183 protein-coding genes, 30 pseudogenes and 1 riboswitch (1 of these 214 only partly in view) are annotated in these 230,686 nt (G+C 42.0%); of the genes and pseudogenes, 107 read left to right on the top strand and 106 right to left on the bottom strand.

Annotation, left to right across the window (positions count from 1 at the left end; genetic code table 11):
• Window positions 1-150: 150 nt before the first annotated feature.
• The 3 genes from ANSO36C_RS17140 to ANSO36C_RS17130 all read right to left on the bottom strand — a co-directional run bounded on the left by ANSO36C_RS17140 (window position 151) and on the right by ANSO36C_RS17130 (window position 2,066).
• Window positions 151-591, bottom strand: a complete 441-nt coding sequence (locus ANSO36C_RS17140) for a hypothetical protein (RefSeq protein WP_251955514.1) — start codon at window positions 589-591, stop codon at window positions 151-153.
• Between the two features lie 410 nt (window positions 592-1,001).
• The gene (locus tag ANSO36C_RS17135) at window positions 1,002-1,151 is read right to left on the bottom strand and encodes a hypothetical protein (protein WP_251955513.1); all 150 of its coding nucleotides are present in this window, start codon (window positions 1,149-1,151) and stop codon (window positions 1,002-1,004) included.
• 336 nt (window positions 1,152-1,487) lie between these two features.
• The gene (locus ANSO36C_RS17130) at window positions 1,488-2,066 is read right to left on the bottom strand and encodes an rRNA large subunit pseudouridine synthase E (RefSeq protein ID WP_251955512.1); all 579 of its coding nucleotides are present in this window, start codon (window positions 2,064-2,066) and stop codon (window positions 1,488-1,490) included.
• Window positions 2,067-2,261: 195 nt separating this feature from the next.
• Here ANSO36C_RS17130 and ANSO36C_RS17125 point away from each other — a divergent pair, with 195 nt between their 5' ends.
• Both ANSO36C_RS17125 and thiC read left to right on the top strand, forming a co-directional pair.
• On the top strand, window positions 2,262-3,134 hold the full coding sequence (locus ANSO36C_RS17125) for a phosphodiester glycosidase family protein (RefSeq protein WP_251955511.1): 873 nt from the start codon (window positions 2,262-2,264) through the stop codon (window positions 3,132-3,134).
• 71 nt (window positions 3,135-3,205) lie between these two features.
• A riboswitch (TPP riboswitch) is annotated at window positions 3,206-3,302 on the top strand.
• A 7-nt stretch (window positions 3,303-3,309) separates the two neighbouring features.
• A complete protein-coding gene (gene thiC / locus ANSO36C_RS17120; protein ID WP_251955510.1) occupies window positions 3,310-4,683 on the top strand; it encodes a phosphomethylpyrimidine synthase in 1,374 nt (457 codons plus the stop codon).
• A 204-nt stretch (window positions 4,684-4,887) separates the two neighbouring features.
• Here thiC and ANSO36C_RS17115 read toward each other — a convergent pair whose 3' ends face one another.
• Window positions 4,888-6,876 carry a S8 family serine peptidase gene (locus ANSO36C_RS17115; RefSeq protein WP_251955509.1) on the bottom strand — a complete coding sequence of 663 codons (1,989 nt, stop codon included), beginning with the start codon at window positions 6,874-6,876 and terminating at the stop codon, window positions 4,888-4,890.
• Window positions 6,877-7,333: 457 nt separating this feature from the next.
• Here ANSO36C_RS17115 and ANSO36C_RS17110 point away from each other — a divergent pair, with 457 nt between their 5' ends.
• Together ANSO36C_RS17110 and ANSO36C_RS17105 are read left to right on the top strand one after the other, a co-directional pair.
• The gene (locus tag ANSO36C_RS17110) at window positions 7,334-7,930 is read left to right on the top strand and encodes a hypothetical protein (RefSeq protein ID WP_251955508.1); all 597 of its coding nucleotides are present in this window, start codon (window positions 7,334-7,336) and stop codon (window positions 7,928-7,930) included.
• Between the two features lie 68 nt (window positions 7,931-7,998).
• A pseudogene (locus ANSO36C_RS17105) lies at window positions 7,999-8,888 on the top strand (DUF4351 domain-containing protein).
• A gap of 44 nt (window positions 8,889-8,932) precedes the next feature.
• Here the strand turns inward: ANSO36C_RS17105 and ANSO36C_RS17100 are convergent.
• The 5 genes from ANSO36C_RS17100 to ANSO36C_RS17080 form a co-directional block, all read right to left on the bottom strand.
• A complete protein-coding gene (locus ANSO36C_RS17100) occupies window positions 8,933-10,219 on the bottom strand; it encodes a toprim domain-containing protein (protein ID WP_251955507.1) in 1,287 nt (428 codons plus the stop codon).
• 64 nt (window positions 10,220-10,283) lie between these two features.
• Complete coding sequence (locus ANSO36C_RS17095; RefSeq protein ID WP_251955506.1) at window positions 10,284-11,528, bottom strand: diaminopimelate decarboxylase family protein; 1,245 nt, start codon at window positions 11,526-11,528, stop codon at window positions 10,284-10,286.
• Window positions 11,529-11,553: 25 nt separating this feature from the next.
• Window positions 11,554-13,041 (bottom strand): asparagine synthetase B family protein, encoded by a 1,488-nt coding sequence (locus tag ANSO36C_RS17090; protein ID WP_251955505.1) that lies wholly within the window; start codon window positions 13,039-13,041, stop codon window positions 11,554-11,556.
• 179 nt (window positions 13,042-13,220) lie between these two features.
• Complete coding sequence (locus ANSO36C_RS17085; RefSeq protein ID WP_251955504.1) at window positions 13,221-13,391, bottom strand: hypothetical protein; 171 nt, start codon at window positions 13,389-13,391, stop codon at window positions 13,221-13,223.
• A 5-nt stretch (window positions 13,392-13,396) separates the two neighbouring features.
• Window positions 13,397-14,020 (bottom strand): DUF3859 domain-containing protein, encoded by a 624-nt coding sequence (locus ANSO36C_RS17080; RefSeq protein ID WP_251955503.1) that lies wholly within the window; start codon window positions 14,018-14,020, stop codon window positions 13,397-13,399.
• Window positions 14,021-14,363: 343 nt separating this feature from the next.
• On the opposite strand from ANSO36C_RS17080, the pseudogene ANSO36C_RS17075 reads away from it, so the two are divergent.
• Window positions 14,364-15,395: pseudogene (locus ANSO36C_RS17075) on the top strand (VOC family protein).
• A 652-nt stretch (window positions 15,396-16,047) separates the two neighbouring features.
• Here the strand turns inward: ANSO36C_RS17075 and ANSO36C_RS17070 are convergent.
• Entirely contained in the window at window positions 16,048-16,302 is a 255-nt protein-coding gene (locus tag ANSO36C_RS17070; RefSeq protein WP_251955502.1) for a DUF7219 family protein, read from the bottom strand.
• Window positions 16,303-16,638: 336 nt separating this feature from the next.
• The gene (locus tag ANSO36C_RS17065; protein WP_251955501.1) at window positions 16,639-18,486 is read right to left on the bottom strand and encodes a ShlB/FhaC/HecB family hemolysin secretion/activation protein; all 1,848 of its coding nucleotides are present in this window, start codon (window positions 18,484-18,486) and stop codon (window positions 16,639-16,641) included.
• 208 nt (window positions 18,487-18,694) lie between these two features.
• Between ANSO36C_RS17065 and ANSO36C_RS17060 the strand changes: the two genes are divergently transcribed.
• From ANSO36C_RS17060 to ANSO36C_RS17035, 6 genes are all read left to right on the top strand, one after another.
• Window positions 18,695-23,563 (top strand): CHAT domain-containing protein, encoded by a 4,869-nt coding sequence (locus ANSO36C_RS17060; RefSeq protein ID WP_251955500.1) that lies wholly within the window; start codon window positions 18,695-18,697, stop codon window positions 23,561-23,563.
• A 99-nt stretch (window positions 23,564-23,662) separates the two neighbouring features.
• A complete protein-coding gene (locus ANSO36C_RS17055; protein ID WP_251955499.1) occupies window positions 23,663-24,667 on the top strand; it encodes a zinc-dependent alcohol dehydrogenase family protein in 1,005 nt (334 codons plus the stop codon).
• 252 nt (window positions 24,668-24,919) lie between these two features.
• Window positions 24,920-26,929, top strand: a complete 2,010-nt coding sequence (locus ANSO36C_RS17050; RefSeq protein WP_251960354.1) for a pentapeptide repeat-containing protein — start codon at window positions 24,920-24,922, stop codon at window positions 26,927-26,929.
• Between the two features lie 644 nt (window positions 26,930-27,573).
• Entirely contained in the window at window positions 27,574-28,374 is an 801-nt protein-coding gene (locus tag ANSO36C_RS17045; RefSeq protein ID WP_251955498.1) for a hypothetical protein, read from the top strand.
• A 354-nt stretch (window positions 28,375-28,728) separates the two neighbouring features.
• Window positions 28,729-29,760: a hypothetical protein gene (locus tag ANSO36C_RS17040; RefSeq protein ID WP_251955497.1), complete on the top strand. Its 1,032-nt coding sequence runs from the start codon at window positions 28,729-28,731 to the stop codon at window positions 29,758-29,760.
• 3 nt (window positions 29,761-29,763) lie between these two features.
• Window positions 29,764-29,904 (top strand): hypothetical protein, encoded by a 141-nt coding sequence (locus ANSO36C_RS17035; protein WP_251955496.1) that lies wholly within the window; start codon window positions 29,764-29,766, stop codon window positions 29,902-29,904.
• Between the two features lie 523 nt (window positions 29,905-30,427).
• Here the strand turns inward: ANSO36C_RS17035 and psaB are convergent.
• Window positions 30,428-30,795: pseudogene (gene psaB / locus ANSO36C_RS17030) on the bottom strand (photosystem I core protein PsaB); the annotation flags it as partial.
• Window positions 30,796-30,938: 143 nt separating this feature from the next.
• Here psaB and ANSO36C_RS17025 point away from each other — a divergent pair.
• The 7 genes from ANSO36C_RS17025 (at window position 30,939) to glf (ending at window position 39,368) form a co-directional block, all read left to right on the top strand.
• The gene (locus ANSO36C_RS17025) at window positions 30,939-32,027 is read left to right on the top strand and encodes a M24 family metallopeptidase (RefSeq protein WP_251955495.1); all 1,089 of its coding nucleotides are present in this window, start codon (window positions 30,939-30,941) and stop codon (window positions 32,025-32,027) included.
• A gap of 5 nt (window positions 32,028-32,032) precedes the next feature.
• On the top strand, window positions 32,033-33,115 hold the full coding sequence (galK, locus tag ANSO36C_RS17020) for a galactokinase (protein WP_251955494.1): 1,083 nt from the start codon (window positions 32,033-32,035) through the stop codon (window positions 33,113-33,115).
• Window positions 33,102-33,461, top strand: coding sequence for a signal peptidase I (locus ANSO36C_RS17015; protein WP_251955493.1), 360 nt, complete (start codon window positions 33,102-33,104; stop codon window positions 33,459-33,461). The genes galK and ANSO36C_RS17015 overlap by 14 nt, the downstream gene beginning before the upstream one ends.
• Window positions 33,462-34,023: 562 nt before the next feature.
• Window positions 34,024-34,266 carry a phytanoyl-CoA dioxygenase family protein gene (locus ANSO36C_RS17010; RefSeq protein ID WP_251955492.1) on the top strand — a complete coding sequence of 81 codons (243 nt, stop codon included), beginning with the start codon at window positions 34,024-34,026 and terminating at the stop codon, window positions 34,264-34,266.
• Window positions 34,241-34,834 carry a phytanoyl-CoA dioxygenase family protein gene (locus tag ANSO36C_RS17005; protein ID WP_251955491.1) on the top strand — a complete coding sequence of 198 codons (594 nt, stop codon included), beginning with the start codon at window positions 34,241-34,243 and terminating at the stop codon, window positions 34,832-34,834. Before ANSO36C_RS17010 ends, ANSO36C_RS17005 begins: the two co-directional genes overlap by 26 nt.
• Before the next feature lie 410 nt (window positions 34,835-35,244).
• Window positions 35,245-36,264: a glycoside hydrolase family 43 protein gene (locus ANSO36C_RS17000; protein WP_251955490.1), complete on the top strand. Its 1,020-nt coding sequence runs from the start codon at window positions 35,245-35,247 to the stop codon at window positions 36,262-36,264.
• Window positions 36,265-36,932: 668 nt separating this feature from the next.
• Window positions 36,933-39,368, top strand: a complete 2,436-nt coding sequence (gene glf / locus ANSO36C_RS16995) for a UDP-galactopyranose mutase (protein ID WP_251955489.1) — start codon at window positions 36,933-36,935, stop codon at window positions 39,366-39,368.
• 119 nt (window positions 39,369-39,487) lie between these two features.
• Here the strand turns inward: glf and ANSO36C_RS16990 are convergent, their stop codons facing one another.
• On the bottom strand, window positions 39,488-39,667 hold the full coding sequence (locus tag ANSO36C_RS16990; RefSeq protein ID WP_251955488.1) for a hypothetical protein: 180 nt from the start codon (window positions 39,665-39,667) through the stop codon (window positions 39,488-39,490).
• A 306-nt stretch (window positions 39,668-39,973) separates the two neighbouring features.
• Here ANSO36C_RS16990 and ANSO36C_RS16985 point away from each other — a divergent pair, with 306 nt between their 5' ends.
• The 7 genes from ANSO36C_RS16985 (at window position 39,974) to ANSO36C_RS16955 (ending at window position 49,301) form a co-directional block, all read left to right on the top strand.
• The gene (locus ANSO36C_RS16985; protein ID WP_251955487.1) at window positions 39,974-42,208 is read left to right on the top strand and encodes a family 1 glycosylhydrolase; all 2,235 of its coding nucleotides are present in this window, start codon (window positions 39,974-39,976) and stop codon (window positions 42,206-42,208) included.
• A gap of 100 nt (window positions 42,209-42,308) precedes the next feature.
• Complete coding sequence (gene galE / locus ANSO36C_RS16980) at window positions 42,309-43,295, top strand: UDP-glucose 4-epimerase GalE (RefSeq protein WP_251955486.1); 987 nt, start codon at window positions 42,309-42,311, stop codon at window positions 43,293-43,295.
• Window positions 43,296-43,386: 91 nt separating this feature from the next.
• Window positions 43,387-44,343: a UV DNA damage repair endonuclease UvsE gene (uvsE, locus tag ANSO36C_RS16975; RefSeq protein ID WP_251955485.1), complete on the top strand. Its 957-nt coding sequence runs from the start codon at window positions 43,387-43,389 to the stop codon at window positions 44,341-44,343.
• Between the two features lie 224 nt (window positions 44,344-44,567).
• Window positions 44,568-44,813, top strand: coding sequence for a hypothetical protein (locus ANSO36C_RS16970; protein WP_251955484.1), 246 nt, complete (start codon window positions 44,568-44,570; stop codon window positions 44,811-44,813).
• A gap of 518 nt (window positions 44,814-45,331) precedes the next feature.
• Window positions 45,332-46,954, top strand: coding sequence for a GTPase HflX (gene hflX, locus ANSO36C_RS16965; RefSeq protein WP_458368243.1), 1,623 nt, complete (start codon window positions 45,332-45,334; stop codon window positions 46,952-46,954).
• Between the two features lie 14 nt (window positions 46,955-46,968).
• Entirely contained in the window at window positions 46,969-47,841 is an 873-nt protein-coding gene (locus ANSO36C_RS16960; RefSeq protein WP_251955483.1) for an isoaspartyl peptidase/L-asparaginase family protein, read from the top strand.
• A 191-nt stretch (window positions 47,842-48,032) separates the two neighbouring features.
• Window positions 48,033-49,301 carry an ATP-grasp domain-containing protein gene (locus tag ANSO36C_RS16955; RefSeq protein WP_251955482.1) on the top strand — a complete coding sequence of 423 codons (1,269 nt, stop codon included), beginning with the start codon at window positions 48,033-48,035 and terminating at the stop codon, window positions 49,299-49,301.
• 46 nt (window positions 49,302-49,347) lie between these two features.
• Here ANSO36C_RS16955 and ANSO36C_RS34305 read toward each other — a convergent pair whose 3' ends face one another.
• The 3 genes from ANSO36C_RS34305 to ANSO36C_RS34295 all read right to left on the bottom strand — a co-directional run bounded on the left by ANSO36C_RS34305 (window position 49,348) and on the right by ANSO36C_RS34295 (window position 50,815).
• Entirely contained in the window at window positions 49,348-49,572 is a 225-nt protein-coding gene (locus tag ANSO36C_RS34305) for a hypothetical protein (RefSeq protein ID WP_323374463.1), read from the bottom strand.
• A gap of 66 nt (window positions 49,573-49,638) precedes the next feature.
• Complete coding sequence (locus ANSO36C_RS34300) at window positions 49,639-50,082, bottom strand: MFS transporter (protein ID WP_323374462.1); 444 nt, start codon at window positions 50,080-50,082, stop codon at window positions 49,639-49,641.
• A complete protein-coding gene (locus tag ANSO36C_RS34295; RefSeq protein ID WP_323374461.1) occupies window positions 50,075-50,815 on the bottom strand; it encodes an MFS transporter in 741 nt (246 codons plus the stop codon). The genes ANSO36C_RS34300 and ANSO36C_RS34295 overlap by 8 nt, the downstream gene beginning before the upstream one ends.
• Window positions 50,816-51,527: 712 nt before the next feature.
• Between ANSO36C_RS34295 and ANSO36C_RS16945 the strand changes: the two genes are divergently transcribed.
• From ANSO36C_RS16945 to galT, 4 genes are all read left to right on the top strand, one after another.
• On the top strand, window positions 51,528-52,553 hold the full coding sequence (locus ANSO36C_RS16945) for a KAP family NTPase (protein WP_251955481.1): 1,026 nt from the start codon (window positions 51,528-51,530) through the stop codon (window positions 52,551-52,553).
• A 123-nt stretch (window positions 52,554-52,676) separates the two neighbouring features.
• Window positions 52,677-53,390, top strand: coding sequence for a hypothetical protein (locus ANSO36C_RS16940; RefSeq protein ID WP_251955480.1), 714 nt, complete (start codon window positions 52,677-52,679; stop codon window positions 53,388-53,390).
• Window positions 53,391-54,302: 912 nt separating this feature from the next.
• Complete coding sequence (locus ANSO36C_RS16935) at window positions 54,303-56,162, top strand: glycoside hydrolase family 2 protein (RefSeq protein ID WP_251955479.1); 1,860 nt, start codon at window positions 54,303-54,305, stop codon at window positions 56,160-56,162.
• Entirely contained in the window at window positions 56,141-57,241 is a 1,101-nt protein-coding gene (gene galT / locus ANSO36C_RS16930; RefSeq protein WP_251955478.1) for a galactose-1-phosphate uridylyltransferase, read from the top strand. The genes ANSO36C_RS16935 and galT overlap by 22 nt, the downstream gene beginning before the upstream one ends.
• A gap of 733 nt (window positions 57,242-57,974) precedes the next feature.
• Here the strand turns inward: galT and ANSO36C_RS16925 are convergent.
• On the bottom strand, window positions 57,975-58,193 hold the full coding sequence (locus tag ANSO36C_RS16925; protein WP_251955477.1) for a helix-turn-helix domain-containing protein: 219 nt from the start codon (window positions 58,191-58,193) through the stop codon (window positions 57,975-57,977).
• 39 nt (window positions 58,194-58,232) lie between these two features.
• Entirely contained in the window at window positions 58,233-59,279 is a 1,047-nt protein-coding gene (locus ANSO36C_RS16920) for a threonine aldolase family protein (RefSeq protein WP_251955476.1), read from the bottom strand.
• A 201-nt stretch (window positions 59,280-59,480) separates the two neighbouring features.
• On the opposite strand from ANSO36C_RS16920, the gene ANSO36C_RS16915 reads away from it, so the two are divergent.
• The 3 genes from ANSO36C_RS16915 (at window position 59,481) to ANSO36C_RS16905 (ending at window position 62,372) form a co-directional block, all read left to right on the top strand.
• Window positions 59,481-59,618 (top strand): hypothetical protein, encoded by a 138-nt coding sequence (locus tag ANSO36C_RS16915; RefSeq protein ID WP_251955475.1) that lies wholly within the window; start codon window positions 59,481-59,483, stop codon window positions 59,616-59,618.
• A gap of 346 nt (window positions 59,619-59,964) precedes the next feature.
• Window positions 59,965-60,747, top strand: coding sequence for an ABC transporter ATP-binding protein (locus ANSO36C_RS16910; RefSeq protein WP_251955474.1), 783 nt, complete (start codon window positions 59,965-59,967; stop codon window positions 60,745-60,747).
• Between the two features lie 158 nt (window positions 60,748-60,905).
• Window positions 60,906-62,372 (top strand): MlaD family protein, encoded by a 1,467-nt coding sequence (locus ANSO36C_RS16905; RefSeq protein WP_251955473.1) that lies wholly within the window; start codon window positions 60,906-60,908, stop codon window positions 62,370-62,372.
• 164 nt (window positions 62,373-62,536) lie between these two features.
• Here the strand turns inward: ANSO36C_RS16905 and ANSO36C_RS16900 are convergent, their stop codons facing one another.
• Window positions 62,537-62,833, bottom strand: a complete 297-nt coding sequence (locus tag ANSO36C_RS16900; protein ID WP_251955472.1) for a DUF3288 family protein — start codon at window positions 62,831-62,833, stop codon at window positions 62,537-62,539.
• A 72-nt stretch (window positions 62,834-62,905) separates the two neighbouring features.
• Here ANSO36C_RS16900 and ANSO36C_RS16895 point away from each other — a divergent pair, with 72 nt between their 5' ends.
• Together ANSO36C_RS16895 and ANSO36C_RS16890 are read left to right on the top strand one after the other, a co-directional pair.
• Window positions 62,906-63,142 carry a hypothetical protein gene (locus ANSO36C_RS16895; protein WP_251955471.1) on the top strand — a complete coding sequence of 79 codons (237 nt, stop codon included), beginning with the start codon at window positions 62,906-62,908 and terminating at the stop codon, window positions 63,140-63,142.
• Window positions 63,135-65,595 (top strand): annotated as a pseudogene (locus ANSO36C_RS16890) (ATP-dependent Clp protease ATP-binding subunit). Before ANSO36C_RS16895 ends, ANSO36C_RS16890 begins: the two are co-directional and overlap by 8 nt.
• 290 nt (window positions 65,596-65,885) lie before the next feature.
• On the opposite strand, the gene ANSO36C_RS16885 reads toward ANSO36C_RS16890, so the two are convergent.
• The 6 genes and pseudogenes from ANSO36C_RS16885 to ndhC all read right to left on the bottom strand — a co-directional run bounded on the left by ANSO36C_RS16885 (window position 65,886) and on the right by ndhC (window position 71,352).
• The gene (locus ANSO36C_RS16885; protein ID WP_251955470.1) at window positions 65,886-66,971 is read right to left on the bottom strand and encodes an AI-2E family transporter; all 1,086 of its coding nucleotides are present in this window, start codon (window positions 66,969-66,971) and stop codon (window positions 65,886-65,888) included.
• Between the two features lie 118 nt (window positions 66,972-67,089).
• A pseudogene (locus ANSO36C_RS16880) lies at window positions 67,090-68,522 on the bottom strand (bifunctional orotidine-5'-phosphate decarboxylase/orotate phosphoribosyltransferase).
• 57 nt (window positions 68,523-68,579) lie between these two features.
• Window positions 68,580-69,177, bottom strand: a pseudogene (locus ANSO36C_RS16875) (cytochrome b/b6 domain-containing protein).
• A 561-nt stretch (window positions 69,178-69,738) separates the two neighbouring features.
• Window positions 69,739-70,269: an NAD(P)H-quinone oxidoreductase subunit J gene (locus ANSO36C_RS16870; protein ID WP_251955469.1), complete on the bottom strand. Its 531-nt coding sequence runs from the start codon at window positions 70,267-70,269 to the stop codon at window positions 69,739-69,741.
• Window positions 70,262-70,999, bottom strand: coding sequence for a photosynthetic/respiratory NAD(P)H-quinone oxidoreductase subunit K (gene ndhK / locus ANSO36C_RS16865; RefSeq protein ID WP_251955468.1), 738 nt, complete (start codon window positions 70,997-70,999; stop codon window positions 70,262-70,264). The genes ANSO36C_RS16870 and ndhK overlap by 8 nt, the downstream gene beginning before the upstream one ends.
• The gene (gene ndhC / locus ANSO36C_RS16860; RefSeq protein WP_251955467.1) at window positions 70,990-71,352 is read right to left on the bottom strand and encodes a photosynthetic/respiratory NAD(P)H-quinone oxidoreductase subunit C; all 363 of its coding nucleotides are present in this window, start codon (window positions 71,350-71,352) and stop codon (window positions 70,990-70,992) included. Before ndhC ends, ndhK begins: the two co-directional genes overlap by 10 nt.
• Window positions 71,353-71,675: 323 nt before the next feature.
• Here ndhC and ANSO36C_RS16855 point away from each other — a divergent pair.
• The 6 genes and pseudogenes from ANSO36C_RS16855 (at window position 71,676) to ANSO36C_RS16830 (ending at window position 74,125) form a co-directional block, all read left to right on the top strand.
• Window positions 71,676-72,012: pseudogene (locus ANSO36C_RS16855) on the top strand (rubredoxin).
• Window positions 72,013-72,209: 197 nt separating this feature from the next.
• Window positions 72,210-73,229 (top strand): photosynthesis system II assembly factor Ycf48, encoded by a 1,020-nt coding sequence (locus ANSO36C_RS16850; protein WP_251955466.1) that lies wholly within the window; start codon window positions 72,210-72,212, stop codon window positions 73,227-73,229.
• A 179-nt stretch (window positions 73,230-73,408) separates the two neighbouring features.
• Entirely contained in the window at window positions 73,409-73,657 is a 249-nt protein-coding gene (gene psbE, locus ANSO36C_RS16845; protein WP_094348030.1) for a cytochrome b559 subunit alpha, read from the top strand.
• Window positions 73,658-73,666: 9 nt separating this feature from the next.
• Window positions 73,667-73,804: a cytochrome b559 subunit beta gene (gene psbF, locus ANSO36C_RS16840; protein WP_012411801.1), complete on the top strand. Its 138-nt coding sequence runs from the start codon at window positions 73,667-73,669 to the stop codon at window positions 73,802-73,804.
• An 8-nt stretch (window positions 73,805-73,812) separates the two neighbouring features.
• A complete protein-coding gene (locus tag ANSO36C_RS16835; RefSeq protein WP_012411802.1) occupies window positions 73,813-73,935 on the top strand; it encodes a photosystem II reaction center protein L in 123 nt (40 codons plus the stop codon).
• A 70-nt stretch (window positions 73,936-74,005) separates the two neighbouring features.
• Window positions 74,006-74,125 carry a photosystem II reaction center protein J gene (locus ANSO36C_RS16830; protein WP_012411803.1) on the top strand — a complete coding sequence of 40 codons (120 nt, stop codon included), beginning with the start codon at window positions 74,006-74,008 and terminating at the stop codon, window positions 74,123-74,125.
• A 250-nt stretch (window positions 74,126-74,375) separates the two neighbouring features.
• Here the strand turns inward: ANSO36C_RS16830 and ANSO36C_RS16825 are convergent, their stop codons facing one another.
• The 3 genes and pseudogenes from ANSO36C_RS16825 to ANSO36C_RS35290 form a co-directional block, all read right to left on the bottom strand.
• Window positions 74,376-74,486, bottom strand: a complete 111-nt coding sequence (locus tag ANSO36C_RS16825) for a photosystem I reaction center subunit VIII (RefSeq protein WP_251955465.1) — start codon at window positions 74,484-74,486, stop codon at window positions 74,376-74,378.
• Window positions 74,487-74,709: 223 nt separating this feature from the next.
• Complete coding sequence (locus tag ANSO36C_RS16820) at window positions 74,710-77,034, bottom strand: hypothetical protein (RefSeq protein ID WP_458368252.1); 2,325 nt, start codon at window positions 77,032-77,034, stop codon at window positions 74,710-74,712.
• Between the two features lie 497 nt (window positions 77,035-77,531).
• Window positions 77,532-77,880, bottom strand: a pseudogene (locus ANSO36C_RS35290) (hypothetical protein); the annotation flags it as partial.
• Window positions 77,881-78,466: 586 nt separating this feature from the next.
• On the opposite strand from ANSO36C_RS35290, the gene ANSO36C_RS16815 reads away from it, so the two are divergent.
• Both ANSO36C_RS16815 and ANSO36C_RS16810 read left to right on the top strand, forming a co-directional pair.
• A complete protein-coding gene (locus ANSO36C_RS16815) occupies window positions 78,467-78,664 on the top strand; it encodes a hypothetical protein (protein ID WP_251955463.1) in 198 nt (65 codons plus the stop codon).
• An 81-nt stretch (window positions 78,665-78,745) separates the two neighbouring features.
• Window positions 78,746-79,222 carry a Tic20 family protein gene (locus ANSO36C_RS16810; RefSeq protein WP_251955462.1) on the top strand — a complete coding sequence of 159 codons (477 nt, stop codon included), beginning with the start codon at window positions 78,746-78,748 and terminating at the stop codon, window positions 79,220-79,222.
• Between the two features lie 3 nt (window positions 79,223-79,225).
• Here ANSO36C_RS16810 and ANSO36C_RS16805 read toward each other — a convergent pair whose 3' ends face one another.
• On the bottom strand, window positions 79,226-79,999 hold the full coding sequence (locus ANSO36C_RS16805) for a fumarylacetoacetate hydrolase family protein (protein WP_251955461.1): 774 nt from the start codon (window positions 79,997-79,999) through the stop codon (window positions 79,226-79,228).
• Between the two features lie 372 nt (window positions 80,000-80,371).
• Here ANSO36C_RS16805 and rpsF point away from each other — a divergent pair, with 372 nt between their 5' ends.
• The 3 genes from rpsF (at window position 80,372) to ANSO36C_RS16790 (ending at window position 81,857) form a co-directional block, all read left to right on the top strand.
• Window positions 80,372-80,728 carry a 30S ribosomal protein S6 gene (rpsF, locus tag ANSO36C_RS16800; protein WP_251955460.1) on the top strand — a complete coding sequence of 119 codons (357 nt, stop codon included), beginning with the start codon at window positions 80,372-80,374 and terminating at the stop codon, window positions 80,726-80,728.
• Between the two features lie 235 nt (window positions 80,729-80,963).
• Window positions 80,964-81,524 (top strand): Npun_F5560 family protein, encoded by a 561-nt coding sequence (locus tag ANSO36C_RS16795; protein WP_251955459.1) that lies wholly within the window; start codon window positions 80,964-80,966, stop codon window positions 81,522-81,524.
• A gap of 150 nt (window positions 81,525-81,674) precedes the next feature.
• Entirely contained in the window at window positions 81,675-81,857 is a 183-nt protein-coding gene (locus ANSO36C_RS16790) for a hypothetical protein (protein ID WP_251955458.1), read from the top strand.
• 144 nt (window positions 81,858-82,001) lie between these two features.
• Here ANSO36C_RS16790 and ANSO36C_RS16785 read toward each other — a convergent pair whose 3' ends face one another.
• Window positions 82,002-82,355: an STAS domain-containing protein gene (locus ANSO36C_RS16785; protein WP_251955457.1), complete on the bottom strand. Its 354-nt coding sequence runs from the start codon at window positions 82,353-82,355 to the stop codon at window positions 82,002-82,004.
• A 670-nt stretch (window positions 82,356-83,025) separates the two neighbouring features.
• Here ANSO36C_RS16785 and ANSO36C_RS16780 point away from each other — a divergent pair.
• Entirely contained in the window at window positions 83,026-83,658 is a 633-nt protein-coding gene (locus tag ANSO36C_RS16780; RefSeq protein WP_251955456.1) for a DedA family protein, read from the top strand.
• Window positions 83,659-84,000: 342 nt separating this feature from the next.
• Here the strand turns inward: ANSO36C_RS16780 and ANSO36C_RS16775 are convergent, their stop codons facing one another.
• On the bottom strand, window positions 84,001-85,203 hold the full coding sequence (locus tag ANSO36C_RS16775) for an argininosuccinate synthase (protein ID WP_251955455.1): 1,203 nt from the start codon (window positions 85,201-85,203) through the stop codon (window positions 84,001-84,003).
• A 220-nt stretch (window positions 85,204-85,423) separates the two neighbouring features.
• Window positions 85,424-85,690, bottom strand: coding sequence for a hypothetical protein (locus tag ANSO36C_RS16770; protein WP_251955454.1), 267 nt, complete (start codon window positions 85,688-85,690; stop codon window positions 85,424-85,426).
• 551 nt (window positions 85,691-86,241) lie between these two features.
• Here ANSO36C_RS16770 and ANSO36C_RS16765 point away from each other — a divergent pair.
• Complete coding sequence (locus ANSO36C_RS16765; protein ID WP_251955453.1) at window positions 86,242-86,784, top strand: PEP-CTERM sorting domain-containing protein; 543 nt, start codon at window positions 86,242-86,244, stop codon at window positions 86,782-86,784.
• 265 nt (window positions 86,785-87,049) lie between these two features.
• Here the strand turns inward: ANSO36C_RS16765 and ANSO36C_RS16760 are convergent, their stop codons facing one another.
• On the bottom strand, window positions 87,050-89,212 hold the full coding sequence (locus ANSO36C_RS16760) for a PhoX family protein (RefSeq protein WP_251955452.1): 2,163 nt from the start codon (window positions 89,210-89,212) through the stop codon (window positions 87,050-87,052).
• 1,335 nt (window positions 89,213-90,547) lie between these two features.
• Window positions 90,548-92,887 (bottom strand): PhoX family protein, encoded by a 2,340-nt coding sequence (locus tag ANSO36C_RS16755; RefSeq protein WP_251955451.1) that lies wholly within the window; start codon window positions 92,885-92,887, stop codon window positions 90,548-90,550.
• A gap of 310 nt (window positions 92,888-93,197) precedes the next feature.
• Here ANSO36C_RS16755 and ANSO36C_RS16750 point away from each other — a divergent pair, with 310 nt between their 5' ends.
• The 4 genes from ANSO36C_RS16750 (at window position 93,198) to ANSO36C_RS16735 (ending at window position 99,030) form a co-directional block, all read left to right on the top strand.
• Window positions 93,198-94,145 carry a glycosyltransferase family 2 protein gene (locus ANSO36C_RS16750; protein WP_251955450.1) on the top strand — a complete coding sequence of 316 codons (948 nt, stop codon included), beginning with the start codon at window positions 93,198-93,200 and terminating at the stop codon, window positions 94,143-94,145.
• 324 nt (window positions 94,146-94,469) lie between these two features.
• Window positions 94,470-96,068, top strand: coding sequence for a DEAD/DEAH box helicase (locus ANSO36C_RS16745; RefSeq protein ID WP_251955449.1), 1,599 nt, complete (start codon window positions 94,470-94,472; stop codon window positions 96,066-96,068).
• On the top strand, window positions 95,998-97,212 hold the full coding sequence (locus ANSO36C_RS16740) for a DUF790 family protein (RefSeq protein ID WP_251955448.1): 1,215 nt from the start codon (window positions 95,998-96,000) through the stop codon (window positions 97,210-97,212). The genes ANSO36C_RS16745 and ANSO36C_RS16740 overlap by 71 nt, the downstream gene beginning before the upstream one ends.
• A 423-nt stretch (window positions 97,213-97,635) precedes the next feature.
• Complete coding sequence (locus ANSO36C_RS16735; RefSeq protein ID WP_251955447.1) at window positions 97,636-99,030, top strand: TldD/PmbA family protein; 1,395 nt, start codon at window positions 97,636-97,638, stop codon at window positions 99,028-99,030.
• A gap of 128 nt (window positions 99,031-99,158) precedes the next feature.
• Here ANSO36C_RS16735 and ANSO36C_RS16730 read toward each other — a convergent pair.
• Window positions 99,159-100,048, bottom strand: a pseudogene (locus ANSO36C_RS16730) (hypothetical protein).
• A 268-nt stretch (window positions 100,049-100,316) separates the two neighbouring features.
• Between ANSO36C_RS16730 and ANSO36C_RS16725 the strand changes: the two are divergent.
• The 4 genes from ANSO36C_RS16725 to ANSO36C_RS16710 all read left to right on the top strand — a co-directional run bounded on the left by ANSO36C_RS16725 (window position 100,317) and on the right by ANSO36C_RS16710 (window position 104,548).
• Window positions 100,317-100,847, top strand: coding sequence for a pentapeptide repeat-containing protein (locus tag ANSO36C_RS16725; protein ID WP_190943176.1), 531 nt, complete (start codon window positions 100,317-100,319; stop codon window positions 100,845-100,847).
• A 585-nt stretch (window positions 100,848-101,432) separates the two neighbouring features.
• Window positions 101,433-101,696 (top strand): hypothetical protein, encoded by a 264-nt coding sequence (locus tag ANSO36C_RS16720; RefSeq protein WP_251955446.1) that lies wholly within the window; start codon window positions 101,433-101,435, stop codon window positions 101,694-101,696.
• Between the two features lie 416 nt (window positions 101,697-102,112).
• Window positions 102,113-103,663 (top strand): DUF1565 domain-containing protein, encoded by a 1,551-nt coding sequence (locus ANSO36C_RS16715; RefSeq protein ID WP_251955445.1) that lies wholly within the window; start codon window positions 102,113-102,115, stop codon window positions 103,661-103,663.
• Between the two features lie 129 nt (window positions 103,664-103,792).
• Window positions 103,793-104,548, top strand: coding sequence for a hypothetical protein (locus ANSO36C_RS16710; protein WP_251955444.1), 756 nt, complete (start codon window positions 103,793-103,795; stop codon window positions 104,546-104,548).
• Window positions 104,549-104,585: 37 nt separating this feature from the next.
• Here ANSO36C_RS16710 and ANSO36C_RS16705 read toward each other — a convergent pair whose 3' ends face one another.
• Complete coding sequence (locus tag ANSO36C_RS16705) at window positions 104,586-106,646, bottom strand: tetratricopeptide repeat protein (protein ID WP_251955443.1); 2,061 nt, start codon at window positions 106,644-106,646, stop codon at window positions 104,586-104,588.
• 382 nt (window positions 106,647-107,028) lie between these two features.
• On the opposite strand from ANSO36C_RS16705, the gene ANSO36C_RS16700 reads away from it, so the two are divergent.
• From ANSO36C_RS16700 to ANSO36C_RS16690, 3 genes are all read left to right on the top strand, one after another.
• Complete coding sequence (locus ANSO36C_RS16700) at window positions 107,029-107,289, top strand: hypothetical protein (RefSeq protein ID WP_251955442.1); 261 nt, start codon at window positions 107,029-107,031, stop codon at window positions 107,287-107,289.
• Between the two features lie 422 nt (window positions 107,290-107,711).
• Window positions 107,712-108,164 carry a class I SAM-dependent methyltransferase gene (locus ANSO36C_RS16695; RefSeq protein ID WP_251955441.1) on the top strand — a complete coding sequence of 151 codons (453 nt, stop codon included), beginning with the start codon at window positions 107,712-107,714 and terminating at the stop codon, window positions 108,162-108,164.
• Window positions 108,142-108,372, top strand: coding sequence for a hypothetical protein (locus tag ANSO36C_RS16690; RefSeq protein ID WP_251955440.1), 231 nt, complete (start codon window positions 108,142-108,144; stop codon window positions 108,370-108,372). The genes ANSO36C_RS16695 and ANSO36C_RS16690 overlap by 23 nt, the downstream gene beginning before the upstream one ends.
• A gap of 243 nt (window positions 108,373-108,615) precedes the next feature.
• On the opposite strand, the gene ANSO36C_RS16685 is transcribed toward ANSO36C_RS16690, so the two are convergent.
• The 8 genes and pseudogenes from ANSO36C_RS16685 to ANSO36C_RS16645 all read right to left on the bottom strand — a co-directional run bounded on the left by ANSO36C_RS16685 (window position 108,616) and on the right by ANSO36C_RS16645 (window position 116,077).
• Window positions 108,616-108,864, bottom strand: coding sequence for an aldo/keto reductase (locus tag ANSO36C_RS16685; RefSeq protein WP_251955439.1), 249 nt, complete (start codon window positions 108,862-108,864; stop codon window positions 108,616-108,618).
• A complete protein-coding gene (locus ANSO36C_RS16680) occupies window positions 108,861-109,514 on the bottom strand; it encodes an aldo/keto reductase (RefSeq protein ID WP_251955438.1) in 654 nt (217 codons plus the stop codon). Before ANSO36C_RS16680 ends, ANSO36C_RS16685 begins: the two co-directional genes overlap by 4 nt.
• A 255-nt stretch (window positions 109,515-109,769) precedes the next feature.
• Window positions 109,770-110,411: an ISAzo13-like element transposase-related protein gene (locus tag ANSO36C_RS16675; RefSeq protein ID WP_251955437.1), complete on the bottom strand. Its 642-nt coding sequence runs from the start codon at window positions 110,409-110,411 to the stop codon at window positions 109,770-109,772.
• A gap of 85 nt (window positions 110,412-110,496) precedes the next feature.
• A complete protein-coding gene (locus ANSO36C_RS16670) occupies window positions 110,497-110,985 on the bottom strand; it encodes an ISAzo13-like element transposase-related protein (protein ID WP_251955389.1) in 489 nt (162 codons plus the stop codon).
• Between the two features lie 229 nt (window positions 110,986-111,214).
• Entirely contained in the window at window positions 111,215-111,412 is a 198-nt protein-coding gene (locus ANSO36C_RS16665) for a hypothetical protein (protein ID WP_251955436.1), read from the bottom strand.
• Window positions 111,413-111,819: 407 nt separating this feature from the next.
• Window positions 111,820-112,877, bottom strand: a pseudogene (locus ANSO36C_RS16660) (cyanophycinase).
• A gap of 520 nt (window positions 112,878-113,397) precedes the next feature.
• Complete coding sequence (locus tag ANSO36C_RS16650) at window positions 113,398-114,585, bottom strand: glycosyltransferase family 4 protein (RefSeq protein ID WP_251955434.1); 1,188 nt, start codon at window positions 114,583-114,585, stop codon at window positions 113,398-113,400.
• Between the two features lie 292 nt (window positions 114,586-114,877).
• Window positions 114,878-116,077 (bottom strand): ISAzo13 family transposase, encoded by a 1,200-nt coding sequence (locus ANSO36C_RS16645; RefSeq protein WP_251960248.1) that lies wholly within the window; start codon window positions 116,075-116,077, stop codon window positions 114,878-114,880.
• A gap of 220 nt (window positions 116,078-116,297) precedes the next feature.
• On the opposite strand from ANSO36C_RS16645, the gene ANSO36C_RS16640 reads away from it, so the two are divergent.
• Window positions 116,298-118,637, top strand: a complete 2,340-nt coding sequence (locus ANSO36C_RS16640) for a cation:proton antiporter domain-containing protein (protein WP_251955433.1) — start codon at window positions 116,298-116,300, stop codon at window positions 118,635-118,637.
• 31 nt (window positions 118,638-118,668) lie between these two features.
• Here the strand turns inward: ANSO36C_RS16640 and ANSO36C_RS16635 are convergent, their stop codons facing one another.
• Both ANSO36C_RS16635 and ANSO36C_RS16630 read right to left on the bottom strand, forming a co-directional pair.
• The gene (locus ANSO36C_RS16635; protein ID WP_251955432.1) at window positions 118,669-119,469 is read right to left on the bottom strand and encodes a diguanylate cyclase; all 801 of its coding nucleotides are present in this window, start codon (window positions 119,467-119,469) and stop codon (window positions 118,669-118,671) included.
• Between the two features lie 293 nt (window positions 119,470-119,762).
• The gene (locus ANSO36C_RS16630; protein WP_251955431.1) at window positions 119,763-119,960 is read right to left on the bottom strand and encodes a diguanylate cyclase domain-containing protein; all 198 of its coding nucleotides are present in this window, start codon (window positions 119,958-119,960) and stop codon (window positions 119,763-119,765) included.
• Between the two features lie 51 nt (window positions 119,961-120,011).
• Here ANSO36C_RS16630 and ANSO36C_RS16625 point away from each other — a divergent pair, with 51 nt between their 5' ends.
• Window positions 120,012-120,365, top strand: coding sequence for a hypothetical protein (locus tag ANSO36C_RS16625; protein ID WP_251955430.1), 354 nt, complete (start codon window positions 120,012-120,014; stop codon window positions 120,363-120,365).
• A 132-nt stretch (window positions 120,366-120,497) separates the two neighbouring features.
• Window positions 120,498-121,226, top strand: a complete 729-nt coding sequence (locus ANSO36C_RS16620) for an ISAzo13-like element transposase-related protein (RefSeq protein WP_251955388.1) — start codon at window positions 120,498-120,500, stop codon at window positions 121,224-121,226.
• Between the two features lie 28 nt (window positions 121,227-121,254).
• On the opposite strand, the pseudogene ANSO36C_RS16615 reads toward ANSO36C_RS16620, so the two are convergent.
• Window positions 121,255-122,875 (bottom strand): annotated as a pseudogene (locus ANSO36C_RS16615) (diguanylate cyclase domain-containing protein); the annotation flags it as partial.
• Window positions 122,876-122,884: 9 nt separating this feature from the next.
• The gene (locus tag ANSO36C_RS16610) at window positions 122,885-123,865 is read right to left on the bottom strand and encodes an ABC transporter substrate-binding protein (protein WP_251955429.1); all 981 of its coding nucleotides are present in this window, start codon (window positions 123,863-123,865) and stop codon (window positions 122,885-122,887) included.
• 592 nt (window positions 123,866-124,457) lie between these two features.
• Between ANSO36C_RS16610 and ANSO36C_RS16605 the strand changes: the two genes are divergently transcribed.
• Window positions 124,458-124,670: a hypothetical protein gene (locus tag ANSO36C_RS16605; RefSeq protein ID WP_251955428.1), complete on the top strand. Its 213-nt coding sequence runs from the start codon at window positions 124,458-124,460 to the stop codon at window positions 124,668-124,670.
• Between the two features lie 16 nt (window positions 124,671-124,686).
• On the opposite strand, the gene ANSO36C_RS16600 is transcribed toward ANSO36C_RS16605, so the two are convergent.
• Entirely contained in the window at window positions 124,687-124,902 is a 216-nt protein-coding gene (locus ANSO36C_RS16600; RefSeq protein WP_251955427.1) for an Hfq-related RNA-binding protein, read from the bottom strand.
• Window positions 124,903-124,971: 69 nt separating this feature from the next.
• On the opposite strand from ANSO36C_RS16600, the gene dapF reads away from it, so the two are divergent.
• Entirely contained in the window at window positions 124,972-125,811 is an 840-nt protein-coding gene (dapF, locus tag ANSO36C_RS16595) for a diaminopimelate epimerase (RefSeq protein WP_251955426.1), read from the top strand.
• Window positions 125,812-125,897: 86 nt separating this feature from the next.
• On the opposite strand, the gene ANSO36C_RS16590 is transcribed toward dapF, so the two are convergent.
• From ANSO36C_RS16590 to ANSO36C_RS16565, 6 genes are all read right to left on the bottom strand, one after another.
• Window positions 125,898-126,896: a DMT family transporter gene (locus ANSO36C_RS16590; protein ID WP_251955425.1), complete on the bottom strand. Its 999-nt coding sequence runs from the start codon at window positions 126,894-126,896 to the stop codon at window positions 125,898-125,900.
• Between the two features lie 96 nt (window positions 126,897-126,992).
• Window positions 126,993-127,259 (bottom strand): DNA-3-methyladenine glycosylase family protein, encoded by a 267-nt coding sequence (locus ANSO36C_RS34290; RefSeq protein ID WP_323374460.1) that lies wholly within the window; start codon window positions 127,257-127,259, stop codon window positions 126,993-126,995.
• Between the two features lie 14 nt (window positions 127,260-127,273).
• Entirely contained in the window at window positions 127,274-127,630 is a 357-nt protein-coding gene (locus ANSO36C_RS34285) for a DNA glycosylase family protein (protein WP_323374459.1), read from the bottom strand.
• Entirely contained in the window at window positions 127,614-128,273 is a 660-nt protein-coding gene (locus ANSO36C_RS34280; protein ID WP_323374458.1) for a bifunctional transcriptional activator/DNA repair enzyme AdaA, read from the bottom strand. Before ANSO36C_RS34280 ends, ANSO36C_RS34285 begins: the two co-directional genes overlap by 17 nt.
• A 7-nt stretch (window positions 128,274-128,280) precedes the next feature.
• Window positions 128,281-128,571 carry a hypothetical protein gene (locus ANSO36C_RS16570; RefSeq protein ID WP_251955424.1) on the bottom strand — a complete coding sequence of 97 codons (291 nt, stop codon included), beginning with the start codon at window positions 128,569-128,571 and terminating at the stop codon, window positions 128,281-128,283.
• Between the two features lie 52 nt (window positions 128,572-128,623).
• Window positions 128,624-131,641 (bottom strand): calcium-binding protein, encoded by a 3,018-nt coding sequence (locus ANSO36C_RS16565; protein ID WP_251955423.1) that lies wholly within the window; start codon window positions 131,639-131,641, stop codon window positions 128,624-128,626.
• 681 nt (window positions 131,642-132,322) lie between these two features.
• Between ANSO36C_RS16565 and ANSO36C_RS16560 the strand changes: the two genes are divergently transcribed.
• From ANSO36C_RS16560 to ANSO36C_RS34275, 4 genes and pseudogenes are all read left to right on the top strand, one after another.
• The gene (locus ANSO36C_RS16560; RefSeq protein ID WP_251955422.1) at window positions 132,323-132,511 is read left to right on the top strand and encodes a hypothetical protein; all 189 of its coding nucleotides are present in this window, start codon (window positions 132,323-132,325) and stop codon (window positions 132,509-132,511) included.
• A 2-nt stretch (window positions 132,512-132,513) separates the two neighbouring features.
• Window positions 132,514-135,148, top strand: a pseudogene (locus tag ANSO36C_RS16555) (sensor histidine kinase).
• A 64-nt stretch (window positions 135,149-135,212) separates the two neighbouring features.
• The gene (locus tag ANSO36C_RS16550) at window positions 135,213-136,982 is read left to right on the top strand and encodes a PAS domain-containing sensor histidine kinase (RefSeq protein WP_251955421.1); all 1,770 of its coding nucleotides are present in this window, start codon (window positions 135,213-135,215) and stop codon (window positions 136,980-136,982) included.
• A 425-nt stretch (window positions 136,983-137,407) separates the two neighbouring features.
• A pseudogene (locus ANSO36C_RS34275) lies at window positions 137,408-139,290 on the top strand (ABC transporter ATP-binding protein).
• Between the two features lie 56 nt (window positions 139,291-139,346).
• Here the strand turns inward: ANSO36C_RS34275 and ANSO36C_RS16535 are convergent.
• From ANSO36C_RS16535 to ANSO36C_RS16510, 6 genes are all read right to left on the bottom strand, one after another.
• Window positions 139,347-140,468, bottom strand: coding sequence for a sensor protein KdpD (locus tag ANSO36C_RS16535; RefSeq protein ID WP_251955420.1), 1,122 nt, complete (start codon window positions 140,466-140,468; stop codon window positions 139,347-139,349).
• Between the two features lie 140 nt (window positions 140,469-140,608).
• Window positions 140,609-141,190, bottom strand: coding sequence for a K(+)-transporting ATPase subunit C (gene kdpC, locus ANSO36C_RS16530; protein ID WP_251955419.1), 582 nt, complete (start codon window positions 141,188-141,190; stop codon window positions 140,609-140,611).
• Complete coding sequence (locus ANSO36C_RS16525) at window positions 141,190-141,411, bottom strand: potassium-transporting ATPase subunit F (RefSeq protein ID WP_251955418.1); 222 nt, start codon at window positions 141,409-141,411, stop codon at window positions 141,190-141,192. Before ANSO36C_RS16525 ends, kdpC begins: the two co-directional genes overlap by 1 nt.
• Window positions 141,412-141,478: 67 nt before the next feature.
• Window positions 141,479-143,548, bottom strand: coding sequence for a potassium-transporting ATPase subunit KdpB (kdpB, locus tag ANSO36C_RS16520; RefSeq protein ID WP_251955417.1), 2,070 nt, complete (start codon window positions 143,546-143,548; stop codon window positions 141,479-141,481).
• Between the two features lie 209 nt (window positions 143,549-143,757).
• Window positions 143,758-145,443 (bottom strand): potassium-transporting ATPase subunit KdpA, encoded by a 1,686-nt coding sequence (kdpA, locus tag ANSO36C_RS16515; RefSeq protein WP_251955416.1) that lies wholly within the window; start codon window positions 145,441-145,443, stop codon window positions 143,758-143,760.
• A 27-nt stretch (window positions 145,444-145,470) separates the two neighbouring features.
• A complete protein-coding gene (locus ANSO36C_RS16510) occupies window positions 145,471-145,752 on the bottom strand; it encodes a TrkA C-terminal domain-containing protein (protein ID WP_251955415.1) in 282 nt (93 codons plus the stop codon).
• Between the two features lie 274 nt (window positions 145,753-146,026).
• Between ANSO36C_RS16510 and ANSO36C_RS16505 the strand changes: the two genes are divergently transcribed.
• Both ANSO36C_RS16505 and ANSO36C_RS16500 read left to right on the top strand, forming a co-directional pair.
• Window positions 146,027-147,130: a sensor histidine kinase gene (locus ANSO36C_RS16505; protein WP_251955414.1), complete on the top strand. Its 1,104-nt coding sequence runs from the start codon at window positions 146,027-146,029 to the stop codon at window positions 147,128-147,130.
• A gap of 66 nt (window positions 147,131-147,196) precedes the next feature.
• Complete coding sequence (locus ANSO36C_RS16500; protein WP_251955413.1) at window positions 147,197-147,796, top strand: response regulator transcription factor; 600 nt, start codon at window positions 147,197-147,199, stop codon at window positions 147,794-147,796.
• Here ANSO36C_RS16500 and ANSO36C_RS16495 read toward each other — a convergent pair.
• The 3 genes from ANSO36C_RS16495 to ANSO36C_RS16485 form a co-directional block, all read right to left on the bottom strand.
• Complete coding sequence (locus ANSO36C_RS16495; protein WP_251955412.1) at window positions 147,785-148,123, bottom strand: DsbA family protein; 339 nt, start codon at window positions 148,121-148,123, stop codon at window positions 147,785-147,787. The genes ANSO36C_RS16500 and ANSO36C_RS16495 overlap by 12 nt on opposite strands.
• Complete coding sequence (locus tag ANSO36C_RS16490; RefSeq protein ID WP_251955411.1) at window positions 148,059-148,427, bottom strand: thioredoxin domain-containing protein; 369 nt, start codon at window positions 148,425-148,427, stop codon at window positions 148,059-148,061. Before ANSO36C_RS16490 ends, ANSO36C_RS16495 begins: the two co-directional genes overlap by 65 nt.
• A 222-nt stretch (window positions 148,428-148,649) precedes the next feature.
• Window positions 148,650-149,156, bottom strand: coding sequence for a DUF1993 domain-containing protein (locus ANSO36C_RS16485; protein ID WP_251955410.1), 507 nt, complete (start codon window positions 149,154-149,156; stop codon window positions 148,650-148,652).
• A 347-nt stretch (window positions 149,157-149,503) separates the two neighbouring features.
• On the opposite strand from ANSO36C_RS16485, the gene ffh reads away from it, so the two are divergent.
• The 5 genes and pseudogenes from ffh to ANSO36C_RS16460 all read left to right on the top strand — a co-directional run bounded on the left by ffh (window position 149,504) and on the right by ANSO36C_RS16460 (window position 153,549).
• Complete coding sequence (gene ffh, locus ANSO36C_RS16480) at window positions 149,504-150,970, top strand: signal recognition particle protein (RefSeq protein ID WP_251955409.1); 1,467 nt, start codon at window positions 149,504-149,506, stop codon at window positions 150,968-150,970.
• Between the two features lie 123 nt (window positions 150,971-151,093).
• Window positions 151,094-151,354: a 30S ribosomal protein S16 gene (gene rpsP / locus ANSO36C_RS16475; protein WP_251955408.1), complete on the top strand. Its 261-nt coding sequence runs from the start codon at window positions 151,094-151,096 to the stop codon at window positions 151,352-151,354.
• Window positions 151,317-151,752 (top strand): annotated as a pseudogene (locus tag ANSO36C_RS16470) (KH domain-containing protein). The gene rpsP and the pseudogene ANSO36C_RS16470 overlap by 38 nt, the downstream one beginning before the upstream one ends.
• A gap of 352 nt (window positions 151,753-152,104) precedes the next feature.
• Window positions 152,105-153,059, top strand: a pseudogene (locus ANSO36C_RS16465) (PhoH family protein).
• 85 nt (window positions 153,060-153,144) lie between these two features.
• Window positions 153,145-153,549, top strand: a complete 405-nt coding sequence (locus ANSO36C_RS16460; RefSeq protein WP_251955407.1) for a ChuX/HutX family heme-like substrate-binding protein — start codon at window positions 153,145-153,147, stop codon at window positions 153,547-153,549.
• A 5-nt stretch (window positions 153,550-153,554) separates the two neighbouring features.
• Here the strand turns inward: ANSO36C_RS16460 and ANSO36C_RS16455 are convergent.
• Window positions 153,555-153,894, bottom strand: a pseudogene (locus ANSO36C_RS16455) (carbon dioxide-concentrating mechanism protein CcmK).
• Between the two features lie 94 nt (window positions 153,895-153,988).
• On the opposite strand from ANSO36C_RS16455, the gene ANSO36C_RS16450 reads away from it, so the two are divergent.
• Window positions 153,989-154,804 carry a DUF6816 family protein gene (locus tag ANSO36C_RS16450; RefSeq protein ID WP_251955406.1) on the top strand — a complete coding sequence of 272 codons (816 nt, stop codon included), beginning with the start codon at window positions 153,989-153,991 and terminating at the stop codon, window positions 154,802-154,804.
• A gap of 69 nt (window positions 154,805-154,873) precedes the next feature.
• Window positions 154,874-156,694, top strand: coding sequence for an ABC transporter ATP-binding protein (locus tag ANSO36C_RS16445; protein WP_251955405.1), 1,821 nt, complete (start codon window positions 154,874-154,876; stop codon window positions 156,692-156,694).
• 305 nt (window positions 156,695-156,999) lie between these two features.
• Here the strand turns inward: ANSO36C_RS16445 and ANSO36C_RS16440 are convergent.
• Window positions 157,000-157,911 (bottom strand): annotated as a pseudogene (locus ANSO36C_RS16440) (hypothetical protein).
• A gap of 388 nt (window positions 157,912-158,299) precedes the next feature.
• Window positions 158,300-158,995, bottom strand: coding sequence for a Uma2 family endonuclease (locus ANSO36C_RS16435; RefSeq protein ID WP_251955404.1), 696 nt, complete (start codon window positions 158,993-158,995; stop codon window positions 158,300-158,302).
• A 309-nt stretch (window positions 158,996-159,304) separates the two neighbouring features.
• Here ANSO36C_RS16435 and ANSO36C_RS16430 point away from each other — a divergent pair, with 309 nt between their 5' ends.
• Entirely contained in the window at window positions 159,305-161,413 is a 2,109-nt protein-coding gene (locus ANSO36C_RS16430; protein ID WP_251955403.1) for a M3 family metallopeptidase, read from the top strand.
• Window positions 161,414-161,500: 87 nt separating this feature from the next.
• Here ANSO36C_RS16430 and ANSO36C_RS16425 read toward each other — a convergent pair whose 3' ends face one another.
• From ANSO36C_RS16425 to ANSO36C_RS16385, 9 genes and pseudogenes are all read right to left on the bottom strand, one after another.
• Window positions 161,501-161,737: a DUF928 domain-containing protein gene (locus ANSO36C_RS16425; protein ID WP_323374605.1), complete on the bottom strand. Its 237-nt coding sequence runs from the start codon at window positions 161,735-161,737 to the stop codon at window positions 161,501-161,503.
• A 46-nt stretch (window positions 161,738-161,783) separates the two neighbouring features.
• Entirely contained in the window at window positions 161,784-161,846 is a 63-nt protein-coding gene (locus ANSO36C_RS16420) for a DUF928 domain-containing protein (RefSeq protein WP_251960351.1), read from the bottom strand.
• Between the two features lie 22 nt (window positions 161,847-161,868).
• Window positions 161,869-162,318: a DUF928 domain-containing protein gene (locus ANSO36C_RS16415; RefSeq protein WP_251955402.1), complete on the bottom strand. Its 450-nt coding sequence runs from the start codon at window positions 162,316-162,318 to the stop codon at window positions 161,869-161,871.
• 248 nt (window positions 162,319-162,566) lie between these two features.
• A complete protein-coding gene (locus ANSO36C_RS16410) occupies window positions 162,567-164,021 on the bottom strand; it encodes a CHASE2 domain-containing protein (protein WP_323374457.1) in 1,455 nt (484 codons plus the stop codon).
• Window positions 164,022-164,336: 315 nt separating this feature from the next.
• Entirely contained in the window at window positions 164,337-165,992 is a 1,656-nt protein-coding gene (locus ANSO36C_RS16405) for an IS1634 family transposase (RefSeq protein WP_251955401.1), read from the bottom strand.
• A 287-nt stretch (window positions 165,993-166,279) separates the two neighbouring features.
• Window positions 166,280-167,194 (bottom strand): annotated as a pseudogene (locus tag ANSO36C_RS16400) (CHAT domain-containing protein); the annotation flags it as partial.
• Window positions 167,195-167,368: 174 nt separating this feature from the next.
• Complete coding sequence (locus ANSO36C_RS16395; protein WP_251955400.1) at window positions 167,369-168,337, bottom strand: DUF1822 family protein; 969 nt, start codon at window positions 168,335-168,337, stop codon at window positions 167,369-167,371.
• A 526-nt stretch (window positions 168,338-168,863) separates the two neighbouring features.
• Window positions 168,864-171,725 (bottom strand): annotated as a pseudogene (locus tag ANSO36C_RS16390) (CHAT domain-containing protein).
• A gap of 546 nt (window positions 171,726-172,271) precedes the next feature.
• Window positions 172,272-172,919: a sigma-70 family RNA polymerase sigma factor gene (locus tag ANSO36C_RS16385; RefSeq protein ID WP_251955399.1), complete on the bottom strand. Its 648-nt coding sequence runs from the start codon at window positions 172,917-172,919 to the stop codon at window positions 172,272-172,274.
• A 76-nt stretch (window positions 172,920-172,995) separates the two neighbouring features.
• On the opposite strand from ANSO36C_RS16385, the gene ANSO36C_RS33905 reads away from it, so the two are divergent.
• Window positions 172,996-173,121, top strand: coding sequence for a hypothetical protein (locus ANSO36C_RS33905; RefSeq protein WP_267145321.1), 126 nt, complete (start codon window positions 172,996-172,998; stop codon window positions 173,119-173,121).
• A 161-nt stretch (window positions 173,122-173,282) separates the two neighbouring features.
• On the opposite strand, the gene ANSO36C_RS16380 is transcribed toward ANSO36C_RS33905, so the two are convergent.
• The 5 genes and pseudogenes from ANSO36C_RS16380 to msrA form a co-directional block, all read right to left on the bottom strand.
• Window positions 173,283-173,624, bottom strand: coding sequence for a hypothetical protein (locus ANSO36C_RS16380; protein ID WP_251955398.1), 342 nt, complete (start codon window positions 173,622-173,624; stop codon window positions 173,283-173,285).
• Window positions 173,617-174,030 carry a DUF2330 domain-containing protein gene (locus ANSO36C_RS16375; RefSeq protein ID WP_251955397.1) on the bottom strand — a complete coding sequence of 138 codons (414 nt, stop codon included), beginning with the start codon at window positions 174,028-174,030 and terminating at the stop codon, window positions 173,617-173,619. Before ANSO36C_RS16375 ends, ANSO36C_RS16380 begins: the two co-directional genes overlap by 8 nt.
• 115 nt (window positions 174,031-174,145) lie before the next feature.
• The gene (locus tag ANSO36C_RS16370; protein WP_251955396.1) at window positions 174,146-174,544 is read right to left on the bottom strand and encodes a DUF2330 domain-containing protein; all 399 of its coding nucleotides are present in this window, start codon (window positions 174,542-174,544) and stop codon (window positions 174,146-174,148) included.
• Between the two features lie 67 nt (window positions 174,545-174,611).
• Window positions 174,612-175,458: pseudogene (locus ANSO36C_RS16365) on the bottom strand (RnfABCDGE type electron transport complex subunit D).
• 330 nt (window positions 175,459-175,788) lie between these two features.
• Window positions 175,789-176,457: a peptide-methionine (S)-S-oxide reductase MsrA gene (gene msrA, locus ANSO36C_RS16360; RefSeq protein WP_251955395.1), complete on the bottom strand. Its 669-nt coding sequence runs from the start codon at window positions 176,455-176,457 to the stop codon at window positions 175,789-175,791.
• Window positions 176,458-176,610: 153 nt separating this feature from the next.
• On the opposite strand from msrA, the pseudogene ANSO36C_RS16355 reads away from it, so the two are divergent.
• Window positions 176,611-177,045 (top strand): annotated as a pseudogene (locus tag ANSO36C_RS16355) (YidH family protein); the annotation flags it as partial.
• A gap of 124 nt (window positions 177,046-177,169) precedes the next feature.
• Here ANSO36C_RS16355 and ANSO36C_RS16350 read toward each other — a convergent pair.
• Complete coding sequence (locus ANSO36C_RS16350; protein ID WP_251955394.1) at window positions 177,170-179,368, bottom strand: PD-(D/E)XK nuclease family protein; 2,199 nt, start codon at window positions 179,366-179,368, stop codon at window positions 177,170-177,172.
• 87 nt (window positions 179,369-179,455) lie between these two features.
• On the opposite strand from ANSO36C_RS16350, the gene ANSO36C_RS16345 reads away from it, so the two are divergent.
• Entirely contained in the window at window positions 179,456-180,802 is a 1,347-nt protein-coding gene (locus ANSO36C_RS16345) for a proton extrusion protein PcxA (RefSeq protein WP_251955393.1), read from the top strand.
• 116 nt (window positions 180,803-180,918) lie between these two features.
• Entirely contained in the window at window positions 180,919-182,106 is a 1,188-nt protein-coding gene (locus ANSO36C_RS16340) for an MltA domain-containing protein (protein WP_251955392.1), read from the top strand.
• Window positions 182,107-182,738: 632 nt separating this feature from the next.
• On the opposite strand, the gene ANSO36C_RS16335 is transcribed toward ANSO36C_RS16340, so the two are convergent.
• The 4 genes from ANSO36C_RS16335 to ANSO36C_RS16320 form a co-directional block, all read right to left on the bottom strand.
• Window positions 182,739-182,972: a DUF3134 domain-containing protein gene (locus ANSO36C_RS16335; RefSeq protein WP_100900013.1), complete on the bottom strand. Its 234-nt coding sequence runs from the start codon at window positions 182,970-182,972 to the stop codon at window positions 182,739-182,741.
• 201 nt (window positions 182,973-183,173) lie between these two features.
• Window positions 183,174-183,602 carry a hypothetical protein gene (locus ANSO36C_RS16330; protein WP_251955391.1) on the bottom strand — a complete coding sequence of 143 codons (429 nt, stop codon included), beginning with the start codon at window positions 183,600-183,602 and terminating at the stop codon, window positions 183,174-183,176.
• A 787-nt stretch (window positions 183,603-184,389) separates the two neighbouring features.
• A complete protein-coding gene (locus tag ANSO36C_RS16325) occupies window positions 184,390-185,322 on the bottom strand; it encodes a DUF4114 domain-containing protein (RefSeq protein ID WP_323374604.1) in 933 nt (310 codons plus the stop codon).
• 82 nt (window positions 185,323-185,404) lie between these two features.
• Window positions 185,405-186,721 (bottom strand): beta strand repeat-containing protein, encoded by a 1,317-nt coding sequence (locus ANSO36C_RS16320; protein WP_251955390.1) that lies wholly within the window; start codon window positions 186,719-186,721, stop codon window positions 185,405-185,407.
• 71 nt (window positions 186,722-186,792) lie between these two features.
• Between ANSO36C_RS16320 and ANSO36C_RS34920 the strand changes: the two are divergent.
• Window positions 186,793-188,006 (top strand): annotated as a pseudogene (locus tag ANSO36C_RS34920) (ISAzo13 family transposase).
• Window positions 188,007-188,014: 8 nt separating this feature from the next.
• Here the strand turns inward: ANSO36C_RS34920 and ANSO36C_RS16305 are convergent.
• From ANSO36C_RS16305 to ANSO36C_RS16295, 3 genes are all read right to left on the bottom strand, one after another.
• On the bottom strand, window positions 188,015-188,218 hold the full coding sequence (locus ANSO36C_RS16305) for a hypothetical protein (protein WP_251955387.1): 204 nt from the start codon (window positions 188,216-188,218) through the stop codon (window positions 188,015-188,017).
• A complete protein-coding gene (locus tag ANSO36C_RS16300; RefSeq protein ID WP_251955386.1) occupies window positions 188,169-189,098 on the bottom strand; it encodes an integrin alpha in 930 nt (309 codons plus the stop codon). The genes ANSO36C_RS16305 and ANSO36C_RS16300 overlap by 50 nt, the downstream gene beginning before the upstream one ends.
• A 608-nt stretch (window positions 189,099-189,706) precedes the next feature.
• On the bottom strand, window positions 189,707-191,149 hold the full coding sequence (locus tag ANSO36C_RS16295) for a substrate-binding domain-containing protein (RefSeq protein WP_251955385.1): 1,443 nt from the start codon (window positions 191,147-191,149) through the stop codon (window positions 189,707-189,709).
• Between the two features lie 1,433 nt (window positions 191,150-192,582).
• On the opposite strand from ANSO36C_RS16295, the gene ANSO36C_RS16290 reads away from it, so the two are divergent.
• The 16 genes and pseudogenes from ANSO36C_RS16290 to ANSO36C_RS16225 all read left to right on the top strand — a co-directional run bounded on the left by ANSO36C_RS16290 (window position 192,583) and on the right by ANSO36C_RS16225 (window position 205,332).
• The gene (locus ANSO36C_RS16290; RefSeq protein WP_251955384.1) at window positions 192,583-193,008 is read left to right on the top strand and encodes a choice-of-anchor tandem repeat GloVer-containing protein; all 426 of its coding nucleotides are present in this window, start codon (window positions 192,583-192,585) and stop codon (window positions 193,006-193,008) included.
• Window positions 192,986-193,666 carry a choice-of-anchor tandem repeat GloVer-containing protein gene (locus ANSO36C_RS16285; protein WP_251955383.1) on the top strand — a complete coding sequence of 227 codons (681 nt, stop codon included), beginning with the start codon at window positions 192,986-192,988 and terminating at the stop codon, window positions 193,664-193,666. The genes ANSO36C_RS16290 and ANSO36C_RS16285 overlap by 23 nt, the downstream gene beginning before the upstream one ends.
• 42 nt (window positions 193,667-193,708) lie before the next feature.
• Window positions 193,709-193,879 carry a choice-of-anchor tandem repeat GloVer-containing protein gene (locus ANSO36C_RS16280; RefSeq protein ID WP_251955382.1) on the top strand — a complete coding sequence of 57 codons (171 nt, stop codon included), beginning with the start codon at window positions 193,709-193,711 and terminating at the stop codon, window positions 193,877-193,879.
• A 575-nt stretch (window positions 193,880-194,454) separates the two neighbouring features.
• The gene (locus ANSO36C_RS16275) at window positions 194,455-195,072 is read left to right on the top strand and encodes a hypothetical protein (protein WP_251955381.1); all 618 of its coding nucleotides are present in this window, start codon (window positions 194,455-194,457) and stop codon (window positions 195,070-195,072) included.
• Between the two features lie 18 nt (window positions 195,073-195,090).
• Window positions 195,091-195,462 carry a hypothetical protein gene (locus ANSO36C_RS16270; protein WP_251955380.1) on the top strand — a complete coding sequence of 124 codons (372 nt, stop codon included), beginning with the start codon at window positions 195,091-195,093 and terminating at the stop codon, window positions 195,460-195,462.
• A pseudogene (locus ANSO36C_RS16265) lies at window positions 195,416-198,166 on the top strand (hypothetical protein). The gene ANSO36C_RS16270 and the pseudogene ANSO36C_RS16265 overlap by 47 nt, the downstream one beginning before the upstream one ends.
• Before the next feature lie 247 nt (window positions 198,167-198,413).
• Window positions 198,414-199,046 (top strand): hypothetical protein, encoded by a 633-nt coding sequence (locus tag ANSO36C_RS16260; protein ID WP_323374456.1) that lies wholly within the window; start codon window positions 198,414-198,416, stop codon window positions 199,044-199,046.
• A 55-nt stretch (window positions 199,047-199,101) separates the two neighbouring features.
• Window positions 199,102-199,236 (top strand): hypothetical protein, encoded by a 135-nt coding sequence (locus tag ANSO36C_RS34270; protein WP_323374455.1) that lies wholly within the window; start codon window positions 199,102-199,104, stop codon window positions 199,234-199,236.
• A 112-nt stretch (window positions 199,237-199,348) separates the two neighbouring features.
• Window positions 199,349-200,400 (top strand): annotated as a pseudogene (locus ANSO36C_RS16255) (hypothetical protein).
• A gap of 105 nt (window positions 200,401-200,505) precedes the next feature.
• Window positions 200,506-201,330, top strand: a complete 825-nt coding sequence (locus tag ANSO36C_RS16250) for a hypothetical protein (RefSeq protein ID WP_251955379.1) — start codon at window positions 200,506-200,508, stop codon at window positions 201,328-201,330.
• 50 nt (window positions 201,331-201,380) lie between these two features.
• The gene (locus tag ANSO36C_RS16245; RefSeq protein ID WP_251955378.1) at window positions 201,381-202,085 is read left to right on the top strand and encodes a hypothetical protein; all 705 of its coding nucleotides are present in this window, start codon (window positions 201,381-201,383) and stop codon (window positions 202,083-202,085) included.
• Window positions 202,082-202,408 (top strand): hypothetical protein, encoded by a 327-nt coding sequence (locus ANSO36C_RS34265; protein WP_323374454.1) that lies wholly within the window; start codon window positions 202,082-202,084, stop codon window positions 202,406-202,408. The genes ANSO36C_RS16245 and ANSO36C_RS34265 overlap by 4 nt, the downstream gene beginning before the upstream one ends.
• Entirely contained in the window at window positions 202,398-203,663 is a 1,266-nt protein-coding gene (locus tag ANSO36C_RS16240) for a hypothetical protein (protein WP_323374453.1), read from the top strand. The genes ANSO36C_RS34265 and ANSO36C_RS16240 overlap by 11 nt, the downstream gene beginning before the upstream one ends.
• Before the next feature lie 124 nt (window positions 203,664-203,787).
• Window positions 203,788-204,360 (top strand): hypothetical protein, encoded by a 573-nt coding sequence (locus ANSO36C_RS16235; protein ID WP_251955377.1) that lies wholly within the window; start codon window positions 203,788-203,790, stop codon window positions 204,358-204,360.
• 405 nt (window positions 204,361-204,765) lie between these two features.
• The gene (locus ANSO36C_RS16230) at window positions 204,766-205,005 is read left to right on the top strand and encodes a hypothetical protein (protein ID WP_190941184.1); all 240 of its coding nucleotides are present in this window, start codon (window positions 204,766-204,768) and stop codon (window positions 205,003-205,005) included.
• A 63-nt stretch (window positions 205,006-205,068) separates the two neighbouring features.
• A complete protein-coding gene (locus ANSO36C_RS16225) occupies window positions 205,069-205,332 on the top strand; it encodes a hypothetical protein (protein WP_251955376.1) in 264 nt (87 codons plus the stop codon).
• Between the two features lie 125 nt (window positions 205,333-205,457).
• Here the strand turns inward: ANSO36C_RS16225 and plsY are convergent, their stop codons facing one another.
• The 4 genes from plsY to ANSO36C_RS16205 form a co-directional block, all read right to left on the bottom strand.
• Window positions 205,458-206,135: a glycerol-3-phosphate 1-O-acyltransferase PlsY gene (gene plsY / locus ANSO36C_RS16220; protein WP_251955375.1), complete on the bottom strand. Its 678-nt coding sequence runs from the start codon at window positions 206,133-206,135 to the stop codon at window positions 205,458-205,460.
• Between the two features lie 70 nt (window positions 206,136-206,205).
• On the bottom strand, window positions 206,206-207,480 hold the full coding sequence (locus ANSO36C_RS16215) for a DUF3086 domain-containing protein (protein ID WP_251955374.1): 1,275 nt from the start codon (window positions 207,478-207,480) through the stop codon (window positions 206,206-206,208).
• A 137-nt stretch (window positions 207,481-207,617) separates the two neighbouring features.
• Window positions 207,618-208,034, bottom strand: a complete 417-nt coding sequence (locus ANSO36C_RS16210; RefSeq protein ID WP_251955373.1) for a DUF3119 family protein — start codon at window positions 208,032-208,034, stop codon at window positions 207,618-207,620.
• Window positions 208,035-208,132: 98 nt separating this feature from the next.
• Window positions 208,133-208,924 carry an MlaE family lipid ABC transporter permease subunit gene (locus ANSO36C_RS16205; RefSeq protein WP_251955372.1) on the bottom strand — a complete coding sequence of 264 codons (792 nt, stop codon included), beginning with the start codon at window positions 208,922-208,924 and terminating at the stop codon, window positions 208,133-208,135.
• A gap of 430 nt (window positions 208,925-209,354) precedes the next feature.
• Between ANSO36C_RS16205 and ANSO36C_RS16200 the strand changes: the two genes are divergently transcribed.
• The 3 genes from ANSO36C_RS16200 (at window position 209,355) to aroH (ending at window position 211,522) form a co-directional block, all read left to right on the top strand.
• Window positions 209,355-209,648: a hypothetical protein gene (locus tag ANSO36C_RS16200; RefSeq protein ID WP_251955371.1), complete on the top strand. Its 294-nt coding sequence runs from the start codon at window positions 209,355-209,357 to the stop codon at window positions 209,646-209,648.
• A gap of 543 nt (window positions 209,649-210,191) precedes the next feature.
• Complete coding sequence (gene sppA, locus ANSO36C_RS16195; protein ID WP_251955370.1) at window positions 210,192-211,013, top strand: signal peptide peptidase SppA; 822 nt, start codon at window positions 210,192-210,194, stop codon at window positions 211,011-211,013.
• 95 nt (window positions 211,014-211,108) lie between these two features.
• A complete protein-coding gene (gene aroH, locus ANSO36C_RS16190) occupies window positions 211,109-211,522 on the top strand; it encodes a chorismate mutase (protein WP_251955369.1) in 414 nt (137 codons plus the stop codon).
• A gap of 114 nt (window positions 211,523-211,636) precedes the next feature.
• Here the strand turns inward: aroH and ANSO36C_RS16185 are convergent, their stop codons facing one another.
• Both ANSO36C_RS16185 and ANSO36C_RS16180 read right to left on the bottom strand, forming a co-directional pair.
• Window positions 211,637-212,236 carry an IS66 family transposase gene (locus ANSO36C_RS16185; RefSeq protein WP_251955367.1) on the bottom strand — a complete coding sequence of 200 codons (600 nt, stop codon included), beginning with the start codon at window positions 212,234-212,236 and terminating at the stop codon, window positions 211,637-211,639.
• Window positions 212,237-212,252: 16 nt separating this feature from the next.
• Window positions 212,253-212,957 carry a DUF6444 domain-containing protein gene (locus ANSO36C_RS16180; protein ID WP_251955366.1) on the bottom strand — a complete coding sequence of 235 codons (705 nt, stop codon included), beginning with the start codon at window positions 212,955-212,957 and terminating at the stop codon, window positions 212,253-212,255.
• Window positions 212,958-213,339: 382 nt separating this feature from the next.
• Here ANSO36C_RS16180 and ANSO36C_RS16175 point away from each other — a divergent pair, with 382 nt between their 5' ends.
• Together ANSO36C_RS16175 and ANSO36C_RS16170 are read left to right on the top strand one after the other, a co-directional pair.
• On the top strand, window positions 213,340-213,564 hold the full coding sequence (locus ANSO36C_RS16175; protein ID WP_251955364.1) for a DUF433 domain-containing protein: 225 nt from the start codon (window positions 213,340-213,342) through the stop codon (window positions 213,562-213,564).
• The gene (locus ANSO36C_RS16170) at window positions 213,548-213,874 is read left to right on the top strand and encodes a DUF5615 family PIN-like protein (RefSeq protein WP_251955362.1); all 327 of its coding nucleotides are present in this window, start codon (window positions 213,548-213,550) and stop codon (window positions 213,872-213,874) included. Before ANSO36C_RS16175 ends, ANSO36C_RS16170 begins: the two co-directional genes overlap by 17 nt.
• 25 nt (window positions 213,875-213,899) lie before the next feature.
• Here ANSO36C_RS16170 and crtR read toward each other — a convergent pair.
• Window positions 213,900-214,790 (bottom strand): annotated as a pseudogene (gene crtR, locus ANSO36C_RS16165) (beta-carotene hydroxylase).
• Between the two features lie 382 nt (window positions 214,791-215,172).
• Between crtR and pyk the strand changes: the two are divergent.
• Window positions 215,173-216,943 (top strand): annotated as a pseudogene (pyk, locus tag ANSO36C_RS16160) (pyruvate kinase).
• A gap of 100 nt (window positions 216,944-217,043) precedes the next feature.
• Here the strand turns inward: pyk and ANSO36C_RS16155 are convergent.
• From ANSO36C_RS16155 to ANSO36C_RS16130, 6 genes and pseudogenes are all read right to left on the bottom strand, one after another.
• Entirely contained in the window at window positions 217,044-218,825 is a 1,782-nt protein-coding gene (locus ANSO36C_RS16155) for a M61 family metallopeptidase (RefSeq protein ID WP_251955361.1), read from the bottom strand.
• An 812-nt stretch (window positions 218,826-219,637) separates the two neighbouring features.
• Window positions 219,638-220,321, bottom strand: coding sequence for a Crp/Fnr family transcriptional regulator (locus ANSO36C_RS16150; protein WP_251955360.1), 684 nt, complete (start codon window positions 220,319-220,321; stop codon window positions 219,638-219,640).
• Between the two features lie 1,222 nt (window positions 220,322-221,543).
• A pseudogene (locus ANSO36C_RS34915) lies at window positions 221,544-221,702 on the bottom strand (pilus assembly protein PilB); the annotation flags it as partial.
• Window positions 221,703-222,096: 394 nt separating this feature from the next.
• Window positions 222,097-223,285, bottom strand: a pseudogene (locus ANSO36C_RS16140) (HetZ-related protein 2).
• Between the two features lie 805 nt (window positions 223,286-224,090).
• The gene (locus ANSO36C_RS16135) at window positions 224,091-224,441 is read right to left on the bottom strand and encodes a carbon dioxide-concentrating mechanism protein CcmK (protein WP_251955358.1); all 351 of its coding nucleotides are present in this window, start codon (window positions 224,439-224,441) and stop codon (window positions 224,091-224,093) included.
• 82 nt (window positions 224,442-224,523) lie between these two features.
• A complete protein-coding gene (locus ANSO36C_RS16130) occupies window positions 224,524-224,835 on the bottom strand; it encodes a BMC domain-containing protein (RefSeq protein ID WP_251955357.1) in 312 nt (103 codons plus the stop codon).
• 284 nt (window positions 224,836-225,119) lie between these two features.
• On the opposite strand from ANSO36C_RS16130, the pseudogene ANSO36C_RS16125 reads away from it, so the two are divergent.
• Window positions 225,120-226,007: pseudogene (locus ANSO36C_RS16125) on the top strand (alpha/beta fold hydrolase).
• A 533-nt stretch (window positions 226,008-226,540) separates the two neighbouring features.
• Here ANSO36C_RS16125 and ANSO36C_RS16120 read toward each other — a convergent pair.
• Both ANSO36C_RS16120 and ANSO36C_RS16115 read right to left on the bottom strand, forming a co-directional pair.
• A complete protein-coding gene (locus ANSO36C_RS16120; RefSeq protein ID WP_251955356.1) occupies window positions 226,541-227,089 on the bottom strand; it encodes a coiled-coil domain-containing protein in 549 nt (182 codons plus the stop codon).
• A 2-nt stretch (window positions 227,090-227,091) separates the two neighbouring features.
• Complete coding sequence (locus ANSO36C_RS16115; RefSeq protein WP_251955355.1) at window positions 227,092-227,724, bottom strand: ParA family protein; 633 nt, start codon at window positions 227,722-227,724, stop codon at window positions 227,092-227,094.
• A gap of 238 nt (window positions 227,725-227,962) precedes the next feature.
• Between ANSO36C_RS16115 and ANSO36C_RS16110 the strand changes: the two are divergent.
• Window positions 227,963-229,346, top strand: a pseudogene (locus ANSO36C_RS16110) (cytochrome P450).
• A 92-nt stretch (window positions 229,347-229,438) separates the two neighbouring features.
• On the opposite strand, the gene ANSO36C_RS16105 reads toward ANSO36C_RS16110, so the two are convergent.
• Complete coding sequence (locus tag ANSO36C_RS16105) at window positions 229,439-230,062, bottom strand: acyltransferase (RefSeq protein WP_251955354.1); 624 nt, start codon at window positions 230,060-230,062, stop codon at window positions 229,439-229,441.
• A 231-nt stretch (window positions 230,063-230,293) separates the two neighbouring features.
• Between ANSO36C_RS16105 and ANSO36C_RS34910 the strand changes: the two genes are divergently transcribed.
• Window positions 230,294-230,353, top strand: a complete 60-nt coding sequence (locus ANSO36C_RS34910) for a hypothetical protein (RefSeq protein WP_410174714.1) — start codon at window positions 230,294-230,296, stop codon at window positions 230,351-230,353.
• A 106-nt stretch (window positions 230,354-230,459) separates the two neighbouring features.
• On the opposite strand, the gene ccmS is transcribed toward ANSO36C_RS34910, so the two are convergent.
• A protein-coding gene (gene ccmS / locus ANSO36C_RS16100) for a beta-carboxysome assembly chaperone CcmS (RefSeq protein WP_181930443.1) crosses the window boundary here: on the bottom strand, window positions 230,460-230,686 show its 3' portion. The gene runs 202 nt beyond the window's last position; the window shows 227 of its 429 coding nt (coding positions 203-429); its start codon lies beyond the right edge, outside the window; its stop codon occupies window positions 230,460-230,462.

Raw genomic sequence — 230,686 nt, 5'->3', positions numbered from 1 at the left:
TCTGGAATAGATATCAAATGGGTTCTATACACACCGTAGCCTTAAAAAGGGGGGAACTAGTGCCCCCTTTTTAAGGAGGTTGGGGGATCTCAAACCAGGATAAATTGAGTCTTTGAGCTTAACTTGACATTAAAACCTATTAGATTTTACTCAACTTACGATCGCACCCGACACCCCATTCATAGATCCATTTGTAGAAGAAAGCTTCACAGAATCAGCTGCTAAAGAATTGGTGACTTTGGAATTGTCTACTACGCTTCGCTTCTTCTTAGTATTACCTCGTCTAGCACCACCCGCCATCTCGTATTCTGGGCTGGTTTTACCGTAACGGCTGCCAACTCCTAGTAACATTTTTTCTGACATCGCTATTACAGCCTTTTCGGCGTTATTCACATCATCTGTAAGTTTGTCAATGGTAGATAATGCAGTGTTGTAGGCAGCAAGCTTAGACCGGAGATCGTTAATTGTCACGGTGTAAGCTTGTATAGTCAATCCTTGGCCAAAGTCAAGTTGTACGCTGATAGATTGTAAACTTTCAATCCGGCGATCAGCTCGTTCTAAAACGCTGGAATTTCTTTTACGACGTGCCATAATGCATCTCTGCCACTAGGTTATTAGTACTGTTTTATACCAAAATACTTCTGATTGTCATAGGGAAATATAGCAAATCGGTTGCAATTACATTTTTCAAAGTTTAGTTAATTTTACTTAGACTGTACTTTGTTTTAGGTAAAAAATAGATTTATAAGTTCATTACAACAATTGCTGCAATGATTTAAGCCTTTCTTATACATGGAAGAACATTAGCTGCAAAGCATGAAACAATTGCAGCAACGACTTATACATTTGTAAGAAAAACTTAAGCCTTTCTTATACATGGAAGAACATTTGTTGCAAAGTATTAAGCCTTTGCAGCAACGACTTATACATTTGCAAGAAAAACTTAAGCCTTTCTTATATATGGAAGAACATTAGCAGCAAAGGTTTAAGTTTTTACAGCCTCAAGCGTAGAAGCGTAGGCGTAGCCCGTCGTAGACATCGCTTTTGCTTTTTGCCTGATACCAATTCACGAAAATCTTGATACATATAGATTTATCGTAGGGGCATGGCATTGCCATGCCCTCATACCAATTTAATGTGAAGTTGCACATATCTTGATCCCCCTAAATCCCCCTTAAAAAGGGGGACTTTGAATTCCCCCCTTTTTAACCCTTTTTAAGGGGGGCTAGGGGGGATCGAATTCTATGCAGCTCCATAAAGAATTGGTATCAGCGTATTTGTATCATTATTTAAGTTAGAGTGTTTCCAAAAATAAATGATCCAAAACCCGTCATTGCGAGCAAAGCGAAGCAATCTCAGCCCTTGTGATTGCTTCGCTTTGCTTGCAATGACAATTGAGCATTTTTTTACTTCAAGTACTCTTAAATGGTATGAGATAATATTTCTTGCATGAATCAAAAATAATGATGGTATTTGGTGTATTAAAATTATTTATGTAGAAATTGGAGTTCAGATGCGGTGAGATCGCGCCATTGACCCAACTGTAAATCATCTAATTGTAGGTGAGCTATACTGACCCTCACCAGCCGCAAAGTCGGAAACCCTACAGCCGCAGTCATGCGCCGTACTTGGCGATTTTTCCCCTCTGTCAAAGTCATTTCCAGCCAAGCTGTCGGTACATTTTTGCGAAATCTAATTGGCGGAGTGCGTTCAGGTAACTGTGGTTCTTCTGGTAAGAGCTTAACTTCTGCTGGTTGAGTGCGATAATCTTGAATTTCCACACCTACTTGTAACTTTTTGATCGCATCTGCATCTGGAATTCGCTCTACCTGCACCCAGTAAGTGCGTTTATGACCAAAACGCGGATGGGCGAGACGATGTTGCAATTGTCCATCGTTTGTCAACATTAGCAATCCTTCACTATCCCAATCTAAGCGTCCCACAGGATACACATCAGGCACATCAATATAATCTTTTAAGGTGCTATGTGTAGGGGCATCTTTTGTAAACTGACTAAGAACGCCATAGGGTTTGTAAAAAATAATATATCGGTAATGATTGGTCATTGGTCATTGGTCATTTGTCATTGGTCATTGGTCATTGGGTATAAGAAAAAGTGGTGCAGAGGAGGAAAACTGACTGCAACTTCTCCTTGCTCCCCCTGCTTCCCCTGCTTCCCCTGCTCCCCTGCTCTCCATCACACTGAGCATTATCCAAAGATTTGGGCATCCTAATAAAAACAATATAGTGAAGAGTTGATTATGCCAAGTTCCAAAATCTGCCGGCGGTCTTTCTTGTTTCTAGGAGGTGCTGTCTTGGCACAAGGATTAACATTGGCACTCCCCGCAGCCGCTCAAACTGTACAAGTGAAGAGGGGTAAGGTAAATGGTTTCTCTTTTTATCAAACTATTATTGACCTCACTGACCCCAATACCTTCATTACTATTGGTTTAGCGAATAATGCAACTTTGGCTAATACTCATCAAAAAACTAGTGGTGATGAAGAATTTAACAATCTAGTGGCTCGTTATCGCGCGGCTGTCGTTGCTAATGGTACTTTTTTTGCTAAGAATGCCCAGAAAACAGTGATGGGTAACATGGTAGCAGCAGGCAGATTTATCAAATACAGCCAATGGGAAAATTATGGCACTACTTTGGGGTTACGAGCTGGCAATAAACCGGAAATGATGACAGCACGGGTTGATGGTAAACCTGAATGGAATCAACATTGGTTGTCTATCACCTGCGGCCCTCGACTGTTAAGGCGGGGACAAATTTGGCTGAAGCCGGATGTTGAAGGATTTAAAGATCCTGGTGTTTTAGGTACTGGCGCACGAACTGCTATCGGCTTTCCTGCTGATGGTAAAAAGCTATTTTTGATAAATTTCGATAGTGGACTAACTTTACAGCAAGAAGCGCAAGCAATGAAAGCAATTGGCTGTTACGAAGCGATGAATTTAGATGGTGGTGCATCAAAAGCTTTTGCTGCTAACGGTAAAATTTTAGTTCCCGCAGGACGCCCATTAACTAATGTGATTGTTGTTTATGATGCTAAAAATCCCGCTCCTGCTGCTTTACAACAGTCATGGATAAGGTTTCAGAAAGGCGATCGCCCCATAATACCTAGTGCTTAAAAACTGCGCTTACGCCAGATTCCGAAAAAACAGCATAAATTTTTAACAGATATGACGAAGGTGGTACACTACATCAATGCTAGGGGTGCCTACATAACCAGGCTGAGATCACACCCTTAACACCTGAGTCTGGGTAATACCAGCGGAGGGAAGCTGTTTATTGAGGAATGACAATATGCGGACAGAATGGGTTGCTAAACGACGTGGGCAAAGTAATGTATCTCAAATGCACTACGCCCGCCAAGGTGTTATCACCGAAGAAATGCACTATGTCGCCCGGCGAGAAAATCTCCCTGTTGATCTCATTCGTGACGAAGTAGCGCGGGGACGAATGATTATCCCGGCTAATATTAATCACACTAATCTAGAGCCGATGGCTATTGGCATCGCCTCTAAATGTAAAGTAAATGCTAATATCGGCGCTTCCCCCAACTCTTCTAATCTTCAGGAAGAAGTTGATAAGCTAAATCTGGCGGTGAAGTACGGTGCTGATACCGTGATGGATTTGTCCACAGGCGGCGGTAACTTGGATGAAATTCGTACCGCAATCATTAAAGCTTCGCCTGTTCCCATTGGTACAGTGCCAGTATACCAAGCTTTAGAAAGCGTCCACGGTACAATTGAAAATCTGACTGCTGATGATTTTCTCCATATCATCGAAAAGCACGCCCAGCAAGGGGTAGACTATCAAACTATCCACGCAGGGATTTTAATTGAGCATTTGCCTTTGGTGAGAAACCGGCTCACTGGGATTGTCTCTCGCGGTGGCGGTATTTTGGCGCGGTGGATGTTGCATCACCACAAACAAAACCCGCTTTATACGCACTTTCAAGATATTATTGAGATTTTTAAAAGGTACGATGTCTCTTTCAGTTTGGGAGATTCCCTACGTCCTGGCTGCACCCATGATGCCTCAGATGAAGCACAATTAGCTGAATTGAAAACCCTGGGACAGCTAACTCGCAAAGCCTGGGAAGATGATGTACAGGTGATGGTGGAAGGGCCTGGACACGTCCCAATGGATCAAATTGAGTTCAACGTCCGTAAGCAGATGGAAGAGTGTTCTGAAGCACCTTTCTATGTTTTGGGGCCATTGGTGACAGACATTGCTCCCGGTTACGACCACATCACTTCAGCCATTGGAGCAGCTATGGCTGGATGGTACGGTACTGCAATGCTGTGCTATGTAACACCTAAAGAACATTTGGGTCTACCAGATGCTGAAGATGTGCGAAATGGGTTGATTGCCTATAAGATAGCGGCTCATGCGGCTGATATTGCTAGACATCGCCCTGGTGCAAGGGATAGAGATGATGAACTTTCTAAGGCGCGTTACAACTTCGATTGGAACCGTCAGTTTGAATTATCACTCGATCCAGAAAGAGCTAAGGAATATCACGATGAAACTTTACCAGCAGATATCTATAAAACTGCTGAGTTTTGTTCGATGTGTGGGCCTAAGTTCTGCCCAATGCAAACTAAGGTTGATGCTGATGCGCTGACAGAATTAGAGAAGTTCTTGGCGAAAGAGACTGTAACTCAAAGCTAATTGACATGGGGCATGGGGCATTGGGAATGGAAAGGGGGGCAGGGTGAAAACTCTTCTCCCTTGCTCCCTGCTCCTCATACCCCACTCCCTAACTCAAACATATTAGACATCTCCAGAAATAAAATATGCGTTATCCAGAACCCTTGTAGAGACGTAGCACTGCTACGTCTCTACATTCTTTTTTGGAGATGGATGTCTATTGGCTTAAAACCCGATTTCAATGGTCAAGCTGCGAATTTTTCCTGTATCTGCGTCAGCTTTATCTGCAACTTCTAGAGTCCAGGTTCCTTGGGGACTTTTACCTTTAAAGGCAGCAAGTTTTGGGGTGTTTACCTCGTCATAAGTTGTTTTGATATTATCAGTAGCTCCGCCTTGGCGATCGTGCAAAACTATCGGAAGTATGCCTATTTGCACCGGGGGAAGGAGAGTAACGATAAGATCACCAATATAAGTATGCTCGATGTCTACATTAACTTTGATGGATTTTAGGAGGGTGGTATTAGCGATCGCCAACGATAATGTTGATGTTTGCAAATCGTTAATTGGGATATCTTGCACTGCCTGAAAAATACTAATGGGTGATGTTTGAGTAGGCTTGGCTAATTCTACAGCTTTCAGAGCATTGATTCGACCGTAACCGTAAAAAGGGCTGCGACCATTAGCATCATATTTACCTCCAGTGGCATCAATGCGATCGCACGAGCGTTTAATAATGTCTCGCACTTCATCCCAACGCAGATTTGGGTTTCTGGCAACAATCAAGGCTGCTACACCAGCCGCACCTGGACAAGCACTGGAAGTTCCGCCGAATTCGTTCGTGTAGTTGCCTACGGCCTCACCCAAATTTCGATTACCAGAATTATAACCAAGTACACCAGAGCGATCGGTTGTCCAAATTCCACTAGTTTGAGAACTGTCACCATTGTTGCTAGGAAAAGCACACCAGACAGCCTTACCAAAATCACTGTAAGCGCTTCTTGTGCCGTAGTCGTTACAAGCTGCCACCGCAATCACCTTTTGGTAGCTAGCGTAGCCGTCGTTATCAACGCTTTCGTTACCATTGCCAGCTGCGAATAAAACTACACAGCCTTTGCCATTGCGTCCTTTATTGATTGCAAAGTCTATAGCAAGTCGTGTGGAATCAGGCAGAGGTACTTTTTGGTTGTGTACAGGATCATTTGGCTCAAACCAAGTACCGTCTGCGGGGCCCCAACTGCAAGAAATAACATCAGCACCATTTTGAGCCGCCCAAACAAAAGCATCGGCTTCATCTTGTGATCCTAGCGCCGAAGCTAGACGAATCGGCATCAGCTTTGCACCCGGTGCTACACCAGATGCACCAAACTTGCCATTGGCACAAGCTACTCCTGCACAGGATGTTCCGTGATTATTCTCGTTTCCCGGTCTGGGATTATCCGTTTTACGCGTGACATCACGCGGGGCAACAATCTTGCCAGAGGAACGGAACTCTTCATGCTCCATATCCACACCATCGTCGATAATTGCAATAATCGTTCCTGTGCCATCGCTCAACTTCCAAGCTGCTTCAACGTTGGCATGAGCGTTAATGACTTTACCATTAATTGTTGTTTGTTTTAAGTGCCACTGCTGTGGGAAAACCTGACGCTGGCGTGATTCACGCGCTAGTTCAGGATGGCACAGTTCAACTGATTCCTCATTTAGAAGTCTCTCGGCAATGTCAAAGATGGCTATACCAGTATTTGCAGTAGCACTGACAAAATAAGCATTACGTGCATATTCAAGTTGGCGTTTAATTGTTAAATTGTAATGTTTTAAAACTTCTTGGCAGACCCTTGACTCTTCTTCGCTATCAAATTTAACAAAAATGTTTTCAGTGTAAATTACAGGTTGTTGGGATACTGGATCGATCAGAACACGTCCGGCAAATTGGACTTCAGACTCTCTGTTGAGAATTTCACGGGCATAATCGCGCAAAGCGACACCCTGATTTGGAACTTTAGCTTGCAGAATTTCTACACCCGCTTGCCGAAACCGTGTTCTTAAGTCAAATTGATTAAGGATGCTACGAGCTGTGGGTGACACAGGTGCGACTTCAAATGATCTTGCACCAACAAGAGTGTTGCGGCTTTCGGTACGCACTACAACGTGTTCGTTACTGATAGCAAATTCATACTGTTGGCCATTCTGTCCACCATAACGAACCTGAACCATTGTTTAATCTCCTAAATGTTTTGGGAATTGGGGAAACCGTATTATGCCTTACTTTTAAAGTTTTCTCTATACATCATGGGCTTATACCAATTCTGTATAAAGATGCGCCAAATTATATAAGAAACGAACCGCAAAGGACGCATTCGCGCAGCGTCTCGTCAGAGAAGGACACAAAGGAAGAAAGAAAATTTGGCGCAGCCTCACAAAGAAATGGTATTAGGTTTAGTTTATTGATGCTTTTTATTTCATGTGCTATATGTGTATTACGATACATAATTTAATTTATCTAAGTTCATACAAGCCTTCGATTCGTCTTTCCAGAAAAGAGGGGATTCAAAATCAGGTTGCTTTAATAATCTTCACTATCTACTCAGTAAAGGCGAACTGTGCATGACGATGAAAAAAATGTATTCCGTACCACTAAAAAACGCTATAACATCATTAGAACTTGAGAAAGATGTTTTATTTTCCGGCTGAGTATTTTCTACAGGTGTATTCTCTACCCCTGATTCCTGAAGTGAGATTTCAAAAAGACTATTTTTCTGATTATCCTGAACAAATTCGCGTTGGTAGCGATGCCAACGCCGGGCTACGTCTACGCGCTGCTGTATCCTACACTCGTAAGCTTGGGTACTATGCAATACATTACAAGCAACCCGGCACTGTGGCATCAGGAGCAATTTTACAACTTAATGAAGGTGCGATGTCTACGACGGGCTACGCCTACGCAGTTTTTTCAGGCGAACCCAATCAATCAGAACAGGGTGTATTGAGTCCAATTTATACACTACAATCCAATGGCTCCCTAGCAGTACCAACTGGACAGATTTTTATTCGCTTTGCTGAAGGTGTTGAGGTGGAGTCGCAGCGCGAGGCGATTAATCAAGCGGGTTACGAAGTCGCGCAAAGCCTTCCTTATGCGCCTCATAGTGCTTGGTTGCGTGCCCGATCAGGTAAGATTGTTGATGCGATCGCTGGAATTTCTCAGTTAGAAGCGATCGCTAATGTTGAGAGTGTCGAACCTCAAATGCTTATGGAAAGAGGTATGAGATAAATTACAAATTATACATCTGGTAAATGGGGCGATCGCCAATTCGTTTGCTAAATAAATTTTTTGATTGAATGACTAGATTTATCCATGACCAATTTGCAAAAGATTATTTGGAAGAATTACTAAAACCTTATGGAGAAGTGCAAGGTTCTAGCCGTGTGGCGGGAGAAGTTCGAGAAATTGATGTTTTATTTTCTCCTTTAACAAAACAAAGCACTAATTTAGAAACACTAGGATTATTAGGAAGATTTGCAGCTACAGCAGCCATTTTTGAACCCTTTCGCAACGCTGCATCAAAAGAAGAAATTTGTGATTGTCTGTTAAAATTATTAGAAGTAAGGGGTGGATTACAACGTCAAGCAAATCGAAATAAAACTTCCATTTCAGAATTAGAACTTCCCAAATTATGGATACTGACTCCAACAGCATCTACAACACTGCTGTCAGGATTCGGTGCTACTCAAAAGGTAAATTGGCTACCTGGAGTACATTTTATCGCAGAGTATTTGCGGACTGCGATCGTTGCAATTCACCAGTTACCGCGCACCCAAGAGACTCTGTGGTTAAGAATTCTCGGTCGAGGAACAGTACAAAAACAAGCAATAGATGAATTAGAAGCACTATCATCAAATCATCCATTTCGCAGAGCAACGTTAGAATTACTTTATAAACTTGCCGGCAAAACTTGCAAGTTAATCAAAATTCAGAAGAAGACGATACGGGAGTTAATTATGCGATTAAAACCACTTTATCAACAAGACCGTGAACAAGCTGTACAACAAGGCGAACAACGTTTAGTTATACGTCCCTACTCAATCGCCGTTTGGGTGAGATTGATTCATCTACTATTGAGCGAGTTCAAGGCTTATCTATTGAGCAATTGGAAGCGTTAGGAGAGGCTTTATTGGACTTTTCAGCTAATTCTGATTTAGAAGCTTGGTTAAACCAGCAAATTGATTGAAGAAGAATTCAGGAGTCAGAATCAAGACGAATCATGAATTGTCCCTACAGGCAAAATGAGAATACTAACCAAAACTTTGAACAAACGTACATATCATTTCCTGTATCGCCTACTAAAAGCAAACTGCTGTCATCACTTTCTAAATCTCGACTGCCAGCAATACCCTTTTGCAAAACTTTAATTATTTTTTGGGGGCTGAAAGATTCCAATTCTACAAAGTTTCCAGATTCTAACCATCTTAATTCTTCAGCAGATAAACTTTGACGAACTTCTTTAGGTAATTGTTTAGCTGCTCGCGCTGACTGTGGAGAGAATTGAATGAACATTCCGCGCTTAGTAGCGATAATTTGACGTGGCATTAGTCCGATATCAATAATCGTAATTTCTCTATGGAGAAACCAATTAGCGTTGGTTCTTAAATTATGAACTAAACCAATTCCTTGTGAATTGCAATCATGCACTGCATAAACTTTTAAATCGGGATTGCGGCGTAGCATTTGCATTGTGGTGTCAAAAATGCTTTGAGGATATCCAGTAATGCTGAGAATTGCACAGTTATTTTCAAAGTGAAAATTATTAGCAATTAATAATTGGGCAATATTAGCACTATCACAAACGACTAATCTATCAAAACTGTAAGCTGTTACATCAGGATTAATTGAAGTTGGTTTATTTTCCTGGTTGGGAGAAGGAAGAATTTTTAAAACTGAACCATTCATTTGCTGCCAGCGCTCTAGCCAATCTTTAACTTGAGATTGTGAAAATAAAAATTCTTGTCTTAAGAATCCAATTCTCCCTAACTGTTGACTTCCCAAATATATAGACAGCATTCCCATAATTACAACAATGACAAAGAAACTAAATGAATTTGAGTTAATACTTATTAAAATTCCTCCAACAAGAATAATTCCTCCTAGTATTTGTAAATTTCTAGCATTTGCTCTGCGACTTGTATTGTTGAGTTTACTTGAATTACTCTGATTAACAAATGTCCAAACAAATATAAAATTTACTATCATTAAACCAACAGTTGAGGAAATTGCAAAAAAAGTCAAAGGTATATATATAAACAACCAGCCAAATTGTGAAATTGAATTTGATTTTTTTCTGATACGATTATCTAGAAAATACAGCAGTTGTTTGGGTGTAAAAAATAAAGTGTTATTTACAGAAATATCAGCGATCGCCTTTGCAAAAAAAGAGTCAGTAATCTTAATATTACTCATGCTGGTAGGCTCAAAAGTAAAGGGATGATTGCATTTCAGACACCGACCTTGATTAGCTTTCCGGTCTTTTAACTTATTGTCAGTTCCGCAGTTAATACATTTCATAATGGTTGTTTTATGTTAGTTATTAATTGTTAGTCAATACGGTTGATATTGGGATTGATCCCCCCTAACTCCCCTTAAAAAAGGGGGAACTATCAAGCATCTGATTTGTTAGCAAAACACTGTAGTCTTCTCGTTGGCGAATCAAGCGATGTATGCCATTTTCTAGCAATACTTCCGCAGGTTTGGGACGGTGTAAAAAGTGAGACGACATTGCATAACCATAAGCACCGACATCTAAAATGGCAACGATATCACCAATTTTGAAAACTGGGAGTTGGCAATTTTTCCCCAGATAATCTCGTGAATAGGTGGTGTTCCCACAAATATCAGTTGTGAATGAATTGTCTGCTTGTTTCCAAGTGACGATTTCTCGGTAGCCGCCGTGTACTGAGGGTACTGAAAGATTGGCAACGGTGGTATCAACTCCGACAATCTGTTTTTCTCCTTGCCATTTTACAGAAACAACTTGAGCAAGCAAAGTTGCACATCCAGCGATCGCACTTCGTCCCGGTTCAATCACTAAATCAATTTCCCGCCCTAATCGTCTAATTCTCTCGCTTAACTCACTTCCAAAGATTTCCCAGTCAAAAGCTGTTTTGTTGTGGTGATATGGATAGCCAAAACCACCACCAAAATCTAAATATTCCCAATCTGGTAACAGTTGTGCTGTGGAGATTACTGTATCAATTACCTGGGTAAAAGCGGCTGTGGCATTAGTTCCAGTTCCTCGATAAAAGTGTAAACCACTCAGCTTTAGTCCAAACTGATGAGTTAAAGCGATCGCATCACCAAATTCCTCTGGACGCACCCCAATGCGGCTATCTCCGGTAATTTCTGGCAAATTCAGGCGTAAACCTAGCCGAATATTTTTTTCTATGCCTTTGGGGATAACTTCGCAGCACAATTGTAACTGAGCAAGGCTATCAAAATTGAGAGTCGTAATTCCCCAATTCAGCACTTGTAGCATCTCAGCCTGATTTAAATTACTGCCGCTATAAACAATCTCACTAGGCTCGAAACCAGCTTGCAATCCCAGGTAAATATCTCCTGGAGTATTAGCGTGAAGTCCCCACCCAAATGAACGGAAAATTTTTAACAGTGCAATGTTGCCATTGGTAACACTGGCAAAACGAAATTGTGTGTGCGGATAGCTGACTGCTTTGGTAATGCGCTCAATAGTTTCGCCCAAGCGATCGCCATTATAAACATAAAGCGGAGAACCGTAAGTACTCAGTAACTCCTGCGCCTGTTCTTCAGAAAATGGTGGACTAAGAGAATTTTGCAAATCATAAAACTTCTTGCTCTCCATAACTTTAAGTTAGTTGCTCCCTATATCAATTACGAATTTTTTGGTAATTTATCCATAGCCAACGATGTAACCAAAAAGGATGATCCCAAGACTGTTTACTTAGTTCTTCATTTAAAACATGCGATCGCCAAAGTTGCCACATAATCAGTAACCAGAGTGTTTCACCAATTCTCCGTCCTTGAATAGCTGCTCCTAGTTTGCCTTCAACGATTTGTGCCGCAATGTGAGGATAAAAGTGATTGTTAGCGCGAAGTATCCCAGGATTGAGCCAAATGCCGAGTTGATGCCAAAAATCATTTAAACACCAAGAAGTCAAGGGAACCCCCATACCCCGCTTTTGTCGCCAGACAATTTCGGGCGGAAGCCAATTTTCTACAGCCCGTTTGAGGATATATTTTTCACAAGCTCCCTGTAAACAGAGTTCTCCAGATAGAAGGAATGTCCACTCAGCTAAAGGTAAATCACAAAAAGGCGATCGCACCCATAATCCATGAGCAAACCCCAATGCAGTTGCACGGGGATGGATATTCTGCGCCCCTTTGAGCATCAAACTGGCACGGCGAAGGCGATGCAGCAAAGATGGACACTCATTGCGATCAAGAGATGTTAACAGCCAATCTTCAGGATGCAAATTTTGGATCTGTGCATATATTTCTGGCTGATAAACTTGAGATTCATATCCTCCAAGACGGTGAAAGGTGCGAAGATATTGCTGGATAAAAGTTTCCTGTCCGGCGGGATTTTCTGCTTGATAAACACCTGCGGCAATTAAAGGTTTGTTCGTCCAACCGGCAAATAATTGATCTCCACCTTCGCCATTAAAAATTACCTGAGTATCCTGACTCGCCCTCTCTGACAGCAGATACAACGGCACACATACGCCATCTCCAAAGGGCAAATCTAATGCTTGTACAGTCGGAATTAAAGCATTCTCAATCGAACTTGGAGTTACTGCAACTTTAACAAGTGGAATCTTGAGAAACTCGGCGACTTGTTCAGAGTATGGATATTCTGGAATCCCTGCATCACCGAAATCTAGAGTATAGGCGCGGACTTTCACCCCTGCTTGCACCAGCAGCGCCGCCACTACCGAAGAATCGAGTCCACCAGAGAGAAACACCCCAACAGGCTCATCCTTTAAATCGGCAATCTGTCGCTCAATGGAGTCTTTGAGGAGAGTTTGCAATTCGGTAATTGCTGTAGCTTCATCTGTTAACTGTTCTGGCGCTTCCCGCCACGAGTGGATGTTTTTAGATTCAGGCGATCGCAGCTTACCAGATTGGCGATCGCTCTGCCAAACTAATTCAGTCCCCGCCGCCACTGCAAACACTCCATTAACTGGGGTTAAAGGTGTGGGAACATAAGAAAAACAGCTATAACCATATAACCCAGGAATACTAACTTCTGATTGTTGCAAAATCGGTAAGAGTAGTTGCATTTGGGATGCAAACCAGATTACTTGTCCTTGCACAGTCCAATACAAAGGCACTTTACCAAAAGGTTCTCTTCCCAAAATTAGGCAGTTGTTTTCCTGGAGACTTACCCAAGCATCGGGTGAGGTTAATAATCCTGATGCGGAGATGGCAGCAATTTGATTTTGTTGCGGTGGGGAATTTCCATTAAGTCCTATATAAACAACATTCCAGATGGGAGGAGAATAATTTTCCTGTGCAGAAAACTGACTTTTCAGACCTAACCCCCTAACCCCCTTCCCTGGTAGGGAAGGGGAAAAATTCCAAACCTCTCCCCTTCTAGGGAGAGGTTTGGAGAGAGGTTTTCCACAACATTAGTTAACAGCGCTTCCAACTCGTGTTGAGCGCCGTAACCCCAATAACCAAGAAAGTGATGCGGGATGTTACCCATCTAAACTATTTAACTTCAAAGGTTTCATCACTAATCTGCCGACCTTCCAAGAACATCTGCACTTTCCAATTGCCAACAGTTGCAGCCGGGTTAATAGTGTAGCGACACTGGGTATCCCAGACAGAGGTATTAATCTCGCGGGTTTGATAGTTGTTTTGCTTGACAATTTGACCACTTGGGTCAATCCAATTACAAGAGAGAGCCAGCTTTTTACCCAAGGGTGCATCCTTTAAGGTGACACGGTACAACACCTCTGCATTTGTTTGGCGAGAAATTGTCTTTAAGTCGCCGCCATTATCTTCTATTAAGGTGATGCGGTCTTGTTGAGCAGAAACACGGGAAAGGGCAGAATTTTGCTGCTGCATGAAAAATATTGTCGATGCACTCACTATCACTAAGACTGCCACGACTCCATAACTAATCCATCGATTCCGGCGTTGCTGTACCTCCAGCGCTTGGCGGCGATTTAATTGAATCAGCGCTTCATCTAGTAACTCAGGTGGTAAATTTAACTCCTGTAAAATTTCTCTAACCTGCTGTTGGTCTAGTTCCGCTTCTCGACGCACTTGCAGACTTTCTACTTCTGTGACTATTTGTGATAATTGCTCTTGAGTCAGTCGCTGCGTCATAGCTTAACTCCTATTAAAAAAGTTTATGGCGATCGTTGATGATGTGCAATCAAAAAAATTTTAGACATCTCACTTTTGTAGGTACATCATAAGCTACAAAATAAAGTTGTTGCTTTTCGGATTCTTGTAAACACTTTCTTTTCTCTCTTTCTCATGCTCTGCAAGTAATATATTGAGTACTTACGCAAAATATCCTCAAACTCTGATTTCTCCGTGCCCTCTGTGCCTCTGCGGTTCGTTATTCCGTAACTTATGCGTAAGTCCTAATATTGAGTCAGAGACTCAATGAATGCATTCCCACGCGGAGCATGGGAACGAGGAAAATCTAAAATCTAAAATTAATATGACTCAAGTACAACAAACGGCAATTGAAGGTATCTATGAAGTCTGTATCGGTATCCCGGAGCCAATTTCTGCAATTCATTATTGGGAGCAATTTGGTTATCGCATTGGTGAAGTGGGTGAATTAACCGCAGATGTAGCCCATCAATTATATGGAGTAAATTCGTCTTTACGCTCAATCCGTCTCTACCACCAAAATGCAGATCATGGTTTGATTCGGCTGATGGTTTGGCAAAATCACACCCATGAAGGTTTGGGAACAGCATCGATGAAAATTAAGGGAAATCGCTGGGCGACAAGCTTAACAACGGATGTCTTGAATATTTTAAATCATATAGAGGATGCAAAGGCAGCAGGTTTCCCGATCAGATACTCTATCCCTTATTGGGAAGTCATCTACAACAAAGAGAGAAAAAGCCGTCCTTTTATTGAGCCAGCAGTTGGTGTGCGAGAAATGTTGCTACTGCAACCCTTAGCTCGACAGGTTTTGTTTCAACGCTTTGGCTATACACTACCGCATTACGGACAAGTTAACCATAATGCGCCTCTCAAGACTAGTCAGTTTACCCATTGTGGGATTATCGTTCAAGATGACAGCAAAGAAACCCTGAAGTTTTATGAAGAAGTTTTGGGTTTGCTGCGTGTGCGTGATGATGTGGAAACTAGCTATGAATCTTCGCCAGCAGGTAAAGATATTTTTGACCTTAACCCTGGTGAAAAGTTTATTGTTACTACCTTTGATGATCCGCGTTCTTCTAAGTCTGACTTGATGGCTACACGTAGTGGTAAGACTTTATGTCATTCGATTTCCAGAATCTATTAATTTAGAATCGCGCTTTGAAGCAGCCCAACCAGGTAGCTTGGGTATGTCTTTATATACCTATCGGTTAAGGGAATACAAGAGTATGGCGATCGCATTAAGGCGAGTACTGCACAAAAAGTTACAAATATCATTAGTAATGAATTTGGCGAGACGAGTTTCTCTTTTATTGCACCTGATGGCTATTTCTGGACTTTGCTAGAAGCTAATTAACTAAACATCTAACGAACAAAAATAGACCTCTTGCAAAAACTGAAAAATAGCCAAAAAATAAATTTTTGGGTAAATAGCTCAATTCGTTTCAAACCATCTAATTACAGTAGTTTTAGTCTCTTTTTTTAAACGGAATTTTCCTAAGTAAATGGGCGTAAATAAATATAATATGTTCCGTCATTGCGAGTGAAGCGAAGCAATCGCAAAGTCTCTGGGATTGCTTCGCTTCACTCGCAATGACATCTTATATTTAACGAACTTTGGGGGTTTAAGTCCCCTGCCTCTATAGGCAGCGCGTTTTGTGTCGGGGTCTAAATCCCCGTCACAAAACGTAATTGCGAATTGCGAATTGCGAATTGCGAATTGGTTTAATCATGCCTACCTACTTACTAGCCAGAGACTTAATACCAATTCTTTATGAAGCTGCATAGAATTCGATCCCCCCTAGCCCACGCCAGTCGCTCATGGGGGAAACCCCCAAGACCGCGCTGGCTCCCCTTAAAAAGGGGGGAATTCATAGTCCCCCTTTTTCAGGGGGCTTTAGGGGGATCAAGATATGTGCAACTTCACATTAAATTGGTATAAGTCTCTGGCTGTTCAAGTATTTTGTAATAGATTTAAGAAAAATTTCCATTTCCTCGTTTAAAGTAGTTTAAATTTCTCTATCTCCGCCAATAGCCAGTTGCTTTTTGCTATGTTTCAACTCTTTCCAAAGTGACTTAATTTGCTGGTAAGCCTCTTCCTGAGACAACTTACCCCCTGTTTCTAGACAAGTTATGTAACTAATTTTTTGGGAAAATTCTTGCAGGTTGGCATTAAACATTAAGTTTTCTGGCTGAAATTTACCATAATACCGACTACGAGGGTAAAGAAAGCTGTTTTTGTCTTGCGAGTTAAGTTGTGTCATAAGTTTTCTCTCTGTAAATCTTTCTTAAATTTATAAACTATCATTTCTCTCATTGTGTACATACACGGTATAAAATTCAAATTCCTGAAGAAAGAAGTTAATCTTTTAATTCAATATTAGGATAAAGCAGAAATACAGCTAATTAACTGTGGAAAATACTGAAATAAATGCGTCATCTACCAAAAGGAGTAAGCCAAACGCCATTCTACTTGTGGAAAACACCAAGATGAGTAAGTAAAATGGCATTTTACTGATTGTACTTGACTTGAGCAAATGCGGCTCAAAGTAAGATCAGATCATATCCGCATGATTAGTGATGATTACCATCACCTTTTTTTAGGGTTGATAGCGAAGGCTGAAGTAAAAGCCATCATCTTGAGCGTTATTACCACGATCGCTCAGATCGATAAATGGAAATCCATAATCGAGCCGCAAAAAGAGATTATCAATTCCTAATGCCTGATTCCACAGGAATCCTAAGCCTGCGCCTACTAAAAAATTTTGATTGGGTAGCTGATTGGGGTTATTAGACTGATTCCAGACGGCTCCCATGTCTAGAAATGGTGCAAGTTGAATTGTAGATATTCCAGATTTATCGCGTTGCACTGTGAAACGATCTTCAATCGCTACCCGAAATCCATTATCCCCAGAACGGATATTTTGGCGATATCCCCTTATAGATTGTCCACCGCCAATGACAAATTGCTGCGAAGGTAAAAGGCTATCTGGTGTTAGTTGCAAGTCTGCTTGGATGAGCAACAAGTTATCGTTATTGAGTTGCTGCACGCGCTGTATTTGTCCTAACCAACTGAAAAAGCGACCATCGGGTATGGGGTCATTGTTGATGGTTGCATCTAAGATATCAACGCCAAAATTAAATTGCGATCGCAAAAACCAAGCTCCTTGAGGTTCGCGCTTGGTATAATCTTGAGCAAATTTAATTACACTGGTGCGGCTAACGCCATTGGCATCAGGCCCAATGCCAAAAAATTGTGGGCGATTATTGAAAATGAAGGTTTGACCATCTTGATAGGTAAATCCTAAAGATAGGGCAAATTCTTCTCTTGGCGATCGCATCAATGGTTGACGATAATTGATTTCATAAAGATCCTGGTTTGCGCGAATATTAAGCGCATCAAAGGGTGGTTCAGTGATTTCGTTGCGATTCAATGCCGCTCGAATTTGCACCTTGCCATTCATGGCGTTCACGGGAACTTGATAGCTAAAATCAAAGGCATCGGAACCACCAGAGAGTGTGTGATAATAGGAGCCTGCTAACTCATCTCCCATACCGGTTAAATTGCGCGATCGCAGTTCAATACCCAATCTTTCTGCCCCAATGCTGGGAGGGGAATAATTATCTACACCCAAGCTACCAGTTAAAGGGTTTGCCTCTTCAACTCTAACAACGAGAATACTTTGACCAACTTTACCCGTTGGACGCAGACGCGCTTCTACATTTGTAAATAAGGGATCGAGTCGCAACAGCTTCAGTTGATCTTCGAGTTTACCAGTATTCAAAGGGATACCAGCACCTAGTTGGATGCGACTACGAATATAAGATGGGTTTAATCGCCGCGTCCCTTCGATGTTAATCTCTGTCAAACGCCCTTCAAACACCTGAATTACCACAACACCATCGGCGGTATTAGATTGTCGAATGTCTGCAACTGCTCTGGAATTTATATAACCTTTATTTAGGTAAAGCTGGGTAACAGCATCGGCGGCTTGTCTGATTTCTTCTAAAGTTAAATCCCGTTCTTCAAACGGTTTGATAACTGGATTAAAATCATTTTCATTAAAAACTGTGCTACCTACAACCTGGATTTTGCGAACCCGAATGCGTTGTGGTGTTTCTGGTGGTGCTGGGGATGATTCCGGCTTTGGTTCTGGTTGATTAGAGTCAATTGCTGGGGAAGGTTCTGTTTCCTGTACTATTTGTAACTCAGGGGAACTGCTATTTTGAGCCGATTTTGCTGTAGAGATATCGGCTGTCGCTCTAAGTCCATTGGCAGTTACAATCCACACCGCAGGCAGAATTAGCAAGCTGCACTTGAAACTGAAACTGTGCTTACTCCATTTAGTACTCGCTAGATGCCAAGTGTCTAACTGATGAGAGAGATAGACAATTCTTTGCTGAGTCGTTGCTTCAGACTTAACACGAGTTTCTGTTCCTTTTGTCATTTCTTTTTGGTGGGGTGTCTGATTTTACGACATACCTGATTTTAATTTTTGGTTATGCTCTGGGTGCATGATTATTTGAATATCATATTTTTGACGTTCAAATTTAAGAAAATTTGTAACAAAAAAATAATAAACAGCAATGATTATCTAAGTGAAAGCCCTTAGCATTGTACTCTGGTAAGCAGGTAAAGAACTTGGGAATACTTCGATGTCGCCACTGATCTCCATTGTCATCATCAATTACAACCGGGAGGCTTACCTTCAAGAAGCGATCGCCAGCGTCTTAAAGCAGACATGGCAAGACTTGGAGTTATTAATTTGGGATGATGGCTCTACAGATGGATCGGTGGCGATCGCTAACGCTTATGCTCAACAAGATAGACGAGTGCGAGTAGTCCAAGCAGACCATCAAGGACTTGCCGCGAGTTGTAAGACAGCAATCAGCCAAACTAGTGGCACTTACATCGGTATAGTAGACAGCGATGATATCCTTGCCCCCACCGCCCTTACCCAAACCGCTACAGTTCTCAACCGCCACCCAGAAGCAGGATTTGTTTACACCGACTACTTAAATATTGATCAAGAAGGCAAAGTTCTCAGTTACGGTCATCGTTGTGACATTCCTTACTCTCAAGCAGGTCTGTTGGTGGACTTCATGACTTTCCACTTCCGCCTAATGCGCCGTTCAGTTTACGAACAGGTGGGAGGTGCTAACGAATCTTTCTCTAGCTGTGCCTATGATTATGACCTATGTCTGCGACTTTCAGAAGTAGCCCAAGTGCGCCGAGTGCAAGAGCCACTCTACCTCTACCGGATTCACTCTCAAAGCATATCTGTCACCAGAAGAACAGAACAAATACTCTGCTCACAGAAGGCGATCGCTCAAGCACTTTGGCGGCGAGGATTAGCAAATAAGTTACAAATCGATGTAGAATTACCCGCAGGTCGCTTCCTATTACGGCGCAAAAAACCTCTACTGTCTAGCATTGCCGCTTCAGTGTTAGCTATTGTACCTCTGGTGAGTGCCATGAGTGCGGGATTAGCCCAAGCGCAACAAATTGTCCCTGCGGTCGATGGAACAAACACAATTGTTACACCTAACGGCAATCGGCTTGATATTACTGGCGGTACAACTTCTGGAGATGGTGTCAACCTCTTCCACAGCTTTCAACAATTTGGAATTTCACCAGAACAAATCGCCAACTTTCAAGCTAACCCAGCGTTACAAAATATCCTTGGTCGAATTACAGGCGGGAATGCCTCGGTTATCAATGGCTTAATTCAGGTGACAGGTGGCAATGCTAACCTTTTCTTGATGAATCCAGCCGGATTTATTTTTGGAGCAAACGCCAGTTTAAATGTGCCTAGTGCTTTCACGGTGACAACAGCTAATGGCATCGGTTTTGGCAGCAGTTGGTTCAATGCGATCGGTGTTAATGACTACAATGCCTTAGTTGGAAACCCCAACGGATTTGCCTTTAGTACGAACCAACCAGGAGCGATCGTCAATGCTGGAAATTTGACAGTAGGTGCTGGGCAAAAGTTGAATTTATTGGGCGGTAATGTAGTCAATACCGGGCAACTTTCAGCACCGGGAGGGCAAATTACAGTCACATCCGTACCAGGGGAAAATTGGGTGCGTCTCAGTCAGCCAGGAAATCTTTTAAGTTTAGAAATTCAGCCCCTCGCCTCTAGCAGCAACCAACCCAATAACTGGACAATCCCTATTGCATCTTTACCAGAATTGCTCACAGTTGGTAATACTGAAACTGGGTTAACTGCTAGTCCTGATGGAACTGTGCAACTAACAGGCTCTAATGTCACGATTCCCGCAACTCCAGGGACAACGATTGTTTCGGGCATTGTGGATGTATCGAGTCAAACAGGCGGTACAGTAGCTGCTTTGGGTAAACGAGTTGCGGTGATTGATGCCAATATTAATGCCTCTGGAAACAATGGTGGCGGCAGAGTGCTAATTGGCGGCGATTACCAAGGTAAGGGGACTTTACCCAACGCCGAGCAGACTTATATAGGCTCAAACTCCGTCATTAATGCCGATAGCAATTTGAATGGTAATGGTGGGCGGGTGATTGTTTGGAGTGATAAGACAACGGGATTTTTTGGCAATATTACCGCTCGTGGCGGTCTTAACTCCGGCAATGGTGGTTTTGTAGAAGTGTCGGGTAAGGAAAACCTGATTTACCGTGGCAATACTGACTTGAGTGCCAAAAGTGGTATTACTGGCAACTTGCTGCTAGATCCGACCGATATCAACATCATTGATGTTCCTAACGCACCCGAAGATAGCCTTCTGCCGGAAATTTTTCAAGATGCTTCCCCAGGTGCTATTTTCACGATTTCCAAAGACGCTTTAGAAAGTCAAAATGCTGCTGTTACTTTAGAAGCAACTAATAATATTACGATCGCTAATGGCGTATCCTTGAATTTTGTTAATGATGGTGGCGGCGCGATCGCTTTTACCGCAGACGCAGATGGTGATGGTTTCGGTGCTTTTACGATGGGGACATCTGACACCATCACAACTGATGGCAGAGATATAAGCATTTCAGGAGCTAGCCTATCTTTGGGAATCATCAATACTAGCAGCTTCTTTATCGACGAGGGAGGTGAATTTACTACTAATGGCAGTGGTGGTAATGTCACCTTGTCTGCAATAAACAATATTACTGGTGGTGATATTATCACTAGAGGGGAAGATAATGAGACAACAAGAGGCGGCGATATTAGTGTTATAAGTAGCAGTGGCGCTATCAGCCTGGGAAATATTGACACTAGCGCTACTTCCACTGACAGGAACAGCAATGCTACAGCTGGTTCAGTCCTAATCGATACATCTAGCAACACTACAAATACACCCAGTAATATCTCACTAACTTCAATTAAAACTGAGGGAATTATCTTAGATGGCTTTGGATACGGCATCAATGCTACAGGCACAGGAGGTAAAGTTACAATCAGTACCTCTGGCTCTGGTGCTGTCAGTTTAACGGGCAGTTTTATTAATAATGCAGATAGAGAAGCCAGCATTTCTACTATTGCCGTAGGTAGTGGTTATGGCACAACTACCCAAAACGGTGCGATCGCAATTCAACATGGCGGAGGAAGAACCAATGATCCATTCACAGTGGGTCAATTGACCGTGAACGGCACAACGGCTGCGATCGATGCTGGTAGTTCTATCATTACCACGGGTAGCTTTCCAGTTCTTCCCACTGGTGGCACAGCACTAAATACCCCAGCAGGAATTACAATCAATTCTGTAAATATACCCCCCCAACTCACTGCCAATTCTCAGTTACCTGATACTCAAACTAATCAGTCGGTAACTTTTACTTTTGCCAGTTTAGCGGCACAAGTTACCGATGCTGATACAGATATCACATCCATTCGGATTGATGCAGTGAATACCGGAACTCTAACTGTGAATGGTGTTCTTGTGGAACCTGGCGTTACCACCTTATCTGGAACAGAAACTTTAGTTTATACTCCTCCAACTGATGCTAATGGCTCACTAAATGCTTTTGTTATTAGTGCAAATGATGTCGTTTCATCTTCTGCACCTGTACAGGTAGCAATCAACGTCACTGTCCCGCCAGTTATTGAGCCGCCAGTTATTGAGCCGCCAATTATTGAGCCGCCAGTTATTGAGCCGCCAGTTATTGAGCCGCCAATTATTGAGCTTCCTGCCTGCACATTCCAGTGCATCACAATTACACCACCTAATCCCCCCCCTAACCTTAATCCTAGAACTGATCCCCCTGTTATTAATCCCGATCGCACTCCTGAAGGCAGTTTCACAGATGATTTTGCTGACCATTTAGGCATCCCTACTCCGAGAACGAAAACATTAGATGATGCCAAAGAAATTGCTCGCGAAATTGAAGAAGCTACTGGTGCGAAACCTGCATTCATTTACACCAGTTTTGTCCCTGTAGAGATTCTACCAGAGGAAAATTTAGGTAAAGATCAAAAATTTACTAAACAGTTGAATACCATAGCAGAACAAGGTAGCGACCAACTAGAAGTAGTGGTAGTAACTGGAAAAGGCGATCCTATCCGCAAGCGTATCCCAGAAACGACCAGAGCCAAAGTTCTCGAAGTAGCTAAGGAATTTCGTGACCAAATCGTTAGCCCACAAAACCGCCGCCGCACTGGTTATTTGCGTTCATCTCAACAACTTTATCGCTGGATTATTGCACCACTAGAAGCAGATTTACAGACTAGAGGAATCAACAATCTGGTTTTTTTACCAGATGTCGGCTTACGTTCAACCCCAATGGCAGCCCTTCACGATGGTAAAGGATTTCTAGTAGAAAAATACAGTATTGGCTTGATGCCCAGTCTCAGCTTGACTAACACCCTCTACAAAGACATTAAAAAATCTCAAATTTTAGCGTTAGGGGTTTCTCAAAGTACTCAAGGACAAGAACCTTTACCAGCAGTCCCCATTGAGTTATCAACACTAACGTCTAAACTGTGGCAGGGCAAGTTATTGTTAGACAAACAAGCCACCTTAGAAAATCTCAAAACAATTCGCCGTCAACAACCTTTTGGGATTATTCACATGGCAACCCATGCCGATTTTACTACTGGCGCTTTGAGTAATTCCTATATTCAACTGTGGGAAGATAAGTTACGCTTAAACCAATTACGGCAGTTGCGGTTGAATGAACCCGAAGTTGAAATGCTGGTGTTGAGTGCTTGTAGAACAGCTTTAGGTGATGAAGAATCCGAACTGGGATTTGCAGGTTTAGCGGTGCTAGCAGGAGTGAAAACTACTGTTGCTAGTCTTTGGTCAGTTAATGATGCCGGCACAGCAGCATTGATGACAAAATTTTATGAGAACTTGAGAACAGCGCCGATTAAAGCAGAAGCTCTCAGACAGGCTCAGATAGCTATGGTGAAAGGGCAGATTTACATCAAGAATGGACAAGTAGAAGGTTTGGGAGTAGTGGGGAACTTGCCTTTACCTACTGACAGTGTTGATGAAACCGAACAATCACTTATGCATCCTTATTATTGGGCTGGATTTACAATGGTTGGTAATCCTTGGTAAAAATAGAGCGATGTCTACGACGGGCTACGCCTACGCAGTTTTCCTTCTTGCGCTAAAGTTGCAAATAAACGTGCATCTAAAGCCAAGAGGATAAAAGTTGTGAAAGCAGTCTTGATGACAGCAGCAGGCAATCCCGAAGTTCTGCAAATACAGGAAGTCCCAAACCCTGCTGTTCCTGGGAATACTGAACTTTTAGTGCGTTTGGTGGCAGCTGGCATTAACCCCATTGACACGAAACTTCGTAGCCGAGGCACTTTCTACCCCGATCGCTTGCCGACAATTTTAGGATGCGATGGTGCCGGAATCGTAGAATCAGTAGGTGATAGCGTTCAGCGTTTTCGCCCAGGTGATGAAGTATATTTTTGCTATGGTGGTTTAGGCGCACACCAAGGAAATTATGCTGAATATACCGTTGTGGATGAGCGGTTTGTGGCACGTAAACCCGCCTCTATCTCCTTTGCCGAAGCAGCAGCAGCGCCTTTAGTCTTAATCACCGCTTGGGAAGCATTATATGAACGGGGACGATTAGAACCAGGAGAACGGGTTTTGATCCATGCGGGTGCTGGTGGTGTTGGTCATGTAGCAATTCAATTGGCAAAACTCAAAGGTGCTACTGTTGCTACCACAGTAGGTTCTGAAGAAAAGGCTAATTTCGTCAAAGAACTAGGTGCTGATCATGTAATTTTTTACAAACAAACAGACTTTGTGCAAGCAGTATTAGATTGGACTGGTGGCGAAGGCGTAGACTTGGCTTTTGATACCGTAGGCGGCGAAACCTTTCACAAAAGCTTCCCCGCAGTGCGAGTGTATGGCGATATTGTGACGATTCTCGAACCAGATGCCAACACTGTTTGGAAAACTGCCAGACAACGCAACCTCCGCATTAGTTTAGAATTAATGCTAACACCAGCCTTGCTAAAATTAGAAGAAAGCCTCCAGCACCACGCAGAAATTCTCGAACAATCTGCCACCTGGATCGACCAAGGCAAATTAAAAATCCATGTTAGTCACAAATTTCCTTTGCAAGAAGCAGCTAAAGCCCACCAACTAATTGAAAGCGGTTCTGTGACGGCTAAAATTGTTCTGCTGATTAGCGACGAATGATCCAACAACTTGCATAACTTATCTCTTAAACACAAATACACCCAGAGGTTAAACGCAAAGATACCCAAAAAACTCTCTCTGCCAACCTCTGCGCTTCCCTTAGCGTTCCTTTGCGTTTTACTCCTCCTCCCCCTACCAGCCTGGGCAGCACAAACACAGCCAGAACGCACACCCTTAACCCTAGAATTATTACAAGAACGACTACGCACACCCACACTCCGCGAAGGCAATTTAACAGTAGATTTGCAGAAAATGGTGATTGATTTGCGCCCAGATAACACCAGCTTTAGTGATACTTTTTACCAACTGCTGCGAAAAGAACTAGGAGCAAAACCTCTCGGTTTAGACCTCAGCTATGCCTTAATTTTGGGGGATTTTGTGGGCAGCGATTTGGGTTTAAGAACACCATTGTACGCCCAAGCAATCGCTCCTATTTTCACCACTACTGAACAAGAAGAACTAGAACGTTTGCGCTTAGTTTGTTTGGATTCACTGCCGATATCTGCAACTAGCTCTGCCTATGCTTTACCCAAGTCGAAAGATTGCCGATCGCTTTTAGGAACAGAGTCAACCCCATCCAGTGAAATCGCCGTCTTTCGTGGTGTCTTGACACTAGTAAAAACTCGCTTTAATGGCGAAGTTAAATTTTATAATACATTTTTTCTTCAGTCTGTCAATGCCCAAGGTGCAACTTTTCTCCAACCCACAAACTGGACTGAAACTAGATTTGCTCGTCCCGTTAGTTTCACCAGTGCTAACTTCCAGCAACCAAGCGATTTTCAAGGTAGTATATTTTTTGAAAAAGCTAACTTTAAAAAAACTAAATTTCAGGAATTGACTGATTTTCAAGGTAGTATTTTTGAAAAGGCTGCCAACTTTAACCAAGCAATTTTTAAACAATTGGCTAAATTTAGTAACGTAAAATGGCAAGAAAATGCTGATTTTTCTGATGTGCGTTTTGCCAATCAAGTGCAGTTTACTAAAGCAAATTTTAATCAGTCGCTCCTGTTAACAGAAGCGACCTTTGAGCAAGCTGTGAGCTTCCGAGAAGCAGAGTTTAACCAATTGGTAAATCTGCAAGGTGCGAACATACTTAATCAAGCCGATTTTAGTGATGCGAGGTTTTCTACAGAGGCTTGTTTAAGCGTACCTGGTTTAACTTTTAACTCCAACCAAGCAAAAATTTTAGGCAATCCCGGTCAGATTGGTAAGATGTTTTGCATCCCTACATTGCAAGGCAATCAAAACATCTTACGGAATTTGGGACAAAACTTCCGTCAGCAACAGCAAATTGCGGATGCGAATGAATTGGAATATACAAAACAACGACTACGATTAATAGAGTTCGGCCATCGTCTGACGGCTACAAATATTAATAGTGCTTCCGTAGCCAGCTTGATTAACCTGGGTTTTTCTCCAACTCAAGCTCAAGCGATCGCCCAGCGTCGTTTAATAAAATTATTTCGTAACAACAGTGATTTACTCACCATAGCAGACATCGATTTAGAAAAATATACCCAACTGAGCGATCGCTTAATTGTTGGCGAAACCCTTTCTATCGGTGGATGGTTACTACAAGCTTGGAGTTGGTTGGCATTAAGTATACTGCTGTTGTTGAGTGGTTATGGTACAAATTTTTGGTTAGTGTTTGGTGTAGGAGGATTAGCGATCGCTTATTTCGGCTTATTATTTTGGCTAGTAGATCGCTGTCGGCGGCTGCATCCCGTACCCATTATTCCCACATCCTACGAAACCATTTCGATATTAGTCAGTTTTAGCGTTTTAGAATTCTTCAGTTTACTAGCTATTTTTCGCAATACTGAACAACCTTGGTTGACATTGGGGTGTCTTTTCACAATTATTGTCCCCGTTCCAACGGCTTTATTAATCCGACTTTACCAACAAGGTCGTTATCACGATTTAATGGATGTTTCTTACTTCACAGAAGACGGCACATTTCGCCAGTTACGATTGTTGATTGGACGTTTGCCAGTGATACCAAGGAATCAGACATTTCGGGAACGATATATGCCTCTTTTGTGCGATCGCCGTTGGAACTGGCTCAACTACTATGATTTTAGCCTCAACAATCTAGTCAAATTAGGATTTAACGACATTCGCCTGCGAGACGAACACCTACCTGGGATCATCTCTGCACTTGCTTGGTATCAATGGAGTTTGGGTGTAATTTACATCACGCTAGTTTTGTGGACACTTTCTCGCACAATTCCAGGATTAAATTTGCTGATTTATCTGAAGTAATTCCTGCACCTGAAGCTTTTTTCACCGTACTCCGTAGTGGTGCTAAGTAAGTCGGCACGATAAAACTAAGGTATGTTAATTTTTATAAAAACCTTGGAACGATTCACTTATAGTCTCTTTCCTGACCTTACACTTTGTTGCATAGGTTGATTTTTATCGTCGGCTTACTTAATATAATGGAAGTATTGCAGGGTGCCAGTAACTGTGCTATTTACTATTATAAGTCTCGTGGTATAACGTCGGATAAAAGTGATATAACCCCGGCTAAATCAAGATTAATTAAATATCTAAAAAATAGGCAGGTTTATCAAAAGATTATTCATTGCAATATAATATTTAACCCAAATTAATTTTTTTATACAAACCTTTCAGTTAACTGTTTAAGTGATATCTAATAATATCTACAAGTTTGATAAATATATCAAAATATTTTTCATTGTCCTTCAAAACTAAATCGTATAAATTATAGATGGAAGTAGCATTGATTAAAAATTTTGTTATCTAAACTTAATAGAGATAACCAAATAATCTAATAGCTACTGACTAGTTTTGCTAACGATAAATTCATTAAATAGACTTGAGTTTTGTCTATTTTATGTTGCAATGCTAGCAATATTTTTATCCAAATAATGAGGATTAATCTAATGGCGGAAAATTCAAGTAATAGTGGTAGCAGTAATTCCTCTCCTAATGGGAACAATTCGATTAGCCAATCACCCTTCGGTCGCTTGGAAGTAGTACTCGGTAAAGAAGGCCTCACCAATATATTTAGTGGTGTTGGTGGTGCTGGTGGTGCCGGTGGCAGTAGCCCATTTGGTGGCGCTGGCGGTGCTGGTGGTGTCGGTGGTGCCGGTGCTGGTGGTGCTGGTGGCGGTGGCAGTCAGCCTGATTTACCCTATGGTGGCAATCCTTTCGCTGGCGACAACTTCTGGAATATCTTCGCAGGCGGTGTAAACCCATCAAACCCATCCGCAGGTGGTGGCAACCAAGGTAGTGGCAGCGACCCTTTGACTGGTGGTGGTAGCCCATCCGCAGGTGGTGGTAGCCCATTTGCAGGCGGTAGTAGACCATCCGCAGGTGGTGGTAGCTCATCCGCAGGCGGTGGCGACCAAGGTAGTGGCAGCGACCCTTTGACTGGTGGTAGTAGACCATCCGCAGGTGGTGGTAGCCAGACCCAGACCTATGGTATTAGCACAACTGAAATACCGAACGGGTTCGATTTGAGGATGACCATTGATAAGCTAGTTGACTCAAAGCTTGACAATGAACCGGGTAGTGGTGGAGGAATGCCATCAATGGGTGGAGGAATGCCATCAATAGGTGGTGGTAGTGGAGGAATGCCATCAATAGGTGGTGGTAGTGGAGGAATGCCATCAATAGGTGGTGATAGTGATGAAGGAATGCCATCATTTGGTGGAGGAATGCCATCATTTGGTGGTCGATAAATTCCGTTCGCCTAATAGAATTATTGCGAAAATCAGCAGATAAAAGAGGAGAACAATAATGAGTTCTTCAGTACATAGTATGCTAGTACAGCTTGGCGCAAAAAAACATACCATTCGATAAATCTGAAAAGAGTGTATTATCAATGATGTGCCTTCTGCTTTATTGTACTAGTTTGCTATTTTATGCCCTGAAACTCTTTACATATAAAGGTTTAATCAATATTTTCTGTTACTTTGACGGTAAAATTATTAAAGCCTTATTAGAGAGATTTTGGGTTTAGCAAATTCATAATTGGTATAACAGGTGCTGAATAACCCATAATTTTTTAACTAAAAATAGGAGAATTAGTACTAATGGAAGAGTCTGCTGTCAATCCCCCTAATAGTGGAGTTAATGCCTTAAATGTAGGTGGCGGTAGCAACCTATATAACGGTAATTCCTTTGCTGCCAATGGCAGTTTGTCTACTGAAGGCAACCTGTTAACGGCTGGCAATCTGTTATTAGGTAACGGTAACAATCCCATTCCAGGTGGCGGTATTAACCCGTTTGCAGGTGATGGTGGCAGTGGGCTTCAGAAATTAATCTTTGATCGATTAAAGTCAGTTTTGGGTGATAACTTCTTCAAGGATATTGACAACACATTGGCGGGAGGGAGTAACCCATTTGCAGCCAGTGGTTATCCCATTCCAGGTGGCGCTACTAACCCATTTGCAGGCAGTGGAAATCCTATAGCAGGTGCTGCTACTAACCCATTTTCAGGCAGTGGAAATCCTATAGCAGGTGGCAACCCGTTTGCAGGTGGTGGTACCAACCCTTTCGCAGGCAGCAATAATGCGATCGCAGGTGGCGCTACTAACCCATTTGCAGGCAGTGGAAATTCTATAGCAGGTGGTGCTACCAACCCTTTCGCGGGCAGCAATAATGCGATCGCAGGTGGCGCTACTAACGCATTTTCAGGCAGTGGAAATCCTATAGCAGGTGGTGCTACTAACCCATTTTCAGGTGGTGGTAATCCGATCGCAGGCGGCAACCCGTTTGCAGGTGGTGGTAATGCGATCGCAGGTGCTGGAAGCCTGCTTCAACAATCGCCTTTCGATCCATTGAAAGAAGTTCTTGGTATACATCTAATCCTGGTAGCCAAACCTTTAATCAGAGCAACGCACCCGTTGGGAATGGTAACAAGAATTTTGGTGATAATAACGCAACTATTGGTAATAGTAACTCGGATTATGGCAGTAACAGCGCCACCATTGGGAATGGAAACTGGAACTTTAATAATGACAACGCAACCATCGGTAATGGCAACTGGCTATTTGGAGAGGGTAACACAACCCTTGGTAACGGCAACTGGTATTGGGACGACGGAAGTAATAATTCAACATTAGGTAATGGGAATTGGCACTTCGGCAGTGACAATGCAACCATTGGAAACGGCAATTGGGACTTTGGTACTAATAATACAATTATTGGTAATGGTAACTGGGTTTTTACCAGTGGAAATGAAATTATTGGTAATGGCAATTGGTTAGCAAATACTGACAACACAAAAATTGGAAACGTCAATAATATCAGCAGTTTAAAGTTATCCCCATTAGGGATCAAAACTGATGTTAACAATCTAATTGACTCTCTTATAGGTAAAATAGGTCAAAATTTTCTTGGGTTCACAGGAGATTTTGATGTATCAAGTAGCCAAACATTTAACCGCCTCATTTCTTCTAAAAGTGTTGGTAATGATACTGATATATCTAGCGATATTGAGCAACTTTTGGCATCACTCAGCCCAATTCAAGGGGATTTTACCAATTATCAGCCTGTGCAAAACCCTCAGCCTGTCTCAGAACCTGCTTCTTCAGTGTCGTTGGTAGTAATGGGACTTATGTGTTTGCTATTGTCATTATTTAAAAAACAACAACACTGTTAACGTAAATTCAATCCTTCTAAAAGGATATTTGAAAGGTAACAGTATTTCGTCACTAGAAAAACTACTTAAATATCACAGAGTGATGACCGACATATACTGCCTCAAAACTTTTCAGATATCCTCTTAAAATCTACAATATTGCAATTCATCAAATGCTTTCGATATACAAAGATGCCAGCATGGGCAAACGCACCAATCATCAGGAAGCCAGTAATGTACTGGTGATACGTGTACAGCGTTGCCTGTGTTGTGTAGTCTTTACCGATGCAATGATAATGCAGTACCTAATGCTGCCAGGTAGGTGTATGGACAACTGGAAGTGCAACCAGTTGTTGTAGGTGTCGTACTGCCCTTGGTGCGGTAGATTGAACTGACCTTTAGTTTGGACGCCAAAGAAATTTCTGGCGTTGAGCATTTCTTTAATGCTGTAACCAATACCGAAGTTAGCCCGGTACTGATAAGCGATATCGGTCAGCCATAGCGATTCAGTTTGGGGCTTTTAATTCATGAAAGAAATCTATTAAAATGCCAAACTCGATATCATACCGTACCTACGTTTTTTTCAAACTATAGATATACGCATATAAGCACAGATGAACCTCATAATTGTCTGTATTCATCTGTGGTTACTAATTTTCTATGAACGAAGAAGTCTCCAAAAAACTAGAGTTAATCAGACAAACCTTGCGTGAAAATGAACTGCAAGGCGTGCGTTTGCGCGGTACAGACTGGTTTGCCTGGGCGACAGCTGGCGCTTCTAACACCGTGCTACTGACTGCCGAAACTGGCGTAGCAGAAGTATTAGTAACTACTGAAGATGCTTGGGTATTGACGGATGAAATTGAAGCGCAGCGTCTTAAGGATGAAGAATTGCCTGCTAATTTTAAGGTGCATATCAACCCTTGGGCTGATGGTGCTGCCCGTGAGTCTTTTGTTCGTGATGCAACTGGCGGTGGGAAAACAGCTAGCGATCGCCCCATCTCCAATTTAGAACAGCCATTACCCCCATCTCTGCAAAATCATAAACGGGTAATGATGTCAAGTGAATTAGAGCGATATCGTCAAGTTGGGCAAAAAGCTAGTCAGGCAATGACAGAGGTACTCAAAGTCGCCAAGCCAACTTGGACAGAATATCAGTTAGCGGGTGCGGGTGCAGAGGCATTATGGGCGAAAGGGCTGCATCCAGCGCTGACACTGGTAGCGGGTGAGAGGCGTTTACCGCTATACCGTCATGCTACACCCACAGCAGAACAGATTGGGCAGCAAGCGATGCTGGTATTTTGCGCTAGAGGTTACGGTTTGTATGCAAATCTGACGCGATTTGTTTGTTTTGGTAAGCTTTCAGACGAACGGGCGGAATTGCATTCTCATGTGCGCGAAATAGAAGCAGTAGTTTTAAATTTGTCCCAACCCGGAACCACTCTCGACACAGCTTATAACGCACTAGCCCAAGCTTATAAGCAGCATGGATTTCCCAATGCCATCCGCGAACATCACCAGGGAGGAACCACTGGATATTTAGCACGAGAAATCGTAGCAAATCCAACTACTACTGATACTTTGACAGAAGGCGTTGCTGTCGCTTGGAACCCTAGTTTAGCAGGGGCAAAGGTTGAAGATACTTTTGTGATTCTCAAGGATGGAAAGTTGGAAAATCTGACTTTTGATCCAAATTTTCCTAATGTTGAGGTAGAAGGAAGGTTACGCCCTGTACCTTTATACAATTAAAAATTATGGATTTTCAACAAGTATTCGGTAAACCACCTGAAACTCAAGCCAGTGCGCCAGGAAGAGTAAATTTATTAGGCGAACATACTGACTATAACGATGGCTTTGTTCTGCCAACTGCGATTCCTCAATCTACGACGGTACAGCTAGGTTTGAGTCGCGATCGCCAACATCACTTTTACTCGGAAAATTTCAACGAGCAAGTGAGCATTTCAGATATTAATCATACCCCTTCTGGATTTGCCAGTTATATTTTTGGTTGTATTGAGGTTTTGCAAAAAGCAGGATACACAATACCGTCACTTTCTGTATACGTCAAATCATCGGTTCCTATGGGTTCGGGTTTGTCTAGCAGCGCAGCTTTAGAAGTGGCAACGCTTCGGGCATTACGCCAACTTCTGAACCTTCCCATTGATGATGTTGAAATCGCCCAATTCGCCCAGCAAGCAGAAATTCAATATGCTGGCGTGCAATGCGGCATCATGGATCAGATGGCTTCTAGTTTGGCTGATACTGAGCATATCTTGTTTTTAGATACTCGGACTTTAGAACGCCAAGTGATGCCTTTGCCTGACAACGCAGAGATTTTGGTTATTGATAGTGGTGTGCCCCGAACCCTTGCAGGTAGCGGTTATAACCAGCGTCGGGCTGAGTGTGAAGAGGCGGCGCGATCGCTTGGAGTTAAGGCACTACGAGATATTACTGATGCTGAAGTAACAGAAAAATTACCCGAACCTTTACGCCGTCGCGCCCGTCATGTGGTTACAGAAGATAACCGCGTCTTGGAAGTATTGCAGGGAGTCACATCTGAGCGCTTTGGTGAATTGATGAATGCGTCCCACGCCAGCTTGCGAGACGATTACGAAGTATCCGTACCTGCCCTAGATACTCTAGTTGAACTGTTGCAAAAAACTCCGGGAGTCTTTGGTGCAAGACTTACAGGTGCTGGTTTTGGCGGCGCAAGTGTCGCTTTAGTTGCGGCTGGTGAAGCCAAAAGTATTGCAACTCATGTCCTTGAACAATATAAGCAAGCTGGTTACAACGGACAAATCTTGGTTCCTTCTTTGGAGTTAAATGATGCAGCCTAAAGTTGTTTACGGAAACGCAGCCGTTGAAGGTGTGAATCGTTGGGGATGGTTCATGGGTCACTTTATCACCCCTGAAGACGATCCGCGTTCCACGGAAATGCTAGAAGTAAAATGGGCTGTTCACAAAGCAGGTGACAGTAGAACTGAATGGGCAGTAAATAACCAAGCTGCTACGCTTTCAATTCTCATTGACGGAGAATTTCGTCTGCAATTTGAAGATAGAGAAATTTTATTAACTTGTGAAGGTGATTACGTTCTCTGGTGTGCGGGTGTGTCCCATTGGTGGGTTGCTGAGTCTGACTGTACTATTCTGACAGTCAGATGGCCCTTCAAAGCCAGGCGATAGTGTTGCATTGCCTGGAGTGTCAAAGAGTTAGTTTGGTGAACTACTCAGACTTGCCTACGGCTGAAGTCTAAGCTTCCCAATTCATCGGGAATAGCCTCTAAAACTCTGTAGTTTTTTTGGTCTGACATTCCCTCCAAGGGCAGGAGTCCTGGTTCCCAAGACCCAAATTTTTCTCTTGCAACATATACTTATTAGCTTGGTTTTCGCTTGCGGCATTGATGGTCAAGACAGTCTATATCTTACCAGAAAATTTTGGGGATTCGTCATACATCCAGAATTTGTTTTTACTGCGTAAAAAATTAATTCCAGATGTAATCCTCATACCCCGCTCACAATACCCACCTTATGAGTACATTGTTCGCGTAGCGTCTCCAAGAGTTGGTGGGGACTTCCGCGACACGTTAAGTAATTGAGCATAATTAAGTTTAATTAATTGTTACGGAGAATTGGTATAAGCCACTAATTTGGAAAATAGTACGCTACCATCGACAAGCAATAAAAAAATCTCTTAGAAGTCTGATATTAAGACGACTCTAGTTATAAGTTGGAGAGGATAAAAAAGATGGTTCAAAGTATAGGCGGTATAGTGAAATATTCAGCTACCGACCTAGACCAATTAGCTCAAGAACTGAATAAAGACGGAATTTGTGTCATTCGCGGTGTTTTTGAGCAAAAATTCATTGACGAGTGGGCACAAGCTTTTGAAAAGTTATTTCACGAGCGTCAAAATCAACCAGGTGGGTTGGCTCCTCGGGAAATTTCCCCGCTACTATCTGACATTGCCTTGGATTTACCCATTTGCTAATGAATTAGTTTTTGCCAATCCAGTGATTATGGGTATTTTAGAGCGCGTGTTTTACCAAGAATACGTGATGGTTCAAATGGGAGTTGATGTCCCATTCCAGGGTTCGGATTATCAGGAAACCCATCGGGATTTTCGTCCACTGTTTAGCGATCGCATAGTTACACCACTTTACGCCCTAGCGGTCAACTTTCCCCTGGTGGAAGTAACCGCAGAAAACGGCCCGTTCCAAATGGCACGCGGGACTCATGTATTACCGCGTGAAGAAGGATTAGAAAAGGTTGCCAGTGGTGAAATTCCGATGGAATCTTTTTATATGCAGCCTGGTGATGTCATGGTGCGATCGCCTTTAGCACTGCATCGGGGTTCCCCCAATCGGACAAACCAACCAAGACCGATGGTAGTCATGGGCTATGCTATGCATTGGTTGCACACACCAAAGGTAGATTTGACTCTCCCAAAAGACTACTATGAAAGCCTGCCAGAAAAGCTAAAGCAGATGCTACGGTGTCAGCTGGTAGAAAGCTTACCTCAGAACAAAGTTGAAACTTACGTGAATTTCAAATACTAGTAGTCTTTCAAGGCAAGAATGTTTGGTAAATAAGTTTGTAGTCAGGACTTTAGTCTTTGATTTAAGCTTTAAAGCCCTCACTACAAACCCAGCAAACTTAACTTGACTAACCACTAATGGTCTATCAAGCGAAGTTTGAAGGGTAAATAAACGAACCACAGAGGCGCAGAGGGCACAGAGAGAGAAGAAAAGAGATGTTTCAGAAGTGTCTCACCCAGCATAGTTGGCTTGACAGAGTACTAGTAGTTTGGCAAGCAAAGTTTGAAGGGTAAAGGAACGAACCGCGAAGACGCGAAGTACGCGAAGGAAGAAGGAAAGAAGAGAAATTGAAGAATTTATCTACCCGTTAAAGTTGACTTGCCAGACTACTAGTGGAAGAAGGATTTTTGTCATTCCTATAGATAATTAAGATGCAAACTTATACTAATCCAGTCTACAAAGGTTATTTTGCCGATCCTTTTGTTTGGCAACATGAAGGCGTATATTATGCGATCGGCACTGGTGCAGCAGAAGCAGAAGGAACGGTAGATGCAATAGCGGACGTACCGAATGTTAACTTCAATAACAAATCGCGTGTCTTTCCTTTGTTACGCTCTTTCGACTTTGTGAACTGGGATTTTGTTGGTAACGCACTACAGCGACCAGATCCAGCCCTTGGCGATAATTTCTGGGCCCCCGAAGTTGCTTACTGCGATGGACAGTTTTATCTCTACTACTCTGTAGGGCATGAAGACAAGAATCATCAGTTACGTGTAGCTACAAGCGATACTCCGTTAGGGCCTTATCAAGATGTTGGTGAGCCAGTTGGAGATCCAAAGTCTTGCCCTTTTGCGATCGACCCGCACCCATTCTGTGATGATGATGGACAATGGTATTTGTTTTATGCCCGTGACTTTCTCGATACATCGGATGGAGTGCGTGCTGGCACAGCATTAGTAGTAGACCGACTCCAAACCATGACTAAGCTTGCTGGTGAAGGGAAAGTAGTTTTGCGTGCGCGATCCGATTGGCAACGGTTTTTAGCGAACCGTTTGATGTACGGTGAAATCTATGATTGGCATACTTTAGAAGGCCCCTGTGTTCGTAAGCATGAAGGCAAATACTACTGCTTTTATAGTGGTGGACGCTGGGAAACTGAAAATTACGGTGTAGATTATGGCGTCGCTGACAACGTGATGGGGCCTTATTCTGATGCAGGTAACGAAACTGGGCCACGGGTGCTAAAGTCTATTCCTAATTTTGTTATAGGGCCGGGACATAACTCTATCGTTCTTGGGCCAGATGGAAAAACTGAGTATATTGTCTACCATGCTTGGGCGAAAAATATGGATATGCGGCAAATCTGCCTAGATATGCTGATCTGGAAACCAGAAGGGCCCCTTTGCCAAGGCCCTACCTGGACACCGCAGACTATCAACAGCGATCGCTAGGGAACTTAGGCATCTGGTGAAAAAGAATGTAGAGACGTGTATCACTGCTACACGTCTCTACAAGGGTTCTGGATAACGCATATTTAATTTCACCAGATATCTATTAAACAAAATATTGTTACCGAACAATGGCATTAAACCGAAAAATGTCTTACCCAAAGGCAACAATCTTATCTGGGCAGCAAAGCATAAGAAACTGCAAAACTACAATTCTAGTAGGCGTGTAGTGCTAGCATTGTTGTGAGAAATAATAAATAATAAATTGAATTTATTAATATTATACTAACAATTATTATTTTAATTAATCTTAGGTGCGAAACCAAACAGACACAAAACTATATCTGCAATATTTTTTGCAAATATAAAAATTTGCGTTACATAAATTAATATTTTGCTTGAGATTATTGATAAAAAGATAGTGCTTAAGACTTAATACAAAAAGAGATTTTATATTTATTTTGATAGATGAATAAATTAAACATATAAGAGTACTATAGTACTTAATTAACGCAACCAACTACTTTATTATACCAATTCGATATTGAAAAGCAGCCAATTTATGTTGCAAACTTTTGTATGAAAGTGAGTTTTACGCTGCCTTACAAACAAAGAAAAGGTATTAGCGATTGGCTAATTTGGAATTAATCATCTAAATAACGAGAGAAACTATGGCAAGTGAAAAATCTCAAGTCCAAAACAACGGTGTCAGCAATATTATTTCGCCCAAGCAGCGTAAAACAAAGCGATCGCAGCCAGTCGAAATGCAACCATCAAGTACATCACTGTTGAATTTAAGTTCGTCTAATAATAAAAAAGTTCCGACAGAAACCTTTCAAGATACGCCTGATATAGTTTGCTTATCTCATTTGCGTTGGAATTTCGTTTATCAAAGACCACAACATCTACTTAGTCGCTGCGCTCAAGGAAAGCGAGTGTTCTTTATTGAGGAGGCAATTATCTCTGAAGAACCCTTGGCAAGGTTAGATGTAAACGAAGATTCTGATGGAGTAGTTGTGGTTGTGCCACACCTACCACAAGGTTTAAGTGAAGAAGCAATAAACGCAAATTTACAAGTATTAATTGATAGTTTGTTTGCAGAGCATAATATCAACAAGTATATTTGTTGGTATTACACCCCAATGGCGATCGCGTTTACCCGCCACTTGCAACCCCAAGCTGTGGTGTACGATTGCATGGATGAATTGTCTGCATTCCAAGGAGCATCACCCACTTTAAAGAATTACGAAGCCGAATTATTCAGCCGTGCAGACTTAGTATTTACAGGGGGACAAAGCCTTTACGAAAGTAAAGTGAACCAGCACCCCAACGTTTATGCCTTTCCCAGCAGTGTAGATGTCCCCCACTTTGGTCAGGCGAGAACTGTTCAAGAACCAGAAGATCAAGCTCATATTCCTCATCCTCGCCTTGGGTTCTTTGGCGTAATTGATGAACGGATGGATATTGAATTGCTTGCTGGGATTGCCGAAGCACGCCCCGACTGGCATTTAGTAATTATTGGCCCAGTTGTCAAAATCGATCCCGCAACTCTGCCACAGCATGAAAACATCCATTATCTCGGTGGTAGAGATTATAAACAGCTACCTGCCTATTTAGCAGGGTGGGACTTGGCAATGTTGCCGTTTGCGCGTAACGAATCAACACGTTTTATTAGCCCTACCAAAACTCCAGAATATCTTGCCGCAGGTAGACCTGTAGTATCTACCTCAATTCGAGATGTGGTTCGTCCTTACGGAGAATCAAAACTGGTGCGAATTGCAGACACAGTTTCAGAGTTCGTCGCTGCCGCAGAACAAGCAATGCAAGAAGACACCCCAGCCTCAGAATGGTTGAGTCGAGTAGATGTCTTTTTAGAGAAGATTTCTTGGGATCGCACTTGGGCATCAATGATGAAGCTGATTGACTCTGCCATTGCAGCCCGTGATGGTGAAGACAAAGCTAACTCCACAGGTGCAGTTGGTAAACAAGCACCAAATATCATTACCAGAGATTTTGTCTTCGATTACTTAGTTGTCGGCGCTGGTTTTTCTGGTAGCGTCATTGCAGAACGTTTGGCAACTCAAGGTAAAAAAGTGCTGGTTGTAGACAAGCGCAACCACATAGGCGGCAATGCCTACGATCATTACAATGATGATGGTGTTCTCGTACACAAATACGGCCCCCACATTTTTCACACAAACTCCCGCGAAGTTTTTGAATACCTCTCGCGCTTTACTCAGTGGCGGTCTTACGAGCATCGCGTCCTTGCTAGTGTAGACGGGCAACTTGTGCCGATTCCGATTAACCTTGACACCATCAACAAGTTGTATGGGATGAATCTCAATTCATTTGAGGTGGAGGAGTTTTACAAATCCCTTGCTGAACCCGTAGAATCCATCCGCACTAGTGAAGATGTGGTGGTCAGTAAAGTTGGTCGAGAACTGTATGAAAAGTTTTTCCGAAATTACACGCGCAAGCAATGGGGACTTGACCCATCGGAACTTGATAAATCAGTAATTGCCAGAATTCCGACTCGTACTAATCGTGACGATCGCTATTTTACCGATAGCTACCAAGCGATGCCACTACACGGCTTTACCCGGATGTTTGACAATATGCTAAATCATCCGAATATCAAGGTAATGCTCAACACCGATTATCAGGAAATCCAAAAAGCTATACCTTGCCGCGAGATGGTTTACTCCGGGCCTGTTGACGAATACTTTGATTATCGCTACGGCAAACTACCCTATCGCTCGCTTGATTTCAAACATGAGACGCACAACACTTCTGTATTTCAAAAAGCGCCAGTGATCAATTATCCTAATGAACAGCTTTATACTCGTGTGACAGAGTTTAAGTATTTAACTGGTCAGGAACACTCTAAAACTAGTATTGTTTATGAGTTTCCAAAAGCTGAAGGAGATCCTTATTATCCTGTACCGCGTCCTGAAAATAACGAAATGTACAAGCAGTACAAGGCGCTATCTGATACAACACCAGGAGTATATTTTGTGGGACGACTGGCGACCTACAAGTACTACAACATGGATCAATGTGTTGCTCAGGCTTTGTCTGTGTACAAACAAATTGCAGTCAAAGCTTAAATAATTTGTAATTATGACTGCTTTGTATTTGTAGGGTGCGTTATGGACATTAGGGGGTGTTTTCAAACTACTCGTTTAGCCTCCTAATTTTTTAGATCCCCCCAACCCCCCTTCAAAAGCTATTGTGTACACACAAGTTTCTTGACCTGCACCTTTGTTGCATCAACTTGCACCTTTGTTGCATCAACTTGCACCTTTGTTGCATCGACTTGCACCTTTGTTGCATCGACTTGCACCTTTGATGCATCGACCTGCACCTTTAATGCATCGACCTGCACCTTTGATGCATCGACCTGCAAAAATTAACCTTCCTTATGTTACGCAACAACTCTAGAAGACTTGTGTGTACACCGTAGCCTTCAAAAGGGGGGCTAAGAATCTCATCTCTTAAAGTCCCCCTTTTTAAGGGGAGCCAGTGCGGTCTTGGGGGTTTCCCCCATGAGCAACTGGCGTGGATTTAGGGGGATCTAAGATTTTGAAAACACGCCCTAGTCCTAACGCACTAAAAATCTAGGATAGTGCGGTGCGTTAGTTTACGGCATAACACGCCACTACAAAACTTGAAATTAACCCATCAAATAAAATATCAGCTTGAGTTGTAAATTATGGCTTCTGCTTTCGACTCGACGCTCAATACTCCTAAATCAAAACTTCCTCTAGAAGTTTGGGCTGGTGTAGAGTGTACGGTTAACCGTGTAGGTGAAGAGTATTTTGACCAGTTAGAACGCAATGGTCATGCAACGCGCTTGGATGACCTAGATTTATTCGCCCAACTTGGTATACACGCCATCCGTTATCCAGTAATTTGGGAGCGAATAGCGCCCAATGGTTTAGAGAATGCTGATTGGTCGTGGACGGATGAACGGCTGGGACGCTTGCGCGAACTCGGCATTTGTCCAATTGTGGGATTAGTACATCATGGTAGTGGGCCGCGTGATACTAGCTTAGTAGATCCAGAATTTCCTGAGAAACTAGCGGTGTTTGCGCGTGCAGTTGCAGAACGCTATCCTTGGATAACACATTACACACCGATAAACGAGCCACTGACAACAGCACGATTTAGCGGGATGTACGGTCACTGGTATCCTCACGGACAGGACGATTTAACTTTTGCCCGTGCTTTATTAGGAGAGTGTAAAGCGATCGCTCTTTCGATGCAAGCAATTCGGGAAGTCAACCCCAATGCCCAACTCGTACAAACTGAGGATTTGGGTAAAACTCATAGTACACCAAAGCTGGCTTATCAAGCAGAGCTAGAAAACGAGCGTCGTTGGTTGAGTTTGGATTTATTATGTGGCCGAATCAACCCAACTCATTCAATGTGGGGTTACTTACGCGACTGTGGCATCAGCGAGACTGAACTTGAAGAATTTTTGCAATGTACCTGTCCGCCTGACATTATCGGCATTAACCATTACCTTACGAGCGAACGCTTTTTAGATGAAAACCTAGAAACCTATCCAGCTTGGACGCATGGAGGTAATGGTCGAGATAAGTATGCAGATGTAGAAGCAGTGCGCGTCTGTGCTGAGGGTTTGGCAGGGCCGCGGACATTGCTTAAAGAGACATGGGAACGCTACAAACTACCCTTTGCTGTCACTGAAGTTCACCTCAGTTGTACCCGCGAGGAACAGCTACGCTGGCTCAATGAAGTGTGGAATGCAGCCCAAGAATTACGAGATCAGGGCGCAGATGTTCGGGCTGTAACTGTTTGGGCGCTTTTGGGCAGCTACGATTGGAATAGTTTAGTGACTCGCTCCGCAGGATACTACGAGCCTGGCGTGTTTGATTTGCGTTCGCGTAGCGTCTCCTCTGGAGAATCGCCACAGCCTAGACAGACTGCGATCGCTAAAATGGTGCGAGATTTAGCCAGTGGACATAAACCCAATCATCCACTACTTGAGACACCAGGATGGTGGCATCGGCAAGAGCGCCTATTATACCCAGCAGTCAGTTGTCGCGTATCGCTCCCATCTCCTCCCCCGGCTTCCTCCCCTGTTTCCAACCGTCCCCTGGCGATCGTTGGAGCCACAGGAACTCTAGGCCAGGCTTTTGCTCGGTTGTGTGAAGTGCGAGGAATTTCATATTGCCTGCTCAGACGCCAAGATATGGATATTTCCAATCCTGCTTCCGTCAATAAAGTACTTACCGAGTTGCAACCGTGGGCAGTTGTCAACGCTGCGGGATACGTGCGGGTAGACGATGCCGAACGCGAACCCGATGTTTGTTTAAAGGTAAACGCTGAAGGGGCAGCGATTTTAGCTGCTGCTTGCGCTCAACATAATGTGGCGCTGCTAACTTTCTCTTCAGATTTGGTATTCGATGGTGCTGAGTCTAATCCTTATGTCGAAACAGATACCGTTGCGCCCCTTAATGTATATGGATGCAGCAAAGTTTTGGCAGAAAAGCTAGTATTACAGGCTCATCCGGCATCACTAATGATTCGCACCAGCGCATTTTTTGGCCCGTGGGATGATTACAACTTTGTGACGATCGCTCTACGGCAATTAGCTGCTGGTAATACTTTTGTCGCCGCCGAAGATGCGATCGTCTCGCCTACATACATACCCGATCTTGTCCATACCAGCCTTGATTTGCTGATTGATGGCGAGAAAGGTTTGTGGCATTTGGCTAACAAAAGTGCGATCGCTTGGTCTGACTTAGCCCGATTGGCGGCAAAAAAAGCAGGTGTGAGTGTCAGCAGTCTAATAGCTCGTCCAACACAAGAACTTGGTTGGATTGCTACCCGCCCAGCTTACAGCGTTCTTGGTAGCGATCGTGGTGAATTAATGCCACACCTTGACAGTGCAATTTCTCGCTACTTGGAAGAAAGAAATTAATAGTCTGGCTGGCAATCTAATTTTAAGGGGAGCAGGGGACGCAGAATTAAATTATTGATTAATTCCCAATGCCCCATTCCCAATTCCCCATCGCAAAATTATGTCAACGATTTTAGTAACGGGAGGAGCCGGATATATTGGTTCCCATGCGGTATTAGCACTGAAAAATGCAGGTTATGAAGTAATCGTTTTAGACAATCTGTCTAACGGACATCGAGAACTTGTAGAAGAAGTTTTGCAGGTAAAATTGATTGTTGGGGATATGAGCGATCGCGCCCTACTTGATAATATATTTTCAACCCATAATATAACGGCAGTAATGCATTTTGCTGCTTATATTGCAGTGGGTGAATCTGTTACCGACCCAGCCAAATATTACCAAAATAATGTTGCAGGCACTCTGACGCTTTTAGAAGCAATGGTTGCTGCATCAGTTAATAAATTTATCTTTTCTTCTACTTGCGCTCTTTACGGCGTACCAAAGTTTGTTCCTCTTACCGAAGACCATCCACAAGATCCCATTAGTCCTTACGCTACTAGCAAGTGGATGGTAGAACGAATTTTATCTGATTTTGATGCCGCCTACAATTTGAAGTCTGTACGTTTTCGCTATTTTAACGCCGCAGGTGCTGAACCGAATGGGTTGCTGGGTGAAGACCACGAGCCGGAAACTCATCTTATACCACTAGTACTACTAACTGCTTTTGGTAAGCGCGAATCAATTTTGATTTTCGGCACTGATTACCCTACCCCAGATGGTACTTGTATCCGTGATTATATTCATGTGAATGACTTGGCACAAGCCCATATTTTAGGTTTAGAATATTTACTCAAAGGTGGACAAAGTGAAGTATTTAATCTAGGAAACGGCAGTGGCTTTTCAGTTAGACAAGTAATAGAAACTGCGAAAAAAGTCACAGACAAAGAAATTAAAATAGAAGAACGCGATCGCAGACCAGGCGACCCTCCGATTTTAGTTGGCAGCAGTGACAAAGCAACTAAAATATTGGGCTGGCATCCAGAGTATCCTAATTTGAACGAAATTATCGCCCATGCTTGGCAGTGGCATCAACGACGACATAGGTAGAGACATCGTTCTTTAGGTACTCGTAAGCTAGTGGTCAAAATTGTTTAAATTAAAGAATGGCTTAAAACAGGTAATAGTTTAATATTAGTTAATGACCACAATCGAGTTTCCAAATTTACCTAATGCACAGCAGTGCCAAAAAAGCGCACCGCCCTATTTAGGGCTAGTTTGCATCACTTCCGACAAACAAGTGCGTTTTCGGACAATGACGCGCACCCGATACTTAAAACTTTCCCTTAGCGATCGCAAAGTTGTCCTAAGTGAACTGTATCGGTATAACTTACAGCGTTTGCATGATGCTCTATCTTTTTGTCAGCAGAATAAAATTCAGCTTTATCGGATGCCTTCTGCTTTATTTCCCCTAAGTGACTTAGAAGACGAAATTGGCGCAAATATATTAGAGGTAATGAGCGCTGATTTAGCAACAATCGGTGAACGAGCAAATGCATTGACTATAAGAATGGTGTTGCATCCAGATCAGTATGTAGTGCTGAGTTCTGATTCTCCCGAAGTGGTACAGGCAAGTATAAATAATTTAGCATGGCATGGACGTATACTTGACTTACTAGGATTACCGCGATCGCCTTGGTCATTGATGAATATTCATGGTGGTAAATCTCAACGGGCTGAAAAACTAATAAAAGTAATTTCCGAACTACCAGAAAACATCAAAAGCCGCTTGACTCTAGAAAACGATGAATACGCCTATAGTGCCGATGAAATTTTAGCAGTATGTCAGCAAGCTGGCGTGCCGATGGTATTTGATGCCCATCACCATATTTGCCACGAAAATTTAGATAGCTACGATCATCCGAGTGTAGCTTCGATGCTTTATGCAGCGCGAGAAACGTGGACAAATCCAGATTGGCAATTAGTTCATATTTCCAATGGTGAGCAAGCTTTCAATGACAGAAAACACAGCGATTTAATTACCGATATGCCTAACGTTTACTACCAAGTACCTTGGATTGAAGTCGAAGCTAAACAGAAAGAACAAGCGATCGCACTTTTACGTTCTTCGTGGCTAATAAAAAATAATTGTACGTAAATTAGGGGTTTCTAGTAAAAAAACATCCCATCGTAGAGTAGCACTGATGTCATTGGTGTCAACTTAATGTGAAACCCTGGCAATGAAGTTATATCAACCCTACTCAATTACCAATTAAGCCGTCGTAACTCCTCCCCTTACCAAGGCTAGTGTGTAAACACAAGTCTTTTAGAGTTGCTGGATAATGTAGAGTGAGTTAATTTTTACAAGCCGATCCATTAAGATTGCAGGTCGATGCATTAGCATTGCAGGTCAATGCATTAAGATTGCAGGTCGATGCATTAAGATTGCAGGTCGATGCATTAAGATTGCAGGTCGATGCATTAAGATTGCAGGTCGATGCATTAAGATTGCAGGTCGATGCATTAAGATTGCAGGTCAATGCATTAGCATTGCAGGTCAATGCATCAAAAGATTTGTGTCACCGTAGCTTTACCAAGGGGAAAGGAGATAAGCGTTTGAAGTTATAGCCATAGTCACACAGGTTTAGGACTTACGCACACTCTACGAATTCTTGGCGTTCTTCTCTAACGAGACGCTACGCGTTGGCGAAGCCTCTCGTAGAGATGGCGTCTTGGCGGTTCGATAAATTAAGCTTTTCGGCAATTTTTGCGTAAGTCCTAAGGTTAAGACATTTTAAAAGCATAAAATTTAGGAATAGTAATACTTTTACCTCCTGCCTCCTCCTATAATTTGACACCAATGACATCTGTGCGCCCCTAAAAATATACAAATAATTTGGGATAATTTATTTTTTGAAATTTTAGTTAGAAGTCCCTTGTGAACTATTTTAGAGAAACATTATTTTGAGGAAATTATCTATCTAAGTTACTTATTTCTCTTGGTAGATTAAATCAAAAATCAAAAAGACCAAAATAACAATATACACGGCTGAAAACTAAACTATAAATTGTTAGTTTTATGCAAAAGATTTATGGCAATGTTCAGAGCATCAAAGCTAGTCAGATTAAACAACTGCAACAGCTTTATGAGCAAAATCAACCAAGCAGATAGATTAATTACGCCAGAATTTGCTCAAGATTTAGCTACAATCACTCAACAAATTCATCACCCGATTTGTTGTTATATCAATCGGCGGGGACAGATTATCCGAATTTCTGTAGGAACACCCCATCAAACTCAGATTCCGCCTGAAGAATTACCCCGACGCAGTGCAGAACGCTTGAGCGGAATTCGTTGTGTTGCTACTCAATTGAAATCAGCACCTCCTGATGAAGCAGCGTTGATTGCAACGATGCGTCAGCGTTTAGATGCTCTTGTAGTGTTAACCGTCATTGATAGCCAAGTAAAAGAAGCTTTCCTAACTTACCTTTACCCCGATGCTGAAAGTCCTTGGGTAATTTCACCTCCTCTAAGTTTGGATGACATAACCGAAGAAGAATTTGATGTTTTAGTTGAAGAATGGGAGAGAGAAATTACTGAAGCAGGGCCTGGAATATTCCTATCTCAAGAAATTGTATCCGGTCAAGACAGGGTGCTGCTGGTAGGGGTACACACAGAAGATGTATCTGTGCAACGGTTTGAAGATGGACTTGCAGAACTAGTGCGTTTAGTCGAAAGCGCTAAGGGTATTGTACTCGATACAATGCGGCAAAAGCGCGATCGCATCCATCCTCAAACAGTAGTTGGTAAGGGAAAAATTGAAGAAATCACCCTTTTGGCTCAAAAAGTAAGAGCTAATCTAATCGTTTTTGACCGAGATATTTCTGCATCTCAAGCCCGTAACTTAGAACAAGAGATTGGCATCCGAGTTATAGATCGCACAGAACTAATTCTGGATATTTTCGCTCAACGCGCTCGCACTCAAGAGGGTAAATTACAAGTAGAGTTGGCGCAACTCGAATATATGTTACCTCGGCTACGCGGTCGTGGACAGGAAATGTCTCGATTAGGTGCAGGGATCGGTACGCGAGGCCCTGGTGAAACAAAACTAGAGACAGAACGGCGAACAATTCAACGGCGAATTGGTCAACTACAGGAACAAGTGAACCAATTACAAGTACATCGCGCCCGTATCAGACAACAACGACAACAGCAAGAAATTCCAGTTCTGGCATTAGTTGGCTATACCAATGCTGGTAAATCTACTCTGCTAAATGTGTTAACTAATGCAGAAATTTACACCGCAGATCAACTATTTGCGACCCTCGACCCAACAACCCGCAAGGTGGTAATTACAGAACCAGAAACACAAGAACGCAGGTCGATTCTGCTCACAGATACTGTAGGGTTTATTCACGAACTCCCGCCAGCACTGCTCGATGCGTTTCGCGCCACATTGGAAGAAGTAGTTGAGGCTTCGGCCATGATTCATGTTGTAGATTTGTCCCATCCAGCTTGGGAAAGTCATATTGAGAGTGTGCTGGAAATACTCGAAGAAATGCCTGAGATTCCCGAAAAAAGTTTGATTGCTTTTAATAAAGTTGACCAAGTAGATAGCGAAACCTTGGCTAGAGTTCAACAAGAGTATCCCGATGCTGTGTTTATATCAGCAACCCAGCGCTTGGGTTTAGAGACTTTAAAAATGCGATCGCTACAACTAATTGACGAACCCATGAAGACGATTGCAGTCCCACAAAATTCATACTAACTGAAGGAAATTATATGACACTGGCTATCATTGTTCATGGTGGAGCAAAAACCATCACAGACGATAAAGTTGCAGCCAACAATGCAGGCTGTACAGCAGCAGTAGAAGCTGGTTGGGCTGTGCTAATCAGTGGAGGTAGCGCCGCAGAAGCTGTTGAAGCAGCTATTCGAGTTCTGGAAACTGACCAGACATTTAACGCCAGTCTTGGCGCAACTCTCAACAGCGACGGAGAGGTGGAATTAGATGCGGCAATCATGGAAGGCTCATTAAGTTGGGGAGCAGTTGCAGCAGTTCAGGGCATCCGCCATCCAATCTCGGTTGCACGGAAGGTTATGGATGACAAACCCAGGCTACTAGTGGCGCGAGGCGCAGAACGCTTTTCCGCAGACTCCGGAGCCGAAATGTGTAAAAAAGAAAACTTGATTACTAATGAACAGTGGCAGGAGTGGAAGGAGGATCAAAAAGTTATTGATCGCCCCAACACTGTAGGTTGTGTAGCTTTGGATGCTAGCGGCATCCTAGCTGCTGGCACTTCAACTGGTGGTACTACGAAGCAGCAACAAGGTCGCGTTGGTGACACTGCCCTTGTTGGCTCTGGTTTGTACGCTGATAATAAATTCGGCGGTTGCTCAACAACAGGTGATGGCGAGTCAATTATCCCCGTGGTTTTGGCTAAAACTGCGGTCGATTTTTTGAGTGGAGACAGACACCCAGAAGAAGCCGCACAGATGGCAATTGATACTTTGGTTTCTAAAGTTGAAGGTGAAGCTGGGTGCATCCTCATAGACCGTCAAGGACGCGTTGGTTGGGCGTATAACTCATCACACATGGCTTGCGCTTATATGACCGAAGGACAAGACAAGGTGGCTGTTTTTACTAAGAAATAACTTATACCAATTCGTAGCGAGGCGTAGCCCATTACGAATTGGTAATCGCAATTAATGAAGCTAAATTACATCTGAGTTTTCAAATAATATACAACTTTATTTTTCCAAGTTGGCGTTACTTGAAAACTCAGAAAATTTATTTAATATAAACAACTGCATATCTTTGTATCTGCGGTTTATCGGAGGAGTAGATGTCAAAATACGACTTTCATTATTTTCAAGGAAGTACTCTTTCTGATCTCTTTGCTGAAGATATCACAGATACATCTTATGGGTTTATTTTAAATTACCCTGCAACTGCGAGTTGGGCTGCTTATCCCAACCGGAAAAAACATTTTATTCAAGATGGCAGTAGTGAAGCCACCAAAACCTCCTTTGATAAGATTTGCCAAAAAGAACCTTGGAAAAATCTAGCTGTGTTAGGCGATCGCATTCCCGAAATTGTGATTATGCCACCGCTAAAGTCGCTACTTGAATACTGGCAAGAGCATTTGGGCTTCAGCAACTCCAGTATTGAAATGATGGATTGCTCGACTTATTTGGATGACCTCAGCCACAGCGATACTTTTGATAAACTCATTAGTCTATTTCCCTTTGATCACCTCAAACCTGAAAAACACGCTGTTGATCCAGACATCCATTACTGCTTACTCAGCAAAGTAACGCTAAACGAATTGGGTGTGCAATGTCCGAAATACGAGAGTTATAATCTGCACCAAGTTAATCTCAAAGACATTCAGTTACCACAATTCCCCTATTTAATCAAAACATCGCACGGACTCTCAGGAGAAGGCACTTATATCATCAAAAGTCCCAGCGATTTGAACTACTGCCTTGAGGAAATCAGGAAATATCTTGATATTAAATTGCTGGATACGATTATTGTCTCAGAGTTCGTCAAGAATGAGGTGCAGAATTACTGCGTACAATTCTATGTCAACAAGGCGGGAGAGATAACCCTCATCGGTACTACTAGACAACTTGTCACTCCAGAAGGCAATTATTTAGGGGGACTGATTGACTACCGCAACACTGACATGAGCAAGTTCTTTGAGATGATTGCTGCCATTGGTCAGTATGCTCACAAACAGGGTTATTTCGGCGTGATTGGGTTCGATGTCCTGGAAGATCGAGACGGAGAACTTTATGCGATCGATGCCAATTTTCGAGTCAATGGCTCAACTCCTCTGTGTTTGCAGCGTCATACCTTACTGGGATTAGGAAAGGAAGTAGGTAAATATTCTAGTGACTACCGCATGGAAGGGACGTTGGATTCAATTTTAGTGACCTTAAAACCAGAACTAGATCGCAAAGACTTGATTATCCTGTCGGCTTTAGAGAAGGTGAAATACGGAAAAATCTACACCGAAATTTATGCGATCGCTACTGGAGAATCTATCGAAGAAATGCAGCATATCGAGCAGAAGTTACAGGATAAGGGATTACAATCGCTCTTTTAAACAGCACAACTGTTCATAGCTGACTTTATATAGTATTAAAAACTTATTATTCTACTTTAACCAAATCAGTTGACTGCTTGATTGGGAATAGGAATCGCACTAGTTGACCTAGTGGCATAGAGCGTTGTTCTTGAACAAAAACTAAAGGTACAAGTGCAGCCATCCGTAACAAGCCTGAGAGAAGAAACAGCCCCAGCAAACCCGCAGCACCAGGCAGAGTATGCGAGAAAGCCACCGATAGTAATACCCATTGCTCCAGTGATACCGGCAATTGCGCCTGCGATCGACAAAATAACTAGACTGATAACTTAGCGGTGCTATTCCCATCATCAAATTGTTAGCTACACAAATCAATTGCCGCCCACGTCGCGCCAGCTAGTACGTGTAACAAGGGCAACCAAATCCAAAAAGAAATGCGATCGCTTCCTACTCCCAACCACAGCAGAGGTGTTACCGCCACAAAGACTCCCACTAATAACAGTAGCGGGCGATTCCCAATCCGGTCGGCCAGTTTGCCCCACAAAAGCAGCATTAGCATATTTGCACCCGTTCCCAAGCCGTGATAAATAGTTACCACACTAATATCTATATCTAGGTTATCCAGCATATAAAGGTTAAAGAAAGGAGCGCTGATGTTGACAGCAAAGCACCAGATGCTCAGGTAAAACACAAACCTCAAAAAATTAGCATCTTTAAAAAAGCTAAAATCTATTCCCTGCGGGTGCGGCTGTGATGTGTCTAAATCTCCAACTTTTAAAAGCTGTGGATTTATATCAGTCATCCAGAACTGACAGCCCACACTGATTTAGCCCTAGCACAATTCCTAAAACCAAGACTGTGCCATAACCTTGAAGGGTTCCACCAGGCCAAACCGATACTGCTAGACCTAGCAGAGGAACACAAATAAGGTTTGTCAAGCCGAGAATACTATTGCGAAAACCAAAATACCGCCCCCGCAACGACTGAGGTACTAACACAGCTGACCACCCAAGCCAAGGCGCACGACCAAAAGCTTCGATAATATTAGCTACCAAGAGAATTGCCAATGTCAACTGTATTACTTCGTGTCCAGTGATATGAGATGAAGTAACCAACACAATTGCTGGTAGAAGAATCAACCACAGCAGCCGCGACGGAATGAAAATACATAGAAAATACCAACGGAAGCTGGTACTTCGGTTTACCAAATACGCTCCTAGTGGTTGGAGCAGATTCACCATCTGAGGAATAGCAGCGAGTAGACCAATTTCGGCTGGGCCAGCGCCTAACTCTAGCAAGAAATTACTGAGCAACGCACCGCCGATAATACTATAAAGAACCGTAGCAAAGACACTCTCATAAGTTAACGCCTTGAGACTTTGGCGAATTTCTGGTTTAGAAATTTTGAGAAACAGTTTTGGAGTTGGGAAAAGTACCGTCTCTGTTAATGCTCTATCCTCTGATATTTCTTGAATGGGGACAGGGGGAAGAGAATTAGCTTCTACTGAAATTTCATCTTCTTGGGGCTGAACCATATTATCTAATCAATATTTAAAGAGTTAAATTGTTATAGCTACTATTAGCCATAATTGGTAAAATTTATATAATCTTTCATCAATCAGTTCTAAGGCATTGCAATTGCTTACTTGTCCCGAAGACTAGCCTATAGTAAGTATTGACTATAAACAGCTTTAACAGAAATGACTAACATCCAGTGGATTTCAAGCTGGTAAAGTACACCAACTAAGTCTGAAGCTAGGTAGTAAGCTTGTTTTATTGCTGTTAGCCCATTCTGAATTGTGAATTATGCTGTATAACTGCGGTTAGAGTTTTTAATCCAATCAGTTCTAATAAGTCAATTAATTGACATAAAGCTAATTTTATGAAGATTTTGCTAAAAGCTTAGGTTTAATAAATATTTGTAGCAGTTAATTAAGGTTTTGTGAAGATAAAATCATGAAAATTTTTCAAAATCATTCTTGAGAATTAATACCTTTATATAGAAATCCTAAAATTTAGCTGGCACTAGTACACATAGGCATAAATAATCCTGTATTTATATGACCAATAGTAAGAGTAATATTTGAAGTTTAACCTCCTAATTACAGCGATGCTCAACAACTAATATCGAACCAATTGCATAAGCCTTGAAAAACTATTTCACTAAAAATCTCTATCGTGAGGTATGATTTCTCATTCTCCTAAATGTGCCACGATCGCAGTATAAATAAAATAAAAAACTTTTTTATGGCACAGACGGAAATTAACGATATATCGGCAGATAGCTCCTTAGTTGATCCTGAAAAAGACCTGCTAGGATATGCCAACTTCGCCAAATATCTAGCAGACAGCATTTGCAAAATGACCTTTCCTGAAGGCTTCGTTATTGCAGTTTACGGTTCTTGGAACTCTGGCAAATCTACACTATTAAACTTTGTAGTTCACTATCTTCAGCAAAAGCCAGATGAGGAGCAACCAATCATTGTTCCTTTTAATCCCTGGTTATTATCTGGACACGAAAATATTACAAGGCGCTTTTTTGACCAGTTACAAAACGTTTTAAGCAAAGAGTCATCTGTGCCAAAAGGTTTGAAAGAGAGACTCGCTGATTTTGCCACCATTATTTCAGACATTCCTCTACCTTATGCTCAAACTGGCAAAGCATTAGCAACATTATTAGATGATAAGGACAAGGAAGCTGCCCAATTAAAAGAAGAAGTAGAAGATACGTTAGTACAGCAACAGCGCCGAATAGTCGTCACAATTGACGATATTGATCGGTTAGCTGCTGAAGATATCAAGCAGTTATTTCGTATTTTTAAAGCAATGCGGAATTTTACTAACGTTGTTTATCTTCTGGTCTTTGACAAAGAAGTTATCGTGAAAACAATTGCAGATAGTAAAGAAACATCTGGAGAAGCATATTTAGAAAAAATTATACAAGTGAGTTTTGAGTTACCTCTTCCGGATAAAACCTCACTTCGCAGGTTGCTTTTTGACAAGCTTGATAATATATTTGCTCAAGCACCAAAACAACGAATTAACCAAGTTCGCTGGGGTGATATTTACTTTCAAGCAATAGATCATTTTATTACTAATATCCGCGATATTGTTCGTTTTGTTAACACTTTAACAGTGACGTATCCACCAGTAAAAGATGAAGTAAATCCTGTTGATTTCATTGCTATTGAGTCTTTGCGAGTCTTTTGCCCAAAGATATACAGCGCTTCCCGCTATTATGCAATACAGTTTTTCTTATTGCCTCTCTCCTAACATAGCTTTTAGCTTTGAGGATGTACCTCATAGCTGCCGGAAGTGCTGTATAGCATAATTCATCAAAATCCTCATATTTTTGTAGGAGAGGCAAACCCTTCAAGAGACGAACTAAAAAACATTTTGAATACCTGGATTGCCCAACTGCGAGATGAAGATAAGCAGCCTGTTAAAAACCTGCTCATGCATCTTTTCCCCAAGTTAAAATCCATTTTGGTTAAGACCTATTTAGATAAAAAAGAAGAGTTGCAATGGCGTGATCAGCTACGTGTATGTAGTTTAGAAATGTTTCCTGTTTATTTTCGCCTATCGTTATCAGCAGGCGAACTGTCTAATATTCAGATAAAAATTATTCTTGGTTTAGTAGAAGATGCAGACAATTTTAGAACCTATCTGATAGAACTTACTAAACAAAAACTTCCAGGCGGTACAACACAAGCTAGGGTATTTGTAGAACAGCTAGAGAATTCCACTAAACAGGACATTCCTGTGAATTATATTCCCTCCGTTGTGGAAGCTTTGCTTGATGTAAGCGAACAATTATTATCTCCAGATAATGAATCTAAGGGCATTCTTGATTTTGGCAATGAAGTTATTATCAGGCGTTGTATTTCACAACTCTTGCGTCAAATTGATGAAACATCACGGTTTGAGTTGCTAAAAAAAGTAATTATCCAAGGGAAAGCATTACCAATAATTAATCATGAGATTGCATCTCTAAAAGAGCAACAAAGTCAATATGATGCAGATAAATATAACTATGAACAAGAATGGCTTGTGAACGCACAACACCTCAAGGAATTGGAAGAATTGACCGAAGAGGTAGAAGGAAGGTAGGGGGTAGGGGTAGGGTGTTGACTCTGTGCCTTTTTAGAAGTTTAGGACTTACGCAAAATATCTCTGAAACTCTTATTTCTCCGTGTCCTCTGCGGCTCTGTGGTTCGTTATTCCCTAACTCTTGCGTAAGTCCTAAAGTTAACAAATCATGCAAAATATGTGTAGTCATTGCGAACTTTGCGAAGCAATCCCAGAGATTTTGCGATTGCTTCGCAAAGCTCGCAATGACACAAGAGAGATTTTTCCCTGACACAAAAATAGTATGAGTCAAAAACGCCCAAATTTCATCAAAGTCAACAGCCTAGGGTAGGGCGCACACTTCGACCATTGGTGTCAACTTAAGGTAAAACTGCTTTCAAATCTCGTTTCCAGCTTCCGGCTGGGACGAGACAATGTAAAAGTTTGTTTGAGACTGGCTTTCTCGTGTTGCAGGCAAAAATGCCATCTATCTACCAATATTCAATGAATGCTTTCGTTATCTTCTTATATAATCTGATTTTATTCATTTTACTTTCGTTTGCTAATGCTTTTTGATTAATAAATAATTGTCAAAAAATTACTTAAAAAATTTATATATAAACTGTTCATCACTAGTAGTTTATTGTGTGGCAGATTTATGATATGTAGTAGCAACCTAAATTTAATACTTTTTTTTCTAGATAACCTGGCAAAGATTGATGATGTATATGCCATAATGTCACGAGCTAGGCGTATATAAACTTATTGTTATACTTCAACACTTAAGTGCAGAAGGTATCAGTATTGACTACAAAAAAAATCTACTACTACTAGCTCCAACCGATCAATAAATGATTGGCTAAAAACTCATGCTATATCTGGCAATCCAAATATTTGGGCCTAAATTTAACTGATAGCAAGGGTTGATTGAGTTATTTATAAGGAGAAAATCTGATGAGATTGTTAGATATGGTAAATCATGAGGTTAAATTACCCTCTAAAACTAATAGTAATTTTGCGGACTTAGCAGTAACAGCACACCCTCGGCCATTGTTAAAACGCTCAGAGTGGCACAATTTAAACGGGCTGTGGAAATTTGCATTTGATGACCAAGGCAAATGCATTGAACCCAGCGATTTAACCCAATGGTCTCATCATATAGAAGTTCCTTTCGCACCGGAATCTACCAAAAGTGGGATTGGCGATCGCGGGTTTCATGCAAACTGCTGGTACGAGCGTGAATTTGATACACCACCAGGGGACGGGAGATTACTTTTACATTTTGGCGCTGTGGATTATCACGCTCGTGTGTGGGTAAACGATAAATACATCGGCGAGCATGAAGGCGGACACACCTCTTTCAGCCTCGATATTACCCGTGCCTTAAATGACAGTGGTACAACCAAGGTGACAGTGTGGGCGCAAGACGATCCGCACGACCTCGCTAAACCTCGTGGTAAACAGGATTGGCAGTTGCAACCCCATAGTATTTGGTATCCTCGTACAAGTGGTATTTGGCAGACAGTCTGGCTGGAGCGCGTAGGCGAGGCTTATATCGGTAATCTTCGTTGGATTCCCGACTGCGAACGGTGGGAAATTGGATTTGAACTTGGGTTGGCTGGTGATTTACCTACTTCAGGTGTACGAGTTAAAATTAAACTCAGTGCTGGCGATCGCGTGTTAGCAAACGATACTTATGAAGTATTCAATGGCGAAATTAGTCGCCGCATTGTTTTGGGCGATCCGGGTATTGACGACTGCCGCAATGAATTACTGTGGAGTCCAGAAAAGCCGACGCTGATAAATGCTGAAATTCAGCTATGGGATAAAGATCGTCTTGTAGATGAAGTGCAATCTTATACAGCAATGCGAACTGTCAGCATTCAGCGTGATCGCTTTATGCTCAACGGTCGCCCCTACTATCTACGCCTAGTTCTCGACCAAGGTTACTGGCCTGATACATTAATGACTCCACCCAATGACGAAGCATTGCGACGTGATGTAGAACTCGTCAAAGCTATGGGTTTTAACGGAGTACGCAAACACCAAAAAATTGAAGACCCCCGCTTTTTATATTGGGCAGACGTCTTAGGGTTGTTAGTATGGGAGGAGATGCCTAGCGCTTACCGCTTCACGCCGAAAGCCGTGGAACGCATGACCCGTGAGTGGACGGAAATCATTAAGCGAGATGTTAGCCATCCTTGTATTGTGGCGTGGGTGCCGTTTAATGAATCTTGGGGAGTGCCAAATTTGGTTGAGACAGCAGCTCACCGTAACTACGTGTTAGCAATGTATCACCTAACTAAAACTCTCGACCCAACTCGCCCAGTAATTGGTAACGATGGTTGGGAAAGTACGGATACCGACATCCTCGCTATTCACGACTATGAACGCCAGCCTGAGCGATTAGCCCATCGCTACAGACCGGATATTCAGATATCAGATTTATTTGAGCGTAGCCGCCCTGGAGGTCGTATCCTCACCTTAGACAATTATCCCCATCAGGGACAACCAGTGATGTTGACCGAGTTTGGTGGGATTGCCTACGCCCCTCTTGATCAACCTAATGCAGATCAAGCTTGGGGATATGAAAACTGCTCGAATATTTCCGAATTAGAAAAGAAATACGCTACTCTGCTCAAAACAGTTAATGACATTGAGCTATTTAGCGGATTCTGTTACACACAATTAACAGATACCTTCCAAGAAGCTAACGGTTTATTGTACGGCGATCGCACTCCCAAATTTCCCATTGAGGCGATCCGCGCTGCAACCCTCTCAGGACAAGGATTATGTACTCCCACAAGCTGTTAAAGCCGGACGGACGCAAACTCAAGTTATACAGTCGCTACCCAATTACTAGTCAGTTAGAAGCCCCTAGCCCTAGTAACGAGCCAGTGCAAGCTAATCCCCACCTGCGCTGGCATCCCTTGCGGGGTGAATGGGTAGCTTATGCTAGTCACCGTCAAGGGCGGACATTCATGCCGCCCCCAGAATACAACCCCCTTGCACCTACCACCAACCCTGACTTTCCTACGGAACTACCCCAAGGTAAGTATGATGTGGCAGTGTTCGATAACCGCTTTCCCTCATTGATTCCGACAGCGAACAATCCACCCGATACCATCGTGGAAACGTTACCAGCTAATGGAGCCTGTGAGGTAGTGGTTTTTACTCAAGATGCCCGTGCCACCTTGAGTTCCTTAGAGTTAGAACATTTAGATTTGCTGTTAGAAGTGTGGGGCGATCGCACCCGTGAACTAGGGCTAAATCCCCAAATTCAGTACGTGCTGCCCTTTGAAAATAAAGGTGTAGAGGTGGGTGTAACATTGCACCATCCTCACGGGCAAATTTACGCCTATCCTTTTATACCGCCTGTTCCGGCGCGGATGCTGTCAATGCAGCAGGAGTATTATGAAAAACATCACCGGGGTTTACTGCAAGACTTGATTCAGAAGGAGATTGCAGACAACCAACGGATTATTTATGAAGATGAGTATGCGATCGCATTTGTCCCGGTATGCGCTCGTTACCCCTATGAAGTTTGGATTGCACCAAAAGAGCCAGTTAGCAATTTTATGGGACTTACCCCAGAACAACGTTGGGGACTTGCCAAAGCGTTAAAAACTGTCACTCTTAAATATGACGGCTTGTGGAATCGTCCGTTTCCTTACTTGATGGCTTGGTTTGGTGCGCCAACTGATGGTTTAGCCCATCCAGAAGCGCATTTACACGCCGAGTTTTTTCCCCCATATCGGACAAGCGAAAGGCTGAAGTATCTTGCGGGAACCGAACTTGCAGCAGGGATGTTTGCCAATGATGCTTTACCAGAGGAAAAAGCGAAGGAGCTACAAGCTGTGATGGTAAATATTGAAGAGCCGATTTCAGCGTGATCGGTTATTTCTTTTGAAACTACAGCTTAGATCCAGAAAACCTCTTCTAGGGGCTGGGTAATGGGAAGATTTGAATAGGGATTGGGATGCTAACCAAATCTTAGTCATAATTTCTTCCCCAGTACTCAGTCTCAAAACTCATAACCAGACTATATTGAGCCGAGATACACAATTTTTATCAAACAGAATTCAGGAGTCAGGAGCCAGAATGGGCTAAACGCCCCGCTATCGCTAACAGAATTGAATTATGTGCGACTGGTAGATAGCGCAGCGTTAGCGAGTCCGCGTACTCTTACAGAGAAGCAAGCTACGCTTTTAGCGTCTCGTAGAGAGCGTCTGAATAAACGGGTTTAAAACCCCAGACGCTCCTGCGTCGCTAACGCTGCGCTATCGTCTGCACAGTGTCTACAATTGGTTGGGGTCTGAATCTAGGCTGTTGACTTTGATGAAATTTGGGCGTTTTTGACTCATACTATTTTTCTATTTTTGTGTCAGGTCAAAATCTCTCTTGTGTCATTGCGAGCTTTGCGAAGCAATCCCAGAGATTTTGCGATTGCTTCGCAAAGCTCGCAATGACTACACATATTTTGCATGATTTGTTAACTTCTAAAAAGGCACAGAATCAACAGCCTAGTCTGAATCCCCATCCAATTGATTCTGACTCCTGTTAGCGGATAGCTAAGGTTTAGCCCATTCTGACTTCTGAATTCTTCTTCAAATTGCATATCTTGGCTCATGTCTTTATGCTCGATTGTTGCTGGCGCTTGAGCCGATAAATTTTTGCTGAACAATCATCATTACTCCATCCTGCTTCAATCTCCTGTGCGTCAAGAAGATCCTGCAATGCTTTATCAAGTACGCTGTAACTACAATTAAATATGTCTTTTAATTCTCCAGCCGTTTTCTCACTAGAACGCAGGGATTCTAAAATAGCCTGATTAATAGGATTCATAATTGGCACAGTTTGAGGATTACTGAACTTATTTGATATTTAGTTTTTGTCAATAGTCGCATTTTTAATATCACTAATCAATTCATCAATCCTTGATTGAGTAGTGTTCCAAGAACACATAAAACGTACACCTCCTACACCAATGAATGTATAAAACTGCCAATTCTTCGCTTTTAAGCTGTGAATAACTTCTTCAGGTAATTTAACAAACACGGCATTGGCTTCTCTAGGAAACATCAAATCAACGCCTTCTATGTTTAATAGTTGATTTTCTAGATATTCAGCACATTGATTGGCATATCTAGCATTTTTGAGCCAAGCACCAGTTTCTAATAAACCCAACCAGGGAGCAGAAATAAACCGCATTTTTGAGGCTAGCTGACCTGCTTGTTTGCATCGATAATCAAAATCCTCTGCTAAGGTTTTGTTGAAGAAAAGAATTGCTTCACCTAATGCCATGCCATTTTTTGTACCACAAAAACACAATACATCTACTCCAGCTTTCCAAGTAATTTCAGCAGGGCTTTTATTCATAGCAGCAACTGCATTCGAAAAACGAGCGCCATCCATGTGAACCTTTAAGTTGTGCTTGTTCGCAACTTCTTTAATACTTAAAAGTTCCTCAATAGAATATAAAGTTCCTAATTCAGTAGATTGGGTAATGCTAATAACTTTAGGTTTGGGATAATGAATATCAGTGCGTTTAGTGACAATTGTTTCTATAGCCTCTGATGTTAATTTACCATTTTTACCTTGAGCAAGTAGCAGCTTAGAGCCATTAGATGCAAACTCAGGTGCGCCACACTCATCTGTTTCTATATGAGATGTTTCATGACAAATGACGCTATGATATGACTGACAAAGAGCAGCTAAAGATAAAGAATTTGCGGCTGTACCATTAAAGGTAAAAAATACTTCACAATCAATTTCAAAGAGTTCCCGAAAATAATCTGTAGCTTTTTGAGTCCATTCATCATTTCCATAAGCTGGAACACTACCTTGATTTGCTCTAATCATATATTCCAGAGCTTCAGGACAAATGCCAGAGGAATTATCACTTGCAAACTGTTCTAATTGGCTACTCATAATTTTATTATGATTTGTAACAATTACTGTTACAATACTAATGAATAATTTTGGATTTTGCCAATTTCCGGATCATTGACTTTTTAGATAAGTCAATAAGCTAAATATTTTGATTTTAAAAAATTAAATATAAATGCTATTTTTTTATATAAAAATCTTAATTTTTTTACTATTATAGCTTTTCTATGAGTATTTACAACAATGGTTAGTGTATTTGTACTATTAAATTACTTTGTTGATATCTACATAAAAGTAGAGCCTGAGTTTGCGATCGCTGAGATATTCAATTACTACGGTGTCTTCCAAAGCGTTGCATTGATGGTATTTTTGGGACATTAATTAAATATCGCAAATAACCAAATATTATGCTACAAAAATAAAGTTTGCTAATCAGAATCGTAATCATATACTTATAATGTACTATACAATTCCCTACCAATAAGCATTACATGACTATTGGGCACATTTGTCCTTAGTTAATTGTCAGTAGTCATTTGTTTATTTTCTGCTGACTAATGACGCTCCTTCTGGTGCGTCCACTATATATAATAACTTGCTTCTTTGTAAGGGTATATCACTAACGCCAGTTACTTCTCCATTTGGGGAATTGTCCCGGAGTGAAGGAGTACAAATTGGGTAACTCGCCCAAGGCACTGGCTCACCAATGACCAATGACTAATAACTAATGACTGAACCATTGATTGAACTGAAAGGTGTTTCTAAGTCCTTTGGTAGCCATAAAGTTCTAGATAATGTAGACTTGACCATTTACCGGGGAGAAGCACTGGGGATTATTGGCCCATCAGGGACTGGGAAATCAACGATTTTGCGGATAATGGCGGGGTTACTTACTCCCGACGCAGGAGAAATTTATCTGCAAGGAGTGCGGCGAAACGGTTTAATTGAGGATGGTAGCCAGCAGGTTGGCATTGGCATGGTGTTTCAGCAGGCGGCGCTATTTGATTCCCTGACGGTGGAGGAAAATGTGGGATTTCTACTTTATCAAAATTCCAAGCTGCCGCGATCGCGCATTCAAAATTTGGTAAAAGAGAAATTGGAGATGGTAGGTTTGCCAGCAATCAGCAACCTCTACCCAGCCGAACTTTCCGGGGGAATGCGAAAACGGGTAAGTTTTGCCCGTGCAATTATGTCTAACCCCGATAGTCCCTCAGAAGGGCCAGAAGTTCTACTATACGACGAACCAACAGCCGGACTTGATCCTATTGCCTCAACAGTAATCGAAGATTTAATCCGCCATTTGCAATGTTTAAATGGAGTTTGTAGTACTTATGCTGTTGTTACCCACCAAGACAGCACTATCCGCCGTACAGCTGATAGACTTATATTTCTCTATGAAGGTAAAGTGCAGTGGCAAGGTACAGTTAGTGAGATATACAACACAGAACATCCCTTGATCAGACAATTTATCAGTGGAAGTGTGCAAGGCCCGATTCAAGTCGTCGGTTAGAAACTCAAAAGTGAGGAGTGAGAAGTTAAGAATGAGAAGTGAAGAGTTAACAATGAGGAGTAAGAAGTTAAATTCAACTCATAACTTATAACTCCTAATTCCTAATTTATAACTTTTAACTCCTAACTCCTAATTGGTTGTTGGTGGAGGCAAACAAAATGCGAGGTCTTATGACAAGCCGCTTCGCGTCTGGGCGAACATTTAGAGAAGGCTCTGTGGGGTTATTACTCCTGCTAGGAATAGGGGTATTTGGATTACTGTTTCTGTGGTTAAACAGATTCACTGCTGCTGGCAGTTCATATAAAGTTATTGTGGAATTTGCTAACGCTGGCGGAATGCAAAAAGGAGCAACAGTTCGTTATCGTGGCGTTAAGGTAGGAGCTATTTCTCAGGTTCGACCAGGGCCAAATGCCATTGATGTAGAGATTGAAATAGCCCAAACTGACCTAATTATGCCCCGTAATGTAGTGGTAGAAGCTAATCAAAGCGGATTAATTAGTGAAAGTATTATCGACATCACACCAAAAGCAACCTTACCTACTGGGGTTGTGACTGCTAAACCTTTAGACAAAAATTGCAACGCTAGTCTGATAGTCTGTAATGGCACTCGGTTAAAAGGTCAGGTTGGGATTAGTGTTGATGAACTGATTCGCAGTTCAACTGAGCTAGCTGGTGTATACAGTGACCCAAAATTTTATAGAAATGTCAATGGGGTTCTAGAAGCAACTACAAGCGCAGCATCTAGTTTTACAGAACTAAGTCAGGATCTGCGAGGTTTGACCAAAAACTTACAGCAACAACTTAATACCTTTTCTGCCACCGCTAATTCAGTGCAACGCGCGACAACCCAATTTAATGCATCCGCGACTCAAACAGTAAATAAATTTGGTGGAACTGCAACTCAAGCAAGTCGCTTGCTGAACAACCTGGATAATCTGTTAACAACTAATCGTTCTGCGCTGGTTGGTGCTTTGAACAATATTACCGAAACCAGCAACCAACTGCGTGTTACAGTCAGTAGCTTATCACCATCTGTCAATCGATTGACTCAAGGAGAATTACTCAACAATTTAGAAACTCTTTCAGAAAATGCAGCGCAAGCCTCAGCTAATTTACGCGATGCTTCTAAAAGCTTAAATGATCCAAAAAATGTGGTAGTGCTGCAACAAACTTTAGATTCAGCACGAGTAACCTTTGAAAATACTCAAAAAATTACATCTGATTTGGATGAATTGACAGGTGATCCTACTTTCCGCCAAAATTTGCGGCAATTGGTGAATGGTCTAAGTGGTTTAGTATCTTCTACGCAAGAGGTGCAGCAGCAAGTGCAGGTTGCTACTACTCTAGATTCAGTAAAAACTGCTGTGAGCAAACCAAATAATTTAATTCCTACCCCAGCGCCAACTCAACAGGCGATGTCTAATGACAAGTCTCTACCTGTCTACCCAACTAATCCTTCACCTTTTAATTTTGATAGTACCGACACCATACTTGAACCAACCCCCAGTCCGTCTATCTCTAGCTCATCCCAAGAAAACCTCTTAAAGCAGCTGCGGGAATATGGCAAGCAACGGGAGCAAGGGAAGCAGGGGAAGCAGGGGGAGCAGGGGAAGAAGAACTATTGATTAATTCCCAATGCCCAATGCCCCATGCCCCATTGTCAATTCCCTAGAGTGTTCCAAAAAATAAATGATCCAAAACCCGTCATTGCGAGCGAAGCAATCGCAAGGGCTGGGATTGCTTCGCTTCGCTCGCAATGACAATTGAGCATTTTTTTACTTGGAGTACCCTAATTCCAATCTTGTTCATCTTTCTTGCCGCGACTTTTGTAAATTCCCCCCAAATCATGAATTTTACGAGTTTTCTCAAAAAGCTCGGCTTCGGTCAAACCCCACTGTTGCAAGACTTTCTCTAGGTCTTTTTGGATATCTCTCGCCCCTGGAAACCCTTGATAACGCATTCGCAGTCTAGCCAATTCTGCTAAATTATAGTCTGTCGCCTCTTGAGAGAGTAAAATATCAATAAGGGGGCGATCGCGGTTATAAAGTGGATGTTGTTGATCTTTACCAGCCGTTGCTTCAGTCATCGTCAGTCCTGAGTGCTGAGTCCTAAGTTTTAAGTTTAGCTGACAGTGGAAAACAGGACAGGCAAAATAAAATTGTCAAATACTGAAAAGTTAACTGTCAACTTTACCACTTCTGACTTTCTCCGCACTCCACTCAGCACTTATACTAGACGGCAAGTACACCTGATGTCTTACGGCTCTCACCACTGCCACTTAACTTTAAATAAAGTTACATTAGTCCTTAAGAAAATACAAAAAACTTTAGATGAGGGTGAATTTTATCTCACCCAAAGTCCAAGCAGCGAGGGAGCAATAACCCATTATGTTTGAACACTTCACTTCCGAAGCCATTAGAGTAATTATGTTAGCTCAGGAGGAAGCACGTCGCCTGGGACATAACTTCGTAGGAACTGAGCAAATTCTCCTGGGTTTGATGGGAGAAGGAACTGGGGTTGCTGCTAAAGTGCTAGCTGAATTAGGCGTTATCCTCAAAGATGCACGTCGCGAGGTAGAAAAAATTATTGGTAGGGGTTCTGGCTTTGTACCACCAGAAATTCCTTTTACTCCTAAAGTAAAAAGCCTCTTCGAGCAATCGTTTAAAGAAGCTCATAGTCTAGGACAAAATTACATCAACACTGAACACTTACTCTTAGGATTAACCGAGGCTGGTGAAGGTGTCGCCGCCAAAGTACTGCAAAATCTAGGGGTTGACTTCAAGGCTGTCCGCAGTGCCATAGTTCGCCGTTTGGGTGAAAATGCACCGGCTTTCGCTGGTAGTGGTAGTGGTAGTCAAAAGCGCACTCAACCGCTAACTATGGAAGAATTTGGCAGAAATTTGACCAAATTAGCCCAAGAAGGCAGACTCGACCCTGTAGTTGGTCGTGAGAAGGAAATTGAGCGGGCGATCCAAATTCTCGGTCGCCGCACCAAGAATAACCCGGTGTTGATTGGAGAACCAGGAGTTGGTAAAACTGCGATCGCAGAAGGTCTAGCTCAACGTATTATCAACCAAGATGTTCCCGAAACCTTACAGGACAAGCAAGTTATCAGCCTCGATATGGGGTCATTGGTAGCTGGAACTCGTTTCCGTGGCGATTTTGAAGAACGCATCAAAAAAGTTGTAGAAGAAGTTCGCACTGTCGGTAATATCATCTTGGTGATTGACGAAATTCACACCTTGGTTGGCGCTGGTGGTACAGAAGGTGGGTTGGATGCAGCCAACATCCTCAAACCTGCCTTAGCACGGGGTGAACTCCAGTGCATCGGCGCAACTACCCTCGATGAATATCGTAAGCATATCGAGCGCGATGCCGCCCTAGAGCGTCGTTTCCAACCGATTAAGGTTGGGGAACCCTCGGTAGAAGAAACCGTACAAATTCTTTACGGCTTGCGCGGCGCTTATGAACAGCATCACAAAGTCACAATTTTGGATTCAGCACTTGTAGCAGCAGCAGAATTATCAGACCGCTATATTAGCGATCGCTTCTTGCCAGATAAGGCAATAGACTTGATTGATGAAGCTGGTTCTCGCGTTCGTCTGCGGAACTCTCAAAGTTCTCCTAACAAAGAACTCAAGCGTGAACTCGCTGGCGTTACCAAAGAAAAAGAAGCAGCAGTCAGAGTTCAAGATTTTGACAAAGCTACACAACTGCGCGACCAAGAATTAAAACTTGCAGAACAACTGCAAGCAACCTTCACACCAACCGAGCAACCTGTCAACTCGACTGTAGTTGACGAAGAAGACATCGCCCAAATCGTTGCCTCTTGGACTGGCGTACCAGTCAACAAGCTAACTGAATCTGAGTCAGAATTGCTTCTACACCTAGAAGACACTCTGCATCAGCGGCTCATCGGTCAAGAGCAAGCAGTCACAGCTGTATCTCGCGGTATCCGTCGCGCCCGCGTTGGTTTGAAAAATCCCAATCGCCCCATTGCTAGCTTTATCTTCTCTGGCCCGACTGGAGTTGGTAAAACAGAATTAGCGAAAGCATTAGCTTCCTACTTCTTCGGTGCGGAAGACTCCATGATTCGGTTAGATATGTCCGAATACATGGAAAGCCACACCGTCGCCAAGCTAATTGGGTCGCCTCCGGGTTATGTCGGCTACGAGGAAGGCGGACAACTGACGGAGGCCGTGCGGCGCAAACCATATTCAGGTCGTGCTATTCGACGAAATCGAAAAAGCGCACCCCGACGTATTCAACATCCTGCTGCAACTCCTCGATGACGGGCAGCTGACGGACGCCAAAGGCCGGAAAGTGGACTTCAAGAACACGCTGATCATTTTGACTTCTAACATCGGTTCCAAGGTGATTGAAAAAGGTGGTAGTGGCTTAGGGTTTGACTTCGACACTCAAGCCGACGCTAGTTATAACCGCATCCGCACCTTGGTAAATGAAGAATTGAAAGCTTACTTCCGTCCTGAATTCCTCAACCGTCTCGATGAAATTATCGTATTCACCCAACTTTCTAGGGATGAAGTTAAGCAAATTGCTGAGATTATGCTTCGTGAAGTTGCTGGTCGGTTGACAGAAAAGGGAATTATCTTAGAAGTTAGCGATCGCTTCAAAGAGCTTGTGGTACGAGAAGGCTACAACCCTAGTTATGGTGCTAGACCATTACGTCGGGCAATTATGCGCCTCTTAGAAGATTCTTTGGCTGAAGCAATGCTGTCTGGCGAAATTACAGATGGAGACACAGCCTTCGTTGATGTTGATGATGACTCTCAAGTGAGAGTTAAAAAATCAGAAAAACGAGAATTACTCTTGGCAAATGTTGGCTAATTTTATACCCGCTCACTTTTTGCTGTAGTATTTGAGAAACACTCTAGCCTCTTGTATCAGTAGAGGCGATCGCAGGGACATCTCAGACAAACATTAAGTGAAATGGTATTATTTACGACCCCTAGTAGAAATACTGGGGGCTTTTTTTGTCCAAATTTTTCACAATATCAAAGTTGAGTTGCTCAATCGTCTGGCGTATAACTTGGCTAGAATGCTGTAATTGCTGTAACTCTTTTGCGCTAAGAGAGAGATTCAAACATATCTATTTGGATAATGTTGTGGCAATAAGTTTATGGCAGTATTGATTCTTCAGTTAATATCTCTGGTGGTTCTTGATTCTCAGCATAACTAGAGTTAAAACCATCTGCGGCATCTTTGATAAAACCAGCTATGGGTACTGCAACTAGCAAACCTAAGACTCCGCCAGCATTGGTTCCTACAAGCAAAGCAATCAATACCCATATTGGTCTGATGCCAGTAAATTTGCCTAAAAGTCGTGGTGCGATCGCCTGATCAATTAACTGGTCAATGACAACAGCTACTGCAAAAACCTTCGCCGCTAGCCAAAAGTCGTGCGACGCTATTATTAAAGTGATTACAACAAGACTAACGACATCACCAAAGGGAATCAAGCTCAAAAGTCCAACTCCCAAACCAAAAAGCAAACCAAACTGGACTTGGAAACTTAAAAACAATAATGTTATTGAAACACCCATCAGCAAAGCTAACGTTATCTGACCAATCAAGAAATTTTGGAAGTTTTGCTGAATAGACTGGCTTACCTTCTGAGCAAAATTCCCAGGTAACTTTTTAAATATTCCCTGCCAAATTCTTGGCCCATCTAACAGTAGATAAAAAGTCAGCACTACTGTGATTAATGCTTCAGAAATACTATCAATCGTATCTATGATAATGCTTAAAAGCTTATCTGAAACAAACTCTATCTCATTCGGTAATTTTTCCGTAATTTGTGCTAATAACTGACTTAAATTCACATTTAATTTGTGCCTAAAAAACCAATCATTTAAAACCTGAAGTTTTTCTTTGCTAGAATCAATCCATTGGGGAAGGACATTAACCATCTCATGAAATTGCTCTAAAACAATAGGCACTAAAGTAATACCCAGAGCAACAACAATTACCAATGCTAATATAAAAACTAACGATACTGCATAGCTGCGTTTAACTCCCCCCTGTTGCATAATCGAAACGGGATAGTTTAAAACGAATGCAAATAAAGTAGCTAAGACAAGAATTGTCACAACAGGTTGAAAGTTTTTAACTAAGAAAAATACTAGCCAACCATTGAGAAATACTAGAGGAAATAGCAGCGTAAAAATTAACCATCTCAGTAGCTGATTCAGTGAAAAATTCATAATTAATTTACAATCCAAATTATTCTAGTTATTAGATTGAATCCGGTAATTAAATATACCCAAGGGAAGTAGACAAGAAAAATATTCTCCCATTCACTACTCCCCATTATTCCAACTACTAACTTTCAGCAAAAGCTAAAAATTGCTCCTCACTTATTCGCCCTGCTTGATACAGAGTATTAGTAATTTCCGAAATAGTTAAAACCGCATGACTGCAATAACCATTTTGCTGTAACCTATCTCTCACACCTTGTTCATGGTCGATAAATACCACAATATCATTAACATTTAATCCTGCTGATTCCAATTTTCCTGCCCCTTCCATGACACTTTTGCCGCTGATGAGAATATCGTCAACCACCACAACTGTTTCACCGGGATGAAAGTTACCCTCAATTACTCTTCTAGTTCCGTGTGCCTTTACCTCTTTACGAGGGAAAATCATTGGACAATGAAGACGCAAAGCTAAACCAGTTGCAGTCGGTAAAGAACCGTAGGGAATACCTGCTAACCTGTCAAAAGTAAGATTCTTTAAAATGTCCTCATAAGCTGTGAGAACTTGATTAAAAACTTGGGGATTGGAATAATTTTGCGTAAGTCGATGTAATAGGGAAATATAGCTCCTGATGCTTGGACAAAGCTGCCAAACATAATACAGTCAATGTCATAAAGTTGTAAGATTAAATCTTGTTGGGGTGCTTATTTAACAAACAAACATCAGAAAACCAGACAGAGCAGGTGGAGTTTCATGAAATAATTTCAGTTTTTAATTGATAATTTCCGCACGTAAAGACTGAACTTCTTCAGATAATTGTGTGTTTCCCAACATATCTTGAGGAACAGGAATCAGCAAACCATCACCATTAGTATTCAAGCCGGCTTCTAAAATTTGCTTCAGGTTTTGACCCTCCGCCCAAATGCTACGCGCCATAATAATTCGTTCCGGGCGCAACTGCTCGAATAAGTGCCTAAAACTTCAGGATTTATAGTCCCCACTTCCAAACCCAATTGTTCTGGAGTTCCCCAGGTTTTTGATTCTTTACTACTTGTAAATAAAGGGGTGATTCGTTGGTAGGATATTGCTGTAAAGCTTCTGCACCTGGATTAGAAGTACAGCACAAAATAAACACCGCTTTACCCTGATAGACTAAAAAAGGTGCTACATGATCTTGTCCTGTATAGGGACTGAGAGTGATTGCATCCATTTGCCATTCTGTAAAACACAGTCCGGGCAAAGATGGTACTAGTATTTAGGTCACTGTGTTTGGCATCTAAAATAATTGGGATGTGCGCTGGAATGGCTGCTAAAGTTTTATACAGCAGTTCTAAACCTGGAATACCTAATGCTTCATAAAAGCCAATTGTCGGTTTATAGGCACAAACGAAATCAGCAGTTTCAGCAATAATGAATTGTAACCATTTCTCCAAACCAGCAATTAGTTCTTCAGATTCATAACGCACAGGCATCATTTCTGGATTTGGATCAAGTCCAACAAATAGTAAGCTTTGATTTTGTAAAATATTACGATTCAACTTATCAAAAAAGTTCATATTTTTCGTTTTCAACAAGAGTTATTAGTCTTTGTGTCTACTTTCTCAATAGTTGGTTTAGTAAAACATCGAGTCTGTGAGTTCAGTGCCTCCAGCTTTCTGCCCTAATCGAGAGTGAATCACTGCAAATAAGATAACCATTGGCACTGAGGCAAAGTGAACAATTCGTAATGCTTGCCAACTGCCAAACATATCTACAATCCAGGGAAATTGAGCAGGTTTATACATTCCAATTCCTGTCAATAACGCTAGCAGCAAAATAGGAATAATTGCTGTATAGGCAATACGATGCCAAGCGTAAATTAGACGTTTGAAATTTTGACTTTTTTGTAATGCTTTGAGATCATTAGCACCGACAAACCGATGTCGCCAGCGTCGGGTAATTAAAATGTAAATTCCATACCACAATAGATTGAGCGAAAATAGCCACATTGCGGCAAAATGCCAGTGTCTACCTCCTGCAAGCCAACCTCCTAAAGTAAATATCGGAGGAATGTGCAAACCTGCACGTCCGCCAAAAACAGGGTTGGCGTTGTAAATTTGTAGTCCACTGGTGAGCATGATAAATAGGACTAATGATGTTACACCAGTGGAAAATTTTGGCTCCTATTGCTTGAGTAGGTAGCTTTCGAGTTTGAGAGGGGGTCAAAGTCATAGATTTTGACTGATAAAATTTGTTGTTTATCTGTCTTGGGTAAATAGTCCAGCAAATTCGGAGGTGGGAATTACTCACCTTTATTTTCCCATCCCATAACTCAGTATTCTGACATTGATGGTCTACCATCTGCTGTTTTAAATGTCAGTTTCGGTGTAGCTAAGGTTGTTCTAAGCTAAATTGTCAAAATTGTGTGATGTCTACAACAGGCTGTTGGGTATGCTGCTAATCCCTCTTCTAAGAAACCAGAAGTATTTGATGAACCACAGCAAAAATTTCCTGTTCGATCTTTTGCTAATGAGTTAAATTTGAGCGTGGCATCTGTTTTTGGCTGGTTATTAGAGTAATATTGTGACAGATTTGGTCGTGATGTTTGATGGCGATCACTTCAGATTCTGCTTTTTACAATGTCTTTCACGCACGCGATCGTGGGCTATTCCTGAACCTGTGGAAAATACCAAAAACATAACCCCTCTCCGCCACCGGAAAGGGGTTAATCACTGCCGAAACTCAGTACTAAATTGTACAGACGCGATGAATCGCGTCTCTATTCAGCAATCTCTAATAAGCGTCTTGCAACTCGTAGAAATCAGGCGAGATGTAATCCTTCCGCAAAGGCCAACCTATCCAATCTTCCGGCATCAAAAGCCGTTTGAGATTTGGGTGTCCTTCGTAGATAATGCCGAACATATCGTAAGACTCGCGCTCTTGCCAATCTGCGGTCTTCCAAATCCAGTACACAGAAGGCACTACGGGGTTTTCCCGTGGTAAGAACACTTTAACTCGAACTTCTTCGGGGCGATCGCTATTATCACCGACTTTAATCAAGTGATACATACTCACCAATTCTTGTCCTGGGCCAAGGTCAATACCACCTTGACACTGGAGATAATTAAACCCGTAGGCATAAAGGGCTGTAGCGGTAGGAAGCAAGAAATCTGCCCCCACCTTAATTATCTCTACACCATTCTTATCCGGTGCTAAAAACTCATGGTCAAAGCCATTTTCCGTTAACCACTGGGAAATTTTACCCGCTTGTACCAATGCCTCTTCTTTGGCTGCTGGTACTGGTTTAGATTCTTCTTCAGCCACGGGTTTGTTCCTCCTTTTGAGCCTTTGCTGTAAGCAGTGCAGGTGGTATTGGCATACCAATCGCTTCTGTCAATTCCTTCGGTGGTGCATAGCGAGTTTCTGACTGCAAATACTTACCAGTTAAGATTTCATCTACTGGCTTCAGGTTATGAGTCGTGCTGTAGTAGCGGTGGGTTTGCTTAATTTTATCCCGCTCTTGCATCGATTCATTGGAAATTTTCTTCCGCAGCTTAATAATTGCGTCGATAATTGCTTCTGGACGGGGAGGACAACCAGGCAAATACACATCCACAGGAATCAGTTTATCGACTCCGCGCACTGCCGTGGGGGAATCAACACTGAACATCCCACCAGTAATTGTACAAGCTCCCATCGCAATTACATACTTCGGCTCTGGCATTTGTTCATAAAGACGCACCAGTTGAGGAGCCATCTTCATCGTAATAGTCCCTGCCGTAATAATTAAATCGGCTTGGCGGGGGCTAGAACGGGGAATTAGCCCAAAACGGTCAAAGTCAAATCGGGAGCCAATTAAAGCTGCAAACTCAATAAAGCAGCAAGCAGTACCAAATAGCAACGGCCACAAACTAGAAAGCCGCGCCCAGTCGTAGAGGTCATCAACCGTCGTCAGAATGACGTTTTCTGAAAGGTCTTGAGTGATTGTAGTCCGCTCAATGGGGTTGATGATTCGTTCTTTGCCCTGGGTTGTTAAATTAGAATTCAAGACCATTCCAAAGCTCCTTTACGCCACGCGTAAACTAAAGCGACTACAAGAATTGCAATAAAGATTAGCGCTTCAATAAATGCCAATAGCCCCAAACGGTGGAAAGCTACCGCCCAAGGATACAAGAATACAGTCTCCACATCAAAGACGACGAAGACCAGAGCAAACATGTAGTAGCGGATATTGAACTGAATCCAGGCTCCCCCGATGGGTTCCATGCCAGATTCATAAGTGGTGTGCCGTTCTGGGCTGTAACCACTGGGTCGTAGGAGCTTGGAAGCTGAGAGCGCTAAGGCAGGAACTAGGCTACAGACTATGAAGAAGCCTAGAAGGTACTCGTAACCGCTGAGGACAAACACAATGAGTATCTACCGCTTATGGAGTGTTTTAAGTAGGGAGTAGGGAGTGGGGAGTGGGGAGATGAGGGAGATGAGGGAGCAGGGGAGAATAACTATTGATTTTTAACCAATATCCAATGCCCAATGCCCAATTCCCAATGCCCCATGCCCATCCCCTAACTGCGTAACTTTCTTTTACATTATATCTGTTTGGTTTTTCTGAAATCTGGGAAACAGACGCACTTCAGGTATTTGATTCGTTTTTGGTAGTGATAGAAAAGCCTAACAATTATGTCATAATTTTTAACGTATATTTAAGAATTCTCCTCTGCGAGGCCCTAGCCATGAGCGAACCAGTTGTTGAGACTCCAGTGTTAGACCACTACGAGTGTCGCGCCTGCGGTTATGTTTACGAAACCTGAGAAGGGAGACAACACGCATGATATTCCTTCCGGGACACTATTTGCAGAACTGCCCATAAATTGGCGTTGTCCAGTTTGTAGTGCCAAGAAGACCGCTTTTGCCAACATCGGCCCTGCGGGTACTGCATCTGGCTTCAAAGAAAATCTCGGTTACGGTTTAGGTGTCAACAACCTCACACCAACCCAAAAAAATATCCTGATTTTTGGCGCTTTGGCTCTTGGCTTTTTGTTTTTTATCAGTCTCTACGGCTTACAGTAAGCTGTTCCACATTTTAATTGCATAAGCTGGGCGCTCATGTTGCCCATCCCACAAGAGTTATATTTAATTCGATTATGCAAATTAGATGTTTTTTAGCTTAAAAGCCGTAATCCAAAATTCAAAATGAAGAACCCAGGATTGCGCAGCATCCTGACTGACGACTCCTACAAAAATTTAGAAATAACTAAGAAATACTGATGCATTCATTTGTGAAAAGTTGGCAACGAATAGCTGCCTTGTTGATAGTAGTCGTCATGTGCATAGGTTGTAGCAAAGTGCCCTCTGTTAGTTACAACCCTTGGAAAGTCATTTCTGTGCCGACAGACTCGAATCTATTGGATATTGCTTTTACTGATAACCGTGAGCATGGATACTTAGTAGGTAGTAATGCCACCTTATTGGAAACCAATGACGGTGGTGATACGTGGAAACCAATAACACTGCAACTGGATGAGCAAAAGTATCGTTTTGACTCAGTAAGTTTTGCAGGAAAAGAAGGCTGGATTGCCGGAGAGCCTGGACTGGTGCTGCACACTACTGATGAAGGTGCTTCTTGGTCGCGTATTCCCCTGAGCGAAAAGCTACCAGGTAGCCCGATCGCAGTTAAGGCAGTAGCAAAAAATACAGCTGAAATGGCTACTGATGTCGGAGCCATTTATAAGACCACAGACGGCGGCAAAAACTGGAAAGCCCAGGTGGAATCAGCAGTCGGTGTGGTGCGTAACTTAGAACGTTCTGCTGATGGTAAATATATTGCGGTTTCTGCTAAGGGTAGTTTCTACTCGACTTGGGAACCGGGACAAGATGCTTGGGTTCCCCATAACCGCAATAATTCTCGGCGGTTAGAAAAACATGGGTTTGGTGACAATGGGCAATTGTGGTTGCTAGCTAGAGGAGGTCAAGTTCAGTTTAGTGACCCAACTAAACCTGAAGAATGGCAAGAGGCAAAATTTCCAGAGTTATCCACCAGTTGGGGTCTATTGGATTTGGCATATCGCACACCCAATGAAATTTGGGTAGGTGGCGGTAGCGGTAATTTGCTACGGAGTGGCGACGGTGGTAAAACCTGGGAAAAAGACCGTGCAGTAGAAGAAGTTGCTGCTAATTTGTATAAAATTGTGTTCTTAGAGCCAGAACGAGGATTTATAATTGGCGATCGCGGCGTATTGCTCAAATATTTACCAAACCCTGAAACAACTTCTTCAGAAGCAGCTTAGTGAGTAAGAGGGAGTGGGGAGATGAGGGAGAAATAAGCAATTCCAAATGCCCCATGCCCAATGCCCAATGCCCCATGCCCAACGTACAATTTCTGAGAAGAACGTTGCAACTTGTAACTCTTTCTTAACTTTGTAGGATAATAAACTCTATAACATTCTTTGTGAAGGCAGAAATCTAAATGTCAGGTACCACTGGAGAACGTCCGTTTTCGGACATCATTACCAGCGTTCGTTACTGGGTAATTCACAGCATCACCATCCCGGCATTGTTTATTGCTGGTTGGCTATTTGTCAGCACTGGATTGGCTTATGATGCTTTTGGCACACCCCGCCCCAACGAGTATTTCACACCAGCGCGGCAGGAAGTGCCCATTGTGAAGAACCGTTTTGAAGCTAAAAAACAAGTTGAAGAATTTATTGGAAAGTAGTTTGAGATCATGACTAGCGGAAACAACATCAATCAACCAGTTACCTATCCAATTTTTACCGTTAGATGGCTGGCAGTACATACTTTAGGTGTACCAACTGTATTCTTTTTAGGCGCGATCGCCGCAATGCAATTTATTCACCGTTAGGAGCAATTATGGTAGAAAGATCGCCTAATCCCAATAATCAACCGGTTGAACTAAACCGGACTTCGCTATACCTGGGACTACTACTAGTTTTCGTTCTGGGAATTCTGTTTTCCAGTTACTTCTTTAACTAACTGGAAGTTCTGCTGTTAGTCTTTGTTTGTTGAACCTGTGTTGATTAGTTGTTAAGGGAGGAGAGAAGCTGTGTCTGGAAGTGGGAGAATTCCCCTGTGGGTCGTCGCTACGATCGCAGGTTTAGGTATAATTACAGTCCTGGGCATTTTCTTTTATGGTGCCTACGCCGGACTCGGTTCTTCGATTTAACATTAGTTAGTTTGAACCGAACACTATAAGTCAAAATTTTCTAGCATTTGTTGAGAAATCAACGTTAAAAAAACCGCCTGTCTCTATGAGATAGGCGGTATTAATTTTGGTCATTAGTCATTTGTCTTACCCTGCGGGTACTCTGTTGGAGAACTCGTTCGCGTAGCGTCTCCGTCAGGAGAAGAGTAGCCGCTGGTACGTCTATGTCATTTACAAATAAATAACTGATAACTAATGACCCATGACTAGATCAACCAATGTCGTCTCTTTCAATGTATAAAAAGAAAAACGCAAAGGTCACAGCTGGTACAACCCAACCAATGATGGGAACTAAGATAGAAGGCAAAAAGGAAGCTGCCATAGTAAAGGTTCCTGCTAAATAACACTACAATTCAAGATGAGCTTACTGCAAATTCTGCCAAGATTTTTGAAATTCTAAAGATTTTTAACACAGCTAATATGGGGAGTGGGAAAAGTAGGGGGCAAGGGGGAGAACATAAAATTAGCTCTCTCCCCTCTACTCCCAGCAAGAACTGCCCCTCTGCCTCTTCCCCATGCCCAATGCCCCATGCCCAATGCCCGATTTACATACCTAGGAGTTCATCGAGCTGCAAGCTGGGTAAGTCTGGAGGAACCACAGTCTTTACTATTGTGACTTTGTGACTTTCCTGTTGGGTTGTCAAATCAAGTGCGATCGCTTCTAAGCGAATTTCCAAACAGCCAAAGGGAATGTTTAATTGCGTTATTACCTCCAAACCTCCAGATACATTAGGTAGTAAATCTGTCAATAGATGAGGCCCATCTAGTAACCAGCGAGTTTGATAATCTTCAAGCCATAACTTGACAACAACTTGCGGAGGTACTTCGGGCAATACTACGCGCACCATTACAGACTTGCCAGCGATTAGTTCACCTTCTGGCACATGCAACTGTGGAATTGGTAAAGACTCAATGGCTGCCGCAATTCTAGGCAAGGAAGCAGATAAATCTAACAGTGGTTGCTCTTCTTCAAAGGGGTAACTCCTTTTTGTATCGGCTTCCAGTTCGCTATATGTATCATCTACAACGATTTCTTGCGCCAACCAAGCCGAAGCTATATTTATTTTTATCGGAGGAGGAGGGGGCGGTAGTTGCCTTGACAGAGCCGATGATAGCGTTGGTTCTAATACTTTTTCTATTTCCGTATTTTCTTCTATCCCCAGATCCGCTTCCTTGGCTGTATCTACATCTTCCCCCAAGTCGTCCAGATGAGAAGCTAACCTTTGGATTTCTTGCCATGTATCTTGTTCGTGTAACGTATCCGTGTTGACATCTAGGTTTAACGGCAAATTGATATCAACATTCGCAGTTTCTGCATCTAAAGAAAGGGGCATCAGCTGCGCTGGAACATAGTTATCGTAATCTTGACGTTGCAGATCATTGATAGATTCAGGCAAAGAGTAGCCTTGGCTCTGCATCCACTTCCTGAGCAGAGGAGATGAGTAAAGATTGCCTGTTGTAATGAATTGTGGATTTTGCTGGGTTTCTATTTCAACAACAGATTCTTCCTGGAATTGTGCATTTTGCTGGGCTTCTATTTCGGCAACAGATTCTTCTTGGAATTGTGCATTTTGCTGGGCTTCTATTTCCGCACCAGATTCTTCCTGGAATTGTGCATCGCCTACTATTAATTCAGGCGTATTTTCATCTACCGCTACAATTTCATCCAACTGCGGGAAGTCTTCAGCTGCTTTAATTTCCAATGCATCTGAGTTTTTTACTTCTTCTGCATCACCTGGTAAAGCTTGTAGCCGTTTTAAATATGGCAAAGTAGTGTCGAGTATTGGCATTCGACGTTGCCTGATGACCAACTGCTTCAAATTGATCACAGTGATAGTAACATCCTTTTCTAGAAGTTCTTCCTGTGCAGGGGGTTCTGTAACAACATCTGTGGGAGTGTTGGCATCGATTTGAACAGGAGGTAATTTTGGCAATTGAGGCAATTGAGGCGAAGTGCCTGAATTCTTTAGCTTAGATGTTGTCCGTAGAGTAGTTTCTCGCAGAACTTGCAGGTTAATTTGCGCTGGTAGGGATGTATTTGGGGATGGATCGAGTGTCTGAGGCTGCTCTGTTTTTGGAATATTGATCAGATTGAATAGTTTCAAGTCGAGCCTAACAGGTGCTTCTGCTTCTGCCAAAGCAGCAGATGAGTCTGATGGTGCTATCGAGTCATTTAACGATGTACTAGGTTTTGCTGCGGCTGTGATTGCCAGTAATTGCGTTACATCTGCTGTAATGGTGAAAGACTGGCTGGCTAACCGCATGATTTCACTATTATCGTTGGATCTACCATACAAACTGATATCTGCCAAAATTAATTTGGATTCACAGTCAGCAGGAATATCAATTGAGGTATTGATGGTGAAGGGTAACTGTTGATCTGGTAAAGGTTGCCGTACCTGGGTCAAAATTTTCGAGTTATTGGGCGATCGCAGTTCAATTTCTAGTTCAAGCGCCCGTAGGCTTTTTGAGGATAATGTTTCAGCCTGATCTAAATTTATCTTTTCTTTGAGTTCTATTTGTCCGTTGATTGTCAGAGGTTGTCCCCAACGGGCAATGTAAGTATCCTGACCTAAAGTTAGCAGTAACGGTGGCAGTAGTTGTGTTGCTGGAGAATCTGTAACCTTTTCATTTTTGGATAAAGGTTCAGAAGTGGGTAAATCTAAATCTATTAAATTTTGTAAAATCTGCTCTGCCGTCTCGCCTTTGAGCCACACAGGACTCACCGGCTCATCGATAACGATATTCTCTTCCGTTTCATTTAGCAGAATAGTATTAGTTGCCAGTTCTGCGGAAACAGCGATCGCATCATCTAAGGTAATTGTCGATTCTGTTGGAGCAATGTATTCTAAGTTGCCTTCATCTGGCACAACAATGGTGACAGGATTGCTGTCTCTAATAGTTGCCAATTCTGTGGAAACAGCGATCGCATCATCTAAGGTAATTGTCGGTTCTGTTGGAGCAGTGTATTCTAAGTTGCCTTCATCTGGCACAACAATGGTGACAGGCTTGCTGTCTGTAGTAGCTGCCAATTCTGTGGAAACAGCGATCGCATTATCTAAGTTAATTGTCGGTTCTGCTGGAGCAGTGTATTCTAAGTTACCTTCATCTGGCACAACAATGGTGGCAGAGCTGCTGTCAGTAGTAGTTGTCAATTCTGCGGAAACAGTGATCGCATCATCTAAGGTAATTGTCGATTCTGTTGGAGCAGTGTATTCTAAGTTGCCTTCATCTGGCAGAACAATGGTGACAGGGTTGCTGTCTGTAATAGTTGCCAATTCTGTGGAAACAGCGATCGCATTATCTAAGGTAATTGTCGATTCTGCTAGGGCGGGTGAATTTGATTCTACATTCTTCCCCTCTCCCACTTGTGAAAAGACTTGCAGCTGCACTCTGTATTGCCAAGATTTACCGAGCAGCTCCGCCATTAAATCGCCGGAACAGCGCAACTCCCACACACCCGCCTGGAAGTAGGTAAAAGGAATTACCGCCATTAAGCCTTCTGAGTTAGTACGACGCGATCGCTTAAAAATTCGCCGCATTGGTTGAACTTCCTCGGTTGAAGAGTGAGTTACCCGTACTTCCACATCTGTGTTAGGAAGGTTAGAACGAGCCAAAACTCTATAATGTCCTTCCAAAATTTCCAAATTTGGCGATTCTAGGACATGCCACGAGCGATCGCCTTGTTTTTGTATCAGAAATTGCCAGTGTTCCATTGTGAGTGATGCCCAGACCGACGAGCCGCTGAATAATATTGTGATTAACTTGCTTGCAAGTTTACCTCAGTATTTTGTAAATGCCTCACTTAAATAGCTATCAAGTTAACTAAGTTTTACTTACTTGACTTTTCTCACTTTAACTAGTCATGTCAAGGAAATTTCAACGGGTTGCCCTATTGCTTGTGCGTAAAGCTTTTGTTATTTTCTGAATATTAAGTTTGACAAACTCCAGTGCTAAATTAACAGATATGTAATCGATCTCGTTAGTTGCCTTTGCTCAACCTAATGCAAATATTTTTGTATTATTTTTTACTTAACTTTCCAATTTGCAATAGACACAACGTAGAATAAGTTAAGATTCACTTGAGAATTGTTATTGAATCATAATTACCCACATTTTTGCTACAAAAAGGTAGGATGTGGCTCTTAAGTGTCCTCTGCGATCGCTCACTCTGGGTGCAAAGCGCGATCGCAAATCACAACACTTACGTATCCAATCTACCTGAAGCGGCTCGAACCGCTACAAAGCGTGTCCTCCCCTGAGTGAAATGTGTGTGAAAAGGAGGATTTACAGGAGGATTCGATGCTAGTCATTTTAATGGAAGATCAAATTCTTGCCCCTGGGCAAGTTTGCCAATCTTGTTTACTCGCTGACGGAACCGGTCAACCCCGTTGGCGTGCGGGTCAACTGCGTTGTGGTCAAGCCATTCGCAAACTTACTCAACAGCAGCCAGACCAGTATGAGTGCATGATGGGCTTTCGCATCGCCCATATAGAATAGTTGAATTTCTCAGCAAGACCAAGCAACTGCGTTATCCTAGGCTCAAGTAACTATAGAAATTTAACCACAGGAGAACGCATAATGTCTTGGCGTGGGTCTACAACAGTTTCAGATCGGATTTTTGCTTCCTTGCCTTATTTGCTTCCTCTCGTTGAGGTTTTTGTATTTGGTAGATACTTACTCACAGAGTTTCCACCACTACAAGTGCTGTTTCTGCCGCTTATACCATTGTTAAATATTTACTATGGCGTGCGTTATGCAGGAATGATTATTTTCTTTGCTTTATTTTTGTTAGTAGTGAGAAACGAAAAAATTAGTCACTTTATTCGTTTCAACACTATGCAAGCAATCCTTTTGGATATAATTATTTTCTTGTTTGGCATCCTGACTGATGTTGTAGGGCTAGTTCCATCTGGTGGTTTTGCAATTCAAACCCTGTCCACAACCATTTTTATTGGCATAGTAGGAGCAGCCGTATATTCAGTCATCCAGTCTGCAATCGGACGCTATGCGGAAATTCCGGCGGTTTCCGATGCCGTGTATATGCAGGTGCGTTAGAAGTTAACGGAATGCTACGGTGTTTTCCAGGCGACCAATACCTTCAATTTCGACGCGGACGCGATCGCCTGGATGCAATGGATTGACACCCTGTGGTGTACCTGTCAGCACCAAATCACCTGGTAATAATGTCATCACCTGACTGATATAGGAAACTAAAACATCAGGGGAAAACACCATTTGATCGATACAGGCAGATTGGACTGGATTAACGTCGTCATTTAAAAAAGTCTGCAATCTCGCTCCTGGATTTAATTCCCGCACAATCCAAGGCCCCAAGGGACAGAAAGTATCAAAACCTTTAGCTCGTGTCCATTGAGCATCGCGTTTTTGTAAATCCCGCGCTGTTACGTCATTGGCGATGGTGTAGCCCCAAATTTTGGTTTGAGCTACCTCTGGTGTACATTCAAAGGCATAATCGCCAATCACTAATGCTAGCTCTCCTTCGTAGTCAACTCTTTGTGACTGGGGAGGATACTTAATTTGACTCTCAGATGGAATAATCGACGTGGGTGGCTTAAAAAATATCAGTGGCTCAGAAGGTACTGAAGTTCCCATTTCGGCTGCATGATCTGCGTAATTCTTACCCACCGCCACAATTTTTGAGGGGGCGCAAGGAGCCAAAATTTGGTAATTTTCTGGTGTCAAAGTTAAATCAGTGGGTTGTCCATGTAACCAGGGCGGAGCATCTAGCACCTGTACATTAAGGGATAGCTGTAGTAAGCCATAGTAAATCTGTCCTTCTTGATTTTGAATTCGCACATAGCGCTGCGCCATAACCTTGATGAATATCCTTTTATCTGCTTTTTCGTTGCTGTGAGTGGGTAGCAATCCTCAGTTAGCTCTTTAGCAAACCGATTGAGTCTTGAGCAAAAGCTATAGATACCCTTAGAGAAAGATACCCCTTGGCGAAGCTGATAGTTAGATCAATCTTGCTAAAGAAATATCAGAGTTGCCTCCCGACCTAGTTTTCATTATGGACATCCTAAAAATCCAAACTTCGGCGGTTTGGCTAATGATTCAAATAGAAAACTGGTAAGATTATAGTTCCTTGTTGCTTCAGATGTTAATCAATACTGACATTTTCAATAAAAAAGAGGTATAAATTAACATCGGCAGCCACTTTTGTCCATGAGGAAACTGAAAAATATGACTACAAATTACGAAACAATGTACATCCTCCGTCCTGATCTGGGAGAGGAACAGGTAGAGCAAGCAATTACTAAATATCAGAATTTGCTTCGCGATCAAGGCGCTGAGGATATGCAAATTCAAAATCGTGGTAAGCGTCGTCTGGCTTATGAAATCAAAAAACACCGCGATGGCATTTACATCCAGTTAAACTATACTGCGCCTGCAACTGCGATCGCTCCTTTTGAACGTGCCATGCGCTTGAGTGAAGAAGTGATCCGTTATTTGACAGTTAAGCAAGAAATTGGAGAGGAAAAACCCCCTAAAGAGGAAAAGGAAAGGCCCACTAAAGTAGCTGCAACTACAACAGCGTAAGGAATCAGCAATAGGGAGATGAGGGAGATAAGGGAGAAATAATTAATCCCCAATCCCCAATCCCCATTACCCCAAGGCGGCCCTACCTTTCCCAATCCCATTCAATAAAATTTTGTCTTTTTCTGATCTCGTGGCTTATTTGGGAATGCTAAATTAACAAATACTTGCCAAAGGTAGTACTCCCGCAGTTATACCTAAGAGTGGACAAGATTCTGAATGGGAGCTTTAAGCTACTGTGAGCCAATCTGATACACCTAATATTCAAGTTCTCTCTACGGAAGTATCGCAACTGCGCCAAGAGTTGCAACTTCGCGATCAATTAGTGCAACAGCTATCTCAAGAACTCTTCCGGCTGGTAAAGGGTAATACTAGTTTTATGCCCCAGCAGCCGGAGCCTGAGCGCGATCTAAGCCAGTTACACGCTTTACAAGAACAACTCCAAGCTGTAGAGCAGCAGGTGGCGTTCTACCAAGAGCAAATTACAACTCGTGACTCCGAAATCTACCAATTGCGACAGTCAGTTCAAGAACTCACCGATCGCACTCGGATGTTGGAGCAAGTAGTACAAGAACTGCCTCAAATTTACCGCCGGAAGTTTGAGGAACGGATGACACCAGTGAGAGAAAAAGTAGCAATGCTACAACGAGAAAACCGCCAATTACAAGCAGAACTGCAAAGTGTGAGTTACCGTTTAGCACTCAAAACTCGCAATGCTAGTCACGGCGGGATTGATTTGCCAAATTTTCCCCGCCCAACATCCGAAGAAACTAATATTTCGACTCCCCAGAATGCCTAAAGTTATCATTCTGGTGGAATCTAAGAGGTAAGAAATTGGTGTGGCAAAGGATCTTGGAGACATCCAAGTAGTACATCAAAGCAAAAATAACTATAGAGTTAGAAATAACGCAAACGCTGATAACGCTAATATTGTGACCTTTCTTACCTCTTGCTTCCTTGCATTACATCTGACTATGTAGAACAATTAGCTATTGGCATCTCCCACGACAAAAAGCCAGCCGATGAGATTCAAAAGGCTGGAAATTATCACAATTTTGGTCATTTTTTACTTTATCGCTTTATTGTAGATGGTTTTCAACAAGCACATTCATCTACCGTAAATGCTACCTAGTTAAAAACCATCAGTTTTTCTGAACATTTTTCTCTAAACAAAAAAGACAATCAGTCTGCTAGCACCAAACTGTTATCTTAAGAGAATGTGAAAAAATGCAAATATTGCTTGACTCCACCATCCTTCTAAAGGTAGATTTATTAACTAGCCTGCTAGCACCAGACTGTTGTTTTTGTCGGTAGTGAAAATGTCTTGGTAGGTTTGAAAAATTTCAAATACTGTATCTAGTTGGGTAAGTTCTAAAATTAACCGTACAGGAGCTTGTACGTTGCATAGAACCAAGCGGCAACCACTTTGACGTGCAGCTTTTAAAGCTTTTACTAAAGGAACTAACCCAGAACTGTCCATAAAATTTACTTCTGCTAAATCGATAACCCACAGTTGATGAGGTTGGGGGGCGATCGCAGTCATCTGCTCACTTAAAGCTTTACCGCCTTGCAAATCTATGATTCCTTGGGGTTTAAACAAAATCACTTGAAGTTCTTGTGTGAAAGCCATAAATTTAACAGGGTAGTTGGAACACTTGGTAAAAAATCGAAAAAAGACATTAATACATTCTTCTCTTTCAACGGTAAAACAAGCACTCTACCTAGATATGTGGGTAATTGCAGTCGTATAGTTGAGAAAGATGATTTCAGTATTCATGCCGTATAATTTGTGATAACTTTCATCAATATAGGCATAACCGCCTAACAATTTCGGTATCAACCGTATCTTTTACAAAATTTTTATCATTTAACTCGACTTTTATAAACTTTATATAAACTTTTTATTTCTTATTTAAATAAATATAAAATTATGGTACGTACAGCAAAAATTGTGTAATTAATAGTCAAAAAATAATAGTCACCATAGACTATAAGTTATCAAACAGAATTCAGGAGTCAGGAGCCAGAATTCAGAATGAATTCTGCGCGACTGGCGGATGAATAAATGGGTTTAAGACCCCCACCAAATTGAAAATTTGGTGGTCTACAATGAGTGGCGGGTCTGAATCCCCCACTCATTGATTCTGACTCCTGAATTCTGGCTTCTGAATTCTTCTTCAAGGATTATCCAAAATTAAATTAATGGCTTAATGATTGAATGTAGCGGTTTGATTGACACCCTACCCAAAAACAAGCAAAGATATAGTAAAAGTAAAAATTTGTAAAGACGGCGGTGCGGGATGTCTTTAGAGCTGATTTCACTAGAAAACATCCAGGAAGTCGCCCATACATACGGGTATTGGGCAATCTTTTTGGGAATTTTGCTAGAAAATTTAGGCATTCCCCTTCCTGGTGAAACCGTGACCTTAGTAGGCGGGTTTTTAGCTGGCAGCGATGAACTAAATTTCTGGCTGGTTCTCAGTGACGCAATTATGGGTGCTGTAATTGGTGGCACTTGTGGCTACTGGATTGGTAGAGTTAGCGGTTGGCCTTTTTTGGTAAAAGTTGGTAGCATCTTTCGGATTTCGGAAGTGCGACTAATGAGTATTAAAGATCAATTTAGTCAAAATGCTGCTAAAGCAGTCTTTTTTGGACGTTTTCTTGCATTGTTACGAGTTTTTGCTGCACCACTAGCTGGTATAGCCGAAATGCCCTTCGGAAAATTCTTTTTATACAACTTTTTAGGAGCAGTTGCTTGGGCTAGTTTGATGGTGACATTAGCTTTTTTTGCTGGCAAAATTGTCTCTTTAGAACAATTGGTTGCTTGGGTGGGTCAATTTGCGATCGCAGCGTTACTGATTCTCGCTGCCTTAATTGTTGTACCCCTGTGGTTAGAGTCTCGCCAAGTTAAAGAAGTGGGTGGTGAGGAGTAAAAAATCAGGGGTGAGGAGTGAGGAATAAAGTTAAAAGTTATTTCTTTTAACTTTCAGTTCTTCTGTTTTATCTAAACAGAATTTAGGAGTCAGGAGTCAGAATTCAGTATGAATTCTGTACCAGTGGTGGATAGCGTAGCGGTAGCGAGTCCACGATAGCGTAGCGTTAGCGAGTATTTTCGAGTCGCGTCTGAATAAACGGGTTTAAAACCCCCACCAAATTCAAAATTTGGTGGTCTTAAAGACGCTCGATAGCACAGCGTTAGCGAGTCCGCAAGCGTCTTGATTCTGACTCCTGAATTCTGACTTCTGAATTCTTCTTTAACTCCTAACCCCTAACTTTTAACCTCTTACTTGCTGCGACCAAATGCGAGTTGGTAATCCCCAAACGTAAATAAAGCCTTCAGCTGCTTTGTGATCAAATTGGTCTTCGGCTCCGTAGGTTGCCAAATCGGGAGTATAGAGGGAATTATCACTCGAACGCCCAACTATCGTAGAGTTGCCCTTGAACAACTTCACTCGCACAGTTCCAGAGACTCGCTCTTGTGTCTTTTGAATAAAGGCATCTAGTGCAACTTTGAGTGGACTGTACCATAAACCGTTGTAAACGATTTGGCTGTAAGTTTCTTCAATGCCACGCTTGTAATGGGTAACATCTGCCGTTAAAGTCAAACTTTCTAAATCTCTATGGGCCTGAATTAGCACCAACATTGCGGGTGATTCGTAGATTTCCCGCGATTTGATGCCTACCAGACGGTTTTCAATCATATCAATCCGACCGATGCCATGATTTCCTACCACCTGATTGAGTTCTTCAATTAGCTCAACTGGCTCCTTCACTATACCGTTGAGGGTGGTGGGAATACCACCAGAGAAACCAATTTCGATGTATTCTGGCTCATTGGGAGTGTCAGCGATCGCTTTGGTCATCTCATAAATTTCTTCTGGTGGCTCAAATGACGGATCTTCAAGTAAACCAGCTTCAATACTACGACCAAGCAAATTCTTGTCAATACTGTAGGGAGAAGATTTTTTAACTGGTGAAGGGATACCAAACTTCTCACCATAAGCGATCGTTTCCTCACGGCTCATTCCCCATTCTCTCGCTGGTGCAAGAATCTTCAGGTTGGGGTTCAAGGCGGTTACAGAGACATCAAAACGAACCTGATCGTTACCTTTGCCAGTGCAACCATGAGCGACGGCATCAGCACCATATTTTTCGGCTGTTTCTACTAATGCCTTGGCAATCAATGGACGGGCAAGGGCAGTTCCTAGAGGATAACGATTTTCATAAAGGGCGTTGGCTTGAATCGCTCCAAAGGCGTAATCTTTAACGAAACTGTCTTTGACATCCGCCACGAGGGATTCACTTGCACCGGATTTGAGAGCTTTTTCTCGAACTGGCTCTAATTCATCTCCCTGACCTAAATCTGCTGCTAGGGTAATCACCTCTTCCACACCCCACTCCTGTTTGAGGTAGGGGATGCAAACGGAGGTATCCACTCCGCCAGAATATGCCAGGACAACCTTTTTGGCGCGACCCATTAATTTCTCCAGTTAGGACAACAAAGAATGAGTCATTATTATATCTGAACTAATCCAGGTATATTTTCTTCATCTCAATCTCCCAGGAGACGACCACTTATACCAATTCACAATTCGCAAGTCGCAAGTCGCAATTAAAAAACTTAGATGCAGCAAAGTTTTCAGGGTTTACATCTGCATCAAATTTTTCGTGAAATGGTATTACCTGTAGCTGCAACACCTAATGTTGGTCGGTTGATTCAGAGCTTGGAGTTTCCACTTCAAAGTTGTCTCCCCGCTTCTTTACTGAAAAGTCCGGCTCATTTTTGCTATTTTGAGCTAATCCAGCAGCACCTGCGATCGCTGTTCCGGCAAGTCCAAGTCCAGCAGACCATTTGGCATCATTGATATTTGGCGAGACTAAAACAGCAACACCAATAACCGCTCCAATAGTTGCCATAAACATCGGTGTTATAGCCCTAATTATTTCTGGGGTGAGAGATTTCATAAAAGTAAGTTATAAAATTGGTTCTGTTCATGAGGTAAATACACAGCGTCAAATTCTCATTCCAGAATTGTGAACCAATTTAGCCTTAACCTTAACTATGATAAATAACTCAAAAAATTCCTTAATTCCTGTTGTGAGTCCGGTTCAGTTGCAGTGCGCTGCTATATTTCCCGTACCCGCGATCGCAATTCGTTTATCTGTTGGCTAAATTCATCTACGTCCATATTGCTCAAGCTGCAAAATTAAGAACCGTGGGCGTAAGTGGTTATACTATCAATGTATAAGAAGTAAATGCTATCTATAGCAGGACATAGTTTTCTTTAGGATAATTGAAAGCCCTAGAAAAGTGTTGATAATCAGCTTCAAATATCAACATAATCTGCTGTGAATATGGAAATAAATTTACGCAAAATTTATATATAGCTAACAAATTTAAAGGTTTAACAAAGATAATCTTTTGTTTGTTATTTCTTAACCTACATAAATTGGTTGAAAGTTTATTTAAGTAAAATGACAAAATTATTCATTTTTTAGCTTTGGAGCATTTTCTGATGAAATTAGTTAAAAATATTAGCATTGCTGCTTTTGCTGTTGCTATCTCGGTTGCTGTTGGTAAACCGACGCAAGCTGCCTTGGTTAATTATGGTTTCACTATAAATGCGACATCTGGCGATAATCCCGGTCAGTATTTCGGCTCTTTTCAATACGATGACTCAGCCTTAACCAATACAGGTCTTGAGACATTGGGAGTTGAGAATGGATTAGCAGTTGCATTCAACTATTTAGGTACTAATTATACAGAGGCAGATGATACTGATTTCAACAATTTTCCCATAGCCAGTTTTAATAATGGCGAAGTTCTGGGACTAAGCTATTTTGTTGCAGACCAATTTATGATCGGGAGTGATCCAAATACTCCAAATGTAGGAGGAAACAATTTTTATCTAATTGACCAATCAGTAAATACAACACAGGTGGGTACTGTAAGGTACGCCAAAGTACCCGAACCGTTAGCTATTGGTGGTACGGCTATTGCTGGTGTTATGGGATTGTGGATGCAACGTAAGAAGAGAGCAACAAAAATTGTGGGTTAATAACTACAAGTAATATCATGTCAGCTTGATTAATCAAGTAGGCATGATATAAATCCATACTTCTAGGATAAGTACTCTTCATCTCTGATGTGATCTGGGAAAAGGATAAGGGATAAATTTAAACCCTTTCTCTTTTCTCTTTACCCTTTAACTAAGAAATATTGCAAGAAAATCACCTTAATCCTTGCCCGTGTTTAGGCTCAAGAATTAAGGTGATTTAAAACTATTTAAGATACTTCGCTAAATAAAGCTGTTCCTATCGTCTTTAAAGACCACCAACAACGCCACCATCATTACGGGTAATTACTACCACTGATGAACGTGGGCGACCTGATGGGCCATACCCTTGACTGTTAGGCCAATTACTGGCAATCGTGGGATTCGAGGCATCCCCGCGATCGCCTGGGTGTTGGATGTTAATAAACATCGCTTTGCCATCGGGTGTAGTAATTACACCAGTTACCTCACAATCCGTAGGGCTGGTTAAGAAGCGCCTAACTTGTTTGGTGTTGGGGTCAGCACACGACATGGTGTTGCTACCGATGTTTACTAAATCACCGATACCATCGCCTGAGTGGTCGGTCTGAATCCAAAGGCGGCCGAAGTCGTCGAACCACAAACCATCTGGTGAACTTAAATCGTCACCTTTAATGTTGCCTTTGAGATTTGGTTCGGGTCTAGTTTTGTCCCCAGCTTCAACAAAAATATCCCATTTGAAAGTTGTAGCCGTAACGCTGTGTCCATCTTCGCGCCAGCGAATGATGTGACCGTAACGGTTGTCAGGGCGTGGGTTAGAAGCAACCACAGGAGGACGCGCACCGCCTGCTGTTGTTGTGCCGTCTGGCTGGTTGGAGGAAACTGGAGTTGTGCCCCGACGATTATTGTTGGTCAATGTGCAATAGACTTCAATCTCCTTATATCCGCCGATGCGAGGACGCACAGCAACCCACTCTGGGCGATCCATCATGGTTGCGCCGACGCGATCGCCAGCTTGTCTTGTCTTAACTAATACTTCAGCTTGGCTTCTGAAACCATTTTCTGGTGTCAAACCACGCTGACCGTAGACCAAAGGAATCCACTCACCAGTACCGTTGTCATTGAATTTGGCAACGTACAGAACTCCGTTGTCAAGCAAATCACGGTTAGCAGAACGATTTCCGGGATTTAAAGGTTGGGCACAAACGAACTTGTAGATGTACTCGTTGCGCTCGTCGTCACCTTGATAGAAAGCAACACGGTTTTTATCATCAACAACAACTTGAGCGCTCTCATGCTTGAACCGACCAAGAGCAGTGCGCTTGACTGGTTTGCTTTGTGGATTGTAGGGATCGATCTCAACCACCCAGCCGAATAAATGGGGTTCGAGTGGGTTGGTGTTTGCATCGAATCGTGGATCAACTTCTGGCCAGCGATAGCTAGACTGTCTAGGTACACCGTATCGATTCTGCCCTGCGAGGATATCAGACTTTTCGATGCCTGGAATTGCAACTACATCTTGTGTAGGGTTAGCAAAGTAGCCGTTCCAGTTCTCCTCACAGGTCAAGTAAGTACCCCAAGGAGTGTAACCGTGGGCGCAGTTGTTGAGCGTACCATAAGCGGTGTAGCCGTCGTTTCGTGTGCCAGTATCAACAGAGCCAGTTGGCGTAATGTTAAACTTTTTCGACTTTAACAATGCATCGCCAGCCGCAGGCCCCGATACTCGCATTTCGGTGTTGCCGGTAATGCGGCGACCATAAGGCGAATTGCGGTTGAAACTCCACTCATTGCCCTTTTTGGAAATTTCCACAACAGACACGCCATGAGCAGCCTGAGACTTGCGTACCTTGGCAATTGTGACTACATCCAGACCATCAGGATGCAAAATTGATTCCTGGGTATACTCATGGTTCACACACAGCAGACCAGTATTGATGGGCTGATTTAAAAAGCCTCTAAGTGATCTTGCTTGTGAACTTACTGTCCGACCAACAACATTCCCTGGCTGTAAAGGGAAGTAGTGCATCCCATCAGCGTGCATACCAAACTGCTTTTCTTGAGCAGCTGCATCTTGGGAGGCATCTGCTAACCAAGTCGGGCCACCAGGTGCGATCGGATCTCCCCAAGCAACCAGTACTTTGGCTGTGTAACCTTTAGGAACACTGACAAGATCCTTTTCCAGAAGTCCTGTCGCGGGGTTGAGTAAATTCGGTGGGATGCTCTTAAAGCCTATGCCAGCAAATCCCTTTCCCTTCGGAATCGGGGTTGCCTCAACACTTTGGAGAAAGCCACCGATAGAAACATCGCCTATAACAGTTAGCACCGATGTACCTACAGCAGTCATGATGAACCGCCGCCGACTCAAACTAACGCGGTCAATCACATCACGAATTGACTCGTTACCGGATGGGTTGAGAGTCAAATTGTTTTTAGGGTGAGAGCGTCCTTTCATTCTTTGTTCTCCGTTTTAAGGCTTACGAGGTTGCTATTCAGTTCATCTCTCAATAACACTAGTAATTTGGTAAATAAAAACTCTAGATATTTACAACAATTACTTAGATATTTCTTGAGAGTTGACACATTTTTAACAGCCAATAAATAGCAGCGAATAACAAATTAAGACCGGCTGATGCTGCTTACGCAGACTAAAAAAATCATATTTTCTTTAATTTAAGTACCAAATATTAACATTAGGTTATATATTGATTAATTTGAATTTATAAACAACTTTTTTTGATGAAAATAGGCTTTTGACAAATAAGTAACAATTTTTTCATGAATACGCATGGTCAGATGAAACCGAAATTTAAGCAAGCGATAATCGTAGGATGAACGCTGCCAAAAACACAAAGTTAAGGTTTTCGGCAGCAATAGACCAATACGCTTGGGTTAAGGCTAAAACTCTTGTTATCCAAGTCAATTTTTTAACGTAGACGCTTCTCTACGAGACGCTACGCGAACGGCTTGCCGCAGGCTACCGCCAAGGCGCAGAGGACGCAGAGAGAAGAAAGAGAAGGAAAAAATTGCTGAACTGAACTATATTGAGCAATAGACAGTCTTTATTCTCGAAAATAGATTTACAAAAAATGATGCAAGATGTCAGGCTAAACTAACATCTTGCATGAGTCGTAACAACTGTTTAGTAATTCATTACTCAGCTAATACCTGAAGTCGTCTTTAGAGGATGTTTGAAAAGTAGTTGGCTGTGATAATTAGCACTTATTGATCCCCCCTAGCCCCCCTTAAAAAGGCTACGGTGTACACAGAAGTCTGAAATAGCTGATTAACCAAGGTTTTACCCCACCCTAGCCCTCCCCTTGCAAAGGGGCTACTGTGTATACACAAGTCCTAAAAACCTTGCCTGGTAAGATACAAGCCTTAGTAGGCAAGGTTTTGAACCGAGCAAGCTAATTATCAATAGTGTCAGCTTATTGATAGAGGTTTAACGGAAAATTAAGGATTTTAAAAATAATTTTCCGTTATTTTGTGTCCATGTGATTCCCAACTCAACTTGTGTATACACCGTAGCCTTTGCAAGGGGGGATTAAGGGGGGTAATTCGACTTGTGTGTACACCGTAGCTTAAAAAGGGGGGGAAATGCTTAAAAGTCCCCCTTTTTAAGGGGGATTTAGGGGGATCTAAAATATTTTGCTACCAACGAGGAGACTTTTAAAACGTCCTCTTAGACGATTTGTAAATAGTTTGAGTCAACTCAATTGGACATTAGCTAGCATTGCGTTCAAAGTGCAAGACGGGCTAGGATGTCAATTAAAAATAAGGTTTTAAATTAAATAAACCTGTTGCGAGGATTTTTAAGGCGGATACCAATTACAGATGGTCGGGGAACACCTGTAGATTGTTCCTTACCACCATCAGATTTTGAGATATTACTCGGCCAACTACTGCCACGAGGTAAACTCCGAGTTTGATTGAATGTAGTACCATTCAAATCTAGTAATTCAATGCTGCGACTCAGCATTGTGCCATCGTTAATTGGACAATCTTCACCAGGATGTTGTACTGAAATAATCAGTGTATTTCCAATAAAAGTTGGCCCTGTCATTTCACAACGCACTGGCCCATAAGCAAACGGTGTTACCTGTCCCGCATTAGCACCACTGGTAGGGATAAAAAATAGCCAGTTATTACCAAATACTCCTGTAAAATCAGAAACGTTACCGCTAGTGGTATGATCGATTTTAGTTTGCTTACCTTCAGCACCAACATCAAAACCATTGTGAGTGCCAGTAGACATATCTGTAACACCCCAAACATTTCCCTGGTTGTCAAACACTAAATTATCGACGTTGGCAAAACCAGCACCATTAACAGAACCGGCTTCGCCACCTTGGGCAAATCTCTGCCACCGGAAGGTTAAACCTGTTGCATCGGTACTATCTTCAATAATTTTGTACAATCCTCCTGATTGCTGCGTTGCGTTCGCATCTGTGCTTAACTTAGCAACTTGAAAAATTCGGGAATCAGGATAACCATCGCTTCCCGGCGCACCATCAGTATAAGCAATGAAAACTTCTTTAGTCGTTGGATGCACTTCTATATCTTCTGGACGCGCTGTGGGAGTTCCCCCGACTAAGTTTGCAGCTAAAAAGGCATCACTAAGTACAGCACCTTGGGTAGAATAAAAGTCAGACAGTTTTTTATTTTGATAATCAGGTAGTGCTTTTGCTTCGTTAGTGCGATCGCATTTAAAAGTACCACCATCTTTGGTTTCACCTGCAATGCCATTACGTCTCGGTAGCGGTAAAAGTCCTTCTTTTTGTACTTTCTGCAACGCAGCAAATTCTACAGAAGATAGAACTGTCGGCGTAATTGGATTGGTAGCAGTAGTCAAGAGTAACGGTATCCATTTACCTGTACCGTCTGGATTGTAACGGGCAACATACAAAGTCCCATTTTCCCATAAGCTACTGTTAGTTTTACTGGTGGGTGAAGAAATAGTGCTGGCGCTGACAAATTTCCAAGTGTGTCCCCCGCGTCTGTCATCACCTAAGTAAGCAACTAATTTCTTACCTTTTTCAACGCGCAGGGCAACATTTTCATGGCGAAAACGACCTAACCAAGTGTGTTTACGGGGGCGAAATTTCGGATTTTTGGGGTCAATTTCGACAATCCAGCCGTATTTTTCGCCAACTAAACCAAAAGTATTGCCAATAGTTTTCTCTGTGTAATCCGTCTGAGTACCATTAGCTTTGACTCCTTCTGTAACGCTATTTTGGAAATTCTCTTCCGCAGTTAAAATCGTTCCCCAAGGAGTTTTACCACCAGAACAGTTGAAGGCAGTACCAATAATTTTGTTACCCAATTCATCAGAAGAAAGATTAAAAACTTGGGTTGCAGCAGGGCCGGTTCCAATTAAATAATTTTTGTCACCTTTTTGGTGGTTGCGACTTCCCCAAGCAGTGATATTTTTGTAATCATCATTGCGTTGGCTATTAATTGCCAACCCAGAAAGACCATGAATGCGGCGATTTTTGGCATCTTTAACCACAGCAAAACGTTTCTTGGCGTTGCGGCGAGAGATGCGGACGATTGAGCCGCCTTGGTTATATAAAAATTCTCCTTCAACTTCAATATTTTTGCTGGAGGGTAAAGCCCAACCAATTACCTTTTCAAATGCGTCGGGTAGTTCTTTTAGATCAGAAGAATCTTCTACCACTAAAGTAGAAAATGGAAAACTAACGTATTCATGATTTACCCATAAATACCCGACATCATTAGTTTTTCTCAGGGGAATAAAGCCAGTAAAATCATTGTTGTAACCGAAATAATCATCTTTGTTAGGAAAGATGCGATCGCCCCAACTGACAATTACATAACGTTCGTACTCTGGCGGCACTACCACATCATCAATAATGTTATAGCTACCTAACTTAATATCCGCAGCTGCATTAACTACTTTTCCCTGACCAATTCCTGTTGGCAAGAAATTTTTCTGCTGCTGATAAATTGGTAGGGGATGTGGTAAGCGTACAGGTGTAAAGCTAAGTGGCGCGTTTTTTACTTCTGCACTGTTGACAACACCGTTTAGGAGTTTATCTCCGAAAATAGCAGCACCAGCACTGCCAGCAAAAAATATTAAAACTTCTCTACGGCTCAATTTAGACATCAAACTTTCCTCTGATGTGACAGAAAAAATTTAGTAGAAATAAATTATACTAACTGATATAAAAAATTCTTAATTTAATCCAATTTGCTATATTTAAAATAAATAATAACTATTGACAACATCTGAAATTACTTGGCTTTTAAGGATAAATATAACTATTTCGTTATTTAGTTTAGTTGCCAATGATTAAGGTTAGATTATATCTTAGTTAACTAAAAATTATTTTCTCTGATATTTTCTTAACCAGAATCAGCTAAGGAACAGTGTTAGCGCCCCATCTGTCCTATCCTGGAGATGGATAAATAGTGTTGTGGGTGAGACTGTGTTTTTCAGCGTTGTGATACCGACTTATAATCGCCAACCGATTTTAGAAAAGTGCCTCCGCGCCTTAGAGGTGCAGGAGTTAAGCCAGCGAAGTTCTGTTACTAATTACGAGATTGTCTTGGTAGATGATGGTTCTACTGATGGCACATTGGAGTGGTTAGCAGCACACAAAGAGGAGTTTCCTCATGTGCGATGGTTTCAACAAGATCATGCTGGCCCGGCTGCGGCTCGGAATTTGGGAGTAGAACAGGCACTGGGAGACACAATTATCTTTATTGATAGTGATTTAGTAGTGCTGAAGAATTTCCTGCAAGCTCATGCTAATGCATTATTGCAGGGACAGGAGAAATTGGGGAGCGATCGCTTCTTTACTTACGGCGCAGTTATCAATACTTGCAATTTCGACAATCCAACGGCTGAACCTTACAAAGTCACAGATTTTTCCGCAGCTTTTTTTGCTACGGGAAATGTAGCAATCCCTAAACATTGGCTAGAGAAAGCCGGACTTTTTGATACTAGCTTTCAACTCTATGGCTGGGAAGATTTAGAATTAGGTGTGCGGCTAAAGAAACTAGGTTTGACACTAATTAAATGTCCAGAAGCCGTAGGATATCACTGGCATCCAGCATTTAAATTAGAGCAAATTCCCCGATTGATTGACCAAGAAATTCAACGCGGACGTATGGGAGTTTTGTTTTATCAAAAGCATCCTACATGGGAAGTGCGAATGATGATTCAAATGACTTGGCTGCATCGCTTACTTTGGGGAATTCTTTCACTAAATGGCACACTGAATGAACGGACAATGGCTCCTTTGTTGCAATGGCTAATTAACTTAGGTAAACCACAATTAGCTTTAGAAATTGCCCGAATTTTCCTCAACTGGTATAACGTTAAGGGTGTTTATGAAGCCTATGCTCATATTAAATATTAAGATGTCATTGCGAGTGTTCGCGGAGCGTCTCGTTGGCGCAGCCTCTCGTAGAGAAGAGAAGCAATCCTAGAGACTTTGCGATTGCTTCGCTTCACTCGCAATGACGGAACATAATTATATTTATTTACGCCCATTTACTTACCTACCCCGTAGCGCGTCATCTAGCAGGGGGTTTTCTTTTGGTGGCGAGGGCGATAGGGTAACGCTAACCTCTATTAAGATAAAACATACACTTTTTGCGTTATTAGTAATCAAGGGAATAAGGAAGATGAGGGGAATAACAATGCCTCATGCCCAATACCCCATGCCCAATACCCAATACTCATGGCTCGTACTCCTACATTAAATTTTGATCGCGGCACATTAATTTTGCATCCACCGCCACGCGGCAAAGGTTGGATGGATTATGCTACATGGGATGATAGAGTCGAAAAATTCCGCATTCCGGCAATTAGATACCGATCGCTAGTGGAAGCACTACAAGCGGAAGATGTGAATTTTATCGATGAGGCAAAGCAATTTTATCCTGTAGATTTGGTTCCCACTCTGGAAATGGAACCTTACCCCCACCAGACTGAGGCGCTAGCAGCTTGGAAACTAGCGGGTAGACAAGGGGTTGTTGTGCTTCCCACGGCGGCAGGAAAGACTTATTTGGCGCAAATGGCGATGCAGTCAACGCCGCGCACAACGCTAATTGTTGTGCCAACTTTAGATTTAATGCATCAGTGGTATGCACACTTAGTAGCGGCTTTCCCCGATGCTGAGGTGGGATTGTTGGGGGGCGGTTCGCGGGATAGAACGGCAATTTTAGTTGCAACTTACGATAGTGCCGCCATTCACGCTGAGACGTTGGGAAATCAATATGCGTTGATTGTTTTTGATGAATGTCATCATTTACCGACAGATTTTAATCGTGTGATTGCTGAATATGCGATCGCACCTTATCGTCTGGGACTCTCCGCTACACCAGAACGCACCGATGGTAAACACGCTGACTTAAATATCCTTATTGGTCAAGAAGTATATCGCAAACGCGCCGAAGATTTGGCAGGAAAGGCGTTAGCAGAACATGAAATTGTCCAAATTAAGGTGAAGTTATCGCAACTTGAGCGGGAAAGATACAACCAGTTAATTCAAACTCGCAATGACTTTTTGAAGCAATCTAAGATTTCTTTGGGGAGTCTGCAAGGTTGGCAAATGTTCGTGCAAATGAGCGCGCGATCGCAATCTGGACGTAGGGCGATGTTAGCGCACCGAGAAGCGAAAGATATTGCTTTGGGTACTGATGGAAAGTTGCGAATTCTGATTGATTTATTGGCAGAACATTATCCGGCAAGAATTTTGATTTTTACTGCTGATAATGCGACGGTTTATCGCATTTCTCAAGAGTTGCTAATTCCGGCAATTACTCATCAAACTCCTGTGAAGGAACGCCATGAGATATTAACCAAGTTTCGGGAGGGTAAATATAATACTTTGGTTGCTTCTCATGTATTGAATGAAGGTGTTGATGTGCCGGCGGCAACTGTAGCGATTATTTTATCGGGAACGGGTTCGGCTAGGGAGTATACTCAGCGATTGGGGAGGATTTTACGGAAGGGAAATATTGAGAATAAGCAGGCAATTTTGTATGAGGTAGTGGCGGAGGATACGAGTGAGGAGGGAACTTCGGCTAGGCGGAGAGGGGAGAGGAACGAACCGCAGAGGCGCGGAGGACGCGGAGAGGAAGAGGAGAGGAAGGGGAAGTTACAGGTTGTTTATGGGAGTGGGAAGGAACGGAGTTTGAAGGCTGCGGAACAGTTAGAAATTAATTATTCAACGGGAAGTTCAAAATCTAAAATTCAGAATTCAGATGTTACCGACAGATTTACTGATGCATCGCCAAAACGGGGAGGAGATTATCCCGAAGAGACTGAAGATTGATAACAAAACTTCGGAGTTGGCGATTGAGTTAATTAATTATTTTCAATCGGCGGTTGGGAAGACTCAAGGTGTGCTTGAGCGACAACTGACTGATTTTGAAGGAGATTCTACAGATTATCGGGTAAAGCGAGGGTTAGCTTATATTCTCAAAAGCAGTTTTTGTACTTTTGAGGTGGTTAGTCCTTTGGAACCACAAATGTTAAGAGAACGGGTGTTTTCATTGGCTGCAAAGTCGGTTTCTAGTCGAGAATCAACACAAGTTACTCTGAGTAAAATTGCTGATGAGTTAACTCAAGAACTTGAGCGGGAAGTTTTATTGGAACAGGTTCGTAATGGGTTATATGCTGATTTATCTGAAAATAAGATTTTGACAGTGTTTGATGCACCAACAGCGCCAGATGTATTAAATCGATATAACTTATCTCAGGTGCAGGGTGTGTTTTATAAGGCTAGTAAACTGGTGTTAAATGCTCATCGGAATGTTCCGGGTGAATATAAGCTGTTGTTTCGCTATCTGAAGTTGTTTCAATTGATGGCTTATATTGAGGGCGATGCTGACCACGGGTTTACAATTACGATAGATGGGCCGACGAGTTTGTTTAATCCTAGTACGCGATATGGGTTAGCGATCGCTAAAATGATTCCGGCTTTACTTCACGTTACTAAATGGAGTCTTTCTTCCATTCTCCAAACCCGCGACGCTTATACAAATGCTTGGAAAACTGGACGTTTTACTCTCAATTCTGAATGTGGTTTGGTATCCCATTATCCACCGGGTAAGCCCTACGATAGTATGTTAGAAGCATCCTTTGCTGATAAGTGGGATGCGTTGAAAAGTGGTTGGGCGTTAGAGCGAGAAGTTGATTTGATCCCAATTCCTGGTAGTGTGATGATTCCCGATTTTCGCTTGGTGCATTCTGATGGACGCACATTCTTATTAGAAATCGTTGGTTATTGGCGACCAGAATATTTACAAAAGAAGTTTTCTCAGGTGCGGCGGGCTGGACGTGATGATTTGATTTTGGCAATTTCCGAGCGACTTAATTTAGAAAAGGCGGGAGTACAATTAAACGATGTCCCCGCCAGAATTGTTTGGTTTAAAGATAAGTTATTGCCGAAAGCTGTGTTAGCTGTAATGGACTGATTATCAAACAGAATTCAGGAGTCAGGAGTCAGAATTCAGAATGAATTCTGTATGACTGGCGGATAGCGCAGCGTTAGCGAGTACTCGAGCGTCGCGTCTGAATAATGGGGTTTAAGACCCCCACCAAATTGAAAATTTGGTGGTCTTCAATTCCTGCGCGATCTGAATCCCCGACTGATAGCGTTCGCTTTTAGCGTCTCGTAGAGAAGCGTTAGCGAGTCCGCGTTAGCGAGTATTCGAGCGTCGCGTCTTTATTCTGACTCCTGAATTCTGACTTCTGAATTCTTCTTCAATCGGTTCGCTTGGTTGAAGATAATTTGCTAGTGACAGAAAGGTTACTGGCACTCATGGAGGAAATTCCTTAGCAGAAGTTCCCCAATTAATTGCAAAATAAATGCAGTTCGTCATTGTTACTAATTAAAAATGCCGACTACACTTGCTGACGCACAAAATTTACTTTCTGACCTGATCGCACGCTACTGTGGGCGTGTAGATTATCTGATGATTCGCCTGGAAGAAGCAGAAGGGACTGATATCTTGTTGCGTGGCGACAAGGTGGAAACTCTCAGTGAAGGCATCTCCATTGGTGGACATATTCGCGCTTGTTATAAAGGTGGATGGGGATTGAGCTGCTTTAACGAATTGGCGACAATCCAGGATCGGATAGAAGAAGCGATCGCTGCTGCGCGGATGGTTGGTGATGAAGAAACTTTACTTGCACCCATTGACCCGGTGCAAGCAGTGTGCATTCTCCCCCTAAAAGGCGCAGACCCGCGAAATATCCCACTCTCGCAAAAAAAACAATTGTGCGATCGCTATACTGAATTGCTCAAAAGCGTTGATCGCCGGATTACCACCACCTCGGTGCGTTACGGTGACAGCGCCCAAAAAGTGATCATTGCTACCTCAGAAGGCACTTTGATCGAGCAATCTTGGGTAGATATGGAAATGCGCTTTGCCGCCACCGCCAGAAATGGCGAAACCGTACAAACTGGACGGGAAACTACTGGCTCTCGCAAAGCTTACGAAGATTTAACTGATTTGGATGAACAGGTAAAAGGTGCGGCTCAAAGAGCGATCGCCGCTTTATCTCTGCCATCGGTCAAAGGCAATACTTACACCGTTGTCATTGACCCAATTCTCACGGGTTTATTCGTCCACGAAGCTTTCGGACATCTTTCTGAGGCTGATATGGCTTATGAAAACCCCGATCTGCTGGAAGTCATGACCATCGGAAGGCGGTTTGGCCCAGAAGAACTGCAAATTTTTGATGGTGCGGCTCCAGAGGGACATCGCGGGAGCTATTTTTACGACGATGAAGGTACGCCTGCTACTACTACTCAACTAATTAAAGATGGTGTTTTAGTTGGACGTTTACATTCTCGTGAAACTGCTGGCAAATTGGAAGAAGCACCTACGGGTAATGCTCGCTGTCTCAACTATCACTTTACCCCTATTGTGCGGATGACAAATACCTGGATTGAACGGGGTAAAACACCAGTTGGAGACTTATTCACCGATATCAAAGAAGGAGTTTATGCCCGTAATTGGTTGGGTGGAATGACAAATGGGGAAATGTTTACCTTTAGTGCTGGGGAAGCGTGGATGATTAGGAACGGCAAAATTGCTGAACCTGTGCGGGATGTGACGCTTTCAGGAAATGTATTCCAAACTTTAGCGGATATTGAGGCGCTTGGTGATGATTTCTACTGGGATGAATCTGGCGGTTGTGGTAAAGGAGGACAAAATGGCTTGTCTGTGGGTTGTGGTGGCCCTAGTCTGAGAATTCGAGATGTAGTGGTTGGCGGGGAAACATAAACTCCAACCCTTGTAGCATTAGGTCTGTATTGGACAAGTTGTAGGGGCACGGCATGCCGTGCCCCTACGGGTGTACCTCACGTAAACGATAACCGCTATACCACAAACATCAAAACTCACCGAGAATATCAATTTGCTAGCCAGAAAGCGACGTTACGCACATAGGCTTTGATATCTTCTAAGGCACGCGGCTCTTTTTCATCCCATCTCCTGGTTGCTCATCTACAAAAGTGGGGCAGCCTTTATTAATATCCCAGTTGTAATCTACTAGATGATGAAAGCTGGAGTTAGCTACTGCTCGTCCTAATACATTTCCCTGGTTATCTTGATGATGCTCGATCGCTACAACCAAATTGAAGTTACGACCTGTAACTAAACTTTTACCCAGGGCAATTACCCGCGCGCTTGTATTGCCCCCAGGTGCGCCAATACCGCCTTCGTGGGGATGTGTTGGGAAAAACTCGATACTTCCTGAAGGTGAATTAGGATTTTTTAAAAGTTCGTGAATGGGTTCAACAACGGTAATTTTTTGATAATCGCCGTTAGCTCCAGAATGATAGTTGGGCCAGGAGATATAAGTTGTGTATGAGTCATCTCGGCTCCAGCGAGATTCATCGGGATCAGGATTTTTGGTGTTGAAATAGTGGACATCACCAATGTCAATTAAACCACACATTGAGCAGCCCATATCCTGATGATCGCGTGTTGTCAAAATCCCGCCGCCGCGTTGCCGAAAAGCATTAATTCCGGCAATGTCTTTTTCGGTTAAACCATTATCCACCTCTAAGCCAAATAGCCAAAGTTCATCAAAATCTGATTTATCCAAATTACTTAAAACTGGATCGCCACCGACTGCATCTGATTCATAATCACGTCCTGTAACTTCAAATAAGGAGTTTCCTGCTTCGTCTTGAATCGATGCTAAGTAATTTTGTAACATCGAGAAACGAAAAATACTCCAGTCATTTTCAGTCGTAGGAATCGTAGTCTGCAAAAGAATACGAATTGGTTTTGCCATAACCTCTGCCAGACGAACACCACAATTGAGTATAGCGATCGCTTTGCACTAATGCTCAAATTTTTAAGGTCAGCAACATCCGTCTTAAGTATGAAAGTAACTCATAACTCTAGGTAGTAGCGCCAGTAGTTGGGTATGGCTATCATAAATAAATACGATTAAATATTCACCCTAGTTTGATTCACCACATCAATTCTCAGTAGCGCGTGCTGGGGATTTGCTGCTTGTCTGGGTAATCAATTAAACGTTCCTTAGCACAGTGACAGATATGAAAGCAGATCAACTCCTGAAAAACTATGCCGCAGGTGTCAGAGACTTTACTGGTGTCAACTTAAGCGAGGCGAACTTAAGGGAAGCCAATCTCAGTGGCGTAATTTTAGATAGAGCAATTTTAGATGGAGCTAATCTGAGTCACGCTAATTTAGCCCAAGCCAGTTTGATTGAGGCAGATTTAAATGGAGCAGATTTGAGCAATGCTGACCTCAGTGGTAGTAATTTAAGCGGAGCTATTTTAGATGGAGCTATTTTGGATGGAGCCGCAATGGAAGGAGCTAATTTAAGTCAGGCTGATTTGACGGTTGCTAAACTGATTGAAACCAACTTGAGTGACGCGGATTTGCAAGAAGCCAACTTGATAGCGGCAAATCTAGATGGAGCCGATTTGAGTGGTGCAGATTTAACTGTAGCTGACTTATCCCAGGCAAATCTCACTCAAGCAGATTTGAACCAGACAAATTTGAGCGGCGCAAATTTGGATGGAGCCAATATAGAAGGAACAGTCTTAGATGGGAATGTGTAATGCATTCCCCATATTCAAAATTCAAAATTCAAAACATTCTGACTGGTTCCCTGCCTAGAGGCAGGGAACCCATTCTGGGAGGCTCTGCCTAGGCTGTTGACTTTGATGAAATTTGGGCGTTTTTGACTCATACTATTAGGACTTACGCACGAGTTATGGAATAACGAACCACAGAGGCACAGAGGACACGGAGAAATCAGAGTTTGAGAGATATTTTGCGTAAGTCCTAACTATTTTTGTGTCAGGGCAAAATCTCTCTTGTGTCATTGCGAGCTTTGCGAAGCAATCGCAAAATCTCTGGGATTGCTTCTCTTCTCTACGAGAGGCTGCGCCAACGAGACGCTCCGTGAACGCTCCGCTCGCAATGACTACACATATTTTGCATGATTTGTTAACTTCTAAAAAGGCACAGAGTCAACACCCTAGGCGGAGCCTCCAGTAGCTTGACAAGAGGCAGAAGCCCACTTTAAATACATTCCCAGCCTGGAGGCTGGGAACAAAATGACACAACCCTTTGGGCTTTTCTTAGTGCCATTCCCCCATAACTGAAGTTGGGGGCTTTTGAGATTGCACCCTTAAAAAGTTTTGGTGCAGGTCGATGCAACAAAGGTGCAGGTCGATGTGACAAAGGTGCAGGTCGATGTGACAAAGATGCAGGTCGATGCAACAAAGGTGCAGGTCGATGCAACAAAGGTGCAGGTCGATGTGACAAAGGTGCAGGTCGATGCAACAAAGGTGCAGGTCAATGCAACGCCTTCCAATCAGCAACGCCTTGTCACAAGTTCTACGACGACAGGCAAAATCTTAAAACCTTTCTGCCTTAAAGCGCGTAACCTTTCATCATCATAAAATAGTTGCCAAGAACCCCATGCATACTCTAATACGGTTCAGTTAAGGCTAAAACTCTGTTATCAAAGTCAATTTTTTAACGTAGACGCTTCTCTACGAGACGCTACGCGAACGGCTTGCCGCAGGCTACCGCCTTCTCTACGAGAGGCTTTCGCCAACGCGTAGCGTCTCGTAGAGAAGGCGCAGAGGACGCAGAGAGAAGAAAGAGAAGGAAAAAATTGCTTAACTGAACTGTATTGATGCATACTCCACTTGCAAAAAAAAGTAACGTGGATATATTTTCTACGCACAAAGGTAGTACTTTGAAAAAGTTTGCTACAAGTAGTGTTATTTATCGAACAGAATTCAGCATGAATTCTGACTCCTGAATTCTTCTTCAAGATTGTCATAATTAAACAATTGACTCTCAACTATCAATGGTGAACTCTATCCTCGTTGTCACACTCTATGTCAACCCTATGACAGGGAATGATACCAATACTGGTTCACGGTTGAGTCCGTTTAAAAGCCTCACCCGTGCCTTAAAAGTAACCAAGATGCCCACGATAATTCATCTGGAATCGGGGATTTACAGCAGCGCTAATGATGAGGTGTTCCCACTGGTTATCCCTGGAGGGGCGACAGTGGTAGGTAACGAAGCTAACAAAGGCGCAGGGATCGTAATTTCCGGGAGTGGCGAGTATCAAAGCCCTAGCTTTGGTATGCAGAATATTACGCTGCTTTTGGTAGATAATGCCAGTCTTTTAGGTGTAACTGTTACCAATCCGTCAGTCAAAGGTACTGGTATCTGGATTGAATCGGCTGCACCCACTTTAGCTAACAATACTTTTAGCAGCTGTGGGCGGGAAGGTGTGTTTACCACTGGTACTGCCAAACCCACAATTTTAAATAACATATTTGTGCAAAATACTGCTAGCGGGTTAGTGATGGCAGGTCATAGCCAGGGAGAAGTAGTAGAGAATGTATTTGAAAGAAACCCCTTGGGCATAGCAATTAGTGACTTTGCCGCTCCTACGATCGCCAATAATAAATTATCAGAAAATCGCACGGCGATCGCACTTTCTCGCAACGCCCAACCTGTGCTACGTCAAAATCTCATTACTAAAAATACCCAAGGTGGTCTATTAGTCAATGGCAATGCAGTTCCAGATTTAGGCAATACCGAAGATCCCGGCGATAATATTTTTCGTGATCAAAATGAATTTGATTTGTATAATGCTACCGGAGAAAAGCTAGTTTCCGTAGGTAATCAATTCAATCCTTCTTTAATCAAAGGTTTGATAGAATTGATCCCCGCTAATGAAGTAACAGTTAACACCCGTTTTTCTGACAACCCAATAGAGTCTCCATCTCAAAAGCTCCCCTTTCCCTCTCCCCTCCCCGCGTCTCCCGAACTAGATGGGCATTGGGCAGAACCATTTATTCAGGCATTAGTGAGCATGGATTTAACTCATGTTTTTGCCAATGGTAACTATCAGCCAGATAAATCTATGACTCGCGCCCAGTATGCATCTCTGGTAGCGATCGCTTTTAACCCATTTCCCAAAATCTCGGCATCTGATTTTACAGATGTACCCAAGGATTTTTGGGCTTATAGGGCTATCCAAATCGCGGCTAGCGGTGGCTTTGTTGGCGGATTTAGCGATCGCACTTTCCGCCCCGATCACAATGTGCAACGATTACAGGTGATTGTCTCCCTAGTATACGGGCTGGGACTACCAGCAGTTGATAGTGATGTTTTAGAAGTATATAGCGATCGTCATACCATCCCCGACTATGCCCGAAAAGCCGTTGCTACTGCTACACAACAAAAAATTATCGTCAATTACCCAGATCCCAAACTACTTGCACCTTTACGGGAAGCAACACGCGCCGAAGTTGCAGTAATGATTTATCAGGCATTAGTTGCCATTGGGCGAACATCTGCGATTAAATCTGTCTATGTAGGGTTGCATTCTAGAGGTTGACAAGTAGAATAGGAAACACTGCTTATCAGCTTAGTAACTCGTGGAAAAAAACCATGTAGTTAAAAGCACGTTAGGCTAATATGCGATGGGTGACAAATCTTAGACCTATTGCCGAAAGCTAATAGCCCCATGTTAACAACACTTCCAGATACTTCTGCCAACTTAGCGATCGCCTTATTAATTAACTATAGTTTTGATCTCAGTGGCTATACTGCCAATGAGCTAGTTGAGCGTTGGCAAACGCAGTACCCCCTGAATTGGCTACACCTGGCAGTGATTGAGGCGCTATATCAAGGTCGTTATAAAGCGGTTTCCGTGCAGCAAATATTAGTATTTTGGCAGCGCCGGGATCAGGCTACATATCATTTCAACATGGAATTTGAACGGATGATTTGTAGCAAATTTCCCCAAAGCTTAACCTCATCGCTTGCACCAAGCCTATCGCCAGCGAAGAAAAACCCCACTGTAGAGATAACAAGTCCTCAATTACCACCAGCTAAAATTCGTAATGGCTATCAATACAGCAATACGGCAACTCTACAACTCAACAGTTCTGAACCAAGGACATCTTTGAGTCAAGAAGAAGAGCAGGAAGATAGAGATCATAAAACTGTCTTAAAGTCCCCTCTGTCTGGGAAATTTCCCTCTGCGAAAACCCTCCAGCTATCCTCTGCTGTCAGCCAAAGGCAAACTTCACCAGAAAGTCCATCGCCTTATTCATCAGCAAGCCATCATCAACGACAGCCGAAGCTGCTCCCACCTGCTGCTATTCATGCCCCAATTGGACAATTTACTCCCGAAAAAAGCGATCGCACTGACTCTTTTACATCTAAACTCAAAGCAATGTCTGGGGAGCAAAATTCAAGTTGGGGGAGTGGGGAGTAGGGAGCAGGGGGAGCAAGAATGCCCAATTATTAGATTTTTACTCTGCAACCAATTGCTTAAAACGCTCATCGTCGGCAATCTCATCAAAATCTAGGTCACTTGCTGCGTCTTCTTTATACTTAGGATTAAGCTCAATTGCTTGTTGCAAAGTTAACAAACATCGGTCAACTTGTCTTTGCAGTGCGTAACAGGCTGCTTTGTTGTAATGGGCACTGGCATAATCTGGCTTAATTTCTAAAGCTTTGTTAAAACTAGCGATCGCTTCATCATCGCGTCCCAATCTTACTAAAGTATAACCACGTTTATCCCAGATTTTGGGAGAATCGGGTTGGAATTCTAAAGCTTTATCTAGAGACACTATTGCTTCTTCGTATTGGTCTAATGCTACTAACGAAAGACCGCGATTCAACCAAGCAATGGCATCATCAGGCTTGATTTGTGTAGCTTTATCAAATGAGGCAAAGGCTTGCTGATGTTGTTGTAAGTTACCAAAAGCAACGCCGCGATCGCACCAAGCTTGATGATAATCTGGTTGAATCTGAATAGCTCTATCATAAGATGCGATCGCATCCTTGTAACGTTTTAACCTCCCCAGAGTTAGACCTCGTTTTAACCAAGCCACAGGTTCATCAGGTTGGATTTTAACCGCTTGATTATAAGCTGCGATCGCATCTTCATAACGCCTTTGGGAAAACAGCCCATCCCCCTGTTGTACATATTCATCAACAGTGAATTCTGGTTGTTTTTGTATTTCTTCCTTAACTTCAGAATTCACCATCTCTAAGATAGATTCAGGTGTAATTTCAGTTAGTTCTTGAAGGATGAGATCCTTTCTTTCTTGGGCATCCAATTGTAATTCAGATAGTTGAGAGACAAACTCAGTTTCTAATCTTTCTAACTTTTCTAAAATTAGAATCTTTTGTTGTTGAATATTCCATTGTAATTCTGAAAATTGCGAAGTAAACTCAGAACCAGATTTTTCTAAATTCTCAATAATTAACTCTTTGCACCTTTGAGCATCTACTTGTAATTCAGATAGTTGAGCAGTAAATTCTGACTGCAATGCTGCTAAATTGTCAACAATTTTATTTTTTTGTTCCTGAGCATCTATCTGTAATTCAGATAATTGAAATTTCAAGTCTTTATCGAATATTGCCAAATTTTCAAGTGTAATATCTTTCTGCTTTTGAGCATCTAACTGTAATTCAGATAGCTTTTCAGCAAAGTCTAACTGCAATTTGGTTAAGCTTTCAAAAGCTATATCCTTTTGCTTTTCAGCATCAGACTGCCATTCCGAAACTTGAGAAGCAAACTCAGACCTTGATATTTCTAAATCATAAACTGCTAGTTCTTGCTGTTGTTGCACACCTAACTTTAACTTAGACAAATCCTCTGCTATTATAGATGCTAAGTTTCCTAAATTATTCAGTGCTATATCTCTTTGTTGTTGAGCATCAAACTCTAACTTAGATAGCCCAGAAGCAAATTTTGACTCTAATTTTTCTACATTTTCTTGAGATGTTTTTAGTTGAGTTTCTAATCTAGTTAACACCCGTGCTTTAGCTAAATCTAGCTCAGATGTCAAGATAGATACATTCTCTTGTTCATTTTTAATTTTTTGTTGTAAAGCAGTTGTTTCCTGTTCTAATTCATAATTTATTTTTTTAGCTTCTTGAATAATATTTTCAGCCTCTTGTTTAACAGTAGTTAGCTGATTTTGCAATTCTTCCATGCCTCGTAATTGTTGCATTGCTCTATCAACAATTTCCCGGATTACCACTCGTCGCAGCAGCCATAATAAACCAATGATTGCTACTGGAAATAGACTTAATATAACTAGCCAAACATCAAGTAAAATAGTTGTACGGCTAAAAGCGCTCTTAAAATCAGATTGAATTTGCTGTTGAACTCGCTTTTCTGCTCTTAGTCGCGCTAATTCTTCCCGTTCCTGAGTCGATAACACCGGAGTAGGAGTTAGTGTCGGGGAAGATAATGGTGTAGATTGTCCACTGGCAATTCCAGGGGATAGCAGTAAAGGTAAAAATACAATAGTACTTTTTACAATTAAAGCGAAAACAGCTTGATTTTTGCTCTTCATAACAACCATCTCGGTCTGTTGGTCAGTTTTTGAAGCGGCGTGCTTCTCTCCAATCTATAACAGAATTAAGTAGTTAAATGTTGTCGAGGCACAGAGAAAGGCTGAATAATCCTTAACAAATCCGTTCTCTCGTGCCTTGCTATACGTATAATTTCAGTAGGTAAGATAGTTATATTTTTGACATTATGGTTTGTAGTAAGAACTTTAGTCCTTATTATGAACTTGCTTACCTATGATTTTAAACTTGATAGACTAGTAGGGCGTTGAATATGCAATTTCTACCTATGCGTGAAGTGTCAGGTGTCGGTACTTCGCACTAATATTAGATTATCTAGGTCAAGCGATTACTTGTCCTAAAATTCACGTAACAAAGGCGGTAAAAATGGGTCGCATAAATCCTTATACATTGCAATTGCACATTACCCGAATGTTTGAGCAAGGGCAATCATTTTTTGCTACAACTAAGGTGCAGGAATGGTTGAAAGAACGCAAACACAATCCAGAAGATTATGACATTATTTTCAATAAAAAAACTGCGCCTCCTGGTTCCAAAGAAGTGATGGTAGTGGAAATTGAATTACGCCGCAAGGATGGACAACCTGTAGACCCGTGGTTGCAAGAACAAGCGAATCTCCATGCCTAATTTTAGCAACTAGCAATTTTTCTTTTAAATTTATATTATCTTAACAGAGTTTACCAAAATCTAGCGTTCCTCATTGCGGAACGCTCTTTGTTATCTTTAATCAAAATCATCCTAATATTTGTCGGTTAAGGGGAAAAGGGGAATGGGATAGGGCAAAGAAAAAACCTTTAAGTAAATGGGCGTAAATAAATATAATATGTTCCGTCATTGCGAGTGAAGCGAAGCAATCGCAAAGTCTCTGGGATTGCTTCGCTTCACTCGCAATGACATCTTATATTTAAAATCCAAAACCGAGCATTATTAAAAATCATCCTATCGGGTGAGTCTAATGGATGAAGTCTAAAAAACATAAAGTATCGTATCTTAAGGCTATAAATGGTTGCTTGTGACACCAATTTATAGCCTCAAAAATTAGGAAATGGATGATGACTGTAAACCAAATTATTGGAGATTCACCAAATCAGATTAATGCAAAGTTTGGTAAGCGTTTTTTCGCCTGGATGATGGCTCAAAGTAGCGGCACGTATGATAAAATTGTGAGCGATCGCAAACGTTCTCTTTTTGCTAATCTTCAGGGTAAAGTGTTAGAAATTGGCCCAGGAACTGGCCCTAACTTGCCTTATTACCCTAAAGATATCCATTGGATAGGAATTGAACCGAATCCATACATGCATTCCTATCTCAAAAAACAAGCACGAAAACTGGGTTTAAACATCGACCTCCGCATTGGAAATGCTGAATGGTTAGATGCTGAAGATAATAGCATAGATACAGTTATTAGTACCTTAGTTTTGTGTTCAGTGCCGAATATAGATTATACATTACAAGCAATTTTAAGAGTACTTAAGCCAGGTGGACAGTTTCTTATTTATTGAACACGTTGCTGCACCTGAAGGAAGTTTATTACGACGCCTACAAAATACAATTAGTCCGGTTTGGAAAGTGATAGGCGATGGTTGTCATCCAGATAGAGAAACTTGGATAGCCTTAGAAAAGGCTGGTTTTAGCAGCGTTAATTATGAGCGGTTTGATGCACAATTGCCGATTGTTAGTCCTCATATTATTGGTATAGGGACAAAGTGAATTGAAGAATAATTTAGGAGTCAGAATTCAGAAATCAGAAGAAAAATATGCTTTAAACTTGTTTTTGAGACTCAGCTTGTCTACTTCACCTTCCTTGAAATCTGCTGTAAAGTTTCTGCTTCGTTGGTTGCCATCCCACGCTTTTAAGCGTGGGTTTCTCCAGTCTGCTAAAATCAGATATTTTATGGATTCTCGCGTAGGAAAGTGGCAATCTCATCTAGTTCCTGCTGATTGAGACGAAATTCACCAGCACCGATAATTCCTTCTACCTGCTTTGGATTGCGCGCCGCCAACGATCGCAGCAGTCACCCCTGGATTGTTTAAAGTCCAAGCGATCGCTACCTCACCCGGTGAGCGATGATCGTGTTGTTGAGCAATGTGCTGCAACACCTCGACCAGCTTCAGGTTACGAGATAGACGCGGCTCCTGAAACTCATCACTCTTCTTGCGCCAATCATCATCTGCTAAATTGGCAATTCGCTCAGGTGTCATCTTTCTGTGAGCAACCCAGATTGCATTGGCGAATATACAATTACACCTATGTTATTTCCCTTACAAAAAGGTAGAATTTTCTTATCTACATCGCGCTTCACCAGTGAATAAGGTGGTTGCAATGAGGTAACTGGTGCAATCTCCTGGACACGTTTCAACTGTTCTACATTGAAGTTAGAAACCCCAATATAGCGAACCTTCCCTTCATCCTTAAGCTTAGAGAGAGTTGTCCAACCTTCTTCAATGTCTGAATCAGGGTTGGGCCAATGAATCTGATAGAGGTCGATAGTTTCAATGTCGAGTCGGCGCAAACTTGCTTCAACTTCCCGCCGCACAGAATCCGCCTTGAGGCTGCGACCGATTTCGCCCTTCTCATCCCAAATCATCGAGCATTTAGTGAAGATGTAGGGGCGACTAGATCGACCTTTGAGTGCCTGAGCAACAACCTCCTCGGAATGCCCCAGACCGTAAATAGCTGCGGTGTCAATCCAATTAACACCCAGATCGAGAGCGCGATTGATCGCTGCGATGGAGTCCTGGTCATCCTGGGTTCCCCAACCAAAAGCCCACCCGCTTCCACCAATCGCCCAAGCACCAAAGCCAATTGGGGTAATATGAAGTTCCGAATTACCAAGTTGTTTGGTTTGCATATCTACTTGCTTCAAGAATCTTTGAGACAATTGCTACTTTAAGCTGCAAATATTTTCTCAACAGCTATCTGAGGTGTGAATTACTACTGTTGAAAACACAACACTCAAGTACGAATGGCACTAAGATAAGTCCAAAGCCTTGTGTTGCATTTCTCACAAGCTCAAGGTGTTTGATGGAGCAGAAGAGAAGTAATGAGTAATGAGTAATGAGTAAAAACTTCTTACTTAGGGACTTGCAAGAAAATAAAGTACCAGCTAAACAGGGACAATAGTAATATCCCATTTGGGTAATGTTTCAGAACGCTGCCATTGGGGTTGGTATTGTTCTAACTCTTGCGAGAGAACCTTGATTCCTTTGTGATATGTGGTTTGAACCAGATGTACAATGGGAGCAATTCCTTTCCAAGTCATATTGGCGGCCCATTGTGCTGCGGCGGCAACAGAATCTAAAATCGCACCATTCCAATAGTTCTCCAAGGCAGCCCAACACCGCTCTATTGGATTGTACTTGCTATGGTAAGGGGGATAATAAATCAGTCGAATTTTTAAATTAATTGCACAAGACAACTCAACCATGCGTTTGATAAATTGTGTGCGGTTACTGCGAGTAGCGGCACCGCCATCAAGATCAATCACCCACTCATCAAGTTCCAGGTAATTGTGTTGATTCTCATGCCACCAAGCGGTTAAACAATCGACGATAAAATCACTGGTTTCCGCCGACTGACCCAAGTAAATCGATAGCTGGTCATTATGTGTATTGAGAATGCCAAAGGGAACTAAGACTGATGACCACTGTGTATCGTGGTCATCAGCAGCTTTCGCCTCCATTGTCCGAGCTTTACCGCCTCTAGAAAGGTTGCCAATCTTCACCTTAGCTTTAGTATCTATAGACACTACGCAAACGATTTGGGGTTTTCATCTGATGCCTGATTCTCCCGGAACACATTCTCGAAAATGGCATCAGTTTGCGGAATCTTTTTCAAGGGTTTCGTTTTTTGTGTTTTTTTAGGCGATACCCTAAGCGATTGAGAATTTCTCCACAAGTTTGACGAGATGGCAATTCGCTCTCGTTATAGCCATGAACACTTACTAATGCTTCTCTTACTGCTCTGGCACTAATGCGGGCATACAGAAAGGTCGATTGAAATTTAGGGTCGGCTTGAGCTTGAGCATCCACCAATGAACGAATATCTGCTTCTAAGTTGGGCAATACCTCAATACTATTGTGTCGTCCCCTTGCCTGATAATTCTCTACACAGACTATCCCCGTCCGCCTTTCATGCAAGCCGAGTTGCACACTCTGGCGATTCCATCCCATAACGGTTTCTGCAATGCGTGCTGAACTATCGAAGTAATCTTCGGTAACTTTTGCCATGAAATCTCGTTTGCGATTGCTAGTCAGTTTCTGTGCTGCATCTTTAAAGGTCGATTTGATGGTGTCGGTGAGCATGAATTGAGGGATTCCCATTCTAGATATTTAAACTAGGCGCGGACAGTTCACCGCTTCTTCTCTTCTAGAATGGCTGGTATTTTATTTTCTTGCAAGTCCCTTACTTCTCCCCGGCACTTGCACAGGCTTTAAGAGGTGTGGTGAGAAATCCGGGCTTGTGTTGCCTCGTTCCCAGGCTCCAGGCGGGAACGCATTCTGGGAGGCTCCACCTCTGGATCAAGAAAGCTACGGTGTACACACAAGTCTTCTAGAGTTGTTGCGTAACATAGGGAAGGTTAATTTTTGCAGGTCGATGCATTAAAGGTGCAAGTCGATGCATTAAAGGTGCAGGTCGATGCATCAAAGGTGCAAGTCGATGCATTAAAGGTGCAAGTCGATGCATCAAAGGTGCAGGTTGATGCATCAAAGGTGCAGGTCGATGCATTAAAGGTGCGGGTCGATGCATTAAAGGTGCAGGTCAAGAAACTTGTGTGTACACCATAGGGTCAAGAAAGAGGAGGCTGCTGCCTCTTGGAATACATTCCCAGTCTTCAGACTAGGAACGAGGTTAAACAAGCCTTTCGCCTTTTCTTAGTGCCATTCACTCAAGTACTAGGATTAAATTTTGTGTTGATATCCACTGCTCATACATTAGACTTGTTCAAAAATAAGCTAGAAAACATCTAATTTGCATAATCGAATAAATATAACTTTGGGCATGGAGGGGGTCATTAGGCATTAAACATTAGACATCTCCAGAAATTAAATATGCGTTACCCAGAAACCTTGTAGAGACGTAGCAGTGCTACGTCTCTACATTCTTTTTCGGAGATGTCTATTAGTTATTCCACTCTTGCTTCCCCTGCTCCCCACTCAATACGGATTTGAATCAATCCGTCCCTTCTTAACACTCCTGAGATAGTACCCAGAAGTTGGTCGGTTTTTAAGATTAAAAGGTGTCGCCACTGCGAACTTTCCAAATTTTGTAATTGGAAAAGGTCAAAGGCGTTCGGGGTTCACATACTTCCGGCAGATGATTGCCAAGTACAAAGTATGCCGCACCCCTACCCATAACTTTCACCAAACCGTTTCTATCGACAAGAACCGATGTACTTTCACTAACCGCTATACCTAAAACACTGCTAGATACACCATCCTTAATTTGACGGGCAATGAAAGTCATAATTCTACCCATTCTTTCCCGCCTATCGAAGTGTGTATCTACGATAGTTCCTTTCAAATTACTCCAATTGAAAAAGTTGTAAGTAAAAGTAATATCTCGGTAAGGATCTTCAAGTGCATCTCTAGTTTCAATGCCCTTTTCAGAAGAAGCGCAAGCATCATAGACACAATCACTTTGGATCATTGCACCCGCACTTGTGCCACCAATACCACCTCCCTTAAGGTAAACTGACTTGACGGCAGCCTCAAGCTTGGTATCTTTCCAGTTGCGGATGTATTGACATTGGTCGCCGCCAGCAAAGAAAACTACATCAGCATTTTTGACTTTTTCAAAAATCTCGGCTTTGTTTGCTTCTTGTCTATTGCGAACCAAAAGAGTTTCCACTGATTTTACGCCTTTCATGGCATAAATTAGCCGATTGTAATCGTGAGTACCACTAGTGCGAAGAACTACAACATTAACTCTATTATCGGAGTTACTACTTCCTCGAACTTGGTTAATCATCCACTGAATAGCATCATCGACATCGGGGCCACCTCCACCCAAACTCAGGACTGGCCCCCATTAAGGAAGGACGGACATCAAGGGAGGAGGAGGGACGGACATCAACATCAACATCAACAGTGTCACCCAGAAAGTAGCGTTTCCAGTTTTCGATAAAACGGGTTATTAGAGAGGTTCCCATCTTCAACAACTTGATTCCTGTATTTTTCAAGCGCCTTGCTATGCTTGGGAATGCCTTTGTCATACTAAGCTTCTGGACAAACTGCAATTATTGCTAGGCTATGACGCATCTTAATTGCTTATTTATTCGTGAAATTTGTCCATTGTCATTAGTCATTTATCAGTCATCCTTTGTAAATAATCAATAACAAATGACAGTCTTAACGAAAAATATGCAATCTAAACGCGCATTAGCTTAACTGTCGCACTAGAGAGGGTAAAATTTCCAGCGTACAGGTCTTGTACTGTTTTTTAATCTCTACGCTACTATGCGAAAATCTACACATTGGTTGTGTCCTTTATAGCGCTTCTCTTTTAGATACAATGCACACGGAAAGATGGTAAAAGCATTTTCCAAGTAGATCCTCGTAAGTTACAGCACTTCGCAACTAATGAGGTACAGAACCAAGGATTCACAAATCAAATTATTCTTCTTCCATCCTGCCTTGTCTACGACACGCTGCGCGATCTGCCTTCTGCCTCAAAACCAGTGACTTTGTACCTCATGCAAAAGAAAACTGCTGTAACCTAGTTTTGCTAGCCTACTACCAGGCAATTTGCGATCGCTCTTCCACAACTCGCTGATAAACTTGATCGGTTTGCTTGGCTAATTTGGGCCAGCTAAAGCGTCGCTCTAAATCTTCATAAGCATTATCCACCAGCCATTGCCGATATCCGGGATTTTTCAACACTTCCAAAATTCCCCAAGCTAAAGAATCAGAATTGTTTACCCAAGTCACAATACCTGTTTTAGTATGTTGCACCACTTCTGGAAAACCGCCAGTATCAGAAACTACTACAGGAACACGAGAAGCAAAGCTTTCTAAAGCCACAATTCCAAAGGGTTCGTAAAGGCTAGGAAAAACAGCACAGTCAGCGACAGTTTGGAATCTATCTAAGTATCTATCAGAGAGAAAACCTGTAAAATAACAATGATGCCAAATTCCCAAATCCCAGGCTTGGCGCTTGAGATGGTCAGTATTGCCGCCGCCAACAATTACAAATTTAACGTTACCTCCCATTTGGGAAAGAATCTTAGGTGCGGCATTGAGCAATACAGGTATACCCTTTTCGTAAGTCATGCGACCGAGGTAATAAACTATTTGCTCATGATCTGTGGCGAATTGGCGGCGAAAATCCAGAGCATGAAAATCTACGTGATGCTGTTTCTTTTCGGCTCGGATACCGTTATAAATGACATCGATTTTATCCCAAGGACTATGTAGCGCTCGTTCTACTTCTTGGCGCATATAGTCGCTACAAACAATAATCCGCCAAGCATTGTCAGCCAGTAAGGTTTCTTTACCATTTATATAGCCTTGAATGTCTGTGTGAATACCGTTGTAGCGTCCGTATTCGGTAGCGTGAATTGTGGCAATGAGTGGTATTTTAAAATTATGCTTAAGAGCGATCGCCGCATCTCCCACTAACCAATCATGGGCATGAATTAAATCAAACGGCCCTTCCTCCAAGATCAACTTTCCGCCGTGATCTCCCATACTCAGGTTGAGATTTACTACCCAGTGGAAAAAGTCGTTGCTATGTGGAACTGGCACTCGATGCACCTTTATTCCCTCAACCACCTCGTACATCGATGCCTGACCAAATTCTGCTGTAATCAGGTGAATTTCATATCCTAGCTTTACCAGTTCTGGATACAACTCTGCGACGTGCCGCGCAATTCCCCCAACAATCCTTGGTTGAAACTCCCAACTCAATACCAGTATCTTCATCTACTAGACTCCCCGATACTTTACAAATATCTAAAAAACTACATTTACCTAAAAATACAAGTCTGGCGAATGCAGTGAGTACTTTTACTAAAATTTTTAGATTTTTTAACAGTTATTTTTTTTAAGCTTATCAACTCTGGGCGATGAGTGGGAAGTAAGGTATAATTCGTGATTTGTTTTTTGGCTTTTTTCGGCAGCTGTTTTAGTTGGGTGAAATTTTGCTTAACAAACATAATTTTTGGGCTAGTTAGCGATCGCATTAGAGAACTCCACAAAAAAAATGATCCAATAGCTATGTGGGTTTAGCAAAAATTTCTACAAACCATTTTCTGAGATTGGGGAGGCGGTGAATCTGTGTTTCAATTTCTGCCATAGCGGAGGTAGTAAGTTTAACTCCTGTAGAATAAACTGTTTCTACCAATGTGACCACCGGATTTTTACCCTTAAATGTGAGAGTTTGGGCGAAATTCAGTACAGTCTCAACAGTGTCAAGTAAACTACCATTCCAATGCTGTTCTAACCAGCCAAAACAACGTTCTATCGGGTTATATTTGCTATGATAAGGCGGATAATAAGCAAGTTGTAACGTCAGTTGAGATGATGTACCAAAATCTACAATCCGCTTCATAAATTGAGTGCGGCGAGAATTATTTTCAGGTCCATTATCCTGATTAATCACCAGTTTTTGAATATGAGCAAATCTGTGTTTGACAGTTTGCCACCAGCTTTCAAGCAAATCAACAATACAATCAGCGGTTAATTTGGAAGAAACAAAGAATAAAAATAACTCGTTGTATTCAGGTATAAAAATGCCGTAGGGAATCAGAGTTATCTCCGTCGGGAAGTCGTGGTCTACTGAGATGGTTGGCATTCGATTTTTACCCCCACGGTCAAATTCTCCAATCTTAACTGCTACCTTAGCATCAATGGAAATTCGCAGAGTATGAGGGTCATTGTCAGCTTCACTATTAATTTGTTCAACTTGTTCAAAAATCGCTTCTGTTTCGGGAATTTTCTTGATAGGCTTGGTTTTCAGAACTCTTTTTAAGGTATAGCCTAAATCATTCAATTTTCGTCGAATTGTTTCTGATGAAGGTAGTTCTTCCTCTGTGTAACCAAATTGTTCAATTAGTTGACGACGGACTTCGCTTGCCGTCATGCGTGTATACAAACGTATACTTTTAAAACTGGGGTCAGTTTGACTTTGTGGGTCTACTAACGATTTTATATCCCTCAACAAGTTTGATAATTTTGCTTCAGCCCGCTTGCGTCCACTACGCCTGAAACCATCAATAAAAGGCTGACCACTCTCTAACTCCTGCATCCCTTTACGGATAGTGCGCCTATTCCATCCCAACTCCCTTTCCGCCACAGTTTGTCCACCTATTCCCAAACCTTTGACTACTTCTGCCATGAATTGTCTTCGGTCACTTCCCTTGAGTTTTTTCGCTGTTTTGATGTACAGAGATTTTAGGTGCGCGGTGAGTTGAATGATAGATTTTGGATACATGAGCTAGACTGCACACTGAATTTATCTTTCTCTTATCATAGGATCAATTATTCTGTGGAGTTCTCTTATTGATTATTGCCCCACATCCTTCTTGCTCCCTGCCCAATATGCAAATTCTCTCGCTCCTTCACCAAACAAGCTGTTTGAGATCATAAAACTTTGTATGCTGAATTAATAGGTCTTAATAGTTCTTTTAAAACTGGTGCAAGAAGATTTTAGGCTAATTGTTGATTTGGTTTTAGTTCTAGGCGTTGCCGCCTGTGGTGGTTTGTTGGCGGCGCTTTTGCGACAACCCGTGTTGCTTGGATATCTGATTGGCGGGATGATCATTGGCCCAGCCGGACTGGGATTAATTAAAGAACTTATTCAAGTAGAGACTCTGGCACAGTTCGGGGTTGCCTTTTTGTTATTCGCCTTGGGTGTGGAATTTTCCTTAGCGGAACTCAAAAAGGTAAAAGCGATCGCTCTTGGCGGTGGTGGACTCCAAATTGCTCTAACGATTTTGGTGACAGTTGTAGTATGCGGGTTAAGCGGAGCCTGGGGAGCTTTACCTGCGAAGGGGATGTTTTTGGGGTGTATTCTGTCTTTGTCTTCCACGGCGGTTGTCCTCAAGTGCTTGATGGAGCGCAACGAAACTGAAACGCCGCACGGACAAGTAATGTTGGGAATTTTGGTGGTACAGGACTTGGCATTAGGATTAATGTTAGCAGTCTTACCAGCCCTCAACCAACCAGCAGAAACCATTGGTATTGCTGTGCTGACAGCGCTGCTGTGGATTGCTTTATTTGCTGCCGGTGCAGTAGCTGCGGGAATTTGGCTGATACCGCCTTTGTTGCGACTGTTAGCCCGGACTGAAAGCCGAGAACTATTTTTATTAGGAGTTGTAGCCCTGTGTTTAGGAATTGCCCTGTTAACAGAGTATTTAGGATTGTCCATTGAAATGGGGGCATTTGTCGCCGGTTTGATGATTTCTGAGGTGGAGTACGCCGATCAAACCTTGACTTATGTCGAACCACTGCGAGATATCTTTGCCAGTTTATTTTTTGCCGCCATTGGGATGTTAATTGACCCAGTGTTTTTGTGGAACAACCTGGAATTGATTTTAGCGTTGGTGGCAATAGTTTTCGTAGGTAAGTTTTTAATTATCACGCCCCTAGTAAAATTATTCCGCTACCCTTTGAAAACAGCGATAATCGCCGGTTTGGGACTGGCGCAAATTGGGGAATTTTCCTTTGTTCTCGCCAGCAAAGGGCAGTCTTTGGGGCTGGTGTCTCGGCAGATATACTTATTAATTTTGGGAACCACCGCAGTCACTCTCATGCTTACTCCCTTTGTATTGCGGTTAGTGCCATTTTTATTTAACTTTGCCGAATCAATGCCCTGGTTGAAACCGTATTTACAAGAAGATGAGGTACGGGATGTGTCGGAAGATTTGCCCTTCAAAGATCATCTGGTAGTCTGCGGTTATGGACGAGTCGGCAAAAATTTAGTGAAGTTGTTGCTGCAACACGACATACCTGTGGTGGTAATTGACCAATCAGAGAGTAGAATTCAGCAGTTGCGTGAGGCTGGGGTGTCTTATGTCTATGGCAATTGCGTAAGTTTACACGTTCTGGAAACCGCCGGGGTGAGTCATGCCAAAGGAATGGCGATCGCACTTCCAGACCCCATGAGTACCCGTCTTTGCTTGAAACGCGCTTTGGAATTGCGCCCAGAATTAGATTTGGTTGTCCGTGCTACCCAGGATAAAAATATTGAAGTGCTGTATCAATTGGGAGCAAAAGAGGTTGTACAACCAGAGTTTGAAGCCAGCTTAGAAATGGCAACTCATTTATTAACTAGTTTAGGTTTGTTGTCGTCAGCTGTCGTGCAACAAGAAATGCAGCAAATCCGCAACGATCATTATTTAGATTTTCGCCCAGAGCGTTCTGCGACTGAAGTTGCTCGTGATTTGCGCCAAGCTACGCGTGATTTAAATCAGCGCTGGTATCCTTTACCAGATGATTCGCCCTTAATTGGCATGAGCATAGAAGAAGCAGATATGCGCTATCTAACAGGAGCGAGTTTAATGGCAATTCGCCGCGCTAACGGCGATGAAATCGATTATCCCAATAATCAAACCAAATTGGCAGAAGGCGATCGCTTGCTGGTAGTGGGAGCAGATGAAGAACTGGCGGCTTTAGCAGAATTCGCTAAGGGACAAGCTGCTGTTCCTGGAGAAAATAGTGCTTGCCAGTGGGTTACAGTCAATGCAGATACGCCAACGCTTGGTAAAACCCTTGCAGATTTAGATATCGCCAAGCAATATGGAGTACAGGTACAAGCAATCCGGCGAGATGGTAAGTTTATTCGCTATCCTGATGGCGGTATGGACTTGCGAGTTGGCGACCAAGTATTATTATGTGGTGGCTTGACAGGTCTGAGTCAACTAGAAGGGTTATTTGCGATCGCCACTTCAGTACCCCTTTCTCTTCCAGTGGTAAAAGCTGCCTCAGCAGAAGCGCTCAAAGAGTTTCTGCCTATGGATAATTTGTCGGATTAATCATTAGTCATTGGTCATCAGTTTTTCCCTGTCAGATTTTCTGCATAATCTGGCGCCTTTTCTGCATAATCTGGCCGTTTTTCTGCATACCCAGTTGGATTTGCTTGATAAGCTGTTGGTTTTGCTCCCTAATCTGCTGGGATTTCTGTATGGAGAGCCATAATTCCTCTCTAATGAACAACTTATCTGAGAGGAACAGCTTTGCAAGAGTTGCAATCCGCTTTACTTCTAGATTTTCAGTTTGCTCTTGAAAGCAGACACGATCGCGTCCTGCTGCCTTTGCTTGATACAATGCTCTATCCGCCGCCACAATTATTTTTTGAAAGCTAGAGTTAAATGTTGGAATTACTGTAGCTAACCCAGTACTCACGGTTACATAAGAACTAATTTGTGAATTTTCATGGGAAATTGCCAGTTTCCGTACAGCAAAGCAAATTTTTTCTGCAATGTGAGCCGCACCAAGTATGTCTGTATTAGACAAAATTACAGCAAATTCTTCCCCACCATAACGGGCAACTAAATCAGCAGGACGTTGAACAACATCTTTGATGGCTCTAGCAATTTTAATAAGACAGCGATCACCCATTGGATGACCATAGGTATCGTTGTAGGATTTGAAGAAATCTACATCAACAAGGATGAGGGAGAGGGGCTGTTGTGAGCGTGTCATGCGCCGCCACTCAATATGAAGATACTCTTCAAATCGCCGGCGGTTAGCTAGTTGAGTTAAAAAATCGATAGTAGCTATAGTACTTAATCGCTGCAATTCTTCATTCTTCGCTTCTAGTTTTTGCTGAAGTTGGCGACGCTCTAGTTCTTGGCTGGCTACCAAAAACTTATATTCCAAATTGCTTAAGCTTTTGCCCTCTGCCCAGTCCTAAAGCCTCTTGCAATGCCTGCCCCCGCAGTAAACATGACTCATCTTGATAGCCGGATGCTAGCCAAGAACTAAATATTTGGCAATAAGAAGGGAGATTGTCTAACTCCACAATCATCTTAATCTATATATATAAGAATTTAATTATATTAGACGTTTATTTGATTGATGTCTGTTTTATTACTTTTGGAATAGAAAAATTTGACACTCCCCCCAAAACGGGGGATTCTAGGGTCAAAAGGCTATATCTAATGAGTACAATAGCGATCGCGCCCCTTTTGTTTAGCATTGTAAAGTGCTTTATCGGCTGAAGCGATGAGTGTATCTGGCTTGATGTCGTAAGTGGGTATGACACAAGTAATACCAAAACTAAGGGTAACGATATTCTTGACATCAGACCGTACATGGGGAATAGGGGACTTGCAAGAAAATAAAATACCAGCCATTCTAGAAGAGAAGAAGCGGTGAACTGTCCGCGCCTAGTTTAAATATCTAGAATGGGAATCCCTCAATTCATGCTCACCGACACCATCAAATCGACCTTTAAAGATGCAGCACAGAAACTGACTAGCAATCGCAAACGAGATTTCATGGCAAAAGTTACCGAAGATTACTTCGATAGTTCAGCACGCATTGCAGAAACCGTTATGGGATGGAATCGCCAGAGTGTGCAACTCGGCTTGCATGAAAGGCGGACGGGGATAGTCTGTGTAGAGAATTATCAGGCAAGGGGACGACACAATAGTATTGAGGTATTGCCCAACTTAGAAGCAGATATTCGTTCATTGGTGGATGCTCAAGCTCAAGCCGACCCTAAAATTCAATGCGACCTTTCTGTATGCCCGCATTAGTGCCAGAGCAGTAAGAGAAGTCATTAGTAAGTGTTCATGGCTATAACGAGAGCGAATTGCCATCTCGTCAAACTTGTGGAGAAATTCTCATCGCTTAAGGTATCGCCTAAAAAAACACAAAAAACGAAACCCTTGAAAAAGATTCCGCAAACTGATGCCATTTTCGAGAATGTGTTCCGGGAGAATCAGGCATCAGATGAAAACCCCAAATCGTTGCGAGTGTCTATAGATACTAAAGCTAAGGTGAAGATTGGCAACCTTTCTAGAGGCGGTAAAGCTCGGACAATGGAGGCGAAAGCTGCTGATGACCACGATACACAGTGGTCATCAGTCTTAGTTCCCTTTGGCATTCTCAATACACATAATGACCAGCTATCGATTTACTTGGGTCAGTCGGCGGAAACCAGTGATTTTATCGTCGATTGTTTAACCGCTTGGTGGCATGAGAATCAACACAATTACCTGGAACTTGATGAGTGGGTGATTGATCTTGATGGCGGTGCCGCTACTCGCAGTAACCGCACACAATTTATCAAACGCATGGTTGAGTTGTCTTGTGCAATTAATTTAAAAATTCGACTGATTTATTATCCCCCTTACCATAGCAAGTACAATCCAATAGAGCGGTGTTGGGCTGCCTTGGAGAACTATTGGAATGGTGCGATTTTAGATTCTGTTGCCGCCGCAGCACAATGGGCCGCCAATATGACTTGGAAAGGAATTGCTCCCATTGTACATCTGGTTCAAACCACATATCACAAAGGAATCAAGGTTCTCTCGCAAGAGTTAGAACAATACCAACCCCAATGGCAGCGTTCTGAAACATTACCCAAATGGGATATTACTATTGTCCCTGTTTAGCTGGTACTTTATTTTCTTGCAAGTCCCTAGCCTGATCGTAGATTGCTTGTTGAATATTTTCTGCTACTTTGATTGACCCCGCTAAGTCAGTATTGGGGAGGAGTATCGAAAATTCTTCTCCACCGTAACGCGCCACGAGATCAGTAGGACGATGAAACTGTCTGTTGCACTGTTTGCGCTATTCTAATTAGACAATCATCGCCTCCAAGATGACCATAGTAGTCATTGTAAGATTTGAATTTATCAACATCTAATAAAATCAGTGACAGGGGTTGTTGCTCTCGTACAAGGCGTTTCCATTCTGCTTGCAGTCGTCCATCGAAGCAGCGACGGTTAGCCACCTTAGTCAAACCATCTAGATTTACCAGTTGTTCTAGTTTCTGATTTGCATCTTCTACTTTTTCTTTCGCAATTACTAACTCTGCTGTTCTCTCCTGTACCCGTTGTTCCAAAGTTTCCAAAGATGTTTGTAACTGAAGTGCCATGTTGTTAAACGATTTAGCTAGTTGGCCTATTTCGTCTTTTGAGCTAACTTTGGCGCGGATATCTAAGTTACCTGCGGTAAACTGGAAAACTATATTGGTAAGATAAATTATTGGCTTTGTTAGCAGTTGTCCAATAGAAAAAGCGATGATTGTCACTGCTGAAGCGATAAATGCAAATAGAAACATTGCGTCACGGATTTGCTTTTCTACAGGTGCTAAAGCAATAGCAAGAGGCTGTGCAAACAACACAGACCAAGGTTGATATTTTAAACGAGCGATCGCAATCAGATTAACCTGATTACCTGTTCCTGACAAAGATGCAATTAAAGACGATTGTTTACTATCCAATGCTTGCTGAAGTTTTAACTCATTATTTGTCAATTCCTTGATAGGATAATTAGGCAAACGCCCTTCCCTTTGTAATTGAGTTACCACATTTAAAGGCAGAGGCATAATGGATTTAAAAAGCAGTTTTGGTGCAATACTATGTGCTAGATAAATATTGTTTTCATCTAAAAGAATAGCAAAAGATTTTTTTCCAGATCGTTCAGTTTCTCGATTTACTAACTGTTGAACAACAGTAGCATTGTATGAGACACGCAATACACCTAATATATCTCCTTCGGCATTGCGAACCGGACTGCTAAAATAGAGAGTAACAAGGTCAGTAATTTTCGGCGATCGCTTCATGCTAGAAACAAAGGAGAACTCAGTTTGCAGTGGTTTATTAAAATAATCTTGAACTGATTCATCTTTGCCAATGTCGAGTGTAAGTATATCCAAGACATTTTTCCCCTTTAAGTCGAGCAAAGCATAAGAGATAATATTCAGCATATCTTTGCGACTGAGACGAATTAATGTTTCCGTCGCCAATTGCATTTCGGGGCTGTCATCTCGCTGTTTTGGAGTGAGGCTGAGGTAGCGTGCCAAACCTGGTAAAAGCGCCTCTACACGCACGGCATTGAGATTTGCATCAATAAAAGCATCTATTCTGTTACTGGTTTCGTTAGCCGCCGCAGATAGGGCTTGTTGAGCGTTATCAGTTAGTGCTTTTTCAGTTGTCTGTTTGTTGATAAATGCCAATAACAGCAAAGGAATCAAAGCAACAATCAGAAACGAGGCGATCAACTTTGTCCGAATGCTGCCCAAAAAAGTCTGCTGCATGGCTTTAAACTAGAGGGGAGGGTTCAAGAAGGAAGAATTGAACAAACTTTCTAGCTCAGGAATGCGCGTCAAGTTTCCCGAGCGAATAAAAAAGTCTGCATATATCTTGGCAGTTTTGTAAATAGAGTTAGGGTTACTAGATTGAAATAATTTTTGATTTTGAGCTAAATCAGTTAAGTTTACTCCCTCTAGAGAGATTGTATTGCTAGGAATTTTTAAGGCTTTGCTGATGATCGCGTTTCCTTCTTGAAGATTTGCCCTCCAATAGGTTGCGGCTTGTAACCATCCTCGCACAAATGCACGAACGTCTTCGGGGCGATCGCGGACTGTATCACCGCGAAAAATAATCATATCTACAATCAAGCCAGGAGTTTGTTTGCTGGTAAATATGATATGTCCTCCTAATTTAATAATTTGAGAAAGATGAGGCTCCCAAGTGTGTCCGGCTTGAATAACATTATTTTTCAGTCCTTGAGGAATTTCTAAAGCTTCTAATTTAACCAACTTCACATCATCGCTGGTTAAGTTGGCACTTTTAAACATCTCAGTCACGAAAACTTCGCTAAAACCGCCTAGATTTGCGCCCAGTTTTTTCCCTTTCAAGTCAGCGACGATTTTAATTTGTGATTGGGCGACCACCACATCTGCTCCTGTTGATTCATCTATAACTAGCACGCCTTGTATATCTGGATTTGTGGCACTCAAGATGATAATACTTCCTAAAGATAATGAAATACCGTCATACTTACCTGCACTGAAGTTTGCTCTTCCCAATTGGGTGTATCGTTTATGAATTAGTTCCACATCTACACCTTGGGCTTTGAAGAATCCTTTTTCTTGAGCAATGATACCTGGATACTCCCCAACAAAAGATGCAAATACCACTTTCAACGGAGAGCGTTTAAATTCGGTTGGTGCTGAAGCATGACAAGCAAATAGCAAATAAACAGTAATCAGAAAAACACTAATGTATCTGAGGTATTTAAACATAAAATACTTGATATGATTTAATAATTATGAACGAATATTCAACTAAATAAACTATTTTTTTAAATTCAAATCTACGTATAGTTTTTGTTAAGATTTTAATTAAAAGCTTGTAATATTTCTAATTAATTATATAAAAAGATTAATATTTGATTGTAAGAGGTTGTTTGAAAAGTCCTATTGTAGGTATTAAAACGTTCTAGATCCCCCCTAAATCGCCCTTAATAAGGGGGACTTTGATTCCGGTTCCCCCCTTTTTAAGGCTACGGTGTATGCACAAGTCAAAAAAAGTTTGATTTTCCATTCTTCTCTCGTTTATCTCGTTCCCATGCTCTGCATGGGAATGAGATAAACGAGGAAAGTCTTATCAAGTTAGGTTTTTAAGACTTGTGTATACACGGTAGCTTTTTAAGGGGGGTTAGGGGGGATCGCTAAGTACCTAAAATCACAGCGAAATACTTTTCAAACATCCTCTAAAGCAACTTCATAGAATTGATTAATCCCTTCTTGAGACATACAAATTAGATTATTAGATGTTATAGAATTTCCTTTTGTATATTCCAAATTTTAAGAATTATTTTCAGCAAATATATTTTTGACACCCAGATATTTCGCCCGTGTATTAAAAATAGTATTTTCTGCAAAAGGTTTACGTAGAAAATCATTACACCCGACTGAAAAAACGATCGCTTTCTCTTCTTCTAAAACACTCGCTGTTAAAACGATTGCAGCCTTAGCCCTTAATAGTAATTTAATAGGGGGGGATGGAGGTATTGCTGAGAGCGCTATTAGCACTACCCAGCAATAAAAGGCAACTTTCTCTCTTAAGTTGTTTTCGGCTTGATGTATGCGATCGCATGTTTCCAAACGGTGTACTGACTGTTTTCATCAGCAATAGAGATACACTGTGGATCTTGCCATAAAACCTTTCCTGTGAGGACATCGCCAGTCAGCAGCTTTAACTCTACTGGGGTTGTTTGTTTAATCAGGTTTTGGACTTGTCTAATACTGGGTAAAGTGGTGTCAAATTCGGTAAGCATTTTTAGTAAAGATGAACCTACAAGGCAAAATAAAGAGTAACTAATCCTTGATAATTCATCCTTGAAGAAATGGCAATCGAATTTACTAAGTATCATGGTCTAGGCAACGACTTTATTTTGATTGACAATCGCTTGTCATCATTGCCTGTAGTGACTCCAGAGCAAGCCATCAAGTTGTGCGATCGCCATTTTGGTATCGGTGCTGATGGTGTAATTTTTGCCCTACCGGGAGAAAACGGCACGGACTACACCATGCGGATTTTTAATTCCGATGGTTCAGAACCAGAAATGTGTGGCAATGGCATTCGCTGTTTAGCTGGCTTTTTGGCAGATTTAGAGGGCGAATCCCGGAATAAAGATTCATATCGCATTCATACTTTGGGTGGTGTAATGACTCCCCAACTCTTATCTAATGGTCAAGTTAAAGTAGACATGGGTTTACCCAAGTTACTCGCTGGCGAAATTCCCACCACTCTTGCACCCGCTGAAGAAAAAGTAATTTCTCTGCCATTAGAGGTGGCGGGGAAAACTTGGGATGTCACCTGTGTAAATATGGGAAATCCCCACTGCATTACCTTTGTGGAAGATGTCGCAGCAATTGAGCTAGAAACCATCGGCCCGAAATTTGAGCATCACCCAGTTTTTCCGCAACGCATAAATACCGAATTTATGCAAGTGGTACGCCATGACTATTTGAAAATGCGGGTATGGGAACGGGGTGCTGGGATTACATTAGCTTGCGGGACTGGTGCTTGTGCTTCCTTGGTGGCTGGAGTGTTAACTGGGAAATGCGATCGCACTGCAACTATAGAATTACCTGGTGGCCCCTTGCAAATTGAATGGTCAGAAATCGACCAACGAGTTTATATGACAGGCCCGGCCCAAAAGGTATTCACTGGTAAACTGTAACCAGTAAGGTACACCCGTAGGGGCACGGTATGCCGTGCCCCTACACCTTGCGATATAATTTTATACCGCATCTGAATGAGAACTTTTTAAGATTCGCTTTCTGCTGAAGATTGGATATGGGTATTAACTTTAGATTGTATAGATTCTTTATTAGAAGTTGCAAGATATATACCTACTAAAATTAGAGACAATCCTAATAAGTTAAAAATACTCAAGTTTTCCGAGAATAGTATCCAAGCAAGAATTGCAACAATCACGGGATTGAGTAGTAAGAGTAAAGAGATAAATCCTGATGAAAAGTTTTTGAGGCTGTATATAATTAGCCCATGACCCAAAGCTTCGCAAATAGAAGCTAGTGCAAATACTACTAACCACCCTGACAAAGTAACTGGAAAAACTTGTTTTTCAAAGATTAGTACCACTGGTATCATCAATGTAGTTGCAATCACACAACGCCACAGAAGTATCGTGAGAACTGAAAACTTATTGCGTATCTGCTCGATAAGTAAAAAGTTCGCTGCATAAAAAACCGATGATATGAGGGCAACAGCATCACCTGTAATATTGTTATTGGAGCGCAATAAATCTTCAAATCCAACTGCGATCGCACCGATTATGGCTAAGATCAAACCGATGATAAATTTACGCCCAAAAATTTGATTAAAAAATAGCCATCCTCCTAAAGTAGTAAATAGCGGATTGAGACTACCTAAAGCATTAGCATTAGCAGCACCAGTCTGAGTTAGCGACCAAGTCCAAGATAATCGACCTAATACATGAACTAGACCCACTGCGATTAATAAACCTATTTCTTTGATTGGATAGGACTGCTGTGGTAATACAGGTTTATCTTCTGTAATTTGAATATGTGCTTGGTTAATTCCACTCCATAAACCAAAGATAATAGTCGCTATCCATAAACGATTAAATAATGTAGCAACAGCGCTCATTTCTCTAAGAGAAATTTTAATAAATATTGCTGTTGAAGATAAAGCGAATAATGCAATTATTACTATGATTATCGGCAGGAGGTTTGAAGTTTTATCAGGCTTTTCTTGTGTTAGATTTAATTGATTTTCTGCCATTTAGTTTATACTCTATTATACTAACCGCCAAGTGCGCCTTCTCTACGAGACACTACGTGAACGCACAGCGTCTCGTAGAGAAGGGAGAAAGAGCAATTATTTGGGATTATTCAGGTAATAATGCCATAAAAGTCTTGCTGCAACTGCTCGCCACGGTCGCCAGTGCTGTGTTATTGCTTCTAGTTGTGCGGGTGTTGGACGAGTCGCTAAATTTTTGAGTTTTTGTAGAGCGATCGCGATCGCTAAATCTCCTTTAGGAAAGACATCAGGACGTTGCAGCGCCATGAGCAAATAAATATCAACTGTCCAGTCTCCGATACCTTTGAGGCACTTTAACTCAGTTCTAATAGTAGTTTCATCCATTGTTTCCAGCTTGGTTAGGTCAAGTTGACCAGTTGCGATGGTCTGAGCCAACCCACGACAGTATAAATCTTTTGCCGACTGAATCCAATCGCTTTTAATTGAGCATCATCTAATATCAGAAAGTTTTCTGGCGTTAAAGTTACAACAACTCCACATAGTCGCGTAAATACAGCTTTTGCAGCCGCTACGGAAACTTGTTGTTCCAGAATGATGCACAACAGTGTTGCAAAACCCGGTTGTCTTTGCCACATTGGTGGAGGCCCCAATGTTTCTAAAATCCAAGCCAAATCGCTATCGAGATTGGCAAGCACCATTAAACCACGGGTAAGACTTTCTTCCGTCAGCGATTCTAATTCAGGTATTTGAGCCATCTTTGAGAAATTTCGATTCTTGTGTAAGCAGTTTTTGTTTGCGCTCAATTCCCCAGCGATAACCACCAAGACTGCCATCACTCCTCAGCACCCGATGACACGGTACAATCAGCGCGATCGGATTAGCTCCACAAGCATTACCTACAGCACGGACTGCTTGGGGTTTGGCAATATTACGAGCAATATCAGTGTAAGTGCGGGTTTCGCTGTATGGAATTTTTTGTAATGCTTCCCACACCTGTTTTTGAAATGCTGTACCACGGACATCAAGCGGTAAATCGAGATGTGTTTCACCTCCCGCAATAAAGTCAAGGATTGCTTGTATCCATTCCTTGTGTGTGTGGTCATCACGTATGATGTGCGCTTGGTGAAATTCCTGGTTCAAAATGTGTTCAAGCTTGTCTGCTTCATTACCTAGTTTAACGGCACAGATACCCTTCTCTGTTGTTGCCACAAGCAAATATCCTAGTGGACATGGAGCGATCGCATAGACAATGCTGATTGTCTTTCCAGCTTGTTGGTAAGTCTTTGGTGTCATTCTCTGTTGTTTAGATGCTTTCTCATACAGTTGGCTACTTGAACCATACCCGGTTTCGTAAACTGCATGAGCAATTTCCTCTCCTGACTGTAAACGCTGTTTCAATCGTTAGCTACGCAGCCTCGTTCCCAGTCTCCGACTGGGAATGCCTGTCGTTGAGGCTCCGCCTCCCTTGCTGGCGGCAGAGCCGCAATTGAAGTGCATTTCCAGCCCAGAGGCTGGAAACGAGATTTGAAAAGGCTTTTAGCTTAAGTTGACACCAATGGGCAATGCCTGCCCCTACGATAAATCTATGTGTATCAGCCTTTTCGTGAATTGGTATGAGGACGCGATCGCCTTGGTTTGTTAAAAGTTGACTGTATTGAGCAATCAAATGCGAGGTGCTATTTTCAACACCTCGCATTTTAAGATTTCTGATTTTGCTTGTTGCTGTGTGATGGAATTCTAATTACTGATTAACCAACCAGAAAATTGTTGTTAGTTAATGACAACCCAGCAGATAATTGTGCAAACTGTACCTGAGTAAATGCGCTTGCACTGCCATCTTTGTCAAAGAACAATGCACCTGTAGTGGAGTCATAAATAAATCTCTCAGTAGCAGTGGTTGCAGATATTCCGATTGTAAACTGACTACTTGAAAGTACACCAATTGATAATCCCCCACCAAAGCCAGCAGCCGATACCTGAATTAATTCATTAGTGGCGTTGAAGTCGTAAATAGTATCAAGTCCTCCATCATATAAACTTCCATCATAGAAACTATTGAAAACAAAGGTATCAGTACCACTCATTCCATAGAGTCTATCATTACCCTCACCACCTCCGAGGATATCATTACCGTCACCACCTTCGAGGGTATCATTATTGTAACCACCTTCGAGGGTATCATTGCCATTGCCACCTTCGAGGATATCATTGCCGTAAGAGGCCGAGAGAAAATCATTACCGTCGCCCCCATCTAGTAGATTATTTGAACCGCTAGTATTCAAATAATCGTTACCAACACCACCGTTGAGGGTATTATTTGCACTATAGCTAGAGGCTACGGCTATCAGAGTATCATTGCCATCGCCCCCATCTAGTAAATTATTGCCTGTTGAACTGTAAATACTCAATGCATCGTTACCAACACCACCGTTGAGGGTGTTATCGCCAGATACCAGAGGCGAAACAAGTTCTCCTAATTCGTCGTAATAGGAATCAGCATAGACCCGCAAATAATCATTGCCATCGCCTCCATTGACGAGATTATCCCCTGCTGACGAGCCATCCAAGAAATCTTCACCGACACCGCCATTTATTGTGTCATTGCCGTCATTGCCTGAACGGAGCGTATCATTACCATTGCTTCCCACAAGATAATCATCGTAGGCTGTACCTGTGATATTTAATTGTTCAATATTTTTGTAGTTAAGCACTGTTGTGCCCGTCGTTGTAGAAATTGCTCCAATGTTAGTAATCGGATCGAAAGTCGAAGTTATTCCTGTGGTAGCACTGCTATAACTGACAGACAAGCTATCGTTACCTGTTCCGCCATCTACTGTTTGAGTCACCAAGGTAGATGGGGAGTATAAATTTAAGGAATCATTGCCATTGCCACCATTGAGGGTGTTATTGCCCGCACCACCTTCGAGGGTATCATTTCCATCGCCACCGTTGAGAGTATTATTGCCCGCACCACCTCTCAATATGTCATTGCCACTTAAGCCATTAATAATGTCATCACCTCCCTGACCATTGATGACATCATTTGAATTGTCAAAGCCACTAACATTGTTGTCAAGGTCGTTTAGGAAAGTGACTGTATTTCTTCTAAAGACATTGTTTCGGGTGGAGTTGGCATCGAAGACATCAAACCTATCTGTGATGCTAGTTTGCCCATAAAACAGAATATTGCCTAAGTCTACAGTGGCTCCAGTGGATTTGCTGAGGTTTTCCAAATTTTCCAGGGCAAAGTTTTCCAGGATGAATGTGGTATTACCATATCCTTGAAAGCTGATTTCCAAATTTGTGCCATTCTGGGTGAGGAGCAAGTTTTCGGCAGTGAAACCACTATAGTTTTGCAATATCAGAGTATCCACTTCGGCAATGACTGCTGCTGTAGGGTTTGTTCCTTTACCTACTCCATCAAAATCGGCGATCGTATGAGTGACAGTGTTAGTGTTAACAATATTTTCATTATACGGGTTCTCGTACTCTGAGCCGTTGTTGTAAACAAATTTATCCTGTCCACCACCACCTGCGAGGCTATCATCGCCATTACCACCCGTAAGGATATCGTCGCCATTGCCACCGTTGAGGGTATTATTTCCACTAGCGCCAGAGGCTGTGAGAGTATCATTGCCATCGCCCCCATTTAGCAAGTTATTGCCATCTGAGGTAGAGTCAGAGAAGGAGCCAGTATTTGCATAAAGATAGCCAGAGATGGAGAGAAAATCATTGCCATCGCCTCCATCTAGCAAGTTATCGCCTTGTGAACCGCTAGCGCTCAAGGTATCATCACCTGCACCACCGTTAAGGGTGTTATTGCCATTTGAGCGAGAGTCAGAGTACGTAAAATTGCCGTCATCAAATCTCGCCCCAGAGATGTTTATAAAATCATTGCCAGCGCCCCCATTTAGCAAGTTATCGCCTTGTGAACCGCTAGCACTCAAGGTATCATCACCAACACCACCGTTGAGGGTATTATTGCCTAAAGAGCGATCGTCATAACTTTGTCGGTCATAGTTGCTGCTATAATTTCGGCCAGAGGCTGTAAGATAATCATTGCCATCGCCTCCATTTAGCAAGTTATCACCTTGTGAATCGCTAGTACTCAAGGTATCATCACCAACACCACCATTGAGGGTATTATTGCCTGCACTACCCCTCAGTATGTCATTGCCGCTTAAGCCATTAATAATGTCATCACCTCCCTGACCATTAATGACATCATTTGAATTGTCAAAGCCGCTAACATTGTTGTTGAGGTCGTTTAGGAAGGTGACTGTGTTTTTTCTAAAGACAGTGCTTTGGATGGAGTTGGCATTGAAGACATCAAAGCTGTCGGTGATGCTAGTTTGTCCATAAAACAGAATATTCCCCAAGTTTACAGTGGCTCCAGTCGATTTGCTGAGGTTATCCAGGTTTTCGAAGGCAAAGTTTTGCAGGATGACTTTGCCAGCGTCGAACTGCCCTTGAAATTTGATTTCTAGATTGTTGTCATTCTGGGTGAGGAGCAAGTTTTCGGCAGTGTAATCATTGTTGCCCTGGAAACTTAGGGTATCTACTTCGGCAATGGCTGCTGCTGTTGGGTTTGTTCCTTTACCTACTCCACCAAAATCAGTCATTGTGCTGATATAACCGAAATACGCGTCTTCGTAAAAAAATATATCCTTGCCACCGCCACCAGTTACGGTGTATATTCTGTTGTCGGGGTAATCGTAAGTGCCCTGTAGGGTATCGTTACCGCTGGTTCCAATGATAATTGCCATAACTTTTACCTGATTGAATTGATTTTTGGAGTAACTTCAGTTGTCAATAATCGAGTTAGTGGTGTTTCGGGGGACAAATAATTTGCCAAAAGTTGAAGCTTTTGGTAGATTTTATTTTGCCTTTGAGAGTGAAGAACTTTTGCCCAAGATTCACTCTGTCGTACAGATTGTAAGCATGACTTATCCAAGTATTGAGAACTATCTAAGTCTTAAGTGCCAGAAAAAATTGAGTTGATTTGTCAACGCATAACTCTTACTAGTTTGAAAATAGAGAACACTTGACAAGGTATAAAAGAAGGAATCTTTATGCACCGATGTGGGCGTAGCTTGCCGCCGTAGGCATCGCTCACAATGTCTAGCGAGAAAACAGGAAACATCTAAATAACCCAATAATCACTAAATACCGAATATTTACTTATATGTCTATCTTTTCAGCAAAATCTTTGCATACTCTTCATATTTGCGGAGAATGTATATGTTAATTACTGAGATTTGTATATATCTGATATTTTGATCGTCAAATCATTTGCCGAAAACATCCGCAGCGCAAGTGATGTTTCAGCCTAAACACAAGTTAGCGATCGCCCCGCCCCGTGGTCGATGACATCATGAGTTAGTTACGTTTCAAATCTTGCCAATGGATTATATAAATCAGTCGTTGCTTGCAGTAATTCTTAGCTGTTGATCAAATTCTTTGGGGTTAATTATATCGAGCGATCGCACACGCTGCCAATTATTATATTATTGATTCCCTCTTTGGCAACTGGTTCACCCGATTGGGTGAATGCGATCGCAGCATCCACAACTACTCTGAAAGTAGAGCTGCTTTTTCTGCTGTTAGTGATCGTGCCGACAGCCGAAAATCTCTGATAATGGCTATGATTGCCTTGAATATTATGTCAATTGCTTATATATCAAAGGGTCGAAGAGTGGATGAAATCGTAAAATCACTACATAAACCAGATTTTCCACCAGGGAATATCACTCTGTTGGAAACAATTGCTGCTAATTTATCGGGGATGATTTTCCAAATTCTGCAACGGCGGGATGGTTCTGTGTTTATCCCTTATGTTAGTTCTGGTTGTAAATATTTGTATGAATTAGAACCAGAGGCTATACAGGCAGACTTTCAGGTGCTACGCAAACTGATTCATCCAAATGATATAAAAGCTTTTGCAGAATCTATTGCTGTTTGTAGCACCAATCTTACACCTTGGCATTGGGAAGGTCGGATCATTACGCCAAGTGGCAAACTTAAGTGGATTCAAGGTACTTCGCAACCAGAATTACAAGAAGCAGGCGATTTGCTTTGGAATGGCTTAGTCATAGATATTACAGACCGAAAAGAAGCTCAAGAAAAGTTGCAAGAGAGTGAGGCGCGGTATAAAGCCATTTTGGATGCTATCCCCGATTTGATGTTTCGCATCAGTCGTGATGGCGAGTATCTAGATTTGAAAAGTGAGGGAGCAAATGTCACTCTTTTAAGAGAAGAAATAGTTGGAAAATATGTGCATGAGTTATTGCCTAGTGATGTTGCAGCAATTAGCCTGGAAGCAATGGCTAAAACTTTAGATTCTGGAACTTTGCAAACTTGTGAATATAAACTAACAACTCCTTTGGGAGTCAGAGATTATGAAGCACGGTTGGTAGTGAGTGGTCAAGATGAGGTACTAGCAATTGTCCGAGATATTACAGAACGCAAACAAGCAGAGGTAGCCTTACAAAATCTGGCCCAAAAATTTGCTAAAGCTTTTAGTTGTAGCCCCGATTCAATTACTATTAGTACGCTGCACGAAGGACGCTTTATCGAAGTTAACGACAGTTTTGTGAAACTCTCTGGTTATGAGCGAGATGAGGCGATTGGTAAAACTTCTTTTGAGTTAAATCTTTGGGTAGACGATCGTGATCGCCAAAACTTAGTGCAGGAGTTGCAAACTACAGGAGTCGCTCGAAACTTAGAAGTTGAATTTCGGCAAAAGTCTGGTGAGATAATTACAACGCTGCTTTCAGCCGAAGTGATTGATTTGGATGGTGTACCTTCCATCCTAGCGGTGCATCACGACATTACAGAACGCAAACAGGTAGAAGCGCAATTTCGCCTATCAGCCCAACGCGATCGCTTGTTGGCAGAAACCTTAGTGCGAATTCGCTCTTCCCTTGACTTAGAGCAAATTCTCCAAACCACCGTAACGGAAGTCAGGCACTTTTTACAAACAGATCGAGTTTTCATTGGTTTAAATAATGCCAATTTAGGAGTCAGAACTCTTGCCGAATCAGTAGATCCCAAATACCCATCAGTCTCAGGTTGGTCTACTAATGATGAAGATTATCTCCAAGAATTGCGGAATTTACTAAAAGATAATCTTGTGCGTGTCGTTGAAGACATAAGGCAAATAACAGTATCTGCGAAAGTCAAAGCACACTGTGAAAAATTCCAAACGAAGGCTACCTTGGCTGTACCAATTATGCTAGGTGACGAATTATTTGGGGCGTTAATTGCCAATCAATGCTCAGGTTCGCGTCAATGGCAGCCAATAGAAATTGATTTGTTACAGCAGATGTCAGAACAAGTAGCGATCGCCATTCAGCAAAGCCAAATATGCCAAAAACTAGCAGAACTCAACGCTAATTTAGAACACCAAGTACAAGAACGAACAGCGCAGTTGCAGCAGAAAATGCAAGAAGTTGAAAAATTACATCGCGTCAAAGATGTAGTTTTGCATACAGTTGCCCACGATTTACGAACTTCGGTGATGGGTAACTTGATGGTGTTAAAGAATTTGTTAAATCAGGGAGTGGGGCAGGGGAGCAGGGGAGCAGAGGAGCAGGGGAGCAGGGGGAAAATTACAGCAAGTCTTTCCCCTCTTCCTTTTTCCCATGCCCAATCCCCAATCCCCAATTCGCAATCCCCAATCCCAGTATCTGGCTCAATTATCGAGCGGATGATTCAAGGCAAACGATCGCCAACTAACGATGATTAACTCATTGCTAGAAATTAATTCCTGTGAACAACAGGGTATTGATATCAAACCCGAACCTGTACAATTTAGCGCCCTACTGAGAGAAATATTTGCCCATTTAGAACCAATCCTCACACAAAATCAAGCGACTCTGAAGAACCTAGTTCCCGCAGATTTACCGTTAGTGATGGCGGATGAAACTTGGTTGCAGAAAGTTTTGACAAATCTAATCGCACATAGCTTACAAAATAATCCACCAGGGTTAAATTTTACTCTGAGTGCTACAGTTGAGGCGGGAATGATTCGCACTCAGATTCAAGATGACGGTGTGGCAATGAGTAAAGTAGAGTGCGATCGCATTTTCGATCTCCATGTCCGCGATCCTCAAGATTGCTGTTCCACAAGCATTGGCTTAAAAATGTATCTTTGTCGGAAAGTTATTAAGGCACATGGCGGCGAAATCGGTGTGATCAGTAACCGCAAGCGTGGGTTAACTTTCTGGTTTACACTACCTGTAGCAACTTCATCCGGAAAAAATTGCCCATAACTGACCAAAAAATGAGAGGGTGTTATTGATAGCAATGTTGAGTTAGGGAAACACCCTCGACGGTATGGGCAAAGTTGCTCGAATGCTAATAGCTACTCCATTTACAACAGCACAAAGCTGGTGGAGAAGAACCTTTTCTGCACCAACAGCAGACAAAATCGCTACTCTTTACAAAGATTGGCGTAACCGTTTTTTGTGGCAGAGATTGCGTTTATGGTTATGGCTGGCGCTGATCTGTCTGTTGTCTTTTACTTTACGAGACATTTACGGCTTATTTTTCCCTTTTCATGAGTTGCAGAAGCTGCCAGACGTAATTAGAACTCAACGCCTTGTAATTAATATTGCAATGCTTTTGAGTGTACTAGTCTGGTTTGCCTTGCATAAAACCAAATTAGGTCGTCATCGTCCAGATTTATTATTTTTAGGGTCTTCTTGGTCAATTAGTTTAGGATCGCAGTTGTTTGCAACTCTTACAGGTTTCGCACTACCCGATACCATCGGTTGGTCGCTGCTGTTCTTGAGTCAAGCTGTGTTGATGCCCGTCTGCTGGATTCTTCACTTACTGACTCAAGCGAGTGTACTGATTTATTATTTTGGTGTGAATACGGCACTCGGACTAAAAACACCAATCCCCGATCACCCAGAAATATATAATATAACGTTCATTTTATACATTTTTTGGTTTTGTATTATATGTAATATCGGTGTTTATCTATACGATCGCCTGCAACGTTCTGAGTTTTACGCCCGTCAAGAAGTGGAATCTGCGTATCAAAAACTCAAGGTTGCCGAAGCGAAATATCGTAGCATTTTTGAAAACGCCGTTGAAGGAATTTTTCAAAGCAGTCCCGATGGACGTTACATTACAGCAAATCCGGCATTAGCACGTATTTATGGTTACTCCTTGGTAGAGGAGGTGACAGTAAATTTCACTGATATTGAGCAACTGTACGTTGATCCGAACCGCCGCGCAGAATTTGTGCGTCTGATGGAAAAGTATGGCAGTATTTCGGAGTTTGAATCTCAAATTTATCGCCGAGACGGGAGTATTGTCTGGATTTCGGAAAAAGCTTATGCAGTGCGTGATGAACAAGGAAAACTACTTTATTACGAAGGTCTAATTGAAGACATTACCCAGCGCAAGCAAACTGAAGAAGAATTACGAATATTTTTCCATGCAGTTTCCCACGACTTACGCAACCCAGTGCTGGGTACTTTAATGGTGCTGAAGAATTTGCTTGCCCGTTCAGAGGAAAATATTGCGGTTTCCCGCTCAATTTTAGAGCGGATGATTCAAAGTAGCGATCGCCAACTTAATTTAATTAATTCATTGATGGAAGCTCATGTCAGCGAATTGCAAGGTATTGCTTTACAACGTCAGCCAGTACAATTACTGACAGTTGTCCAAGCGGCGATCGCTGATTTAGAGCCATTGCTAGCACAAAATCAGGCCAAGCTGACAAATCTGGTATCCGCAGATTTACCATTGGTGGATGCTGATCCTACCCAACTATGGCGAGTTTTTTCTAACTTAATTGTTAACGCTTTGAAACATAATCCCCCTGGATTGCTGTTGATCATCAACGCTATCCGTAAGGATGACAACATTTATTGTACTGTTAGTGATAACGGCGTGGGAATTAGTCCAGAACAAAGCGCTCGGCTTTTTGACCTTTACTTTCGGGGTGCAAGTATTCGCAATTCTGTAAGTTTAGGATTGGGGTTGTACCTATGTAAGCAAATCATCAATGCTCACGGTGGTGAAATTGGTGTGAATAGTTCATTGGATGCAGGGGCAACCTTCTGGTTTACATTAGACATCTCCAGAAATTAAATATGCGTTATCCAGAATCCTTGTAGAGACGTAGCACTGCTACGTCTCTACATTCATTTTCGGAGATGTCTATTACCCATTAAGTAGTTAAATTCTTACGAACTCAGACCTTTTGAAAAGCAGTTCTACATCGCAAATGCGTGTATATTGTGGAAGTATGTGATGTAAATTATAGTTCAGGTCTAATACCAATTCTGTATGAAGATGCGCTAAACCATATTAAAACTTAAGTATAAGGAAAAAAACGAACCGCAAAGGGCGCAAAGGACACAAAGGAAGAAAGGAAATTTGGCGCAGCCTTACAAAGAAATGGTATAAGTACTGAAAAACTGCCAAGGAGTGTAAAAACCAAATTTACCTACATATACATCAAAACTATTGTTAAAATCCAAATAATTTTCAGTTAAGATTCACACCCAACTCCTATGAGAGAAACTGTCCTAGAGGTTCGCAATTTACAAGTTGAATTTCCCAGTGATGGCAACACTGTCAGAGCTTTGGATGGTATTTCCTTCGGGCTGCATCGAGGTGAAACTCTCGGAATAGTAGGAGAATCGGGGAGTGGTAAATCAGTTACAGCCCTAGCAGTGATGGGTTTGTTGCAGACTCCGGGTATAGTTACTGGCGGTGAAATCTGGTTTCGTCCACAGGAGAATGCCAACCCCATCGATTTGGTAAAATTGCCTCCTGAGCAAATGCAGTTACACCGGGGTGGCGACATCGCCATGATTTTTCAAGAACCGATGAGTTCGCTCAATCCAGTTTATGACATTGGGTTTCAGCTAACAGAAGCGATTATGCGGCATCAAAATGTGTCAGCATCCCAAGCACGACAAATTGCGATCGCAGGTTTGCAAGAGGTAAAGCTTCTACCTAGCGATGAGGAAATACAGAAGCAGTGTATCGAAACTTGGCATCAAACCAACAGCAATTCAGCAAAACTAGATCCATTAAAGTTGCCACGGTTGGTTAAAGAATACAAAGAAGCCATGCTGAAACGCTACCCTCATCAACTTTCTGGGGGTCAGTTGCAACGGGTGATGATTGCAATGGCAATTTCTTGCAATCCATTAATCTTAATTGCCGATGAACCAACCACAGCCTTGGATGTGACGGTGCAAGCAACTATTTTGGAGTTACTGCGAGAACTACAACAAAGCCGTGACATGGCAATGATTTTCATCACCCACGACTTAGGGCTAATTTCAGAAATTGCTGACCAAGTAGCGGTGATGTACAAAGGCAAAGTTGTCGAATCTGGTACTTCTGAACAAATTTTCAGCACTCCCCAGCATCCATATACTAAAGGTTTGATAGCCTGTCGCCCGACACTTAACCGCCGTCCTCAAAAATTACTTACCGTTTCTGACTACATGAGTGTAGAAGAGACAGCAACGGGACAAGTCGTAATTCAGCCTAAAGAACCCGCACATCCCACAGAAGTCACCACGGAAGAGACTGCTGCAAGATTAGCAAACTTCGATCAAAAGGAACCCCTGCTGCAAATCCGCAACCTGAAAGTTGGTTTTGCAGTACGCGGGGCGTTTGGTGGTACAAAACGCTACACTATGGCAGTTAATGGCGTTTCCTTTGATGTTAAACCAGGGGAAACACTAGGTTTAGTGGGAGAATCTGGTTGCGGTAAAACCACCCTTGGCAGAACCTTGTTGCGATTAATTGAACCGATGAGTGGTCAAATTATCTTTGAGAAACAAGATATTACCAACCTCAAAGGAGAAGCGTTGCAAAAACTGCGGCGAGAAATGCAAATAGTCTTTCAAAATCCTTTCAGTTCCCTCGATCCACGAATGAAGGTTGGGGACGCGGTGATGGAACCATTGTTAATTCATGCTGTTGGTAAGACCAAGCAACAACGACGCCAACGAGTAATTGAACTTTTGGAACGAGTGGGGTTGAGTGCAGATGCAATTAACCGCTATCCCCATCAGTTTTCTGGTGGTCAACGCCAACGGATTTGCATAGCCCGTTCTTTGGCATTAAATCCTAAGTTTATCATCTGTGATGAATCAGTTTCAGCACTGGATGTTTCCGTACAGGCGCAGGTATTAAATCTTCTCAAAGAATTACAGTCAGACTTTCAGCTAACTTATATTTTTATTTCTCACGACTTAAGTGTAGTTAAATTTATGAGCGATCGCATTTTAGTCATGAATCGCGGTCAAATTGTTGAAGAAGGCACAGCCGAAAGTATTTACCTAGAACCCAAAGAGGAATACACACAAAAATTAATTGCTGCAATTCCTACTGGTAGCCTGAACGTGTGCGAAGTCGTCATTTGAAAGCTTGATAGGAACTCTCAGATGACGATTTATAATACTTAAGTCTATAGATGTAGTGATTAAATCATTTCTCGGTAGCAATAATATGTAAATCTATTTTTTGATGCCTAATTAACTCCATCAATCTTTGTGTGAAAGAACCTTTGAGCCATCTTTTCCATGAAGACTGCTGGCTCTCACCAATGATAATTTGAGTAATGTGATAATCTACTGCAACTTGAGCAATTTTATTGGCGATATTTTGGCTCTTGAAGTGTAAAAACTCGCCACCAAACTCTCGACATAATTTTTCGCATGTATCGATATGCAAACTCTCTTCTTTGGTGAGGAAACGTTTGGGACGTGCTACGAACACAGTATATAGTCGTGCATTCATATAATTGGCAATGCGTGCGCCTCGACGTAGCAACTGCACTGAATCAGGATAAGTAGATACACATACTAAAACTCGTTCGTGAACATTGCAAGTTTGTCCTACTAAGCTGGAAGTGTTTGCTTCTTCTTCAACAGTATCTGCTACTTCTCTTAATGCTAGTTCCCTTAAAGCAATGAGATTACGACGCTGAAAGAAGTTTTTCAGGGATTGCTCGATTTTTTCAGGAGCATAAATTTTCCCTTCTCGTAAGCGCTCTTCTAGAGTTTCTGGAGTAACATCAATGACAACCACAGCATCAGCTTCATCAAGTAGATAATCAGGAATGCGCTCTCGCACCACCACACCTGTAATTCTTGCCACTAAGTCGTTTAAGCTTTCCAAATGCTGAATATTGACAGTGGAGTAAACATCAATTCCAGCAGACAAAATTACTTCCACGTTCTGATAGCGCTTTTCTCGTTGAGAACCAGGAACGTTAGTATGAGCAAGTTCATCCACTAGAACCAATTGGGGAGAGCGTTGCAAAATTGCGTCTGTATCCATTTCCTGTAAAGTGACGTTCTGATGGATGCAGGCTTTTTGGGAAACTACCTCTATTCCAGCAGCTTTCATTGCCGTATCTTTGCGCCCATGAGTTTCTACGATACCGATGACTACATCAATTCCATCTTGTTTGAGTTGATGTGCTTCTTCTAGCATTTTGTAAGTTTTGCCGACACCGGGAGCCATACCAATAAAAATCTTATGTTTCCCACGTCGGTGAGGACGAATATAAGAACTATCGGGAGATGGGTTATGAGAATGAATCATTAACAAGATATTAGGTAAATTGGCAATAGTTAATTTAGAAAGCTGGGAGAGAATGACAGGGTTACTTTTTTTGAGTTAATCGTTTATTGGGACTGTAATCAGAGCAATTAATCGCTTTTTTGATTGGCTCTCTCAAGAAGTTAACTTGCAGGCTGTAAAGCATCCAAAGCCATATTTAGCTGCAAAACATTGATTCCAGGTTCACCAAAAATTCCCAAGAATCTGCCATCGATGTTTTGAGATACTAGAGTTTGAATTTGGGCTGGATTCAAATTACGGGTGCTGGCAATACGCCGCACCTGTGCTTGGGCTGCTGCAATACTGATGTGGGGATCTAAACCGGAGCCAGAAGTATAAACTAAATCAGCAGTTGGTTGTATATTGGCTTGTTTCAGTCGTGCTACTTCCACTTGAATGCGTTTGAGTAGTTCAGGATTGCTGGGTGCAAGGTTGCTAGCTCCTGATATCCCGGTTTTTGTAACTTCTGGGCTTATGCTGTATTTTACAGTGCTGGGGCGACTCCAGAAATAGCGATCGCTATTAAAAGGTTGACCAATTAAGGCAGAGCCTACAACTGTACCTTGACTGTTAGTGATTAAGCTACCGTTAGCCTGAAAAGACAATGCTATCTGTCCACAAAGTAGCATGAATAAAGGATAGAGGAAGGCTGTTAGTAACCACAAAGCTAAAGTAGAACGAACAGCTTTACTGAGTTGGCTCATTAGAATTTCTCCGGTTGAAAAATGACTACAAATAAATAAATACTCACACTCAAAGTCATGAGTCCTAAAAGGGCAATAGCATAAGATGCAGAACGTGATATTGCGAACGGTGTTGCGGCTTGTACTGCTGGTGCTAGAAGTACATTCAAGCAAAGCAGTAAAAATAGAGATAAAGGAATGCGATTTGGTTTTTCGCCAATAAAGTGAAATACATTGTTCATAATTACAATAGTGAATTGAAACGCAAAGGGACGCAGAGGTAAACGCAAAGTAACGCAGAGTTTTGGACTAAGCTAGACCTATGGACACAATCAAAAGATCGATTATTTTGATGGCAATGAAAGGAATCACAACACCACCAAGTCCATAGATAAAGATATTGCGTTGCAAAAGTTGATCTGCGGTTAATGGTCGAAATTTAACCCCAGCCAGTGCTAATGGAATAAGCGCTGGAATCACTAAGGCGTTATAAATCAAAGCTGATAAAACCGCAGATTGGGTACTTGCCAAATCCATAATATTGAGAGTGCCAACACCAATACCCGCAAATATTGCCGGAAGAATGGCAAAATACTTGGCAATATCGTTAGCAAGAGAAAAAGTGGTGAGTGCGCCACGGGTAATCAGTAATTGTTTACCAATCGTGACGATATCAATTAACTTAGTAGGATCAGAATCAAGGTCTACCATATTAGCAGCTTCTTTTGCCGCTTGAGTACCTGTATTCATTGCCACACCTACATTTGCTTGAGCTAAAGCTGGGGCATCATTAGTACCATCCCCAGTCATGGCTACGAGTTTTCCTTGGGCTTGTTCTGTCCGAATCACCTCAATTTTGTCTTCAGGTGTAGCCTCGGCAATAAAGTCATCAACTCCTGCTTCTTCGGCAATCACAGATGCAGTAATACGGTTATCTCCGGTCAGCATAATGGTTTTAATTCCCATTCGCCGCATTTGATCAAAACGTTCTCGAATACCCGGTTTAATGATGTCTTTGAGATAAATTACACCAAAGATTTCATCATTTTTACAAAGTGCTAATGGAGTACCACCTAATCGAGAAATTCGTTCAAAAGTGGTATCAAGTTCAGGGGTTAATTTTCCATTACGCGATCGCACAAATCCTTTAATCGCGTCCACTGCACCTTTACGAATTTGCACCTCGTTGGGTAAATCAGTGCCACTCATCCGCGTTTTGGCAGAAAATTCAATACCTTCTGCTTGTTTGGGGTCAAAATCTAATCTTGCCCCTAATTTTTCCGCCAGTTTGACAATAGATTTTCCTTCTGGAGTTTCATCAAATATGCTTGATTCTAGAGCAACCTTTGCTACCTTCTCCATAGAATGACCGTTAACGGGAATAAATTCCTCTGCCAAACGGTTTCCCAAAGTAATCGTACCTGTTTTGTCCAATATCAAGGTGTTGATATCCCCGCAGGCTTCAACCGCCCGTCCAGAAGTCGCAATTACATTAAACTGGGCAACTCTATCCATCCCAGCAATCCCAATAGCACTTAGTAATCCACCAATAGTGGTAGGAATCAGTGCCACAAGTAAGGCTATGAGTACGGCAATACTAATAGGTGAGTTGACGTAGACTGACACTGTAGGTAAAGTGGCAATCACAACCAAGAACACCTGGGTAAGAACTGCCAACAAAACCGTCAAGGCGATTTCATTGGGTGTTTTGCTGCGAGAAGCTCCTTCTACTAAACTAATCATGCGGTCAAGAAAGCTTTCTCCAGGGTCAGAAGTGACCCGAATTATCAGTTCATCAGAGTTGATACGCGTTCCTCCAGTTACGGAACTAGCAATATCTGACCCTGGTTCTTTCAATACTGGTGCTGATTCTCCTGTAATAGCAGATTCATCTACAGAGGCAATGCCTTTAATCACTTCCCCGTCAGCAGGGATAATATCTCCAGCAATTACCTTGATTTGGTCGCCACGACGTAAGGCTGTAGAACTAACCTCTTGGGTGGAACCATCAGCAAGGAGTTTTTTGGCTTTAGCATCGGATTTTGCCGATCGCAAGGCATCTGCTTGAGCTTTGCCTCGTCCTTCAGCTACAGCTTCAGCAAAGTTGGCAAAGACAACGGTTAAGAACAGAATCAGGGTAATTAAACCATTGAATAATCTGGGATTGTCACCAGGTGTTGGGCCAAATAAGTTTGGTGCAATTGTTACCAGTGCTGTGATGATCGTACCCAACCAAACTACAAACATCACTGGATTTTTCAGCATATTGCGCGGATGCAGCTTGACAAATGCTTGCTGAAATGCACGTTTGTAAAGTCCGGCTGATTTGGCTTTGGTTGTATGTTTGCGTTCTTGTCGCAGTTTTGTAGATGGTGTCATTGTTGATTAATTAATTTTAGGACTTACGCACGAGTTACGGAATAACGAACCACAGAGGCGCAGAGGACACGGAGAAATCAGAGTTTGAGAGATATTTTGCGTAAGTCCTAAATTTAAAAAAATTAGGCACAGGCGCAAACAAGAAAATATTTCGCGTTGCATAGTTGCGGGATGATTTACCAACTTCCAAAATTCTCCCCCTGCTCTCTTCATCCACCTCTGGCAATCAGAAACGCTTCTGCTATGGGGCCTAAAACAAGTGCGGGAAGGAAGGTAAGAGCGCCAAGAATTAAAATCACTCCGCTTGTAACTCCTGTGAAAAGTCCAGTGTCAGTTCTGAGAGTACCGGTGGTCATAGGAACAGGTTGCTTGCGGGACATACTATCCGCCAAAAGTAACAGTGCAATAATTGCGATATAACGCCCTGCCAAAATACTGACACTGGTGCTGAGGTTCCACCACAGAGTGTTATCGTTTAATCCTTCAAAGCCAGAACCGTTATTCGCTGCGGCGGAAGCGTATTCGTAAACTACCTGGGAAACACCATGAAAACCTGGGTTACTAATACCTGAAAGGGTATCGGGAAAACCGAAGGTAATAGCCCAAGGAATGAGAATAGCAAAGGGGTGAACTAATAAGACAACGCTGGCTAGGACAATTTCTGATTTCTCGATTTTGCGTCCTAAAAATTCTGGTGTCCGTCCCACCATTAACCCAGTCAGGAACACCGCCAAAATTAGATAGACAAATAGGTAAGCTGTGCCAGTTCCTTGACCTCCCCAAATAATTTGCAAAAACATATTAAAGAGAGTCGCAAATCCACCTGGAGGCATTAAGGAATCGTGCATACCATTAACAGCACCACACATAGTTGCTGTGGTAATGACTGCCCAAAGTGCTGTTTGTGCCCATCCAAATCGTACTTCTTTGCCTTCTAAGTTGGGTTGCTGTTCTCTTAATATTGAGTTAACAAGGGGATTTCCTTGAAATTCGCCTACTGCGGCAACACCTATTAAAAAGACAAAGATGACGAAGACCATCCAAAACACTAGCCATGCTTGTTTACGGTTATTAGCAAATATGCCGTAAGTGTAAATCAGGGCTGTGGGAATAGAAATCATTGCCCACATTTCTAATAAGTTCGTAAAGCCGTTGGGATTTTCAAAAGGATGGGCTGAGTTTATCCCAAAGAAGCCACCACCGTTTTCTCCTAATTGTTTAATAATTTCAAAGTGGGCAACCGGGCCACGGGCAATTACTTGAGTTGCACCTTCTAAGGTGGTTGCTGTGGCTGGGCCTGCCAAAGTTTCTGGCACACCCGCTAAGATTAATAACAAGCCACCAATCACAGATATGGGTAACAAAATTCGCGTGATTGACTTAACCAAATCGCTGTAAAAGTTGCCTAATGGTCTACCAGTTAAACCACGAATAAAGGCAATTCCTACTGCTAAACCAGTCGCCGCTGAAGTAAACATCAAGAACCCAAGGGCGAAAGTTTGACTGGCATAGGTATAAGTTGTTTCACCAGAATAATGCTGTTGATTGGTGTTAGTGACAAAAGAAATAGCAGTATGTAGTGCTAAATCCCAACTTGGCGCACCTAAATTTGTAGGATTTAGCGGCAACCATCCTTGCAGCATCAAGATTAAATAAACTAAAATCCCCATGACGAGATTGCTATACAGTACAGCTTTGGCATATTGCCAACCTGTCATTTCTTCTTGGGGACGTATACCACTAAAGGCATAAATAGCTTTTTCTAGGGGATTCATTAGCGCATCAAGGAGTGTTTTTTCTCCCATGAAAACACGAGCTATATATTTTCCCAGTAAGGGAGTAGTTGCTATGACTATCAGTAATGTCAAAGCAATTTGTATCCATCCTTGTAACATGAATTTAAAAAAGCTCCTGATACATTTTTATATTGTCGAATTTTTAATGAAACACTCTTTGGGTAAATAGTGAACTGGATGCTTTTTGTTAAGAACAAAATTGAGCATGGGAACTGAGGCTGAATTGAAAGCAATAGCTAGTATATAATCTCCATACCAAATTATGGGTTCAGCACTTGCTAGGATAACTTGATTATTTCTAAAAATGCCGAGAACTATGCAACTTTCTGGCAACGATAAGCTAGTTAAAGCTTTGCCACAATAGCAGCTGTTGCTCAGAATTTTTACACTTATTAAACCTAATGCCATAATGCATTTTTGCAATTTAAGATAACAATAGGAACAATGTTCTCTACTTGTTACTAATTAATATAATTAACTATATGAGCTAAAACAAGTAATAGAATGGTATAAAACAGCGTTTATTTTTTATTCATTGTGTTTATTGAGCAATATACATTAAGCGTTTAGGACGTTTATTTTTAGGTAAACGCTTCATTGATTGGTTAATAATCTGGTATAATCTATTTAGGTAAATATGATTTTTAGTTAAAATAATAAAAAATTAACCATCATGCCTTAAATGGTAGATTTCAAAGTTAGATTACTTCATAAAGAATCGCCTTTAGGCAAATCTTTGCTAATTGCAGGTCTATTTGTAGTTGCATTAATTCTGGAGTACTCTACACCTACTGAATATGTGTTTGGCTATCTCTACACAGGGCCGATTTTATTAGCAAACTCCTGGTTAGGGAGACGTGGCACTTTTCAAGCTACCTTCGTTGCAGTGTGCCTAACCATGCTGAATCTTGTAATGCCAGGTGGCGAAGTCATGAAGGCTTCTACGATCGCCAGTAGAGCGATCGCAGCGATCGCATTGATTGTCACAGGTGTTTTGAGCGATCGCCTACGTCGTTCGGAAGAAGCGATCGCCCTGACTCGTGCCAAGCTAGAAGCTCAAGAGGAATTGTCTAGAGTGCGTGAAGATTTTGCTTCTACTCTCACCCACGATCTCAAAACTCCATTGCTGGGAGCAATTGAAACTCTCAAAGCCTTTGAGCAAGAAAAATTTGGTGCTGTCTCATCGGCACAGCAAAAAGTTTTATCTACAATGACGCGTAGTCATCAAACTTCCCTACAACTGCTAGAAACTTTGTTAGATATCTATCGCAATGATACAGAAGGCTTAAAACTTAACTTAGCACCTGTAGATTTGGCTATTTTGGCAGAAGAAGCTGCTAGCACTCTCTCGGAGTTAGCAGCTAGCCGTCGCGTTTATCTTTCACTTAACTATGGTGAATCTGATTGGCGGCGATCGCTATGGGTTAAAGGTGATGCTTTGCAACTTCAACGAGTTTTTACCAATCTTTTAGTTAATGCTATCAACCATTCTCGGCGCGGTGAGCGTGTGGAAATAGTATTAGAACCGCAAGCTTCTTATCAAGTAGTGAAAATTTTGGATACGGGTGCAGGTATTGTGCCTGAACAATTCTCCCATTTATTTGAACGATTTTACCAGGGACATAGCCAACGCCAAGCCAAAGGCTCTGGATTAGGGCTTTATCTATCTCGGCAAATTATTGCAGCCCACGGCGGTATAATTTGGGCAGAGAACAGAGTACCTTTTGGGGCGATGTTCGCTTTCAAGCTTCCCGTTTACCCGTCTCAATCTTCTCTTACTGTGTGAGATGCCATCTAACCCAATCAAATTCTCCTAGTAGAAGATGATGAACTCTTTCGTTTAGGTTTGCAGGTGCGATTGCAACAAGAAACTGGCTTAGAGATTATTGCTGAGGCCGAAGATGGAGAAACAGCTATTGAGTTAATTAACCAAAAATCTTTCGATGTAGTGCTACTAGATGTGGGATTGCCAGGAATTGGCGGAATAGAAGCCTGTCGCCAAATTAAGCAGCAAAATCCTCAGTTACCAGTTTTAGTTTTGACTTCCCATTCCCAAAAGTCTCTAATTGCCCGATTAATTGAAGCAGGCGCTCAAGGCTACTGCCTCAAAGGAGTGGCAGCAGAAAAATTAGTGCTGGCACTTCGTTCTGTCGCTGCTGGGGCATCTTGGTGGGATGAAACTGCAACCAAAGAAATTCGTTCTACTTTTGCATCTGATCCTGGCGAACCTAACTCAGAAAATATCTCAAAACTTTCCAACCCCCTAACCCAACGCGAACAAGAAATTTTATCACTGCTGGCAGCTGGAAAAACTAATCAAGAAATTGCTTTGGCACTCTACATCACACCTGGGACTGTGAGGGTTCATGTTCATGCGATTTTGCAAAAATTAGAAGTGCGCGATCGCACTCAAGCTGTTGTTGTTGCTCTACAAAAAAGTTTAATAAGATAATTGCTTTACCTTTTCAACAACCCAATCAACGCGATCTTTTCCCCAAAATCTCTCGCCTCCCACTACCCAAGTCGGGACTCCGGGACAGCCAAACTGCTCGTATTCAGCTAAGGCTGCCACTGCTGCAAGTTTTGCTGCTTCGCCGTGGATTAATTCAAGAATGCGATCGCCATTCAACCCAGCATCATTTGCAACTTTCCTAATCACAGACTCATCGTTAACATCAAGAAGGTCGATATACGTCGCTCGAAAGAACGCGGCATCAAGCAGATGCTCCTTCCCAGTTCCACAAGCTGCGTAATAGGCTCTCGCGGGAAGTTCGACCAAACTTCATTTTCTCCCAACGCTTGACCCACCTACCAAATTCTTCAAGTTCTTTGAGCCGAATTTCAATGCCGTACTTTTTCGCCCACCGCAAACAATCTTCTTTGTGATACGACGATAACAGGGCGCTTTCACTTCTTCCTTGTAGATCGGCTACCTTTATCCCGCGCTCCTTGGGTATATAAATTGGTCGTCGTTCAATATCAACAGGTAAACCGTGCAATGCTTTTTCGGCAAGAGCAATACCAATATATGAATTTGACGAGTGGTATATCGAGTAGGAGTATACTTTGATTCGCTGCAACATCTTGGCTACCGTAGCTACCTAATTCATAATATTATTACGAACTAGCGATCGCAGCAGTAGCCAATATTCAATCATTAGAGTCCCCGATCCCCGCTATTCTATAAGTGCATAGTGTTACTCCAACTTGCTTAAACGGTTTTTTATAAAATAAAACTGAGCTTGTCGAAGTGCTCACAATCTCCACCTTATGAGTACATTGAAGGTCGGGACTTCCGCGATACGTTAACGCTTGCCTAGGAAGTCTTTTTTGCCAAGCTCTACACCGCAGTGTCTAAGAATGTCATAGGTTGTTGTGACATGAAAATAAACGTTTGGCAAAACAAAATATAGGAGAAATGGCATTCCTTCAAAAGATAGGCTCTTGTCACCCTGCGTAATGGTAATTGTTTTATCTTCCGAACCATCTATTTGTTCGGGTTTTAATGTGTCTAAATAAGAGATAGTTTTCTGAACGCGGTCAACAAGTTCGGGCAATGTAGTTTCATTGTCCTCAAACTTGGGTGCTTCTGCCCCTGCTAATTGTGCGGCACCTCTCTTTGCTATATCAGAGGCAATTTGTACTTGTTTTGACAATGGAAACATATCTGGGAATAGACGACTATTGAGCAACACATACTGATCTATTTTTTTGGTTTCTGCGTATGTAGCACCTTTTTCAAGAATACCTACAAGGTTATGCAGTGTGTGGATAAACACTGGTACTGAAGCTTGATACATTGAAATGATCATTGATATTTCTCCAGAAAAAGTTCTATCTTTGTATAGTTGGGGTCTTGTCGAGATCATTGGTGCGATTCGCTCAGTCTAAATCTATCGCATCGAATAAGCGCTACACATAAACGCGCGATCGCCATGAAGAGGGGGAGGGAAAATTCCATACCCCGCCCCTTATGCCCAGAGGGAAACCCACCTTCGCCTTTGCCCCTCTGCCTCTTTATCAATCCGTATCTGGTTGCTACAGTCGCGATGAAAAATACTAAGCTGGTAGATAGCACGTTAAAACTTTAGCGGAAATTCCAAATCGCATTCATCGGCGGTTTAGAATTCCCCATTGGCGAACTACCTGTAATTACATTATGTTTGATGCATTATCTGACCGTTTAGAATCCGCCTGGAAAAAACTGCGGGGACAGGACAAAATTTCTCAATCCAACATTCAAGATGCATTGCGCGAAGTGCGCCGCGCCCTGTTGGAAGCAGATGTCAATCTCCAGGTAGTCAAAGATTTTATTAGCGAAGTTGAAACCAAAGCACAGGGTGCCGAGGTGGTTGCCGGAGTGCGACCTGACCAACAGTTCATCAAAATTGTTCACGATGAACTGGTACAGGTGATGGGGGAAGAGAATGTTCCCATCGCAGAAGCCCAAGAACAGCCTACTATTATTCTCATGGCTGGGTTGCAAGGTACTGGTAAAACCACAGCTACGGCTAAGTTAGCCTTACATCTGAGAAAATTAGAGCGTAGCTGTTTGTTGGTGGCGACAGACGTATATCGCCCAGCCGCGATCGACCAGTTACTAACGTTGGGTAAGCAGATTGACGTACCAGTATTTGAACTAGGAAGCGACGCAGATCCTGTAGAAATTGCCCGACAAGGTGTAGAACGCGCCAGAGCAGAAGGTGTCAACACAGTAATTATTGATACTGCCGGACGCCTACAAATTGACGAAGATATGATGGCGGAATTAGCCCGCATCAAAGCAACAGTCCAACCCCATGAAACTCTGTTGGTGGTGGACGCGATGACTGGTCAAGAGGCAGCAAATCTGACTCGCACCTTCCACGAACAAATCGGCATTACTGGGGCGATTCTCACCAAATTAGATGGTGATAGCCGAGGTGGTGCAGCGCTGTCAGTGCGAAAGATTTCGGGAGCGCCGATTAAGTTTGTGGGCGTGGGTGAAAAAGTCGAGGCACTACAACCGTTTTATCCCGATCGCATGGCATCGCGGATTTTGGGAATGGGCGATGTGCTGACCCTGGTAGAAAAAGCCCAAGAAGAGTTTGACTTAGCAGATGCTGAGAAAATGCAAGAGAAAATTTTGTCAGCAAAGTTTGACTTTACTGACTTTCTCAAGCAGTTGCGGATGCTGAAGAACATGGGTTCTCTGGGAGGCTTGATCAAGATGATTCCAGGGATGAACAAGCTCTCAGACGATCAACTCAAACAGGGAGAAACCCAACTGAAGCGCTGTGAGGCGATGATTAACTCCATGACTCGCCAAGAACGCCACGACCCCGATTTATTAGCCAGTTCTCCCAGTCGGCGGCGGCGGATTGCTGCTGGCTCCGGTTATAGAGAATCAGATGTGACGAAATTGGTGGGTGATTTCCAAAAAATGCGATCGCTCATGCAGCAAATGGGTCAAGGCGGCTTCCCTGGAATGCCAGGAATGTTTGGTGGCGGTGGCGGTATGGGTAACGCCTTTGCAGGTGCTGGCAATCGTCCCCCTGCCCCAGGATGGCGGGGTTATGATGGTGCGCCAGGTACGAAAAAGAAAAAACCCAAAGATAAAAAGAAAAAAGGCTTTGGCAATCTTTAGTTATGGGGCATTGGTAATTTGCTAATCACTAATGACCAATGACTAATAGCACCAAATGCTAGACGAGTGCTAAAATTAGCATTTCGGCATACTTAACCAATTAGGAGAATAGATTCTTCAATCATGATCAAACTGCGCTTGAAGCGATTCGGTAAAAAACGGGAAGCAAGTTACCGCATTATCGCCATTAACAACCTCGCTCGCCGTGATGGCCGTCCCCTAGAAGAATTGGGTTTTTATAACCCCAGAACTGATGAAGTGCGATTAGACGTTCCCGCTATCGTCAAGCGACTACAACAAGGCGCTCAACCCACTGACACCGTCCGTCGCATTCTAGTAAAAGCTAATGTTTTTGAACAGGTCAGTGCAACAGCCGCATCATAATTTCGGAACAAAACTCCCAACAGCTAGCCCTAACTATGCTGGGCTGGTTCGGTTTTTAGTGCATCCGTTTTTGGAATCTCCAGAGACATTAAGCGTCGATTGTGAAATTTCTCAGGCCCTTAATCGGGTTTGGGTTCGCATCGCCTTTGAAAGCACAGATAAAGGAAAAGTGTTTGGTCGAGGGGGACGCAATATTCAGGCGATTCGTACAGTAATTGCCGCAGCCGCAGCCGCAGCTGGGCAATCAGCATACCTGGATATCTACGGCAGCACCACTCCAGGCCGCGAGGGTATGTCTTTTGATGAAGACACAGAAGAGCGAATCGCCACCGCCGACTAAGAGAGAACCGCGTGCAAATGATGGGCCTAAACCCATTGTTAAACCGCGTCTCCGCTAGGTTGAAACTAGAGAGCAAATCTGAGCGGTTGTTGTTACCTCCGCTCAGAATTTTTGTAAAAATGGAAAGTAGCAAAAGATTTTTAAATCTTTTTTTGAATTCTTCACTAGTAGGGGCTATGCCCTCACCCCCAGCCCCTCTCCCAACATGGGAGAGGAGAGTAAATTTTCCAGTTCCCCTTCTCCCAACATGGGAGAAGGGGTTAAGGGATGAGGGCAAACTGTACGCCCCTACGGACAATTAATTTGTTGCAAATATTTTTCAAAATGTAAGTAATAAAAACATAATTTCGCCGTTAGCGAGAAAAAATTAAGCTTTGTCAAACACAGATCCTCACCAATTAAGAAATACTATGGCAGGTGCTTTCACAATTCAGCTGCCGAATATTCCCAGTGCGATCGCTCTTGCCGGAGATGGAGAAGAAAATCTCAAATTCCTATCTCGGCAAACAGGAGCCACTTTAGTCTTACGCGGACAGGAATTAGTGATTTCTGGCACCGAAGGGCAAATTGATCTGGCTTCTCGATTAGTGCGATCGCTTGAAGACCTCTGGATTAAAGGCAATACTATCTCCAGTGCCGATATTTTAACAGCCCGTCAAGCTATAGATAGCGATCGGCAAGGGGAACTACAAGATTTACAGCGAGATATCCTCGCCAAAAGATCGCCGGGGTGAAGAAGTTCGTGCCAAAACCTTCCGCCAGCGTCAATATATCGACGCACTCCGTCAACGCGATCTGACCTTTGGGATTGGCCCTGCTGGTACTGGCAAGACTTATCTCGCCGTTGTTGTCGCCGTGCAAGCACTCCTTGCCAATCAAGTTGAAAAGCTAATTTTAACTCGTCCCGCCGTCGAAGCTGGTGAAAAACTCGGTTTTTTGCCTGGAGACTTACAGCAGAAAGTTAATCCTTATCTTCGCCCACTTTACGATGCTATTTATGAATTCATCGACCCCGAAAAAGTACCCAGTTTAATGGAACGCGGTGTAATTGAAGTCGCACCACTTGCCTATATGCGGGGACGCACCCTCAATAACGCTTTTGTAATTGTAGATGAAGCTCAAAATACTACACCCGCTCAGATGAAAATGGTTTTGACTCGTTTGGGCTTCCGTTCGCGGATGGTAATTACAGGCGACATGACACAAACTGATTTACCACTTCACCAACAATCGGGTTTAGGGGTAGCTTTACAAATTTTAAAACACGTTGAAGGCATCGCCTTTTGCGAATTTTCCCAAAAAGATGTCGTGCGCCATCCTCTAGTTCAGCGCATTGTTGCTGCTTATGAACGATATGAACAATAGTCATTGGTCATTAGTAAAAAAACTAATAAACGATGAAGGACAAATGACAAAGGACAAATAACAAATGACAAAGGACAAATGACAAATGACCACAACATTGAAAGAATTTTTAGCAGCTTGCGAAACTCTAGGAACTTTGCGTTTAATTGTTACTAGTAGTGCTGCTGTATTAGAAGCGCGGGGCAAAATTGAAAAGCTATTTTATGCAGAATTGCCCAAAGGTAAATACGCAAATATGCACACCGAAGGTTTTGAGTTTCACTTGAATATGGATAAAATTATTCAGGTCAAGTTTGAAACAGGTGAAGCGAAGAGAGGTAATTTTACAACCTATGCTATTCGGTTTTTAGATGATAAACAAGAATCGGCTTTAAGCCTATTTTTGCAATGGGGTAAACCGGGAGAATATGAACCAGGTCAAGTAGAAGCTTGGCAAGCTTTACGGGATCGTTATGGAGATATTTGGCAACCTTTACCAGCAGAAATTTAATATAGCTAAACTGATAAGGGTGGAGGAAATCGGATATCTGCACTGAATTGTTCCACATTAGTGCTGCGATGAATCGGTAAAATATATTCTAAATTTTTGTGGGGGCAGGCAATAATATGAGAAGAAAGCATCTCGCCACCGTTAACTCGTAACACTGCCTTTTAGTCCTGCTGTCACCGCCACATTTACCTCGCCCACAACCCCCCGAATTAACACGGTAATTCTTCCCAAATCGGTATTCTCATAACCAACAAGAGTTACACGGGCAGCTTTACACATAGCATCTCCCACTTCCACTGCTGTGGGAACGCCATAAACTTCAATCATGCCTAATGCCAATGTCATGCTATCACTATAAATTCGGGATAGGGCTAATTATCTCACTACAAAGTTTTAATTTTTAATCGATAAATAATAAACATTAAAGACAAAACTGCTAATGCTTGTAATGAAGGGAATTTGGAGTTGTTGCTTGCTGTTTTTTTTCCTACTGTGGGGTGGTGAAGCTTTTGCAGGAGAGTTGGCTGAACGGTTAGCAAATTTTCCCCAATGGGAAAAATTAACTTCAGTGCAACCAGCTTCGGGTGATTTGGTTTACCCGGAATGGATGGCTGGTGATTGGCAAGTTACAAGTACTTTAGTAGACTTAGCTGCACCTTTAGCACCAAAAATCGTAACTCCAGGGTTTGAAGGTAATCGCCGACAATTAAATCAGCCTGTGAGTTTTGTAGTAAGATTTGTGAAAGAGAAACCACATACTACTGGGTTAAATATATTACCTAAGATAGATAACAAATCCCCCATCTTAGTAGCAGATAGAGCATTTAATAGTTTGAATTTGGCACGGGCTTATTTAGGGGATGAAGGAGTGTTATCAGTCAAAGTAGATCCAGATTCACCTAATCGTCAAATTACGTTCTTGCGTAGCAGTCGGCAACTAGTTTCCATTGTGACTGCACGGGCCACAGAAACTACCTCTGATGGCATCATCACTACAGAAGTGTTTCAACAACTATTTAAAGGTGGTTCACGCCCCTATTTAAACTCTGTAGAATCTACTACGGCTTATCATAAACTTTCAACGTCTAATCCGGCGATTGAAGCAGACCAAGTTACTGCTGTTTATCTTTCACCCCAAGATCCAGATTACTTTCAAGCTGCTTCTCAACCAGTTGCTCTCTACCGCTATAGCCTCGAATTTTTCCCCAAAAACTATCAACTACTCCCAAAGAGTGATTTGTCAGCTAGCTCTTGACTACATTCGTACTACAGGCGTAGTATATAAATTCCAAGTTTACGATCGCGCTCTTGGATGGTGTGCATCATGGCCAAATTTCAAGATATTGTCAATTACTTTCGCTCTGATTGGAAGCTGAGTGTTTTTAGTATTACAGCATCCAGCATTTACGAAATTATTGATTTGGTTGTCCCTTATGCGATCGGGCAGATTTTAAACGTTTTGTCTGATCAACCTTTGGATAAACCACTTCAAAGTGCGATCGCAACTTTTTCTGGAATCACCAATTACCCAGTTAATAAAACTCTATCTTTAGGAGTATTGCTGGTTTTAATATTCATTGTCACGGTAGTGAGAGCGCCAACACAACCCTGGTTAAGCAATTGGTTTCACTGGGATATAGCTTTCAGATCGCGTCGAGATAAAAGTGAAACAGCGATCGCTAAAGTTCTCACTCTCCCACTAGAATTTTATGATGAAAATAACCCTGGACGTATTGCCGGAAGAGTAGCTAGAGGTATTTCTAACCATACTTTTAGTTACCCTGAAGTTGCCGGACAGTTGATTCCTAAGCTGGCTCGTGTACTGGGAATTTTTGTGTTTATCTTGTTCATTGAGTGGCGGATTGCAATTTTATATCTAATTTCCTTTGTAATTATTCTCAGCTTCAGCTTGAAGAGTTTACAACAGCTAATTAGGTACGAAAGTCGTGTAGATAAATATGGAGAGGACACCGAAAGCCGCACTTCCGAATTAATCACCAACATCAAAACGGTGAAAGCATTTGCTACAGAAGCTAGAGAACTGAAACGGCAAAAGAAACGTTTAAATCGTGAACTAGCGGTGCTTAATTATCGCATCCACAAAGGTTATACGATACTAGGTACTTGGCAAAGAACTGTAATTCAGTTTTGTGTGTTTACTATCCTCGGTTTGACTTTAGCAGCAACAGTAAACGGGAGAATTACTCTCGGTCACTTTATCATGACCTTAACTCTTTCTAGCATGGCTTATGCCGAATTAGAACCTATTAGTAATTTGGCAGAAGTTTTTGCCCGTCGTTATTCTCCCATGCTGCGGTTTCACGAATTTCTGCAAGAGCCAACTGCATCTGATTCAGCTAGTCTTTTAGAAGAGAATAGCCAGACAGAATCACCTTATAAATTTACTGGAAAAGTTGAGTTGTCGCACCTCAGTTTTGGATATGATGCCAACCGTCAAGTTTTACAAGATATCAACTTGTTGATTGAGCCATACCAAACAGTAGCATTAGTGGGGCGTTCCGGTTCTGGTAAGTCTACTTTAATGAAATTGCTGTTGCGATATTTTGAACCTCAAACAGGTCAAATTCTGATTGATGGTCAAGATATTCGCACTTTGGATGTGGGTAAATATAGACGGAGATTAGCGATCGTTCACCAAGAAGTAGATGTTTTCAACGGTACTATATTGGATAACCTCACCTATGGTAAGAGAAATGCCACTTTGGAGCAGGTTAAGGAAGCCTGTAGAATTGCCAGAGTCGATGAAGTAGTGCAGCAGTTACCACAAGGTTATTACACCGTCGTGGGAGAACGAGGTGTCAGGTTATCTGGAGGACAGAGACAACGCTTGGGAATTGCTAGGGCGTTGTTAGTGGAACCAGATGTGCTGATTTTTGACGAAGCCACCTCTAGTTTAGATTATGAGTCTGAACGTTCAATTCAGCTAGCAATGCGATCGATTCAGGGTACTTGCACCACCATTGTCATTGCCCACCGTTTAAGTACAGTCCGGGAAGCTGATAAAATCGTCGTTCTAGAGCAAGGAAAGATTGTAGAAGTGGGTAGCCACGATGAACTCTTGCGTCATGAGGGTATTTACCGCCGTTTGCATTCCCTACAAGAAACAGGAGAACTTCTGAGTTAGAAGACACACACATTTTGGATTTTGGATTTTAGATTGACTCCAAGAATTAATTAACTTGATTAAATCGCAATACCCTTGGCTTTGTGAAAAATAGTAGGTTGGGTTGAGCAATAGCGAAATCCAACAAATGGTTAATAATGTTGGGTTTTGTTCCTCCAGCCAACCTACGCTACTACATTACTTTTAGTTTTTACCATTAACTAAACCGTATTGACTTAAATCGACCTTATTATATTGTCAATAAGGTCGATTTTTTTAAATATGAGAATATTAATCAGTAGTCTAAGTTTTCTAATCACAAAAAACTAAGATTTACTCTTATCTGCTTCTTTCTGTGCCGCCTCACTGTATTTCTTATAAAGTTGAGTACGAATCTTAGCTTCCTGATAACGACTGTGTTTTTGTGGCACCGTACTCATTAAATCTGAAGCCCGTTGCCACTTAGCAGCTATCTCTATACCACTGAGTTGAGGCTGTGGCTGTTTTACCAGATGCAGAAGCAAGATTTGCAATTCGCCACCGCTATGGCAAATTGGTCATCAGATGGATCAAAAAAGTTTGTTCTTAGCAGGACTGAGTGGTATCTTTACTTTTCTATCGCTTGTATTTTCTGTAGTTAAAGATTTAGAAGTTTTGAATTGCATTAGGCTTTTCAGATTATTACCTAACTGGGCATAAACAACCCAACTAAGCAATAAGAGTGAACATAAACCAACTGCTGCTAATATCGCTTTGTTAGGTTTATTTTTGGGTTTTTCTTTGTTAATAAGTACTAAAGGACGAGAGACTTGAGTTTTAGGGAAATTTGACTTTCCTAGCCCAGCTTGAGCTTCTGTGAAATCTTTAATTAGTTGCTTTATAATATTGGGCTGAATTAACGTAATTTCCTGTGACCAAAGCAATTGATTTTCGCGATCGCTATCTATTTCTTTTAACCACAATAATTGTTGTTCCCGAACAATCCGACTGTTGATATTGACTCGGCGAATCTGACGCGGGGCGATGGAATCAAGAATTTGCTGAATTTCGGCGACAACGGGAGATTGCTCAAGTTGTTCTACGCTAGCTGCTTCGCACAGAATTTGTAAGATACCATCAGAAAAAATGGCTCTAGTTCTGACACCAGACTTGGCTAGCTTTTCGTTCAATAGCTGAATAATCGCCGCAACGCTACCTTGGTGGGCTTGCCAAGCGATATCGTTTATTCGGTCTATCATCTGAAATTTAGTGATAGCTCTTCCACCCTGACTGATTAACGTACTCATTAATTTAGGGACTCTTTTCTACTGGCCTTGATCTTGTCTTCGATTTTACGAGTAAAAAGATGAGTTGCCAAATAAAATCACAAATATAGAGCCTCACTTTTCAATTCGCTAAGGACGCTCGATCGCACTCACTTAATTTGACACCCCCACGCCTTGAAAGCTTAGAATTCTTGGGTTGAAACTGCACTTTCAAGGTAACGCTCATGCTGGCGGACGAGCTACCTGTTTGACATAGTACATTATGATGCCTTTATGCGTAAGCGTAGCCCGCCGCAGGCATCGCCTTTGGCTAACTTGAGGTAGGTGAAGCAGCCGCGATATGCGATCGCAAATGTATGAACTAGATAGTATCAGGATCAACACCAAGCGATCGCAAATGTTGCCTTAACCTTTCCACCTGTGACTCTGCTTGTTTTGCTTGCTCTTGGGCTTGTTCCCTCGCTAATCTTTCCTGCTTCAGTGCCTCTGCCAACTCCTCTGGAATTAGCAACTTTTCCCCAGTGTCTTCTCGATAAAAACCAATCAGTTGCCCCTCTATTTCCAAGCGCAGCTGCAAAGGTTCACATCGACTATCTGTAATTGGCTCATACACCTCACCTCGCAGCCGATACCCTTGCAATTGCTCCTTAATCCACTCTCCCTTGGGATCAAATAACCAGTATTCTATTACCCCTAACTGCTCATACAGCGTCTTCTTAAAACCTGTGTCCTGGTTTTTAGTACCCTCCGAAGTCATTTCAAAAATGACTACAGGCACTTGTCCCTCTTCCCATATTTTGTAATTATCGCGGCCTCCTGGAGCGACATTAAAAATCACCATGACATCAGGAGCTACCCGTAACCTCGGAAAACCCTGAGCATAATAGAGAAACTGATTACTCAAAACCGTTGCTTCCCGATCCAGCAAATATTGCCTTAATACTTCTAAAGTTGCCAGTAAAGCACATAAATGAACATAACTTTCTGCCAAAGGTTCACCATCCGAGCTTGGATAAAAAACTTCTGTAGATTGAGAATCCGGTAAGAGGCTAGTCATAATTAGCCACCTGATTAAGAGGATAGGTGCATGATTATATTATCTTAGAGACTTTCCCTGATATTTCTAGAACTACCGAGTAAACGAAGGGAGAAGAGGGTAAAAATCTCCTGCCCAGTCCCCAGCCCCCTACATATTGTTCAAATACCAAACAAAATAGCTAGATGGAGATTATTTTGTGATTAATTATCGCTTTTTTTGCCTTTCTGTCATTCTGGCAATCATAAACAGCACAGCGATCGTTACATTAGAAGATATATAAATAAAAATCATTGTTGATTTTCATTAGTCCGCAGTTCACACAAAACCATGAGTGCAAGTACCATCATTTCCCACAACCCCTTACTTCAAGGCACAGGATTACCTATCTTTGCAGAGATTAAACCAGAACGAGTAGTACCAGCCTTCCATCAGTTGCTGGCAGAACTTGACCAGCAGCTTGCCACCTTAGAGGCTAATATACAGCCTACTTGGAGTGGTTTAGTAGAACCCTTAGAAAAGCTGACAGAAAGGCTTACCTGGAGTTGGGGGGTGGTAAATCATTTAATGGGTGTTCAAAATAGCCCAGAACTGCGCGAAGCTCATGAAATTGTACAGCCACTAGTCGTACAGTTTGTCAACAAGCTTGGTCAAAGCCAACCTATTTACAATGCTTTTAAGAAACTTCGTAGCAGTGATAGTTGGGCAACTTTAGAATTAGCTCAACAGCGCATTGTAGAAGCTGCCATTCGAGATGCAGAACTTTCTGGTGTTGGCTTAGAAGGAGAAGCAAGAGAGCGTTTCAACGCCATTCAGATGGAGTTGGCAGAACTTTCGACTAAATTCTCTAACCATGTACTTGATGCCACAAAAGCCTTTAGCTTAACCCTGACAACAAAAGCAGAAATTGACGGCTTACCACCAAGTTTAGTGAGTTTAGCTGCTCAAGCTGCTCGTGCGGCTGGAGAAGAGAACGCCACGCCAGAAAATGGCCCTTGGCGTATTACTTTAGACTTCCCCTGCTACGGCCCTTTCATGCAGCACAGCACCCGTCGAGATTTGCGTGAAAAACTCTACAAAGCTTATATCACTCGCGCTTCTGCTGGGGATTTAGATAACAACCCGTTAATTGTGCGTATTTTCGAGTTACGGCAAGAACTTGCAGATTTACTCGGCTTTAAGAGTTTTGCCGAGTTGAGTCTTGCAAGTAAAATGGCTCCTAATGTTGAGGCAGTCGAAGCACTATTAGAAGAACTACGCCAGGCAAGTTATGATGCTGCTGTCAAGGACTTAGAAGAACTTCAAGCTTTCGCCGCATCTTATGGAGAAGAATATCAGGATCTAAAACACTGGGACATCAGCTTTTGGGCAGAACGCCAACGAGAAGCAAAATTTGCCTTTACTGCTGAAGAATTGCGTCCCTACTTTCCCCTTCCCCAAGTGTTAGATGGCTTGTTTGGACTTGTGAAGCGGCTGTTTGGTGTGACTGTAACCCCATCTGATGGTCAAGCCCCAGTATGGCATGAGGATGTTCGTTATTTCCAAATAGCTGATGAAACTGGTTCTCCCATAGCCTACTTTTACTTAGACCCCTATAGCCGTCCAGCAGAAAAACGTGGTGGTGCTTGGATGGATGTGTGCATCAATCGTGCCAAAATCACTGAAAATGATGTAACTGCCATTCGGTTGCCTGTGACTTATTTAATATGTAACCAAACTCCTCCAGTCGATGGCAAGCCGAGTTTGATGACTTTCTACGAAGTAGAAACTTTGTTCCACGAGTTTGGTCATGGATTGCAGCACATGCTTACCAAGGTTGACTATGCTGGAGCCGCAGGCATCAATAATGTGGAGTGGGATGCAGTGGAATTGCCTAGTCAGTTTATGGAAAACTGGTGCTATGAGCGACCCACTTTATTTGGCATGGCTAAACATTATGAAACTGGAGAAGCCCTACCGGAGCATTATTATCAAAAGCTGCTAGCGGCGCGTAATTATATGAGTGGTACTGGGATGTTGCGGCAGATTCACTTTAGCAGTATTGATTTAGAACTGCATTATCGCTATCGTTCCGGTAGCGATGAAACTCCGGCAGATGTGCGTCAGCGTATAGCCAAGACTACGACTGTTTTACCACCACTTCCAGAAGATTCTATGTTATGTGCTTTTGGACACATTTTTGAGGGTGGCTATGCAGCAGGTTACTACAGTTATAAGTGGGCTGAGGTACTTAGTGCTGATGCTTTTGCCGCTTTTGAAGAAGCTGGATTAGAAGATGAAGAGGCAGTAAAAGCCACAGGTGTGCGTTATCGTGATACAGTGCTAGCGCTCGGTGGTAGTAAGCATCCAATGGAGGTGTTTAAAACTTTCCGGGGTCGTGAACCAAGTACGATCGCTCTGCTCAGGCACAATGGTTTAGTAAGTGCTGCTGTCAATTAAACAACACCTCTGTAGAGACGTTGGATTGCAACGTCTCTACATCAAAATTTTTGCAGATAATCCTTGAGTGAACGTTTTTTCTCTAGTTTAAGGTGTTCCTAGGGGAATGGGTTCTCCTGCAACATCATCTAAGCTGATGCTGCCTAATAAATTTTGCCATTCTGCTTTCAGCGCCGCATCTTCAGGATTTTTTTGACGCAGTTCAGCCAGCGTCGCCAGTGCCTCGTACCATATCCCCTTTTGGGCATAGATAGCATAGCGCTTTCGAGGTTCTGTGGTTTGTAGCTCTTTGACTGTGGCTGGATTCAGTTCGATTCGTTGTATTACCCCTTCAACAAAAGTTGGGGGAGAAGTCTTTTCCTTGTCACAGTTAATGGTTTAAAAACCAGCGATATTGTTTGTCTACTGCCAAAGCGGGAACTGTGTCCGGCAAAGAAACGCGGATGACTCCTGGTTTATCGGGGGAGAGCGATCGCTTTTCGAAAAATCTCCTTAGAGTCCTTAGATTCAGGATATTCTTGCACTACAAATTCAACTGCATAAGGCAAATCTTTGGTATAGGGCACATAGAAAAACCAACTTGGACGTTCTATTGTTGTCTGTCCCCAGACATTAATCACTGAGTCGGCTTCTTCAGTAAAGGGCACTAAAGCAGTCAGATCGGGTTTAGTAGGTGGACACCCAGCTATTTCCCCGCGCTTCGCTCCACCACGAACACGACCGCCAGGAGGGGGGCCAGGTGGAATTGGAGGTTGATTAAAGGTTTTGGCTTGAGCAAGGATCGTTTTAGCATCAGAGCGATTAGGAGTTGGTTTCGCCAGTACTGGAATCAGGCTAACTAGTAGACTTGTACAGCTAAAAGTTACTATTAAAAACAGTTTTATAGGCCGTGAATTTAAATTCATAAAAACCTTACCTCATACGATTTTGGATTAGGCATTAGTTATCAAACAGAATTCAGGAGTCAGGAGTCAGAATTCAGAATGAATTCTGTGCGAGTGGCGGATAGCGCAGCGTATACCCTTCGGGATGCTTCGCTTAGAGCGAGTCCGCGATAGCGTAGCGTTAGCGAGTATTTTCGAGTCGCGTCTTGATTCTGACTCCTGTTAGCGGTAGCGGGGCGTTTAGCCCATTCTGACTTCTGAATTCTTCTTCAATCTCCCTCATTTCCCTCATTTCTCTCACTCCCCACCCGCGCTTCTGTTTTTGAATTATAGATTGACATCAAGCCCACCATAGCTACCAGCGATAAAGCTGACGGTACAAACGGTACCCAAGCACCGGAAATGAATAGACCGAAGCAAACTCCATACAAAACACCAGAAGTAACACCAGTTGCCAATGCCAACCAGGGTAACGAAAGTCTGCGCCAAGCCAAGACTCCCCCTACCAAAGACCAGCCCCAAATCCAAACCACTTCAGCCCACAATGACCAAACTTGCAGCAATGGCTGCCCATCCTGAACTGCGCTGAGGATCTGGCTGATCATGTGAGCGTGTACCAGCACTCCTGGCATTTGTTCATCTAAAGGAATGCCATAGGGTGTAGGCCAAGTATCTGGAGAATCCCCCTTTGCTGTCACACCAATCAAAACAATCCGGTCTTTGATAGCGCCGGAGTCAAGCGGACTAGATAAAAATTGCGTTAGCTTCACCTGTTCAGCTATCTGTTTTGAAGAACGGTATTTAAGTAAGATTTGGCCGCCATTAGCATCAATATTTTGATAGCCGCCAGTGCGAGAGTTCAGGTTCGGAAAAATAATTTTACCCAGTTGCAAATTCCCTTTAGGGGTGAACTTAGTTTGAATTCCTAAAGGGCGTAGATAGAGTGATGCTAATTGTAGACTAAACGAGTAGCGGGCAGGACACAATGATGTCGCCTCTTGGTTCATGAATAGGAGATGGCGACGAACAACTCCATCGCGATCGTGAATAAAGTCGCTAAATCCTAAGTTTCCTGGGGGTATTTCTGGTGGCGGGCTGTTGCCTGGGATATTTACACTGCCATCGCTCCCCTTACATACGCCAATCAAGTTCTGAGTTTTTTGGAGACGAGTAATTAAATCTGGGTCTTTGGCCTTAAAATCACGGTAGATATCCAAGCCGATCGCGCGGGGTTGGTATTGATTTAGTTTTGCCAAAACTTTGTTAAGAGATTTTTCCGAAAGGGAAGCTCCAGCCAAGGACTCGTCATTTTTTCTTTGAATTGCCAAATCATCATCGTCAATTGTAATTACTAACAGTCTGGGATCAAGTCCTGTAGCAGGGCGCGATCGCATCATCAGGTCATAGGCTTGAATCTCTGGATTTTCCAGCAATCCTACCAATCTCACCCCACAAACCAAGACTGTAATTGCCAAGCTGGATAACAAAGTTGTCCGAAATCTGCGTTTGGTAGGCAAGGGTAAATTTGGTATCTCTTCAGTTTTTACAGACCTTAATTCATCCCAAGTGGGTGGTATCTGCGCTGGATTTTGACAAATTACTGGTAGCCAAGTCGCACAAGGAAATCGATCCTCAAGTCCTTGCAAGCGTTCCCGCGCTTGGCGTACTGATTGATATAAAGACTCGCCACCGGCAAAGCCTTCAAGAAAATACTTTAAACCCACATTCCGCACCCCCAGTGTCACTATCGGTTATTACGGAGGTAAATTCATGAAAAAAGAATAAAAAAATACATTTATCTATAAAAAAACAAATTTTAGATAGGAAAGTTGATTCAGATGTATTCTCAATAAGAAGCAATAAATAATGAGGGTGGTTTCTAGAACAATAAATAATATAATTTTATGTTTCAACGATTAAGACTTTATCATAACTTATATTTCTCCAGAAATAAACTTAAAAACAGCATTAGAAATTAAGCTCATTAATTTTATTAATGAGTCAAATGATATGATTAAAGTATTAATAATATTGATAAATCAACTTATATATCTGTAGTAATTACGGCAAGCTTCGGGGAGGAATAAGAGAATGTACTTCATCTCAGATGTCAAATTATAAAAGTCTGTTTTTTGTTGAAAAGTAACAAGATGAACTGATTGAAAACATTGAAATATCCACCGCATAGTTGGATTGTTGATGGCTTTGCCCAATTGATTTTTTACAGTATAGTTTAAGGATTTTAAAGCTGCTCTAATTTCTCTTTGTGCTAGAGTATAGACTAGCAGACATAACCCCATTATCATTGCCAATGCTTCTATTCTTTCTGGGCTTTTCAGAAAAATACTATCTGCTAAAAATAAAGGATTTTTGAGAAAACTAAATCCTCTCTCACATGATTGTTGTGCTTTATATTCGGACAGCATTTTCTCACTACTCAGTTCAGTTTCTGACAAAACATTTGTCGCAATTATAAACCTTCCTGCACTTAATATTTCTTGGTCAATAACATCTTTATTTTCACTAACAGTTGCTAAGATTTGATAGTATTTTGATTGATTTTCTTCTTTGACGTTAGGATCTTTTTCGATAACTTCGATATTTTCTACTTGATGATATTTAAATTCTTTACTTATTTTGGTTAATTCCTTTCTAGCATCAGCAGCACAAGCAAATTTTTCTTGCGATAGGTTTTTTAACTTAGTTTGAGTATTAGTCAAAGCTTTTTCTATTTTCTTTGATAATTTCTTTAAGTCAGATTTTTTTCTATCTTGGCTTTGTACGATTAACCATCTTTGTTCTATATCTCCATAAGTTATTTTCTTTTCGGCATAAGAATATCCTACTTTTTCACTTTTAACAAATTCCGATTCTGCTAAACTCATCACTAAGTTTTTTGCTGATTTTATCGTCAAGGGTACTCTGGTTAACCATTTGAGACTCGACATTAACTTGATATTTGATTCTGTATATAATGCGCTATCTGCTACTATTAAACTATCAACTTGTATTCTTTTCTGATATTCAACTGCTATTTCTCCAAACTTTTTAGAATCAACTTCATTCCCTGATACTGCTTTTATATATATTGGTATATCTCCATCTCCTGAACATACTAATTGTGTAATAAATTGTTTTAAATCTGGACGATGATCTCTTGAATAACCGTAGGTCAGCTTTATCGCTTGAGGTGATTGACTCTCTTTATTTTCTTTTTCTAATGAACCTGATTCTTTTTGATTTTCAAATATCACTGATGGTAAACTATTTTCATATTCTCCATCTACATGAAATGATGTTGAATCCAAGTGTGATGATGAGAGTGATATCTGATATATTTCTACTGCATTTAAACTGACGGCTAAAAATACTGTATCTAGTCCTTTTATAAATAATTTATCTAATACTCTCCCCAATTTATCATCATTGAGATATTCTGCTTTTACTCCTACACCAATTAAATGTTCACAAGCAATTAATTCAAAGAATTTTGGAAACATATATAACGGCTGTGACATCATACTTAAGCCGTTTAAAATCATCGCCTTTACTACCTGACCTGCACTAACTTTTTCTCCTGGCTCTGACCCTAGTAAATTATTAATTATTTCTACAATCCCAATTGAATCTACTATTCCTGCTACTATCCCTAAATGGTCAATCTTCTTCAATTCAAGGTCTTTGGTACTAAACATGGCAACAGAAACTCCATCAAAGTATCTGTTGAAATTTTCTCATTTTTCTGTTGATTCAAACCGGTTTTTTGTCTTTTTATAGTCAATGATTTTGAACCAAGTTTTCCATCAAAATAACCTAAGAACCAAAATTTTGTACAAAGTCCAAGTTTTTTGACTATATATCTAAGTTAATAGTAATAATTCCTATTTAGAGCCAATAAATTCTAGTCAATTCTCCCACTAATTAGTTCCTATGTACTAAATACATCCGTTTCCTTGGGGTGTCACAGTTGTGGGTGCGGAATGTGGGTTAAAAACTCCTTAGCAACCTGGTCTGGGACAGGTTCACGCATGACGATTATTTGAGGAATTTGCAAATCAGCCAATTCTCGCGCCAATCCCAATCCATCACAGGAGTTGAATATAGCTAATTGCAAACCATTTTCAATGGCTTTTTTAAGAGCAAACTTTAACTCACCAATAGTCAGACTATCAGTTTTATTCAGGTAAATTCGTCCACTTTCCCCATTTCCGTGGCTGGAACTGTGTCCGGCAAAGAAAAGAATATCCCAATTTTTCCCCCAGAGATGGTCAGTCAATTCTTTACGCTGTGGTTCTACCATAAAGCTGACTTCAGCGTTATTACACTGTTGCAGTAAAGCTTGATCGGCTTGGGTGTCAATCCCTTTACTATTGCCCACAATTGCCAAAATGTTAACAAATTCATTGGCAATGCGTGGCTTGTGAATGCGATCGTAGGATGGTGAAGAAAGGGCGATTTCAGTTTTCGGGTAGCGTTCTAACAAGTCCCACAGATGCCAAGGTAATAGCTGCAATTGGCTATTTTCTGTTTGCAAAATTACCCGCACTTCGTCCGTGGAGGACAATCTTTCTAACCATTTTTCCCTTAAAGGGCGAAACTCTTCTGCTCGCAACCAAGTATTAAAACGTGCCCGCAAAATACGGGAAGTGTTTTCGCAGTCTTGAACCATCGATACATTCGTCACCTGCATTTGGTCAGCATGGAGCCGATAACGATTGCCTATCTGCCGATAACTAGACTGCCAATGACTATAATAGAGCGGCATTTCTGGAAATGAAGGTAGCCTCCCTGTGATTTCTGTTGCAGCACGCTCACCTTCTTCACCAATTTGGAGGGTGACAGCAAATCCCTGCTCAAAACTACCCTCTCCGAATTTTATGACTACTAACTTACCCATAACCGTCGTTATCTCCCTGTGCAAGATCACGCCTGTTTTAATTTCTCATAACAAGCTCCACAAGCATCTACAGACTTTTTTCAAAATCCCTAAAAGCTAGCTTGAATTTTTAATTTTTAATTAACTATTACCACTTAATAATTTACCGACCAAGAGCAAAGATGACTATGTAATTCAAATTCGGAAATGTTCGGTAATACTGGTATTCTCAAAGGCTACCCTAACACTAAATTGCTCTGTAGGTTCACCACGAAACTGCAACTGAATGTAGTTGTCTAATTTCCTAGATTGAGCGTCTAGAAATACTGCTCCCGAACTATCTAAAACGGTGAGATGAACTCCTGACGGCAAGTAGATTTGATTCCCAGTGGCGTGCAATTGGAGATGAATACTGGTTTGTTGATCCTTTTCGGGGCTAATTTCCACAATTAACATGACTGGTTGGTTAAGAATTTGGATACCCAAATCAATCAGTTTTGCCCGTTTAGTAATTGATTCTGCTTGGTTAAGGCTATCTAGTTCCAAAGTTTCAATACTGCGAAAGGCATAAGTTGGTCTGAGTTCCGGCACGTTCCACAGAGATTCAATAGTCTGCCAGCCAGTCTCAAATATACCAGCAAACCACTGACTCAAATTCACAAGTGAAGTAACTGGAGATTGACGCAGTTGCCAGATGTGGTCGATAAATGTTTCCAATGGTTGCAGTTGCGTTAAAGGCAGTATTTCATCTGTGACACTAGGAATAAAACCAAGCAGTTTCGCTTCTTGGAGCAATTCATCAAATTGAACTGCTAAATAACCCACCCGTTCTTCCCAAGTTTCTGGAGGAATAGAACATATCTGCTGATGGAAATGGACAGGGCGACACTCCAGACGACCAATTGAGGACACCTCTAAGTCAGCTACATTTCCACAAAGGCGCGTGATGGGGTTCCAGCTATCACTAGCTTGAAGATCAGTAGGAATATCCATCATTTGCAAGTAGTCATTCACCACCCACACAGCCAGAGTATTCAGCCGGACTTGCTCTGCTTTTTCCGGATTTGGCTGCTGTTTAGCAAATTGCTGGGCAGTTGTGCGAGCTGTTTGGGAAATCGGCAATGTCAAAGCGTAATCGTCTAGCTGATAGGTGGAGTTATTCATAAGTCAATTTCTAGTGATCAATGCTGCTATGTAGATATCATCCGCATTCACTAAATTTATGCCACAAAATTAAATACTGGAAAAAGAAATTGGGGTTTTGCTATTGGGTATTAGGTAAAAATATCTCATAAAATTGAGGAATTGTATATTGAGATTAGGACTTACGTATTGACAGACATAACTAAATGTGGATTACTTCTCCTCTTCTCGTTACAAGGCAGAGCCTTGTAATAGTATTGTGGGAGGCTCTGCCTCCTGTCAAACTGGGAGGCAGAGCCTAGGCTGTTGACTTTAATAAAATTTGGGCGTTTTTGACTCATACTATTTTTGTGTCAGGGCAAAATCTCTCTTGTGTCATTGCGAGCTTTGCGATTGCTTCGCAAAGCTCGCAATGACTACACATATTTTGCATGATTTGTTAACTTCTAAAAAGGCACAGAGTCAACACCCTAGGCAGAGCCTCCATCCATTACATTCCCAGGCAGAGCCTCGCTCCGGGGCAAATCCTCAGTGCCCAATCCCCCAATTACAACCAATTTCCAATCAATACATAGGCAGACCAAAAGCTTGGTGCATGATAATTAGGATGTTTCAGCAGCTTTAGCTGGGCACGATGGACTGCTTCGGCTTTAGTGATTTTGCCACTCTTGAGTTCTTGATAGAAGGCGCTAAAAAACATTGCCGTCGACTCATCATCAATTTGCCATAGAGAGGCTATAGTACTACGTGCCCCAGCTCGTACAGCTGCTCCTGCCAAACCGAGTGCTGCAGCGGCTATCTCCTGCTGCTGTTTGGCAAGCACTCAAAACCAATAGTTCCACTATAGTTTTACCCTGGCTGCGGAAGAGAGTATCAAAATCCTTAACATTGATCCGACCATCGTAATCCAAAATAAAAGTTTCCTCAAGACGGGAACTAAACTGACCGTGGGTTGCCAAATGCACTATGTTAAATGAAGCAGCACCAATTTCATTCTCTAAATTCTTTTTCTTAAAATCCCCATCTAGTAGACGAGTTGTGGATACTCCTGCTTTGGTAATGCCGTCGAATTCAGATTTGATCCCCAGCAATGGCCCATACTTGGAAAATTTTGGCGGGGGCTGAGTCAATCCTGCGGTGAGAGCTACTAGCTGCTGTTGCACTAGTGGTTTTGGGTTTAAGAGTTGTAGACCTACACTCAGAGCAACTGCATATTTTTCTATCAAGTATTGTTGACCATCGTAGAGAGCTGCCATTGGTAAGTTGCGTAATGGGCCATCTAGGACGAATACTAGGGTATCGACACCACTTTTTTGCAAATGTGACTCAATGGGTTTAAGCAGCCAGTTGTAAACTTCTTGCGATTGGGTTTGGACAAGCTTAGTAGCAGTGGGATTGACAAGATTTCTTCGCAGTTCTAGTAAGAGTTTTTCGACATCTGCTTGGGAAATCTTGGTCTTGTAGCTTTGCAAGCGTTGTTTGGGAATTTTGACAATTACCTGAAGTTCGTCACGAAGAATAATCGGATAAAGGATAGCAGCCTGGGAATTATTTTGGTCTACTACTTTATCGAGGGCTACTCTCTGACCTTGCAGGCAGGCTTCCTGGAAGAAGTCATCCAATTCTGCTAGTTGGAGTGCTTCAATCCGCTCGCGTGCTTTCTCCAACGTTTTTTCATCTGGTTTTCCTTGTTGGGATTGCAACAGTAACTCTACTGACTGTCGGTAGACGGGTTCCACGCTGTCCCGGAAGTTGAATTGCACATCCTGGTTTACTACATCTTTATTTGTTACTAAATCTCTGCGGAGAGACTGGAGTGTGTCTACAGCAGCATCATAAGCCGCGATCGCACCATTAATATCTTTTTTTTCCCTGAGCAATCTACCTAACTGCCACTCTAAGCTATAAGTAATTTCTAGTGCATTACTGCTCTGTGCTAAAGCTAATCCTCCTGGGTAAGCTTTTGCGCCTCTGTCCACTGTCTAGTTTCTTCGTACAAGCCGCCTAAACTCTTCAGAGCATAAGCCTCTGCTCGCTTGTCCCCTAAACTGTGGGATTGCTGGATGGCTCTGGCGAGTAATACTGCTGAGTCTTTTTTACTAGATTCTAGGTAGTAATTACTATTAGAAGCGTGCAAAATACCACTCTTGACTTTTGCCAAACTTTGTGAATAGTTTACATGAGCGTAAATACTAGCACGGCTGAGGGGAATTTGGTCGAGTTGGGACTCAATTAACGGTAAGAGAGTTTGAGCCTTTGCCCATTCTTGGTCTTCAATGAGTAGTCCCAGGTGATTCAGTTGAGCTTGGATTTTTGTGAGGGGTGAGGGAGATGCTTCGACTGTTTGTTGATAATAGGCGATCGCTTGTGGCTTTTCCTGTTGTTTACGGGCATTATTCCCCAAACTAAACAGACTAGCCCCAATATCCGAGTTTGATTGCAGGTTTCGAGCAATCGTCAGACTTTGTTCTAGTGCTTCTCGTGATTTTTTCAGATCGCCCACTACCAAAAGGGCATCACCGAGCGATCGCAAACTCACTGTCTTTTCTATGGAGTCTGGTTTAGATTCTAACGTCTCTTTTACTTGATCTAGTGTTTTGACAGCCCGTGGGTAAAATCCTTGAGCTTGCCATGCCTGTGCTTGATTAATTAGCGATCGCACCACGCCACTTTTATTATTTGTTTGCTTGTAGATTTCTTCCGTCTGCCGCCAAGTTGTTAAAGCCGCATCGGGCTGCCCCATCGCCAGTTGCAGGCGGCCTTGAATATCTAACGATTGGGCAAATATTTGCAGATTTTGATTTTCATCCTGTCCTTTAAGCAAATTTAAGCTCTCTGTAATTGCCTCCTGTGCCTGACTCCATGCACCGAGTTGCTGGTAAGCTAGGGAAAGATTACTCAGTGTCGCTGCCAATGTCAGGCTTTCCCCTTGCTGTCTATATGTCTGGACAGCTTGTTGCAACACTTCTACAGCCTTGGTATAGTTTCCATTACTGTATAAAACTTTACCCTGCTGTAATAGTGAGGCTGGGTCAGCAGTGACAGCCAGCGATGTCAGACTGTTAATTGGTAGTTGGGATGAGGAACTAATTGAGTTAGGAACTTTTGCCAGCAAAGGTGAAGTGAGAATGCATAGCAAGGCAATTAAGAAGTATAAAACCAAACATAAAAACTTAGCCAGCGTTTTGGCTCCCCGTGCTGGGAGGGTTTCTTTACTTGTGCCCTTACTCTTAACCAAGCTACGTGCAGCATCTCCCGTAAGGGTTTTTTTGGTTTTTGAAATGAGTGACTGACAAACTCTGAAAGGGTTAAAAGTTTTGCAATGTAGGGAAAATAGGCGATGCCTTGGCTCCCTTTGCCTTTTAACTTTTACAAAATTCGCGCCAAAAATCCTAGTTGTTTTAGCCATAAGACATGACGAGAGGTAAGTAACGCATTCCCCACAGATCAATCTGGGGGCTTTCAGCAGAGAAAGAGAAACAGCGACTTGGAACGCCCACAGGTTCCGAAACACTATCCCCCAAACCTCTAGGCGCGGTTACGATTAACAGAGGATGTACTCATCCCCACGCCCAAAAAACACATTGGTTTGCCTAGAAGCAAGCAATATGTTTTTATCCTAATTGAGACTACGCGACAGTCTCTTGTTTAATAAACAGGTTTTTTTTACGTGATTACGCAGTGTCTTATCCAATTTCAACATATTAATAATATTATCTCATGAAATACCCTGATTTTTTAGACTCTAAACATGATGGGCAAAGTATAATTAAGTATATACTTAACATAGCAAGGTAGCACGTTTATACTATCTTGCTATGTATCTATTAAATCAGTTAAATCAGTGAACAGTTATCATGGTTTCAGTTAGATATTTGACCCCGGCTGAAACACGCCATTTTTAGTCGCAACGGAAAAATTAACTGGTAACTGATAACTGTTAAAACAAGAATCCCTATAATAATCCCTCCAATTCTGCGAATTTACGCAAACGAGGTAGACATTGGCGCTGATAAAAACTGCTTAATGTCGGAATTGACAACCTAAATTCTTCAGATAATTCTCTCCAGCTGACTTCTGGGGGTAAGCGTTTGAGAATTAACACCTGACAGTTCACATCTGGATGCCCTTTTATGTGAGTAGCGCGTAGTTCTCCATCAGAATCTGTCCTCGCCCATATCTCCAGGTTTTCCAGAATCGGAGGCGCTTGGGGGCTAGCCGGGAGATTATCTACAGGGTCAATGGTTTCACTTGTTCCACCCGATGTAGACTGACGAATTCTCAGAGGGACTATTGTGGCTTGTTCCCGGTTTTGGTTAAGGTAAAAGTCTTGTAGTCTCCTTTTTAGGTAAGCATTCAGCCAGGTGATGACACTGCCATGAGTGGGGTCATAGATTTGGCCGGTCAAACCTTCACAAACATTGCGACAGAAATACAACCAAGTTTGTTGTAGTGCGTCTTGATAATAGGGAGTACTTTCCCTCCAAAGTCTACTTGCTGTCAAGCGAATAATTTGCGTGAGCAGCTTTTGACGCTGAGGACTACCAGGTTGGTGTCCACAGGCTTCTTTAACTAAGCAGCGTAGCTGTTCATCGTGAACCATGACAATCTTGGAGAACAAAGCCAGAATATCTTAGTATTGCGTATAACAACGCCCTAAAAAATTACCTTTCGTCAAGATGCCAAATTTTTTTCAAAGGGAATGGGGCGAATGGCATTGGTGGGTAAGATTTCTGCCCTTACAAGAATTTATATTCTGCGATCGCAATATTCCCCTGTTTAACCACAGTTTCACCATGTATTAATTTGACTACTACAGAGCATTTCCAAAAATATCCCTAATCCCTGCTCTCCTCAATATAATCCCAGCCAAGACACTAAAGTTTCCCACCAAGAATATCTAAAATTACCTACACTCAACTGCATTTTGTTGCGAATATCTTGGATTTCCAGTTGGTTAGTTTAGCTAGAGTTTGCGCTTCTTGTTCAAAACGCTTGGGCAAAGACCGCTTATATTCTCTACCCGCCTGACATTTGAGTTCCCCTGAAAACGGATGTTGTAAAACATAACGCCCTTGGAAAATTCACTATTGGCAGTTTGTTGAAATATCAAGTCTTCAGGGAATTTATCGCGGGTATAGCGAATGTGCAATCGAGAAAGGAAGACATCATTTCTAGGAAAGGGACGACGAAAGCTGGGGCGTACTGGGACATCGCTTGTAGAATTATCATCTAGCCAAAATACGCCTGCTTGCTTGAGTTCTTCTGGGGTGAGGGGTTCAGCAGAACAGGGATCGCAACTACCCATATTCCAAGCATATTCCAAAAAACCAACTTTCTGTCTTCTTGGTGTAGATAGTTTGAAACATGGATTTGTAAAATTCACCAAATTCATCTTTGACAAATAAGGGAATGTTCGCATCGGAGGGAATTTTCACCGTTCTGTAATTAGTGATTTCTGCCTGTCCTTGGGGTGAGAGAATGTAGACAATTAAATCCTGCTCTGTTGTGGCATTGATCATGCCCAAACGAATTGGCAGCATGAATTTGGGCGATTGGTAGGAAATTTGTAGTGGACGGAGGAACTGATAGCCAGATTGCTCGAATTTATCTAAGTTGACTTTAGCAACAAAAAATTTCATTGAGGAGCGAATGTAAGGCTGAAGTAACTGTTTCGCACCTCTGGGAATTTTGTAGCATTGCGTTTGAGCCAAGTTTCCAATCCGCCAGATTCTTTGGCACTGAGGAATCAAAATGTCGTATTCGCCACATTGAAACGTGCTTCAGACTGTCACACCCAAAATAGCATTGCCCCTTGCACTCCCCGCCTCATTCTCGCTGCTGCTGGCGCTGGTAATGCATCATTTGACTGCTATTATTTATTGCCAGACAAGGATCTGAGTCAAAATATTCTACCAATCGCGGCGCACTAAAAGCATCTAAGCGCTCAATAATCTTGGGTTGGGTGACGCGAACTTGTTCTTTTTGCAACACCGTTGGCACTGGTACTACCATTGCAAAATCTTTGACTTCGCCTTGAAAGTCGTTTGCCATTGTTAGGATAGTGCGATCGCCATCTCGTGCAATCACCACTTGAGAAGCTTTGTTATACAGTTTTGTATCCGCTTTGGCTACATAAAATCCACAAAATGCCCAAGCTGCGGGTGCAAAGCACAAAACAGCTACAATTGCCGATAATAATGGCGTTAAAAGTCGAAAAAATTTCATTATTTTATACCTCTATCTTTTTTAGTGTTAGAGACTAGAGACACGATGAATCGCGTCTGTACAAGAGTTAGGAGTGCTGAGTAAGAAATTCTTCCCCTGCTTCCTTATCTTTTTCTTGCCAAGCAAACCTTGGGGCTAACCAGAAAACATCTATCAGGATGCTTAAAGGTGCAAGGGCAAACAGCGCCCAGAAAACTGCTGTGGAAACAAAGAAATAATTTCGCAGAATAAAAGTTAATCCGGCGATGCAAACTGCCCAAATTACACGCCCAATTCGGGAATTGGGAATCGATCGCGGATCGGTAATCATAAATAAGGCAAATAGCAGCAAAGACCCACTCATCAATCGATGCCAGTAAACATCCCAAGTCCAACCCAGCCAAAGGTTGCGAAGCGCTTCCATTAAAGAGTAAGAACCCAAAAAAGCTGCTGTGGTGTCCCAGCGACCAATGCGTTGCAAAATCATGCCGCCAGTGCCGAGAAATAATAGCCCATACCACCACTCTTCACCCCATTGTCCCGGCGAAACCCAAGCATCGGGGGGAAGAATCAAGCAGATATGATGCCAAAATTGGCGGGATTGAAGAAATGCTTATCGCCAACTCGGAAGATAAATTTGCTGGCGATCGCAAGAACTGCGGCTATTGCCATTGTTGTCCAGTGGTCAGCCCGCAATAGTAAACTTAGTCCCAGTGAGGTAATCAAAGCACTGCGAAGATTGGGCATTTGTCCTTTGTCATTTGCTAATGACGAATGACCAATGACTAATGACAATATCCATTGAGTTGCTAAACTTGTAGCGATCGCTACCCCAATTAACTGTGGTCGCAGCGTCCAATCTCGTGTGCCAATTCCAAGACTAGGAACAAGCCAAGAAATAAAATCTGATAATCTCGTATATCTTTTAGCAACATTAACCCTTAATTCAGGGATTACCCGTAGATTTCTCACCAATTTAGGCGAATAATTGCTCAAATAGTGTTGCTGTTACAGATTTTGTTACAAAGCGACCTGCAAGTTCATGCCCATGCCTTGATATTGCTTAAGATTTCAAGTTATAAGCCAATACGCTTGGGTTGAGGAAGGAAACCCAACATTTTCGAGGCTTTGTTGGGTTGCGCTTTGCTTAACTAGACAAAACATATCCCTCTCCGACTCGGAGAGGGACAGACTTGAACTTTAGTTCAAGGCAGGGAGAGGTTCGTCGAACTCACTTTAAGTTGACTACCCCATCAACTCCATTTCTAATTACTAACTTGTGATTCAACTACACCTATGGGACAAGCTACGTTTGTCCCTCCTAAACCACAATACCCGTTAGGATTTTTAGCCAGGTATTGCTGATGGTAAGCTTCAGCGTAGTAGAATTCCGGCGCATCCAAAATTTCTGTAGTAATCTTGCCATAGCCTGCGCTGCTAAGGGCTTGCTGATAAGCTTCTAGCGATGCTTCTGCTAGCTGTTTTTGACTTTCGGAATATACATAAATTCCCGAACGGTATTGAGTGCCAGCATCATTACCTTGCCGCATCCCTTGGGTGGGATTGTGGCTTTCCCAGAAGACTTTGAGCAGTTCAGCAAAACTAATCACTTTGGGATCAAACACAACCAACACCACTTCATTGTGACCGGTTCGCCCACTACATACCTCTTCATAAGTGGGGTTGGGTGTGAATCCAGCAGCGTAACCTACTGCGGTGGTGTAAACTCCTTTAAGTTGCCAGAATTTGCGTTCTGCACCCCAAAAACAGCCCAAGCCAAAAATTGCCTTCTCTAATCCATCGGGATAAGGAGGTTTTAAGGTATTCTTGTTGACATAATGAGCCGCAGGTACTGACATAGATTGCGCCCTTCCTGACAAAGCTTCTTCAGGTGTGGGCATAACTGACTTTTTGCCAAATCCGAATAGTGCCATTGATTTTGATGATATATATCTTTACCTTATTTACTATTGTAAAGATTCTCGCGATCGCTTGGGGTTCTCTCGGAATTATCGAGGCATCTCGGCGTTTGCTCTTTCACTACTTAATGCTATTCATCAAAGATAACTTGGCGTTAGAAGCTACTCATGGATAAAATACCCAAAATTGACCGTCAAAGGGAGCATCAAGCGAACGAACGTACTTTTCTTGCTTGGCTACGCACTTCTATTGCATTGATTGGCTTTGGTTTTGCTATTGCCCGATTTGGTATATTTCTGCGCCAGTTGAATATTGCGATTACTCAACAAGAACCTCCGGTAAATCCATTATCTAATTCGGAAAATTTGGGTGTTGCTTTGGTAATTTTCGGAATTTCGACTATTGCGTTAGCTGCATGGCGATACAACCAAGTTTTTTGGCAAATTGAACGAGGTGATTATAAACCAAATAGGTTAATGGTTTGGATTATGACTGGAGTAGTAATTATTTTGGGACTTCTCAGCATTCCTTTACTCTTAAGGCGTGATAAAGTCCCTTTTCGTTCTCCTGTTAAAATTCAACCACAGTCACGAAATTTGCAAATATCAAATCCAAAAGCCAATGTTAAAAATGGGAAAATTACTATTTTGTATAGACAAATATTCTACAAGATCCCTAACTTATTAAAAAAATCGGGGATCTGAGCTTCTCACAGCCCGAAGACACTCAATTAACAGTGGCTTCAGAAATAACTGTGACACAGGCATTCACTAAAGGTAACAGTGGCCCCAGTTGTTCTTGTCCATTTACGGCTAAATCGCTGTGACACAAATAAACTCTTTCAGATACACGAGAGAGTAAATCTGTCAAAATTCTTCGTAGTCTTTGTTCTTCTGCCAATTTTTCATCTTCTGCTGTCCAAGGTTCGCCTAATCTGTCTCGCAGGAAAAACGGCGCACCGAACAAAGTTGCTGCGCCACCTTTCGCCCATAGAGGCGAACCAGCATCTAGCCAAAAATGCCACTGGTGCGATCGCCTACTAGATCGATATTGAAATATAGTTGCTAAGGTGACAGCCTTTCTTGCTCCACCAATGGGACGCACAGGGTAAGGGTTGGCGGTAATCGTACCGCGTCGCAGTAGTTGAATGAATTCGATAATAGTTGTGTGAGGCATTGTCTCAACTGGGGCAATTTGTCGTAATCTGGTGTCAATTTCCCAGTAGTGTTGGGCGGTTTCTAATAATTCCCGCAGTGCTGCTAGTTGTTCGTAGGGGAGATTACTACCATTCCACAAAAAACGCTGAATTGCTCTGTCTAACAAGGAAATGGGGCTGGGAATTAACCGCAATTCTTGTTGCGATCGCTGCTGTTCTAACCACTCTAATATCTGAGTATATGCTGTAGTCGCTGCGTAGCCGATTCGATCCCAGCGCTCGAAGGCTGACACAGGTAGCAAGTTGGGGCGATCGGGATGGGGTACAAAGCAGTAATCTGCAATCAAACCAGCGCGTACCGGATCAATATCAGTAGAGACGCGATTGATCGCGTCTCTAGAATTAACCGTGTCTGTAGAGTTTTCTGGTGGTTGTTGTTTCCTACTCAAGACAACTAGCATTTCTGCCACGGCATCCCGATCTACTAGTCGTCCCAAACCGGGATAAACTAGTGCCAACATGGTGAGTAATGCGCGAATGATGGGTGAACTAATTAGGGGACGTTGGTCATTAAGCGATTCTACCTGGATATTTTGTTTGATGAGGATTTCTACTAGGGTATAACGAGCGATCGCATCTAAACCTGGTGCAATAATTGCCACTTGTTCTGGTTGTACTTGTTGTGATTGGATGGCATTAGCAATTACTTCTGCTGTTTGCCGCAATAATTGGGCGCGGGAGGTGGTTTGAATTGAAGGCACTGTTTTTGGTAGGCTCAACAGTACCATCGGTTCTGTGACTAATTCCACCATCTGTTCAGTTAGTTGCTCACCAAGGGACTCTGGAGGCGGCCCGTTCAAGATTTCTACCCGACAACGCTTTGCTAATCCTTCTAGATAGTTGGGATCTGCTCCTAATCCCAATCGCACTGCACCGTCGGGATTGTAACTAAACGCCCCAACTGCGCCTTGATCTAATAGCAATTCAAACAAAAGACGCGCTACGCTAGGATAATCATCAACATCATCCGCCAGTACTGCCTGATAACGTTTAGTTAGATGTTGCTGGTAATTGCGATCGCTTAACAAGTGTTGACTATAGAGTTCTGTAATAATGCCATAAGTTAATAACCCTCTCTCTAAACACCAGTTCCGCCAATCTAGCAGCAAAGATGCCAAAAATTCCGGCTCTAAAGTTGTACTATTTTCCCCTAGACCTCTTACCAAAATCTGGGCAATATCTTCGCAAGGCGTACCACTGTAAGCTGCTAGTTGCAATAAATCGAGGATGCGACGCACCAAGCGAGATTCATTCACTCCCACAACACGTAAAATTTCTTCGTCTAATTGGGGATGCCAGAGTTTAGTTGCTAATTCTTGTTCTGTTTCTGGTCGCAATCTTACCGGAAACTGTGCCTTCAGGTTCAACGAGTTAATTAACAACGGCCAAAATAAAATAACTTCATCCTGAAAAAAACCTAGTGGTGTCTTAGCACGAACCGGATATTTACCCAAGGTGGAAGTAACAATTATATCTCCTAACTCTCGGCGATTATCATCATTGGCAGCTAAGACTAAAACTCCCGGCTCTGTTTGTTTAAGATATAAAAATTCGGGTAGATGACTAGCTTTTTTAAGTCCTGATTTTTTAGTATAAAATGATTCAGCGTATCTCTTCTCAGGTTGTACCCAATTACAAAATTGCTCTACCAAGCGAGCCGTCTTACCACTACGGCTAGTGCCAACAATCCAAACCGAATGAGAAACCACAAACTTTCTCCTTGTAGATTTGCTAGTATACTTCGTGCGTTAACTTAAGGTTAAGAATTACCAAATAATGCTGGATGATTGTTTGCAATGAAAAACTCTGTTTTTAGTCAAAAAATCTATTCTTTCTTACTTGATACTTACCGATGGTACTTACAGACTCCTGAACGTTCTTTACATCAAGCTTATGATGCAGCATTAAAGATTAAGGAAATAGAAGATAAGCATTTTAATGGTAATAAAATAGACATTGACTCAGCCATGTACAGTAATAGTGTGATGGATTATTTTGAGTCAGACCTAAAAAAGCTATTAAAAACTGTAAGAATGCGGCTTACAGAGTTGAAAGCAAGCCGTTGGTTTTTAAATGAAGAGAATCAAAAGGCTGCTCAGAAAGTAGGTATAGAGCATCCAAGTCCTTCTCTGGTTTTGGAAAAGCTAAATTTCATCGATCAAGTTACATCCAAATACACAACAATTTCTGATCAAACCACTTCCAAAGCTTTAGTAGTTATACCTCCAAACTTACCAGTTGAGCCTGTAATATCTGACGGGAATTCACTAATTGTCAATCCTCCGACATTACCACCCAAAATACCAATTAAAGACTCGGATAATAAATCAAAAGTAAAGCGTAAAGCCGATACAGTGGGCGTTTTACCTCGCTCTATTTTAAGTACTATCAGTCGTCTGCAAGTTGAATTAGACCCTAATTCGGAACAAGACGTAATTCAGACTTTTCGTCAGACTCAAAGAAGAACAATAATATCTATCAGGTTTATTTTACTATTAATTATCATACCACTTTTAACACATCAGATAGCAAAAGCTTTCGTACTCGGCCCCATTATTGATCGATTTAGAAATACTGAAGAAATACAAATATTTCTCAATTCAGAAATGGAAGAAGAAGCCCTTGTACAACTTCAAAGATTTGAAGAAAAGCTCAAATTTGAAAATTTAATTATCAAAGCTCCTCCACTGTTACCTGAGCAAATTGAAACTGAGATGAAAAAGAGGGCTAATGAGCTTGCTGAAGAATTTCGCAGCGAAAGCTCTAATGCAATCAAAAATGTTTTTGCAGATATGTTCTCGGTAGTTGCTTTTATTTGGCTTTTAGTCGTCAGCAAGTCTTCTATTGCTGTGCTAAAAGATTTTTTCGATCATATTGTCTATGGACTTAGTGATAGTGCCAAGGCATTTATCATCATTTTGTTTACTGATATATTCGTAGGATTTCACTCTCCTCATGGCTGGGAAGTACTTCTAGAAGGTGTATCACGCCATTGGGGATTACCGGCAAGTAGAGATTTTATCTTCTTATTTATTGCTACATTCCCAGTGATTTTAGATACCATATTCAAATATTGGATATTCCGATATTTGAATCGAATATCGCCTTCCGCAGTTGCTACTTATCGTAATATGAATGAATAAGGTATTGGGGATGAGGCATGGGGCATTGCACAGAGAATGAATGATTAATGACTCTCGCTTTGCGGTTTGATTTTGAATTTGAGGGAAGCGGGATAATATGAAAAATTTTAATTTTGATGAAAAAGGGACTTGCTGGGTTAGGAAAATTTAACAAAGCGATCGCCATTAGTTTACCTGTGGTTTTATCGGTTTTGCTGGTACGGATGCAATCTTTAACGCATCGGGAACTTATTTCGCCAGAATGTCGGGTGAAAAAGTGGGATATCCCACTTTCTTTAACTGCTGAAAATCAAGATGCACTTACACAAAAGCAAAAAGTACCATTGATTCAGAGATTACCAGTTACTTGTTGTCAAAGTGATACCTCTTGTTTGGACGAAATTCTATATGGAGAAATAGCAGATAAAAAGGCGCCGATGAGTGCGATCGCTCGTAGCCTCCAATACCTAGAAACGGCTAATGCTAAAGCTGCTTATCAAAACTATCCGGTGGTAGGGATTACGCGCGATCGCGTCTTCAAAAGCTTGCAAAGATTCCGCGAACTTCTATTAAAAACTAATTCTGCAACAGAATATCGCTATCCTGTTTATCGCTTACCTGCTGATTTCAAATTTTGGCCTAAACCTCATCCGACACGCGAGGAGTTAGAAGGAGCAGATGGTTTACAAAGCGCAAAAGGGAAATTGCGAGGATTAGAGTTGTTTTGGTTTCGCGATCGCTTCGAACCATATTTAGCTCAAATTCAAGGTTCGGCGAAACTTCAGCTTTCTGATGGTACTCAAACAACAATCGGTTCTGCGGGTAATACTGCTTATAATTACAAAAGCATTGGGCGAGAATTAGTGAATGATGGCAAATTACCGCTAGAAGGTGTAACTATGCCAATTATTCTCGATTATTTCCAACAGCATCCCCCAGAATTAAATATTTATATTCCGCGCGATCGCAGCTTTGTTTTTTTTCAAGAAAATCACGGTCAGCCAGCGCAAGGTTCTATCAATGTACCATTAACAGCAGAGCGTTCTATTGCTACAGATAAATCTCTTATGCCTCCTGGTGCTTTAGCATTGATTCGCGCTTCCATTCCCTTTGTTAATCCTACCGGAAAAATGGAAGAGCGCATTATTAGCCGCTATGTTCTTGACCAAGATACCGGAGGTGCAATTAAAGGTGCAGGTAGGGTAGATTATTTTTTAGGTACTGGGAAATTAGCAGGCGATGCCTACGGCGGGCAAAGCCAACGCGCTGGTGTTACAGTCAGCAATGGAGAGTTATTTTATCTATTACTTAAGTCCAAGAATTAAACATATTCGCATTTTAACGTATCGCGGAAGTCCCCATCTTCTAGGTATTCCTAAGATGGGGATTGTGAGCGGGGGATGAGGATTGCATCTGGGATTAATTTTTTACGCAGTAAAAACAAATACTGGATGTATGACGAATCCCCAAAATTTTCTGGTAAGATATATATTGTCTTGACCATCAATGCCGCAAGCGAAAACCAAGCTAATAGGTACATGTTGCAAGAGAAAGATTTGGGTCTTGGGAACCAGGACTCCTGCCCTTGGAGGGGATGTCAGACTAAAAAAACTACAGAGTTTTTGAGGCTATCCCCGATGAATTGGGAAGCTCAGACTTCAGCCGTAGGCAAGTCTGAGTCGTTCACTACTAAGATTCCCGACTTCTCTAAAAAGTCGGGAATCTTAACCTTCCGGCGTAAATGAAGTACACATTCCAAATCAATGAAACGCTTAGAGTAAATAATTTAATACAGTTCAGTTAAGCATCTCTTTCTTCTCTCTGCGTTCTCTGCGCCTTCTCTACGAGACGCTACGCGTTGGCGAAAGCCTCTCGTAGAGAAGGCGGTTCGTTAAAAAATTGACTTTGGAACCAGAGTTTTAGCCTTAACTGAACCGTATTGGTAAATAATTACGAATTAGGCTTCTATATCCATATCACCATCGTCATCATCATGATCGTAAGGGATATCGTCAAGGTCTATCATTTCGGAAATTTCTTCTACTTCAGTCAGATATTCAGATTCTTGATGTTCACGCTCGATTAAACGACCAGTTGACTTTAGCCATTCTAAAAGAATAAACTCATTACTTGTACGAATTACAGGCGCTCGTTGGTTACGAGGTTCTTCACGCAAAGGGCTTGTAGGCATAAAAAAAACTCACTTTAGAATTACAGATTACCGTAAAAAACATCAAAATTCCACATTAGGTTAAAAGTCTTGCATAACAAGCCTTTTCTCAACAGGTGAAATATGAACCATTTAGTCTTTCATCTCCAGCCCGTCTACTTCCTTACCACTAAAATTTCTCCGCATTAGTCCTAATAATAAATCTTCAAGCGGAATACAATATTACAAAGTATTTGGTAGCTTGGCGAGAGTTTCATACATATCAGCAGGCAATGCAGATAGTCTGTTTGCTACAGCTACTGCATCAGCTAAGTTGCTAAATTGACACCGGACAATTTCTTGCCCATTTCCTGAGGGGAATCGCTTCCTAGCTTTATTAGATACAGCACAAATAATCGCTAAAGCTTTCGCAAATCCATCTTTTGTCAATATTGTTTCTTGAGCGAACCCTTCAACAGGTATAAGACAAACCTCAAATCGATAGCCAGGTCTAGGAGAAACAGCTATGTCGATATACGGTTTATCTTCTTTTCTGATTCGGCGTAAATATTTGGCTGTCGAGTTAGTATCATGCAAATCAGTCCCAAGGGCGTAAGTAAAGAAGCAGTCTTCTGTAAGGGACTCAGGACGGGTAATTATATCCGTGGGCATAAGTTCAAGTAGTATCCGTATGTTGTCTGGTTTTGTGACACACTAAACTTGTCCGTTCTTGTTAGCACATTTTTTTGACAGTTATGGGTATCAGTGCCACGCGATGTATCCCCATACAGTTCGGCTAACTAAAATTTCAATTTTTGGAATGCTGAAAACTGTTATCTCTAAAAGTCTAGCTCTATTAACTTTGAGACTATTACCTATCCCTTAGATATTTCTTAACGCCTGAATATTGGTTACTTTTTTGGTGTCTAGAAGGGCAAATTCCCTCTTTTTGCCAGTGTTCTAGTTGGTAGACACCAAAACCCTTTACCCATACTCTGATAAGACCCATCTAGGTCGTCATCTTCAACGTCATTTAATAGATTAGAAATATCAACCGACATCAAACACCTTAAGAATCAAAGAGTGTAGAGATTTAGATTCGGAGAGGTGTCTATATAGTCAGTCACATGACCGAAAATATTTCTCAACATATCTAATCATAACATAGTTGAGGGATAAAGTTTAAATAGTACAAAATTTTACTAAGTATAATTGTCGCTAAAGGATAAACACTGATTGCGATCGCATCATCAAATAGGATGGGCGCTGTTTACCATTCGCTCAAACCCCTATTTGTACCTTAAGTACGGTCAATTGTCTTTCAGAAGTGGAGCCGGGAAAAACTCCGGCTCCTTTCAAAATCCAGAATTATTGGAAAATCAAACGTGCTAAAGCTTCTTGATTCTCTTATTAAGCTTGGATATCCAAGTCTTTTGAATTCTGAATTTTAAATCATTATTTAGACAATGCTCAAATTGACTTTGACAATAACATCATTAAAATCTTTGTCACCCCCACCAGCTAAATCTTCAAAGCCAAAGGTGTTATTCCCTAACAGACGAATATGATCTACCTTGTCAGCGTTAGCACCCAAGAATGGGAAGTAAACTGCTGGATCATTATTGGGATTGCTATCTAAAATAGCATCTGGTCTGCCATTGATAATAATGAATGGTGCAAAGATAGAACCAGGCTCGAAAGTGCCAGTATAACTTGCCGTACCTTGGTTATTTACCAACAAGTCAATTCCGGCAACACGCTGACGTATTGCGGCTTGGGCATAACCAGCTTGTCCAATAAGAATATCTCCATTACCATCGCCGTTGGTGTCAATACCACCATTCTCATCAGCTACTTTATAGAATCCGACGAAATTGTTGAATGAAGCTTCTCGGTTGACAACAAAATTAGCTCTCACCTGTTGTTTAGCATCCCGTAAATCAATCAATTCTCCTTGTGGCTGACTTTGTAGACTTGTACCCAAAGGCAACGGCTCATTTGTCGGCTGAATTCTTACTACTAGATTCTGGAAATCATTACTGCTATTACCAGAAGCATCTTTCCAAGCTAAGGAGAACGCATTGTCATTTAAACTTGTAATCTTTTGATTTGAAGAGTCAGAAAGCAGTACGTCAGTGATTGGTGTAACATTACTTAACACATTTTCTGTTGTACTGTTTTTGACTAAATAAAATCTCAGATTAGTATCAGATGGGAACTCCAATAAACTATTTAAAGAATTGTTGCTGAACCCATTAGGTGCGTTAGCAATAGCTGAGAGAATCACCTGTCCTCGTTCTAAAGCTTTGCGGGTGTAACCTGCTTCGTTCGGAGCAATACCATCAATTTCGCCTGTAGCATCATCAACAGCATATACACCGAATTCATTCACCAACGGAGAATTGCTGCCTGCGATCGCAACTTTGAGTGTTACTTTACCATTGTCACCTTTGATATTAAAGACATCATTACCACTATTTGTTAGTTTCTAATGGTTGTGGTTCTGGTTGTGGTTGTGGTTCTGGTTGTGGTTCTGGTTGTAGTTCTGGTTCTGGTTGGGGAGTACCAAAGATGACATAGCTTTGTCCTGCCCCCAAAGAAGCACCAGATGCACCAACAAGCAAATCGTCAGCACCATCGCCGTTAATATCTCCAGCAGCACTAACAGAAATACCTAAAGAGTCAGTACTATTAATACCGTTGATAGCAAAACCCTGGCTCTCATCAAGGTTGGAAAGGTCAAGGTTGGCATTAAAGCCGCTACTGCTGCCAAAAACCACGTAGCTCTGCCCTGCACCCGAAGCGGCAAAAGGTGCGCCAATAATTAGGTCAGCGATATCGTCATCGTTGACATCCCCAGCAGCACTAACTGAGTAGCCTGAAGAGTCATTGCCATTAATACCGTTGATGGCAAAACCATTGCTACTGTCAAGGTTGGAGAGGTCGAGGTTGGCATTAAAACCATTAGTGCTGCCAAAGACCACAAAACTCTTCCCTGCACCCGAATCAGCATTATATGCACCGATAATCAGGTCGTCGATGTCATCATTATTAACGTCTCCAGCATTGCTAACTGAAGCACCGGAGAAATCAGTGGTATTACCGTTGATGACAAAGCCATTACTGCCATTCAAGGACGAAAGGTCGAAGCTGGCATTGAAGGCGCTAGTGCTGCCAAATACTACGTAGCTCTTTCCTGTGCCCTGTGCGCCAATAATTAAGTCATCAATGCCATCATTGTTAACATCCCCAGCATTGCTGACTGAGTTACCTGCGGAGTCGGTGTCACTGCCGTTGATGGCAAAGCCGTTACTGCCGTCCAGGGATGAGAGGTCAAGGCTAGCATTGAAACCATTAGTGCTACCAAACACCACGTAGCTTTGCCCTGCACCAGAAACGGCACTGGGTGCGCCAATAATTAGGTCGTCAATTCCGTCGCCGTTAACGTCTCCAGCACTACTGACTGACTTGCCTGAGGAGTCTGGGATGCGATCTCCTGTTGAGTCATTAATGCCATTAATGGCAAAGCCGTTGCTACCATCAAGGGATGAGAGGTCGAGGCTGGCATTGAAGGTGCTAATGCTACCAAATACTACGTAGCTCTGCCCTGTACCCAAAGTAGCACCCGGTGCGCCAATAATCAGGTCATCGAGATTGTCGCCATTGATGTCGCCAGCATTGCTAACTGATGTGCCTGAAGAGTTAGTGCCACTACCATTGATGGCAAAGCCGTTGCTGCCATTCAACGATGAAAGATCAAGGTTGGTATTTAAGCCGTTAGGGACTTGCAAGAAAATAAAATACCAGCCATTCTAGAAGAGAAGAAGCGGTGAACTGTCCGCGCCTAGTTTAAATATCTAGAATGGGAATCCCTCAATTCATGCTCACCGACACCATCAAATCGACCTTTAAAGATGCAGCACAGAAACTGACTAGCAATCGCAAACGAGATTTCATGGCAAAAGTTACCGAAGATTACTTCGATAGTTCAGCACGCATTGCAGAAACCGTTATGGGATGGAATCGCCAGAGTGTGCAACTCGGCTTGCATGAAAGGCGGACGGGGATAGTCTGTGTAGAGAATTATCAGGCAAGGGGACGACACAATAGTATTGAGGTATTGCCCAACTTAGAAGCAGATATTCGTTCATTGGTGGATGCTCAAGCTCAAGCCGACCCTAAATTTCAATCGACCTTTCTGTATGCCCGCATTAGTGCCAGAGCAGTAAGAGAAGCATTAGTAAGTGTTCATGGCTATAACGAGAGCGAATTGCCATCTCGTCAAACTTGTGGAGAAATTCTCAATCGCTTAGGGTATCGCCTAAAAAAACACAAAAAACGAAACCCTTGAAAAAGATTCCGCAAACTGATGCCATTTTCGAGAATGTGTTCCGGGAGAATCAGGCATCAGATGAAAACCCCAAATCGTTGCGAGTGTCTATAGATACTAAAGCTAAGGTGAAGATTGGCAACCTTTCTAGAGGCGGTAAAGCTCGGACAATGGAGGCGAAAGCTGCTGATGACCACGATACACAGTGGTCATCAGTCTTAGTTCCCTTTGGCATTCTCAATACACATAATGACCAGCTATCGATTTACTTGGGTCAGTCGGCGGAAACCAGTGATTTTATCGTCGATTGTTTAACCGCTTGGTGGCATGAGAATCAACACAATTACCTGGAACTTGATGAGTGGGTGATTGATCTTGATGGCGGTGCCGCTACTCGCAGTAACCGCACACAATTTATCAAACGCATGGTTGAGTTGTCTTGTGCAATTAATTTAAAAATTCGACTGATTTATTATCCCCCTTACCATAGCAAGTACAATCCAATAGAGCGGTGTTGGGCTGCCTTGGAGAACTATTGGAATGGTGCGATTTTAGATTCTGTTGCCGCCGCAGCACAATGGGCCGCCAATATGACTTGGAAAGGAATTGCTCCCATTGTACATCTGGTTCAAACCACATATCACAAAGGAATCAAGGTTCTCTCGCAAGAGTTAGAACAATACCAACCCCAATGGCAGCGTTCTGAAACATTACCCAAATGGGATATTACTATTGTCCCTGTTTAGCTGGTACTTTATTTTCTTGCAAGTCCCTTACTGCTGCCAAATACTACGTAACTTTGTCCTGCACCGGAAGCGGCAAAAGGTGCGCCAATAATCAGGTCATCGATATCATCGCCGTTGATGTCCCCGGCATTGCTGACTGATGTGCCTGAGGAGTCATTGGCATTAATCCCGTTGATGGTAAAGCCGTTGCTCACCTGAGAAATCACTGGCATTGCCGTTGACGACAAAGCCATTACTGCCGTCCAGAGATGAGAGGTCAAAATTGGCACTAAAGGCGCTAGTGCTGCCAAATACTACGTAGCTCTTTCCTATGCCCTGTGCGCCAATAATTAGGTCGTCGATGCCATCATTGTTAATATCCCCAGCATTACTAACTGAGTTACCTGCGGAGTCGGTGTCACTGCCGTTGATGGCAAAGCCGTTACTGCCGTCCAGGGATGAGAGGTCAAAGCTGGCACTAAAGGCGCTAGTGCTGCCAAATATCACATAGCTCTGTCCTGCACCCAAAACAGCACTAGGTGCGCCAATAATTAGGTCGTCAATATCGTCACCGTTGATATCTCCGGCAGTACTGACCGACTTACCTGAAGAGTCTGGGATGCCATCTGAGTTAGCACCATTGATACCCTTGATGGTAAAACCATTGCTGCCGTTGAGGCTAGAGAGGTCGAGGCTGGCATTGAAGGCGCTAATGCTGCCAAATACCACGTAGCTTTGCCCTGCACCGAAAGCAGCACCAGGTGCGCCAATAATCAGGTCATCGATACCGTCGTCGTTGATATCCCCGGCATTACTGACTGAGTTTCCTGCGGAGTCGGTGTCACTGCCGTTGATCACAAAGCCGTTGCTGCCATCCAGGGATGAGAAGTCAAGACTGGTATTGAAGCCATTAGTGCTGCCAAATACCACGTAGCTTTGTCCTGCACCCGAAGCGGCAAAAGGTGCGCCAATAATCAAATCGTCGATACCGTCGCCGTTGATATCCCCGGCATTGCTGACTGATGCGCCTGATGAGTCACTAGCATTAATCCCATCGATAGTAAAGCCGTTGCTACCGTCCAGGGACGAGAGGTCGAATAATGGATCAGCCATGATTTTGTGAGAAGTTTGTTGTTAGCAATGGAATTTGTAGATATAAAATTTTTAAACAAATAAGATTATTTTTAGTTGAAAATTAGGTTAAGGCGATTAGTTAAAAGCATTTATTTTTTATAAAAAAACGCTGTAAGATTAGTATGTTTTTTATTGTTGTTCAAATAAATTGTTATTTATTTAGTTTATAAATGACTATTTTTATAAAGCAAATACTTGTGTCAAAAAATATTAGTGTATGTCTTAAAAATTTTATATTTTATAGATGACAGTTTTGTCCACAAGTTCTAGTTAATATATGGTTCAGCGCAAAAACATTATATTATTATTCTCCAATTAATTTAGAATTAATGGCAAAAATTGTTGTCTAAATAAAACCTTAAAATTTTCAATACAATTCCGATATAAAAGTTTTATATCTTTACCAATTAAAGAGATCGTTGCTGATTGAAAGTTATGAATTTAGTTTTGCACAAAAACAAAGGTTTCAAGCATTAAACTTTTAAATTTCATACTTCAACTCAGCAACGAAGTTAATGGTTGTTAAGATGTACCAACGAAATTAATAGCTAGCTAATTCCGGCAGACTGCAAGGTTGATTTATAAACCTAAGGGGTGCAAGGGGAAGGGCCAGAAGTAGTATTTACGCAAGTATTCACAACAGTTCTAGCCACAGTTTTAATGTTGTTGGGAAGAGGGGCATATCCGCGAGCTATAGCTATTTGGTCTGGAGTGGGGCTAGAGGAGTTCGCTGCGGGGGGAACTGGTTGTGCCGCATTTGCTAAAGCCCAGTTGATGAACTGTCTGATCCCAGCAGCTGGGCCAGTTGTGTTAGAGCCTGCATATACGTCATAAAACAGGAAATAACTTGCTGTGGAAATGGGGTAAGCAGTTGCAACGGTTGGATCGGCCAAACCATCAATTCTAATCAGCCTGTTAGCGGGAGCAGCACCATATTTTACTATGGTTCCACTTGCCAAAGCGTTTTGAATTCCAGGTGTTGTCGGGCCAACGTATGCGCCTGTTCTGTTCTGTAGAAGTGCAGCAGGTAGACTTCTAGCTAAACGGGTAGCACTATCTACATAACCAATTGCACCAGAAGTGCTTGAGATCGTAGTGGCTACACCTCCATTTCCTAAAGCAGATACAAAACTTGCTGGCCAAACAACTGTATTGGCTGGTGCTGCTGGGGGTACAGTACCTGAAGCACTGATGGTACCCACTCCTCTACTCCATGTATTAGCTGTTGGAATACCTGGAGTCGCAGCAGTTTTACATACAGTATTGAGATGATTAGTTAAAGCAAAAGTAGTACCGCTACTGTCACTACGACGTACAACTCTGAGGGGCAAATTGGCTGCAATTATTGCGCCGCCGTTATCATTTCTAATCCTGGTATCGTTCCAATTTGTGATGGTGCCGTTCAAAATACCACAGTAGGTAATTCGTGAAAGCCTAAGCCCGGCTGCTGGTACATTGAGACCAGTACGGTTGAAAGCTAACGCGATTCCAACACCTACCACAGGCACTTGAATGGCCTTTCCGCTATTGGAAGTGCCAGTAACTATTCGTTCAATGTCTGTTCCTGCTAAGGGGTCGTCAGTAGCTCCAAAAGAGACTGGTCTTAAAATAGTAAGACTATTAAGAGCTGGTGTACCAGCCGGCACTGATGGCGGGGTTTGAGTGAAAAAACTTGTTACGCCTGCACCACTACCAACCGAAGCATATCTGAATGTGAAGGCAGGAGCAACTGGACCATTGGCGATTCCTGCGGGATCGTTGAGGGATGGAGGATTTCCCACACCAAAAACGTTAAACCATGAGCCTTGGGGAGCAAGTGGAGCTGTAGTTCCTGTACCTGACAACAAAGTATTTACAGCGCTTGAACCCGCACCATTTATCAAAGTTACTCCCGCCGGGGCAGGAGCGGTGGCAGTCTGAGCTAGAGATTTGTGAGTAGCAGATTGAGCTGCTACTAAACTAATTGTGACGGCAAGTACAGAAATTGAACTTGTCAATTTGTTCGATTTGCGATCGCGATAAAAACCCATGTCAAGCTCCTTGAAGTTAGTTTCTGGTTCAACACCCTATCGAATCAAAATCAAGTGTCAAACTGGTGATCAAAAATAACCTTCCATAATCACAGGAAAATTATTCATTAAAAAGGTTATTGATAAATCAAAAGTTTGCACAAAACTCTAAAAAAATTAGAGGAAATTAAATGCAAAAAATAAGTATCTAAAGATATTTAAGCTATTGCTTATATACCCCATACCATAATTATTTGCTATTTAAAAACTCTATCTTTCTAATGTAAGTCCGTATAACTAAACATTCAGTGGCTTTAGTATAAGGGAGCGGATACTAGGTACTATGGCTCACGCCTCAATTCCCATTCTCAGCTTCTTATTACTCTTCTCAAAACCATGTTTAATTTAACTTACTTGGTATGGCACTTTTATCTAAAATCATGAAAGTTGCTTTCTTCAATATAGATATGCAGCACTTTGCCACAAACTACCGCTAAGTGCGAAGTAAAGAAAGTTAGTATTTCACAATCTTTGTAAGATTGCTATAGCTAATAGCTAGTTAAATTTTGCCAACGAAATCAACAGTATAGTGTCAAGGTAAAGCGCGAGTCATGCTTAGATTATGGAATGATTAAAAAACTAAATATATTTATGAATTTAGAGGTGTTTAAAAAGTGGCTTTTGTGGCACTTTTTATTACTCTCGCCAGAGCAAAATATAAAAACTTTGCTCATATCATAGTTTTGCTTATTAAGATTGTTTTAGAGGTTTTAATGGATATTTATTTTAATAGGTATTTAATAGAGTTTACTAAATATATTCAGTTTGATTGACAAAAATCTCACTATCTGATTCTGTTTTAACGGCTATTACTAACCAAAAATGTGGATTTTTCCCTATTTTTTGTGTTTTTCACGACATCAAAAAAAATAAATAGTAGTTTATGCTACCTCCTAGCGAAATCATTAATCGTGTCATTCACGTTATTAACCAAGTGCTAATGCGGATTTTGTGGTGTAGGTAGTAAGAGACTTTCTGAGTCCTTTTCATTTAAGCCATTTCCTCATTAATATCTAATTCAATGCACTAATTTTTAGTGTAGGAGTTGATAAATTATACCAACTTTTAGATAGTAATGCGCTCAATACGTAGGTTGAGTCGTAGCAATATCTCGTCGGCTATGGAATGAAACCCAACGCATACAAGATTTTGAGGTGTTGGGTTTCGTCCTTCAAACGCCACTAGCTTCTTCCTTTGGGAGAAGGAGAGACGCTGCGCGTAGCTTGAGCTTGTTTCCCTATGGGGAAGCAAACTTTTCTACGGCGGTGGCTTCCCAAACCTATTTGTATAGCGATCTTTTTTCAAATTGGTATTACTCGTGAGAAGCAGCCATCACAAAATCCATTAGAACTAGCTATGATTCCGCCTCCACAAAACTCTTTTGAGGTATTCCAATGAATAAGATTAATCTGTACAAACAACGTCAAAGCAAAAATAGGGTATTGATTTTAACTTCCCTAACCGTTTTGACTTCTTCATTAGTACTACCATTCCAACAAGCCTTTGCTGCAACATTGACTACTGTTGTAAATTTCAACGGCACTAACGGAGCTACACCAAGAGCTGGTGTACTTAAGGGTAACGGTACTGATGACAATCTTTATGGAACTACTTCTGCTGGTGGCACTTCTGGTAAAGGAACTGCATTCAAGTTAGCTCCTACTGCTTACAATATTCTGACCACACTGATAAACTTCACTGGAACATCTGGAATCAACAAAGGGACTAATCCAGTTGCTAGATTATTCCAAGCAGCTGATGGCAACTTATATGGGGCAACCTTTACAGGTGGTACAAGTGACCTCGGACACCGTGTTTAAGTTGGCAAAAACAACTTTTACAACCCTGACAACTCTTGTGAATTTCACAGGCACTAATGGGGCTAACCCAGCAGGCAGACTGATTACTGGCGGTGATGGCAATTTGTGGGGGACAAGCTCTACAGGTGGAGCTAGTAATAAAGGAACTATATTCAAGGTTTCGCCCACTACTGGTCTACTCACCACCGTCAAAAGTTTTAGCGGTACTAATGGAGCAACTCCATTAGCAAGATTGCAACTGGCTACCGATGGAAACTACTACGGCAGTGCCTCTGCCGGTGGGACAAGTGGTAACGGAGTTGTGTTCAAATTAACTCCCGCAGGAGTACTGACTTCATATAACTTTAGTGGTGTCACTAATGGGGCAAATCCGCAGTCTGCATTAATTGAATCTAGTGGATTCCTTTACGGCACCACTAAACTGGGTGGGGCCAACAATAAAGGAGCTATATTCAAGGTTCCTGTTGGTGGCGGTACACCCGTTTTAGTTGCTAGTTTTAACGACACTAATGGGGCTAACCCAACAGCTGCACTTATAAAAGCAAGCAATGGTAATTTCTATGGCACAGCTTCTGCTGGTGGGGTAAATAACAAAGGAGTTATTTACAGCGCTTCCCGCTATTATGCAATACAGTTTTTCTTATTGCCTCTCTCCTAACATAGCTTTTAGCTTTGAGGATGTACCTCATAGCTGCCGGAAGTGCTGTATCAGCTAACTGGAGCAACCATCACTGGCTTAACTAGTTTTAATGGCGCTAATGGGGCAACGCCAGAGTCCACGTTAATTCAGCTCTCGAATGGTGCCTTCTACGGTACTGCCTCTTTTGGTGGTAGTTCTAATTTAGGAACTGTGTTTAAGTTTGTAATCTAGTTCCAACTTTAATCTGTATGTAGAAAAATGGTAGGCGTTCAAATTTACGTTCTACTATTTTTCTACAATAATCAAAATAAATCCCTGTGAAGTAAAAAAATCAAAGTTTTGAAGTTTATTTATTAAAGCTATATAGAGCAGTTTGCAAGTAGCTGAGGTACAAAATGCAGGAATTAAAATTTAGACATAAACAGTTTCAAACTCCTGCCGACACTCTCAACGAGACGCTAAAAGCGTAGCTTGCTTCTCTCTAAGAGTAGGCGGACTCACTACTGCTGCGCTATCTTGCCTGAAAGCCCCTAGCTTTGTACTTCATGCAAAAGAAAACTGCTGTATGTGAGAAGATTGAGGAAATTCTCAAAGTCAAGATTTGCAATCTAGCCTCTCCAACCAGAGATATTTAGTTTTATATAAATCTTAACATTAAGTTAACCTAACTTGATAATAATCGTATACAATGTATAACTTTACTACAGATTCATAATTTGATTAACAATGATGTTAAAGCATGTTAAATTGTAGTAGCTATAAAATTAAAAAAGAGCAATTATAGTACACCATAGGAAAATTAGCAAATGTTCAGACAAAGTTCTCACGAGAGAAACTTTTTCAAAGCTTTAACTGATAGTGCGGCGAAAGAATCTCACAAGTTAAGACTGGTATGTAAATCCTGTCTGGCTATTCTGGTTGAATCTGTACCTTTTTTGATTGCTTGTGCTGTATTTGTTAGCGTTATCAGCCTCAAAAGCCCTATCCTGCTCTTTTGCTTACTATTTGGTAGTTTAATTGCAGTCATCACCCAGCAAATTGGGCAGCAAGTGAATTTACCAAGGCGATCGCTAATATTATTACAAATTTTAGCAGCAGCGATCATTCTGAGTTTATATTGGTTAGACTGGTTTGCAGGCCCCGCACAAGCACAGTTTTTTGGGGAAGCTGAAAAGTTTTTCAAAAACAACTTAGGTGGTGCAGCGACTGATGGTGGTGGTGGTGCCGAGACAGCAATAAGTTTGATATTTAATGTGTTGCGGGCGATTTACTTACTCTATATTGCAATTTCTCTAGTTGGTGTGATTAACGCAGTGCGTAAAGATGAAGATTGGCAAAGTATTGCCAGAACTCCCCTATTAGTCGTTGTTGCTGTTACCATTGCTGATGTACTCACACGCTTTGTAATTGGCTCACAGCCGTAAATTATTCAGATATTTCAAATGTCTCAAGAGCGGGAACAAGATTTTCGTCCAGTCAATCAGGTTCTAGGAAGCCAACCTTCGTTAGGGCCAATTCCTGCCGATCAAATTCTTCCTTGGACAGTAATTGCCTTAGCCTCTTACTTTATTATCAATGGAATTTTTGGTGGGATTTTCCAAGAAGAGTTTCAAAAGTGGTTGTGGACAGTACTAATTACTGGTTGGGGAATAGGAACTTGGTGGATTTTAACTGGTGGTAGGAGTTGGAGTTTTCTAAGTAAATTTGTTGGCGTTCCCGCTTGGACAAGAGGCTTTGCTCGTTATCAAAGCTTATTGGAAGTTAACCATGAAGCAAAAAATCGGAAAACAAAGCGTCGGCATCGCCGGAAATGAAAGTAGATTAACACCATTTGAAGATGCCTTGCACTTGGCGACAATGCTACGTGTTGCAATAAATGGACGTGATATTGGCGCTTATCTTTTAACAAAAGGCACTCAAAAAGATCGGTTTTGCTTTGTTTTTGGTTTTGATTGTAAGGGAATTCATACCACTTTAAGACCTGAACAAATCGATACACTTTTTAATAATATTGAAGCCGGATTAAAAGACATCCCTAGCGGTGAAAGGATAACACTGCACTTGGGTTCTTTTAGCTCAGACAAAGAGCGGCAAAAAGAATTAGCAACACTAATCAAAAATTCGCCATCACGAGATATCAAATATTTATTGATGGCAGAAAGAGCTAGAGTCAAGGAACTAACTATTTCTGGAATTCGTAAACCAAAATTTTTGCGGATTTACGTCACTTATACGATTGAATCAAACTCGCAACATGCAGATGATTGGATAGAAAAGCTTTTAGTCAAGGCTGAATCTTGGTGGTTGAAATTCAAAGGTGATCTTTCAGACGTAGAAAACCAACGCATTGAAACCCTGATTTCAAATGCTTATAAGCAAGGCTTTCTGCGTTGGGAGCAAATTTTATCTAACCAAATGGGGTTAGATATCAAGCCTTTGAAGGCTGATGAACTCTGGGAGGAAATCTGGAGAAGGTTTAATGATACAGAGGCAATAGCCGTTCCCCAGTTAAGGACTTTAGATGAACAAGGATTGCACGAGGAAGTTAATTCTGATTTAGCTAGTACTAAACTACTTATAGACAATATTCACGGCACAACTTTGCTGATGGAGTCTAGTGTACCTTGTGCCGATCGCCGCTGGGTTAATGTTAACAATCGTTATATTGGCGCACTGTCATTTCTCGAAAAACCCGGAGGTTGGATTAATAAATCGACTCAACTGCGCTATTTATGGGAACTGTTGGCTAGAGAAACAGTAGTAGATACAGAGATTTTTTGTGAGTTGACTGCCGCAAATCCCGCAATGGTAAAAACTACTCTGCAACGAGTGCTGAAGCAGTCAAACATGACGACAATCATGGCTCAAGAAAAAAGTAAAACTATTGATGTCAATGCTCAATTAAAGTTGAAGAAATCGGTAGCAGCACAAGAACAATTATTTGAAGGTGCAGTCCCGATTTATACGAGTGTCGTTATTTTGGTACATCGTCCAACTGTCGATAAATTAGATGAGGCGACAAGATATATTGAAAACTGTTTTCAACGTCCAGCAAAGGTAATTAGGGAAACTGAATATGCTTGGAAAATTTGGCTGCAAACTCTACCGATAGTTTGGGAAGGTTTGTTAGCAACACCTTTCAAACCGTCGTCAGCTATATTTAACAAGTGAAGTTCCGGGATTAATGCCTTTAGTTTTAACTAAAAGAGGTGATAAGCAAGGCTTTGAGTTGATTGCTGAAGAAGGCGGAACACCCGTACACTTAGACTTATTTAATCAACACAAAAATTTAGCTTTGTTTGCTACAACTCGTGCTGGTAAATCGGTGTTGGTATCAGGGATTTTAACTCAGGCTTTGGCACACGGCATTCCGGTTGTGGCGTTAGATTTTCCTAAACCTGATGGGACATCTACTTTCACTGACTACACAGAGTTTATGGAGGGGAATGGAGCCTATTTTGATATTTCCAAACAATCGAATAACTTATTTGAACAGCCAGATTTACGATCGCTAGAACCAGAACAACAGCGCGATCGCTTCAACGATTATACCGCCTTCCTCGAATCAGCGTTAATGACAATGGTTTTAGGATCATCGACTGAAAGTCAAATTTTATCGCAAACCGTGCGATCGCTGCTTAACTTAGCCTTAGAAGCCTTCTTTAGAGATGAGGGCATCAAAGAGCGATATCGAGACGCAATGACGGAGGGATTTGGCACTCTTGCTTGGCAGAAAACCCCTACCTTAAGAGATTTTCTGTTTTTCTGCTCACCCGAACACTTGCAGCTAAGTTCTTTAACTGGCAGAGTAGAAGACGCTCTGAGTCAAATTCAGCTACGCTTACGATTTTGGCTTTCTAGCCGCGTCGGACAAGCCATTTCTGCACCATCTAGCTTTCCTACCGATGCACAACTTTTAGTTTTTGCTCTGAGAAATCTATCAGATAGTGAAGATGCAGCCGTACTCTCCTTGAGTGCCTATTCAGCTGCACTACGACGTGCATTAAGTAGTCCAGCTTCCATATTCTTTATTGATGAAGCACCAATTTTGTTTGAATTTGAGCAAATTTCTGACTTAGTGGGCAGAATTTGTGCGAACGGCGCGAAAGCAGGTATTAGAGTCATCTTATCAGGACAAGATCCTGACACTATTGCTAAATCTAAAGCTGCATCTAAAATTTTGCAAAACTTGACAACACGATTGATTGGACGCATTCAGCCAGTTGCAGTAGATAGTTTTGCAGACAATCTTGAAATATCCCCGCCAAGTTATTGCTCGTAATGCCTCAGAAAGCTTTTTTTCCCCGCAAAGAAGGCGTTTATAGCCAATGGCTATTAGATGATAATGGTAGTTATACATTCTGCCGTTACTATCCAGGTTACGAACAATTGGCAGCAGTTGCTAATAACCCCTCTGAACAAACTGCACGTAGCAAAATGATGCAGTTACACAGTGATAAATATGAAGCAATTTCTGCCTTTGCACGTCAGTTAGTGGCAAATCTACGTAGTAGTTAATCGGGTTTTGCAAACAGTTAACAATGAGTTAAAAAGTATAAATTATAGTTCAAAACCAATACCTTTCAATTAAGTATTTCTCCGTTATTTTCCTTCGCTTTCTTCTCTAAGAGACTTTGCGCGTTGGCGATTCGTTAAAAGAATTGACTTTGACAAAGAGTTAAGACTTAATTGAAGCGTATTGAGTTAAAAAGCTAAATTTCTGACTCACTATATAATGTCGTCTACCTTTTTCAGGCACAGATATATGCGAAAAACTACCATTTTTACTTTTACCTTGTTATCCTTGGCAATCCTACCAGCAATGGCACAAATTAAAACGGCCGGATTAGGCGACGTTTGGGCTGATTTTAAAGCATATTCCACAGATTTACAAAATTACCTTCAATATAATTTGAGCGACAATTTAAAGCCTGTAGAAACAGAAAGTCAAATTGCTCTTAATACTGACAAGGGAGAATTAAATATACCTAACCCCATCGCTGCGGGAAAACAGATTCGGAATCAATTGACTAACCCCTCTGCTCCTTACGACTCTAAATCAAACCGCTTTGAAAATAATTCAGCAGTCTGGGGAAATTCAGTTAGTAATGAACTCAATCGTGTAATTACCCGTGGAGTAGCGGTAGGTATTCTCGGCAAAAATGGACAAGATAGGACAAAAACTAAATTAGAAAATACTGAGAGAAATCTAGAAAACCTGGTAAACAAGACTGAAGAATTAGATCAAAGAAGCGATAATCTTCTCAGTACAATCGTGAGCCAAGTCAGCAATGCAGCTAATCCTGCTGATAAAGCGATTTCGACTTTAGCGGAATTACTAGGTACTAGTCAATTGCAAACTTTGAAAATTCAGCAAGAACAAGCAAAATGTAGCTGAAACATTTGCTCAGACAATACAAAATAATCAGTCTTTACAATACTCGAACTTAAATTTGGCCAATATTTCTCAGCAGTCAGAAGAGACAAATCGCGCTCGGAGAGTAGAAACATCTACAGAAGCAGCACGACTTTTACGAGCGACTTCTCAAATGGATTTGTTTGGCAGAACAGTTAAAGTTAACAAGTAGGATTTTAGGAAAACAACTCTGATTCTTTAACTTCTGACAAGCTAAAAAAAATCGAAAAAACAGTTTAGTAGGTATACCCTACAAAATTAAAAAAATAGCCCATCAACTAAAAATGCAACTTGCTATTAAACTAATTTTTGCCCAAGCAGGCATTGATAGAGTTATCGACAATGGTACTGCAACTTCTCAAAGTATTGCCGAAGGTTGGGATCAACAATGGCTAGATTTATTACAAAATAACACGAATAATAATTTGTATGGCTCGCTGACAAATCTGGGTATTTTTTTGCGGTAGGAACCCTGTTATTTTTTATGATACAATTCCTCAAAGACTTAATATCCTACGAATATACCCGTCCCATATCAGCTTTAATTTGGCCTTTTATAGTGGTAGTACTCTTAAGTAATTCAGGTAGGGGAAGTATACTTTCTACTCTGACGCTGGGAGTGCGGAATTTTTTAAACACTGCGAATCAGCAAGTATTGGTAACAGCAGATGCAAATAAAACTTACCAGCAAGCACTGAATATGAGTATTGCTGAAGAAGTAGCTGGTTCTTTTCTGCGTCCTTGTCAATCCCTTACTGGCGAACAACAAAGTCAATGCTTTTTGAAAGCTGGCGAAAAACTCAACGTTCTCTGGCGAAAATACAGAGAGACTTATGGAAATAGAAGCTGGATAAATAGACTGCAAATTAAGGTAGATAATATCAAATTTGGCACTGTTGGCAGTGTATCAGAAACATCTTTTAATTCTTTGTTAGGTTCTACAGTCCAAACAAGCATCAAAAACTTTTTAGTTTCCTTACAATATGCCTTCCAGAATTTGATAGAAGCAACTATGTTGCTAATAGCAGCTTTAGGGCCAATAGCTCTTGGTGGTTCTTTACTACCTGTAGCTGGTAAACCAATTTTTGCATGGCTGACTGGATTTCTATCTATGGGAATTGCCAAAATTTCATTCAATATTATTGCTGTGCTAACTTCCGCAGTGATTGTAAATGGCCCAGGTCAAAATGCTAATGTTGATCCAGATTTAATGTGGTTCATAATTTTTCTAGGAATATTAGCACCAATTTTATCTTTGCTTGTAGCTGCTGCTGGCGGTTTTGCAGTCTTTGGTGCTATCAGCAATACGGCTTCTTTAGTCAAGGAAAGAATATAGAAAATTCAAAATTAAAAATGAATAAAAGGGAAGTGACGTGACTGCTCACTATATGGAAATCGTCATATATAATAGCTAAAGTTTTTTGCAGCAGGAGGTGATAAAATGGTGCGTTTATTAGAAAAAAGACAAAGAACAGGAAGTGTATTGACGATTTTTGCGATCGCTAGCTTCAGTGTACATATATTAATTTTATTTTTATTATTATTACAAGGGCTAAATATTCGCCAACTCAGTTTGAGAAAACCTCCCAATTTTGTACAATTAATCGACGGGAAACCAGTTGCTAATATTGATGATTTAGCAAGAGAACCAGAAGCGATACGCCGATTTATCAGCAAAACGATGATATCAATGTTTAGCTGGTCTGGAACCTTACCCGCACAAACTATTGAAGAAGTTGCCAACCCTAAATCAGATTTAGGAGTACTTATTAGTACACCTCAAGGTAGTGGCCAAAAGATTAGTACCAGCACCTGGGTAGCTAGTTTTGCTTTATCAGAAGACTTTCGCAAAGGTTTCTTAAGCACAGTTGCAGAAATGACACCGCCAGAGGTTTTCTCTGAAAATCCCAATCAAGCAATGACATCACAATTAGTTATTAAGCGGGTTTATCCACCTAAACAAATTGCACCAGGTAAATGGCAAGTGGGTATGGTAGCCGACTTAATTCAAAAAAACCGAGTTGGTGGTGCAAGACTCATCACTCCGTTTAACAAAGATTTTCTTGTACGTGCAACAGATTATTTTGCTAATCCTCAAGCGGAGAGTAGTACAGACTTACAAAAAGCAATTTATAGTATCCGCGCTGATAGACTAGAAAATTATGAAATTCGGAACTTATGTTTGTTAGATAACTACAATAGCCTTAGCCAAGATACATCAAAAGAATGCGGAACTGGACAAACATCTGATAGCTTTATCAGATGATAGATTTCTAATTCACTGGCTGATAGTTCAATTTATATAATCAATTATTAATGCAATTACTCAAACCAGAAAATAAGAAAAACAACCCTTTACCAGTGTTGGCAGTAGGAACATTTGGTTTGCATCTGTTAACCTTGCTTTTACTAATATTTCACGGGTCTATGTTACAACAGTTAAGTCGGCAACTCACACCTCAAAGTTTAGTGCAACTTGTTGATGGTCGCACTATAACCGTAGACCCCGAACCAAATTTAAAGCGACAGCCAGAGGCTATTAGGCGCTTTGTTGGTGAAACTATGAGCTTAATGCTTACCTGGTCGCAAGAACAGCCGCCAACACAAGTCTGGGAAATTACCTCCCAACTAGTAGCTGATGATTTTAAAGAAAAACTTAAGTCGGAACTTACTAATTTAAATCCAGATAGGCAATTTGAAAATGTTAATAGAGGAGCAGAGAATGTTTTAGTAATCCAAAAAATTTCTCAACCTACAGAAATAGGCAATGGAAGGTGGAAAATAGAGATACTTGCCAATCAATTAACTTTTAGCAGTTATGATAGGTTGGGAAAATCAGTTTCCTTTAATAAACAAATTTTAGTTAGAGCAATAGATGAGCCTGCAACTTCACTACCAAATGCGCCATTACCGTTGCACTTCGCAGCTTACCGCCTTGGAGAAGCCAGACTAAAAATTTATAATATATGTGAAATCAAAGATAACAATTGTTCTGGAAAACCAAACCAAGCTCTACCATGACCCGATACTCAATTCCTGCGGAAACACCTCCCCAAAATGGATTTGCTCTAACCACCGACGATAACCAAGTAGAAGTACAATCTTCGGATTGGGAATCACGAATGTCAAAGTTGGTCGGCTTTGAAGAAGAATCTTCTTCTATCGATACCCAAGGATCAGAAAACTCGGCAACGCCGCCAGAATCCGTTTCTCAACCACAAGAAGTTCAGACTAAGCAAGCCCTCTCAGCTAATCCCTTTGCAAAATTAGGCTTGGTAGGAGCTGCTACCTTAGCGATCGTTTTGATGGGTGGTCGTGTTTTTGTCGCAGTTAATGGGTACTAGCAATCAAAAACCCAAAACTATTGTTTCTCCACCAGTGCAAGAGCAGCCGACTAATGAATCTACATCTCAACAGCTAGAAGCTCAAGTAGATACTCTAAAAACGAAATTAGCCCTGACTGAACAAGCGCAAATGGTGAAAGCTGCCCAACAACAGCTGAGAATTGCCAAATCAACGCCTACAGTACCCTTACAACAACCATCAGTTAGACCGCAAGTGATCCCAACACCCCCACCAACAGCTTACGTACCTCGCACAGTCACAGTTGAGCGCGTCGTTAGAGTACCTGCTTCTCAACCTGTGCCATCACCCCAGCTACCAGTTGTGAAGCCAAACACAAACACTCAACCGGTAGTTAACATAACTCCACCATCTCCACCAAGCCCACTTGAAGAGTGGGCAAGGCTAGCAAAGTTAGGTAGTTATGGTCAAGTAAATGCTACTAATCAACCTACTACCATAGCTGCTGTTGAACCTTTAAACAACACGCCCCAGCAACAGACACCACCTAATCCTGAGCCACCCCCACAACAAGAAACAGCGCAAGCGCTGGGGCAGAAATCCTTAGCAGTCGGGAGTACTGCCAAAGCTGTGCTAGCAACAGCAATATTTGGGGAAACTACTAATAGGTCAAGCGGTGGTGATTCAGAGGAAGAAAAAAACGTATTTGTGATCCGATTGAAAGAACCACTAAAATCCTCCGATGGGGCGATCGCTATACCTGCAAATACCGAATTCTTAACTGAAGTTCGTTCCATATCAGAACAAGGTCTTTTGCAGATGAACGTAGTTAAACTGATCTCGCAAAATAATGGCGACCTTACAGAACAAAGCTTACCCAAAAATGCAATTATTATTCGCGGTACCCAAGGTAAACCTTTAATAGCAAGTAAATTTCCCGGTCAAAGTTCGTCCATAGCATCAATGGATCTAGGACTATTCGTTTTGGGAGGTCTTGGTAAAGCGGCAGAGTTAATAAATCGCCCCGATACCAGACTCGTGCCATATAGTGTAGTATCTCCTAACAACACAACTGAAGGCGAATCGACGAACAACAATACTACTACTGGTCTTACTACTATCACTGAGAATAGACGTGACCTTGTAGCTGCGCTTGCGGAAGGTGGTTTCAACTCTGTAGTACCCCAAATTGCCCAACGTAATCAACAGGCGATCGCCCAAATGTCACAACCTAGTAATATTTGGTTTTTGTCAGCTGGCACAACTGTTGAAATATACGTTAATCAAGCGATCTAGTTTTAGTAGGTTAGGATTTATACCAATTGAGATTTTGGATTGGGTAATGGTAATTGGTAATTAGTTTTCTTTCCCTTTTTCCCATCTCCCCTTCTTATATCTACCAATTTACCCATTTGCAACCATGAAAAATAATACTAAATCGTCAGGAAATACCGCAAAGAATTCTTATTTCCTACCTATAGCTTCCTTAATTTTCTCGGTTGCTATGTTCTTGTTGGTAGGCCGTGCTGTAGCTAATAATGCGGTTTTGCGTTCCATCTTTTCCTGCCAAGCACAAGGTTTAGGGGGATTAATACCTACAATCAATGTTTGGTATCAGCAAGGAACAAACTTAAGCTTTATTCCGGCCGGAGAAGTCATTAAAAAAGTTTGGTTGAATGATCCATCACAGGTAACGATGGATTTTGATGGCCCAGTATGTATGCAGTTTGGCCCAAAACCTAATGCTAGTTCAGGAGATTGTAAAAACTCAGCAGCGAATGTAATTCAACTCAGACGAATTCAAAAACTGAATATTCCTGGACTTCCTAACACTAACAATACACTTTTAACAGTTGTTACCGAAGGGCAAGGTAGAAACAAATTGTATACTTTTCGAGTGATATATGGAACAGATAATCCCGAATATCATACTTTAGCAATTTTTCCCGATCCTTCTGGTCAGGAAGGAGCTTGTGCGACAGTTTCACAATAAACTTTTACCAAAAGTACCTAATAGATATAGGAGTGAAGTAGAGACGTAGCAATGCTACGTCTCTATAAGGTTTTTAGTCAATAAATAATTAATTTCTAGAGATGTGTAAATGAAGTAATACTAATTCAAATAATGTTTGCGACACATCAATTATTTGTAAGGGCACAACATTGTTCATAGATGTCAACTTAACGTAAAAACCAATCTAGAAAAAGCTTTTAGGATTGCCTCGTTCCCCTGCTCCGACTGGGAATGCCCGTCGTTGAGGCTCCGCCTCCCTTGCTGGCGGCAGCATCCCCAAGAGCAGCATTTCCAACCAATATCTTTATAAATCTTTAGGCAAAAACTAACAACAAATTCCAAATCTGTGTAAATATAAAGAAAAGCTTAAGAGGTTACAGACTCATGGTAACAGCGAAAATAATGCAACAGCTTTGGGCTGTAATCGAGTCTACACAGGTTAGTACCCTGCTACAGTTTGACGATGCTGCTTTGGTACAAGTCCTTCTCCAACAGTTAAAGGCGAAGCAGGCAATTGATCCGCAGGCAGATAGCACCCTTAATACTTATATAAAATCCAAACTACCCCTCATTCGTGATACAGCCGAAGGTAGATTATCCTTTGGGCAAGGCGGCAATCATTAGCGCGATAAATCAAATGATTTCTCATTGCCAAGCATACGCTCAGAGTTCAAACAGTGGAATATTATGAATTACTGGCTAGTAATTGCCCTGGTAGCTTATCTAATTGGAGCAGCGATTGAAGGGGTCAGTACAGCCAGTCAGCTATCTCATTCAGTGCCGGAATTAGCCAAAAGTAGACAAGATCATCGTTCAGATTCTGCCACTCCACCTAGCTCGATTTGGCGAGTTGTGGCGGCTATCGCTTCAGTAAGTATCTGTGGAGCTTTTTTGTGGCCTTGCCGCCTTTTTCACCGTTTAATTAAAGGTAATCTTCATTCGGAAGATTAGAACACCAATCAATATCAATATAGTAGTAATTCTGGAAGAATCTTACCCCTCTTTGTTGGTGTCAGCCTGACGTTAGGCACGCAAAGAGGGGAGTTTGGTTCGCGTTTATTTATAAAAAACAATTTTCATATAGTTTCTTCTGGTATCGCTACATTTTGCCCAATTTTTGGCTCAGTACCAGCAAGCAGTCGTTCAATATTAGTACGATGGCGCAAAATCACATATAATCCGCCGGCAATCCCAAATAGAATATAGGGTAGAGGTTGATGCAAAAGTACCATGAAAATGGAAACTGCGATCGCACCTGTAATTGAACTCAAAGAGACAATACGCGATATCGCCACAACGACGGCAAATATACCTGCTGTTGCTAAACCTACCTGCCAACTCATTGCCAACAAAATTCCTAAGCTAATAGCAACAGATTTACCACCAGTAAAGCCTAAAAAAATTGATTTACTATGTCCGAGGATGGCGGCTAACCCAGCTAAAGTTATTAACCACGGTTGCCATAGTTGTGCATCTATCGCTGGAGGTATATAATTTGAAATTGGGTTAAAATTGAACAACCAGTAAACTAGAGCGATCGCTAATACTCCCTTTAAGGCATCAAGTACTAAAACCAATGCTCCTGGCCCTTTCCCCAAGGTTCTTAGTACATTAGTTGCGCCAGTGGAACCTGAACCAACTTCCCGAATATCAATACCCTTTAACTGCTTCACAGCAATGTAGCCAGTGGGAAAAGAACCCAGCAGGTAAGCTATCACCACAATTAGCACGCACAGAGTTAACCAAATAGCCATAATAAAATTCAAAATTTACTTATTCAAAAAAGTCCAGAGAAATAACTTTTGACTCTGGACTATTGACTAATTAAAAGTCGTCATCATAGTTTCTCACTGTTTTGGGGTCAGGAGCAAAGGCTAACCACAAAGGAAATTGCAGCAGTGACAAACTGATTTGCTCCTCTGAATCATCAATGATAATTAAGGGCAATTGATTGGCTTTTGTCAATCGGTCTGCCTTCAGAGCCAGAGCATCAGATGCCTCAAATAATACCACACCCCGGTCTGGGCCGAAATCTGGGCGACCTATTCCCAGACAGTCTTGCAAGCCGCGCCGCCATTCACCTAATCGCTCCGGCGTATTAGCTAAGACTAAAGTACGGAGGCGATCGCCATGCAGCTTGTGTAATATCGAAATCGTAGCTGAGGCAATCAGGATATTCTGCAAGCGGCTACCCATTGTCCGCAAACCACCCCGTCCCCCTTGGGTAAAAAACCAGTTGGAGACTCTTTCAGCGTGGATTGGTTCAAAGGTACGGCGTAGTTGCCACGGTGCGCCGTAGTAATCTGGTTTATTGCGGTATTGGTCAATTAAGCGGCGAATTTGCTTTGTAGTGTCTTGAAACTGCTGTTGGGCAAATTGGGGTATTCCAGATTGTGGTTCAACTGGTTTAGCCTCTTTTACAGATGGTTTTTCTCGTTCTACTACAGTTGGTGTCAGTTGCAACTGCTCGGCGGCTGAGGCTAAATCTTGTAAGCTACCTGTGAGATAGTCTTTAAAACCCTGCACCCTAATTGCCAAGTCTTGGGACGTACCAGCAAAAGTAGTTCGCATTTCGTTGCGGATACGTTCTTGACGGCGTTCTAATTGTTCTACAGAAATTTGCAGGGTTTGTTTGCGTTGTTCTAACTGCACCAGTGACTCTTGTACGATTCGTCCCAGTGATGTTTGAGTTTCACTAACCTGTGCCTGAAGATTTTTGTAATAAGCTTGCAGGTTGGCTATTTCTTCATTGAGAGCGGCTTGAGCGCTTTGCAACTCTGCCACTCGCTGCTCTGCTTCTGTATATAATGAATGATCTCCTGATTCTATTTCTGACTGAAGCGGGAGATTTTCAGCTTCTAACTGGGCTACAAACTCGCCATTTGAATTTTCTGTTAGCTCTACCGTAGAATCTACCACTTCTGAATTAGAAATGAGTGGCTCAAAAGTTGTGTAGTCTTCTGATGAGCTAATGGCTCCTATTTCTACCACAGACTCAACAGATGGATTTGCTGGATGTTCAACTGCACTGTTCTGTTCTTGTTTTTTTGCCAACCGCTCATCAATTGGTTCTGGGGTTTGAGATGCCTCTGAGTTCATAAACAATAGTGTAATTCCTATGACGCGAATAAATAGCTTTCAGAAATATTACAATCTACTTGCCATAAAAGTTCTGAATCATCAGTGCTAAGTTATGAGTTTAGATAAAAACGACTTGGCACTGATGCTACTCAGTACTAAATACGTGGACAACGTTGTTCTAAGCAACCTTTCAAGGTGTTGGGGTCAAATAAAATCGGCAAAAAGTGAATACTTTTAATTTCTTTAAAGTAAAACAGAATGGGTACTTTATTCCAGAATATCCGCCAGTTTTGCCATTCTTGATAGGGAAAACGCCGCAGCAATTTTTCGCCTCTGTAAATATCTAAGTCGGTGGCGGTAAATTGCAAACGTAGTGTTAATGCCTGAAACATGAGAAACAAACCAAACAGTGTGAAAATTAAGCCTATCCACGGTTGTACCAACAGTAGTGGAATAGCGGCAATCACCAAGACTATAGGTATGTTGTAACTAGGTTTGAGTTCCACTGTTGATGTGGAGTTAGGAGCAAATGAAGTGGTCACAGTCTTAAATCCTGCTTTATTAGTAGGCATCTATCCTATTTTAGAAGGCAGGAGTTAAAACTCCTCACTCCTAAATTTTGAAGCAGAGGCGAAGTGCCTCCGGTTTTGCTCCTAACTCATCAGTGTTATTAGCCCAAGAACGCACTGCTAGTCCCCTGAAACATTAACCAAGAAAGAAAGAAATTGCTAACGAATATAATTAATAAGGCAGTCACAACAGCAGTTGTAGTTGACTGTCCTACACCTTTGGCTCCCCCTGTTGTCGTCAACCCCCAACTGCAACCGATTACGGCGATTAAAATGCCAAAGCAACACGCCTTAATCATGGCACTAACAATATCCCATATCCCCAGAAAGTTACGGGCTGAGTCTAGAAATACCGTATCAGACAGGTTGTAGATATTTGTCGCAATTATGAATCCTCCGAACATCCCTGTTATCAAAGACAAGAGGGTTAAAATTGGTAGCATTAAACAGCAAGCAAGCACGCGGGGAATAACCAGATAATCGATTGGATCAGTTTTTAACATCAACATGGCATCGATTTGTTCTGATACCCGCATAGTACCGATTTCTGCTGCAAAAGCAGAACCGACTCGTCCCGCCAAAATCACTGCTGTCAACACAGGAGAGAGTTCTCGTGTCAACGCCACAGAAAGCACTCCGCCGATAATGTTTCCTGCGCCAAAGTTGATAAATTCCCGCGCCACTTGAATGGTAAACACTGCGCCGACAAAAATAGCCGTCAATAGGGCAATGAATAGGGAATCTGGCCCAACTGCTGCCATTTGTTCTAAGGTGTTGCGCCGATGGATTTTACCCCTCAATAGGTGAACTAGTACTTGCCCACCCAAAAAAATCGCCGCCAGCAGTCGCTGACTCCATTCCCCTAAACTGGATTTGGATGTAGTCTGGTTCAATGTTCTGTAGCTAACTCGGTAACTGCCTTAAGAATAGCGGAAGTTATGGGGAATGGGGAATGGGTAATTGGGTGGGGATTGGGGATTGGTTATTAATTCTTCTTCCCTCGCCTCCCCTGCTCCCCATTTCCCTAATAAGACTGAATATTAACTTAGATTAAAGATGCTCTCAGAAAATTAAGCTGTTCTTAAACGTGCTAAAAAACAATAAATAGATGTTAATCTTAGCTATAACCTTGATTGTGCAAGGTTTTTATAGATTAAAGTAATTTTTTATTTCCCCAGCATACGCTGTAACTAATAGTTGCTTCTTTTAATGAAAACTTAAGATTATTGACAGATTGTCTGTTCAGGAGCGATCGCACGTATTGTAGAAAATGACAAACCGCTATCTAGCTCTTGTCACCTCTACTCACGGAGTTTGTCTGAAATGACTATTTTTACTAACTTTCTCCGCTCGCTCCTACTCACAATCATTTTTAGTTTTGTCGCTCCCATGTTCTTCGTTGGCGGCGGATTGCTTCTTCTATCCCTCATGGGTCATTTTCCGGGCTTACAAGACTTAACTGAAGCGATCGCTACTCAAATTATGCATTTTCTCGCCACCTTTGGCAGTGGAACTCCCCTACGTGGATTATTTGTGATTAGCTTGACCTGTAGTTTCGTTGGCGCACTGTTTGATACTTATGCTTATTATCGGTATCAAATTTTACGAATAGACTAATGAGTAGTATAAATAGCTTCTTTTAGTTGCTGATGGATTGTACAAGATCGGAAAAAGCCATATTTCCAAAAGTGAAAGTACTACTGGTCTTAACCTTAATAGAGATTAGTGTTGCTAAATGAATTTTTATTACTTAAATTGACTGTCGAAGTTATTGATTAAATATTTATTAGTTATTAGTTATTAGTTATTAATTATTGATAGCTAGTGTAGGTGTGCAACTGTATTAAACCAATCCTCAAAAATTCAAAAAGCTTACAATAAGAAGGGTTTGGCAATTTTTAACTCTGCAAAAGTTTAAAATACTCTGTGCGAACTCATCACGTTGGAGGTTAAACTAGAGTTTGGCATTTTGTGTTGACTGCAATTTTTAAGGATTTGATTACGATTAAACGAGAATAGCAAATAAAACTCAAAAATATAAAATTTTCCTTAAAAGTCTAGCGATCGCCATGCCTGCTCATGTTTCTTAACAGAGCAAAGCAGGTCGTCTGACCGTTGAGGATCTTATATTGAATTTATTACGAGGTATGTTGACAGCTCATGATTTGGCCGTTTAAGCCCAAGTTTAGAAAACAAATTGCGCGGATTGAAATTACTGGTGCGATCGCCGGTGCTACTCGCAAACGCGTCCTAGAAGCCCTGAAAACTGTAGAAGAAAAAAAGTTTCCGGCATTATTGCTCCGTATCGATAGCCCTGGCGGTACAGTCGGAGATTCCCAAGAAATCTACAGCGCCCTGAAGCGTCTGCGCGAAAAAATTAAAATCGTCGCTAGCTTTGGCAATATCTCGGCTTCTGGAGGAGTCTACATCGGCATGGGAGCCGAACACATCGTCGCCAACCCAGGTACGATTACGGGTAGTATTGGTGTGATTTTACGTGGGAATAACTTGGAACGCTTGCTAGATAAAATCGGTGTTTCCTTCAAGGTAATTAAGTCTGGCCCTTACAAAGACATATTGTCTTTCGATCGGCAACTGACTCAACCAGAAGAAAACATCCTGCAAGAGTTGATTGACACAAGTTATCAGCAGTTTGTGCAAACGGTAGCTGATGGCCGTTCGTTAACAGTAGAAGCTGTGAAAAGTTTCGCCGATGGCCGGATTTTTACTGGACAGCAAGCTCTAGAGTTGGGTGTTGTAGATCGACTGGGTACAGAAGAAGATGCCCGTCGCTGGACAGCAGAACTAGTCGGTCTTGATCCAGAAAAAACTCTCTGCTATACCCTAGAGGAACGTAAACCTTTATTGAATCGACTTTTGCCAGGAAGCCGTCAAGTTTCATCAGGAATTGGGGCTGGAATTGATTGGCTCGAATTTGAAGTCTCTACTAGTGGTTTACCGTTGTGGTTATATCGACCCTAATATAAGTTAGGAGTTATGAGTGAGGATTTAAAACTTTCAATTTCTCACTCTTAACTTCTAACCCCTAACTTTTTTATTTTAAGGAGGATTTGGGCGTGGAGTGGCAAATGCGGGCTATTCGCGGAGCAACAACCGTTTCAGAAAATACCGTTGAGGCAATGCGAGAGGTAGTGACAGAACTACTAGATGAACTGGAAAACCGAAATCAATTCCAGCCAACGGACATGATTAGTGTGACTTTCTCCGTTACACGCGATTTGGATGCTATTTTTCCAGCTGCGATCGCTAGATCGCGTCCTGGTTGGGATAATGTGGCTATGTTGGATGTACAGCAAATGCACGTTGAAGGCAGCTTACAGCGCTGCATTCGATTCTTAATCCACGCTTATCTGCCAGCCTCCGCCTCGGTTCATCATATTTATTTACGCAACGCCGCCAGCTTGCGTCCTGACTGGAGTTTGCCTCAGTCTTTACAAACATCACAGCCAGCAGTTAAGTCAAAAGTGTAAATTATTTAAATAAAATATATTGTAACTGCCTAGCTAGTAGTAATTGAGGCGAGAAAAACAGAGACATTACCAAGTAGCGCCTGAGTAATAACTTCCAGTAAGTTAAGACCCTGCTTAGAAGCAGTGGAAAGATGCATAACGGATATTAGCGAATGAAACCGCAAACTCGAAGGAGCGAAAACCACCGGAAATCTTCTGCTTACATTTCATCATCCGCAAGTCACGTTCTGCCTGATTATTGGTAAAGGGAACATCAGGTTGTGTCAGAAACCGTAAAACATCACTCTGAAAATTTTGAAGCCGCAACAACAAGTTATGACCAACACGTCGTTTCACCCGCCCACGATTACCTTTGCGGATTAGGGGTGATTGAGAGGAGTGAAAACTCAGCCCTCGTTGTAGAATTTGCTCGTACAGTTGAGTCAGACGAGCAACAACATTTTTGGGAATACCTGATTGATAACGATGCTTGTAATTGCAAGCTAAAAGCAACAACTTGTTCATGGATTTAGCCCAAGGTTCTTGCTCGATTTCATCTATTGCTTTGAGTTCTCGAAGATGATGGGCATTACACAAAGCGTGATTGACATCAAGGAGTTGATAATAGGGTTTCCAATGGTCGTGGACTACTACACCCTTGATATCAGCTAATACTTCTATGTCTTTACGTTGAGGAGAAACTCGATACCAAGTTTGTGTTTTAGTGGCAACCACGTGCAGCCAATTGGTTTTACCACCAATCCTCAAAGAAAGTCTCGTCTAAATGTTTAACTGCTGCTGCTTTTACCTCAGAGGCCATCTCTGCTACTACTGGTTCTATGATTTGAGCCAGAGTCAAAGTTGTCTTTGCGATTGTCCCTGGTGTCATTCGGCAACCAAATAAATCTAGCAGCACTTCACTCAATCGGTCTTCGGGAATAAAGTGTTGATGATTTAGATAAGCTGCAACTGCTCTAATTCTGGCTCCATACTGTACTGGTGCTGTGACAGATTCTGGAAAACTACCTTGTAGGAGAGTTTTACATTCTGGACATTCTTTGACTGCCACTCTGTGTTCTGTGACGATGATGCGTGGGGCTGGTATATCAAATACTTGTCGCTTGATGATTTTTTTGATTCCTACATCCCCAATATCACTTCCACATCCAGGACATGAGCATGGTGTTGGATGTTCTACTATTTTCTCTGGCTCTAATACTTGTTTTAATGTCTGCCCTGGATGACCTATCTGCCCCCCTGATGGCCGCTTCCCTTTTTCTCTTAAACTTTTTGTCCGTATTTGATTTGACTTTTTGAGTCCGTCGCTGGCTGGTGGTTTTGAACTTGTTTGGCTATCTAGTCCCAAACTTCTCTCTAGCTCTGCTATCCTTTCCAGCAGTGCCTTAACCTCTAGCTCTAGCCTTTCTATTTTTTGATCTTTTTCTTCTGGACTCATTCTTGAACATTACCATCTTTCCTCCCTTCACGGGAATATCCCTGACTTTCCTACCTGGGCAGTTACAAAATTTCTCTGTTTATCTTCCCTGTAGTAACTTCCGCATTCACGTTTGGGTGTTTTGCGTAGCCTGTAGCAGCTTCCGCCTTTAATATAACGGGAGTTTAATTACTGCGATCGCCTGCATACATCACCAACTGAAATTACTGATTTGGCTTTGTTTGGAGAGCGATCGCCTACCTGATTTACTTCCATTGATACCCAGCGTTGGCAGTATCCTAGCAATGATCGCGCTCTGCAAAGGAACAATGGAATATATTGATATTTGTGAGACAACCAGAGCTAGGATCGGAAGGTAGTCTGTAGCTGACAAACTAACTATATGACATCCACATCGCGTGTTGTTCATAGCGACCCCGATATATTGGGGGGAATCCCTGTTTTTGTTGGTACTCGTGTGCCGATAAAAACCTTGCTCGATTATCTGGAAGCAGGTGACTCACTGGATGAGTTTTTAGATCACTTTCCCAGTGTCAGCCGTCAGCAAGCGATCGCCGTTCTAGAATTAGCAAAGGAAATGCTGACCGCCTATGCGAATTCTGCTTGATGAGTGTGTTCCACGACCCTTAAGGCGTGAACTCACTGATTATGAGGTACGCACGGTTGTGGAGATGGGATGGTCAGGAAAAAAGAATGGTGAGCTATTGCAACTAATGGCGAAGGAGAATTTCACAATTCTCCTCACAACAGACCAAAACTTACGATATCAGCAAAACTTGCAACAGGCTGGAGTTGCGGTCGTTGTTCTCGTAGCGTCTAGTAATCGCTTACCTGATTTACTTCCATTGATACCCAGTGTTCGCAGCACCATAGCAACGATCGCTCCGGGTGTGGTTGTTGAAATCGGAGGTTTTTGATGCGATCGCGCTGTATGCAACAAATCTATTCTTTTTGATGATGAAACCGAATTCCTAAAAAAATGTCATAAACAAACTCAAAAAAGTCCTTTTTCTGCAACAATCCTGAAGTTTGATAACATCCTTTTTCATCTAAGAGTGGCTTCATGACATAGTATGCAGGTTGATAATTATACCAAGGAATAGAAGGCCACAAATGATGAATTAAGTGGTAATTCTGTCCCATAATTAGGATATTGAGAACTTGGTTTGGGTAAACGCGAGCATTTTTCCAGCGATCGCGCTCCGCAAAAGGACGATGGGGCAAATAGTCAAAAAATAATCCCAGTGCTATCCCCACCACAAAAGCTGGTATGAACCAAAAATTCAGAATGTAACCCAAAAAGTGGTATTGCACTGATATATAAACAATTACACCGACAATTAAGCGGCTGATGAACCATTCCAATAGCTCATATTTCCGCCACAGTCGTCGTTGAAAGAAAAACACTTCGTGATATAAAAACCGCACCGCAATCAGCCATAGTGGGCCACCCGTAGAGACATAATGATCTGGGTCGTCTTCGGGATGATTGACATGTCCATGATGCTGTAAATGTACCCGCGTAAATACTGGAAAAGCAAAAGCTAGCATCAATGCACTACCATGCCCTAACATTGCATTCATCAGCCGGTTGCGATGGGCGGATTGGTGACAGGCATCATGAATTACCGTCCAGCACAATGTAAGGCAATGGTATTAACGCTAAAGCACAGCCAATGCGGCCATTCCCAAAAGCCAGTAACCAAAGTTAGATAACACCAGCATCGCCACAGCTACAGAAAAAAGCATTAGCGTGGGATTGAAATCACCAGGAGGCGCTAAAAATTCCTTTGGTGGGATTGTCAGTGGCTTTTGTGCCTCCGATGTGATCATTTCTAAAATCGACTCCTTCTTTAGCAAACATTACAAATATTACGATCAAGATTAGGGAACAAAAAACTTTTGCAAAGTTTTGTATAGCAAGATTTATCTACATCTTTGCATATCAGCAGATGAATAACGCTATGATTCCAGACAAGGACTAGTTTTTAGTGAATAAGTGGGGTATGACAATCGGCAAGAAGTTTATGGGATAAACTCCTTCATGGGGAGGATGGATACAAGATTGATGTACTATATCTAGTCTATCCCACAGCCCCCACTCTCCCATAAACCCTCTCTAACTGCTTATATCTTATTGATATAGCAGTGACTGAAAAGGAGATGAGACTTAAGTTACGATGACTTCCCAGATAGCTCCCTAACTTCAGCCCCTATGCAACTAAGAGATTCTCTGCGCCGGACAAAAATTGTCGCTACTATTGGCCCCGCCACTAGCAGTCCTGAAATGCTCAAGGCGATTATTGAAGCGGGAGCCACGACGCTGCGGCTAAACTTCTCCCACGGAACTCATGCCGACCATCAGCGTAGTATTCGCTTAATTCGGCAAAACCGCTTTTGAATTAAATCAGCCAGTGGCTATTCTCCAAGACTTGCAAGGCCCAAAAATTCGCTTGGGGAAGTTTGACAACGGGTCTATAGTTTTAGCAAAAGGCGATCGCTTCACCTTGACAAATCGTCCAATTGTCGGCACTCAGGAAATTAGTTGCGTCACCTACGATTATTTAGCCGAAGAAGTCCCGGTTGGTGCAAAAATTCTTCTCGATGATGGACGAGTAGAAATGGTAGTCGAGGAAATTAACCGAGACAAAGGTGATTTACATTGTCGGATCACCGTACCTGGAAAACTTTCTAACAACAAAGGCGTAAACTTTCCTGGCGTTTACCTGTCAATTAAGGCAATGACCGACAAAGACCGAGAGGATTTGATGTTTGGTCTAGATCAGGGTGTCGATTGGGTAGCACTTTCCTTTGTCCGCAATCCCCAGGACATGATCGAAATTAAAGAATTAATTTCCAGTACAGGCAAGCAAGTGCCAGTGGTTGCCAAAATTGAAAAGCACGAAGCCATTGAACAAATGGAGGCGATTCTAGCTTTGTGTGATGGGGTGATGGTTGCCAGAGGTGACTTAGGGGTGGAATTGCCCGCAGAAGATGTTCCGGTACTCCAAAAACGGCTAATTTCCACAGCAAATCGCTTGGGGATTCCCATCATCACCGCTACTCAGATGTTAGACAGCATGGTGAGCAATCCCCGCCCGACTCGCGCTGAAGTATCCGATGTGGCAAATGCGATTTTAGACGGCACGGACGCGGTAATGCTCTCCAATGAAACTGCTGTGGGTAGCTTCCCTGTAGAAGCAGTGGCGACGATGGCACGAATTGCCGAGCGGATGGAGCAGGAAGAAGCCCAACACTTAAATCTACGTTCTGTGAGAGATGCCCGGCGCTCCATTCCTAATGCAATTAGTCAAGCTGTCGGTCAAATTGCCGAACAACTAGGTGCAGCAGCAATCATGACCCTAACCCAAACGGGGGCAACAGCTCGCAATGTCTCTAAGTTTCGCCCTCATACACCGATTTTGGCAGTTACCCCCCATGTGAATGTGGCGCGGCAGTTACAAATGGTGTGGGGAGTAAAACCGCTATTGGTACTAGGTTTACCTTCCACTGGTCAGACATTTCAAGCTGCAATCAACGTGGCTCAAGAGCTGAAGTTACTGTCCGAGGGAGATTTAGTAGTGATGACTGCTGGCACACTCCAAGGAATTTCTGGCTCCACAGATTTGATTAAGGTAGAGGTGGTGACGGCAATACTAGGTCACGGAATTGGACTCGGACAAGGTTCAGTCAGTGGTCGCGCACGGGTGGCGAATACTGGTATGGATGTGAGTAACTTTAATCATGGAGACATATTGGTTGCACCCCGCACTAGTGCCGATTTTGTAGAGGCAATTCGGAAAGCTGCCGGGATTATTACGGAAGAAGAAAGTCTTACAAGTCACGCAGCAGTAATTGGGTTGCGTCTCGGTGTGCCAGTGATTGTCGGCGTGAAGCAGGCAACGCAGGCGATTCGGGATGGAGCGATTATAACGCTGGATCTGCAACGGGGTTTAATTTACTCTGGGGCGGTGAGAACGGCTTAGGGCTGGGGACAGAAGAAGGGAATACGGTACAGGTTACAGGGGACAAATTATTCCCTGTCACCTGTAACCTCTTACCTAACCCCATATCCCAATCGCTTTATCAAACAGTTGCGATCGCCACTCCAAGCCATCCAGCAAAGTTTTGCTGCTGTGTGGAATCAGGATGCTCAACAGGTTTTACCTGATATCTTGTTGGACGTGGTGACGCGAGGGTGATGGAATAAGTACGGAGTTCGTCTTGGTGGAAAACTGCGACTTGAATGGTATCCTTTGGTTGGTAATCTTTCAGGCGATCGCTTAAGCTACCTGCTGTTACCTTAATTCCATCAATTGCTAACAACTCATCACCTGCATCAATTCCTCCCCCTTGTGCAGGTGAACCAGTCTCCACAAACTTAATCATTTCCCGCCCATTCTCTGTATTTATTCTCACACCCAAGTAAGGTTCTTCTTGCTGTTCAGCTAACAACTGCAAGCCAAAGGGTTCTAAATACTCATTCAAGGGTAAATCTTCAGTGCCATCAATATAGCGTTTAAAGAAATCAGTCAAATCGATTTCTGCAACAGATTCTATAACTTCCTGTAACTGTTCTGGTGTATAACCAATTTCAGCTTGCCCAAATTGCTGCCACATTTTCAGCATCACGTCATCAAGGGAGCGCTGATTGTCGTGAGTAGAGCGAATTAGTAAATCCAGCAATAACGATACCATTTCTCCCTTTAAATAGTAGGAGATTTGGGAATTACCGCTATTGGCATCCGGGCGATAGAGTTTTATCCAGGCATCAAAACTCGACTCAGAAACGGGTTGTACCTTGCGTCCTGGTGTTATTTCATATCTGGTAATTTCCTTACCCAAATTATTCAAAAATGACTTAATATCATAAATTCCTGCCCGCAAAGGAATTAACAAGTCATAGTAACTAGTAGTACCTTCACAAAACCACAACGATGGTGTGTAGTTTTCTTGGTCGTAATCAAAAACCTCTAAAGCTTTTGGGCGAATTCGCTTGACATTCCACAAGTGAAAGAACTCGTGTGCTACCAATTGGATAAAGCGATTGTACTTATCTTGAGCGCGAAATCCAAAACGCTGATAAATTAAGGAGCAAGAGTCCTTATGCTCCAAACCACCAAAAGCTTGGCTAAATAAATGTAGCAGAAACACATATCGTTCATAAGGCAAACCGCCGAACATCTGCGCTTCTACTTGAATAATTTTTTGAATATCAGCAATCATCTGCTGGGCTTGGAAATTTCCCTGTCCCCAGATTGCCAGTTCATGGGGTTTTCCTAATACCTCAAATTTATACAATTTGTGGCTACCGATCTCAAAAGGAGTATCCACCAGAGTATCAAAATCGCCAGCCAAGAAAGTATTTGTTTCCTGAGCAACAGGTGGTAAAGCAGTAGTTACCTGCCATTCCGTCTGTGGTGGTACGATGGTGACGCGAATGGGTTGGTTCTCCCAACCGTGAATTCTAAAAAATAATGCCGCACCGTTAAAATAACCGTGGGTGGCATCTAGGTGATTTGTCCGTACCGATAGCTCATTCGCAAAAATGCGGTAACGTACAGTTAATTCTGAAATACCTATTTTGTCTACCTGCCAGTGATTTTTAGTGATCTTCCGCCAAGGTAAAGGCTTATCTGCTGTAAAAGCCGCAAAATCTTGTAAGTTTTTGGCGTATTCTCGGACTAAATAGGAACCTGGTGTCCACACTGGTAGTTTTAAATCAAGAATCGGTGAGGGATAATCCACAATGTGTAAAATCACCTCGAACAAATGGGTTTCTGGCTGAGACATTGCCACCAGGTAATGAATCGTTGGCCCAGTTTCTTGGACGTAAGTGTTGGGACGAGTTGCTGTTGCTTCAGTCATCTTGTTTGTTGAGATAATTGTTAATGGGCTACGTCCCGCTGGTTTTACGGAGCGTCTTGTAAAAGAAGACAGTAATTCGTATTTAAGAGACCCCACGGAGAAATCCGCTTGCTCTCAAATCAAAATTACACTTTATTTCTTTTCTATAATTTAGTTATGGAACTTCTCTATAGTACATAAATGCTACAGGAAATTTGAGTATTTCAGGTATATTTTAGTAGCCTGCGATGTCTACGACGGGCTACGCCAACGCACCAAAAATCGACACTAGTGAGGCCAAGTCAAAAGTAAAGGGATAGCGCAGATTCTCCAATTGGCTATATCTAAGCCATAATCGTGCATTTGCTCACAAGGAATTTTTAATTACTCTAGACTTACACATTGACAAAAACATCATCTATAGGGGACTTCCAACTAAAAAATACCCATCCCTGCGGGACGCTACGCGAACGCTTTAGTGAGCAGGGGAGGAAGAATCTAACGATCATCTTCGCTCCCGAAGTTGAATAATTTAATTTCTCGAAGTCCCTAAAATCTAGATAATTGTGCTTGTGCAACGTTTTTTATCAGTGCAGTGATGGAGATAGGGTACTGGGTGGAGTGATGTCAATACGGTTCGGTTAAGGTTTATTTGATAACACGCCCTAGATCGCGTCTCTTGCCTTATCCGAACTGTATTGGGAGTGATGTCATTCACTGCGGGGTCTATATTTGTGAAGTACCTACACCTCTAATAAGCAAGTCAACCGACTGCGTATTGTCGGTTGACTTAACTTAATACCAAAATTTGTCTCACTGAGTAAATAAAGCAATCACACTTTGCCAGCCAAGTTCATCAACTGTTTGAAGTTCACAAGATAAGTGGTGTTGTTGGCGCTATCAATGTTAATCCACCCTTTTTCATGCAGCTTTTGCATAATTTTAGTGGTTTCTTCAACGCCGATTTCTGTCACCTCTGCTAAATCCTTAAAAGGAACGTTAAAAATTTCTTTTCCTAAGTCTGATTCCTGACCGTAGCTTTCGCCTAAAGTTACTAAAGTATGGGCGAGTTTAACTGCTGGTGGTGAAGACCGCATTTGCAAGCGCAGGTTAATTTGTCGCAATCGCCGCACCATCAGTTGCAACATCCGGTGATGTAACTGCGGGTCTTTAAACAATATTTGAATAAAACGCTCTCTGGAGATACTAAGCAACTTCACGGGCGAAAGGGCTATGACATCAGTTGAACGTGGAGATTCATCCAAAATTGCCATTTCTCCAAAAAAATCGCCACGACCAAAAATTGCCAGAGCTACTGAATCTTCCCCGACGGTACGCCGGACTTTGACCCAACCAGAAACCACGAAATAAACGGCGTTACCCCAGGCATCTTCCATGACAACGGCTCGCCCAGATGGGTATTCATGTTCAATTGCAACATTGAGTAGCCATTCCAAAGTCTGTGGATTGGCTGTACTCATTAAGGGGAAAAGTTCACTAAAAACCTCAGTTAGCATGAAATATTTGCAACAATGGGATTTAAGAGCGGGAAACTGGCTTTGCTACTATAAGTTTGTTTAAACCGTAATCTTACTTAGAATACGATCGCAAAATTTGTATTTATTGGAAATGAACCTCTAAGGTTGATTAATCTAGGGTTCCGTTACAACATAACAATTATGTATGCGAACGAAATCAGCGTTTTCACTTACAGAGCGATGATTTACTGTTTGTTGGTGGATTGCCATCTAGTGCGAGTATTTTTATCTGTTGGTCTAAATTTTTCACTAATTGATTCAGGGCAGCTAAAGCCTCTAATTGCTGAGAATCATGGCTGGGATTCAGTAAAAGCCGTTGTTGTAGTTCATGTAACTTTAAGCTTAGTTGTTGAGATATTCCTAAGGCATCGCGGCCTAGACGCACCAACTGCTGTTGTTGATAGAACTTTAATGCTGCTCCCCGCAAGACTTGGAATGTTGCCTCTTCGCCGTGGATTCCCGGCATGACTCGCAAGCGTAATAATAAGCGGTCTTTTTGATATATGTATTCCTTTTCTACCTGTTTTGGTTCTGCAAATGTTGTAACAGGCAGGGAAGCAAACCGCTTTAATTCATTCAGTACTCCTTGGAAAACCGAGAGCGGCAGTTTATCTAATACACACTGTAAAACTCCATTGTCACTCCACAGTATCCGACCTTCGTAAGCTTGTCTTTCTAAATACAGCCGACCAATTCCCCCAGCCATGATTCGCCCCAGTAATTCTTCGAGTAATTTCTTTGGTGGCAGTGTTGGTAGCAACTCAATCGGACTCAGTAGTTCGGGAGCTTGTATGGGTAAAATGGGTAAATTATTTGCTGCTACTTCGGAATTCTGGCTTTCTTGACCTCTGAAAATAGAGGTTAAGAATGTCGTAGTTTGAGATGATTGGTCTAGTGGGATAGGAGGTAAGTCTACCCTCTGCCCAGAATGTTGATGCTTTTGTGTCTGAAACATCATCAATATTGGTTGCTGATGTGATTCTGAGTCGGCATCTAGGGAGGGAATGGGTGTGTCAGCAATGCTAGGAGAGTCTGCTGTTGGCTGATGCAGTTGTTTGGCATCTAGCTGAGATGTATTTTTATGGTTGAGGTAGGCTGATAATATTCTGCGGTGAGCGTCGGTTGCGATCGCCTCAATTACCATTGTGCAATTGATAGAAGACAAAATGCGACCAACATAATCTAGTGCTTCGCCTTCGTGTGGATAAACCATAGCTAGCAAGAGGATTTTGTCTTCTAATCTCAAAGGCAAAATCTGGTGGTAGAGGCAAGCTTCAAAGGACAACAGACTATCAATAAGTTGGAATATCTGCTCGCGATCGCTTCCTTCCTCCCACCTCGTTTGAGCAGCAGTTAGCATTTGCTGTATATTTGCTGCGGTATCATTTAGTTTGCCCTTTGAAGACAACATAGATTTGATTCGTTGGTATTTACCTATATTTTGCCTCTAATTCAATAGGTAGTTAATAAAGATACTTTGTTGGATTATTAAAATTTCAACTATATATACTTAAGTAAATGTAAGTAGAAGATGAATTTTAGATTTAGGCTGGGGATAATACTGAGAATTTGCAGTTGTACTGAGTAAACGCGAACAGCGTCTCGTAGAGAAGCATTGGGCATTGGGCATTGGGCATTGGTTATTCTCCTCTGCTCCCCTGCTCCCCTGCTCCCTGCTCCCTGCTCCCTGCTCCCTGCTCCCTGCTCCCTGCTCCCCGCTCCCTGCTCTCCGCTCCCCTGCTCCCTATTTCAAACTACTCTTGGCTTCTTAAAGCTTGGGCTACAAGATAGATTTTTGTCCATTCGCCTAGCACTTGATGGGTTTTGAGTTTTAACTGTTGAGCTATTGCTTCTATTGAGTTACCCGCTTTCCGCAAATCGAGAATCTGCCGCCCCAGAGGAGTCAATTTTTCATCAAGTTGCTGCCATTGGTTTTTCGTTAACCCCAAGTTATGTTCTTGCAAGGAAATTGAGAGCCAATTGTCTACGAGTTCTGGTTTACCTTTGAGGGCAAAAACACGCACGGCGTGGTAACTGATTTTTTCTCGCAGTCGGTATACTTCTTTAGTCTGCTTATTCAGTTTCTGGGCGATCTCTTCTTGGGACTTACCTTGCAGATACAATCGTAGCCATTCCACTGCCTCTGTTCCCAGATTTTCTTGTAAATAATTTTCAAATTCTTTTTGTACTGATTGGCGCAGCGTCTGTTGTTCCTCTAATTGTTGAGCTTCTTGATATTCGGCGATCGCTTGACTATCGACTAAGTTAATTCGATTGTCACTGTCGTCTGTAAGAACTTCTTCTGATACTAGTCTAATCAAGTCACGGTTGGGCACTTGGGTTAAGCCACCGCGCTGAGTACGACGCAAATAATTCACGAATCGGTAAGCTAATAGGGGTTGATTGCGTACTGGTCGCAAACAATATTCTTCTACACTGGCAAATAGCAGAGCATCCCCTAATCGTCTATCGGTTGTATATTGGGCAATATCAGTCATTTGCTGTTGCATCTGACTATCGCTTTGGAGTAATTCTTGGAGTACTTCTTGTAATACATCCATCACACTACGCTGGCGATCGCGGCTAAGAGAAACCCAAGTCTGAATCTTATTCCGTAATGTTACTAAACTCCCCAATCGTGTTATCAAGTTGCGATAAGCACGTTCTCGCCCTAGTCCCAAGTAGCGTTGACGTAAAATCCTCCAGCGATATTCCATCGCTTGTTTGGCGATCTCAAATTCTTTTGGGTTAAACAGATCAAACCGTTTTGAGTCAGATCCCATACAGCCAGAGAATAATGCTTTGCCTCGCGGCTTCATTTTGCTCTGGACATTCTACAGCCAAGCGCTGTTGCCAATCTAAAGCCAGTTGTTCCACATCCTTTGCCATAGTGAGATTGCATTCCTCGAAACTCAATTTTGAAGTTTGCATCACAACCCCCATTCGTCCCACCTAATTGTTTAACGGGCAGCTACCTCAGTTTTCATGAATTCCATGAAAATAGCTCAGTGATTCTACTTTTATTACGTCTTAATTCACTGAAATTATGCAGAAATTTCTACATCGATAGTTTTGTTTTAAATCTCAAATGTTCAAAGACATTACATAGCAAGCATTTGAGTCAATTGTGCCAAATTAAACTTTTTGTAAACTTATGTTTTTTCACTGAAAATAGAAATCTGCCGAGAGTGGTGAAGATACTTCTATGCACAAAATGGGTCAGATAAATCTGACATTTTGTAACAGATCCGAAAAACAAATCTAATTTAACTCTATCTATCTTATATATCCTTTTACTTGTGTAATTTTAAGGCTTAGAAATCCCTCACGCAGGAACATAATTAGATAACTCTTGGATAAATACTATCGCTATAGTGTTGAATCAGGCATAGTATTCCAGATGGCGATGTTTACGAGGAGGTACGCCTACGCTATTCTGAATAGTAGACAATTAATAGGCAAATTTATTTTTTAAACTAGCTTTACTCACAACTACGCTTTTAACATTGGCAAGTTATTTTTAAAATATTTACATTTCCAAAAATGAATAGTCAACAGTCAATATTGATTTTTGACTATTGACTTTGACTGTTGCTTTCCCTCTGCTTCAAAATCAACTTATGCAAAATATAAAAACAGAAAGAATGTAACCCTCAAAAGATTTAATGGTCAGAAGCCTTACAAAAAACTTCTCTTTAAATTCATTTATGGAGATTCTTCGTTTTGAATTCTCCCGCAGGGGGTGCCTCTATAGACGATTCGATGATCTAACAATGGGATTTTCTACAGATTCCCGATACCCTTGTACTTGTTCTGTGTAAGCAATTGGCAGAACAGCTTCAACGTTTTCATGGGGACGAGCAATAATCACCCAGGATTCGAGTGTGCCGCCATAAACATTTTCTGCGGCTTCAATACCAGCAGCCATAGCGGCTTTTACTTCAGAAACATCACCACGAATATTAACTGTAAAGCGGGCACTACCTACTCTGATATAACCAACGAGGGTAACTCGGCCAGCTTTTACCATTGCATCTGCTGCTGCTAGCACCGCAGGAAAACCTTTCGTTTCAAGTGCTCCAATTGCCTGTAATGACATTATTAATCTCCTATATGAATAAACACGGGGGCTACAAATTAGTTGTACGAAGCTTCGCTATAGATTTTGATAGCAAAATTCGTTAGAACATCCGGTAAGGTTCTGATGCTTCAGTGAAATGGATTGGTAATATAGTTTCCACATTTTCTGGAGGGTTAGGAACGATATAGTGGGTGATTACTGTACCAACCTTTACTTGCTCTCCAGCAGCGATTCCAGCTTCAACAGCTCTATTTACCTCAGAAACGTGTCCCCGGACAGCGACTAACAAGCGAGCGCTTTCGGCTTGACCATAATACACAATTGTGACTGCGGCAGCTTTGACCATTGCATCTGCTGCTGCTAATACACTAGGAAAACCTAAAGTTTCAATTACGCCAACGGCCATTGGCATGGCATTAGCTCCTGGATTAAGGGATCAGGCGATATTAATTGTACGTGGCTTTAGTCCCAATTTTTACATTTTGCTAAACTTTCTTTGATGCCATAATTTTTGAGGGAGTAGGAGTGGGGAGTTAGGAGTAGGGAGTTAGGAGTTGAGAGTTAAAATATTTTGATAGTGGCTGGTTTATGCTTGATATATTACAAATAATACTTCAACATATTAGTTTGTGTAATTTTGTTGTTTAACAAAATCAGCGATGCGTGGAAGCAAGCTAATACGATAAACTAAAATTTATGTTTCCGAATTTCTTCCTAAAGCAGTTGGGCAACTGACGGAATCTGCCTCGATCGCACTAGCTAGGAGTATTCAAACAACTGCGATCGCTACTCCTCTAATTAATCAACCAGTAACCACAACATTTGTCAAGCAAGGGAGTGGTGGGACTCCGATTTATTAATTCACGGCTTTGATAGTTCTGTATTAGAATTTCGGCGGCTTTTGCCACTACTTTCTGAAGATAATGAAACTTGGGCAGTGGATTTGTTGGGTTTTGGTTTTACAGATAGACTCTCTGGAATTGCCTATTAGCCCAACTGCAATTAAAACCCATCGTTATTATTTCTGGAAAAACCCTAATTAACCAACCTGTAATTTTGGTGGGCGCTTCGATGGGCGGTGCGACGGCGACTGATTTTACATTGACTTACCCGGAAGTGGTAAAAAAGCTGGTGTTAAGTGATAGTGCAGGATTAGCAGCTGGTTCGCCATTGAGCAAATTCATGTTTCCCCCATTGGATTATTTAGCAACCCAGTTTTTGAGTAATATGAAGGTGCGCGATCGCGTTTCCCGTATTGGATATAAAAATCAAAGTCTTGCTTCTATTGATGCGCTACGTTGTGGTGCATTACACCTACAAATGCCTAGTTGGCATCAAGCTTTGATTGCTTTTACTAAAAGTGGTGGTTACAGTGCTTTTAGATTCACAGCCATATCAAAAATTGTGCAACAAACGCTAATTTTGTGGGGCGATTCTGATAAGATTTTGGGTACTGGGGATGCCACAAAGTTTAAAATAGCAATTCCACACAGTACCGTTATTTGGATTCAAGATTGTGGACATCTTCCACACTTGGAACAACCACGAATCACCGCGCAGCATATTTTAGATTTTCGAGTTTAAAGCAGTTTGTTATTTAGCATTATTCTAAAAAACCGCATTTGTTTGCGGTTGGGAATGTAGATGCAAAGAGGCTTCCCACAAATTAAGCCAACACCAAGAATACCTGACTTTGTGGGAGCATCCCAATTTTGCTTAAATCTTTTCCCTCACCCCCAGCCCCTCTCCCAAAGATGGGAGAGGGGAGACATAATTCTAGTTCCCCTTCTCCCAAAGATGGGAGAAGGGGTTAGGGGATGAGGGCAATTAAAGTTTTTGCACATTTGGGATGCTCTCGATTTTGTTCGCGCAACACTTAAAGTTCAACCCAACCTACAAATATTTTTTTCAGAGTAATAAAAGAGTGCTAGTAGGCGTAATGCTGATTACCCATAAAGTCGCATAGTAAAACAAGGGGCTTAAACCCCTGTTTTACCAAGCCTGATTTTATGGCGTTTCACAAAGTAGTGGTATCGATTTTAGTCAAGTAACCACATCTCATTAGAACTATCGGGATACTCATTTGGTTGATTTTGAGGTTGAGCTTGAGCGAGGGTTTACGATGAACGATGTGATTTTTTGTAGTTAAGTGGATTGTAGTGGTCTTTTACTGGTTTTATTGCACTAGTTTCTTTTACAGCTACAGCAAGTTTAGACTTATCTTCTGCTGTTTGTTTTAAAGCATTAATTTCTTCTATAAGCTGGGAATTAGCTTCTGCTAGTTGCAGTGCTGTTTTTTTTGTTTCTTCAACTCCTTTTGCTACTTGTTGCGCTAATGATTTTTGTTCAGATACTAATGTTTTTTGCTTAGATAGTTTTGATTGCAAATCAACAATTTCCTGTTCTAAAGATGCTTCCTTTTTATGGCTTTCTTCTAAATTAGCTGTCAACTCTTTGACAGTTGCTTCTAAATCAGCCTTAGTTGAGCTTGTGCGTTTATTAGAATCTGACTCAGATGTCTGTGCTGAAGATTCTTCATCAGAAGAAGGCTGTTCTTCGACGACAACTTTTTCTGCTATAATTTCGATCGCAGGTTCACCCTCTATGGGTGTAAATTTTTGCGCCTCTTCTTGTAATAAGTCAGAGAGACTTTGTTTTCTAGCCATTATTATTTTCTCCAATCACGCTGTAATTCATCAGCTGCACGGCGGTAGTCTAATTCCGCCTCCCGTGCATTTCCTCCTCGCCATTGAGTAATCGCTACACCTTCAAGTGCTGCTCGTTCATGAGCTTTATAGGCACGGATGAAGGTATTACAAGTAGGAATACCTAAGCGAGTCAGAGTGTTTTTTGCTTCTTGTGCTTCCCCAAGACTGCGCGTATCGACTTTGGTGAGCAATACCCGATGGGGGGTTCCCAAGGGGATGACGGCTTCCTTGACTGTTTCCACGAGGATTGCTAAATCCATTGCAGATGGGGGTGTCGGCAAAACTAGATAATCTGCGATCGCAACTACCGCCACTAATGCTTCAGAGCGCAGGGCGGGAGGTGTATCCACCACTACTAAATCGTAACCTGTTATCTTTGCTAATTCACTTAAAAGTGCGGGATCTGTTTCTTGAGATAAATCAAATCCCATACCCTGCTGACTGCGCCCAAACCACCAACTGGCAGAACCTTGAATATCTGCGTCAATCAGCAGCACCTTTTTTTTCTTCGCAAAGTTTGCAGCCAGATTGACTGCGGTAGTCGTTTTACCGACTCCTCCTTTACCGTTGAGAATAGCGATGATTTTTGGCACTGCTTGCTTCCGATGCTGCCTATTGAGTACTGAGTTCTTAGTGCTGTTAGCGGATAGCTAAGGTTTAGCCCGTGCTGAGTTAAGAGTTAAGAGTTATTATTATCCTCCTTATCTTCCTTTCAGTCCGCAGTTCCCAGTTTCCAGTCCCCAATCATGAATATACCGCTTTCTGTAACCCTAAGTAACATGAAAAGTCGTAACAATAAAATTCAGAAGCCATTTAATTCCACAAAGTCCTATGACAACTAATTACAATTTGCCTGATGGGCCTAAAATGCCCCGTTGGCTGCGGATGATCAAGTTTATTACTCAGCCAGTGAAATATGTACGATGATTTTGCCCAAATCTACGGTGACACTTTCACAATTAAGAGTAGTAGCTCTGATAACCATCTAGTATATTTTAGTCAACCCCAAGCGCTTGAGCAGATTTTTACTGCTGATTCCAGTCATTTTGAGGTTGGGAGGGGGAACACAGGACTAAGATTTTTACTTGGCGATCGCTCCTTTATGTTAGCGGATGGCGATCGCCACCAACGACAACGGCAACTATTAGCACCTCCCTTTCATGGGGAAAGAATGCGGGCTTACGGCGAGGAAATCCGAGAAATAACCCGACAGATAACTAATGAATGGCAAATTGGCAAGCCTTTTAAGATCCGTGAATCTATGCAAGAAATCACCTTGCGTGTTATTCTCCGGGTTGTGTTTGGTTTGAATGATGGACAGTTGTTTGAAGAACTGAGGCGATCGCTAAGTGATTTACTAGACTTCATCACTTCGCCCATAATGTCCAGCGCCTTCTTTTTCCAGTTCATGCAAAAAGATTTCGGTGCGTGGAGTCCGTGGGGCTGGGTTCTCCAACAACGGCAAAAAATTGATCAACTGATTTATGCTTTACTTCGAGAACGTCGGGCTGAACCTGAACAAAATCGCCAAGATATCCTAAGTTTGATGATGGCGGCTCGTTATGACGATGGTCAAAGGATGTCAGATGAAGAATTACACGACGAGTTAATGACGCTGCTAGTTGCGGGACATGAAACAACCGCTTCTGCATTAACATGGGCTTTTTACTGGATTGATCGTTTACCAGAGGTGCGTGAGAAGTTGTTACAGGAACTCAACACCATTGGAGTTAACGCTGATTTGAGTAGTGTAGCTAAATTGCCCTATTTGACAGCAGTTTGCCAAGAAACACTGCGACTTTACCCAATTGTCATGACTGCTTTCCCCCGGATTGTGAAAACCCCAATTACAATTATGGGCTACGAACTGCGAGAGGGAACAGCAATAGTCCCCAGTATTTATTTAGCGCATCATCGGGAAGAAGTTTACCCACAATCCAAGCAGTTTAAACCAGAACGCTTTCTAGAAAGACAATATTCACTTTATGAATATTTGCCCTTTGGCGGTGGCAATCGTCGCTGTATTGGAATGGCATTTGCTCAGTATGAAATGAAAATTGTCTTGGCAACTGTTTTGTCAGAATTTCAAGTATCGCTAGTGAATAAACGTCCTGTGCGTCCTGTGCGCCGTGGTTTAACTTTAGCCGCACCCGCCGGAATGCGAATGATAGCAACACCTCAAGTTAAGCCTGCGAATACACCAGTATTGTTGTAATATCGTATCCGCTTGATTATTTATTAAACCCCAAGAACCCCACCCCTCTGCGAGGAGAGAATTAAAGGGTGGGGTTCTCCAAGTTTGGTTAATCAGTTATGCTGTTCAGTGTCAGAATTAACTGATATTTCAGGTTTAATCTGTTGTTTGTTGGCGAGTTTTTCATAATGTTCTTTGTTGCGGTATTTAATTATTCTCATAGGTTGATTTCCAACAATTGCTAAAGGTTCAACATTAGTAGTTACAACTGTACCAGCCGCTACAATCGCACCATCTCCAATAGAAACTCCTGGAACAATTAGGACATTTCCGCCAATCCAAACATTGCGACCGATGACAACAGGTTTATGGATGTAGACATTATATTCATAGGGCAAATCATTACTTTGATAGTCATGATTTGCCGAAAGTATAATCACATTAAATCCAAGTGTTGTGTTGTCGCCAATTGTGATCCCACCACGGCCATCTAATAAGACATCCGGGCCGATGTAGACTTTATTTCCCAGAGATACATTTTGTGGATGGTCAATTTTAATATCCCGCTTAAATCGTAGACCTGAGCCACAAAATTTCAACTGACTCTTCAGTTCTTGATGCTTATATCGCCTGATTTTTGTTTCTAGATATTCTCCCCACCTTACTAGACGAGGTACTAACCATTGTTCCAATAGCCGCTCTAATTTATTAGTAATTTTATTTTTGATCTCTTTCATAAAACCTCACATAAGTTTAATAACCCTCTGGCTTTCAACCAATGAGAGGAAACGACGCGGGTATTTTAGCGCCCTTGACATTTATTAGGTTTCCCAAATTAAAATATTTTCTCTCATTACGATTTGAAATCTAAAGTTCTAGGTAAAGGTGGCAATTGCCGATTTCATGCAAAGTTCATAGACTAATAGTTTGACAAGAACAATTCTTATCGCTACGAAGCCGTATTTAACATCATCTGGCATTGTGCCGAAAATCTAACTTACCCAGACTTCTACAAAGCAATGAACTAAACAAAAAGCGCAGAGTTCTTATTTACCTCCGCGTTCCTCTGCGCTTCCCTCCGCGTCCCTTTGCGTTAAAAACATAAAATTAGATATTCGATTAAATAAGCTTTAGTTATAACTTCAACTCCTCCCTCATTCTCTCTTCCAGCACATCCAATAACCCATCCACATCTTTTCCAGCTTGCTCAAAACAAATCGGTGGTGCTGGTTCCGGTGCAAACTGAATTAACTTAATTTCCCCCTTCCCAATGCCAATCATCACAACTTCCACATCCGGCTTGTGATTCTCCACAATTCCCAAAATTTCCTGAAGCCGATTCTCAACTCTAATATTTAAAT

The organism is Nostoc cf. commune SO-36 (assembly GCF_023734775.1).
GTDB classification, from domain to species: domain Bacteria; phylum Cyanobacteriota; class Cyanobacteriia; order Cyanobacteriales; family Nostocaceae; genus Nostoc; species Nostoc commune_A.
The sequence above is the reverse complement of the archived record's forward strand: the minus strand, read 5'-3'. Positions and strand labels throughout refer to the sequence as shown.

Coding starts and splice junctions, on each gene's coding strand:
- ANSO36C_RS16180 (WP_251955366.1), bottom strand. CDS start 212,957: ATGAGTCCAGAAGAAAAAGATCAAAAAATAGAAAGGCTAGAGCTAGAG.
- ANSO36C_RS16505 (WP_251955414.1), top strand. CDS start 146,027: ATGGTAGATTTCAAAGTTAGATTACTTCATAAAGAATCGCCTTTAGGC.
- ANSO36C_RS16450 (WP_251955406.1), top strand. CDS start 153,989: ATGCTTGTAATGAAGGGAATTTGGAGTTGTTGCTTGCTGTTTTTTTTC.
- psbE (WP_094348030.1), top strand. CDS start 73,409: ATGTCAGGTACCACTGGAGAACGTCCGTTTTCGGACATCATTACCAGC.
- ANSO36C_RS17125 (WP_251955511.1), top strand. CDS start 2,262: ATGCCAAGTTCCAAAATCTGCCGGCGGTCTTTCTTGTTTCTAGGAGGT.
- ANSO36C_RS16150 (WP_251955360.1), bottom strand. CDS start 220,321: ATGCTAACTGAGGTTTTTAGTGAACTTTTCCCCTTAATGAGTACAGCC.
- ANSO36C_RS16405 (WP_251955401.1), bottom strand. CDS start 165,992: ATGTTTAGTACCAAAGACCTTGAATTGAAGAAGATTGACCATTTAGGG.
- ANSO36C_RS16665 (WP_251955436.1), bottom strand. CDS start 111,412: ATGCATCGACCCGCACCTTTAATGCATCGACCTGCACCTTTGATGCAT.
- ANSO36C_RS17000 (WP_251955490.1), top strand. CDS start 35,245: ATGCAAACTTATACTAATCCAGTCTACAAAGGTTATTTTGCCGATCCT.
- ANSO36C_RS16240 (WP_323374453.1), top strand. CDS start 202,398: ATGGGTACTAGCAATCAAAAACCCAAAACTATTGTTTCTCCACCAGTG.
- ANSO36C_RS16960 (WP_251955483.1), top strand. CDS start 46,969: ATGACACTGGCTATCATTGTTCATGGTGGAGCAAAAACCATCACAGAC.
- ANSO36C_RS16780 (WP_251955456.1), top strand. CDS start 83,026: ATGTCTTTAGAGCTGATTTCACTAGAAAACATCCAGGAAGTCGCCCAT.
- ANSO36C_RS16715 (WP_251955445.1), top strand. CDS start 102,113: ATGGTGAACTCTATCCTCGTTGTCACACTCTATGTCAACCCTATGACA.
- ANSO36C_RS16835 (WP_012411802.1), top strand. CDS start 73,813: ATGGTAGAAAGATCGCCTAATCCCAATAATCAACCGGTTGAACTAAAC.
- ANSO36C_RS16805 (WP_251955461.1), bottom strand. CDS start 79,999: ATGGCGCAGCGCTATGTGCGAATTCAAAATCAAGAAGGACAGATTTAC.
- ANSO36C_RS17015 (WP_251955493.1), top strand. CDS start 33,102: ATGATGCAGCCTAAAGTTGTTTACGGAAACGCAGCCGTTGAAGGTGTG.
- ANSO36C_RS16815 (WP_251955463.1), top strand. CDS start 78,467: ATGCTAGTCATTTTAATGGAAGATCAAATTCTTGCCCCTGGGCAAGTT.
- ANSO36C_RS33905 (WP_267145321.1), top strand. CDS start 172,996: ATGCCAAATTTTTTTCAAAGGGAATGGGGCGAATGGCATTGGTGGGTA.
- ANSO36C_RS16945 (WP_251955481.1), top strand. CDS start 51,528: ATGGCACAGACGGAAATTAACGATATATCGGCAGATAGCTCCTTAGTT.
- ANSO36C_RS16290 (WP_251955384.1), top strand. CDS start 192,583: ATGAATAAGATTAATCTGTACAAACAACGTCAAAGCAAAAATAGGGTA.
- ANSO36C_RS17115 (WP_251955509.1), bottom strand. CDS start 6,876: ATGGTTCAGGTTCGTTATGGTGGACAGAATGGCCAACAGTATGAATTT.
- ANSO36C_RS16510 (WP_251955415.1), bottom strand. CDS start 145,752: ATGGCATTAGGTTTAATAAGTGTAAAAATTCTGAGCAACAGCTGCTAT.
- ANSO36C_RS16905 (WP_251955473.1), top strand. CDS start 60,906: ATGCGAGGTCTTATGACAAGCCGCTTCGCGTCTGGGCGAACATTTAGA.
- ANSO36C_RS16235 (WP_251955377.1), top strand. CDS start 203,788: ATGAAAAATAATACTAAATCGTCAGGAAATACCGCAAAGAATTCTTAT.
- ANSO36C_RS16340 (WP_251955392.1), top strand. CDS start 180,919: ATGAAAAAGGGACTTGCTGGGTTAGGAAAATTTAACAAAGCGATCGCC.
- ANSO36C_RS16230 (WP_190941184.1), top strand. CDS start 204,766: ATGGTAACAGCGAAAATAATGCAACAGCTTTGGGCTGTAATCGAGTCT.
- ANSO36C_RS16120 (WP_251955356.1), bottom strand. CDS start 227,089: ATGGCTAGAAAACAAAGTCTCTCTGACTTATTACAAGAAGAGGCGCAA.
- ANSO36C_RS17085 (WP_251955504.1), bottom strand. CDS start 13,391: ATGGGTAACATCCCGCATCACTTTCTTGGTTATTGGGGTTACGGCGCT.
- ANSO36C_RS16250 (WP_251955379.1), top strand. CDS start 200,506: ATGGTGCGTTTATTAGAAAAAAGACAAAGAACAGGAAGTGTATTGACG.
- ANSO36C_RS34295 (WP_323374461.1), bottom strand. CDS start 50,815: ATGGTTCAGCCCCAAGAAGATGAAATTTCAGTAGAAGCTAATTCTCTT.
- ANSO36C_RS16625 (WP_251955430.1), top strand. CDS start 120,012: ATGGGAATCCCTCAATTCATGCTCACCGACACCATCAAATCGACCTTT.
- ANSO36C_RS16130 (WP_251955357.1), bottom strand. CDS start 224,835: ATGCCAATGGCCGTTGGCGTAATTGAAACTTTAGGTTTTCCTAGTGTA.
- ANSO36C_RS16210 (WP_251955373.1), bottom strand. CDS start 208,034: ATGCCTACTAATAAAGCAGGATTTAAGACTGTGACCACTTCATTTGCT.
- ANSO36C_RS16170 (WP_251955362.1), top strand. CDS start 213,548: ATGCGAATTCTGCTTGATGAGTGTGTTCCACGACCCTTAAGGCGTGAA.
- ANSO36C_RS16245 (WP_251955378.1), top strand. CDS start 201,381: ATGCAATTACTCAAACCAGAAAATAAGAAAAACAACCCTTTACCAGTG.
- ANSO36C_RS16270 (WP_251955380.1), top strand. CDS start 195,091: ATGTCTCAAGAGCGGGAACAAGATTTTCGTCCAGTCAATCAGGTTCTA.
- ANSO36C_RS16915 (WP_251955475.1), top strand. CDS start 59,481: ATGGTTAGTGTATTTGTACTATTAAATTACTTTGTTGATATCTACATA.
- ANSO36C_RS16810 (WP_251955462.1), top strand. CDS start 78,746: ATGTCTTGGCGTGGGTCTACAACAGTTTCAGATCGGATTTTTGCTTCC.
- ANSO36C_RS16775 (WP_251955455.1), bottom strand. CDS start 85,203: ATGGGTCGCGCCAAAAAGGTTGTCCTGGCATATTCTGGCGGAGTGGAT.
- ANSO36C_RS16590 (WP_251955425.1), bottom strand. CDS start 126,896: ATGGCAGAAAATCAATTAAATCTAACACAAGAAAAGCCTGATAAAACT.
- ANSO36C_RS16745 (WP_251955449.1), top strand. CDS start 94,470: ATGGCTCGTACTCCTACATTAAATTTTGATCGCGGCACATTAATTTTG.
- ANSO36C_RS16710 (WP_251955444.1), top strand. CDS start 103,793: ATGTTAACAACACTTCCAGATACTTCTGCCAACTTAGCGATCGCCTTA.
- ANSO36C_RS16920 (WP_251955476.1), bottom strand. CDS start 59,279: ATGAGTAGCCAATTAGAACAGTTTGCAAGTGATAATTCCTCTGGCATT.
- ANSO36C_RS17070 (WP_251955502.1), bottom strand. CDS start 16,302: ATGACACAACTTAACTCGCAAGACAAAAACAGCTTTCTTTACCCTCGT.
- ANSO36C_RS17135 (WP_251955513.1), bottom strand. CDS start 1,151: ATGTGCAACTTCACATTAAATTGGTATGAGGGCATGGCAATGCCATGC.
- ANSO36C_RS16135 (WP_251955358.1), bottom strand. CDS start 224,441: ATGTCATTACAGGCAATTGGAGCACTTGAAACGAAAGGTTTTCCTGCG.
- ANSO36C_RS16525 (WP_251955418.1), bottom strand. CDS start 141,411: ATGAACAATGTATTTCACTTTATTGGCGAAAAACCAAATCGCATTCCT.
- galT (WP_251955478.1), top strand. CDS start 56,141: ATGTACTCCCACAAGCTGTTAAAGCCGGACGGACGCAAACTCAAGTTA.
- ANSO36C_RS16430 (WP_251955403.1), top strand. CDS start 159,305: ATGAGTGCAAGTACCATCATTTCCCACAACCCCTTACTTCAAGGCACA.
- ANSO36C_RS16570 (WP_251955424.1), bottom strand. CDS start 128,571: ATGCGAGGTGTTGAAAATAGCACCTCGCATTTGATTGCTCAATACAGT.
- uvsE (WP_251955485.1), top strand. CDS start 43,387: ATGACCACAATCGAGTTTCCAAATTTACCTAATGCACAGCAGTGCCAA.
- dapF (WP_251955426.1), top strand. CDS start 124,972: ATGGCAATCGAATTTACTAAGTATCATGGTCTAGGCAACGACTTTATT.
- ANSO36C_RS16735 (WP_251955447.1), top strand. CDS start 97,636: ATGCCGACTACACTTGCTGACGCACAAAATTTACTTTCTGACCTGATC.
- ANSO36C_RS34290 (WP_323374460.1), bottom strand. CDS start 127,259: ATGGATGAAACTACTATTAGAACTGAGTTAAAGTGCCTCAAAGGTATC.
- ANSO36C_RS16200 (WP_251955371.1), top strand. CDS start 209,355: ATGACTATTTTTACTAACTTTCTCCGCTCGCTCCTACTCACAATCATT.
- ANSO36C_RS17140 (WP_251955514.1), bottom strand. CDS start 591: ATGGCACGTCGTAAAAGAAATTCCAGCGTTTTAGAACGAGCTGATCGC.
- ANSO36C_RS16610 (WP_251955429.1), bottom strand. CDS start 123,865: ATGTTTAAATACCTCAGATACATTAGTGTTTTTCTGATTACTGTTTAT.
- ANSO36C_RS16935 (WP_251955479.1), top strand. CDS start 54,303: ATGAGATTGTTAGATATGGTAAATCATGAGGTTAAATTACCCTCTAAA.
- ANSO36C_RS16415 (WP_251955402.1), bottom strand. CDS start 162,318: ATGAATTTAAATTCACGGCCTATAAAACTGTTTTTAATAGTAACTTTT.
- ANSO36C_RS16670 (WP_251955389.1), bottom strand. CDS start 110,985: ATGGGAATCCCTCAATTCATGCTCACCGACACCATCAAATCGACCTTT.
- ANSO36C_RS16385 (WP_251955399.1), bottom strand. CDS start 172,919: ATGGTTCACGATGAACAGCTACGCTGCTTAGTTAAAGAAGCCTGTGGA.
- ANSO36C_RS16490 (WP_251955411.1), bottom strand. CDS start 148,427: ATGTTGCAGCGAATCAAAGTATACTCCTACTCGATATACCACTCGTCA.
- ANSO36C_RS17110 (WP_251955508.1), top strand. CDS start 7,334: ATGTTTTATTTTCCGGCTGAGTATTTTCTACAGGTGTATTCTCTACCC.
- ANSO36C_RS17060 (WP_251955500.1), top strand. CDS start 18,695: ATGTCGCCACTGATCTCCATTGTCATCATCAATTACAACCGGGAGGCT.
- ANSO36C_RS16850 (WP_251955466.1), top strand. CDS start 72,210: ATGCATTCATTTGTGAAAAGTTGGCAACGAATAGCTGCCTTGTTGATA.
- ANSO36C_RS16785 (WP_251955457.1), bottom strand. CDS start 82,355: ATGGCTTTCACACAAGAACTTCAAGTGATTTTGTTTAAACCCCAAGGA.
- ANSO36C_RS16215 (WP_251955374.1), bottom strand. CDS start 207,480: ATGAACTCAGAGGCATCTCAAACCCCAGAACCAATTGATGAGCGGTTG.
- ANSO36C_RS16630 (WP_251955431.1), bottom strand. CDS start 119,960: ATGGCTGGTATTTTATTTTCTTGCAAGTCCCCTATTCCCCATGTACGG.
- ANSO36C_RS16370 (WP_251955396.1), bottom strand. CDS start 174,544: ATGAAATTTTTTCGACTTTTAACGCCATTATTATCGGCAATTGTAGCT.
- ANSO36C_RS17050 (WP_251960354.1), top strand. CDS start 24,920: ATGGTGATTGATTTGCGCCCAGATAACACCAGCTTTAGTGATACTTTT.
- ANSO36C_RS16565 (WP_251955423.1), bottom strand. CDS start 131,641: ATGGCAATTATCATTGGAACCAGCGGTAACGATACCCTACAGGGCACT.
- ANSO36C_RS34300 (WP_323374462.1), bottom strand. CDS start 50,082: ATGACTGATATAAATCCACAGCTTTTAAAAGTTGGAGATTTAGACACA.
- ANSO36C_RS17010 (WP_251955492.1), top strand. CDS start 34,024: ATGGTTCAAAGTATAGGCGGTATAGTGAAATATTCAGCTACCGACCTA.
- ANSO36C_RS16910 (WP_251955474.1), top strand. CDS start 59,965: ATGACTGAACCATTGATTGAACTGAAAGGTGTTTCTAAGTCCTTTGGT.
- ANSO36C_RS16900 (WP_251955472.1), bottom strand. CDS start 62,833: ATGACTGAAGCAACGGCTGGTAAAGATCAACAACATCCACTTTATAAC.
- ANSO36C_RS17025 (WP_251955495.1), top strand. CDS start 30,939: ATGAACGAAGAAGTCTCCAAAAAACTAGAGTTAATCAGACAAACCTTG.
- ANSO36C_RS16105 (WP_251955354.1), bottom strand. CDS start 230,062: ATGAAAGAGATCAAAAATAAAATTACTAATAAATTAGAGCGGCTATTG.
- ANSO36C_RS17080 (WP_251955503.1), bottom strand. CDS start 14,020: ATGACGCAGCGACTGACTCAAGAGCAATTATCACAAATAGTCACAGAA.
- ANSO36C_RS16380 (WP_251955398.1), bottom strand. CDS start 173,624: ATGGGTAGTTGCGATCCCTGTTCTGCTGAACCCCTCACCCCAGAAGAA.
- ANSO36C_RS17035 (WP_251955496.1), top strand. CDS start 29,764: ATGGGAATTGGCACTTCGGCAGTGACAATGCAACCATTGGAAACGGCA.
- ANSO36C_RS17040 (WP_251955497.1), top strand. CDS start 28,729: ATGGAAGAGTCTGCTGTCAATCCCCCTAATAGTGGAGTTAATGCCTTA.
- ANSO36C_RS16825 (WP_251955465.1), bottom strand. CDS start 74,486: ATGGCAGCTTCCTTTTTGCCTTCTATCTTAGTTCCCATCATTGGTTGG.
- rpsP (WP_251955408.1), top strand. CDS start 151,094: ATGATCAAACTGCGCTTGAAGCGATTCGGTAAAAAACGGGAAGCAAGT.
- ANSO36C_RS34285 (WP_323374459.1), bottom strand. CDS start 127,630: ATGGCTCAAATACCTGAATTAGAATCGCTGACGGAAGAAAGTCTTACC.
- ANSO36C_RS16685 (WP_251955439.1), bottom strand. CDS start 108,864: ATGACACCTGAGCGAATTGCCAATTTAGCAGATGATGATTGGCGCAAG.
- ANSO36C_RS16740 (WP_251955448.1), top strand. CDS start 95,998: ATGTTACCGACAGATTTACTGATGCATCGCCAAAACGGGGAGGAGATT.
- kdpA (WP_251955416.1), bottom strand. CDS start 145,443: ATGTTACAAGGATGGATACAAATTGCTTTGACATTACTGATAGTCATA.
- ndhK (WP_251955468.1), bottom strand. CDS start 70,999: ATGGTCTTGAATTCTAATTTAACAACCCAGGGCAAAGAACGAATCATC.
- ANSO36C_RS16765 (WP_251955453.1), top strand. CDS start 86,242: ATGAAATTAGTTAAAAATATTAGCATTGCTGCTTTTGCTGTTGCTATC.
- msrA (WP_251955395.1), bottom strand. CDS start 176,457: ATGGCACTATTCGGATTTGGCAAAAAGTCAGTTATGCCCACACCTGAA.
- ANSO36C_RS16755 (WP_251955451.1), bottom strand. CDS start 92,887: ATGTCTAAATTGAGCCGTAGAGAAGTTTTAATATTTTTTGCTGGCAGT.
- hflX (WP_458368243.1), top strand. CDS start 45,332: ATGAGCAAAATCAACCAAGCAGATAGATTAATTACGCCAGAATTTGCT.
- ANSO36C_RS16345 (WP_251955393.1), top strand. CDS start 179,456: ATGAAAAACTCTGTTTTTAGTCAAAAAATCTATTCTTTCTTACTTGAT.
- ANSO36C_RS17045 (WP_251955498.1), top strand. CDS start 27,574: ATGGCGGAAAATTCAAGTAATAGTGGTAGCAGTAATTCCTCTCCTAAT.
- ANSO36C_RS16445 (WP_251955405.1), top strand. CDS start 154,874: ATGGCCAAATTTCAAGATATTGTCAATTACTTTCGCTCTGATTGGAAG.
- kdpC (WP_251955419.1), bottom strand. CDS start 141,190: ATGAGCCAACTCAGTAAAGCTGTTCGTTCTACTTTAGCTTTGTGGTTA.
- ANSO36C_RS16300 (WP_251955386.1), bottom strand. CDS start 189,098: ATGGCTGATCCATTATTCGACCTCTCGTCCCTGGACGGTAGCAACGGC.
- ANSO36C_RS16550 (WP_251955421.1), top strand. CDS start 135,213: ATGGGCAAAGTTGCTCGAATGCTAATAGCTACTCCATTTACAACAGCA.
- ANSO36C_RS16770 (WP_251955454.1), bottom strand. CDS start 85,690: ATGAAATCTCTCACCCCAGAAATAATTAGGGCTATAACACCGATGTTT.
- galK (WP_251955494.1), top strand. CDS start 32,033: ATGGATTTTCAACAAGTATTCGGTAAACCACCTGAAACTCAAGCCAGT.
- ANSO36C_RS16395 (WP_251955400.1), bottom strand. CDS start 168,337: ATGAATAACTCCACCTATCAGCTAGACGATTACGCTTTGACATTGCCG.
- ANSO36C_RS16295 (WP_251955385.1), bottom strand. CDS start 191,149: ATGGGTTTTTATCGCGATCGCAAATCGAACAAATTGACAAGTTCAATT.
- ANSO36C_RS16155 (WP_251955361.1), bottom strand. CDS start 218,825: ATGACTGAAGCAACAGCAACTCGTCCCAACACTTACGTCCAAGAAACT.
- ANSO36C_RS17100 (WP_251955507.1), bottom strand. CDS start 10,219: ATGAAATGTATTAACTGCGGAACTGACAATAAGTTAAAAGACCGGAAA.
- ANSO36C_RS17095 (WP_251955506.1), bottom strand. CDS start 11,528: ATGGAGAGCAAGAAGTTTTATGATTTGCAAAATTCTCTTAGTCCACCA.
- kdpB (WP_251955417.1), bottom strand. CDS start 143,548: ATGACACCATCTACAAAACTGCGACAAGAACGCAAACATACAACCAAA.
- ANSO36C_RS16435 (WP_251955404.1), bottom strand. CDS start 158,995: ATGACTAGCCTCTTACCGGATTCTCAATCTACAGAAGTTTTTTATCCA.
- glf (WP_251955489.1), top strand. CDS start 36,933: ATGGCAAGTGAAAAATCTCAAGTCCAAAACAACGGTGTCAGCAATATT.
- ANSO36C_RS34265 (WP_323374454.1), top strand. CDS start 202,082: ATGACCCGATACTCAATTCCTGCGGAAACACCTCCCCAAAATGGATTT.
- ANSO36C_RS16330 (WP_251955391.1), bottom strand. CDS start 183,602: ATGCCCACGGATATAATTACCCGTCCTGAGTCCCTTACAGAAGACTGC.
- ANSO36C_RS16760 (WP_251955452.1), bottom strand. CDS start 89,212: ATGAAAGGACGCTCTCACCCTAAAAACAATTTGACTCTCAACCCATCC.
- ANSO36C_RS16600 (WP_251955427.1), bottom strand. CDS start 124,902: ATGCTTACCGAATTTGACACCACTTTACCCAGTATTAGACAAGTCCAA.
- ANSO36C_RS16650 (WP_251955434.1), bottom strand. CDS start 114,585: ATGAAGATACTGGTATTGAGTTGGGAGTTTCAACCAAGGATTGTTGGG.
- ANSO36C_RS16680 (WP_251955438.1), bottom strand. CDS start 109,514: ATGCAAACCAAACAACTTGGTAATTCGGAACTTCATATTACCCCAATT.
- ANSO36C_RS16275 (WP_251955381.1), top strand. CDS start 194,455: ATGTTCAGACAAAGTTCTCACGAGAGAAACTTTTTCAAAGCTTTAACT.
- ANSO36C_RS16535 (WP_251955420.1), bottom strand. CDS start 140,468: ATGATTCATTCTCATAACCCATCTCCCGATAGTTCTTATATTCGTCCT.
- sppA (WP_251955370.1), top strand. CDS start 210,192: ATGATTTGGCCGTTTAAGCCCAAGTTTAGAAAACAAATTGCGCGGATT.
- galE (WP_251955486.1), top strand. CDS start 42,309: ATGTCAACGATTTTAGTAACGGGAGGAGCCGGATATATTGGTTCCCAT.
- ANSO36C_RS16460 (WP_251955407.1), top strand. CDS start 153,145: ATGACCACAACATTGAAAGAATTTTTAGCAGCTTGCGAAACTCTAGGA.
- ANSO36C_RS16925 (WP_251955477.1), bottom strand. CDS start 58,193: ATGAATCCTATTAATCAGGCTATTTTAGAATCCCTGCGTTCTAGTGAG.
- ANSO36C_RS16305 (WP_251955387.1), bottom strand. CDS start 188,218: ATGCCAGTGATTTCTCAGGTGAGCAACGGCTTTACCATCAACGGGATT.
- thiC (WP_251955510.1), top strand. CDS start 3,310: ATGCGGACAGAATGGGTTGCTAAACGACGTGGGCAAAGTAATGTATCT.
- psbF (WP_012411801.1), top strand. CDS start 73,667: ATGACTAGCGGAAACAACATCAATCAACCAGTTACCTATCCAATTTTT.
- ANSO36C_RS16485 (WP_251955410.1), bottom strand. CDS start 149,156: ATGATCATTTCAATGTATCAAGCTTCAGTACCAGTGTTTATCCACACA.
- ANSO36C_RS16700 (WP_251955442.1), top strand. CDS start 107,029: ATGGGTCGCATAAATCCTTATACATTGCAATTGCACATTACCCGAATG.
- ANSO36C_RS16260 (WP_323374456.1), top strand. CDS start 198,414: ATGCGAAAAACTACCATTTTTACTTTTACCTTGTTATCCTTGGCAATC.
- ANSO36C_RS16175 (WP_251955364.1), top strand. CDS start 213,340: ATGACATCCACATCGCGTGTTGTTCATAGCGACCCCGATATATTGGGG.
- ANSO36C_RS17065 (WP_251955501.1), bottom strand. CDS start 18,486: ATGACAAAAGGAACAGAAACTCGTGTTAAGTCTGAAGCAACGACTCAG.
- ffh (WP_251955409.1), top strand. CDS start 149,504: ATGTTTGATGCATTATCTGACCGTTTAGAATCCGCCTGGAAAAAACTG.
- ANSO36C_RS16885 (WP_251955470.1), bottom strand. CDS start 66,971: ATGAATTTTTCACTGAATCAGCTACTGAGATGGTTAATTTTTACGCTG.
- rpsF (WP_251955460.1), top strand. CDS start 80,372: ATGACTACAAATTACGAAACAATGTACATCCTCCGTCCTGATCTGGGA.
- ANSO36C_RS16225 (WP_251955376.1), top strand. CDS start 205,069: ATGAATTACTGGCTAGTAATTGCCCTGGTAGCTTATCTAATTGGAGCA.
- ANSO36C_RS17130 (WP_251955512.1), bottom strand. CDS start 2,066: ATGACCAATCATTACCGATATATTATTTTTTACAAACCCTATGGCGTT.
- ANSO36C_RS16985 (WP_251955487.1), top strand. CDS start 39,974: ATGGCTTCTGCTTTCGACTCGACGCTCAATACTCCTAAATCAAAACTT.
- ANSO36C_RS16725 (WP_190943176.1), top strand. CDS start 100,317: ATGAAAGCAGATCAACTCCTGAAAAACTATGCCGCAGGTGTCAGAGAC.
- ANSO36C_RS16695 (WP_251955441.1), top strand. CDS start 107,712: ATGATGACTGTAAACCAAATTATTGGAGATTCACCAAATCAGATTAAT.
- ANSO36C_RS16955 (WP_251955482.1), top strand. CDS start 48,033: ATGTCAAAATACGACTTTCATTATTTTCAAGGAAGTACTCTTTCTGAT.
- ANSO36C_RS16335 (WP_100900013.1), bottom strand. CDS start 182,972: ATGCCTACAAGCCCTTTGCGTGAAGAACCTCGTAACCAACGAGCGCCT.
- plsY (WP_251955375.1), bottom strand. CDS start 206,135: ATGGCTATTTGGTTAACTCTGTGCGTGCTAATTGTGGTGATAGCTTAC.
- ANSO36C_RS16705 (WP_251955443.1), bottom strand. CDS start 106,646: ATGAAGAGCAAAAATCAAGCTGTTTTCGCTTTAATTGTAAAAAGTACT.